166 protein-coding genes, 3 tRNA genes and 1 pseudogene (1 of these 170 cut by a window edge) are annotated in these 200,044 nt (G+C 66.3%); 72 read left to right on the top strand and 98 right to left on the bottom strand.

What is annotated here, in order from left to right:
* Positions 1-1,115: 1,115 nt before the first annotated feature.
* The 9 genes from FHW81_RS27745 to FHW81_RS27705 form a co-directional block, all read right to left on the bottom strand.
* Entirely contained in the window at positions 1,116-1,589 is a 474-nt protein-coding gene (locus tag FHW81_RS27745; RefSeq protein WP_124122755.1) for a hypothetical protein, read from the bottom strand.
* Entirely contained in the window at positions 1,586-18,532 is a 16,947-nt protein-coding gene (gene tpsA1, locus FHW81_RS27740; RefSeq protein ID WP_106120643.1) for a two-partner secretion system exoprotein TpsA1, read from the bottom strand. Before tpsA1 ends, FHW81_RS27745 begins: the two co-directional genes overlap by 4 nt.
* A gap of 112 nt (positions 18,533-18,644) precedes the next feature.
* Positions 18,645-20,342 (bottom strand): two-partner secretion system transporter TpsB1, encoded by a 1,698-nt coding sequence (gene tpsB1 / locus FHW81_RS27735; protein WP_023095558.1) that lies wholly within the window; start codon positions 20,340-20,342, stop codon positions 18,645-18,647.
* Positions 20,343-20,654: 312 nt separating this feature from the next.
* Entirely contained in the window at positions 20,655-21,179 is a 525-nt protein-coding gene (locus tag FHW81_RS27730; RefSeq protein WP_003120098.1) for a hypothetical protein, read from the bottom strand.
* Positions 21,180-21,225: 46 nt separating this feature from the next.
* Positions 21,226-22,374 carry a PepSY-associated TM helix domain-containing protein gene (locus FHW81_RS27725; protein WP_003113288.1) on the bottom strand — a complete coding sequence of 383 codons (1,149 nt, stop codon included), beginning with the start codon at positions 22,372-22,374 and terminating at the stop codon, positions 21,226-21,228.
* A gap of 117 nt (positions 22,375-22,491) precedes the next feature.
* The gene (gene foxA / locus FHW81_RS27720; protein WP_003116885.1) at positions 22,492-24,954 is read right to left on the bottom strand and encodes a ferrioxamine receptor FoxA; all 2,463 of its coding nucleotides are present in this window, start codon (positions 24,952-24,954) and stop codon (positions 22,492-22,494) included.
* A gap of 143 nt (positions 24,955-25,097) precedes the next feature.
* Entirely contained in the window at positions 25,098-26,084 is a 987-nt protein-coding gene (foxR, locus tag FHW81_RS27715; protein WP_003113290.1) for an anti-sigma factor FoxR, read from the bottom strand.
* Positions 26,085-26,092: 8 nt separating this feature from the next.
* Entirely contained in the window at positions 26,093-26,611 is a 519-nt protein-coding gene (locus FHW81_RS27710) for a sigma-70 family RNA polymerase sigma factor (protein ID WP_003089775.1), read from the bottom strand.
* A gap of 88 nt (positions 26,612-26,699) precedes the next feature.
* The gene (locus FHW81_RS27705; RefSeq protein WP_003089777.1) at positions 26,700-27,614 is read right to left on the bottom strand and encodes a LysR family transcriptional regulator; all 915 of its coding nucleotides are present in this window, start codon (positions 27,612-27,614) and stop codon (positions 26,700-26,702) included.
* Positions 27,615-27,738: 124 nt separating this feature from the next.
* Here FHW81_RS27705 and gtdA point away from each other — a divergent pair, with 124 nt between their 5' ends.
* From gtdA to FHW81_RS27680, 5 genes are all read left to right on the top strand, one after another.
* Positions 27,739-28,800: a gentisate 1,2-dioxygenase gene (gene gtdA / locus FHW81_RS27700; RefSeq protein ID WP_003106350.1), complete on the top strand. Its 1,062-nt coding sequence runs from the start codon at positions 27,739-27,741 to the stop codon at positions 28,798-28,800.
* A gap of 12 nt (positions 28,801-28,812) precedes the next feature.
* Positions 28,813-29,511, top strand: a complete 699-nt coding sequence (locus FHW81_RS27695; protein WP_003089781.1) for a fumarylacetoacetate hydrolase family protein — start codon at positions 28,813-28,815, stop codon at positions 29,509-29,511.
* Positions 29,512-29,588: 77 nt separating this feature from the next.
* Positions 29,589-30,935 carry an MFS transporter gene (locus FHW81_RS27690; RefSeq protein WP_106120642.1) on the top strand — a complete coding sequence of 449 codons (1,347 nt, stop codon included), beginning with the start codon at positions 29,589-29,591 and terminating at the stop codon, positions 30,933-30,935.
* 12 nt (positions 30,936-30,947) lie between these two features.
* Positions 30,948-31,592, top strand: coding sequence for a maleylacetoacetate isomerase (gene maiA, locus FHW81_RS27685; protein WP_003113293.1), 645 nt, complete (start codon positions 30,948-30,950; stop codon positions 31,590-31,592).
* Between the two features lie 41 nt (positions 31,593-31,633).
* Positions 31,634-32,545 carry a SphA family protein gene (locus FHW81_RS27680; RefSeq protein WP_003103576.1) on the top strand — a complete coding sequence of 304 codons (912 nt, stop codon included), beginning with the start codon at positions 31,634-31,636 and terminating at the stop codon, positions 32,543-32,545.
* Here the strand turns inward: FHW81_RS27680 and FHW81_RS27675 are convergent.
* From FHW81_RS27675 to dsbD, 4 genes are all read right to left on the bottom strand, one after another.
* Entirely contained in the window at positions 32,527-33,861 is a 1,335-nt protein-coding gene (locus FHW81_RS27675) for a cytochrome P450 (protein ID WP_023115952.1), read from the bottom strand. The two genes, FHW81_RS27680 and FHW81_RS27675, sit on opposite strands and share 19 nt — an antisense overlap.
* A 72-nt stretch (positions 33,862-33,933) precedes the next feature.
* Positions 33,934-34,704 carry a thiol:disulfide interchange protein DsbG gene (dsbG, locus tag FHW81_RS27670; protein WP_003089790.1) on the bottom strand — a complete coding sequence of 257 codons (771 nt, stop codon included), beginning with the start codon at positions 34,702-34,704 and terminating at the stop codon, positions 33,934-33,936.
* Entirely contained in the window at positions 34,701-35,537 is an 837-nt protein-coding gene (locus FHW81_RS27665) for a TlpA family protein disulfide reductase (protein ID WP_003089792.1), read from the bottom strand. The genes dsbG and FHW81_RS27665 overlap by 4 nt, the downstream gene beginning before the upstream one ends.
* Complete coding sequence (gene dsbD, locus FHW81_RS27660; protein WP_003103572.1) at positions 35,537-37,300, bottom strand: protein-disulfide reductase DsbD; 1,764 nt, start codon at positions 37,298-37,300, stop codon at positions 35,537-35,539. Before dsbD ends, FHW81_RS27665 begins: the two co-directional genes overlap by 1 nt.
* A gap of 162 nt (positions 37,301-37,462) precedes the next feature.
* Here dsbD and FHW81_RS27655 point away from each other — a divergent pair, with 162 nt between their 5' ends.
* Both FHW81_RS27655 and FHW81_RS27650 read left to right on the top strand, forming a co-directional pair.
* Positions 37,463-38,143, top strand: coding sequence for a response regulator (locus FHW81_RS27655; RefSeq protein ID WP_003103570.1), 681 nt, complete (start codon positions 37,463-37,465; stop codon positions 38,141-38,143).
* Positions 38,140-39,462, top strand: a complete 1,323-nt coding sequence (locus FHW81_RS27650) for an ATP-binding protein (protein WP_003089798.1) — start codon at positions 38,140-38,142, stop codon at positions 39,460-39,462. The genes FHW81_RS27655 and FHW81_RS27650 overlap by 4 nt, the downstream gene beginning before the upstream one ends.
* A 175-nt stretch (positions 39,463-39,637) precedes the next feature.
* On the opposite strand, the gene FHW81_RS27645 is transcribed toward FHW81_RS27650, so the two are convergent.
* The 4 genes from FHW81_RS27645 to FHW81_RS27630 all read right to left on the bottom strand — a co-directional run bounded on the left by FHW81_RS27645 (position 39,638) and on the right by FHW81_RS27630 (position 43,044).
* The gene (locus FHW81_RS27645) at positions 39,638-40,513 is read right to left on the bottom strand and encodes a c-type cytochrome (protein WP_003103565.1); all 876 of its coding nucleotides are present in this window, start codon (positions 40,511-40,513) and stop codon (positions 39,638-39,640) included.
* Positions 40,510-41,163, bottom strand: a complete 654-nt coding sequence (locus FHW81_RS27640) for a c-type cytochrome (protein WP_003113296.1) — start codon at positions 41,161-41,163, stop codon at positions 40,510-40,512. Before FHW81_RS27640 ends, FHW81_RS27645 begins: the two co-directional genes overlap by 4 nt.
* A gap of 114 nt (positions 41,164-41,277) precedes the next feature.
* A complete protein-coding gene (locus tag FHW81_RS27635; protein ID WP_003113297.1) occupies positions 41,278-42,279 on the bottom strand; it encodes an LLM class flavin-dependent oxidoreductase in 1,002 nt (333 codons plus the stop codon).
* A 150-nt stretch (positions 42,280-42,429) separates the two neighbouring features.
* Entirely contained in the window at positions 42,430-43,044 is a 615-nt protein-coding gene (locus tag FHW81_RS27630) for a TetR/AcrR family transcriptional regulator (RefSeq protein ID WP_003089808.1), read from the bottom strand.
* Between the two features lie 187 nt (positions 43,045-43,231).
* Between FHW81_RS27630 and FHW81_RS27625 the strand changes: the two genes are divergently transcribed.
* Positions 43,232-43,351, top strand: coding sequence for a PA2485 family small membrane protein (locus tag FHW81_RS27625; RefSeq protein WP_003089810.1), 120 nt, complete (start codon positions 43,232-43,234; stop codon positions 43,349-43,351).
* Positions 43,352-43,367: 16 nt separating this feature from the next.
* Positions 43,368-43,562, top strand: coding sequence for a type III secretion system co-regulatory protein PtrC (gene ptrC, locus FHW81_RS27620; protein WP_003089814.1), 195 nt, complete (start codon positions 43,368-43,370; stop codon positions 43,560-43,562).
* 25 nt (positions 43,563-43,587) lie between these two features.
* Here ptrC and FHW81_RS27615 read toward each other — a convergent pair whose 3' ends face one another.
* A complete protein-coding gene (locus FHW81_RS27615; protein WP_003089816.1) occupies positions 43,588-43,860 on the bottom strand; it encodes a hypothetical protein in 273 nt (90 codons plus the stop codon).
* A 97-nt stretch (positions 43,861-43,957) separates the two neighbouring features.
* On the opposite strand from FHW81_RS27615, the gene FHW81_RS27610 reads away from it, so the two are divergent.
* From FHW81_RS27610 to FHW81_RS27600, 3 genes are all read left to right on the top strand, one after another.
* Positions 43,958-44,722, top strand: coding sequence for an AraC family transcriptional regulator (locus FHW81_RS27610; RefSeq protein ID WP_003122659.1), 765 nt, complete (start codon positions 43,958-43,960; stop codon positions 44,720-44,722).
* Between the two features lie 26 nt (positions 44,723-44,748).
* The gene (locus tag FHW81_RS27605; RefSeq protein ID WP_003113300.1) at positions 44,749-45,564 is read left to right on the top strand and encodes an AraC family transcriptional regulator; all 816 of its coding nucleotides are present in this window, start codon (positions 44,749-44,751) and stop codon (positions 45,562-45,564) included.
* Positions 45,565-45,644: 80 nt separating this feature from the next.
* A complete protein-coding gene (locus FHW81_RS27600) occupies positions 45,645-46,019 on the top strand; it encodes a cupin domain-containing protein (protein WP_003089825.1) in 375 nt (124 codons plus the stop codon).
* A gap of 58 nt (positions 46,020-46,077) precedes the next feature.
* Here FHW81_RS27600 and mexS read toward each other — a convergent pair whose 3' ends face one another.
* A complete protein-coding gene (mexS, locus tag FHW81_RS27595; RefSeq protein ID WP_003103552.1) occupies positions 46,078-47,097 on the bottom strand; it encodes an oxidoreductase MexS in 1,020 nt (339 codons plus the stop codon).
* A 220-nt stretch (positions 47,098-47,317) separates the two neighbouring features.
* Between mexS and mexT the strand changes: the two genes are divergently transcribed.
* From mexT to oprN, 4 genes are all read left to right on the top strand, one after another.
* Positions 47,318-48,232, top strand: coding sequence for a multidrug efflux system transcriptional regulator MexT (gene mexT, locus FHW81_RS27590; RefSeq protein WP_003089829.1), 915 nt, complete (start codon positions 47,318-47,320; stop codon positions 48,230-48,232).
* Between the two features lie 230 nt (positions 48,233-48,462).
* Positions 48,463-49,707: a multidrug efflux RND transporter periplasmic adaptor subunit MexE gene (gene mexE / locus FHW81_RS27585; RefSeq protein WP_003103549.1), complete on the top strand. Its 1,245-nt coding sequence runs from the start codon at positions 48,463-48,465 to the stop codon at positions 49,705-49,707.
* A 21-nt stretch (positions 49,708-49,728) separates the two neighbouring features.
* A complete protein-coding gene (gene mexF / locus FHW81_RS27580; protein WP_003089834.1) occupies positions 49,729-52,917 on the top strand; it encodes a multidrug efflux RND transporter permease subunit MexF in 3,189 nt (1,062 codons plus the stop codon).
* Positions 52,914-54,332, top strand: a complete 1,419-nt coding sequence (gene oprN / locus FHW81_RS27575) for a multidrug efflux RND transporter outer membrane subunit OprN (protein WP_003113303.1) — start codon at positions 52,914-52,916, stop codon at positions 54,330-54,332. The genes mexF and oprN overlap by 4 nt, the downstream gene beginning before the upstream one ends.
* A 154-nt stretch (positions 54,333-54,486) precedes the next feature.
* Here the strand turns inward: oprN and FHW81_RS27570 are convergent, their stop codons facing one another.
* Both FHW81_RS27570 and FHW81_RS27565 read right to left on the bottom strand, forming a co-directional pair.
* Positions 54,487-55,002, bottom strand: coding sequence for a DinB family protein (locus tag FHW81_RS27570; RefSeq protein ID WP_003089838.1), 516 nt, complete (start codon positions 55,000-55,002; stop codon positions 54,487-54,489).
* A 58-nt stretch (positions 55,003-55,060) separates the two neighbouring features.
* Positions 55,061-55,939 carry a LysR substrate-binding domain-containing protein gene (locus FHW81_RS27565; protein ID WP_003122653.1) on the bottom strand — a complete coding sequence of 293 codons (879 nt, stop codon included), beginning with the start codon at positions 55,937-55,939 and terminating at the stop codon, positions 55,061-55,063.
* 127 nt (positions 55,940-56,066) lie between these two features.
* On the opposite strand from FHW81_RS27565, the gene FHW81_RS27560 reads away from it, so the two are divergent.
* The 3 genes from FHW81_RS27560 to FHW81_RS27550 are packed head-to-tail and all read left to right on the top strand — an operon-like array spanning position 56,067 to position 58,395.
* On the top strand, positions 56,067-56,699 hold the full coding sequence (locus FHW81_RS27560) for an ankyrin repeat domain-containing protein (protein WP_003109549.1): 633 nt from the start codon (positions 56,067-56,069) through the stop codon (positions 56,697-56,699).
* 17 nt (positions 56,700-56,716) lie between these two features.
* Positions 56,717-57,172, top strand: coding sequence for a nucleoside deaminase (locus FHW81_RS27555; protein WP_003122651.1), 456 nt, complete (start codon positions 56,717-56,719; stop codon positions 57,170-57,172).
* The gene (locus FHW81_RS27550) at positions 57,169-58,395 is read left to right on the top strand and encodes a CynX/NimT family MFS transporter (protein WP_003116872.1); all 1,227 of its coding nucleotides are present in this window, start codon (positions 57,169-57,171) and stop codon (positions 58,393-58,395) included. The genes FHW81_RS27555 and FHW81_RS27550 overlap by 4 nt, the downstream gene beginning before the upstream one ends.
* Positions 58,396-58,438: 43 nt before the next feature.
* Here FHW81_RS27550 and FHW81_RS27545 read toward each other — a convergent pair whose 3' ends face one another.
* Together FHW81_RS27545 and FHW81_RS27540 are read right to left on the bottom strand one after the other, a co-directional pair.
* Positions 58,439-58,606, bottom strand: a complete 168-nt coding sequence (locus FHW81_RS27545; protein WP_003089849.1) for a hypothetical protein — start codon at positions 58,604-58,606, stop codon at positions 58,439-58,441.
* 103 nt (positions 58,607-58,709) lie between these two features.
* Complete coding sequence (locus tag FHW81_RS27540) at positions 58,710-60,050, bottom strand: leucine-rich repeat-containing protein kinase family protein (protein WP_003162904.1); 1,341 nt, start codon at positions 60,048-60,050, stop codon at positions 58,710-58,712.
* A gap of 117 nt (positions 60,051-60,167) precedes the next feature.
* On the opposite strand from FHW81_RS27540, the gene FHW81_RS27535 reads away from it, so the two are divergent.
* A complete protein-coding gene (locus FHW81_RS27535) occupies positions 60,168-61,421 on the top strand; it encodes an ankyrin repeat domain-containing protein (protein ID WP_023091280.1) in 1,254 nt (417 codons plus the stop codon).
* 3 nt (positions 61,422-61,424) lie between these two features.
* On the opposite strand, the gene FHW81_RS27530 is transcribed toward FHW81_RS27535, so the two are convergent.
* Both FHW81_RS27530 and FHW81_RS27525 read right to left on the bottom strand, forming a co-directional pair.
* Positions 61,425-62,042 carry an immunity protein Imm33 domain-containing protein gene (locus FHW81_RS27530; RefSeq protein ID WP_003089860.1) on the bottom strand — a complete coding sequence of 206 codons (618 nt, stop codon included), beginning with the start codon at positions 62,040-62,042 and terminating at the stop codon, positions 61,425-61,427.
* Between the two features lie 251 nt (positions 62,043-62,293).
* Positions 62,294-63,640, bottom strand: coding sequence for an OprD family porin (locus FHW81_RS27525; protein ID WP_023091279.1), 1,347 nt, complete (start codon positions 63,638-63,640; stop codon positions 62,294-62,296).
* 362 nt (positions 63,641-64,002) lie between these two features.
* Between FHW81_RS27525 and FHW81_RS27520 the strand changes: the two genes are divergently transcribed.
* Positions 64,003-64,221: a hypothetical protein gene (locus tag FHW81_RS27520; RefSeq protein WP_003089862.1), complete on the top strand. Its 219-nt coding sequence runs from the start codon at positions 64,003-64,005 to the stop codon at positions 64,219-64,221.
* Between the two features lie 157 nt (positions 64,222-64,378).
* Here the strand turns inward: FHW81_RS27520 and catA are convergent, their stop codons facing one another.
* The 3 genes from catA to FHW81_RS27505 are packed head-to-tail and all read right to left on the bottom strand — an operon-like array spanning position 64,379 to position 66,799.
* Positions 64,379-65,311 carry a catechol 1,2-dioxygenase gene (catA, locus tag FHW81_RS27515; protein ID WP_003113307.1) on the bottom strand — a complete coding sequence of 311 codons (933 nt, stop codon included), beginning with the start codon at positions 65,309-65,311 and terminating at the stop codon, positions 64,379-64,381.
* A 44-nt stretch (positions 65,312-65,355) separates the two neighbouring features.
* Positions 65,356-65,646 carry a muconolactone Delta-isomerase gene (catC, locus tag FHW81_RS27510; RefSeq protein WP_003089864.1) on the bottom strand — a complete coding sequence of 97 codons (291 nt, stop codon included), beginning with the start codon at positions 65,644-65,646 and terminating at the stop codon, positions 65,356-65,358.
* Between the two features lie 31 nt (positions 65,647-65,677).
* On the bottom strand, positions 65,678-66,799 hold the full coding sequence (locus FHW81_RS27505) for a muconate cycloisomerase family protein (RefSeq protein ID WP_003120080.1): 1,122 nt from the start codon (positions 66,797-66,799) through the stop codon (positions 65,678-65,680).
* 161 nt (positions 66,800-66,960) lie between these two features.
* On the opposite strand from FHW81_RS27505, the gene FHW81_RS27500 reads away from it, so the two are divergent.
* A complete protein-coding gene (locus tag FHW81_RS27500; RefSeq protein ID WP_003089870.1) occupies positions 66,961-67,833 on the top strand; it encodes a LysR family transcriptional regulator in 873 nt (290 codons plus the stop codon).
* Positions 67,834-67,841: 8 nt separating this feature from the next.
* Here FHW81_RS27500 and FHW81_RS27495 read toward each other — a convergent pair whose 3' ends face one another.
* The gene (locus FHW81_RS27495) at positions 67,842-68,843 is read right to left on the bottom strand and encodes an AraC family transcriptional regulator (protein ID WP_003113309.1); all 1,002 of its coding nucleotides are present in this window, start codon (positions 68,841-68,843) and stop codon (positions 67,842-67,844) included.
* Positions 68,844-69,159: 316 nt separating this feature from the next.
* Here FHW81_RS27495 and antA point away from each other — a divergent pair, with 316 nt between their 5' ends.
* From antA to antC, 3 genes are read left to right on the top strand one after another with little or no spacing between them, the layout of a single operon-like run.
* Positions 69,160-70,554 carry an anthranilate 1,2-dioxygenase large subunit gene (gene antA, locus FHW81_RS27490; protein WP_023091278.1) on the top strand — a complete coding sequence of 465 codons (1,395 nt, stop codon included), beginning with the start codon at positions 69,160-69,162 and terminating at the stop codon, positions 70,552-70,554.
* Complete coding sequence (antB, locus tag FHW81_RS27485; protein WP_003116865.1) at positions 70,551-71,042, top strand: anthranilate 1,2-dioxygenase small subunit; 492 nt, start codon at positions 70,551-70,553, stop codon at positions 71,040-71,042. Before antA ends, antB begins: the two co-directional genes overlap by 4 nt.
* A gap of 18 nt (positions 71,043-71,060) precedes the next feature.
* The gene (gene antC, locus FHW81_RS27480) at positions 71,061-72,083 is read left to right on the top strand and encodes an anthranilate 1,2-dioxygenase electron transfer component AntC (protein WP_003116863.1); all 1,023 of its coding nucleotides are present in this window, start codon (positions 71,061-71,063) and stop codon (positions 72,081-72,083) included.
* A 5-nt stretch (positions 72,084-72,088) separates the two neighbouring features.
* Here antC and FHW81_RS27475 read toward each other — a convergent pair whose 3' ends face one another.
* The 8 genes from FHW81_RS27475 to FHW81_RS27440 all read right to left on the bottom strand — a co-directional run bounded on the left by FHW81_RS27475 (position 72,089) and on the right by FHW81_RS27440 (position 83,026).
* Positions 72,089-72,850 carry a 1,6-dihydroxycyclohexa-2,4-diene-1-carboxylate dehydrogenase gene (locus FHW81_RS27475; RefSeq protein WP_003116862.1) on the bottom strand — a complete coding sequence of 254 codons (762 nt, stop codon included), beginning with the start codon at positions 72,848-72,850 and terminating at the stop codon, positions 72,089-72,091.
* 25 nt (positions 72,851-72,875) lie between these two features.
* Positions 72,876-73,889 (bottom strand): benzoate 1,2-dioxygenase electron transfer component BenC, encoded by a 1,014-nt coding sequence (benC, locus tag FHW81_RS27470; RefSeq protein WP_003109537.1) that lies wholly within the window; start codon positions 73,887-73,889, stop codon positions 72,876-72,878.
* A 33-nt stretch (positions 73,890-73,922) separates the two neighbouring features.
* Entirely contained in the window at positions 73,923-74,411 is a 489-nt protein-coding gene (gene benB, locus FHW81_RS27465) for a benzoate 1,2-dioxygenase small subunit (protein WP_003113314.1), read from the bottom strand.
* Positions 74,408-75,775: a benzoate 1,2-dioxygenase large subunit gene (gene benA, locus FHW81_RS27460; RefSeq protein ID WP_003113315.1), complete on the bottom strand. Its 1,368-nt coding sequence runs from the start codon at positions 75,773-75,775 to the stop codon at positions 74,408-74,410. Before benA ends, benB begins: the two co-directional genes overlap by 4 nt.
* Positions 75,776-75,891: 116 nt before the next feature.
* The gene (locus FHW81_RS27455; RefSeq protein ID WP_003116860.1) at positions 75,892-76,848 is read right to left on the bottom strand and encodes an AraC family transcriptional regulator; all 957 of its coding nucleotides are present in this window, start codon (positions 76,846-76,848) and stop codon (positions 75,892-75,894) included.
* 206 nt (positions 76,849-77,054) lie between these two features.
* Entirely contained in the window at positions 77,055-80,210 is a 3,156-nt protein-coding gene (locus FHW81_RS27450; protein ID WP_015648916.1) for an efflux RND transporter permease subunit, read from the bottom strand.
* A 22-nt stretch (positions 80,211-80,232) separates the two neighbouring features.
* Positions 80,233-81,687 (bottom strand): efflux RND transporter periplasmic adaptor subunit, encoded by a 1,455-nt coding sequence (locus tag FHW81_RS27445; RefSeq protein ID WP_003109532.1) that lies wholly within the window; start codon positions 81,685-81,687, stop codon positions 80,233-80,235.
* Positions 81,688-81,739: 52 nt separating this feature from the next.
* Entirely contained in the window at positions 81,740-83,026 is a 1,287-nt protein-coding gene (locus tag FHW81_RS27440; protein ID WP_003113317.1) for a TolC family protein, read from the bottom strand.
* A 512-nt stretch (positions 83,027-83,538) separates the two neighbouring features.
* Between FHW81_RS27440 and FHW81_RS27435 the strand changes: the two genes are divergently transcribed.
* Together FHW81_RS27435 and FHW81_RS27430 are read left to right on the top strand one after the other, a co-directional pair.
* Positions 83,539-84,213: a heavy metal response regulator transcription factor gene (locus FHW81_RS27435; protein ID WP_003089900.1), complete on the top strand. Its 675-nt coding sequence runs from the start codon at positions 83,539-83,541 to the stop codon at positions 84,211-84,213.
* The gene (locus FHW81_RS27430) at positions 84,210-85,628 is read left to right on the top strand and encodes a sensor histidine kinase (RefSeq protein WP_023091277.1); all 1,419 of its coding nucleotides are present in this window, start codon (positions 84,210-84,212) and stop codon (positions 85,626-85,628) included. Before FHW81_RS27435 ends, FHW81_RS27430 begins: the two co-directional genes overlap by 4 nt.
* An 8-nt stretch (positions 85,629-85,636) precedes the next feature.
* Here FHW81_RS27430 and FHW81_RS27425 read toward each other — a convergent pair whose 3' ends face one another.
* The 5 genes from FHW81_RS27425 to muxA form a co-directional block, all read right to left on the bottom strand.
* A complete protein-coding gene (locus FHW81_RS27425) occupies positions 85,637-85,870 on the bottom strand; it encodes a hypothetical protein (RefSeq protein ID WP_003113319.1) in 234 nt (77 codons plus the stop codon).
* 133 nt (positions 85,871-86,003) lie between these two features.
* The gene (gene opmB / locus FHW81_RS27420; protein ID WP_023091276.1) at positions 86,004-87,503 is read right to left on the bottom strand and encodes a multidrug efflux RND transporter outer membrane subunit OpmB; all 1,500 of its coding nucleotides are present in this window, start codon (positions 87,501-87,503) and stop codon (positions 86,004-86,006) included.
* The gene (gene muxC / locus FHW81_RS27415) at positions 87,500-90,610 is read right to left on the bottom strand and encodes a multidrug efflux RND transporter permease subunit MuxC (RefSeq protein ID WP_106120641.1); all 3,111 of its coding nucleotides are present in this window, start codon (positions 90,608-90,610) and stop codon (positions 87,500-87,502) included. The genes opmB and muxC overlap by 4 nt, the downstream gene beginning before the upstream one ends.
* Entirely contained in the window at positions 90,607-93,738 is a 3,132-nt protein-coding gene (gene muxB, locus FHW81_RS27410) for a multidrug efflux RND transporter permease subunit MuxB (RefSeq protein WP_003089920.1), read from the bottom strand. The genes muxC and muxB overlap by 4 nt, the downstream gene beginning before the upstream one ends.
* Positions 93,735-95,015 (bottom strand): multidrug efflux RND transporter periplasmic adaptor subunit MuxA, encoded by a 1,281-nt coding sequence (gene muxA, locus FHW81_RS27405; protein WP_003111498.1) that lies wholly within the window; start codon positions 95,013-95,015, stop codon positions 93,735-93,737. The genes muxB and muxA overlap by 4 nt, the downstream gene beginning before the upstream one ends.
* A gap of 256 nt (positions 95,016-95,271) precedes the next feature.
* Between muxA and FHW81_RS27400 the strand changes: the two genes are divergently transcribed.
* From FHW81_RS27400 to FHW81_RS27390, 3 genes are all read left to right on the top strand, one after another.
* On the top strand, positions 95,272-96,705 hold the full coding sequence (locus tag FHW81_RS27400; RefSeq protein ID WP_003162887.1) for a TldD/PmbA family protein: 1,434 nt from the start codon (positions 95,272-95,274) through the stop codon (positions 96,703-96,705).
* Entirely contained in the window at positions 96,705-98,030 is a 1,326-nt protein-coding gene (locus FHW81_RS27395) for a TldD/PmbA family protein (RefSeq protein WP_003113322.1), read from the top strand. The genes FHW81_RS27400 and FHW81_RS27395 overlap by 1 nt, the downstream gene beginning before the upstream one ends.
* A 196-nt stretch (positions 98,031-98,226) precedes the next feature.
* Positions 98,227-99,351 carry a pyridoxal phosphate-dependent aminotransferase gene (locus FHW81_RS27390; RefSeq protein ID WP_003113323.1) on the top strand — a complete coding sequence of 375 codons (1,125 nt, stop codon included), beginning with the start codon at positions 98,227-98,229 and terminating at the stop codon, positions 99,349-99,351.
* A gap of 149 nt (positions 99,352-99,500) precedes the next feature.
* Here FHW81_RS27390 and tpx read toward each other — a convergent pair whose 3' ends face one another.
* The 3 genes from tpx to FHW81_RS27375 form a co-directional block, all read right to left on the bottom strand.
* On the bottom strand, positions 99,501-99,998 hold the full coding sequence (gene tpx, locus FHW81_RS27385; RefSeq protein WP_003089950.1) for a thiol peroxidase: 498 nt from the start codon (positions 99,996-99,998) through the stop codon (positions 99,501-99,503).
* A gap of 134 nt (positions 99,999-100,132) precedes the next feature.
* On the bottom strand, positions 100,133-101,482 hold the full coding sequence (locus FHW81_RS27380; RefSeq protein WP_003113324.1) for an alanine/glycine:cation symporter family protein: 1,350 nt from the start codon (positions 101,480-101,482) through the stop codon (positions 100,133-100,135).
* A gap of 155 nt (positions 101,483-101,637) precedes the next feature.
* The gene (locus FHW81_RS27375; RefSeq protein WP_003120066.1) at positions 101,638-102,549 is read right to left on the bottom strand and encodes a LysR family transcriptional regulator; all 912 of its coding nucleotides are present in this window, start codon (positions 102,547-102,549) and stop codon (positions 101,638-101,640) included.
* Positions 102,550-102,667: 118 nt separating this feature from the next.
* Between FHW81_RS27375 and FHW81_RS27370 the strand changes: the two genes are divergently transcribed.
* Positions 102,668-103,663: an aldo/keto reductase gene (locus FHW81_RS27370; protein ID WP_003113326.1), complete on the top strand. Its 996-nt coding sequence runs from the start codon at positions 102,668-102,670 to the stop codon at positions 103,661-103,663.
* 230 nt (positions 103,664-103,893) lie between these two features.
* Here the strand turns inward: FHW81_RS27370 and FHW81_RS27365 are convergent, their stop codons facing one another.
* The 9 genes from FHW81_RS27365 to FHW81_RS27325 form a co-directional block, all read right to left on the bottom strand.
* Complete coding sequence (locus tag FHW81_RS27365) at positions 103,894-104,829, bottom strand: phosphatidate cytidylyltransferase (protein ID WP_003089962.1); 936 nt, start codon at positions 104,827-104,829, stop codon at positions 103,894-103,896.
* Position 104,830: 1 nt separating this feature from the next.
* Positions 104,831-105,460, bottom strand: coding sequence for a lysophospholipid acyltransferase family protein (locus FHW81_RS27360; RefSeq protein ID WP_003113327.1), 630 nt, complete (start codon positions 105,458-105,460; stop codon positions 104,831-104,833).
* 11 nt (positions 105,461-105,471) lie between these two features.
* Complete coding sequence (locus FHW81_RS27355) at positions 105,472-105,924, bottom strand: hypothetical protein (protein ID WP_003116854.1); 453 nt, start codon at positions 105,922-105,924, stop codon at positions 105,472-105,474.
* On the bottom strand, positions 105,917-107,266 hold the full coding sequence (locus tag FHW81_RS27350; protein WP_003116853.1) for a phosphatase PAP2/dual specificity phosphatase family protein: 1,350 nt from the start codon (positions 107,264-107,266) through the stop codon (positions 105,917-105,919). The genes FHW81_RS27355 and FHW81_RS27350 overlap by 8 nt, the downstream gene beginning before the upstream one ends.
* Entirely contained in the window at positions 107,266-109,026 is a 1,761-nt protein-coding gene (locus FHW81_RS27345) for a bifunctional alpha/beta hydrolase/class I SAM-dependent methyltransferase (RefSeq protein ID WP_060774216.1), read from the bottom strand. Before FHW81_RS27345 ends, FHW81_RS27350 begins: the two co-directional genes overlap by 1 nt.
* Before the next feature lie 89 nt (positions 109,027-109,115).
* The gene (locus tag FHW81_RS27340) at positions 109,116-109,751 is read right to left on the bottom strand and encodes a CDP-alcohol phosphatidyltransferase family protein (protein WP_012614089.1); all 636 of its coding nucleotides are present in this window, start codon (positions 109,749-109,751) and stop codon (positions 109,116-109,118) included.
* A gap of 134 nt (positions 109,752-109,885) precedes the next feature.
* Positions 109,886-113,551: a translocation/assembly module TamB domain-containing protein gene (locus FHW81_RS27335; RefSeq protein ID WP_023091274.1), complete on the bottom strand. Its 3,666-nt coding sequence runs from the start codon at positions 113,549-113,551 to the stop codon at positions 109,886-109,888.
* Complete coding sequence (locus tag FHW81_RS27330) at positions 113,548-115,287, bottom strand: autotransporter assembly complex protein TamA (RefSeq protein ID WP_023091273.1); 1,740 nt, start codon at positions 115,285-115,287, stop codon at positions 113,548-113,550. Before FHW81_RS27330 ends, FHW81_RS27335 begins: the two co-directional genes overlap by 4 nt.
* 133 nt (positions 115,288-115,420) lie before the next feature.
* Positions 115,421-116,134 carry a GNAT family N-acetyltransferase gene (locus FHW81_RS27325; protein ID WP_003122637.1) on the bottom strand — a complete coding sequence of 238 codons (714 nt, stop codon included), beginning with the start codon at positions 116,132-116,134 and terminating at the stop codon, positions 115,421-115,423.
* A gap of 144 nt (positions 116,135-116,278) precedes the next feature.
* Between FHW81_RS27325 and xthA the strand changes: the two genes are divergently transcribed.
* Entirely contained in the window at positions 116,279-117,091 is an 813-nt protein-coding gene (xthA, locus tag FHW81_RS27320) for an exodeoxyribonuclease III (RefSeq protein ID WP_003104469.1), read from the top strand.
* Between the two features lie 110 nt (positions 117,092-117,201).
* Here the strand turns inward: xthA and FHW81_RS27315 are convergent, their stop codons facing one another.
* Positions 117,202-117,633, bottom strand: a complete 432-nt coding sequence (locus FHW81_RS27315; RefSeq protein ID WP_003104467.1) for a VOC family protein — start codon at positions 117,631-117,633, stop codon at positions 117,202-117,204.
* A gap of 94 nt (positions 117,634-117,727) precedes the next feature.
* Between FHW81_RS27315 and FHW81_RS27310 the strand changes: the two genes are divergently transcribed.
* The 4 genes from FHW81_RS27310 (at position 117,728) to FHW81_RS27295 (ending at position 121,437) form a co-directional block, all read left to right on the top strand.
* Positions 117,728-118,642, top strand: a complete 915-nt coding sequence (locus tag FHW81_RS27310; RefSeq protein ID WP_075604361.1) for a LysR family transcriptional regulator — start codon at positions 117,728-117,730, stop codon at positions 118,640-118,642.
* 59 nt (positions 118,643-118,701) lie between these two features.
* Positions 118,702-120,096 (top strand): substrate-binding domain-containing protein, encoded by a 1,395-nt coding sequence (locus FHW81_RS27305; RefSeq protein WP_019726321.1) that lies wholly within the window; start codon positions 118,702-118,704, stop codon positions 120,094-120,096.
* A gap of 149 nt (positions 120,097-120,245) precedes the next feature.
* Positions 120,246-121,289, top strand: a complete 1,044-nt coding sequence (locus tag FHW81_RS27300; RefSeq protein ID WP_023091272.1) for a TerC family protein — start codon at positions 120,246-120,248, stop codon at positions 121,287-121,289.
* Positions 121,246-121,437, top strand: coding sequence for a hypothetical protein (locus tag FHW81_RS27295; protein ID WP_003160407.1), 192 nt, complete (start codon positions 121,246-121,248; stop codon positions 121,435-121,437). Before FHW81_RS27300 ends, FHW81_RS27295 begins: the two co-directional genes overlap by 44 nt.
* A 42-nt stretch (positions 121,438-121,479) precedes the next feature.
* On the opposite strand, the gene FHW81_RS27290 is transcribed toward FHW81_RS27295, so the two are convergent.
* Positions 121,480-122,709, bottom strand: coding sequence for an acyl-CoA dehydrogenase (locus FHW81_RS27290; RefSeq protein WP_003089998.1), 1,230 nt, complete (start codon positions 122,707-122,709; stop codon positions 121,480-121,482).
* 173 nt (positions 122,710-122,882) lie between these two features.
* On the opposite strand from FHW81_RS27290, the gene FHW81_RS27285 reads away from it, so the two are divergent.
* Entirely contained in the window at positions 122,883-123,815 is a 933-nt protein-coding gene (locus FHW81_RS27285) for a LysR family transcriptional regulator (protein ID WP_016561956.1), read from the top strand.
* Positions 123,816-123,931: 116 nt separating this feature from the next.
* Here FHW81_RS27285 and FHW81_RS27280 read toward each other — a convergent pair whose 3' ends face one another.
* From FHW81_RS27280 to FHW81_RS27255, 6 genes are all read right to left on the bottom strand, one after another.
* Positions 123,932-125,059: an acyl-CoA dehydrogenase family protein gene (locus tag FHW81_RS27280; RefSeq protein WP_003090001.1), complete on the bottom strand. Its 1,128-nt coding sequence runs from the start codon at positions 125,057-125,059 to the stop codon at positions 123,932-123,934.
* A 28-nt stretch (positions 125,060-125,087) separates the two neighbouring features.
* Entirely contained in the window at positions 125,088-126,278 is a 1,191-nt protein-coding gene (locus tag FHW81_RS27275; RefSeq protein ID WP_003108823.1) for an acetyl-CoA C-acyltransferase, read from the bottom strand.
* 17 nt (positions 126,279-126,295) lie between these two features.
* Positions 126,296-127,063 (bottom strand): 3-hydroxyacyl-CoA dehydrogenase, encoded by a 768-nt coding sequence (locus tag FHW81_RS27270; RefSeq protein WP_003102518.1) that lies wholly within the window; start codon positions 127,061-127,063, stop codon positions 126,296-126,298.
* Positions 127,064-127,082: 19 nt separating this feature from the next.
* A complete protein-coding gene (locus FHW81_RS27265) occupies positions 127,083-128,750 on the bottom strand; it encodes an acyl-CoA synthetase (protein ID WP_060774214.1) in 1,668 nt (555 codons plus the stop codon).
* Between the two features lie 177 nt (positions 128,751-128,927).
* A complete protein-coding gene (locus FHW81_RS27260) occupies positions 128,928-130,013 on the bottom strand; it encodes an AraC family transcriptional regulator (protein ID WP_003102515.1) in 1,086 nt (361 codons plus the stop codon).
* Between the two features lie 68 nt (positions 130,014-130,081).
* A complete protein-coding gene (locus FHW81_RS27255; protein WP_019726322.1) occupies positions 130,082-131,776 on the bottom strand; it encodes an AMP-binding protein in 1,695 nt (564 codons plus the stop codon).
* 220 nt (positions 131,777-131,996) lie between these two features.
* Between FHW81_RS27255 and FHW81_RS27250 the strand changes: the two genes are divergently transcribed.
* Positions 131,997-132,689 (top strand): MgtC/SapB family protein, encoded by a 693-nt coding sequence (locus FHW81_RS27250; protein ID WP_003451535.1) that lies wholly within the window; start codon positions 131,997-131,999, stop codon positions 132,687-132,689.
* Between the two features lie 136 nt (positions 132,690-132,825).
* Entirely contained in the window at positions 132,826-132,972 is a 147-nt protein-coding gene (locus tag FHW81_RS27245) for a PSPA7_2676 family Cys-rich small protein (protein WP_003090016.1), read from the top strand.
* 39 nt (positions 132,973-133,011) lie between these two features.
* On the opposite strand, the gene FHW81_RS27240 is transcribed toward FHW81_RS27245, so the two are convergent.
* Complete coding sequence (locus FHW81_RS27240; RefSeq protein ID WP_003090018.1) at positions 133,012-133,554, bottom strand: DUF4946 domain-containing protein; 543 nt, start codon at positions 133,552-133,554, stop codon at positions 133,012-133,014.
* A 318-nt stretch (positions 133,555-133,872) separates the two neighbouring features.
* On the opposite strand from FHW81_RS27240, the gene srfA reads away from it, so the two are divergent.
* Complete coding sequence (gene srfA, locus FHW81_RS27235) at positions 133,873-134,103, top strand: stress response facilitator SrfA (protein ID WP_003090022.1); 231 nt, start codon at positions 133,873-133,875, stop codon at positions 134,101-134,103.
* Positions 134,104-134,177: 74 nt separating this feature from the next.
* Here the strand turns inward: srfA and plzR are convergent, their stop codons facing one another.
* On the bottom strand, positions 134,178-134,465 hold the full coding sequence (plzR, locus tag FHW81_RS27230; RefSeq protein ID WP_003102510.1) for a type 4 pili assembly inhibitor PlzR: 288 nt from the start codon (positions 134,463-134,465) through the stop codon (positions 134,178-134,180).
* 168 nt (positions 134,466-134,633) lie between these two features.
* Between plzR and ctpH the strand changes: the two genes are divergently transcribed.
* Complete coding sequence (gene ctpH, locus FHW81_RS27225; protein ID WP_073624997.1) at positions 134,634-136,340, top strand: methyl-accepting chemotaxis protein CtpH; 1,707 nt, start codon at positions 134,634-134,636, stop codon at positions 136,338-136,340.
* Positions 136,341-136,466: 126 nt separating this feature from the next.
* On the opposite strand, the gene FHW81_RS27220 is transcribed toward ctpH, so the two are convergent.
* On the bottom strand, positions 136,467-136,979 hold the full coding sequence (locus FHW81_RS27220) for an anti-virulence regulator CigR family protein (RefSeq protein WP_003090028.1): 513 nt from the start codon (positions 136,977-136,979) through the stop codon (positions 136,467-136,469).
* Positions 136,980-137,335: 356 nt separating this feature from the next.
* On the opposite strand from FHW81_RS27220, the gene FHW81_RS27215 reads away from it, so the two are divergent.
* Positions 137,336-138,823, top strand: coding sequence for a SulP family inorganic anion transporter (locus tag FHW81_RS27215; protein WP_012614082.1), 1,488 nt, complete (start codon positions 137,336-137,338; stop codon positions 138,821-138,823).
* A gap of 249 nt (positions 138,824-139,072) precedes the next feature.
* Here FHW81_RS27215 and FHW81_RS27210 read toward each other — a convergent pair whose 3' ends face one another.
* Positions 139,073-139,282, bottom strand: coding sequence for a hypothetical protein (locus FHW81_RS27210; protein WP_003102501.1), 210 nt, complete (start codon positions 139,280-139,282; stop codon positions 139,073-139,075).
* A gap of 256 nt (positions 139,283-139,538) precedes the next feature.
* Here FHW81_RS27210 and FHW81_RS27205 point away from each other — a divergent pair, with 256 nt between their 5' ends.
* A complete protein-coding gene (locus tag FHW81_RS27205; protein ID WP_023091270.1) occupies positions 139,539-141,302 on the top strand; it encodes a putative bifunctional diguanylate cyclase/phosphodiesterase in 1,764 nt (587 codons plus the stop codon).
* Between the two features lie 58 nt (positions 141,303-141,360).
* Here FHW81_RS27205 and FHW81_RS27200 read toward each other — a convergent pair whose 3' ends face one another.
* The 5 genes from FHW81_RS27200 to FHW81_RS27180 form a co-directional block, all read right to left on the bottom strand.
* On the bottom strand, positions 141,361-141,768 hold the full coding sequence (locus FHW81_RS27200; RefSeq protein WP_003102495.1) for a hypothetical protein: 408 nt from the start codon (positions 141,766-141,768) through the stop codon (positions 141,361-141,363).
* A gap of 118 nt (positions 141,769-141,886) precedes the next feature.
* Positions 141,887-142,228 (bottom strand): hypothetical protein, encoded by a 342-nt coding sequence (locus tag FHW81_RS27195; protein WP_003120049.1) that lies wholly within the window; start codon positions 142,226-142,228, stop codon positions 141,887-141,889.
* A 273-nt stretch (positions 142,229-142,501) separates the two neighbouring features.
* Positions 142,502-142,870 (bottom strand): PA-I galactophilic lectin, encoded by a 369-nt coding sequence (gene lecA / locus FHW81_RS27190; RefSeq protein ID WP_003102492.1) that lies wholly within the window; start codon positions 142,868-142,870, stop codon positions 142,502-142,504.
* A 415-nt stretch (positions 142,871-143,285) separates the two neighbouring features.
* Positions 143,286-143,372, bottom strand: a tRNA-Leu gene (locus tag FHW81_RS27185).
* 113 nt (positions 143,373-143,485) lie between these two features.
* Positions 143,486-144,898 carry an ATP-binding protein gene (locus FHW81_RS27180; RefSeq protein ID WP_003120048.1) on the bottom strand — a complete coding sequence of 471 codons (1,413 nt, stop codon included), beginning with the start codon at positions 144,896-144,898 and terminating at the stop codon, positions 143,486-143,488.
* 77 nt (positions 144,899-144,975) lie between these two features.
* On the opposite strand from FHW81_RS27180, the gene FHW81_RS27175 reads away from it, so the two are divergent.
* On the top strand, positions 144,976-146,319 hold the full coding sequence (locus FHW81_RS27175; RefSeq protein ID WP_003102481.1) for a response regulator: 1,344 nt from the start codon (positions 144,976-144,978) through the stop codon (positions 146,317-146,319).
* A 10-nt stretch (positions 146,320-146,329) separates the two neighbouring features.
* Here the strand turns inward: FHW81_RS27175 and FHW81_RS27170 are convergent, their stop codons facing one another.
* Together FHW81_RS27170 and alkB1 are read right to left on the bottom strand one after the other, a co-directional pair.
* On the bottom strand, positions 146,330-147,937 hold the full coding sequence (locus FHW81_RS27170; RefSeq protein WP_004350033.1) for a methyl-accepting chemotaxis protein: 1,608 nt from the start codon (positions 147,935-147,937) through the stop codon (positions 146,330-146,332).
* Between the two features lie 111 nt (positions 147,938-148,048).
* Positions 148,049-149,197, bottom strand: a complete 1,149-nt coding sequence (alkB1, locus tag FHW81_RS27165) for an alkane 1-monooxygenase AlkB1 (RefSeq protein WP_003102475.1) — start codon at positions 149,195-149,197, stop codon at positions 148,049-148,051.
* A gap of 346 nt (positions 149,198-149,543) precedes the next feature.
* Here alkB1 and FHW81_RS27160 point away from each other — a divergent pair, with 346 nt between their 5' ends.
* Complete coding sequence (locus tag FHW81_RS27160; protein WP_003113348.1) at positions 149,544-150,146, top strand: nitroreductase family protein; 603 nt, start codon at positions 149,544-149,546, stop codon at positions 150,144-150,146.
* Positions 150,147-150,208: 62 nt separating this feature from the next.
* Here FHW81_RS27160 and FHW81_RS27155 read toward each other — a convergent pair whose 3' ends face one another.
* Entirely contained in the window at positions 150,209-151,108 is a 900-nt protein-coding gene (locus FHW81_RS27155; RefSeq protein WP_003116840.1) for a DMT family transporter, read from the bottom strand.
* A 132-nt stretch (positions 151,109-151,240) separates the two neighbouring features.
* Here FHW81_RS27155 and FHW81_RS27150 point away from each other — a divergent pair, with 132 nt between their 5' ends.
* Both FHW81_RS27150 and FHW81_RS27145 read left to right on the top strand, forming a co-directional pair.
* A complete protein-coding gene (locus FHW81_RS27150; RefSeq protein WP_003102469.1) occupies positions 151,241-151,678 on the top strand; it encodes an Lrp/AsnC family transcriptional regulator in 438 nt (145 codons plus the stop codon).
* Positions 151,679-151,692: 14 nt separating this feature from the next.
* On the top strand, positions 151,693-152,253 hold the full coding sequence (locus tag FHW81_RS27145) for a GNAT family N-acetyltransferase (protein WP_003102467.1): 561 nt from the start codon (positions 151,693-151,695) through the stop codon (positions 152,251-152,253).
* A 31-nt stretch (positions 152,254-152,284) separates the two neighbouring features.
* On the opposite strand, the gene kynA is transcribed toward FHW81_RS27145, so the two are convergent.
* Positions 152,285-153,151: a tryptophan 2,3-dioxygenase gene (gene kynA, locus FHW81_RS27140; RefSeq protein WP_003160422.1), complete on the bottom strand. Its 867-nt coding sequence runs from the start codon at positions 153,149-153,151 to the stop codon at positions 152,285-152,287.
* Positions 153,152-153,475: 324 nt separating this feature from the next.
* Positions 153,476-154,066: an NAD(P)H-dependent oxidoreductase gene (locus tag FHW81_RS27135; protein WP_012614078.1), complete on the bottom strand. Its 591-nt coding sequence runs from the start codon at positions 154,064-154,066 to the stop codon at positions 153,476-153,478.
* 423 nt (positions 154,067-154,489) lie between these two features.
* On the opposite strand from FHW81_RS27135, the gene FHW81_RS27130 reads away from it, so the two are divergent.
* The gene (locus FHW81_RS27130) at positions 154,490-155,530 is read left to right on the top strand and encodes a hypothetical protein (RefSeq protein ID WP_003102461.1); all 1,041 of its coding nucleotides are present in this window, start codon (positions 154,490-154,492) and stop codon (positions 155,528-155,530) included.
* Between the two features lie 391 nt (positions 155,531-155,921).
* Here the strand turns inward: FHW81_RS27130 and FHW81_RS27125 are convergent.
* The 8 genes from FHW81_RS27125 to pqsH form a co-directional block, all read right to left on the bottom strand.
* Positions 155,922-155,995, bottom strand: a tRNA-Cys gene (locus FHW81_RS27125).
* A gap of 289 nt (positions 155,996-156,284) precedes the next feature.
* Entirely contained in the window at positions 156,285-156,818 is a 534-nt protein-coding gene (locus tag FHW81_RS27120; RefSeq protein ID WP_003099002.1) for a ProQ/FINO family protein, read from the bottom strand.
* A 90-nt stretch (positions 156,819-156,908) separates the two neighbouring features.
* A complete protein-coding gene (locus FHW81_RS27115; protein WP_106120639.1) occupies positions 156,909-159,887 on the bottom strand; it encodes an ATP-binding protein in 2,979 nt (992 codons plus the stop codon).
* 650 nt (positions 159,888-160,537) lie between these two features.
* Positions 160,538-160,613: transfer RNA gene (locus FHW81_RS27110), tRNA-Gly, on the bottom strand.
* Positions 160,614-160,681: 68 nt separating this feature from the next.
* The gene (pgsA, locus tag FHW81_RS27105; RefSeq protein WP_003090349.1) at positions 160,682-161,242 is read right to left on the bottom strand and encodes a CDP-diacylglycerol--glycerol-3-phosphate 3-phosphatidyltransferase; all 561 of its coding nucleotides are present in this window, start codon (positions 161,240-161,242) and stop codon (positions 160,682-160,684) included.
* Positions 161,243-161,275: 33 nt separating this feature from the next.
* Positions 161,276-163,102, bottom strand: coding sequence for an excinuclease ABC subunit UvrC (gene uvrC, locus FHW81_RS27100; protein WP_003162160.1), 1,827 nt, complete (start codon positions 163,100-163,102; stop codon positions 161,276-161,278).
* The gene (gacA, locus tag FHW81_RS27095; protein WP_003090351.1) at positions 163,103-163,747 is read right to left on the bottom strand and encodes a response regulator transcription factor GacA; all 645 of its coding nucleotides are present in this window, start codon (positions 163,745-163,747) and stop codon (positions 163,103-163,105) included.
* Positions 163,748-164,088: 341 nt separating this feature from the next.
* Entirely contained in the window at positions 164,089-165,237 is a 1,149-nt protein-coding gene (gene pqsH / locus FHW81_RS27090; protein ID WP_003119987.1) for a 2-heptyl-3-hydroxy-4(1H)-quinolone synthase, read from the bottom strand.
* Between the two features lie 617 nt (positions 165,238-165,854).
* Here pqsH and FHW81_RS27085 point away from each other — a divergent pair.
* Positions 165,855-166,883, top strand: a complete 1,029-nt coding sequence (locus tag FHW81_RS27085) for an AraC family transcriptional regulator (RefSeq protein WP_003097554.1) — start codon at positions 165,855-165,857, stop codon at positions 166,881-166,883.
* Between the two features lie 15 nt (positions 166,884-166,898).
* Here FHW81_RS27085 and FHW81_RS27080 read toward each other — a convergent pair whose 3' ends face one another.
* The 3 genes from FHW81_RS27080 to vqsR all read right to left on the bottom strand — a co-directional run bounded on the left by FHW81_RS27080 (position 166,899) and on the right by vqsR (position 171,704).
* Entirely contained in the window at positions 166,899-168,113 is a 1,215-nt protein-coding gene (locus FHW81_RS27080; protein WP_003113355.1) for an MFS transporter, read from the bottom strand.
* 10 nt (positions 168,114-168,123) lie between these two features.
* The gene (locus FHW81_RS27075; RefSeq protein WP_003162157.1) at positions 168,124-170,778 is read right to left on the bottom strand and encodes a TonB-dependent receptor; all 2,655 of its coding nucleotides are present in this window, start codon (positions 170,776-170,778) and stop codon (positions 168,124-168,126) included.
* Between the two features lie 119 nt (positions 170,779-170,897).
* Positions 170,898-171,704 (bottom strand): transcriptional regulator VqsR, encoded by an 807-nt coding sequence (gene vqsR / locus FHW81_RS27070; protein WP_003143847.1) that lies wholly within the window; start codon positions 171,702-171,704, stop codon positions 170,898-170,900.
* Positions 171,705-171,856: 152 nt separating this feature from the next.
* Here vqsR and FHW81_RS27065 point away from each other — a divergent pair, with 152 nt between their 5' ends.
* Entirely contained in the window at positions 171,857-172,960 is a 1,104-nt protein-coding gene (locus FHW81_RS27065; protein WP_003116789.1) for a polyamine ABC transporter substrate-binding protein, read from the top strand.
* A gap of 206 nt (positions 172,961-173,166) precedes the next feature.
* Positions 173,167-173,739, top strand: a complete 573-nt coding sequence (gene qteE / locus FHW81_RS27060; RefSeq protein WP_003090369.1) for a quorum threshold expression protein QteE — start codon at positions 173,167-173,169, stop codon at positions 173,737-173,739.
* Positions 173,740-173,805: 66 nt separating this feature from the next.
* On the opposite strand, the gene FHW81_RS27055 is transcribed toward qteE, so the two are convergent.
* From FHW81_RS27055 to FHW81_RS27020, 8 genes are all read right to left on the bottom strand, one after another.
* The gene (locus FHW81_RS27055) at positions 173,806-174,765 is read right to left on the bottom strand and encodes an aliphatic sulfonate ABC transporter substrate-binding protein (protein ID WP_003097598.1); all 960 of its coding nucleotides are present in this window, start codon (positions 174,763-174,765) and stop codon (positions 173,806-173,808) included.
* 135 nt (positions 174,766-174,900) lie between these two features.
* Entirely contained in the window at positions 174,901-175,857 is a 957-nt protein-coding gene (locus FHW81_RS27050; RefSeq protein WP_019726381.1) for an ABC transporter substrate-binding protein, read from the bottom strand.
* Between the two features lie 11 nt (positions 175,858-175,868).
* On the bottom strand, positions 175,869-176,855 hold the full coding sequence (locus FHW81_RS27045; RefSeq protein WP_003113358.1) for an aliphatic sulfonate ABC transporter substrate-binding protein: 987 nt from the start codon (positions 176,853-176,855) through the stop codon (positions 175,869-175,871).
* Positions 176,856-176,962: 107 nt separating this feature from the next.
* Complete coding sequence (locus FHW81_RS27040; RefSeq protein ID WP_003143826.1) at positions 176,963-178,114, bottom strand: acyl-CoA dehydrogenase; 1,152 nt, start codon at positions 178,112-178,114, stop codon at positions 176,963-176,965.
* Positions 178,115-178,118: 4 nt separating this feature from the next.
* On the bottom strand, positions 178,119-179,201 hold the full coding sequence (locus FHW81_RS27035) for an LLM class flavin-dependent oxidoreductase (RefSeq protein ID WP_023087247.1): 1,083 nt from the start codon (positions 179,199-179,201) through the stop codon (positions 178,119-178,121).
* A 9-nt stretch (positions 179,202-179,210) separates the two neighbouring features.
* Positions 179,211-180,155, bottom strand: coding sequence for an ABC transporter substrate-binding protein (locus FHW81_RS27030; protein WP_003097609.1), 945 nt, complete (start codon positions 180,153-180,155; stop codon positions 179,211-179,213).
* 9 nt (positions 180,156-180,164) lie between these two features.
* Complete coding sequence (locus FHW81_RS27025) at positions 180,165-181,232, bottom strand: LLM class flavin-dependent oxidoreductase (RefSeq protein WP_003130938.1); 1,068 nt, start codon at positions 181,230-181,232, stop codon at positions 180,165-180,167.
* 339 nt (positions 181,233-181,571) lie between these two features.
* On the bottom strand, positions 181,572-182,468 hold the full coding sequence (locus FHW81_RS27020) for a LysR family transcriptional regulator (protein WP_019726383.1): 897 nt from the start codon (positions 182,466-182,468) through the stop codon (positions 181,572-181,574).
* 112 nt (positions 182,469-182,580) lie between these two features.
* Here FHW81_RS27020 and FHW81_RS27015 point away from each other — a divergent pair, with 112 nt between their 5' ends.
* From FHW81_RS27015 to FHW81_RS27000, 4 genes are all read left to right on the top strand, one after another.
* Complete coding sequence (locus tag FHW81_RS27015; protein WP_017149109.1) at positions 182,581-183,186, top strand: 3-mercaptopropionate dioxygenase; 606 nt, start codon at positions 182,581-182,583, stop codon at positions 183,184-183,186.
* Positions 183,183-184,766 carry a rhodanese-related sulfurtransferase gene (locus FHW81_RS27010; protein ID WP_017001968.1) on the top strand — a complete coding sequence of 528 codons (1,584 nt, stop codon included), beginning with the start codon at positions 183,183-183,185 and terminating at the stop codon, positions 184,764-184,766. Before FHW81_RS27015 ends, FHW81_RS27010 begins: the two co-directional genes overlap by 4 nt.
* Before the next feature lie 1,041 nt (positions 184,767-185,807).
* Entirely contained in the window at positions 185,808-186,605 is a 798-nt protein-coding gene (locus tag FHW81_RS27005) for a DUF5131 family protein (RefSeq protein ID WP_093976162.1), read from the top strand.
* Positions 186,606-186,622: 17 nt separating this feature from the next.
* The gene (locus FHW81_RS27000) at positions 186,623-187,867 is read left to right on the top strand and encodes a three-Cys-motif partner protein TcmP (protein WP_093976161.1); all 1,245 of its coding nucleotides are present in this window, start codon (positions 186,623-186,625) and stop codon (positions 187,865-187,867) included.
* A gap of 27 nt (positions 187,868-187,894) precedes the next feature.
* Here the strand turns inward: FHW81_RS27000 and FHW81_RS26995 are convergent, their stop codons facing one another.
* Together FHW81_RS26995 and FHW81_RS26990 are read right to left on the bottom strand one after the other, a co-directional pair.
* Positions 187,895-188,950, bottom strand: coding sequence for a phage portal protein (locus FHW81_RS26995; protein WP_093976160.1), 1,056 nt, complete (start codon positions 188,948-188,950; stop codon positions 187,895-187,897).
* Positions 188,947-190,710: a terminase ATPase subunit family protein gene (locus tag FHW81_RS26990; RefSeq protein ID WP_093976174.1), complete on the bottom strand. Its 1,764-nt coding sequence runs from the start codon at positions 190,708-190,710 to the stop codon at positions 188,947-188,949. Before FHW81_RS26990 ends, FHW81_RS26995 begins: the two co-directional genes overlap by 4 nt.
* A gap of 155 nt (positions 190,711-190,865) precedes the next feature.
* Between FHW81_RS26990 and FHW81_RS26985 the strand changes: the two genes are divergently transcribed.
* From FHW81_RS26985 to FHW81_RS26925, 13 genes and pseudogenes are all read left to right on the top strand, one after another.
* A complete protein-coding gene (locus FHW81_RS26985) occupies positions 190,866-191,687 on the top strand; it encodes a GPO family capsid scaffolding protein (RefSeq protein WP_015967183.1) in 822 nt (273 codons plus the stop codon).
* Positions 191,688-191,722: 35 nt separating this feature from the next.
* Complete coding sequence (locus tag FHW81_RS26980; RefSeq protein WP_087937296.1) at positions 191,723-192,739, top strand: phage major capsid protein, P2 family; 1,017 nt, start codon at positions 191,723-191,725, stop codon at positions 192,737-192,739.
* 5 nt (positions 192,740-192,744) lie between these two features.
* Positions 192,745-193,446, top strand: a complete 702-nt coding sequence (locus FHW81_RS26975; protein ID WP_023083461.1) for a terminase endonuclease subunit — start codon at positions 192,745-192,747, stop codon at positions 193,444-193,446.
* A gap of 103 nt (positions 193,447-193,549) precedes the next feature.
* Positions 193,550-194,011, top strand: a complete 462-nt coding sequence (locus FHW81_RS26970; RefSeq protein WP_093976158.1) for a head completion/stabilization protein — start codon at positions 193,550-193,552, stop codon at positions 194,009-194,011.
* The gene (locus FHW81_RS26965; RefSeq protein WP_003098378.1) at positions 194,011-194,223 is read left to right on the top strand and encodes a tail protein X; all 213 of its coding nucleotides are present in this window, start codon (positions 194,011-194,013) and stop codon (positions 194,221-194,223) included. Before FHW81_RS26970 ends, FHW81_RS26965 begins: the two co-directional genes overlap by 1 nt.
* A gap of 24 nt (positions 194,224-194,247) precedes the next feature.
* Positions 194,248-194,601 carry a putative holin gene (locus FHW81_RS26960; protein WP_003098379.1) on the top strand — a complete coding sequence of 118 codons (354 nt, stop codon included), beginning with the start codon at positions 194,248-194,250 and terminating at the stop codon, positions 194,599-194,601.
* A 1-nt stretch (position 194,602) separates the two neighbouring features.
* On the top strand, positions 194,603-194,875 hold the full coding sequence (locus tag FHW81_RS26955; protein ID WP_003098380.1) for a phage holin family protein: 273 nt from the start codon (positions 194,603-194,605) through the stop codon (positions 194,873-194,875).
* Entirely contained in the window at positions 194,872-195,678 is an 807-nt protein-coding gene (locus FHW81_RS26950; protein WP_093976157.1) for an N-acetylmuramidase domain-containing protein, read from the top strand. Before FHW81_RS26955 ends, FHW81_RS26950 begins: the two co-directional genes overlap by 4 nt.
* A gap of 53 nt (positions 195,679-195,731) precedes the next feature.
* Positions 195,732-195,917: a hypothetical protein gene (locus FHW81_RS26945; protein ID WP_073663037.1), complete on the top strand. Its 186-nt coding sequence runs from the start codon at positions 195,732-195,734 to the stop codon at positions 195,915-195,917.
* Positions 195,914-196,276 (top strand): annotated as a pseudogene (lysB, locus tag FHW81_RS26940) (Rz-like lysis system protein LysB); the annotation flags it as partial. The gene FHW81_RS26945 and the pseudogene lysB, both read left to right, overlap by 4 nt.
* On the top strand, positions 196,200-196,469 hold the full coding sequence (gene lysC, locus FHW81_RS26935) for an Rz1-like lysis system protein LysC (RefSeq protein ID WP_231272048.1): 270 nt from the start codon (positions 196,200-196,202) through the stop codon (positions 196,467-196,469). The pseudogene lysB and the gene lysC, both read left to right, overlap by 77 nt.
* Positions 196,453-196,989 carry a phage tail protein gene (locus tag FHW81_RS26930; RefSeq protein ID WP_016852031.1) on the top strand — a complete coding sequence of 179 codons (537 nt, stop codon included), beginning with the start codon at positions 196,453-196,455 and terminating at the stop codon, positions 196,987-196,989. Before lysC ends, FHW81_RS26930 begins: the two co-directional genes overlap by 17 nt.
* Complete coding sequence (locus FHW81_RS26925) at positions 196,982-197,440, top strand: phage virion morphogenesis protein (RefSeq protein ID WP_023089204.1); 459 nt, start codon at positions 196,982-196,984, stop codon at positions 197,438-197,440. Before FHW81_RS26930 ends, FHW81_RS26925 begins: the two co-directional genes overlap by 8 nt.
* Before the next feature lie 9 nt (positions 197,441-197,449).
* On the opposite strand, the gene FHW81_RS26920 is transcribed toward FHW81_RS26925, so the two are convergent.
* Positions 197,450-197,878 carry a helix-turn-helix domain-containing protein gene (locus FHW81_RS26920; RefSeq protein WP_126130390.1) on the bottom strand — a complete coding sequence of 143 codons (429 nt, stop codon included), beginning with the start codon at positions 197,876-197,878 and terminating at the stop codon, positions 197,450-197,452.
* A 177-nt stretch (positions 197,879-198,055) separates the two neighbouring features.
* Here FHW81_RS26920 and FHW81_RS26915 point away from each other — a divergent pair, with 177 nt between their 5' ends.
* The 4 genes in view from FHW81_RS26915 to FHW81_RS26900 are tightly spaced (each overlapping or abutting the next) and all read left to right on the top strand, a layout consistent with a single transcriptional unit that may run on beyond the window.
* Positions 198,056-198,628 (top strand): phage baseplate assembly protein V, encoded by a 573-nt coding sequence (locus FHW81_RS26915; RefSeq protein WP_093976154.1) that lies wholly within the window; start codon positions 198,056-198,058, stop codon positions 198,626-198,628.
* A complete protein-coding gene (locus FHW81_RS26910; protein WP_023089207.1) occupies positions 198,625-198,969 on the top strand; it encodes a GPW/gp25 family protein in 345 nt (114 codons plus the stop codon). Before FHW81_RS26915 ends, FHW81_RS26910 begins: the two co-directional genes overlap by 4 nt.
* Complete coding sequence (locus FHW81_RS26905) at positions 198,966-199,880, top strand: baseplate assembly protein (RefSeq protein WP_034000714.1); 915 nt, start codon at positions 198,966-198,968, stop codon at positions 199,878-199,880. The genes FHW81_RS26910 and FHW81_RS26905 overlap by 4 nt, the downstream gene beginning before the upstream one ends.
* On the top strand, positions 199,880-200,044 hold the start of the coding sequence (locus FHW81_RS26900; protein ID WP_128549616.1) for a phage tail protein I. It continues 372 nt past the right edge of the window; the window shows 165 of its 537 coding nt (coding positions 1-165); it begins with the start codon at positions 199,880-199,882; its stop codon lies beyond the right edge, outside the window. Before FHW81_RS26905 ends, FHW81_RS26900 begins: the two co-directional genes overlap by 1 nt.

Raw genomic sequence — 200,044 nt, 5'->3', positions numbered from 1 at the left:
AACTGGATCAGGCCGCATCAATTCAACGACGGGTTACCACCTGCGGTGGCCGAAGAAAAACTCAACCCACTGTCCGGGATGGGTTGACCACTACAATGTAACTGGAAATCCAATAAATTACTTTGACCCCAACGGGCTTTGTGGCGTGGGTAGTCACATGGAGGTTTATTGGGACAGATATAATGGACTAAAAACACGTTGCATTCTGAATCCACCACCACCTAACCCTGCTGCAAAGTGCCTGACTGCAGAGTGCGTAATGAGGAATGGGGATGGTCGTGACACCAGAGTTCCATCCAATTGCCGGATGGTTTGCAGAGCAACTAGCGTCCCATGCGGCATTCTTGGGGGTCCGCTAACGCCTGCTGGTGCGGCTTGTAGGGCCGCAGTAAGCAGCACGGCATGTTATATGCTGTGTTCTCCATATGACCCACCCTCGGAAGATGCACCCAAACAGTGTGAGTAGTGATTATAATGAAAATCTTAAATTTGGCCTGTCCGAAATGTGGAAACAGCATTTCTTTTATTAGGCTCGGCTCTGACGGAAGAGCAACTTGCAAAAAGTGCAAAACAACACTAATTGCAAGAAACCACCATAGAGACTTAGGAGTAGCGAATGCAGTCTTCTTTCTTGCCGCACTTCCAATTAATGCACTACTATTCAAGGGCTGGATATTCTGGATGATGGATTTTTTGTCAGCACTTATTATTACCTCTATATTTTTACGAGGGGTCGAATTGGAGATTGATCACGATCTAGTTGATTAGCGGCGACCACAAAAACTGAGTACAACACCCGTGGGAAAAGGGGACAGATTTATTTTCCCTACTCTAGTTCTGGCTAGTGCTTATATTCCTCATCCCCACTGTATAATACCGCTGCCGATCTTACCCATACTGAACCACGTGAAGCGGATAGTTCAGTAAAACCACTCGCCTCTGCCTAGGCATCGCGGAGCCTCCTTACGTCGTCTGCACTGGAGTCTCCCTGCTCAGAAATTAGGGTAGGGAAAACAAATATGCTCCCTTTATTCTTAAAAATATCCCCCGTATGGGCCGGGGCGTTGGGCAATTACGAAGCGAGAGCGGTGATAGTGCGCAAAGGAAACCCCAACTCATAAGCTGGGGTTTTTGCTTGTAACTTCAGGAAAGGCTCGGCGGATGTGCTCTGTCAGATCAATGATATCTTCATAGGCAATCGACCCGAATTCCGGCTCGTATTTAGCCATATATTGATTAGGGGCTAAATCTAACGCACGAGCAAGATCCCAGACTTCTAATAAGCGGCTCGGCACTATGCCCCAATTTGTTCCAGGAAGATCAACCCTCTTATGCTCATCAAGAACCCACTTAACTCTCCCCTGATAGCTTTCTATAGCCACTCGCAGGCGCGAAATTATGGCGGGATCTTCCTGTATGAATCTAAACCAAACCCTAGGAGGATGTGAGGACTGATCTTTAATCACCCACTCCCCACGCTCTTTATTGATAAATTGGCTATTTACACATTTTCGCCATTCAGTTTCACCGAGAGCCTCGATTAACTCGAGCAAGGAGCTACTTTCTCTTTTGATTTCAGGAGTATTCATCGCAACCCCTGCAACTTATCAGAAATAGTGACCCCATCAGGATTCATGCCTTTTATATGCTGTTCCCAGTCGCCTTTAGGTATTGGCTGAGATGACAGCCGAGGGTCATACACGTACCGCCCATCTGTATAGAATTGGTGATAAGCTTGCCCTGGGACTTCGTTACCATTCTCATACAAATTTAGGTTACTCCGCTGAGTTGGCCTAACCTCAATAACTTTCCCCTTCCCGCCTGCTGCCGCAAGCAACTTACTCGCAATTTCTGAGCAGTCTGTACCATCACAAGCCGTCATTCCTTTAATGCGCGGGCTTTCCATCGCATCCACTACAGCTTTGTTTGGTGGGAACTCCGGATTAACTGGACGGAACGGACGTTCCATTCCTGGTGGAATGAACTCATCGGCCACTTTTCCGGCAGTCGCAGTCCCTTTTGCACCCCCACCCAGCCGACCCAAGTCCCCCACTGCCCCGAGCTGCGAACTCATACTACCGGAAACAGGTGACTCCGCAATCGCGTTGACCAGGTTCTTGGCTGCTGTTGGCAGCTTGGCGGTTATCTGCGCGCCACCTTTCACTGCCGTCAGAACGCCAACAAGTTCCGCAGCGAACCTACCGCCCTCGACACCAGCTGTGACCGAACCTTGCCAGCCGGCATCCTCGTAAGCCTGGGTCAAGAATGCGGCGCGCTCCTCCAGCCCCTTCAGGTAGCTATCGCCAAATTGCTGCCGGAACTCTGGCGAAGTGGCCAACTGCTCCAGAGCTGCATAGGTTTCCCTCCAGTTCTTGACCAGCTCATAAACACCCACTGCGGTTTCAGCTGTCGAAAGACCAATGCCTCCTCCAACACCTACGACGATACCGACATCCTGCTGGGCCGAAATAATTGCCCATTTGGCTTCTATTCCGGTTTTGCAGAGCTGTTTGTCCTTGCAGCCATCGACCTCCTGCCGCTTCTTCTCCTCCTGCCAATGACTGAGGTAGTTGTGTTGGGTGGCATTCCCCGCCACCCAGGCTCCTGTCTGCAAGCTCTTGGCGTCCGCATCGCCCTGCGTCGAAGCTGCCAGCACGCCGATCAACTGCGAACTCATGATCAGCAGGCCCTTCTTGTCATCGATGGGCAGGCTGGCGTATTGCTTGGCGAGGCTATCCACCAGCGCCTCGTTGACTCCCGCAGCCAGGGCTCCGGTACGGAAATCGCCACCGACCGCTTCGGCGGCCAGACCTCCCATCAGGGCGTGCAAGCCGATCTTGCCGAGGCTGCCGTCGTCCAGTACGCCATGGGTGGTGTCGCCAATCAGCTTGAAGCCGTAGGCCGCGAAGGCATTTGCCAGGCTGTTTTGCAACGCATCGCCCAGGCTGCCCTTGCCGCCCAGCGCCCGGTCCAACAGCACCGAAGTGCCATTCTGCAGCAACTGGTTCGAGGTGAACTGGCCCACACCTTGCCAGGTGCCCAACCCTGCGGCGGGCGCCACGGCCCCGGTGTTCGGTAGAGCGGTCGAGGTGCCGGTCTGGGTCGAGGTCCATTTGTCGTAGACGCCGGCAGTCAGCCCCGCAGTCGTGCCAGCGACTACATAGCCCCTCAGCGCATCGCTGGAGGTCACGTCCTTGACGACATCCCCCAGGTTTCCCCGGTTGTTGATGGTGCTGATCGCTCCATTGCTGGCCATGCCCATAGCCACGGCAGTTCCAGCGGCATTCGCCCAGCCGGCGGCAGCTGTTCCTACTGCTGTACCGGCCTGGACCATTGCAGTGCTACCGGCAGCAGCCATCATGCTTCCTGAGCCCGCCCCCACACCCGCCATCGATCCCAATGCCGCACTCGCCGCACCCGCCGTGAAGTAAGTCACGACAATCGCTATCGCCAACTGCGCGCCGACGCCCAGCCCGGAGTTGCTGTACTTCCAGCTGTCATGCAGTTCCTGCACGCGCCGCCAATCCACATCGCCGCGCTGCTCCATCTGCTTCAGCCAGGCCAGTTGCGGATCCGCCTGCACCATCGCGTCGATGGTCTGGCTCACGGTCTTCTGGTCGATGTGCTTGAGGTCGATCTTCAGCCCTTCCACGGCCTTGATCGCCAGGTTGCCCTGGGCGACGAGCTGGCTCTGGCGTACGGTTTCGTCGGTCTGGCCCTTGCCCTTCGACGACTGCCACGCCAGGTCGCCCTTGCTCTTCTCGTGGCTTTCCTGGTGCAGGTCCTTCACCGCGTCGAAGGTCACCGCGCCGCCGCTGACGATGGCCAGGTCGTTGCCCGATTCCAGCTTCGCACCCTGGTAGGTCTGGTCGCCGCCACTGAGCAGGGTGAGGTCGCCGCCGCTGGATATTTGGCTGCCCACTGCCGTCACATCGGTGATTTCGTCGCGCCGGGTCTTCTTGCTACCGAAGCTGCCTTTGCTCTTCTTGTCGTAGAGGTAGTAACTGCTGTCGTTGGCGGCCAGCAGCTCCAGCTTGTCGCCGGCCACCAGATAGGCTTCGTCGCCGGCGCTGGCCTGGCTCGCGACCAGCCGCAGGTCCTGTCCGGCATTGATCGCCAGGTCGCCGCCAGCGTCCACGCGAGTGGCCTGCTGGGTGATCTTGTCGTCCTGGAAAGTGACCTTCTTGGTCTTGCCATAGGCATGCTCTTCGTTGGCAGCCGCGACCAGGCCCACATCGCGACCCGCCTCGAATGTCACGTCGCGACGAGCGTCGATGCGGCTGCCCGCGACGCTGATATCGCGTCCGGCGCTGACGCTGATATCGCGCCCCGCCACGACTTCGGCGCCCATCTGGGTCGTCTGGGTCTGGTATGCCTGGCTTCCTGCCGTCCAGCCCCGCTCCGCTACCGCAGCCGAAACCAGGACATCCCTGCCGCCTTGCAAGGCGAGGTCGCCCTTGCTGTCGATGACACCGCCAATATTGGCTACATCGCGACCTGCCGAAACGGTCAGCTTCTGCGCAGCCTCGATACGCGCGGCGCTATCGGCAAATGCCTCAGTGGTACCGGTTCCCCTGTAGGAGGACTGGTGCTGGGTCACCGTCCGTTCATTGATGACGTCTCCGGTAAGGGCGGAGAGGCTTACCTCGCGCCCGGCAATGATGCCGCCCTGGTCATTGCGGATGGAGCCGCTGGCCAGCAGGTCGAGGCGGTTGCCGGCCTCGATCAGGCCGCTGTTGTCGATGTTGCCGGCTGTCGCGCTGAGGTCGTTCTGCGCGCGCAGGGTACCGGCGTTCCTCAGGTCCCCGCCGGTGATCAGGTTCACGTCGCGCCCCTGGATCAGCGCGCCGTTCGGGCCCAACCGCCCCTCGGCCTGGGCCAGGTAGACCACGGGGGCGAGGACCTTCTCGCCATTCACCTCGACTTCTTCCAGCCAAACGATGTCGTGGGTCAGCGCGGCCACCTGGGCGGCGCTGAGGGTGACGCCAGGGGTCAGTCCCAATACGTCCTTGCTGGCGATGGCGTTGTCCATCAGATAGCGGAACATCGCTTCGTCGCTGTTCAATCCGGCGATGAAGCGCTGCCCCGTACGCTGGACGATCGCTTCGCGTACCAGGCGCTGCTCGTATAGACCGTCGCCCAGGCGCTTCTTGCTGTCATCCGGATTGATACCCAGGCCACCGAGCAGGTAGTCCGAGTTGAGGAACTGCTTCAGCTCGGTGAGCGCCGGGTTGGTCTCGATCAGATACTTGTGGCTGTTGCTCGGTGTGGCATTGCTGGGCACGCCCTCAACGCGCGCAACCGACGGCAGGGTTTGCAACGCTGGCTGCCCAACCGGAGGCTCGGCAAGAACGGCGCTCCGCTCTTCGAGGCGAGGCAGGCTGCCCTGAGCCCTAACGGCCGAAGGCAGTGCCTGCACCGACGACTGCTCAGCCGGCAGATCGGCAAGGATGCTGCCATTGCCACCTGGACTGGAGACTACCCCCTCTACACGCACTGTCGAAGGCGAGGCCTGGACCGTCGCCTGCGCACCCTGCCAATTGGCGAGAATAGTTCCATTCCCATCGTAACCGGGTACTGTGCCTTGAACACGATCAGCCGCGGGAAGGCTTGAGAACGAGGGGAGACCACCGCGCAGATCGGCGAGGATGACGCCATTGCCGCTGTGACCCGATGCATTGCCCTCGACGAGTCCACCCAGTCCCGTGGTCGCCTGGTGCTCACCGGCCTGGAAACGGCCAGTGTTTCCCCCGTCGCCCGAGATTGGCGCAGAAGCCCGTAGCGCATCGATAGCCTCAGCTACCCGGCCCTGATAGGCGGAACCGGCAAGCGAGGTGACCCGATCATCGCCGACACGACGCGCCTGGGTACTCCAGCCACTTGCGTCACTGCCTGCCTGTGCGGATACAGATACGCCATGGCCGCTCTGGGTGAGATCGCTGGCGGATTTCAGAGCACCACTTGCCTGGTTCACCTGGGCTCCTTGGGACGCCAGGCGGAAGAGCCCATTCTGGCCTTGAGGCAGGCTGAAGCCCGGTAGGGTGAGCGGATTGATCTGCTGCCTGGCTAGATCAGGCGGAAGTGCCTGGCTCAGCACCACAACGTTGGAGGTGTTCCCGGACAGCCCCGTTAGCAGGTTCTTTTCTACCCCCCGAGAAATGGGCTGCCCTTCTCGAACAATACTGTTCTGCAATGACCTCTCTGCATTGATAGAGACTTTGCCTCCAGCCTGTACAACTGCATTAGCGACGGGAGCAACATCACTTTTCGATATAGTAAGCTCATCGAATACTTTTGCATTTCTGAGAAAATCTGGTGGTAAGGCTCCACGAGACGGGTCATAAGCCGGCGCAACAGAGATATAGTCAAATTTGTCCCTGGCTATATCATCTATAACAATGGTCCCGAAGCCTGCGTGCCAGTAACCATCCCTTCCGCCAGTTCGGAAATATACTGAATCCACAATGGATTCATCCCAATTTTTATTCCAGAAATGAATAGCACCACCGAAATTACTATATTCAATCTTGCCATTATCATAGGCAAGGTCATTTATGGAGTTGTACTCCATAATTTTTCGCCAAACCTCAACTCTCGCCTCATAGCTGTAGTTGAAATCCAATGCTTTCCTAACGGAGTACTCACCCAACACATACCCTTCGTTAGCGAAATCCTGAGCCGAAATAGAAATATCACCCGCCGCCGCTATGGTGCTCCCCTGATTCTTGAACCGTCCCCCCAAGATGAAAATGTTCCCTCCTGAGGTGATACTTGAGGAGGGAGAATCCTTTAGAAGCTGAGTCTTGTAATTTTCCAACAAGACCAAATGACTGGCAAACTTGTCCTCTTTCCCTCCTACTGCAGAACAGTCAAAGCAACGAACTCCAATAGCCCCAGAAAGAAACTCAGACGAAACATCAAAAATTTCTTTTTTATTCTCAACTACCTCAGCAAGTAATCTCAGGTCATTTGAGCTTTCAACACTCGCTGAAATATTTTTGAAGGAACTCGCCTTGCCACTTGAATCGTCGCGGGCGATATCCAGCCTGCCGAGGCTGTACACATCCCCGTAGAGATTGGTGATATCGCCGGCGCGCAGGGTCATGTCGGCGCCACTGAACAGCAACCCGCGCTCGTTGAGCAGGGCGGGCGCGTTCAATCGCAGGTTGCCGCCGCCCAGGGTGCCGTAGTTGTTCAGGCTCGCGGCGCTGGCCACGAGGTCGCCGGCGGCGGTGATCCGCCCACGGTTGACCAGCAGGTTGCCGGCGCCGAGCGTGACATTGGCGCCGCCGGCGAGGCTGGCGGCGTTGCCGAGGTCGAGGCTGGCGGCGTTCAGGGCGAAGTCGCCGAGGCTGGTGGCGCGGCCGTTGCCACGGTAGCCGCCGCTCAGGTCGAGGCGCAAGCTGCCGTCGCTGGCCAGCAGGCCGTCGTTGCTCCAGTCGCCGCCGCGGCCAGTGAAGGACTGCACCGCCAGCAGCTTGCCCTCGGCCGTCTGGCGGAAGGTGCCGATGTCCAGGTTCAGGCGTCCGGCTTGCAGCACGCTGCTGTTGGTCCATTCGCTGGCGCGGATGTCCAGCAGGCCATTGGTGGTCAGTTCGCCGCCGGCGCGGATCACCTGCCCGGAATCCAGGCCGAAGGTGCCGTTGCCGGTGTGGAGGATGCGCCCGCCGGCGTTGGCCAGGCTGCCCAGTTGCAGGTCGAGGTCCTGGTTGGCGCTTTCCAGCACGCCGTAGGCGTTGTTCAGGTCGCCAGCGACCAGCCGCGTGCTGCCGCTGCGGCCGAGGGCGCGCAGGCTGCCGCCGCTGTTGTCGATCGCGGCGGCGCGCAGGTGCAGCTCGCTCTCGCTTTCCAACTGGCCGAAGCGGTTGGCCAGCGCGCCGGCCAGGCTGAAGTCGATGCGCCCGGCGCCGACCTTGCCGCCCTGGCCCGCCGCCGCGCCCTGGTTGAGGAAGCGCTGGCCGTCGAGACTGAGCAGGCCGCTGGCGTAGAGGCCGCCGCCCTGGTTGTCGAAGTCGGCGGTGACGATGCGGTTGTCGCCGCCCAGCGCCGAGAGATGGCCCTGCTGGTTGCGCACGCCTTGCCCGGCGCGAATCTCCAGCGACTGCGCCTGGGTGACGCCGGCGCTGTTGTCGAACAGCCCGGTGACCAGCGTCAGCCAACCCTTGGCGCTGTTGAGCACGCCGCCGGCGCCGTTGTCGAGGCTGCCGCTCTGCAGGTCGAGGTTGCCGGCCCGGCTGTCCAGGCGGCCGCCCTGGTTGTCCAGCGCGCCGCCGATACGCAGCCGGTTGTCGCCCTGGGCCTGGAGCGTGCCCTGGCGGTTGTCCAGGCTGCCGGCCTGCACCTCGAGGGCGCCGGTCTGGCTGAAGATCAGGCCGTCCTGCTGGTTGCGCAGGGCGCCGCCGCCCAGGCGCAGGCTCATGCCGGCCTGGCTGGCGAGGGTGCCGGAGGCGCTGTTGTCGAGGCTGCCGGCGCTGATCTCCAGCAGCCCCTGGCTGACCAGCTTGCCGCCGCGGTTGTCGACGCTGGCGCTGCGCAGCAGCAGGTCGCCGCCGCTGGCCAGGCGCGCCGCGCCGGTGTTGACCAGGGCGCCGCCGAGGATGGCGTCGAGCCGGCCCTGGCTGATCAACTGGCCGTCGCTGTTATCCAGGCTGGCGCCCTTGAGCAGCAGGCTGCCGCCGTTGATCCGGCCGCCGGCGTTGTTCAGCAGCGTATCGTCGCGCTCGAAGCTCAGCGCGCGCTGCGCCGAGACCAGGCCGCCCTGGCCGTTGTCCAGCTTCCCGGCGATGCTCAGGGTCACGTCGCTTTCGCCGGAGACGATGCCCTGGGCGTTATCCAGGCTGGCGGCGTCGATCCGTTGCGCGCCCTTGCTGACCAGGGCGCCCTGGCCGTGGTTGTCCAGCGCGCCGCCGAGGCTGATGGCCAGCTCGCCGTCCTTGCTCGAAAGGGTGCCGCCGGCGCTGTTGTCCAGGCTCCCGCCTGTCACCGTCAGGCCCTGCCATCCGGAGAGCAGGCCGGCGCCGGCGTTGCCCAGCGCGTCGGCGTCCAGGCGCAGTTTCCCGGCGCTGATGATGCGCCCCTGCTGGCCGTTGTCGATGCGCCTGGCCAGCAGCTCGAAGCCCTGCTGGCTGGAAATCTCGCCGCCCTGGCGGTTGTCGAGGACGTTCAGCCGCTCGATGCTCAGCGGGCCGCGGGCACTGATCAGGCCGCCCTGGTTATCCAGGTCGCCACCCCGCAGGTCGAGACTGACGCCGCGCTCGCCGATCAGCCGGCCCTGGCGTTGCACCAGGCGCTCGACCGTCAGGCGCAGGTCGCCCCGGGCGGAGATTTCGCCGCCGTCGGCGGAGTCGACGCGCCCTGCCGTCAGTTCCAGTTCGCCGTCGCTGGTCAGCAGGCCGCCACGGTTGTCCAGGTTGGCGGCGCTCAGGCGCAGCGACTGCTTGCCACTGAGGGCGCCGCCACGGTTGTCGAGGTCGGCGCTGCTGACGTCCAGCACGCCCTGGCTGATCAACTGGCCACCCTCGGCGTTGTCCAGCGCGCCAGTGGCGACGCTCAGGCCGGCGTTGCCGGAGAGCAGGCCCTTGCCGCTGTTGTCCAGGGAGGCGCTGGCGAGCGTCAGGCGGGCGCCGGAGACGGTGCCTTCGGCGTGGTTGTCCAGCGCGCCATCGACGCGCAGGTCGATGCCGGCGCGGCTGGCCAGGGTGCCCTTGGCGCTGTTGTCCAGGCGAGCGGCCGCGATGTCCAGGCCGGCAGCGCCGGAGATCACCCCGCCCAGGCTGTTGTCCAGGGCCTGGGCGATGCGCAGGGTCAGGTTGTCGGCGCCGATCAGGCGCCCGCCGCGGTTGTCCAGGCTGGCGGCGGCGAGGGTGAAGGCGCGGTCGCTGGAGATTTCCCCGCCGGCGCCGTTGTCCACCGCGCCGAGCTGGCGCAGCAGCAGCGCGCCGGGCGTGGCGATCAGGCCGCCGTCGCGGTTGACCAGCGTGCCGCCATTGAGGTCGAGGGTGACGCCGGTTTCGCTGACCAGAACGCCGCCTCCGCGCTGGTCGAGGCCTTTCAGGTTGGCGTCGAGCAGGCCCTTGGCGCTGACCCGGCCCTGCTGGCCGTTGTCCAGCCGGGCGGCCACCAGGGTGATGCCGGCGTTGCTGCCGATGCCGCCGTTGCGGCTGTTGTCCAGCACGCCGGTGCGGATATCCACCGCACCCTTGGCGCTGATCACGCCGGAACGGCTGTTGTCGAGGCTGGCGCCCTTCAGCGTCACGCCGGCATCGCTGAGCAGCCTGCCGCCCTGGTTGTCCAGCGCGGCCTGGCTGGTCAGCGCCAGCGCACCGGCGCTGGAGAAGGTCCCGCCACGGTTGTCCAGGCGCGCGGCGCGCGCCGTCAGGCTGCCTTCGCTGACCAGCGCGCCGCCCTGGTTGTCCAGCACGCCGCCGAGGCTCACGCTCAGGCTGTTCTGGCTGTCGAGCCGCCCGCCGTCGCCGTTGAACAGTTCGCCGCCGTCCAGGCTCAGGCCGTCGCGCCCGGCCAGCACCCCCTTGGCCTGGTTCAGCAGGCGCTGCACGGTGAGGCGCAGGCCGCTGTCGCCGATGACCTTGCCGCCGCGGTTGTCCAGTTGCTCGCGGGCGTTCACGGCGACCTTCGAGGTACTGGAAATCTCGCCGGCGCGGTTGTCGACCTGCCGCGCCTCGATAGCGATGCCGCCATTCGCGGCGATCAGCCCGGACTGGCTGTTGTCGAGCGTGTCGGCGCGAAGGTCCAGGCTCCCCTGGCTGACCAGTTCGCCGCCTTGCTGGAGCAGCGTACCGACCGCCGCCTCCAGCACGCCTCTGGCGGCGATACGGCCTTGGTTGCCGTTGCTCACCTGGTCGGCTACAAGCTCCAGGCGGCCTTCACTCACCAGGCTGCCTTGTTCGGCGTTGTCCAGGCTGGTCACGCTGATACGGGCATCGCCCTTGCTGCCGATGGTTCCCGCACGGTTGTCCAAGACCTGAGACTCGATGGCCAGTCCGTCGGTCGCCAGGACCTGCCCCTTGAGACTGTTGTCCAGTGCCTTGGCGATGCGCAGGGTCAAAGCTTCGCTGCTGATCAGCCGCCCGCCCTGATTGTTCAGTGTGTTGGCGGCGAGGGTAAAAGCACGGTCGCTGGATATCTCTCCGCCGACGCTGTTGTCCACCATGCCGAGTTGGCGCAGCAGGAGCGCGCCAGGCGTTGAAACCAGACCGAGGTCGTGGTTGTCCAGGGTGCCACCGTTGAGGTCGAGGGTGACACCGCGCTCGCCGACCAGCGAGCCTCCCCCCTGCTGAAGCAACCCTTTCAGGTTGGCGTCGAGCGTACCCTTGGTGCTGATCCGTCCTTCCCGGCCGTTGTCGACCAACCCGGCGACCAGGGTGACGCCCGTATTGCCGCCAATGGATCCCTTCTGACTGTTGTTCAGGGCTCCGGTACGAATGGCCACAGCCCCTTTCGCACTGACCAGGCCCGCACGGCTGTTGTCGAAGCCAGTGCTGTTCAGGGTGGCTCCAGCATCGGTCACCAACCTGCCACCCTGGTTGTTCAACTCGCCCCGGCTGGTAACGAGCAGGCTACCCGCACTGGAGAAAGTCCCCGCCTGGTTATTGACCTGGTCGGCCTTCACTGTCAGCGACCCTTCGCTGACCAGTGCACCGCTCCCCTGGTTGTCCAATGCACCACTGAGCGTTACATCCACCAGGCGTTGGCTGCTGAGCAGGCCGCCATCGCCATTGAGCAGTTCAGCGCCGTCCAGGTGCAATCCATCGCGACTGGCGAGCACACCCTTGGCCTGGTTCAGCAGGCGCTGCACGGTTAGGCTCAGCTCACTGTCGCCGATCACCTTGCCCCCCCGGTTGTCCAGTTGTTCCCGGACAGCCAGAGCCACCTTGGCCACGCTGGATATTTCCCCACCGCGGTTATCGATCTGGCGTGCCTCGGCGGTGACCCCGCCATCGGCGCTCACCAGGCCGCCATTGCGGTTATCCAGGCTATCGGCGTCGAGAGTCAGCGTCCCCTGACTGGCCAGTTCTCCACCCTGCTGCTCGAGGGTGCCAACCGTGACCTGCAGATCGCCCTTCGCGGCAATGCGCCCCTTGGCGCTGCTCACCTGCTTGGCGGTCAGATCCAGGGCGCCTTCGCTGACCACGCGGCCTGCCTCGTTCTCCAGGCGGTTCACCCCGATGTGTGTATCGCCCTTGCTAGCAACGATGCCGCTATGGTTGTCGAAGACGAGTGCAGCGACATCCAGCCCTCCGCTTGCGGAAAGAACGCCTTGGAGGCTGTTGTCCAGTGCCTGGGCGATGCGCAGGGTCAGGGAGTCGCCGCTGATCACGCGGCCACCCCGGTTGCTCAGCGCGGTCGCGGCGAGGGTAAAGCTTCGATCGCTGGATATCTCGCCACCGCCACTGTTGTCCACGACACCCAGTTGCCGCAGCAGCAAGGCTCCAGGCGTGGCGATCAGGCCCTGAGCACGGTTGACCAGTTCTCCCCCGCGCAGATCGAGTGCGATGGCCGTATCGCTGACCAGCCTGCCGCTGCCCTGCTGATCCAGCCCCTTCAGGTTGGCATCGATCGCACCCTTGGCAGTGATCCGGCCGTTCTGGCTGTTGTCCACCAGGTCCGCGACCAGCGCGAGCCCGGCACCGCTGCCTATGCCGCCCTTCTGGCTATTGTTGAGGCTGCCAGTACGGATCTCCGCGGCCCCCTTGGCGCTGACGATGCCGCCCTGGCTATTGTCGAGGCTGGCGCTGCGCAGGACGGCACCGGCGTCGGTGACCACCCTGCCCCCCTGGTTGTTCAACGCACCCTGGCTGGAAAGCGACAAGGTCCCGGCGCTGGAGACTGCACCGCCCTGGTTGTCCAGCCGACCGCTCTTCACGCTCAGGCGTCCCTGGCTGCTCAAGCTGCCCGCCTGATTGCCCAATACGCCGTCCAGAATGACGTCGATGCTTTGCTGGCTGCTGAGCAGGCCGCCGTTGCCATTGAACAGTTCGGCGCCATTCAGGCGCAGCCCATCACGACTGGCGAGTACCCCGCCGTCCTGGTTGAGTACCCGTGGCGCGGCGAGGCGAAGTCCGCTATCGCCGATGGCCTTGCCGCCTCGGTTGTCCAACTGCTCGGCGACGTCCAGTGTCACCTGGCCCGGGCTGGCGATTTCGCCCGCACGGTTGTCGATCCTCCGGGCGGAAACGGTCAGGTTGCCATCAGCACTGACCAGACCGCCGCTGCGGTTGTCGAGGCTATCGGCCTCGAGCATCAGCGCACCCTCGCTGCTCAATTCGCCACCCGCCTGGTTAAAGGCTGTCACGCTGGCGTGCAGGTCACCCCTGGCCGCGATCCGTCCCCTGACACTGTTCGCTCGCTCGGCAGTCAGTTTCAGACGACCTTCGCTAAGCAGGTCGCCGTCATCGTTTTCCAAACGGGACACATCGATATCGACGGCGCCCTTGCTGCCGACGGAGCCACTACGGTTGTCCAGGGCAAGCGCCCGGATATCCAGGCCTCCGGTGCCGGAGAGAACACCTTCGAGGCTGTTGTCCAGAGCCTGGGCGATGCGCAACGTCAGTACACCGCCGCTGCGCAGGCGGCCACCCTGGTTGGTCAGCGCGGAGGTGGTGAGTGTGAAGGCTCGGTCGCTGGAAATTTCCCCGCCGCTGTTGTCCACCATGCCGAGTTGGCGCAGGAGCAAGGTTCCAGGCGTGGCGATCAGGCCCTGAGCGCCATTGGCCAGGGTTCCCTCGTTCAGGTCGAGTATGATGCCGGCATTACTGACCAGCCGCCCTTTGCCCTGCTGATCGAGTGCCTTGATATTTGCGTCGATCATGCCTTTGGCAGTGATCCGACCTTCCTGGCTGTTATCCACCTCAGTAGCAATCAGGCCGAGCCCGTCATTACTGCCAAGATTGCCTTTCTGGCTGTTGTTCAGAACCCCGGTATGGATCTCCGCCGCAGCGTTGGCACTGATGATCCCTGATCGGCTGTTGTCCAGGCTGGCGCTGGTCAGGCGCAGGCTGGAGTCCGTCACCAACTTGCCGCCACGGTTGTCCACCGCCTCCTGGCTGCTCAGTCTCAGCGCACCGGCGCTGGACAGCGTGGCGTCCTGGTTGTGTATGCGCCCGGCGCTCACCGTCAGGGTACCGTCGCTGAGCAGCGCGCCCTTGCCCTGATTGTCCAGCACGCCGTCCAGAGTGACCTCTATATGTCTCTGACTGCTGAGCAGTCCGGCATTGCCATTGAGCAATTCGGTACCACTCAGGCGCAGCCCATCGCGGCTGGCGATTACTCCCTTGTCCTGGTTGAGCACGCGTGGCGCGGTGATGCCCAGACCACTGTCAGCAACGACTTTGCCGCCACGGTTGTCCAGTTGCTCAGTGAGATTCAGCGTCGCCACGCCCTGGCTGGCAATCTCGCCGGCACGGTTGTCCACCTGCCGGGCATCGATGACCACACCTCGGTTGCCGGCGATGCGACCAGCGCCGTTGTCGACTTTGTCGGCGTCGAGGGCCAGCGCGCCCTGAGTCGTCAGCTCTCCCCCGTTCTGCACCAGCGCACCGAGTTTGGCACGCAGTTCATCCTTGGCGACGATACGCCCCTTGGAATTGTTCGCCTCATCGGCCGCCAGCTTCAGGCCGCGTTCGGCGATCAGCGTGCCAGCGTCGTTTTCCAGGCGGGTCACACCGATATCGATGGCGCCCTTGCTGCCGATGGAGCCACTACGGTTGTCCAGGACGAATGCCTGGATATCCAGACCTCCGGCGCCGGAGACAATCCCCTCGAGGCTGTTGTCCAGGGCCTGCGCGATACGCAAGGTCAGGGCTCCGCCGCTGAGCAGGCGTCCACCCTGGTTGTTCAACGCGGAGGTGGCAAGAGTGAACGCGCGGTCGCTGGAGATTTCCCCACCGCTGTTGTCCACCACGCCGAGTTGGCGCAGGAGCAAGGTGCCAGGCGTGGCGATCAGGCCTTGAGCGCGATTGACCAGGCTTCCCTTGTTCAGATTGAGCGTGATGCCGGTATCGCTGACCAGGTTGCCCCTGTCATGCTGGTCCAACCCTTGGAGATCCGCATCGATCGCACCTTTGGCAGCGATCCGGCCCGCCTGGCTGTTGTCTACCCGAGCGGCGACCAGGGTGAGTCCCGCATCGCTGCCGATACTGGCTTTCCGGCTGTTGTTCAGGTTGCCGGTACGAATCTCCACGGCCCCCTTGCCACTGATCGCACCGGCCTGGCTGTTGTCGAGGCTGGCGCTGCTCAAGCTAAGTCCGGCGTCGCTCGCCAGTCTGCCGCCCTGATTGTTCAGGGCGCCCTGGCTGGTCACTGCCAATGCCCCTGCGCTGGATAGCGTACCGCCCTGGTTGTCGAGCCAGGCTGACTTCACCGTCAGGAAGCCCCGGCTGTCCAGGCTGCCGGCCTGGTTATCGAACGCACCGGCCAGGGAGACGTCGATACCCTTCTGGCTGGACAGCAGGCCCCCCGCGCCGTTGAACAACTCCGTAGCACTCAGGCGCAGCCCATCGCGGCTGGCGAGTACCCCCTTGTCCTGGTTGAGCACGTGCGGCGCGGTGATGCCCAGACCACTGTCACCGACGATCTTGCCGCCACGGTTGTCCAGCTGCTCAGTGAGGTTCAGCGTCGCCACGCCCTGGCTGGCAATCTCGCCGGCACGGTTGTCCACCTGCCGGGCATCGATGACCACACCTCGGTTGCCGGCGATGCGACCAGCGCCGTTGTCGACTTTGTCGGCGTCGAGGGCCAGCGCGCCCTGAGTCGTCAGCTCTCCCCCGTTCTGCACCAGCGCACCGAGTTTGGCACGCAGATCATCCTTGGCGACGATACTCCCCTTGGAATTGTTCGCCTCATCGGCTACCAGCTTCAGGCCGCGTTCGGCGATCAGCGTGCCAGCGTCGTTTTCCAGGCGGGTCACACCGATATCGATGGCGCCCTTGCTGCCGATGGAGCCACTACGGTTGTCCAGGACGAATGCCTGGATATCCAGACCTCCGGCGCCGGAGACAATCCCCTCGAGGCTGTTGTCCAGGGCCTGCGCGATACGCAAGGTCAGGGCTCCACCGCTGAGCAGGCGTCCACCCTGGTTGTTCAACGCGGAGGTGGCAAGAGTGAACGCGCGGTCGCTGGAGATTTCCCCACCGCTGTTGTCCACCACGCCGAGTTGGCGCAGGAGCAAGGTGCCAGGCGTGGCGATCAGGCCTTGAGCGCGATTGACCAGGCTTCCCTTGTTCAGATCGAGCGTAATGCCGGTATCGCTGACCAGGTTGCCCCTGTCATGCTGGTCCAGCCCTTGGAGATCCGCATCGATCGCACCCTTGGCGGCGATCCGGCCCGCCTGGCTGTTGTCTACCCGAGCGGCGACCAGGGTGAGTCCCGCATCGCTGCCGATACTGGCTTTCCGGCTGTTGTTCAGGTTGCCGGTACGAATCTCCACGGCCCCCTTGCCACTGATCGCACCGGCCTGGCTGTTGTCGAGGCTGGCGCTGCTCAAGCTAAGTCCGGCGTCGCTCGCCAGTCTGCCGCCCTGATTGTTCAGGGCGCCCTGGCTGGTCACTGCCAATGCCCCTGCGCTGGATAGCGTACCGCCCTGGTTGTCGAGCCGGGCTGACTTCACCGTCAGGAAGCCCCGGCTGTCCAGGCTGCCGGCCTGGTTATCGAACGCACCGGCCAGGGAGACGTCGATACCCTTCTGGCTGGACAGCAGGCCCCCCGCGCCGTTGAACAACTCCGTAGCACTCAGGCGCAGCCCATCGCGGCTGGCGAGTACTCCCTTGTCCTGGTTGAGCACGCGTGGCGTTGTGATGTCCAGGCCACTGTCACCGACGATCTTGCCACCGCGGTTGTCCAACTGTTCGCGAGCGCTCGCCACCACCCTCGACGTGCTGGAGATATCGCCCGCTCGGTTGTCGATCAACCGAGAGTTCAAGTCGAGATCCTGGCCGGCGACAATGCGACCGCTGCGATTATCGAGCCGATCCGCCTTCAAGAGCGTACGGCGCTCGCTGACCAGCTTGCCGCCCGCACTGTTGTCCAGACGAGCGACCTCGATGTCCATGTCTCCCTTGCTGGAAAGGAGACCGGCACTGCGATTGTCCAGTGCGGCAGCCTGGACCTGCAGTTCGTTCAGACCGACGATCTGGCCGCCACGGTTGTCGAGATCGCCACGGGTCTTGACCACGACGCGGTCCCGGCTCTGCAACAGGCCGTCCTGGCGGTTGTCCAGGCTGCTCGCCTCGACCCGCAGTTCGCCCTCGGCGAGCAGCTTGCCGCCACGGTTGTCCAGGTGTCCGCCGTCGACCCGGACGGTCGCCCCCTTCAGGCTGCCGCCCTGGTTGTCCAGCGCCTGGCTCGCCTTCGCTTCCAGCGCGCGGCTGGCCACCAGGCTGCCGGCGTTGCGCAGGGTGCCGCTGCGCAGCTCGAGGTCGCCGCGCGCGTTGCGTCGCTCGTCTGGCTCGACGCCGGCTTCGATCACCCCGGCGTTGTCGATATGCGCCGCCTCCAGCACGATGCGTTCGCGCGCCGCCAGGCTCTGCCGGTTGACCAGTTCCTCCGCGCTGCGAATCTCGGCGCTGCCGCCGGCGTAGGTCTTGCCGTTCAGCTCCACGGCCTGGGCCGCGATCTTCAGGTCGCCCTGGCTGGAGGCCTGGGCCAGGCTCAGCTTGCCGCTGGCGTCGATGCGGATGTCGCCGCCGCTGGCGGCCATGTCGCCGGCCAGCCGCACCCCCACGCCCTGCTCGGTGCCGACCAGGCGGATCGCCCCGGCGTACATCCCGCCCAGCGCCGAGCTGTCGATCGCCAGCTGCGGCTTCTCGCTGCCATCGGCGGCGCGCGGCGTGGCCTGCAGGCTGTCGGCCTGGACATCGTTGCGGCCGGTGACGATGTTGAGGTTCTTCGCGTAGAGCTTGGCGTTGAGCTTGGCGCTGCGGGTGATCAGGTCGAACTGTTCGAGGTTGCCGACGTTCAGTTCGGCGCCTTCGACGACGATGTCGCCGCCGTCCACCTGGAAGCGCTCCAGGCGCTGGCCGTCCATGATCGGCTTGCCGGTGGTGAGGGTCGCGCGCGGCGTGTTGATGAAGCCGCAGCCCTGGCAGGTGATGCCGTGCGGGTTGGCGACGATCACCCGCGCCGACTGCCCGGCCACCTCGGTGTAGCCGGCCAGGGTGCTGCGGTTGCCGCCGGTGACCTGGTTGAGGATCACCTGCGCCGCCTGGCCCTTGAGGTTGGGGTTGCCGAGGATGATCCCGCCGAGCTGGGTACCCTGGGTCTTGCCGGTGGCGTTGTTGAGGATCAGCCCGTTGGCGCCGACGTTGTAGTCGCGGAAATGGTTGTTCGACAGCCCGGCGCCGTTGGGCGTGGCGATATTGACGACGGGCACGCCGTTGCCCGCCTGGCCCAGGCCGGTGTTGCCGCCGGCGGCCTTGTCCAGCGCCAGCCCCGCCGCCGCGGCGACGATCGGGTTGAGGAACAGGATGCCGGCCAGGGACAGGGCGATGCACTGGTTCAGCGGGCTGCGGATGTCCATATCGTTACTCCTTGGCGGGTAAGGGCCCGGCGAGGTTAAGCAAGGTTTTCCAAGGAAAGGGCCTCGATGCAGGTAGGCGCTTTCCTAAAGCGTTCAGGAGGTCACCGCGTCTTCAGAAGAACGCGTCGACCCGGAAATAGATCGGGTGCTCGCGCCGCTCGATGGCGCTGGGCCGCTCCAGCGAGCGGGCGAAGCCGACGCTGGCGGCGAAATAGCGGCCGCGGGCATCCAGTTCGATGGCGTTGCCGCTCATGCGCCCGCTGGCGCCGTCGTTGTAGCGGTCGTGGCGGATCACGCCGACGTCGTAGGCGAAGGCCACGCCGTATTCCTGCAGCCAGGGCCGCAGCGGCGCCCATTCCACCGCGCGCCGCCAGCGCAACTGGTTGCGCCAGTAGCCGCCGCTGTCGCCGGTCAGGGTCTGGTCCTTGAAGCCGCGCACCGAGCTGTTGCCGCCGAGGCTGATGCGCTGCGGGCTGAACAGCACGTCCTCGCTCCTTTGCCCGGTGGCCAGGCTGTCGAAGCTGAAGCGCTCGCCCCATAGCTGGAACGGCTGCAGGTAGCTGAGGGTCAGGCTGTACTTGTCGTAGCGCGCATGCGGATCGCCCGCGTGCGGGTGGCCGCGACCCTGCGCGCCAAGGGCGCCGATGCCCTGCTGCCAGCCGAGGTCGAGGTTGACGAAGCCGCTGCCGATCCGCCGGCCATGGTTGAAGCCGAGCTGGGTCTCGGTGATCCGCGTGCTCTGGTCTTCCAGGCGGGTGTCTTCGACATAGTTGTTGGTGCGCTGGTGGCTGAGCCCCAGGCTCATGGCGGTCTTGCTCACACCGTCGCGGTGCAGCACGCGTTCGGCGCGGAACTGGTGGCTGCGGCTGTCGCCATCGAGCTTGAAGGGGAAGCCGCTGGCCTCGTTGCGCGTGCGGTAGTCGCTCTGGCTGTAGCCGTAGGTGAAGGTCCACCAGCCCCAGGGCAGGCTGTAGAACAGGCTCTGGCTGTCGGAATGGCGCCAGCGGTCGGTCACCGCGTCGCGGTTGGCGCGCAGGTTGAGCTGGTCGGCCAGGCCCAGCGGGCTGTCCCAGTCCAGGCCCAGGCCCATCTGCTGCTCGCCGGTACTGACGTCGCCGTCGTTGTTGCGCGTGGCGGAGACCCGCCAGGGCTTGTCGCGCTCGCCCTTGAGACGCACCCGGCTGCCGCCGACCTCGCTGCCGGGCACCAGCTCCAGTTGCGCCTGGCGCGACGGCAGGCGGCTCAACTGGTCGACCAGTTGCTCCAGCTCGCGCAGGTCGAGCAGCTCGCCGGTCCTGCCCGGAAAGCTCATCGTCAGTTCGCGCGGGCTGGCCAGCGCGGAGCTGTCCAGGCCCTCCAGGCGGCCTTCGACGACGATGATGCGCAGGGTCCCGGAGGCCAGGTCCTGCTGTGGCAGGTAGGCACGGGTGGTGACGTAGCCGCGATCCAGGTAATGGTCGGTGACGGCCTTGAGCAGCGCATTGAGCTGGCCGACGCCCAGGCAGCGCCCCTGGTAGGGCGCCAGCAGTTGGCGACGCGCGCTTTCGCCGAGGTGCCCGGCGCCTTCCAGCTCGATGCGGCGGATCTCGAAGCAGCGCTCGTCGTCGCCGGAGGCATCCGCAGCGGCGGGCGCTCCCTTGCCGGGCAGTTGCTGGAGTTCCTCCAGGCGCTTGCGCTGTTCGTCCAGCAGGCGCTGCTGGCGGTCGCGGATCAGGTCGCGGTCGCCGGGGGAGGTGAAGGGGGCGGCGCTGGCAAGAAGCGGCAGTAAAACCAAGCCAGCGACAACCGCACGATAGCTAGAACGCAACATCCGATGTCCTGCGAGTTCCCTTCAATATCCACCGCATAGCTAAACGACATGGGCGTGTTGAGGGGGGATTAGTCCAAAAGTAGGAATGCTAATCCAAACAGGGACAGGAAGGAATGGCACTTTGCCTTCATTGCGTCGTCCTGGCTGTACGGACGTTTCAGGATCGATGCGATGTCGTCATTTTCGTAATGGGAAGGACCTATCGGTCTCCAGGCAGCGCTCGGCCGGGTTCTGGTGAGCTGATTATTTGCGCTCGTGGCCCGGCAGAAAGAAGCCCCGCCAAGGCGGGGCTGCTTTGACGCAGACTCGAATTCACTTCACCGGCAGGTCCTTGCCCCACAGGCGCACCGCCTTGATCCCTTCCGCGCCGCCTTCGAAGACGAAGGTCTGGCGGATGCCGGCCTTGGCCGGGACGGTGACGTCGTCGGGGTTGGCGAGGGCGACCAGGGCGTTGGAGTAGCCGTCGTTGTCGATCACCAGCAGCGCGCCGGTCTGGGTCAGGTTGATCAGGCGCACGGTGGCGTCGCTGTCGTTCTTGAAGCCGAGGGTGACGGCCAGTTGCTGGTCGCGCGGCTCGGTCTTGAGCACTTCGACCTGGCCGATCTCGGCGAAGCCGGCGTTGTCGGAGACCACCTTGGCGCCATCGGCGCCCTGGGCCGACTGGCGGCCGCTGGTGATGCCCTCGCTGACCCCGCCGAGGAGGTTCTTGCCGGTCTCGATGGCCGAGGACACCGCGGCCTTGGCCGCATCCTTGACCGAGCTGCCCTCCTCCGCGGCCACGGCGCTGCCGGCGGCCAGGGGCAGGAGCAGTCCCAATGCGGCGATCCTTGCGTTCATTCGTCCATCCTCTGGTGGTGTGGGAGGCAGCCAGACTAACAGCCGTCTAGCGGCCGTTCCAGTGGCGCGCCCGGCGCTTGCGCCACCAGATGTAGACACCGGTCAGCGACAGCCCGGCGATGGCCAGGCCGAGGGCGGCGATGGCGATGCGTCCCGGCAGGCCGGCGATGCGCCCGCCGTGGATCGGGTACTGCAAGCGGTAGAAACGCTCTCCCCAACTGCCCTGCCCGGCGACTTCCTGGCCTAGCAGGCGGCCGTCGCTGCCGTGGAAGAACAGCCAGGACTTGCCCATGGGGTCGTCGTGGTCGCCGAAGCCGGCGCCGAAGAAGTTGTATTCGAAGCTGTAGTACAGCTCGCCGATCGGCTCGGCGATGCCCAGCCGCGCCGCTTCGACGCTGGCCAACTGGAAGGTGCGGTCGTAGTCCAGGCGGGTCTCCCCCAGTTGCTCCCTGGGCAGCCGCCCGCGCGCCTCGTAGACGCTCGGTTCGATCGGCGAGAACAGCGATACCAGCGGCTTGAACACCTGGCTCGGCAGGTTCAGGGCGACGCTGCTCAGCGCCACCGGCGCCAGCAGCAGCCAGAGCCAGAGGCCGCCGGCGCGATGCAGGTCGAAGTTGAAGCGGTAGGCGTTGCCGCGCTTGATCTTCCAGGCTGTCGTCCACTTGCTCCAGAACGGCCGGCCGCGCGGCAGGGTCAGCCAGGCGCCGACGAAGCAGTCGAGGAACCAGAACATCGCCACCCCGCCCATCAGGTACAGGCCCCAGTTCCCCGGCAGGGTCAGGTTGTGGTGGAACTCCAGGACCCAGGGAACCAGGTTCGCCGGCTGGAAGCAGCAGGCCGCCCAGAGGCGCTTGCCGACTTCCTCGCCGCTGACCGGGTCGAGGTAGAACACGTCGTGCTCGACCTTGGCGCCGGCCTCGCGCGGCACGGTGGCGAGCAACGCCGGATGCCCGCCCGCCTCGGGATACTCCATGTACCACACCAGTTGTCGCGGATAGCGTGACTCGACGCGTTGCACCAGGCTGCCCGGGGAAAGGCGCTCGCCGCCCTCGCCCACGGCGTAGAAGCCGGGGTTCAGCCATTCGTCGATTTCATGATGGAATGCCAGCAGGCTGCCGGTGAGACCGGCGAGGAAAAGGAACAGCGCGGTAGCCAGACCGACATAGCGGTGCAGCAGGACCAGGACGGGGCGCATGGGGGCTCCAGGTAACCAGGGTACGGCCGGCGACGCCGGCGAATGCCCGGCGCGTACGTCGCGCGCCGGGCTGCTTGGCCGGTACCGCGGCGCTGGCGCCGGGGCCCGGGTGGACGGTCAGAACTGGTAGTTCACCGTCGCGGTGACGTTGCGCTTCTCGCCGAAGTAGCAGAAGTCCAGGCTGTAGCAGGACGCCACGTAGTCCTTGTCCAGCAGGTTGTTGGCATTGAGGCTGACGTCCAGGCCTTTCAGGCCGAGCTTGCCGAGGTCGTAGCCGATCCGCGCGTCGACCAGGGTGTAGTCCGGCACCCGCAAGGTGTTTTCCTTGTCCGCCCAGGTCTCGCCGACGTAGCGAGCGCCGCCGCCGATGCTCAGACCGCTGAGCGGGCCGGCGTCGAAGGCATAGTCGGCCCACAGCGAAGCCATGTGCTTGGGCGCCTGGTTCGGCGTATGGCCCTGGTTGCCGTCCAGCGACTTGGTGTAGGTGATGTCGGTGTAGGTGTAGCTGCCGAGCAGTTTCAGGTTGTCGCTGAGCTGGGTATGGGCCTCCAGTTCGAGCCCCTGGGAGCGCACTTCGCCGACCGAGGTGTAGAAGTTGTCCTGGGGTTCCTTGGAGGCGACGTTTTCCTGGGTGATATGGAACAGCGAGGCGGTGTAGAAGCTGTTGCTGCCCGGCGCCTGGAACTTCAGGCCGAGTTCCCACTGCTTGCCCTCGGTGGGCGCCAGGGGCGTGCCGGAGGCGTCGGAATAGGCGTTCGGGTTGAACGACTCGGAGTAGCTGACGTAGGGCGCCAGGCCGTTGTCGAACAGGTACAGCGCGCCGATCCGCCCGGTGAATTTCTCCCAGTCATCGTCGGCCTTGCTGCCGGTGCTGCGGTTCTTGTCGGTGACGCTGACCCAGTCCTGGCGCAGGCCGAGCGAGAAGCGCCACTGGTCGATGTCGATCAGGTCCTGGAGGTAGACGCCGGTCTGCTCCAGGCGGCGGGTGTGGTTGTCGTCCGGGAAATAGCTGATGGCGTCGTCGCCGTAGACCGGGTTGAACGCGTCCAGCGCCGAGGCCGAGCCGGAACGCCAGTCGACCACGGTGCGCCGGCGCTGGTAGTCGAGGCCGGTGAGCAGGGTGTGGCGCGCCGCGCCGGTGGCGAATTCGGCCTGCAGCATGTTGTCGACGATATACGCCTGCAGGTGCTCGCGGGCGCCGCTGAAGTAGCGGTTCAGCTTGTTCGGCTCGCTGGCGCTCCAGCCGTAGGCGTAGACCTGCGACAGGTCGACGTCGGAGTCCAGGTAGCGGAAGTTCTGCCGCGCCGACCAGACGTCGTCGATGCGGTGCTCCAGCTGGTAGCCGAACATCCGCTGGGTGCGGTCGAAGTCGTCCTTGCTCGGCTCGCCATCGAAGAACTCGCGGGAGATGTGCCGGCCGTTGTGGTGCGACAGGGTGCCGTCGGCCGGTACGCCGCCGTGGTAGCCCCCGTTGGGATCGTGTTGCAGGTAGCCTTGCAGGGTCAGGGTGGTGTCGTCGCTGAAGTCGATGGCCAGGGTCGGGGCGATGGCGTAGCGCTCCTCCTTGACGTGATCGAACTGGGTGTCCGAGCCCTTGCCGAGACCGACCAGGCGGTAGGCGATGCGCTTCTCCTCGTCGAGCGGCCCGCTGAAATCGAAGCCCATCTCCTTCTGGCCCATGTTGCCGATGCTGCCGGTGATCTGGCGGTAGTCCTCGTACAACGGCTTCTTGCTGGTCAGCGCCACCAGGCCGCCCGGCAGGCTACGGCCGTAGAGCACCGAGGACGGCCCCTTGAGCACATCGATGCGTTCGAGGAAGTACGGGTCGACCTGCATCGAGCTGAAGGTACCGCTGTCGCCCATGGCCTTGAGGCCGTCGAGGTAGATGTTGTCCACGCTGTTGTCGGCGAAGCCGCGCATCACCACGTAGTCGTAGCGGTTGGAGGCGCCGACCTGGCCGGTGAAGATGCCGGGGGTATAGCGCATCGCCTGCTGCACGGTCTTGGAGGCGGTGTCGTCGATCTGCTCGCGGGTGATCACCGAGACGGTCTGGCTGGTTTCCAGCAGCGGCTTGCTGGTCTTGGTGGCGATCTGGCTATGGGTGGCCAGGTAGCCATCGGTGCTGCCCAGGTTGTTGCCGAGGGCGAAGACCTCCACCGCCTGCATGTTCAGCACATCGCCGTCCTTTGCCGGCGCCTCGCGCAAGACGAAGCTGCCGTCGCCCTGGTCTTCCGCTTCCAGCGGGGTGTCGGCGAGCAGCCGGGCCAGGCCCTGCTGCACGGTGAAACTGCCGCGCAACCCCTGGGAGCTGTAGCCACCGGTCTGCGCCGGAGTGGCCGAGAGGGTGATGCCGGCTTCGCGGGCGAAGCGGTTGAGCACGTCGCCCAACTGTCCGGCGGGGATCGCATAGGGCCGCGCCTGTTCCGCCGCCGCTTCGGCGGCCGAGGCGCAGAGCGGCGCCGCGCCGGCCGCCATGGCCAACGACAGCAGGGCCGCGCGCACCGAACGGCTCAGGCGCGAGGCGCGGGGGAAATCGAGGGACGACGGGGCATTGCGGAGGACGACGGCGGTGGCGGTCATGAACGGGATCCGTTGGAGTCGTTGAAGGGTGTTCAATCGGTAAAGCCGGACCAGTCGCGGAAAGCCGACAAAAATAATGAAAATAATTTTCAGTGCGTTTCGCTCCGGACGAAAGCAAGCGTCCACGCGGCCGCCGGCGCGACTCAGGCGGCGACCACCCTCACCCACCAGCGGGTATGTCGCTGCAGGCGCACCGGCAGGGTCCGCGCGAGCACCTGCAGCAGCTTGTCGGTGTCGTCCAGGCGATAGACCCCGGACAGGCGCAGGTCGGCGACCTCCGCGGCGCAGCCGAGGTAGCCGTTGCGGTAGCGGGCGACCTCGGCGAGGAAATCGGCCAGGCGCATGTCGCGGGTGACGATGAGGCCATCGGCCCAGGCCACGGCGTCCATCTGCGGCCGTTCGAGGCGCCGCACGCCGTCGGCGGCGATCCGATAGCTCTGCCCCGCCTCGGCCACCGGAGCCTGCAGCGGACGCGCGCCGAAGGCATCGATGCGCACCGAACCCTCGCTGACGCTGAGACAGGTGGCGGCATCTTGCAGGCGTACGTTGAAACGGGTGCCGAGGGCCTCGAACAGCCCTTGCGCGGTACGTACCCGCAGCGGCCTGTGCGTGGGCGATTGCGTATCGGCGCCGCTGGCGAGGAAGATCTCGCCGCGGGCGAGGAGGATCAGGCGCTGGCCGGCGTCGTAGCGCACGTCGACCGCGCTGTCGGTGTTCAGTTGCAGGCGGGTGCCGTCGACCAGCTCGATACTGCGCCGCTCGCCGGTGGCGGTGCTGTAGTCGGCGCTCAGGCGCTGCCAGGGCAGGCTATCGCGACCGACCCAGGCCACGGCGCCGCCGGCCACCAGCAGCGACAGCAGTTTCAGCGCCTGGCGCCGCTGCAGGCGCTGCGCGCTACTGTCCAGGGTGCCGTAGGCGACCCCGCCGGGCAGCGCCTTGAAGCGTCCTTGCAGTTCTTCGTTGAGCGCGCTGACCTGCTGCCAGGCCCGCTCGTGCTCGCCGTGCTCCGCGCGCCAGGCCGCGCAGGCGCGCTGCAGGCGATCGTCGGCCGGCTGCGAGCGCAGGCGGACCAGCCAGTGGATGGCCTGCCTGACCACCGCTTCGTCGACCCTACCGCGCGTCCCGTCCACGGCTCCGCTCATTCGCCGTAGCGCAGCAGGTAGCAGTGGTACAGCGCCTCGGCCACGTAGCGCTCGACGCTACGCTGGGAAACCCCCATGCGTTCGGCGATCTGCCGGTGGCTGAGGTCTTCGCACTGGGCCAGGAGGAAGGCGGTGCGGACCTTCGGCTTGAGCCCGTCGAGCATCCGCGAGATTTCCTCCAGCAGTTCCAGCACCAGTTCCCGCGCCTCGGGCGACGGCGCCTGTGCCTCGGGCAGGTGGGCGATGCTTTCGAGGTAGGCGCGCTGCAGTTCCTCGCGACGCCAGTGGTCGATCACCAGGCCGCGGGCGATGGTCCGCAGGAACGCGCGCGGCATGCCGATCTCGCGCAGTTCGCGCTTGAGCAGGATGCGCAGGAAGGTGTCCTGGGCCAGGTCCGCCGCGTCCGCCGCGCAGCCCAGCTTGCCGCGCAGCCAGTTCTGCAACCAGCCATGGTGCTCGCTGTACAGCGCATGCATGGCGCGATGGTGGGCGCTGAGAAGGATCGGGGCGGACATGGGAAAGTCGGGGCGACACATGAATGATAATGAATCGCATTGTCGAGAAGCCGCGGCCTTTTTGCAATAGCACCCGCCGGCCGGCGCCCTACTCGGCCGCCGCGCCTTCGCGCAGGCAGGCCAGCAGGTCTTCGCTGGCACGGTCGCGGTGCGGTTCGTCGCGCCAGCACATGCCCACCGCGCCCTCGCCGGGAATCTCCAGCGCCAGCCTGGCCACCAGGCCGAGCCCGGCAAGGTGCTCGACCACCCGCGCCGAGCCGATGGACAGCATGTCGCTGCCACGCAACAATTCGATGTTGGCCAGCATCGACGATGACTCCAGGCGGTAGGCCGGCGGCTGCCGGCCGCCCTGGGTCAGGGCCATGTCGAGCTTGCTGCGGATCGGCGAGCCGGGCGGCCAGACGATCCAGTCGTAGCGCCGCACGTCTTCCCAGTCCAGCGCGGCGGCCTGGGCCAGGGGGTGACCGGGGCGCGCCATCACCACGATCGCCTCGCTGTAGAGCACCTCGCAGCGCAGGCTGGCGCGCGGCGCATAGTTGTCCAGGCGCCCCACCACCACATCGAGCTGGCGTTTCTCCAGCCGCTCGAGAAGGCCGTTCATGGTGCCTTCGAGCAGTTCCACCTGGGCCCCGGGGTAGCGTCCGAGGAACGCCCGCAATGCGCGCGGCACCAGGCTCGGCGCGGAGGCCGGCGACGTGCCGAGGAGCACCCGGCTGCCGCTGCCGCTGCGCATCGCCTCGAGGTTCTGCCGCGCCCGCTCCATCTCGGTGAGTACGCGCTGGGCGTGGTTGAACAGGGTCATGCCATAGGGCGTCGGGCGCAGGCCACGGGCGTGACGCTCGAACAGCGGCGCGCCGACGTCCTCCTCCAGTTCCTTGAGCCACTTCGACAGGCCCGGTTGGGTGGTGTGTGCGGCCCGGGCGGTGCCGCTGAGGTTGCCGGTCTCCATCAGGCTGACCAGCAGTTGCAGGTGTTGCAGGCGCAGGCGGCGGGTCCAGTCCATCGCAAGCCATCCTCAAATACGTATAGGTCGATGTCTAAATATCATTATTCGGTTATGCCTTCACCTCGAATAATGACTACCAGACCGAGGCGGCCCCGCCTCCTCCCGCCGGAGATTCATCGGTATGCATAACGACAATTCCACCGAGAAGCGCGCCGACTTCTATCGACGCATCCGCCAGCAGCACCTCACCCCGCTCTGGGAAGCCCTGCACAGCCTGGTCCCGGCGCAACCCGCCGGCGGCTGCCAGGCGGCGCTGTGGCGCTATCGCGAACTGCGCCCGTTCCTGCTCGAGGCAGGCGACCTGATCAGCGCCGAGGAAGCGGTGCGCCGCGTGCTGGTGCTGGAGAACCCGGACCTTCCCGGCCAGTCGGCGATCACCCCGAGCCTCTACGCCGGCCTGCAACTGATCCTGCCGGGCGAGATCGCCCCCAGCCACCGGCACACCCAGTCGGCCCTGCGCTTCGTCGTCGAGGGCTACGGCGCCTACACCTCGGTGGACGGCGAACGCACCCGCATGGAGCCGGGCGACTTCATCATCACCCCGTCCTGGACCTGGCACGACCACGGCAACCGCGCCGCCGCGGAAGGCGGCGAGCCGGTGGTCTGGCTGGACGGCCTGGACATCCCGATGCTGCGTTTCTTCGGCGCCACCTTCGCCGAAAACCATGATGAACCGGTACAGCCGTTGCGACGTGGCGAAGGCGACAGCCTCGCCCGCTACGGCAGCAACATGCTGCCGCTGCGCCATCAGCCGACGACGCCGACCTCGCCGCTGTTCAGCTACCCCTACGCGCGCAGCCGCGAGGCCCTCGAGCGCCTGGCGCGCCTCGAACGGCCCGATCCCTGGGAAGGCCACAAGCTGCGCTACGTCAACCCGGCCACCGGCGGCTGGGCCATGCCGACCATCGCCACCTGCCTGCAACTGCTGCCGGCCGGCTTCCTCGGGCAGCCCGCGCGCAGCACCGACGCCAGCGTCTATTCGGTGGTGGAAGGCAGCGGCGTGGCGCAGATCGGCGGCCGGCGCTTCGCCTTCGAGGCCAAGGATCTGTTCGTCGTGCCCTCCTGGGCCGAGCTGCGCCTGGAAGCCGGCGCCACCGACTGCGTGCTGTTCAGTTTCTCCGACCGCCCTGTGCAGCAGGCGCTCGGCATCCTCCGCGAATCCCGCGAAACCCTCGCCCACTGAAGGACCCGTCCCATGAACCATCTCTTCGCGCCCGAAGCGCCCGTCAGCCTCACCATCCATGGCAGCGACCAGACCTTCCCGGTGCGGCGGGTCTACTGCGTCGGCCGCAACTACGCCGCCCACGCCCGGGAAATGGGCTTCGATCCCGAGCGCGAGCCGCCGTTCTTCTTCTGCAAGCCGGCCGACGCGGTGGTCCCGGTCGCCGCCGGCAGCACCCTGGAGCTGGCCTACCCGAGCCAGACCGGCAACTACCACTACGAGATCGAACTGGTGGCGGCGATCGGCAAGGGCGGCTGCGACATCCCCCTGGAGCAGGCCGAGGAACACGTCTGGGGCTACGCGGTGGGCCTGGACATGACCCGCCGCGACCTGCAGATGCGCATGCGCGAGATGGGCCGGCCCTGGGAGATCGGCAAGGCCTTCGACCGCTCGGCGCCGATCGGCCCGCTCTACCCTGCCAGCCAGGTCGGCCATCCGCGCCACGCCGCCATCAGCCTCCAGGTCGACGGCGAGGATCGCCAGCGCAGCGACATCGACCAGTTGATCTGGTCGGTGGCGGAAACCGTCAGCTACCTGTCGCGCTTCTTCGAGCTGCGCCCCGGCGACCTGGTCTTCACCGGCACCCCGGAAGGCGTCGGCGCGGTCGAGCGCGGCGAGCGGATGCTCGGCGCCATCGACGGCCTCGGCGAACTCAGCGTCCGCGTGGTCTGACCCACTGCCCGCGCACGGCGCGGGCCCACCCTGCCCTTCATCCGGGCTGTCGCCGCGGCGACGGCCGAGGAACGCTCATGCCTACGCCCGACAAGAACAACAAGATCGACGTCCAGGCTTTCATCGATGCGCAGGCGGTTTCCGCCTTCCAGTTGCGAGTGCTGTCGCTGTGCTTCCTGATCGTCGCCATGGACGGATTCGACACCGCCGCCATCGGCTTCATCGCCCCGGCCCTGGCCCACGACTGGCAACTGAGCCCGGCGCAACTCAGCCCGATCCTCGGCGCCGCGCTGGCCGGCCTGGCCCTCGGCTCCTTCGCCGCCGGCCCGCTGGCCGACCGTTTCGGACGTAAGAGCGTACTCCTGCTCTCGGTGCTGTTCTTCGGCGGCTGGAGCCTTGCCTCGGCCTACGCCGGTTCGGTGGAAACCCTGGCCCTGCTGCGCTTTCTCACCGGCCTCGGCCTGGGCGGGGCGATGCCCAACGCGATCACCCTGACCTCCGAATACTGCCCGCGCCGGCACCGCGCGCTGATGGTCACCGCGATGTTCTGCGGCTTCACCCTCGGCTCGGCGCTGGGCGGCCTGCTCGCCGCGCGGATGGTCCCGGCGCTGGGCTGGGAAAGCGTGCTGCTGCTCGGCGGCGGCCTGCCCCTGGCGAGCCTGCCGCTGCTCTGGGCATGCCTGCCGGAGTCGGTGCGCTTCCTCGCCCGCCGCGCACCGGACGCGGCGCGCCTGCGGCGCATCCTCGAACGCCTGGGGCACCTGCCCGACGGCTGGGCCGGACGCCTCGAACTGCCCGCCGACGAGTCCGACGGCACCTCGCCCCTGCGGCAGATCCTCGGCGCCGAGCTGCGCGGCGGCACCCTGCTGCTCTGGGCCACCTTTTTCATGGGCCTGCTGATCATCTACCTGCTGACCAACTGGCTGCCGACGCTGATCGGCGGCACCGGCTTCAGTCTCGGCGAGGCGGCGACGATCAGCGCCATGTTCCAGCTCGGCGGCACCCTCGGCGCACTCCTCCTGGGCAGCGCCATGGATCGCTTCGACGCGCACCGGGTGCTGAGCCTGGCCTACGTCGGCGGCGCCCTGTTCATCCTCGGCATCGCCAGCCTCTACCACAGCTTCGCCCTGCTGGCGCTGTGCGTCGCCGGCGTCGGTTTCTGCATCAGCGGCTCGCAGGTCGGCGCCAACGCCCTGGCCGCCGATTTCTATCCGACCCGCAGCCGCGCCACCGGGATCAGCTGGGCCCTCGGCCTGGGCCGCATCGGCTCGATCGTCGGCTCCCTTAGCGGCGGCGCCCTGCTCGGCCTGGGCCTGGGCTTCAGCGGCATCCTCGCCCTGCTGGTGATCCCGGCGCTGCTCGCCGCCGTGGCCGTGCATCGCCTGGGCCGGCGCCGGGCCAGGCCTTCTCCCACCACTCTCTGAACAGGACTTTCCATGCAGCTCTACAGCTTCTTCAACAGCTCCACGTCCTATCGGGTGCGTATCGCATTGGCCCTGAAAGGCCTGGATTACCAGGTAGTGCCGGTCAACCTGCGGCAGGGCGAGCAACTGCGCCCGGCCGACCGCCAGCGCAACCCGATGGGCGCGCTGCCGACCCTGGTCGACGCCGACGGTCGCCGGTTCAGCCAGTCGCTGGCGATCATCGACTACCTCGACGCCGTGCAGCCCGAACCGCGCCTGATCCCTCTCGACCCACTGCATCGCGCCCAGGCGCTGGAACTGGCTCTGCTGGTGGCCTGCGACATCCATCCGCTGAACAACGTGCGGGTGCTCAAGTACCTGACCCAGGTCCTCGGCATAGACGCCGAGGACCGCCAGCGCTGGTACGCGCACTGGGTCGCCGAGGGCCTGGCGGCGGCGGAGACCCTGCTGAACCGACACCGTCGCGGCGCCTTCTTCGCCGGCGCCGCAGCGGGCATCGTCGAGTGCTGCCTGGTACCGCAACTGGCCAACGCCCGGCGCATGGGCTGTGACCTGGCGCCCTACCCGGCGTTGCTCGAACTGGAGGGGCGCTGCCTGGCGCTCGAAGCCTTCCAGCGCGCCAGCCCCGAGCGCCAGCCCGACTACCTGCCGGACTGACGCGCTGCCCCGTGGAAAACAACAACAAGAAGGACACGCCCATGACCACCCGCATCCGGGCCAGCCTGCTGGCCCTGCCCCTGCTGCTGCCTCCGTTCCAGGCTATCGCCGCGCTGCCGGGGATGAACCTCGGCCAGACCTCCTTCCTCGACGGCAAGGCCCTGCCCGGCACGCTGTTCCAGCAGTTCGTGAATATCTACGAGGCCGACGACTTCATGGACGCCAACGGTCACCGGCGCCCGCTCGACAACCGCCTGCGCACCCTGCTCGCCACCAGCCACTTCGCCCACATCAGCCAGCACCAGCTGTTCGGCGCCTACTACGGCGCGGAAATCCTCGTCCCGGTGCTGCTCGCCGATCCCGACTTCGAACCCCACGCCGGCAGCGCCAACGGCCTCGGCAACCTGATCGTCAGTCCGTTCATCCTGCAATGGCCGCAGACCGAGCTGTTCGGCCGGCCCTACTGGCAGCGCCTGAACCTCGCCTTCCAGTTACCCACCGGGCGCTACGACAGGCATCGGGCGATCAATCCCGGCAGCAACCACTGGAGCTTCAACCCGCACTACGCGCTGACCTGGGAATTCGCCGAAGGCTGGGAAGCCAGCGCTCGCCTGCAGTACCTGTTGCCGGGCAAGAATCGCGACCCGGCGCCGCCGTTGGCCGACGACTACCTGCAACCGGGCCAGGCGTTCCACGCCAACTACTCGGTATCGCTGGCGCTGGATGCGCATTGGCGGCTCGGGTTGTCCGGCTACAGCCTGCGACAGATCACCGACGAGCGGGTCGACGGCCACGACCGCCCGGACTCCCGCGAGCGGGTCGATGCCATCGGCCCGGCGCTGATGTTCGGCTGGGGCAAGTCGCGGCTGTTCCTCAACGCCTATCACGAATACGGCGCACGCAACCGCAGCGAGGGCAGCCGGCTGATCCTGCGCTACTCGCAGGTCTTCTGAGCGTCGCCTTCCGGGACGATCGGCAAGCGCTCCAGGGTGCGGAACACCGAGCTGCGCCGCCAGCGCAGGTCCGTCGGTTCCGAGGCCAGGGCGAAACGGCGACGCACCAGGCCGCGCAATGCGCATTGCAATTCGAGCCGGGCCAGGTACGCGCCCAGGCAGTAGTGCGGACCATGGGCGAACGCCACGTGCTGCTTGGCGTTCGCTCGCTGCAACTGCAGGCGGTCGGGGGCGGCGAACAACTCCGGGTCGCGGTTCGCCGCGAGGAAGCTCAGCCAGACCTTCTCTCCAGGCGGAATCCGCTGGCCGCCGATCTCCACCTCCTCCAGGGTGCAACGCACGCCGCCGCGCACCGCGCCATCGAAGCGCAGCAGTTCCTCCACCGCGTTCGCCGCCAGCTCCGGGCACCGCCGCAGCAGGTCGAGCTGGTCGGGATGGGTGAGCAGCGCCAGCGTAGCGTTGCCGACCATGCTGATGGTGGTTTCGAAGGCGGCCATGAACACCATGGCATAGGCCGCTACCAGGTCCTCGAGGCCCAGTCCGGCCTCCAGCATCGCGGCGCCGTCGAGGATGCTCGGCGCCGCGCCGGACGGCGGGCGCGAAGAGCCATCGCTCCAGCCGCGCGCCTGGCGTTGCAGGTAGTCGCTGAAGGCGGCCGCGCTGCGGTTGATCTGCCCGGCATCGCCGTGGCTGGCGGCGAGATCGAGCCCGGCGGCCAGATCGCGGCCCCAGGGCAGCAGTTGCCCGGTATCTTCGCGGGGAAAGCCGAACAGCTCGGCGGCCACCCGGATCGTCAGCGGTTCGGCGAAATCCCTGAGCAGATCGGGCTCGCGGCGCTCCAGCAAGCTGTCGAGGAGTTCCTCCACCAGCACCTCGATGCGCGCTTCCCAGCGGCGCACGGCGTCGGGGCCGAAGGCCGGAGCGAACAGCCTGCGCAGGCGGGTGTGCCGCGGCGCGTCGTTGAACAGCATGAAGTTGTCGTAGAAGCGCGCCAGCGGTTGCAATTGCTGGTGGCCGAACCAGCTGGCGCCGCCCTGGCGGACGCCGGCGGCGCCAAGGCGAGCGGGGTCGGCGGAGAAACGGCGGTCGCGCAGGCACGCCGAAACATCGGCATAGCGACTGATCCACCAGATCGAGGCCTGGTCGCGGCAGACCGGCGCACGGGAACGGACCAGCCGCAACAGCGGATAGGGATCGGCGACGAAGTCGGGATGGTAGGTGTGTATGTCGAAACCGTCGCTCCGCGGGGCGAGCGCCGGACGCTGAGCGTCATGGCGCGGCTGCGCGCTGCCTTCCTCGCTGAATGCGTCGTCCATGGCCCTTGCTCCGCTGGATTGGCGTAACGCAGGGAGTATAGATGGCCGGCGGCTCGGCGCCGGCCCGGAGGATCAACGCGGACCGAGGATCTCCGCCAACTGGTCCGGCTGCGGCGCGCCCTGTTGCTGCTGCATGCGCCCCTCGGCATTGAGATAGAAGATCGCCGGGGTCGCCGCGGCGCCCATCGACTCCATCAGTTCCATGTTGCCGGCGAGCTGCTTGCGCACCGCCGCCGGGATCTTCGCCAGCGGCTTCAGGGTGCTGGCCTTGCCCGCCTGCTCATGGTCGTGCAGGGCCTTCTGCGGGTCCTTGCTGGCCAGCAGCGCGGCGGACTTGGCTTCGCTGTCCTCGCGGATGATGCCGACCATGATATGCCGCAACTGCACCTTGCCGGCATCCACCCAGGGTCGCGCCTGCTCCCAGAACATGGTGCAGTACGGGCAGTTCGGGTCGCTGAACAGGTAGACCACGCGCGGCGCGTCGGCACGGCCATCGGCGATCCAGGCGCTCTGCTCCATCTTCTGCCACATTTCCTTGGCCAGCGGCGCATACACCAGGCGCTCCAGCGGTTCGCGGCTGAGGTCCTTGCCCTGGGCGTCGAACAGGTGGCCGGTGAGTACGTGCTTGCCGTCGGGCGTCAGGTACAGCGCCATGCCCTGGTTCTGGTATTCGGCGGCGTAGCCGCGCAGGCCATCCGGGGCGTCGAAGCTGCCGAGGATGCGGGCGCCCTTCTCCTGGACCATGCGGATCGGCGCCGGCAGCTCCTCCGCCGCCGTGGCCAGGCCGGCGTTGAGGAGGGTCAGGCCGAGGCCAAGGGTGATCAGGTTGCGCGGCAGTCTCATTCGGAACTCCTGGTTGCGGGGGCGGCAGCGGCCGGCTCGAAGGCTTCGAGGTAGCGCGCCAGGCTGCCGCGGGACAGTTCGCCGAGATGGCTGCCCAGCAGGCGGCCCTCGGCGGTGTAGAAAACGGTGGTGGGCAAGGCGACCGAGCCGACCTGCTGGCCAAGCTGCCCGCCGTTGTCGAACAGCAGGTTGTCCAGGCGCAGGTTCTCGCCCTGGAGGAAATGGCGCACGGTCTCGGCGCTCTCGCCCTGGTTGGCGAAGAGGAACACTACGTCGGGATTCTCCGCCTGCGCCTGTTGCAGCACCGGCATCTCGCGCCGACACGGCGGGCACCAGCTGGCCCAGAGGTTGATCACCAGCGGGCGGCCCCGGAAATCGGCCAGTTGCACCGACTCGCCGGCGGCGTTGCGCAGGCTCAGTTCGGGCAGGCGCGTACCGCGCTCGTAGATGCCCAGGCCCAGGCTGCCAAGCAGCCAGAACGCCAGTCCGAGGCTGGCGCCGACACCCAGCGAGCGACGTAGCGCCGGTCGCCGCCAGGCCCAGAACAGCGCGCCGAGCACAGCGGCGAGCAGGCCTGGCCAGGCGAGAAAACCGCCATCGCGGATATCCAGCATCTGTGCGAAGTCGCCACGGTACTGCGGCCAGTAGCGCACCACGAAGGCCAGGCGCGCCACCAGCAGGCCGAGCAACAACAGGTTGAACAGCACCGGCTCGGCGTTGCGCCCGCCGCCGCGCGCCGCCAGCCAACCACCGAGCAGCGCGGCGCCGAGGGCGAGGAACAGCAGCAGGTGTTGCAGCGAGACCACCAGCGGCCCCAGGGAAAAACTCAGCATCAGCCGCGCTCCCGGGTCGCCTGCCAATGGGCGAGGAAGCCGCCGGCGTCGACTTCGCCGGTCAACCGGCGCGCGCGGCGCTCCTCGCCTTCCGGGCCGATCCAGATCAGGCTCGGCGGGCCGGGTACCTGGTAGCGGTGCAGCAGCTCGCGGCTGGCGGCGTTGTCCGCGGTCACGTCGAGCCGCAGCAGGCGCACGCCCTGCAGGGCGGCGAGCACATCGGGCTTGGCGAACACCTGTTTCTCCATGATCCGACAGGACACGCACCAGTCAGCGTAGTAGTCGAGCAGCACCCATTGTCCCTCGGCCTTGGCCGCAGCCAACTGACGGTCCAGCTCGGCCGGCTGGCTCACCGTGAGGAACGCCTCGTGGGCGCTGGCCGTCGGCGTAGCGCCCCGGTTCGCCGCCGCATACACCTGTAGCGGACGCCAGGGGTCGTCGGCCCCGGCCGCGGCGCCCAGCAACATCGCCGCGCCCCAGAGACCGAAGATGCAGCCCGCCGCGCCGAACAGCACCGCGTGCCGCGCCAGGCCTCGCGCCGTGTGCAGCGCGGCGTAGGCCAGGACCAGCAGCAACGCGCCGCCAAGGCCGATCCACAGCGCCTCGCCGAGCAGCGGACGCAGGAGTATCCAGGCGGTGCCGAGGAAAAGGAAGCCGAACACGCCCTTGACCAGGTTCATCCAGGGACCGGGCTTGGGCAGGAAGCGGCTGCCGACCGTCACCAGCAGCAACAGCGGCATGCCGATGCCGAGGCCCAGGCTGAACAGCACCAGGCCGCCATGCAGGGCATTGCCGGTCTGCGCGATATAGAGCAAGGCGCCGGCCAGCGGCGCGGTCATGCACGGTCCCACCAGCAGCCCGGACAACGCGCCGAGCGCAGCGGCACCGGCCAGGCTGCCGCCCTTGCGGCCGCGACTGAGACCGTCGAGGCGGTCGCGCAGGGCAGCCGGCAGTTGCAGTTCGAAGAAGCCGAACATCGGCAGCGCGAGGAACACGAACAGCGCGGCGAAGCTGCCCAGCAGCCACGGCTGTTGCAGCCAGGCCTGCAGGTTGCCGCCAAGCAGCGCCGCGACCACCCCGAGTCCGGCGTAGACCAGCGCCATGCTCAGCACGTAGCTACCGGCCAGCAGCAGGCCGCGACGAGGGCCGGCGCCGCTGCCGACCACCAGCCCGGCGAGGATCGGCAGCATCGGCAGCGAACAGGGAGCGAACGCCAGCAGCAGGCCGAGGCCGAAGAACAGCAACAGGCTCCAGGCCAGGTTGCCGGCCTGCAGGCTGCCGGCCAGGCCCTGGTCCTCGGCGACTTCGCCGCTCGTCCCGGCGGCGGCAGGGCCGGTACCGCCCAGGTCGAGCGCCTGGCTCTGCGGCGGATAGCACAGGCCGGCATCGGCGCAGCCCTGCCAGCCCAGGCGCAGTTGTCCGGCGGCGGCCGCCGGCAGGGTCAGTTCCAGGCTCTGGCGATAGACCTGCGACTCGCCGAAGAACTCGTCGCTGTGGCTTTCGCCGGGCGGCAGCTGCGGCTGCAAGGCCGGGTCGAGTCCGTCGAAGCGCAGGCGCTTCTGGTACAGGTAGTAGCCCGGCGCGATCTGCCAGCGCAGTTGCACCTGGCCGTCGTCGAGGCGCTCCCAGGTGAAGCGGAAGGCTTTCTCCACCGGCAGGAAATCCGTCTGCGTCGCGCCGCGCGGCGCGAACAGGTCGTCGCCCGGTTGCGCCTGGGACAGGCCCGGCAGCAGGAGCATCAGGAGCAGGATCAACACACGCATGGATAACGCCTTCTACGATGAACTCGGCGGCAGCATGGCCAGCGACGATTAACAGGCCGTTAACGCGGCCACGGGAAAACCCCGGCGACGCGCCGGGCGGGGCATAATCCTGGCTTAATTCGCCCGCTTCAGACTCCTATCCCTTTAACCAGCGATACCGCCATGCATGTACTGCTCACCGAAGACGACGACCTGATCGCCAGCGGCATCGTCGCCGGCCTCAACGCCCAGGGCCTGACCGTGGACCGGGTGGCCAGCGCCGCCGATACCCAGGCGCTGCTCCAGGTGGCGCGCTTCGACGTGCTGGTCCTCGATCTCGGCCTGCCCGACGAGGACGGCCTGCGCCTGCTGCAACGCCTGCGCCAGCAGGGCGTCGACCTGCCGGTGCTGGTGCTGACCGCGCGCGACGCGGTGACCGACCGGGTCGCCGGGCTGCAGGCCGGCGCCGACGACTACCTGCTCAAGCCCTTCGACCTGCGCGAACTCGGCGCCCGCCTGCATACCTTGCAGCGGCGCTCCGCCGGGCGTTGCGTCAACGTCATCGAACACGGCCGCCTCAGCTACGATCCGAGCACCCGCGAAACCTGGCTCGACGGCCGCCCCGTGGAACTGTCGCGACGCGAACAGGCGCTGTTGCAGGCATTGCTCAACAACCGCGGGCGGATCCTCAGCGGCGAGCAGCTCAAGGACAGCGTCTATGGCTTCGGCGACGAGGTCGAGAGCAACGCCCTCAACGTCCACATCCATCACCTGCGGCGCAAGCTCGGCAACGCCATCGTGCAGACCGTGCGCGGCCTCGGCTACCGCCTCGGGCCGGCGCGCGGCGACGGAGACGACGCATGAGCCTGCGCCTGCGCCTTACCCTGATCCTCGGCTCGGCCTTCATCCTGCTCTGGTCGCTGGCCGCGGCCTGGATGCTCTGCGACCTGCGCGGGCAGATGATGCGCTCCTTCGACCAACGCCTGGCGGCCTCGGCGCGGATGGTTGCCGGCCTGCTCCAGCAGTTGCCGCAGCCGCAGCCGGCGGACGGCCAGACCACGCGCCTGAGCGCGGAGCAACTGGGAATTCCCAACGGCATGGCCTGCCAGGTCAGCTCACTGCGCGGCGAAGTCCTGGCGCAGAGCCATGCCACCCCGGAGCGGGCGCTGGACAGCACCGCCAGCGGCTTCCGCGACCAGGAAATCAACGGCGTGCTGTGGCGCAGCTTCACCGTGCAGGCCGGCGATCTGCGGGTCAGCACCGCCGACCGCCTGGAAGAGCGCGACGTGCTGCAACGCTCGGTGGTGGTGGCCGCCGCGGTGCCGGTGACGGTCGCCCTGCTCGGCAGCCTGGCCCTGCTCTGGCTCGGCGCCGGCCAGGGTCTGGCGCCGCTCAAGCGGATTCGCGACGCCCTCACCCGACGTGGCGCCGACTCGCTGGAGCCACTGGAGCTGGCGGCCCTGCCGAGCGAACTGAAGCCGCTGGTGGAAACCCAGAACCAGTTGTTCCAGCGCATCGCCCAGGCCATCGAACGCGAACGACGCCTGACCGGCGATGCCGCCCACGAGCTGCGCAGCCCGCTGACCGCGATCAAGACCCACCTGCAGGTCGCGCGCATGACCGAGGGCGCCGCCGCCGAGCAGGCCCTGGCCCACGCCGAGGAAGGCGCCGACCGTCTGCACCGGACGCTGGACCAGCTGTTGCTGCTGGCGCGGGTGGAAGGCAGCCTGTCGTTCGACGACGGCGTGCAATGCAGCGCCGAGGACGCCGCCCGGGTAGCCATGCACGACGCCGGCCACGGCGACGTGCGGATGTTCGAGCTGAAGCTGGCCGACGGCTTGTCCGAGGCGCCGCTGGAAGTCCCCTCGGTGCTGGCCATCGCCGCGCTGCGCAACCTGCTGGACAACGCCCTGCGCCACACCGCCGCCGGCACCCGGGTGGAGCTGGCGGTGGAAACCGCGCAAGGCTGCGCGCGCTTCCACGTCCGCGACCACGGCCCGGGCATCGCCGAAGCCGACCTGCCGCATCTCACCCGGCGCTTCTGGCGCCACGGCAAGAGCGGCGGCAGCGGGCTCGGCCTGGCCATCGTCCAGGCCATCGTGCAACGCTGCCAATGCCGGCTGGACTTCGACAGCCGCGCGGACGGCCTGCGGGTGACGCTGGAAATGCCGCTGCGCGAGTGATGCGCGGGCCCACCCGCCAACCGGCCCCCGTAGGGCAAATAGCCGCCCGCGGCTATCCGCCGGACCGAGGCCCAGGCATCGGCGGATAACGCCGTTGGCGTTATCCGCCCTACCCCCGCGCCGACCTGCTTCCGCCGGACCGGGTCTCCGTCCTGCGGACGCCAGGCCACGAGGGTCAGATTCCCTGTCCCAGCAGCACGCCGTTGACCTTCTGTCCGTACAGGTTGACGCCGTCGTTGGCATGGAACTTCTGCCGCGTCTTCTCCACCGAACCGTCCACCAGGCGCGGGTCCTGCGGGCGCTCGTGGCTGTTCATGAAGGCGGCGACGTCCCAGGCGTCGCGGTCGCTGAGGGTACCGGGCTTGCCCAGCGGCATGTTGTACTTGATGAAGGAGGCCGCGGTGTTGATGCGGTGCATGCCCGCGCCCCAGTTGAAGGACTGCGCGCCCCACAGCGGTGGGAACACCGTCTGCCCCAGAGCCATCTGGCCCTGGCCGTCGGCGCCGTGGCAGATCGCGCACTGCGCGGCATAGACCTTGGCGCCGCGCTCGATGCTGTAGCCGCCTTCCGGCGGGGCCACGTCCGGATAGCCGCGTCCGGGCAGGCTGACCCCGGTCGGCGCCTGGCTCGCCAGCCAATAGGCGTAGACGGTCAGGGCCTTGATCTCCGGGCTGTCGGCCGCCGGCACCTTGCCGTTCATGCTGAACTGGAAGCAGCCCTGCAGGCGCTCGGCGAACGTATTGACCTTGTTGTTCTTGGCGCGGAACGCCGGATAGACCGGATAGGCCGCCCACTGCGGCGCGGAGTTGGCCCGGCGGCCCTGGTCGAGATGGCAGTTGACGCAGTTGAGCTGGTTGCCGACCAGATGCGGCGCGTTCTTCCGGGTTTCCACGAACAACGCCTGGCCCTGGCGGACCATTTCGCCGAAGGCGTTGTCCGGGAGGCTGCTTTCCGCCGGCGGCTGGAACGGCTCCGAGGGCGCCGTTGCCGCGTGGACGGGAGCGACCAGCAGGCCGGCGACGGCCAGGGAAAGGATCGACGGCATGTTCATGGCTGGCCTCCTGCCTGACCGAGGGTGGCGAAGAACTGGCTGACGCTGCGGATCTCCTCTTCGCTGAGGGACTTGGCGATATGTCCCATCAGATCGTTCGGGTCGTTGCGGCGAGTGCCAAGCTGCCAGGCGCGCAACTGGTTGCTCAGGTACATCTCGCCCTGCCCCTGCAACGGCGGGAAGGCCTCCCCCACGCCGCTGCCGGCCGGACCGTGACAGGTCACGCACTCGGGAATGTTGCGCTCCCAGGCGCCACGCACCGCCAGGGTCTCGCCGGGGCTGCGCGGGGTGGCCACGCGCGACAGCTCCACCGGCTTGGGCGCCGGCATTGCCGCGAGGGTATTGGCGAGCGCCTGGATCTCGTCGTCGCCGAGAGCATCGGCTATGCCCTTCATCACCGGGTGCTCGCGACTGCCGCCCTGCTTGAGGTCGTGCAGCTGCTTGCTCAGGTAGGCGGCGGGAAGGCCCGCCAGGCGTGGAAAGCCGGCGGCGGCCAGGCCCATGCCATCGGCGCCGTGGCAGGTGACGCAGGCCGCGGCGGCCGGGTTGGCGCCGCCCTGGGTATAGAGTTTCTGGCCGTCGACGGCGGCCTGGGCCGTCGCCGCCAGCAAGGCGGTCAATGAAAACAGCAGTCGGTGTGCAACCGGCATGGCAGGGTTCCTCTCTGGCTTATTGTTTTTAGTTCTAAGTTTAGAACCAAAAAACCTATCACCGAAAGACCCTACCGCACGCAGGTCTGCATCATTTTCCCTACAGGCCCCGGATCACGCCCCTTTCAGCTCCGCGACGATTTCGCAAGAGCGCAGCCGATGGGCGTGCTCGTAGAAGTCGCTGGTGAAGATAAGCTCGTCGGCGCCGGTCTGCTCCAGGAGGATCTCCAGACGCGCACGAACCTTCTCCGGACCGCCGATCACCGCCAGGCCGAAGAAGCTGCCGACCGCATCCTGCTCGTGGGGCAGCCACAACGGCGCCATACTTTCCACCGGCGGCTTCTGTTTCAGGCTCTCGCCGCGGATCAGCGCCAGCACGCGCTGGAAGGCGGTAGTGGCGAGGAACTCGGCCTCTTCGTCGGTAGGTGCGGCGATCAGCGGCACGCCGATCATCGCGTAAGGTTTGTCGAGTACCGCCGAGGGCTGGAAGTTGCTGCGGTAGATGCGCAGCGCCTCGTGCAGGTAACGCGGTGCGAAATGCGAAGCGAAGGCATAGGGCAAGCCTTTCTGCGCCGCCAGGTGAGCGCTGAACAGGCTCGAACCGAGTAGCCAGATCGGCACCTGGGTACCCTCGCCCGGCACCGCCAGCAGGCTCTGCTGGGAACGGCGCGGGCCGAGCAGCATTTCCAGCTCGGCGACCTGCTCGGGGAAGTCGTCGCCGTTGCCCAGGCGGTCGCGACGCAAGGCGCGCATGGTCGCCTGGTCGGCGCCGGGGGCGCGGCCAAGGCCGAGGTCGATGCGGCCCGGGTAGAGCGTCTCCAGGGTGCCGAAGTTTTCCGCCACCACCAGCGGCGCATGGTTCGGCAGCATCACCCCACCCGAGCCGACGCGGATCCGCGAGGTGCCGCCGGCGATATGGCCGATCAGCAGCGCGGTGGCGGAGCTGGCGATGCCATCCATGTTGTGGTGCTCGGCCAGCCAGAAACGGTTGAAGCCCAGGCGCTCCACATGGCGCGCCAGGTCCAGGGAGTTGTGCAGGGCTTCGGCCACGCTGCCGCCGGTGCGCACCGGCACCAGGTCGAGCATGGACAGGGGAATATCAGCAAGCGTTGTCATGAAAGCTCCAATCGGCAGCGGGCGATGGCCGGGGCGCGAGACACGCGCGGAAGGACCTCGCCCGGGGTTTGGATCAATTCTATATCACGCGTTATAGTTTTTGCCCACGGAGAATCCATGGGCTTTTTCCAGTCAAGGCGCGCTGTGGCGTCAGGCGGCCTCGACCGCCAGCAGGGAATCCCAGGCCGCCATCGCGCAGCGGCCGATGGCCAGCAACTGCTGGCGGCTGGCGCCGTCGCGGGCCTGGATCGACAGGCCCTGAAGCACGCTGCTGTAGAAACTGGTGAGCGCGTCGAGATCGGCTCCGGCCGGCACGTCGCCGTCGGCCACGCCTCGTGCGAAACGCTCGCGCAGCAGGCGCGCGGCGCGCCGCCGGTGATCGCGCAGGTAGTCTTCGACGCCTTTGTTGGCCGGCGAGAAATTGGTCGTGCTGAGGTCGACCAGGCAACCGCGCGGCTTGCCTTCGGTGGTGTAGCTGACGGCGGCGCTTTCCAGCAGCGCGGCGATCGACTCGCGCGCCGTCGGCAGGGCGAAGGCGCCCTTGGAAAGCTGGCATTCCTGGCTCAGGTAGAGTTCCACCGCCGAACGGAACAGCGCCTCCTTGGAACCATAGGCGGCATACATGCTCGGCGCGCAGATGCCACCCATGGCCTCCTTCAGCGCGGCCATGGTCGCGCCTTCGTAGCCGGCCTCCCAGAACACGTCGAGCGCCCGGCGCAATGCCTGTTCACGATCGAAGCCGCAGGGGCGTCCACGCTTGGCCATGGGAATTCCTGAGAAAAAAACACGTCATATGGTAACACCGGCGAACAGTCGCAAGGCTGGAGGGGGTCGCTTGATCCATCACCGCGCTCGATATACACCATGCAGGCTTTTTACTTCTGCCGGTTCTCCCGCTGGGCAAACATGCTCTCCAAGGGCAGACGCCCACCCTTCCCCAGGAGAACCGATCATGTCCAGCTTCAGCGCCCTCGCCAGCTACTTCGCCGCTTCCGCGTTCTACAGCAATGCAGTGACCCCTACTCGCCCGGTTCAGGCCAGCGCGCCCGCGCCGACCAGCGAGAAGAAATGAGCCCAAGGAGGCATCCATGCTCTCAGCCCGCTCCCGCAAGGCCCCGACCTATGGCGTCACCTATGTGAGCCTCGAGGATTGCACCCTGCACTTCGAGACCGAGTACATCATCGAGCGCCGCGACGGCAGCCTCGCGCACATGCCGATGCGCACGCCGGTCAGTGAGCGCGAAGCCCTGCAACGCCTGATCGAAAGCTGCATCGACGACTGATACCTCCAGTGCCCGTGTGCCGCTCTCAGGAGCGGCCAGCGGCGTTTTCCCAATCCGCCACCAGCGTCCGCAGTCGCGCGTCGCGCAGTTCGAAGAGTTCCAGCAGCCCCAGTGCCCGGATCGCCGGCAGCAGGGCGCGCAGGTCTTCTTCAGCCTGCCGCCGTTGCGCCGCGGGCAGTTCCTCCTCAAGCAGCAGCCGAGCGTTGGCGATGAACGCGCCGACGCTGCCCTTGCGTATCTCCACGCCGCCCAGGCGGATGCGGTCCTGTCGGTCGGGAAGGATGTCTTCGGCTTTCATGGCGTGCTCCAGGCAAGAATGATGAGCCGCCAGGCTACATCCGCAGTCGAATGGCCTATTATCCATCCCGAGCCAATCATCGTCGCTTTTCCGCCAAATGCTTCCGGAACCCCTGCCCGTCCCGCTCTTCGCCCTGCGCATCGACCGCGCAGCCAGCCGCACGGCCTCCCACCGCCATGCCTGCGGCCAGCTCTACTGCCTGGAGCGCGGCCTTCTGGTGGTCGAGGACGAGCATGGCCGCCAGGCCCTGCCTCCGCGCCAGATCGCCTGGATCCCACCGGGTCACCCACACTCGGCGCACTCCCACGGCAGCCTGGCGGGCTGGAGCGCCTACCTCGCCGCCGAACACTGCCGCGACCTGCCCCGGCACCCCGGCGTGCTCGCCTGCTCGGCTTTCGTGGCGCTGATCGTCGAACGCGCCACCCGCTGGCCGACCGGCTCCGCCTGGAGCACCGAACGCGAGAACCTGCTGCGCGTGCTGCTGGACGAACTGCGCCACGCCGTGCCCCAGCGGACCCGCCTGCCCTATCCGGGGGATTCGCGCCTGCGCAGGATCGCCGAGGCATTGCTGGCCAACCCCGGCGATCCGCGGCCGGCGGCCGAATGGGCACGCTGGGCGGGCCTCAGCAGCCGTAGCCTGAGCCGGCTGTTCGGCGCCGAGACCGGTATGAGCTTCGCGCAATGGCGGCAACTGGCGCGACTGCACGCGGCCGTCGAACGGCTGGCAGCGGGCCAGGCGGTCGGCGAGGTCGCCTGGTCGCTCGGCTACGAAAGCCCGAGCAGCTTCGCCAGTGCCTTCCGCACAGTATTCGGCGAGACGCCGTCCGGCTATTCCAGTCGCGCCAACGAAGCGCTAGCCTGAACCTTCCGCGCCACGAGCCTTTCCCCATGAGCCACGCCAATACGCCCCGCGACTGGGTTCGACGCGCCCCGCAACACGGTGCGGTGGAACGCATCGAGGCTTACTTCGCCGGCCACGGCTACGATCCGCATCGCCACGACACCTATGCCATCGGCCAGACCCTGGCCGGGGTGCAGAGCTTCCGCTATCGCCGCAGCCAGCGCCACAGCCTGCCGGGCGGCTGCCTGGTGCTGCATCCCGACGAGCTGCACGACGGCGAGGCCGGCAGCCAGGAAGGGTTCCGCTACCGGATGCTCTACGTCGAGCCGGCGCTGATCCAGCAGGCCCTCGGCGGCCGGCCGCTGCCGTTCGTGCGCGGGGGCTTGTCCGACGACCCGCGCCTGATCGCCGCCAGCCGGGCCCTGCTACAGGCCATGGATACCCCGCTGGAGCCGCTGGAAGAACAGGACGCCCTGTTCGAACTGGCCCACGCCCTCGACGCCGTGGCCGGCAACCGGGCGCGCGGCAGGCGCCACTTCGACTTCGTCGCCGCCGAGCGCGCCCGGCAGTACATCCACGCGCACCTGGAGCGCCCGCTGGGCCTCGACGAACTGGCGCAGGTCGCCCAGCGCGAACGCTGGAGCCTGTCGCGCGATTTCCGCGCGCTGTTCGGCACCAGCCCCTACCGCTACCTGATCCAGCGCCGGCTGGACATCGCCCGCCGGCTGATGCTCGGCGGCCAGACGCTGGCCGAAGCCGCGCTTGCCGCCGGTTTCGCCGACCAGAGCCACATGACCCGCCATTTCGGCCAGAGCTACGGCCTGCCGCCGGCACGCTGGCTGCGTATGCTCGGCCGCGCCTAGCCAGGTTGCACGATCATCCAAGACCGCCCGCTCCGTAGCCGCCTACCCTGGCGCCAGAGACCAACCACCGGAGCGCACCGATGTCCACCAGCACAACCCAAGCGATCAACTTCGCCGCCAAGCTCGCCCTGTTCGACGACCGCTGGCAACCCAGGGTGATCGCCCAGATGAACGACTACCAGTTCAAGCTGGTGAAGATCGAAGGCGACTTCGTCTGGCACAGCCACGCCGACACCGACGAGACCTTCATCGTCCTCGCCGGTCGCCTGCGCATCGATTTCCGCGACGGCGCGGTGCACCTGGGCCCCGGCGAGATGTATGTGGTGCCGCGCGGCGTGGAGCACAAGCCGTTCGCCGAGGGCGAGGTGCGCATGCTCCTGGTGGAGCCCTGCGGCGTGCGCAACACCGGCGACCAGGGCGGCGAGCGGACGGCCGTCAACGATCTGTGGATCTGAAACCGCGCCCACGAAAAAGCCCGGCTCGCTGGCCGGGCTCTTTCGCTGCGGGTCGTCCTCAATCGGCGACGTGGATCACCACCCGGCCGCGCTTCGGACAGGTTTCCATGTAGCGGTGCGCCTCGACCACCTGGTCGAACTCGAATACCCGGTCGACCACCGGCTTGAGCAGGCGATCGCGGGTCAGTTGCTCGATGTGCGCGAGGGCCTTGCTCACCGACTCGTCGTTGCGTTCCAGGCCCATCTCCGGATGACCGGTGAAATCCATCAGGCAGTGGCGGTAGAACTGCAGGTGCTTCTTGAACGCGGCGCAGGCCGGGAACGCCGACTCGTTGCCGCCGTTGCAGCCATACAGCACCAGCTTGCCGCGGGTGGCGGAGACATCGCCGAGCAGGGTCATCTGCGGGCCGCCCAATTCGTCGAGGATGACATTGACGCCCTTGCCCTCGGTGAAGCGCTCGACTTCCAGGACCAGGTCCTGCTCGTCGGTCACCACCACCTTGTCGGCGCCCTGCTCGCGGAGGAACTCGCGCTCCTCGGCGGACTTGGTGGAAGCGATCACCCGCGCGCCGAGAGCCTTGGCCAACTGGATCGAGACCGGCCCGTACATGCGCGCCGCCTCGGTGATCAGCACGGTCTGCCCGGCCTTCAACCCGGCCAGGTCGACCAGGCCGAAATAGGCCACCAGCAGGCCGGTGTAGTAGACGCTGGCCTCCACCGGGGTGAGTACCTCGGGGTAGACCGCCAGGGCCGCGCGCGGCATCAGCACCACGTCGCCATAGGCCGGATAATGATCGGGGGTATGGGCGGGGAAACTGGCCACGCGGGAACCCAGCGGCAGGTCGCCGACGCCGGCGCCGACCGCCAGCACCTCGCCGGCCAGTTCGAAGCCGAGACCGGACGGCAGCGCAGCCTGCTCCGGGGCCAGGTTCTGACGCCAGAGCACATCCTTCCAGCTCACGCCGATCGCCTGGACACGCACCAGGACTTCCCCTGCGGCCGGCGCCGGGGTCGGCAGCTCTTCGCATTTGAGGACCTCTGGCGGGCCAAACTGATGAAAACGGATCACTCGGGACATCGCAAACCTCTGCAGTGCATCACGGGGTGAATAACCTCATGGGTTGTGACTGTATCCGCCCATGCCTGACAAAACCACCCGTCGTTATTGATAATGGCTATGCCTGTCAGTGATCCTATGCCCCTCCGGCACCTCGCCAGGCCCCGCCCCGTCTCGCACGCAAGGCTTGACGGCGAGCCCCCGCGGTTGCAGCCTCTAGCCCCTGGAAACGAGGAACGCCATGAACCGAAACGACCTGCGCCGCGTCGATCTGAACCTGCTGATCGTGTTCGAGACCCTGATGCACGAACGCAGCGTGACCCGCGCCGCAGAGAAACTGTTCCTCGGCCAGCCGGCCATCAGCGCCGCGCTGTCGCGCCTGCGCACGCTGTTCGACGACCCGCTGTTCGTCCGTACCGGACGCAGCATGGAGCCCACCGCGCGAGCCCAGGAAATCTTCGCCCACCTGTCGCCGGCGCTGGATTCCATCTCCACCGCCATGAGTCGCGCCAGCGAGTTCGATCCGGCGACCAGCACCGCGGTGTTCCGCATCGGCCTTTCCGACGACGTCGAGTTCGGCCTGCTGCCGCCCCTGCTCCGCCGCCTGCGCGCAGAGGCGCCGGGGATCGTCCTCGTCGTGCGCCGCGCCAACTATCTATTGATGCCGAACCTGCTGGCCTCGGGGGAGATCTCGGTGGGCGTCAGCTACACCGACGAACTGCCGGCCAACGCCAAGCGCAAGACCGTGCGCCGCAGCAAGCCGAAGATCCTCCGCGCCGACTCCGCGCCCGGCCAGCTGACCCTCGACGACTACTGCGCGCGACCGCACGCGCTGGTGTCCTTCGCCGGCGACCTCAGCGGCTTCGTCGACGAGGAACTGGAGAAATTCGGCCGCAAGCGCAAGGTGGTCCTGGCGGTGCCGCAGTTCAACGGCCTCGGCACCCTCCTGGCCGGCACCGACATCATCGCCACCGTGCCCGACTACGCCGCCCAGGCGCTGATCGCCGCCGGCGGCCTACGCGCCGAGGACCCACCGTTCGAGACCCGCGCCTTCGAACTGTCGATGGCTTGGCGCGGCGCCCAGGACAACGATCCGGCCGAACGCTGGCTGCGCTCGCGGATCAGCATGTTCATCGGCGATCCGGACAGTCTCTGAGCCCTCCGGCAGCTACCCGCACGAGGCGTCGCAACGGGAAAATCGATCGCGCGCCGCGGGTGTGCGGCTTATTCCATCGAAAGCACTGTCCATAACCATCGACTGTTACAGAAAACGAAAAACCATGTATCACTGTTCGTGATAATCAAAATCTCGTCGTTCGATTAGTTCCCTGCCGGAGCAGCCCGCAGACTTCGCCAATCCCGAAAAACCGACTGGCGGAGTCAAGCATGGAACAGTCATCCCACTTCTCCTGGCGCTACCCCCTCGCACTCGCGGCCGTACTGGTCCTGAGCGCCTGCGGCAAGGCCCCGGAAACCACCCAAGGCATGGCGGCGCCCAAGGTCAGCGTCGCCGAAGTCATCGAACAACCGCTGAACGAGTGGGACGAATTCACCGGCCGCCTGGAGGCCCCGGAGTCGGTGGAGCTGCGCCCGCGGGTGTCGGGCTACATCGACCGCGTGGCCTTCCATGAAGGCGCACTGGTGAAGAAAGGCGACCTGCTGTTCCAGATCGACCCGCGCCCGTTCGAGGCCGAGGTCAAGCGCCTCGAAGCCCAGCTGCAACAGGCCCGCGCGGCCCAGGCGCGGAGCGTCAACGAAGCCCAGCGCGGCGAACGCCTGCGCGCCAGCAACGCGATCTCCGCGGAACTCGCCGACGCCCGCACCACCGCCGCCCAGGAAGCCAAGGCGGCGGTCGCCGCGACCCAGGCGCAACTGGACGCGGCGCGCCTGAACCTGAGCTTCACCCGGATCACCGCGCCGATCGACGGTCGCGTCAGCCGCGCCGAGGTCACCGCCGGCAACCTGGTCAACTCCGGGGAGACCCTGCTCACCACCCTGGTCAGCACCGACAAGGTCTACGCCTACTTCGACGCCGACGAGCGCGTGTTCCTCAAGTACGTCGAGCTGGCCCGCCAGGCCGGTCGCGACACGCGCAGCGAGAGCCCGGTGTACCTCGGCCTGAGCAGCGAGGACGGCAACCCGCACCTGGGCCGGCTGGACTTCCTCGACAACCAGGTCAACCCGCGTACCGGCACCATCCGCGGCCGCGCCGTGTTCGACAACGCCAAGGGCGAGTTCACCCCGGGCCTCTACGTGCGCCTGAAGCTGGTCGGCAGCAAGACCTACGCCGCCACCCTGATCAAGGACGAAGCGGTCGGCACCGACCTGGGCAAGAAGTTCGTGCTGGTCCTGGATGGCGACAACAAGACCGTCTACCGCACCGTCGAGATGGGACCGAAGCTGGAGGGCCTGCGCATCGTCCGCAGCGGCCTGAGCAAGGGCGACCGGATCGTCGTGAATGGCCTGCAGCGGGTCCGCCCGGGCATGCAGGTGGATCCGCAGAAGGTCGAGATGGCCAGCGCCGACACCCTGGCCACCCTCGCGCGCCTGCGGCAGTCGGTCGGCGACAGCGAACCACCGAAGGTGGCGGCGTCCAAGGACAACGCCACTCGCAACGAGCCGCGCGGCTGAGCGCGGCGATAGGAAGAACCGATGAATTTCTCCCAATTCTTCATCCAGCGGCCGATCTTCGCCGCGGTGCTGTCGCTGCTGATCCTGATTGGCGGCGCCATCTCCCTGTTCCAGCTACCCATCAGCGAATACCCGGAAGTGGTGCCGCCGACCGTCGTGGTCCGCGCCAACTTCCCCGGCGCCAACCCGAAAGTCATCGGCGAGACCGTCGCCTCTCCCCTTGAACAGGCGATCACCGGGGTGGAGAACATGCTCTACATGTCCTCCCAGTCGACCTCCGACGGCAAGCTGACCCTGACCATCACCTTCGCCCTCGGCACCGACCTGGACAACGCCCAGGTGCAGGTGCAGAACCGCGTCACCCGGACCGAGCCGAAGCTCCCGGAAGAAGTGACCCGGCTCGGCATCACCGTCGACAAGGCCTCGCCCGACCTGACCATGGTCGTGCACCTGACCTCGCCGGATAACCGCTACGACATGCTCTACCTGTCGAACTACGCGGTGCTCAACGTGAAGGACGAACTGGCCCGCCTCGACGGCGTCGGCGACGTCCAGTTGTTCGGCCTCGGCGACTATTCGCTGCGCGTCTGGCTGGACCCGAACAAGGTCGCCTCGCGCAACCTCACCGCCACCGACGTGGTCAACGCCATCCGCGAGCAGAACCGCCAGGTCGCCGCCGGCACCCTGGGCGCGCCGCCGGCGCCGAGCGATACCAGCTTCCAGTTGTCGATCAACACCCAGGGTCGCCTGGTCACCGAGGAAGAGTTCGAGAACATCATCATCCGCGCCGGCGCCAACGGCGAGATCACCCGTCTGCGCGACATCGCCCGGGTCGAGCTGGGCTCCAACCAGTACGCCCTGCGCTCGCTGCTGAACAACAAGCCGGCGGTGGCGATCCCGATCTTCCAGCGTCCCGGCTCGAACGCCATCGAGATCTCCAACCTGGTGCGGGAGAAGATGGCCGAGCTGAAGCACAGCTTCCCGCAAGGCATGGACTACTCCATCGTCTACGACCCGACCATCTTCGTCCGCGGCTCCATCGAGGCGGTGGTGCACACCCTGTTCGAAGCCCTGGTGCTGGTGGTGCTGGTGGTGATCCTGTTCCTGCAGACCTGGCGCGCCTCGATCATCCCGCTGGCCGCGGTGCCGGTGTCGCTGATCGGCACCTTCGCGGTGATGCACATGCTCGGCTTCTCGCTCAACGCGCTGTCGCTGTTCGGCCTGGTGCTGGCCATCGGCATCGTGGTGGACGACGCCATCGTGGTGGTGGAGAACGTCGAGCGCAACATCGGCCTCGGCCTCAAGCCGGTGGAAGCCACCAAGCGTGCCATGCGCGAGGTGACCGGGCCGATCATCGCCACGGCGCTGGTGCTCTGCGCGGTGTTCATCCCGACCGCGTTCATCTCCGGCCTCACCGGGCAGTTCTACCGCCAGTTCGCCCTGACCATCGCGATCTCCACGGTGATCTCGGCGTTCAACTCGCTGACCCTGTCGCCAGCGCTGGCGGCGGTCCTGCTCAAGGGCCACCACGAGCCGAAGGACCGCTTCTCGGTGTTCCTCGACAAGCTCCTCGGCAGTTGGCTGTTCCGTCCGTTCAACCGTTTCTTCGACCGCGCCAGCCATGGCTACGTCGGCACGGTGAACCGGGTCCTGCGCGGCAGCTCGATCGCCCTGCTGGTCTACGGCGGACTGATGGTGCTGACCTACTTCGGCTTCTCCAGCACGCCGACCGGTTTCGTCCCGCAGCAGGACAAGCAGTACCTGGTGGCCTTCGCCCAGTTGCCCGACGCGGCCAGCCTGGACCGTACCGAGGCGGTGATCAAGCAGATGTCCGAGATCGCCCTGGCGCAGCCCGGCGTGGCGGACTCGGTGGCCTTCCCCGGCCTGTCGATCAACGGCTTCACCAACAGCCCGAACAGCGGCATCGTGTTCACCCCGCTGAAGCCGTTCGACGAGCGCAAGGACCCGAGCCAGTCGGCCGGGGCCATCGCCGCCGCGCTGAACGCCAAGTACGCCGACATCCAGGACGCCTACATCGCGATCTTCCCGCCGCCGCCGGTACAGGGGCTGGGGACCATCGGCGGCTTCCGCCTGCAGATCGAGGACCGTGGCAACCAGGGCTACGAGGAGCTGTTCAAGCAGACCCAGAACATCATCACCAAGGCCCGTGCGCTGCCTGAGCTGGAACCCAGCTCGGTGTTCTCCAGCTACCAGGTCAACGTGCCGCAGATCGACGCCGACATCGACCGCGAGAAGGCCAAGACCCACGGCGTGGCGATCAGCGACATCTTCGACACCCTGCAGGTCTACCTCGGCTCGCTGTACGCGAACGACTTCAACCGCTTCGGCCGTACCTATCAGGTCAACGTCCAGGCCGAGCAGCAGTTCCGCCTCGAACCCGAGCAGATCGGCCAGCTGAAGGTGCGCAACAACCTCGGCGAGATGGTCCCGCTGGCGTCCTTCATCAAGGTCAGCGACACCTCCGGTCCGGACCGTGTGATGCACTACAACGGCTTCATCACCGCCGAACTCAACGGCGCCCCGGCCGCGGGCTACAGCTCCGGCCAGGCGCAGGCGGCGATCGAGAAGCTGCTGAAGGAGGAACTGCCCAACGGCATGACCTACGAGTGGACCGAGCTGACCTACCAGCAGATCCTCGCCGGCAATACCGCGCTGTTCGTCTTCCCGCTCTGCGTGCTGCTGGCCTTCCTCGTGCTGGCCGCCCAGTACGAGAGCTGGAGCCTGCCGCTGGCGGTGATCCTGATCGTGCCGATGACCCTGCTGTCGGCGATCACCGGGGTGATCCTGGCCGGCAGCGACAACAACATCTTTACCCAGATCGGCCTGATCGTTCTGGTGGGGCTGGCGTGCAAGAACGCGATCCTGATCGTCGAGTTCGCCAAGGACAAGCAGGAGGAAGGCATGGACCGCGTCGCCGCGGTGCTGGAAGCCTGCCGCCTGCGCCTGCGGCCGATCCTGATGACGTCCATCGCCTTCATCATGGGCGTGGTGCCGCTGGTGATCTCCACCGGCGCCGGCGCCGAGATGCGCCATGCGATGGGCGTGGCGGTGTTCTCCGGGATGATCGGGGTGACCTTCTTCGGCCTGCTGCTGACGCCGGTGTTCTACGTCCTCATCCGCCGCTTCGTGGAGAACCGCGAAGCGCGCCGCGCCGCCAACGACAAAGGCCTGCCAGAGGTGCATGCATGATTCACGCGCAGTCGATCCGGAGCGGGCTCGCGTCCGCCCTGGGTCTGTTCAGTCTGCTGGCGCTCAGCGCCTGCACGGTGGGTCCGGACTACCGGACCCCCGACACCGCGGCGGCGAAGATCGACGCCACGGCGAGCAAGCCCTACGACCGCAGCCGCTTCGAAAGCCTGTGGTGGAAACAGTTCGACGATCCGACCCTGAACCAGTTGGTCGAACAGTCGCTGAGCGGCAACCGCGACCTGCGCGTGGCCTTCGCCCGCCTGCGCGCCGCCCGCGCCCTGCGCGACGACGTGGCCAACGATCGCTTCCCGGTGGTCACCAGCCGCGCCAGCGCCGACATCGGCAAGGGCCAGCAACCGGGAGTGACCGAGGACCGGGTCAACAGCGAGCGCTACGACCTTGGCCTGGATAGCGCCTGGGAGCTTGACCTGTTCGGGCGCATCCGCCGTCAGCTGGAGTCCAGCGACGCCCTCAGCGAAGCGGCCGAGGCCGACCTGCAGCAACTGCAGGTCAGCCTGATCGCCGAGCTGGTGGACGCCTACGGCCAACTGCGCGGCGCGCAACTGCGCGAGAAGATTGCCCTGAGCAACCTGGAGAACCAGAAGGAGTCGCGCCAGCTCACCGAGCAACTGCGCGACGCCGGGGTCGGTGCCGAACTCGACGTACTGCGCGCCGATGCGCGCCTGGCGGCCACCGCCGCCAGCGTGCCGCAACTGCAGGCGGAAGCCGAGCGCGCCAGGCATCGTATCGCCACCCTCCTCGGCCAACGGCCGGAAGAGTTGACAGTGGACCTTTCGCCGCGCGACCTGCCGGCGATCACCAAGGCCCTGCCGATCGGCGATCCCGGCGAGCTGCTGCGCCGCCGGCCGGACATCCGCGCCGCCGAACGGCGCCTGGCCGCCAGCACCGCCGACGTCGGCGTGGCCACCGCCGACCTGTTCCCGCGGGTCAGCCTCAGCGGCTTCCTCGGCTTCACCGCCGGGCGGGGCTCGCAGATCGGCTCAAGCGCCGCCCGCGCCTGGAGCGTCGGCCCGAGCATCAGTTGGGCCGCCTTCGACCTCGGCAGCGTGCGTGCCCGCCTGCGAGGCGCCAAGGCCGACGCCGACGCCGCGCTGGCCAGCTACGAACAGCAGGTGCTGCTGGCCCTGGAAGAATCGGCGAATGCCTTCAGCGACTATGGCAAGCGCCAGGAGCGCCTGGTCTCGCTGGTCCGCCAGTCGGAAGCCAGCCGCGCCGCCGCGCAACAGGCGGCGATCCGCTACCGCGAAGGCACCACCGATTTCCTGGTGCTGCTGGACGCCGAACGCGAGCAACTCTCCGCCGAAGATGCCCAGGCCCAGGCCGAGGTCGAGCTGTACCGCGGCATCGTGGCGATCTACCGCTCCCTCGGCGGTGGCTGGCAACCCAGCGCCTGAACCGGCTATCCCCCGGCCGATGGAAATCGGCCACTCCAGCCCCGCGATTGCAGCTCCTGGTCGCGGGGCTTTTTTATGCGCAGCGCGGGGGCTCGGTCGAGCCCCACGTCGTTTCTCGGCGATGGCGTAGAGGCTCGGCGGCCATTGCCGCGGGCTATTCCCGCCGCTCCGGCTGCGCGGAGTGGATATACAGGGTGTAGGTATCCGCCGGCCGGGGCGCGCCCGCCAGGTCGAGGGCATGACCGATGGCGCCGCGATGGTAGGTGCCATGGTTGACGATATGGAAGAGGATCTCCTGGCGCGTCATGCCGCCGTCGCGGCCATCGGCGAAGCGGAAGCGCAGCCATTCGCCGCGACGCTCCAGCGGCAGCTCGGCGACATAGCCGGCGAACCAGGCGGCCGAATCCTCCAGCCGGCGACGCAGGACGTCGTAGCCAGGCACCACCTCGCTGTTGGTCTGTTGGTGGGGCGCCGGCTCGCCCAGCAGGCGCGCCCTGAACAGTTCCTCGACGATCGCCATGTGATTGAGCTGTTGCAAGGCGAAGGCCAGCGAGGCCGGGAACGCCTCGGCGTCGATCCGGGCGATGGCATCGAGGGTGCGGCGGTCGGACCAGGCCTTGTAATTGAAGGACTCGACCAGCAGGTCGACTTGCAGGGTGGGTCGGGACATGTGGCGGGCTTCCGTGTCCATTCGCTGAGGGAGCCGGATCATAGCCCGGAGACAGCGCTCAGCGCTCGCCCTGCAACCCTTCCAGGCGCGCATCGCAGAGGTCGCGCAGGCGGTCGCGGAGGGTGCGCCCGGCGCTGTCCAGCTCGGGCCGCGCGTAGAGCGCCAGCTCCAGGCCAGCGATGGGCGGGAAGCCGGCCTGCGCGCCAAGCAGGCGATGCTCGGGCCCGACGCAGCCCAGCGGCAGCAGGCTGACCCCCAGTCCGGCGCCGACCGCGGCCACCAGGCTGGCCAGGCTGGCGCTGGAATAGCCGATGCGCCAGCGACGCCCGATGCTCTCCAGGGCATGGATCATCTCCTGGCGATACAGCGCTCCGACCGGGAACACCACCAGCGGCACCGGCTCCTCCGGCGAACCCTCGCCGAACGGCCGCGTGGCGCTGCCGAACCAGCCCAGCGGCTCGGCCCAGCGTGCATGGCAGTCGCTGTCGGCCCCCCACTGCTTGACCAGCAGCAGGTCCAGCTCGCCGCTGCGATAGAGGCGCAGCAGGTGATGGCTGAGACCGCTCTCGACCTCCAGGCGCAGTCGCGGACGCTCTTCGGTGAAGCGCGTCAGCACCGGCATCAGCACTTCGCCGGCGAGGTCTTCCGGCACGCCGAGGCGCAGCACGCCGTCGCCATGGGCCGGGCTGAGGGCCTCGCTGGCCTCGTCCGAGAGCCGCAGCAGGCGCCGCGCGTAGCCAAGCAGACGCTCGCCTTCCTCGGTCGGCAAAACCTGCCGCTGGCTGCGGTCGAGCAGGCGGCAACCGAGGTTCTGTTCGAGGCGGATGACCTGCTGGCTGACGGTGGACTGGGTCAGGTGCAGGTGTTCGCCGGCGCGGGTGAAGTTGCCGGTGTCGACAACGCTGACGAAGGTACGGAGCAGGACCAGATCGAGCATGCACACTCCCACTGAAAGGCATTACATCATTTAATTTCAGCATACATGACATCGACGCCATACTTTTCGCCAACGCCTATCGGAGCCCATCGACATGTCCCTGGCCAATCTATGCAGGAGCGGAGCCATGCTGGTCTGCGCAGCATTCAGCGGAGGCGCCGGCGCGAGCGACGCCGGAGCATTGCTCGAAGCCGCGCGTCGCGGCGATACCGCGCAGGTCGCCAGCCTGCTCGAACGCAAGGTCGAGGTCGACGCGCCCAGCGCCGACGGTAGCACCCCGCTGCTGCTGGCCACCGCCAACGACCACCTGGCGGTGGCGCGCCAGTTGATCGAGGCCGGCGCCGACGTCAACCGGCAGAACAGCCGGCTCGACAGCCCGTATCTGCTGGCCGGCGCCGAGGGCCGCCTGGAAATCCTGCGCCTGACCCTGCTCCACGGCGCCGACCTGAAGAGTACCAACCGCTATGGCGGCACCGCGCTGATCCCGGCCTGCGAACGCGGCCATGTGGAAGTGGTGAAGACGCTGCTGCAAGCCGGGGTCGATCCCAACCATGTCAACAAGCTCGGCTGGACCGGGCTGCTCGAGGCGATCCTGCTGAGTGACGGTGGTCCGCGCCACCAGGAGATCGTGCGCCTGCTGATCGACGCCGGCGCCGACGTCAACCTGGCCGATGCCGACGGCGTCAGCCCGCTGGCCCACGCCCGCCAGCGCGGCCAGGGCGGGATCGAGCGGCTGCTGCTGGCCGCCGGCGCCCAATGAAAGCGAAGGAGAAAGACATGTCCGATGAAATCTTCATGCGCGAGGCCATCGCCCTCGCCCGCGCCAACGTCGAGGCCGGCGGCCGCCCGTTCGGCGCCGTGCTGGTGCGCGACGGGCGGGTCCTGGCCCGCGGCGTCAACCAGATCCACGAGACCCACGATCCCAGCGCCCACGCCGAACTGCAGGCGATCCGCCAGGCCAGTCAGGCGCTCGGCAGCCCGCGTCTGGACGGTTGTGTGATCTACGCCAGCGGCCATCCCTGCCCGATGTGTCTGGCCGCCATGCATCTCTGCGGCATCCAGGCGGCCTGGTTCGCCTATTCCAACGAGGACGGCGAACCGTTCGGCCTGTCCACGGCCACGCTCTACGCCGAGATGGCGCGCCCGCCACAGCGGCAAAGCCTGCCGCTACGCGCCCTGCGTCCTGCCGGCGAAGAGGGTCTGTACCGGCAATGGCGGCAACGCCAGGCATGAGCGCGCGAATCCCTTCCGGCGGCCAGGCCGCCACCGGCGTCGGCGCGGCGGAGGTCAGTTGGGTCGGCCTGCTGGTGATCTTCTGCCTCGGCATCAACCTGCGACCGATCCTCACCGGCATCGGCCCGCTGCTCGAGGAAATCACCGCCGGCACCGGTCTCGGCTTCCAGGGCGCGTCGCTGCTGACGGTGTTGCCGGTGCTCTGCATGGGCCTGGTGGCGCTGTTGCTGCCCTGGCTCGGGCGCTGGCTGGCCGAGCACCGCGGCATCGTCTGCGGACTGCTGGCCATCGCCGCAGCCTGCCTCTGGCGCCTGGAACTGGATAGCGGGCTGGCGCTGATCGCCAGCGCCGCGCTGGCCGGCAGCGGCGTGGCGATCATCCAGGCGCTGGTACCGGGCGTGGTCAAGCGCTGGTTCCCGAGGCGGGTCCCGGCGGCGATGGGCCTCTACTCGGCCTCGCTGATGGCCGGCGGCGGAACCGCGGCGGTGCTCAGCCCGCGGATCGCCGAACACTTCTCCAACTGGCAGGCCGGCCTCGGCGCCTGGGCCGTACCGGCCCTGCTGGCGCTGCTGCTGTGGATGTTCGCGCGGCCAAGGGAGGTGCTGCCGAGCGCTGGCGAGGGGCCGGTCCGGCACTTCTTCGGCAATCGCCGTGGCTGGCTGCTGGCGGTGTATTTCGGGCTGATCAACGGCGGCTACACCAGCATGGTGGCCTGGTTGCCGGTGTACTACCGCCAGCTCGGCTGGAGCGCCCAGGACAGCGGCGGGCTGGTCGGGATCATGACCATCTTCCAGGTGCTCGCCGCGCTCAGCGTGCCGCTGCTGATTCGCCGCCGCCTCGACCGCCGGCCCTGGCTGCTGGCCGCGCTGCTGGTCCAGCTCGGCGGCTTCTGCGGCCTGCTGCTGATGCCGCTACAGCACGCGGCACTGTGGGTGGCGTTGATCGGCTACGGCCTGGGCGCCTGCTTCGCCCTCAGCCTGACCCTGACCCTCGACCACCTCCACGAGCCGCGTGCGGCGGGAAGCCTGGCGGCCTTCGTGCAAGGCATCGGCTTCATCATCACCGGCATCGTGCCCTACCTGACCGGCTGGCTGCGCGACGTCACCGGCAGCTTCCAGGCCTCCTGGCTGCTGCTCGCGGCGAGCGTGGTGGCGATGTTGCTGGTGACCCTGCGCTTCGCCCCGTCCGGCTATGCCCGGGCCATGGGCGAGACGCGCGACTGAGCGGCGGACCTCCGCGCCCGCCATTGCAGGCGCGGGTGGCGCTTCAGTAATGGGTGGCGATATAGATGCGGTAGCTGATGATGGCCAGCATGCAGATCACCCCGACCCACATGAGGAACAGGCCGAACGGCGTGTCGCGCTTGGTGAAACCCGTGCCGATGAAGAGCATGCCCAGCACGATGATTGCGAAAGTGACGCCGTAGGAATCCATGTTTACCCTCGTTGGCCGCGTTCCTGACATACTTGTCAGTCTAGCTCCAAGCCCGCTAGAACTACGTTGATATTTATCAGCCTGCGGTCAATTTCGGACAAATTCATCGAACTTGAGGAAACGCCTGGCTGCGAGCGGCAAGGTCGCGCAAGATCGCCTGGATCTCGCCGAAGTCCGGCCGCTCGCTCACCCGTGGCAGCGCGCAACGTCGCTGCAACTCGACCAGCGCCGCACGTAGCGAGGCCTGCCCCGGCGGCGCCTCGCTGCGCTCGAGCAACTCTTCCAGCAGGCAGGCGAAGGCACGTACTTCCAGGCGCCGCAGGGCGCCGGCGAGCACGGCGTCGTCCGGGAGAAATGACGCGGCGCCGAAATCGCCCAGCAGGCAGGCGCCATCCTCGCGCCAGAGGATGTTATGCGCATAGAAGTCGCCATGGCTGATGCCGCGTCCATGCAGATGGGCCATCAACGCGGCGAGCGAGGCCGCCAGGCGCAGCGCCGTGGCCAGCTCGAAGCGCAGTCCCGGCGGATAGACGTCGCGGGTACAGGACTCCAGGCTCGGCGGCCCCGCCAGGTTGCGATAGGCGTCGTCGAGCAGCTCCAGCACCAGCCCGTCGCGCCCTTGCGGATGCCCGGCGAGCTGGCCGAGCACCTCGATCAATTGCGCATGGCGCCCCGCCGCCAGGCAGGCGGCCATCTCGCTGGCGGGGGTGCCATCGCTGGTCACTTCGCCCTTGAACAGCTTCAGCGCCACCGTGCGCGTCGAACCGTCCGGCTGGTGCCAGCCGGCGCGATGGATGACCCCGGAGGCTCCTTCGCCGATCAAACCGTCCAGGCTCAGCTCGCTCCAGTCCAGCGCAGCGATGCCGCTGTCGGCCAGCGCCGGCAGACGGCACAACGGGTTGCCGGCGTAGGCCAGCCAGGCCAGGCGCGGCAGCGTCGCCAGCCAGGCCGGCAGGCGCTGGAAACGGTTGGCGGCGATCCGCAGCAGTTCCAGGCCTTCGCAAGCGGCCATGCTCTCGGGCAAGGCCTCCAGGCGGTTGCCGGCCAGCATCAGCTTCTGCAACGGCCGGCGACCCAGTTCCTCGGGCAGCGTGGCAATCCGGTTGTCGGTGAGGATCAGCCAGCGCAGCGCTGGCGGCAGGGCCGCGGCCGGCACCCGCTCGATGCGGTTGGACTTGAAGCCGACCATGCTCAGCGCCGGACAGTCGCCCACCGCCGCCGGCAATTCGGCGAAGTCGTTGGCGGAACAGAACAGCACCTTGAGACGATGCAGCCGCCCGAGGTCGTCCGGCAGGCTGTCCAGGGCGTTGCCGCTGAGGTTGAGCACCTCCAGGGAGTCGGCCAGCTCGAAGATTTCCCGGGGGAACTCGCGCAGGCCGCAGGACAGGTCCAGGCGCGTGGCGCCGGCCAGTTCGCCGCTGCGCAGTTGCTGCAAGGTGTGCATGGTTCGACGGACTCCGGCCAGGGCGGATGGAAAGCCGCGCATGATAGCCAAGGCGTTGCGGAACGCGCACCCTCGCCGTGCTAGAGTGGCCGCCCCGAATCGACAGGACCACAGAGAATGGAACTCTCCCCCGCCGAACGCCAACTCCTGCTGGCCCATCGCCTGGCCGTGTTCGACGGCTGCGTGGTGTACGACGCCCAACCGCCGGTGTCCGCCGAACACGTCCAGCGTCTTGCCGAAGGCCTGGCCGGACCGATTCCAGAAGACCTGCTGCGCCTCTGGCGCACCTGTTTCGGCGGGCGCCTCGGCTATGACCTGGAAGTCGACTACGACGGCCACCGCCACCCGTTCTCTTTCAGCGAACTGTTCTATCCGGACAGCGACGGCTACCACGACCTCTGGGGCTGGATCGAACACGAGCGCGAGCTGGCGGCGGAAGCCGCGGCAGAAGAAGGCCGCGACTGGAACGGCAAGCTGGCCTACCTGCCGTTCGGTGGCTTCGAGTACCTGGAGCGGCTCTACGTCTGCGTCGAACCCGGCCCCGAGCATGGCGCGGTAATCGCCTGGAGCCACGGCCTGCCGCCGGCCTGGGCCGGACGCCTGCACCAGGATTCGGTGACGCGCCTGGCCGACGATGTCGGCGGGCTGTTCCGCCTGTTGTCCTTCGAACAGGATCCGTTCGATGCCGAGAACGCCTGCGGCGTGGCCGACGAGCTACTGGAAGCGCTGGACGCCCTGGAGGCCGCTGGGGAGCCCGGCAAGGCGCTGAAGGGCCGCCTGGAAGTCCTGCTGCGCCAGCGCATCCTCGACTGGCGGCCGGCCCTCGCCGACGGCAGCCTGGCCGCCGAGCCAAGGCTGCGTCAACTGGCCCTGGCCGAAGCTGCGCAAGACGGCGACATCGACCTGCTGCAACGCCTGCGCGATGCCGGCTGCGACTTCGCCGAAACCTTGCGCGGACGCGGCGGCGTGCTGGAGGCCTGCCTCGCCCGCGGGCGCCTGGAGGCCGCCAGATGGCTGCTCGACCAGGGCGTCGCGGTGCACCAGGACAGCCTGCAGATTGGCGCCGCGCACCTCGATGCGCTCCTGGCCGAACGCCTGTTGCGGCTCGGCGCGATCTCCGACCCGAATACGGTGCTCCTCGCCCTGCAATACGGCGACGCCGACGCCGCGCGGATCATGGCGCGACCGCTGCTGGAGGAGTCGCCGGCGAGGGCCAGCGCCCTGCGTCTGGCCCTCGCCAGCCGCGCCGAGCGCGAGCGCAGCGACGCCAGGCGGGTCAGGTCGGGAAAGATGGGCAGCAACCGCAGTCCCGACGACTACCTGGCCCTGGCCGAGCGCCTGGAGCGCTTCCTCGCCGAGCTGCCAGGCTGAGGCTCAACCCTCCGGTCCCTGCACCTCGATGAAGGAACCGTCGGCCAGCCGCTCGAACGCCCGTCCCGGCGGCGCGTCGAGCAGCGGCAGGATGCTGTCGTCGGCGTTCAGCACCGAGCCCAGGCTGACGTAGGCGGTGGTCCCGGCGGTATTCATGTAGTCGTCCGACTCGTCGCCGGCCATCAGCCGCCAGCCGCTGTCGTTTTCCTCTTCCGGCGCCTCGCGGTAGAGGTAGCCGACCGCCTTCCCCTCGTCTATCACCCGGCGCGTCACGAAGCAGCGCCGGGCATAGCGCGAGATCGGCGTTTCCCGCGGGTCGTGCTCGGTGTTGATGATGTGCCGCGCCTCGAAGACGATGCGCTCGCCCAGCGACAGGTCGCGGATGTATTGCGGATAGTTGTCCAGGCGGCCGCTGAAGGCGCCATCCGCCTCGATGCCCTCGACCGTCACCCAGAGCCGCTCGGCGCGCGGCGCATCGGGGTTGTCGGTATCGAAGGCGAAGATCAGCTTGACGCTTTCCCCGGCGGCGACCCGGTCGATGGTCTCCGCGTCCGGTTTGTAGAAGGTGTAGGGATGGCGGACAGCGATCGCACTGGCGTCCACCAAGGTCCACGAGGCCATGTCGACTCCCGCTTGGCTGGCTACGCGGCGCCCGTAGCCTGGGCTGCCACGGGCACGCCGGTGCCCGGGCGGCATGGGTGGAATGGCGTGGCCGAGGTTCGGGTCGCGGCGCCCACCGGCAGGTCGAAGCCATGCCCGGCCAGGAACCGCCCTTCGGCCCGCCTACCCAGAGGAAAGTAGCAGCGCCGCCGCGCAGCCGCCAGCAACGGGCTGTCGCAGAGCGCCGCCCCGGACGGGGCGGCGGCGCGCCTTCAGAGGACTTGCAGCGGGTATTCGACGATCAGGCGGACTTCGTCGAGGTCCGACTCGAAGCTGTCGGAGCGCACGGTGGCCTGGCGCACGCGGAACGCCAGGTCCTTGGCCGCGCCACCCTGCACCACGTACTTGACCTCCACGTTGCGTTCCCAGCGGCCCTGGTTGGTCAGCGGGTTGCCGTTGGCGTCGGTGCGCATGTAGACGCTGTTGGCATTCGAATAATCGGCGTCCCAGCCCTTGCCATAGCGGGTCATGAAGCTCAGCCCCGGCACGCCGAAGGCGGCCATGTCGAGGTCGTAGCGGAGCATCAGCGAGCGTTCCTTGGGCGAGTTGAAGTCGCTGTACTGGATCGAGTTGTCCAGGTAGATGGAGTCGGTCTGGCGCAGGTAGTCGAAGTCGTCGTCGCCGTTGTTGCGCTGGTACGACAGCAGCACCTGGTGCGGACCGTAGGCGAAGCCGCCGCGCACGCTCCAGATGTCGTTGTCGAGTTCGCCCATCACCTGCCTGCCCTGGTCCTTGACCTTGTAGTAGTTGGCGCCGCCGAGCAGGGACAGCTTGTCGTCCAGCGGATAGTTGAAGCTGGTGCCGGCGTAGTACTGGTCCCAGGCGTCCTTCTGGCGGCTGCCGTAGAGGCTGACGCTCCAGTGCTCGGTGGCCTGGTAGTCGCCGCCGGCGTAGGCGACCCACGGCGAGTCGATGCGCCGGCCGGTGTAGAAGCTGTAGAAGTCGTCGCTGCCGCTGGTGCTGTTCGGCTGGGTCATCGAGTTCAGCTTGCCGGCCTGCAGGGTCAGGCCCTTCGCCAGGCTGTCGTTGACCAGGGTGAAGCCACGGAAGCTGGAGGGGAACAGCCGGCTGTTGCCGTACTGGATTACCGGGGTTTCCGGGAACACGTCGCCGACCCGCAGCACGGTGCCATACCAGCGCAGCTTGACCGCGCCGCCGGCTCGCGAATAGTCGTCCTGCGGCCTCCCCTGGTCGTCATAGGGCAGCAGGTCGACGCTACCGCCGGCGCCGGAACGCCCGCCGCCGCTGTCCAGGCGCACGCCGAGCTGGGCGAAGGCGTCGATGCCGACGCCCAGCGTGCCCTGGGTGAAGCCCGAGGAAAAGTTGGCCATGAAGCCCTGCACCCACTCCTCGGTGTAGCCGCCGCCCGCCGGGCTCGATTGGCCCTTGCGGAAGTCGCGGTTGAAGTAGAAGTTGCGCAGCAGCAGGTTGACCTCGCTGCCCTCGATGAAACCTTCCTTGCTCCGCTCGGCGTTCTCCTCGGCGACGGCCGAGGCCATCAGTCCGGCGCCCAGCAGCAGTGGAAGCGTCCACAGTCGTTTCTTTCCATCCCCTTGCATGGCGATTGCTCCAGATCGGTTCATGTCTGTTTTTCTTCTGCGGCCATGCCTTGCGGCGCTGGCTGTGCGTGAACTTCTGGTCGATCGCGCCCCCGCGCAGTCCTGCCGCAACCGGCATTGACCGTGGGGCTGATTCTGGAACCGGGGAAATGACGCAGACATGAGGCGGGGATTACTTTTCCGCAATCTTAACTCGCACTTAATGCGCTTCGCGCAGACTCCTCCGCCATGCAACGGAGCATCGCCGAAGTTATCGGAAACGTAATTTTCCACTCACCCTCGGGTAATCCGTCCGCTCTTACTCTTTGCTCAAACGGGACGAATACCTCGCCCCGGCGACGAGCCAACCCGAGAGGTTTGCCATGAAGATCATCCCGATGCTGCTGGCCGCCCTGCTGGCGACCGGCGCCGCCACTGCCCAGGCCCAGGACGGCAGCGAACGCTCCTGGCAGTACAACGCCGAATTCCGCGCCGCGCAGAAAGAACTGCGCGAAAAGCGCCTGCAGAAGCAACAACTGGAAGCGCAAGCGCAGAAGACCGACCGCAGCAAATGCGCCGAGCGCAAGAACGGCAACGGCTGAGCAGCCTTTCACCGAGCAATACACTTGTCCTTTTTGGGTTGCTCCTTTGGACAAGTCCTGAGGCGCCAGTCATGGCGCCTTTTTTTATCCGCCGTCGCGCCTGGCGGAAGAAGGCGGCATGGTCGCCAGCGACCAGCCGCCCTCCCCGCTCCCCGCCTTACCCCTGCAATGCCCGCGGCCGCTGGCTGCGGCGCTCGGCGGCGGGTGCCGGGCTGGCCTGGAGCTGGAAGTCGAAATCCAGTTCGGCGAAGCGTCCGCCCTCCACGCCGCGGTCGCGGGCCGCGGCGGGGTCGTCGTTGAAGCGCAGGTCGCCGATCAGCCCATCGCGGGTGGCGTAGGCGAAGTCGTCCCACAGGTAGCGGTCGCCCGCCAGGTTGATCTGGGTGGTCAGGTGGCGATGGCCGGGCGCCGAGACGAAGAAGTGAATGTGCGCCGGCCGCTGGCCGTGGCGGCCGAGGCGGTCGAGCAGTTCCTGGGTCGGGCCGTCGCTCGGGCAACCGTAGCCGGACGGCACGATACTGCGCGCACGGTAGCGGCCGTCGGCGTCGGTGCGGATGCGCCGGCGCAGGTTGTATTCGGACTGGCTGCTGTCGAAGTAGGAATAGGTGCCTTGGGTATTGGCATGCCAGACATCGACGATGGCCCCGGCCAGCGGCTGGCCGTCGGGACCGCTGACGCGGCCCTGGAGGAACATCACGGTGCCGGCGTCGCGGCCGTCGTCCATCCGTGCCTCGCCATCGCTCAGCGGCGCGCCGGCGACGTACAGCGGCCCTTCGATGGTGCGCGGCGTGCCGCCGGTGAGGCCGGCCTCGGCGTCCTGGGCGTCGAGCAGCAGGTCCAGGTAATGCTCCAGGCCCAGCCCGGCGGCCAGCAGGCCGGCTTCCTGGCGGCTGCCCAGGCGGTTCAGGTAGTCCACCGCTTTCCAGAATTCGTCGGGCGTGACCTGCATCTCTTCGATCAGCTTCGCCGTGTCGTCGAGGATGCGCCGCACCAGGGCCTTGGTGCGCGGATCGCCGCGTTCGTTGAGCTGGCCGCTGGCCTCTTCGAAGAAGCGCTGGACGTCGGCAGTCTGGGAAATCTTCACGGTCATGGCGTTTGCCTCTGCTTGTTGTTGTCGGGCGTGGGAAGGGAATCTCAGCGGTCGTCGGCATGGATCGACGAGGGATGCCGGCAAAGCCCGTCGATCTCGATGTCCATGTAGGGAAACAGCGGCAGCCGGGTCAGGGTGTCGTGCAGCGCCTCGACGCTGGGCAGGTCGAACAGGCTGTAGTTGGCGTAGTGCCCGGCGATCCGCCAGAGGTGCCGCCAGCTGCCCTCGCGCTGGAGGCGCTGGGCCATTTCCTTCTCCTCGGCCTTGAGCCGCTCGGCCTGTTGCGGGTCCATGTCGACGGGCAACTTCACGGTCATCTTCACGTGGAACAGCATCGGTCGTTTCTCCTCTGTCTGCGGGACGGCTTCAGCGCCGGCGGAAGCGCGCCAGGCGCTCCTCGTCGAGCGCCAGGCCGAGACCCGGCGCACGCGGCACGTGCAAGTGGAAATCCTGGTAGCGCGGCGACTCGAGGAGGATGTCCTCGGTCAGCAGCAACGGGCCGAACAGTTCGCTGTGCCAGGCCAGGCGGTCGAGGGTGACGAAGGCGTGGGCGGCGGCCAGGGTGCCGATGCCGCCCTCGAGCATGGTCCCGCCGTACAGGCCGATCCCGGCCGCCTCGGCGATCGCCGCGCTACGCAGCACCGCGCGCGGTCCGCCGTTCTTGGCGATCTTCAGGGCGAACACCGGGGCGGCGCCCTCGCGAGCCAGATGGAAGGCATCCTCGACGCTCTCGATGGCCTCGTCGGCCATGATCGGCGCGCCGCCGCGGCTGCTCAGGCGCGCCAGGCCGACGCGGTTGTGGCGGGCGATGGGCTGTTCGATCAGGGCGATGCCGTTGTCGCCGAGCGTCGCGCAGGCACGCTGGGCAACGCCTTCGTCCCAGGCCTGGTTGACGTCCACCCGCACGCTGGCGCGCTCGCCGAGGGCGCGCTTGATGGCGATCGCGTGGGCCACGTCGGCATCCACCTCACCGGCGCCGATCTTCAGCTTGAAGTGCCGGTGGCGGCGCAGGTCGAGCATCCGCTCGGCTTCCTCGATGTCGCGGCCGGTGTCGCCGCTGGCCAGGGTCCAGGCCACCTCCAGGCTGTCGTGCAGGCGGCCGCCGAGCAGTTCGCTGACGGCCAGGCCGAGGCGCTTGCCATGGGCGTCGAGCAAGGCGGTCTCGACCGCCGAGCGGGCGAAGGTGTTGCCCCTGATGTGTCGGTCCAGGCGCTGCATCGCGGCATTCACGTTGTCCGCCGGCTGGCCCAGCAGCAACGGGGCGAAATGCGCGTCGAGATTGCTCTTGATGCTCTCCGGGCTCTCGCTGCCGTAGGCCAGGCCACCGATGGTGGTGGCTTCGCCGAGGCCCTCGATGCCGTCGCTGCAACGCAGGCGGAGGATCACCAGGGTCTGCCGGTTCATGGTGTGCATGGCCAGCTTGTGCGGGCGGATGGTCGGCAGGTCGACGATGATCGACTCGAGGCTTTGGATCACGGCTTGGCTCATTCTCGGGGGTCCACCAGGGTTGCGGTCGGGTTTTCGACGGTTCGCCGCTCAAGGCTCGCTCGATACCGAGCGGGTTTCGCCGTTGTCTCAACCAAGCATCCATCGCCTTCTTCACTGGGGTCCAATATCATCTTCCTCTCGAACCATACCCTGGAGGTATCATGGAGCTTCGTCACCTGCGCTACTTCCAGGCGCTGGCCCGGACCCTCAACTTCACCCGCGCCGCCGAGCAGTTGCACATCGCCCAGCCACCGCTGAGCCGGCAGATCCAGCAACTCGAGGAAATGCTCGGGGTGGCCCTGCTGGAGCGCGGCCGGCCGCTGCGCCTGACCGAAGCCGGGCGCTTCTTCCACGAACAGAGCGCGACGCTCCTGGACCAACTGGAAAGCATCTGCGACAGCACCCGGCGGATCGGCCAGGGCCAGCGCCAGTGGTTCGGCATCGGCTTCGTGCCCTCGGCGCTGTATGGCGTGCTGCCGGAGCTGATCCGCCACCTGCGCGGCGACCCGGAGCTGGAGCTGGGCCTGCTGGAGATGACCACCCTGCAGCAGGTCGAGGCGCTGAAGAGCGGGCGCATCGACATCGGTTTCGGACGCATCCGCATCGACGACCCGGCGATCCGCCAGAGCGTGCTCAGCGAAGAGCCGCTGGTCGCCGCCCTGCCCGCCGGGCACCCGTTGCTCGGCCAGCCGCTGAGCCTGGAGCGCCTGTCGCGCGAGCCGTTCGTGCTCTACCCCGGCCAGCCGCGGCCGAGCTACGCCGACCACGTGCTGGCGCTGTTCGCCACCCACGGCCTGAGCCTGCGCGTGACGCAATGGGCCAACGAGATGCAGACCGCCATCGGCCTGGTCGCCGCCGGACTCGGCGCGACCCTGGTGCCGGCCTCGGTGCAGTTGCAGCACCGCGACGACGTCGCCTACCAGGCCCTGGCCGACGCCTCCCTGACCTCGCCGATCATCGTCAGCCGGCGCCAGGGCGACGGCTCCCCGCACCTGCGGCGCTGCCTGGCGCTGATCGGCCGCGAGGACGCCTGAGTGCCCTCTCAGGAGCGCCGCGCAGCGCGGCGCTGGGTCATGCTCGGGGTTTCCTCGAAGCGCTTGCGGTAGTCCACGGAGAAGCGTCCGAGGTGGCTGAAGCCCCAGCCCAGGGCGATCGTCGAGATGCTGCGGGCGCCGCCGCTGGCGAGGATCTCCTCGCGCACCGCGGCGAGCCGGTAGTGCTTCAGGTAGCTCATCGGCGACACCCCGAAGTAGCGACGGAAGCCCTCGAACAGCTTGAACCGCGAGACCCCGGCGGCGCGTTCCACGTCCTCCAGGCTCAGGGTCTCGCGGGCGTTGGCCTGGAGAAACTCGCGGGCGCGCAGCAGGTAGTGCGGCGGGCGCCCGCCAAGGCCCTGCTGCAGGGCCTCGCTGTAGTTGTTCGGCTGGGCCAGGATCAGTCCCTTGATCAGCGCGCGTTCCAGGTCGCTGCTGAAAAACGCCTGGGCGTAGAGTTCGCTGCGCGCCATCTCCTCGCTGATGTGCCGCACGGTGCGCCACCAGGACGCGGAGGCGCCGTCCAGGGCATCCATCTCCGGATCGAAGCGCAAGGGCGTATCGATCGGCCGCTGCAACATCTCCTCCAGGACCTTGCGCATCGCCGTGCGGCCGATCACCACCTGCAGCTTGCGGCAGTCCCCGGCGATGCTCAGCTCCTGGCGCTCGTTGGGCGCGATGATCACCCCGCGGCGGACGTCGGAGAGCAGGCGTAGCCCGCCCCGGCACAGCTCCTGCTCGCCGCTGAGCGGCAGGCTCAGGCTGTAGGCGTTGAACGCCGCGGCATCCTCGACGGTGATGGTGACGTCGGTACCGTAGCCGATGTAGCCGAGGGTGGTGCACATCGACTTCAGCACGTTGCCGTGGTGCTGGAACTGCACCAGTCCCGGGCTCGCCGCTTCGAGCCGGTGCGGCCCGCAGACCTTCGACATCCAGGAACGGGCGGCGGCCAGGTCCAGGTGGTCGGCATGGAGATCGCCACGATCGGCGACGGGATGGGTCCTCATCATGGTTCGGCACTCGACACGGCAAGGCTGGGGGTGCGCTCTGCTGGCGCTCTGTTTTCAGCAAAATGCAAGGCATATGCCGGCGCAAGGCCGGCTCCCCGCATCCTCCACTATCCGGATAGCGTTCGCCGACTTTCCGGACAAAGCGTCCGCCGCAAGCGCCGCTCGAACCTCGGCCGAGCCCTCCGCGAGCCCCCTGGCCGCTCCTCGGCGGCTGCGGATTTTCGGGATGCGCATCGTCGACTAAGCGGATAGCCCGCCCCCGCTCGCGGCCGTTGAATGGGTCACCCATAACGACAACGCACAAGGGTGAGAACGCATGAACGCTACCCGCAGAAGCCTCGAACAGTGGCGCGACTATGTCGGCGGCTGCCTCGACTTCCGTCCCGAGGAAGGCATCTTCCGCATCGCCCGGGACATGTTCACCGAACCGGAGCTGTTCGACCTGGAGATGGAGCTGATCTTCGAAAAGAACTGGATCTACGCCTGCCACGAAAGCGAACTGGCCAGGCCCCACGACTTCGTCACCCTGCGCGCCGGACGCCAGCCGCTGATCGTCACCCGCGACGGCAACGGCCAGTTGCACGCGCTGGTCAACGCCTGCCAGCATCGCGGCGCGACCCTGGTGCGGGTCGGCAAGGGCAACCAGTCGACCTTCACCTGTCCGTTCCATGCCTGGTGCTACAAGAACGACGGCCGGCTGGTGAAGGTCAAGGCGCCGGGCGAATACCCGGAAGGCTTCGACAAGGCCACCCGTGGCCTGAAGAAAGCGCGCATCCAGAGCTACAGGGGCTTCGTCTTCGTCAGCCTGGACGTCGCCGGCGAGGACGACCTGGTGGACTTCCTCGGCGACGCCCGGGTGTTCCTCGACATGCTGGTGGCGCAGTCTCCCAGCGGCGAGCTGGAAGTGTTGCCCGGCACCTCCACCTACACCTACGAAGGCAACTGGAAGCTGCAGAACGAGAATGGCCTGGACGGCTATCACGTCAGCACAGTGCACTACAACTACGTAGCCACCGTGCAGCACCGCCAGCAGGTCGAGGCCGAGCGCGGCGGCGTGGCCGCCACCCTCGACTACAGCAAGCTCGGCGCCGGCGACGCGGCCACCGACGACGGCTGGTTCTCCTTCGCCAACGGCCACAGCGTGCTCTTCAGCGAGATGCCCAACCCCGCCGTACGCCCCGGCTACGCCAGCGTGATGCCGCGGCTGGTGGCGGAATACGGCCAGGCCCGCGCCGAGTGGATGATGCATCGCCTGCGCAACCTCAATCTCTACCCCAGCCTGTTCGTCATCGACCAGATCAGCTCGCAGCTGCGCATCGTCCGCCCGCTGGCCTGGAACCGTACCGAGATCGTCAGCCAGTGCATCGGCGTCAAGGGCGAGTCGGACGCCGACCGGGAGAGCCGGATCCGCCAGTTCGAGGACTTCTTCAACGTCTCCGGGATGGGCACGCCCGACGACCTGGTGGAGTTCCGCGAAGCCCAGCGTGGCTTCCAGGCCCGCCTGGAGCGCTGGAGCGACATCTCCCGCGGCCACGGCAAGTGGCTCGAAGGCGCGACGCCGAACAGCCAGGCGTTGGGTATCGCGCCGCTGCTGACCGGCACCGAGATCACCCACGAAGGCCTCTACGTCAACCAGCACGCGCATTGGCGGCGCTTCCTCCTCGACGGCCTGGAGCGCCTGGCCCTGCGCGCGAAAGAGGTGACCCCATGAACGCCGGACTGCAGTACCGCGTCGAACAGTTCCTCTACCGCCACGCCGAACTCTGCGATGCCCAGGACTGGGACGGCTACCTCGCGCAGTTCGACGAACAGTGCGAGTTCCACCTGCCGCAGTGGGAGTCCGAGCAGCGCTACACCCGCGATCCGAAGCGCGAGATGTCGCTGATCTACTACCCCAGCCGTGCCGGCCTGGAAGACCGGGTGTTCCGTATCCGCACCGGCAAGGCCGCGTCCACCGTGCCGATGCCGCGCACCCTGCACCAGATCGGCAACGTGCGCATCGCCGAGGAAGGCGAAGGCCTGCTGCGAGTGCGGGTCAACTGGCAGACCCTGTTCCAGCGCCTGGACCAGACCGGCAGCTTCTTCGGCCATGCCACCTACCGCCTGAAACCCCATGGAGAGGCCTGGCTGATCGCGCGCAAGCACATCGTCCTGCTCAACGACCGGATCGACTCGGTCCTCGACTTCTACCACCTCTGAACGGCGGGACCCGTCACGATGAATCACAAAGTCGCCCTCAGCTTCGCCGACGGCAAGACCCTGTTCCTGCCCGTCGGCCACGACGACCTGCTCCTCGACGCCGCCCTGCGCCACGGCATCAACCTGCCGCTGGACTGCCGCGAAGGGGTCTGCGGCACCTGCATGGGCCGCTGCGAGGCGGGCAGCTACAGCCTGGACTACGCCGACGAGGACACCCTCTCCGCCGCCGACCTGGAGCAGCGCAAGGTGCTCGCCTGCCAGACCCGGGTGCGCTCCGACGCGGCCTTCTACTTCGACTTCGCCTCGACCCTCTGCCATGCCGCCGCGGCCCAGGCGCACAGCGGCGTGGTGCGCGAACTGCGCCTGCTCTCCGAGGACACCGCGCTGCTCCGCCTCGACGCCGGCGCCGCGGGCCGCCAGCTGGACTTCCTGCCCGGCCAGTACGCGCGCCTGCAAGTACCCGGCAGCGACTGCCGGCGCGCCTACTCCTTCGCCAACCGGCCGAATCCGCAGAACCACCTGCAGTTCCTTATCCGCCTGCTCCCGGGCGGCGCCATGAGCGACTACCTGCGCCAAGGGTGCCGGGTCGGCGACGAGATCCGCTTCGAGGCGCCGCTGGGCACATTCTACCTGCGCCAGGTGGAGCGCCCGTTGCTGCTGGTGGCCGGCGGCACCGGCCTGTCGGCGTTCCTCGGCATGCTCGACGAACTGGCCGAGCGCGGTTGCGAGCGGCCGGTGCATCTCTACTACGGGGTACGCCGCGCCGCCGATCTCTGCGAATTGCAACGGATCGCCGGCTACGCCGAGCGGCTTCCCGGCTTCCGCTTCGTCCCGGTGCTCAGCGAGGCGGACGCCGACTGGGATGGCCGGCGCGGCTACCTGCACGAGCATTTCGACGCCGCCCGCTTGCGCGACGAAGCTTTCGACCTCTACCTGTGCGGGCCGCCGCCGATGGTCGAGGCGGTCCGCCAGTGGCTGCGCGAGCACTCCCTGGAGCATCTGCGGCTGTACCTGGAGAAGTTCACCGAAAGCGGCGACTGAAGCGCTCAGCCGAGGTCGCCGCCAGCTACCGGCAGGGTCACGCCGGTAATGTAGGACGCCTCGTCGGAGGCGAGGAAGAGGATCGCCGCGACCTGCTCGTCGATGCTGCCGTAGCGCTTCATCAGGCTGCTGTCGAGGGTCTGCTCGACGATCTGTCGATACCAGCGCCGCTCCTCCTCGCTCTGCGCCGCGGCGTTGCGCGGAATCCTTCGCGGCGGCGCGTCGGTGCCGCCCGGCGCCACCGCGTTGACGCGGATGCCCTGGTCGGCGGTCTCGAACGCCAGGCAGGCGGTCAGCGCGTTCACCCCGCCCTTGGCGGCGCCATAGGGCACCCGGTTGACCCCGCGGGTGGCAACCGACGAGACGTTGACGATCGCCCCGCTGCCCTGCCCCAGCATCGCCGGCAGCGCCGCTCGGCAACACCACAAGGTGGGCAGCAGCGAACGCCGCAGCTCGGCCTCGATCTCGTCCTCGGCGTAGTGTTGGTAGGGCTTCGCCCAGAGGGTGCCGCCGACGTTGTTGACCAGGATGTCCAGCCGGCCGAAACGCTCCAGGGTCCGCTCCAGTACCCGCTGGCATTCGGCGTAGCGCTCCAGGTCGGCGGTCAGGCACAGGCAGGCGTCGCCGGCCAGTTCGTGGACCAGCTCGGAGCGGTCCACCGCCACCACCCGCGCGCCTTCCTCCAGCAGGCGCCGGACCACGCCCAGGCCGATACCCTGGGCGGCGCCGCTGACCAGGGCGACCTTGTCGCGGAATCTGTCGTTCATGGGAGTCTCCTTGGCTCGCTCGGGTTCAGGCCGCGCTGGCGGCGAACTTTTCGTAGTAGAAATTCGCCGGGCGCACGCCCTGCTCGCGCAGGTAGCGCTCGACCGCCTCGACCATCGGCGGCGGCCCGCACAGGTAGATGTCGACGTCGCCCTCGTGCAGGTGCTGCGCGGCGATGTGCTCGGTCACGTAGCCCTTGCGCGGATAGTCGCTGTCGGCGCTGGCCACGCACGCGCTCCAGGTGAAGCCGGGAATCCGTTCGGCGAACGCCTCCAGGCGCTCGAGCCCGACCAGGTCGACGTCGTGGGTCACCCCGTAGACCAGGTGCAGCGGGTGCGCGCTGCCCTGTTCGGCGATCCGTTCGAGCATCGCGGTGAACGGCGCCAGGCCGGTGCCGCCGGCCAGCATCAGCAGTGGCCGGTGAATCTCGCGCAGGTAGAAACTGCCCAGCGGGCCGTCCATCGCCAGGCTGTCGCCGGCCCTGGCCGTGCCACTGAGGAAGCCGCTCATCAGCCCGCCGGGGACGTTGCGGATCAGGAAGCTGACCTCGCCGTCCTTCGCCAGCGAGCTGAAGGAGTAGGCGCGGCGCTGCTCGCTGCCGGGTACCTGGAGGTTGACGTACTGCCCGGGCAGGAACGCCAGGCTGGCCAGCGCCTCGCCGCGCAGCGACAGGCCGATGGTGCTCGGCGACAGTTGCCGGACTTCGCTGATGCGCGCCTCGTAGCGCGCCTGGCCGGTCCTGCACAGGGTCGAGGACGCCGGCACGCGCAGCACGCAGTCGCTTTCGGCGCGCATCTGGCAGGTCAGCACGTAGCCGCGGGCGGCTTCCTCGGCGCTGAGGGCATCGTCGATGTAGTCCTGGCCCAGCGCATAGCGCCCGGCCTCGGCCAGGCACTTGCAGGTGCCGCAGGCGCCGTCGCGGCAGTCCAGGGGGATGTTGATGCCCTGGCGGTAGGCCGCGTCGGCCACGGTCTCGCCGGGCGCGGCATGGATGAAGCGGGTCACCCCGTCTTCGAAGTTGAGTGCGATCCGATGGTTCATGGCATGTCCCTCGACAGCCCGCCGGCGCGGGCGTCAGACGTGGTAGACGTCGATCAGCTGGCGAACGTAGTCGTTCTTCAGGATCACTTTCTTGGCCTTGATCAGCGGACTCTCGCCGCGTACGTCGAGGTCGTAGAAGGTGGTGCCGAAGTAGCTGTCCACGGTCTTGTAGCGATAGCTCAGGGTGTGCCAGTTGCAGCGCACGCGGCAGATGCCGTCGTCCTCGCCGAGCAGTTCGATGTTGCTCAGGTTGTGCGAGGTGCGGGTGTCCGGCAGGGTCGCGCTGGAGCGCTCGGTGCGGATGCGGAATACCCGGTCCTCCAGGCCGCCGCGGTTGCCGTACCAGATCAGCGAGATTTCCCGCTGCGGGTCCTCGGTGAGCTGGTCGCGGTCGTCCCAGGACGGCATCCAGAAACTGGCGTCCGCGGCGTACAACGCCAGCCAGGCGTCCCAATCCTTGTCGTCGAGATAGCGCGCCTCGCGGTAGAGGAAATCGCGCAGGGCGTCGTAGCCCAGGCTCATGACGCCACCTCCCGCAGCGCCACGCGCTGCGTCCGTTCGCGCTCCAGGGCGGCGAGCAGCGCCTCCTGCCAGTAGCGATGCTGCAATACGAACAGCCCTTCGTCCTCGGTGCGCACGCCGCTCAGGCGCGGCCGCAGGTCGATGGCCGCGGCCGCCGCGTCGGCGCCCTCTATCCAGTGTTCGGCGCCGCGCGACAGGTCGTTCCAGCCGACCACGCTGCCCTGGTAGCCCTGCTGGCAGGAACGGAACTCCTCCAGGTCGTCCGGGGTGGCCATGCCGCTGACGTTGAAGAAGTCCTCGTACTGGCGGATGCGCCGGGCGCGCGCCTCGGCGCTCTCGCCTTTCGGCGCGATGCAGTAGATGGTGATTTCCGTACGGTCCACCGACAGCGGCCGGGCGATGCGGATCTGCGAGCTGAACTGGTCCATCAGGTACACGTTGGGGTACAGGCAGAGGTTGCGCGAGTTCTCGATCATCCAGTCGGCGCGGGCCTCGCCGAAGTCGCGGGCAAGCTCGGCGCGGCGCTCGAAGGCCGGCCGGTCCTCGGGGTTGGCCCAGCGACTCCAGAGCAGCATGTGGCCATGCTCGAACGAGTAGAAGCCGCCGCCCTGCCGGGCCCAGCCCGCGGCGCTCATGGTCCGCAGCGGGTCCGCGGCGTCGCGCTGCTGGCGCTGGCTCTGGGTCGCCGCGTAGTTCCAGTGCACCGAGCTGACGTGGTAGCCGTCGGCGCCGTTCTCGGCGGTGAGCTTCCAGTTGCCTTCGTAGACATAGCTGGAAGAGCCGCGCAGCACCTCGAGGCCTTCCGGCGACTGGTCGACGATCATGTCGATGATCTTCGCCGACTCGCCCAGGTGCTCGGCCAGCGGCCTGACATCGGGGTTGAGGCTGCCGAACAGGAAGCCACGGTAGGACTCGAAGCGCGCCACCCGGGTCAGGTCGTGCGAGCCCTCGCAGTTGAAGCCCTGCGGGTAGCCGGCCTCGGCCGGGTCCTTGACCTTGAGCAGCTTGCCGGAGTTGTTGAAGGTCCAGCCGTGGAACGGACAGGTATAGCTGCTGCGATTGCCGCTCTTGTGCCGGCAGAGCATCGCGCCACGGTGGCTGCAGGCGTTGATGAAGGCGTTGAGCTGGCCGTCGCGGTTGCGCGCGATGACGATCGACTGGCGGCCGATCTGGGTGGTCAGGTAGTCGTTGACTCCGGCAACCTGGCTTTCGTGGGCGAGATAGACCCAATTGCCCTCGAAGATGTGCTTCATCTCCAGTTCGAACAGGCGTGGATCGGTGAACATCTCCCGCTTGCAGCGGTAGACGCCGCGCTCGGGGTCTTCCTCGAGCAGAGAACGCAAGTAATCGCTACCCAGGGACATGGCCGGGGCCTCCGTTGTTATTGTTCAGGCCCGGTCAGGTTAGGTAGCGCGTGCTGCTGGGGATATCCGTTGCCTGCGGATCGCTGGCCGATTCCTGCACGCCGTGGCGGTCGGCGCTAGGCGCGCCGGCGCAGGGTTTCCGAAGGCAGCTCGCCGAACTGCCGGCGATATTGCTCGGCGAAGCGGCCGAGGTGGGCGAAACCGAAGTCCAGGGCCAGTTCGGTGAGGTTGCGTACCCGGCAGCCGGGGTCTTCCAGGCAGGCGCGGATGCGCTCCAGGCGCAGCCGGCGAATGTATTGCCGAGGGCTCTCGCCAAGCTGGCGCTCGAACAGCGCGTACAGCGAACGGGTGCTCATGTGCGCCTGCTCGGCCAGCGCCGCGACCTCGATCTCGCTCTGCAGATGGCGGCGGATGTAGGCATCGAGGCGGGCGAAGACGACCTGCGCATCGCCGGGGTCCTCGCGGCTGACGTTGGTCTTCAGCAGGGTCAGCAGCTTGCTGCCGAGGATCTGCTCGAAGTGGCTGTCGACCCGCGCCAGCCGCTCGCCGGACTCGGCCTCGCGGCAGACCAGGGCGAGCAGGCCGACGAAGCCTTCCAGCTGGTCCAGGCGATAGCGATGTTCGAGGAAACGCACGCCGCGCGCCGGATGGCTCCAGCGCTGCTCGGCGCAGATCGCTTCGAGCAGCGCGCAGGGCAGCTTGACGATGAATTTCTCGCAGTCCGCCGAATAGGTCAGGTCGACCGGATCGTCCGGGTTGATCAGCAACAGCTCGCCCGGCGCCAGGGCGTGTTCCTGCCCGCCGCCGCGCCACAGGCAGTGGCCGCGCAGGAGGATCTGCAGGTGGAAGATGCTCTCCAGCGCCGGCGAGGTGACCCGTACCGCCGCGCCGTAGCTGATCCGGCACAGGTCGAGGCTGGCGAAGGTGCGGTGGTCGAGGCTGGCTTGCGGCCTGCCGGAGGCCGGCAGGCGTATGCAGTGCGTACCGACGTGCCGGTTGACATAGCCGGACACCGCATAGGGGTCGGCACGTTCGAACACCCGGCTGCGCTCGCTGAGCAAGGAGGCATTCATGGGCAGGACACTCAGGCTGCTATCGTTGTTGTTATCGCCGCGCGGCGCCAAGCGCCGGGCGCAGAACATCCACCCACACTACGCAAGCCCTCCGCCGGCGACAATCCGGGCCGGCAATCGCGTGCGGTAATCGAACGGAATCCGTCCAACGGCCAACGAAAAAGGGCCGCCAGGGTTTCCCCTGCCGGCCCGCTTGCGCGCCCGCTTCAGCCGGCCGCCGGCGTCTCCTCGCGCGGTCCGGCGTCGCGCCCGTGGGTCCAGCGATAGAGCACCGGCAGCACCAGCAGGGTCAGCATGGTCGAGGACAGGATGCCGCCGATCACCACCGTCGCCAGCGGCCGCTGCACCTCGGCGCCGGTGCCGGTGGCCAGGGCCATCGGCACGAAACCGAGGGACGCCACCAGGGCGGTCATCAGCACCGGACGCAGGCGGGTGATGGCGCCCTCCCACACCGCCTGGTCGAGGCTGCGTCCTTCCTGCAACAGGTTGCGGATGAAGGAGATCATCACCAGGCCGTTGAGCACCGCCACCCCGGACAGGGCGATGAAACCCACCGCCGCCGAGATCGACAGCGGTATCCCGCGCAGCCACAGGGCCAGCACCCCGCCGGTGAGGGCGAAGGGGATGCCGGTGAACACCAGCAGGCCGTCCTTGACGTTGTTGAACATGGCGAAGAGCAAGGTGAACACCAGCAGCAGCGCCACCGGCACCACTACCTGCAAGCGCTTGGCGGCGGACTGCAACTGTTCGAACTGGCCGCCCCAGGTGGTCCAGTAGCCGGCCGGGATCTTCACCCCGTCCTGCAGCTTCTGTTGCGCTTCCAGCACGAACGAGCCGATGTCGCGGCCACGCACGTTGGCGCTGACCACGATGCGCCGCTTGCCGTTCTCCCGGCTGATCTGGTTCGGTCCCGGCGAGAGGTCGAGGCGCGCCACGTCCGACAGCGGGATGAAGTCGATCCGCGCCAGGTTGTTCGGCGGCAGCGGGATCAGCAGGTTGGACAGTGCCGGCAGGTCGGCGCGCAGGGTTTCCGGCAGGCGGATGACGATGTCGAAGCGGCGGTCGCCCTCGAACAGGGTACCGGCATTGCGTCCGCCGAGGGCGGTGGCCACGGTGTCCTGGATGTCGCCGACATTGAGGCCGAAGCGTGCCGCCTTGTCGCGGTCGATGTCCACCGTCAGCACCGGCAGGCCGGTGGTCTGCTCGACCTTCACCTCGGAGGCGCCGTCGATGCCTTGCAGCACCTTGGAGATCTTCTCCGCGGTGTCGTTGAGCACCTGCATGTCGTCGCCGAAGACCTTCACCGCGACGTCGCTGCGCACCCCGGAGATCAGTTCGTTGAAGCGCAACTGGATCGGCTGGGAGAACTCGTAGACGCTGCCCGGCACCTCAAGGGCCGCGGCCTGCAATTCTTCCAGCAGCGCCTCCCGCGACTTCTTCGGGTCCGGCCACTGGCTCTGCGGCTTGAGCATCACGTAGCTGTCGGAGGCGTTCGGCGGCATCAGGTCGGAGGCGATCTCGGCGGTCCCGGTGCGGGCGAAGACCCGCTCGATCTCCGGGAACTTGCCCATCAGCTTCTTCTCCAGGGTCTGCTGCATCTCGACCGACTGGGTCAGGCTGGTGCCCGGCACCCGCAGGCCCTGCATGGCGAAGTCGCCCTCGCTGAGGCTGGGAATGAACTCGCTGCCCATCCGCGAGGCCACCAGCCCGGTGAGCAGGATCGCGCCGAGGGCGCCGCCGACCACCAGCGCGCGGTGCCCGAGCACCCAGCGCAGCGCCGGTTCGTAGGCCAGACGCGCGCGGCGCATGACGAAGTTCTCCTCCTCCTTGACCTTGCCGGTGATGAACAGCGCGATCGCCGCCGGGACGAAGGTCACCGAGAGGATCATCGCGCCGAGCAGCGCGGTGACCACGGTGAACGCCATCGGGTGGAACATCTTCCCCTCGACCCCGGTGAGGGCGAAGATCGGCAGGTACACCACCATGATGATGATCTGACCGAAGACCAGCGCCCGGCGCGCCTCCCTGGACGCGGCGAAGACCTCGTGGAAACGTTCCGCGCGGGTCAGCTGGCGGCCGTGGTGGGCCTGGGCGTGGGCCAGGCGGCGGATGGCGTTCTCGACGATCACCACGGCGCCGTCGACGATGATGCCGAAGTCCAGCGCGCCGAGGCTCATCAGGTTGGCGCTGACCCTGTTGCCGACCATCCCGGTGAAGGTGAACAGCATCGACAGCGGGATGATGGTGGCGGTGATCAGCGCCGCGCGGATGTTGCCGAGGAACAGGAAGAGCACCGCGATCACCAGCGCCGCGCCTTCCACCAGGTTCTTCTTCACCGTGGCCACGGCCTTGTCCACCAGGGTGGTGCGGTCGTAGACGGTGATCGCCTTGACCCCCTTGGGCAGGGTCCGGTTGATCTCCTCCAGGCGCTGGCCGACCGCCTGGGCCACTTCCCGGCTGTTCTCGCCGATCAGCATGAACACCGTGCCGAGCACCACTTCGCGGCCGTTCTCGGTGGCCGCGCCGGTGCGCAGCTCCTTGCCCAGGCCGACCTCGGCGACGTCGCGGATACGGATCGGCACGCCGTCGACGTTGGAAACGATGATCCCGCGGATATCGTCCATGTCCTTGACCTGGCCCGGCGCGCGGATCAGCAACTGCTCGCCGCGCCGCTCGATGTAGCCGGCGCCGACGTTCTCGTTGTTGCGCAGCACGGCGTTCTGCAGGTCGCCGAGGGTCAGCTTGTAGGCCGCGAGCTTCTTCGGATCCGGGGCGATGAGGAATTGCTTGGCGTAGCCGCCGATGGTGTTGATCTCGGCCACGCCCTTCACGTTGCGCAACTGCGGACGGATGATCCAGTCCTGGATGGTGCGCAGGTCGGTGGGCGTGTAGGCGCTGCCGTCCTCCTTGGTCGCGCCCTCCTCGGCCTCAACCGTCCACAGGTAGATCTCGCCGAGACCGGTGGAGATCGGCCCGAGGGTCGGCGAGATGTCTTCCGGCAGTTGCTCGCGCGCCGTGCTCAGGCGTTCGTTGACCTGCTGGCGGGCGAAGTAGATATCGGTGCCCTCCTCGAAGATCACCGTCACCTGGGAAATCCCCGGCCGCGACAGCGAACGGGTTTCCTGCAAACCCGGCAGGCCGGCCATGACGGTCTCCACCGGGTAGGTGATCCGCTGCTCCACTTCCAGCGGCGAGTAGCCGGGGGCGGCGGTATTGATCTGCACCTGGACGTTGGTGATGTCCGGGACCGCGTCGATGGACAGCTTCTGGTAGCTGCCGATGCCGACCCCGGCCATCCCCAGCACCGCCAGCAGGACCAGCCAGCGTTGCTCGATGGCGAATTGGATGATGCGTTCGAACATGCGAAGACTCCTGGAGCGGGACTCAGTGACCGTGTTCCGCCGAGCCCTTGCCCAGTTCGGATTTGAGGATGAAGCTGCCGCTGGCGGCGACCTGGCTGCCGGCGCGCAGGCCCTCGAGGACCTCGACGCGCTGGCCGTCGCTGATGCCCAGCTTGACCGGCTGGACCACGAAGCCATCGGCCACGCGGACGAACACCACGTCCTCGCCGTCGACGTTCTGCACCGCGCCGTCGGCGACCGTCAGGACTTCCTTGCGGGTCGCCTCGGCCACCTGCACGGAAACGAACAGGCCCGGGCGCCAGGTGCTCTCGGGGTTGCTCAGGGTGACCCGGGCGGTGGCCGCGCGGGTCTGCTCGCCGAGCAGGTCGCCGATGTAGGACACGGTGCCCTCCACCTCGCTATCCAGCGCCTGGGCGAGCACCTTGACCTTGCTGCCGACGCGGACCTGGCCGAGCAGTTGCGCGGGCACGTTGAAGGTGGCCCAGACCGAGGACAGGTCGGACAGGGTGAAGACGTTGGCGGTGCCGTCCACCGGCTCGCCCTGGGTCAGGTGCTTTTCCACCAGCACCCCGGCGAACGGCGCGCGCAGCTCGTAGCGGTTGCCGCCCTGCAGGCTGGGATTGCCGCCGAGCGCGGCGATCTTCGCCCGCGCGTTGTTCAGCGCGATCTCGGCTTCCTGCAAACCCTGGCGGGCGAGCAGGAATTCCTGCTCGGCGGAAATGCCCTCCTTCCACAGCTGCTGCTCGCGCTTGTAGGTGCTCTGCGCCAGGCTCAGGCGGCGCTGGGCGGCGGCGAATTCGCTGCGCTGGTCGGACAACTGCGGGCTGCTGATCACCGCCAGCAGCTCGCCCTGCTTCACCGCCTGGCCAAGATTGGCCGGCACGCTGTCGACGATCCCCGGCAGGCGCGGGACGATATGCGCGGTGCGGTCCTCGTTGAAGCGGATCTCGCCGGGCAGCGAGACCACCTGGGCCAGGCTGATCGTCCGCGCCGTATCGAGGGTGATGCCGGCGGCCTCGATCTGCTCGGCATCCAGCTCCAGCTTGCCCTCCTCGCGGGTGAAGGCGAAGTCGTAGCCCTGCTTGCCGGCCATCAGCTTGAGGCGCGCGGTGAAGGCATGCGGCTCGGCGATCCCGGCATTGGCCACCAGGCCATCGCCGCTGGCCTTGAACAGCAGGTCCTCGACCTCGCCGGTGGCACGCTCGACGTCGGCGCCGAGGACCACCTCCTGCGGCGCCAGCGCCTTGCCGCCGCGCTCGACCCAGGCCTTGAGCGGGCTGCCGTCCTCCGGCACCAGCAGTTCCAGGGTCAGGTCGCCCTGGCGCAACAACATGCCGCCGCGCGGTCCGCTGCCCTCGCCCTCGGCGGCCGCTTCGCCGGCGCCGGCCGGCGCCTTGCCGCCCAGCTCCAGGTAGGCGCCGCCGCCCAGGCCGAGCAGTGCCAGTGCGGTCACCGCGATAATCGTCTTCTTGCCCATTCTGTTCTCCCGAACCGTTCGGGGGGCGCGCCGGCGGCCCGCCCCGGAAATCTCACTGGCCGAGGTGGCCGATGTCTTCACCGAGCAGGCGCTCCATGCTCACCCGCGCCTGCGCCGCGGCGTCCAGCGCGCGCACGTACTGGGCACGGACGCCGACCAGGGTGCGCTGGGCATCGAGCACGTCGAGGAAGTTGAACTTGCCCATCTCGAAGCCGCGGGTCATCGAGTCCAGCGCGCTCTGTGCGCCGGGCAGCAGGTCGCGACGGACCAGCGCCAGCTCCTGTTCCGAGGTGCGCAACTGGTCGTAGGCCTGTACCGCTTCGCTGCGCAGGCGCAGCAGGGTCGCGCGCTGCAGGTCGCGGGCCTGGTCGGCGCGGCTCTGGGCGGCGTAGATGTTGCCCTGGTTGCGGTCGAACAGCGGCAGCGGCATCGACAGGCCGATCAGGTTGACCCGTTCGCCACGTCCGTCGCGGGCGGTCTGGTCGTACTTGCTGCCGATGCTGACCGTCAGGTTGGGGATGCGCTGGCGCTTCTCCAGGTCGACCTGGGCCTCGCCGCGCGCTACCTCCTGGGCCGCCAGACGCAGGGTCGGCGACTCGTCGAGATGGCGCAGCAAGGCGCCACGGGTGATGCTCGCCGGCACCGCGTCGAGCGCGCCGCCGACCCTGGCGAAGCCTGGCTGCGGCTCGTCCCAGGTGCTCGACAGCTGCACATAGGTGCGCTGCTGCTCCAGCTCCGCCTGGCTCAGGTCGAGCTGGGCGTTGTCCGCCAGGACCTGGGCGCGAACCCGTTCCACCGAGGAGATGCTGCCGGCCTTGACCCGTCGGTCGGCGGCCTGCAGCGCGCGCCTGGCCAGGTCCAGGGAGGTCTTCGCCAGGCGCACCCGCTCCTGCGCGGTCAGCGCCGCGTAGTAGGCGCCGCGGACCTGGGCGCGCAGTTCGGCGCGACGGACTTCCAGTTGGGTCCAGGCGATCTCGCTGCCGCGTTTCGCCACCTCCACCCGCGCACCGCGCTTGCCGCCCAGCTCCAGCGGCTGGGCGATGCTGACGCTGGTCTGGCGATTGCCCTGGCGGGTGTCCTCGACGCTCCAGGACAGATCCGGGTTGGGGATCAGCCCGGCCTGCTGCCGCGCGCCGCTGGCAATCTCGGTCTCGCGCCCCACCGCCGCCAGCTCGGGGTTGCTCCGCAGGGCCCGCTCCAACGCCTGCTCGAGGCTGATCGAAGTACCGTTGAAACTCACCGGCGCCTCGTTCGCCAGGGCCGGCAGGCCCAGGCAGAGTCCCATCAGTAGCCAGCAGGCGCGTTTCCCCGCGCTGGCCAGTGGCCGAAGTATCGGCATGTTCCGCTCCTCGTCTGCTGATCGTCGTCGGCGACGGCGATCCATTACCGGCCCGGAACCACGCAACCGTTCATCGGCGATATCTCGCCGGCGATATTCGAAGTTGCACTTCCGGGATGCGGCAGATGTTAGGTAGCGGGGCTTATCGGCAAGGTGACGGAAGAATTACAAGTCGGTAATGAATATTCTCCACGGACAATTAGCGGTTACACTTCGGCAACCTTCGAAGAGACTGGCAATAGTTGGATGAAACATAGGGACAAAAGCAACATGCGCTTACAAAAGGCATTGCCCCTCACGCCCAGCGGTGCTTGCGCCGCGGACATTTCCAAAGTTCTCAGGCGGACTCCCGGGAGAACTACCCGGTCATTCGATAATTATCATCGAAGCAGCGCAACGATATGAAATTACATTTCCAGGATTCTATCCAGGCAACGCCCGCAATGTAACTTTATAGCAATGCACTTAAACATTTACTTGCAAATGAATCCATACTTTATATAGGGGCGAACATGCGCATCCTTATTATCGAAGATGAAGTCAAGACTGCCGACTACCTGCACCAGGGCCTGACCGAAAGCGGCTACATCGTCGACCGCGCCAACGATGGCATCGACGGCCTGCACATGGCCTTGCAACACCCTTACGAACTGGTGATCCTCGACGTCAACCTGCCCGGCATCGACGGCTGGGACCTGCTCCGCCGCCTGCGCGAACGCAGCAGCGCGCGGGTGATGATGCTCACCGGGCATGGCAGGCTGACCGACAAGGTGCGCGGCCTCGATCTCGGCGCCGACGACTTCATGGTCAAGCCGTTCCAGTTCCCCGAACTGCTGGCGCGGGTCCGCTCGCTGCTGCGCCGCCACGACCAGGCACCGATGCAGGACGTCCTGCGGGTCGCCGACCTGGAGCTGGACGCCAGCCGCCACCGGGCCTTCCGCGGCCGGGTGCGGATCAACCTGACGACCAAGGAGTTCGCCCTGCTGCACCTGCTGATGCGGCGCAACGGCGACGTCATCACCCGGACGCAGATCATCTCGCTGATCTGGGACATGAACTTCGACAACGACTCCAACGTGGTGGAAGTCGCCATCTGCCGCCTGCGGGCGAAGATCGACGACGGCTTCGACCTCAAGCTGATCCATACCATTCGCGGCGTCGGCTACGTCCTGGAAGCGCGCCGATGACGCCACCAGGCCGACTGTCGCTGCGCCTGGCCCTGCTGGTCGGCGCCCTCGGCGCACTGCTGGCCCTGGCGCTCGGCGCGATGGCGCACTGGAACCTCGGCCGCGAGCTGGAAGCCCGCGAGCGGGAAAACCTGCAATTGAAGCTGGAGCAGATCCGCCACAGCCTGGAAGACGATCTCGACCTGCGCAGCGACCCGGCCGTACAGGCGCATGCCCTGCAGGACCAACTGGTGGCCCACAGCGGCCTGCACCTGAGCATTCTCGACAGCCGCAGCGGCCAGCCGCTGATGAGCTTCGGCGACCAGGCCGCGGCCAGCGTCGCGACCAACCGCGCGCTTCTCGCCCGCTTGCAGGCGGACGCCCGCCAGCCGGTGTTCCAGAGCTGGAGCACCGGCAACGACCAGCGCCTGCTGAGCATCGGCGCTTCCATGCGCATGAAGAACGGCACCCCGGTACAGGTGTTGCTGAGCAGCGAGCGCAACGCCGACGAGCGCCTGCTCGACGGTTTCCTCCGCGCCACCCTGCTGGCCCTGCCCTTCCTCCTGCCACTGATCGCCCTGGCCGCCTGGTGGGTGGTGCGTGCCGGCCTCGAACCGTTGAACCGCTTCCGCCGGGTGGCCGCCCAGGTCAGCCCGCAGGATCTCTCCTACCGCATCCCCGAGCAGAACCTGCCGCGCGAGCTGGACAGCCTGGCCCGCAGCTTCAACCACATGCTCGGCCGCCTCGAGGATGGCGTACGCCAGCTCTCGCAGTTTTCCGACGACCTGGCCCACGAACTGCGCGCGCCGATCTGCAACCTGCTGGTGCGTAACCAGGTGCTGCTCAGCCAGCATCGCGACAGCGCGGCATACCGCGAAGCCCTGGAGTCCAATGCCGAGGAACTGGAGCGGCTGTCGCGGATCGTCACCGACATGCTGTTCCTGGTGCAGGTGGACAACCCGGCGATCCAGGCCCAGTTCGGCTGCGTCGCCCTGCACGAGCAGGCGGCCAAGGTCATCGACCTGTACGAGATGGTCGCCGAGGACAAGGGCGTCGAACTGCGCCTGTCCGGCAACGGCTTCGCCCACGGCGACAACCTGATGATCCAGCGCGCCATTTCCAACCTGGTGTCCAACGCCGTGCGCCACACCCCGCAAGGCGGGCGCATCGACGTGCGGATCGGGGAACGCGCGGGGCACACCGAGGTGAGGGTCAGCAACGACGGCCCGGGCATCCCGCCGGAGTACCTGCCGCACCTGTTCGAGCGCTTCTACCGCCGCGCCGGACGCCAGACTGGAGCCCAGGCCGGCACCGGCCTGGGACTGGCCATCGTGCAATCGATCATGGCCTACCACGGCGGCCGCGCCGAAGCGGAAAGCGTACCGCAGCAGAAGACCCACCTGCGCCTGCTGTTCCCTTCGACGGGCGCTGCCTGACGCCGGTTTCAGCAACCGGCGCGGCGCCGCCACAGCCGGTACTCGCCGCAGAAACCGGCGAGGAACAGCGCCAGGCCGAGCGCCAGCAGGGTCCAGGGCGTCCGCAGCGGGGCGCGCTGGAGCGGCGGTTCACCGTGCAGCAGGACGAAGCATTGCAGCAGCGCCCAGAACATCGCAGCGACGCCGCCAAGCATGGCCAGGCGGCACAACCAGCCGAGCCAGTAGCCTCGGCGCGAGGGCATTTCCGGAAACTTCCCCGACACGTATTCACCTCCACATCCGCCGCCGCACTCTAGCCGAGACGCGGACGGCGGTGTGTCATGCAAGCGCAATAGCGGGGAAAGGCATTCGTCAGGAACAGGCAGCGAGAAGAACTCAGGGCGAAGGCGGCAGGCCCTCCTCGACCCGGCCGAGCCGCTCGTCGGTCCGCTCGATATCGGCGCTGTCCCAGCCGCCGCCCATTGCCGCGATCAACTGGACGCTGGCGGTCAGGCGGCTGCCGAGCAGGGTCAGCACGGTGCGTTCGTTGCTCAGCGCGGTGGCCTGGTTGGTGACCACGTCGGTGTAGTCGACGGTGCCGGCCTTGTACTGGTTCTCGGCCAGGCGCAGTGCCTCGCGGGCCGACTCCAGGGCTTCGCGCTGCACCCCGCTCTCCTCGTCGAGGACGCTCAATTGCACCAGGTAGTCCTCCACCTCGCGGAAACCGTCGAGCACGGTCTGCCGGTAGGTCGCCACGGTCTGGTCGTAGGTCGCCTCGGCCTGGTCCACCTGGGAGCCGATCAGGCCGCCGTCGAACAGGGTCATGGCGAACTGCGGGCCGATCGACCAGAAGCGGTTCGGCGTGCTGATCCAGTTGCTCAGGCTGCCGCTGCGGTAGCCGCCGGCGGCGCTCAGGGTGAGGTCGGGGAAATAGGCGGCCTTGGCCACGCCGACCTGGGCGTTGGCGGAAATCACCTTGCGTTCCGCCGAGGCGATGTCCGGCCGTCGTTCGAGCAATTGCGACGGCACCACTGCCGGCAGGTCCGGCAGCTTCGGCACGCTCGCCACCGGCGGCAGGTTGAATTGCGCCGGCGGCAGGCCGACCAGCACGGCGATGGCGTGCTCCAGCTGGGCACGCTGGTACTTCAGGTCGATGGCCTGGGCCTGGGTGCTTTTCAACTGGGTGCGGGCCTGGGCCACGTCGGCCCTGGTGACGATGCCGGCGCGGTATTTGTTCTCGGCCACCTTCAGCGAACGCTCGTAGGCCGTCACCGTGTCGTTGAGCAGGCGGATCTGTTCGTCCATCACCCGCAGTTGCAGGTAGTTCTGCGCCAGTTGCGACTGCTGGCTGAGGCGCACCGCGGCGAGGTCGGCGGCGCTGGCATGCAGGCTCGCCTGGTTGGCCTCCAGTTGCCGGCGCAGCTTGCCCCAGAGGTCGACCTCCCAACTGACACCGAGGCTGGTCGAGTAACTGTTGCTGATCGCACCGGAACCACCGCCGCTGCTCACAGTGGAGCCGTCGGGCAGGCGCACGGTGCTGTCGCCGCCGCCCTGGCCGCTGCGGGTCTTGCCCACGTTGCCGGTGATCGACGGGAAGAACGCCGCCCGCGCGCCGCGCACCAGCGCCTCGGCCTGGCGGAACTGCGCCACCGACTGGGCCAGGGTCTGGTTGGAACGTTCCAGGTGCATCTGCAGGTCGTTCAGGGTCTGGTCGCCGTACAGCTCCCACCAGGCGCCGCGCTGGAACACGTCGCGCGGCTCGGCGCGGCGCCAGCCTTCGGCTTCCTTGAATTCGGCGGGCACCGCCAGGTCCGGTCGCTGGTAGTCGGGGCCGATGGCGCAGCCGCCGAGGGCGGCGACCAGGGCCAGGGCGAGCAACGAGGGGGTGTGTTTCATAGGGGTGTCTCCAGCGCACCGTCCGTGCGTACGCCGCGTTTCTGGTTGACCCAGTGGCGCAGGCGGTCGAGATAGAGGTAGACCACCGGGGTGGTGTACAGGGTCAGCAACTGGCTGCCGATCAGCCCGCCGACGATGGTGATACCCAGCGGCCGGCGCAGCGCGGCGTCGCCGCCGATGCCGAAGATCAGCGGCAAGGCGCCGAGCAAGGCGGCCAGGGTGGTCATCATGATCGGCCGGAAGCGCATCATGCAGGCCTCGAGGATCGCCTCGCGCGGGCTCAGGCCGTGGTTGCGCTCGGCCTCCAGGGCGAAGTCGATCATCATGATCGCGTTCTTCTTGACGATGCCGATCAGCAGGATGATGCCGATCAGCGCGATCAGGCTCAGCTCGCTGCGGCAGAGGATCAGCGCGAGCAGCGCGCCGACCCCGGCCGAAGGCAGGGTCGAGAGGATGGTCAGCGGGTGCACGTAGCTCTCGTAGAGGATGCCGAGGACGATGTACACCGCCAGCAGCGCTAGGAGGATCAGCCAGGGCATCTGGTTCTGCGTGTCCTGCACCGCGCCGGCGTTGCCCTCGAAGCTGGTCTGCACGTCCACCGGGATGTGCAGCGGCTCCAGGGCCTGCATGATGGCCTCGCGGGTCGGGCCGATCTGCGCGCCCGGTGCCAGGTTGAAGGACAGCGTGGTGGCGGCGAACTGGCCCTGGTGGTTGACCTCCAGCGGTGCCCGGCTCGGTTCGTAGTGGCTGAACGCGGACAGCGGCACGCGCTGGCCGTCGTTGCCGATCACCTGGACCTGGCGGAGGATCTCCGGGCTCTGCTGGTACTGCTGGTCGACCTCCATCACCACCCGGTACTGGTTCAGCGGGTTGAAGATGGTCGACACCTGGCGCTGGCCGAAAGAGTCGTTGAGCACCGCGTCGACCATTTCCACGTTGATCCCCAGGGTCGCCGCGCGGTCGCGGTCGATCACCAGGCGGGTCTGCACGCCCTTGTCCTGGGAGTCGCTGTTGACGTCCACCAGCTGCGGCAGCTTGCGCATCGCCGCCTCGACCTTCGGCGCCCATTCGCGGAGCAGGGTCAGGTCGTCGCTGCGCAGGGTGAATTCGTACTGCGCGTTGCTGTCGCGGCCGCCCAGGCGCACGTCCTGGCCGGCGTTGAGATAGAGCGCCGCGCCGGGCACCTTGGCGATCCGCTCGCGCAGCCGGGTGAGGACCTTCTCCACCGGGTCGCGCTCGCCGATCGGCTTGAGAGTGACGAAGAACGAACCGGTGTTGCTCGACTGCCAACGGCCGCCACCGATGAAGCCGACCACGTTTTCCACCGCCGGATCGGAAGAGAGGATCTTGCGGTACTCGCCCATCTTCGCGCTCAGGGACTGGAACGAGATGCTCTGGTCGGCCACCGCGTAGCCGCGCAGGCGCCCGGAGTCCTGCTGCGGGAGGAAGCCCTTGGGCACCACCACGAACAACCAGAGGTTCATGGCGATGCAGGCCAGCATGATCACCACCATCAGCCGCGAGTGCTCCAGCGCCCAGCCCAGGCTGGCGCGGTAGCGCAGCATGAAGGCGGCGAAGAAGCGATCGCTGCGCCGCGCCAGGGAAGCGCCTTCGGGCCGTTTCAGCGGACGCAGCAGACGTGCGCAGAGCATCGGCGTGAGGGTCAGGGATACCACCAGGGACACCAGGATCGCCGCCGAGAGAGTCACCGCGAACTCGCGGAACAGCCGTCCGGTGAGGCCGCCCATGAGCAGCAGCGGGATGAACACCGCGACCAGCGAGAGCGTCATCGACAGCACGGTGAAACCGACCTGGCGGGCGCCGGTGATCGCCGCCTGGATCGGCGGATCGCCCTCCTCGATGCGTCGGGCGATGTTCTCCACCACCACGATGGCGTCGTCCACCACGAAGCCAGTGGCGATGATCAGCGCCATCAGCGACAGGTTGTTCAGGCTGAAGTCGCACAGGTACATGACCGCGAAGGTGCCGATCAGCGAGACCGGCACCGCCAGGCTGGGGATCAGCGTGGCGCGGCCGTTGCGCAGGAACAGGAAGACCACCAGGATCACCAGCGCCACCGAGATCAGCAGGGTCAGCTCGGCCTCTTCCAGCGACGCACGGATCGACGGGCTGCGATCGTCCATCACGTTCAGCTTGACCTGCGGCCCGAGCAGTTCCTGCAACACCGGCAGTTGCGCGTGGATGGCGTCGGTGGCCTCGATGATGTTGGCGCCGGGCTGGCGGGTGACGATTAGCAGCACAGCCGGCAGGTCGTCGGAAAAGCCGGCGTTGCGCACGTCCTCCACCGAGTCGCTGACCTTGGCCACGTCGCCGAGGCGCACCGCGGCGTCGTTGTCGGCGTTGTAGTGGATCACCAGCGGCTCGTACTCGCGGGCCTTGCGCAACTGGTCGTTGGCGTCCACCTGCCAGTGCTTGTCGTCCTTCTCGACGGCGCCCTTGGGGCCGTTGCTGTTGGCCGCGGCGATGGCCGTGCGCACGCTGTCCAGGGACAGCCCGTACTGGCTCATGGCATCCGGGTTGAGGTCGACCCGCACCGCCGGCAGCGAGCTGCCGCCGATGCTCACCTGCCCTACCCCCTGCACCTGCGACAGCTTCGGCGCCAGCACAGTCGAGGCGAGGTCGTACATCTCGCCGCGACTCTGGGTCTCCGAGGTCAGGGTGAGGACCATGATCGGCATGTCCGAGGGGTTGGCCTTGCGGTAGCTGGGATTGTTCGGCATACCGCTGGGCAGCAGGCTCATCGCGCCGTTGATCGCCGCCTGCACCTCGCGGGCGGCGCCGTCGATGTCCTTCTCCAGGTCGAACACGAGCACCACGGTGGTCGAGCCCAGCGAACTGCTGGAGGTCATCTCGCTGATCCCGGCGATCCGTCCCAGCGAGCGCTCCAGCGGCGTGGCCACCGACGAGGCCATGGTTTCCGGGCTGGCGCCCGGCAGGCTGGCGCTGACCACGATGGCCGGAAAATCGACGTTGGGCAGCGGCGCCACCGGCAGCAGGCCGAACGACAGGGTGCCGGCCAGCAGCAACGCCAGGGTCAGCAGCGTGGTGGCGACCGGGCGGCGGATGAAGGGCGTGGACAGACTCATCGCCCGGCGTCCCCGTCGAACCCGGCCTCGGTGTTCAGGTCCAGCCCGCGCTGCTTGCGCCAGGCCGCCCAGCGACGGGCCAGGCGGTCGAAGTAGAGATAGATCACCGGGGTGGTGAACAGGGTCAGGACCTGGCTCAGCAGCAGGCCACCGACCATGGTGATGCCCAGCGGCTGGCGCAGCTCGGCGCCGGCGCCGCCGGCGAGCATCAGCGGCAGCGCGCCGAGCAGCGCGGCCATGGTGGTCATCAGGATCGGCCGGAAGCGCAGCAGGCAGGCCTGGTAGATCGCCTCATGGGGCGGCTTGCCTTCGTTGCGCTCGGCGTCGAGGGCGAAGTCGATCATCATGATCGCGTTCTTCTTGACGATGCCGATCAGCAGGATGATGCCGATGATCGCCACGATGCCGATCTCCTGCCCCGCCAGCATCAGCGCCAGCAGCGCGCCGACCCCGGCCGAGGGCAGGGTCGAGAGGATGGTCACCGGATGGATGAAGCTCTCGTAGAGGATGCCCAGGACGATGTACATGGTCACCACCGAGGCGAGGATCAGCAGCAGCGTGTTCGACAGCGAGGCCTCGAAGGCCAGCGCCGCGCCGCGGAAGCTGCCCTGCATGCTCAGCGGCAGCTCCAGGCTGGCCTCGACGCCACGGATCGCCTCGACCGCCTCGCCCAGGGAGTAACCCTTGGCCAGGTTGAACGACAGGGTCGCCGAGGGGAACTGGGCGATATGGTTGATCGCCAGCAGGGTATGCCGCTCCTCCACCTTCGCCAGGCTCGACAGGCGCACCTGGGTGCCGTCGCTGGACGGCACGTAGAGCTGCTCCAGGGCCTGCGGGCCGAGCTGGAACTGCGGCGCCACCTCCAGCACCACGCGGTACTGGGTGGCCTGGGTGAAGATGGTCGAGATCAGCCGCTGGCCGAAGGCGTTGTAGAGCACGCTGTCGATGTCGGAGAGCTTCACGCCGAGGCGCGAGGCGGTGTCGCGGTCGATGTTCAGGTAGGCCTGCAAGCCCTTGTCCTGCCAGTCGCTGGCGACGTCGGCGAGCTGCGGCAACTCCTGCAGCCGCGCCACCAGCTTCGGCACCCACTCGGCGAGCACGTCCGGGTCGGCGTCCTGCAAGGTGAACTGGTACTGGGTGCGGGCGACCCGGTCCTCGATGGTCAGGTCCTGCACCGGCTGCATGTACAGCTTGATCCCGGGCAGGTGGTCGAGTTCGGGCTGCAGGCGCTGGATCACTTCGCTGGCGGTGACGTCGCGCTCGCTGTGCGGCTTGAGGTTGATCAGCAGGCGGCCGGTGTTGAGGGTCGGGTTGCTGCCGTCGACGCCGATGTAGGAGGACAGGCTGGCCACCGCCGGGTCCTTCAGCACCACCTCGGCAAGGGCGCGCTGGCGCTCGGACATGGCCTGGAAGGAGATCGACTGCGGCGCTTCGGCGACGCCCTGGATCACCCCGGTGTCCTGCACCGGGAAGAAGCCCTTGGGCATGGCCAGGTAGAGCAGCGCGGTCAGCGCCAGGGTGGCGATGGCCACCAGCAGGGTCAGCGGCTGGTGCCGCAGGACCACCCGCAGGGCCTTGGCGTACTGTGCGATCAGGCCATCGATGACCCGCCCCGCGGCGCGCGCGAAGCGGCCCTGCTGGTCCTCGTCGATGTGGCGCAGCAGCTTGGCGCTGAGCATCGGCGTAAGGGTCAGGGAGACGAAGCCGGAAATCAGGATCGCCACCGCCAGGGTGATGGCGAACTCGCGGAACAGCCGCCCGGCGACGTCGCCCATGAACAGCAGCGGGATCAGCACGGCGATCAGCGAGAAGGTCAGCGAGATGATGGTGAAGCCGATCTGCTTCGAGCCCTTGAGCGCCGCTTCCAGCGGCGAGTCGCCCTGCTCCAGGTAGCGGGCGATGTTCTCCACCATGACGATCGCGTCGTCGACCACGAAGCCGGTGGCGATGGTCAGCGCCATCAGGGTCAGGTTGTTGATCGAGAAGCCGGACAGGTACATCACGCCGAAGGTACCGATCAGCGACAGCGGCACGGCGAAGCTGGGAATCAGGGTGGCGTAGACGTTGCGCAGGAACAGGAAGGTGACCATCACCACCAGCGCCACCGCCAGCGCCAGCTCGAACTGCACGTCCTTGACCGAGGCGCGGATGGTGGTGGTGCGGTCGGTCAGCACCTGCACGTCGAGATTGCCCGGCAGGGTCGATTGCAGCTGCGGCAGCAGCGCCTTGATCCGGTCGACCACCTCGATCACGTTGGCCCCCGGCTGGCGCTGGATGTTCAGCACCACCGCCGGCAGGTTATTGGCCCAGGCGGCCAGGCGCACGTTCTCGGCGTCGTCCTCGACGCTGGCGACGTCGCGGATGCGCAGCGGCGAGCCGTTCTTGTAGGCGATGATCAGGTCGCGGTAGGCGTCGGCCGAGCGCAACTGGTCGTTGGCGTCCAGGGTCGAGGCACGGGTCGGGCCGTCGAAGCTGCCCTTGGGGCCGTTGAGGTTGTTGCTGGTCACCGTGCTGCGCAGGTCCTCCAGGCTCAGCCCCGCCGCCGCCAGCGCCGTCGGGTTGGCGCGCACCCGCACCGCCGGGCGCTGGCCGCCGCTGATGCTGACCAGGCCGACCCCGGAGATCTGCGAGATCTTCTGTGCCAGGCGGGTATCCACCAGGTCCTGGATCTGCGGCAGCGGCATGCCGTCGGACATCACCGCCAGGGTCAGGATCGGCGCGTCCGCCGGGTTCACCTTGCTGAACACCGGCTGGTTCGGCAGGTCGTTGGGCAGCAGGCTCTGCGCGGCGTTGATCGCCGCCTGGACTTCCTGCTCGGCGACATCGAGGTTGCTCTGCAGGCTGAATTGCAGGGTGATCACCGAGGCGCCGCCGGAACTGCTGGAAGACATCTCGTTGAGCCCCGGAATCTGCCCGAGCTGGTTCTCCAGCGGCGCGGTGATCGACGAGGTCATGATCTCCGGGCTGGCGCCGGGGTACAGGGTGACCACCTGGATGGTCGGGTAGTCCACTTCCGGCAACGCCGAGATCGGCAGGAAGCGGTAGGCGATCAGGCCCGAGAGCAGGATCGCCACCATCAGCAGGGTGGTCGCGACCGGCCGCAGGATGAACGGGCGGGACGGGTTCATTCAGCGCTCCCGCTACCCACCGAGTCGCCCTGGAGGCCGCTGGGGCGGCCAGTCTGCGGTTTCTGCGGCTCGCCCTCGAGGACCTGCGGGGAGGCCTCGGCGACACGCACTTCCATACCGTCGCGCAGGCGGTCGGTGCCTTCCACCACCACCTGCTCGCCGGCCTTCAGGCCGCTTTCCACCACCACCCGCTCGTTCTCGCTGGTGCCGATGGCGACGCTGCGCTGGCTGACCTTGTTGTCGGCGCCGACCACGTACACATAGATACCGTTGGTGCCGCGCTGCACGGCGTTGGCCGGAATGGTCAGCACGCCCTTGAGGGTCTGCGCCAGCAGGCGCACGTTGACGAACTGGTTGGGGAACAGCTTGCCGTCGGCGTTCTCGAAGCGCGCCTTGAGCTTGACCGTGCCGGTGGTGGTGTCGATCTGGTTGTCCAGGGTGGTCAGGGTGCCTTCGGCGAGAACCTTGTCCTGGTTGCGGTCCAGCGCGGTGACCGCCAGCTTGCCGGGGCCGTTCATCTGCTCGACGACGGTGCCGATCTGCTGCTGCGGCAGGCTGAACACCACCGAGATCGGCTTGACCTGGGTGATCACCACCAGCGGCGTGGTATCGCCGCTGGTGACCAGGTTGCCGATGTCCACCTGGCGCAGGCCGAGGCGCCCGGAAATCGGTGCGCGGACCTCGGTGAAGGTCAGGTTGAGGCGGGCGTCGTCGACCTGGCCCTGGTTGGTACGGATGGTGCCCTGCAACTGGCGGACCTGGGCTTCCTGGGTATCCAGGGTCTGCTTGGCGATCGAGTCCTCGGCATACAGCCCCTTGTAGCGCTGCAGGTCGATCTCGGCGTTCTTCAGTTGCGCCTGGTTCTGCATCAGCGTGCCCTCGGCCTGGGCCAGCGCCGCTTTGTAGGTGCGCGGGTCGACCACCGCCAGCAGGTCGCCGGCCTTGACCTCCTGCCCCTCCTGGAACAGCACCTTGACCAGCTCGCCGTTGACCCGCGGCTTGACGTTCACCGTGTTGAAGGCGGTGACGGTGCCAAGCGCGTTGAAATGCAGCGCCAGGTCGCCCTGCTCCACCCTGGCCACGCCGACGGTGAGCGCGTTGGCCTTGGGCAGCGCGGCGCCCGGCTTGCCGCCGCGACCGGGTCGCCCGTCGGAGGACGGTGCCGAGGCGGGCGCCGCCAGCCACATCACCAGGCCGATCACGGCGGCGAAGGCCAGGGCGGTGATCAGCCACGGGCGCAGGGTACGGAACTTGGATTTACCGGTCGTTGGAGTCATGGTTCTTCTTCAGGCTTAGAACGGAGGCGCTTTTTCCAGGCTGCACGATAAGCATTGCAGGGGCCCAGGCAAAGCCTCTTTACCCGCTATTTACCCTTGCTTTACCGATAGTTAGGCATTCCGCCCGCATGCTTCGGCGAGCCACCCGCAGCCTGGCACCAGGCTATGACAACAAACGGCTTGCTCCGTTACGGACGAAGGCTTGAAATAGAGCGTTCTGCATTCGCCCACTCCGCAATCGGCCAGGGACGCACAGATGATCGACCCGTTGAAACACCGCTTCGCGGCGCTCCGCAGTCGCGCCGAATTCCACTCCTTGCGCTACGTCCAGCGTAGCGGCGAGTACCTCTCGGTGCGCCGCAACGTCAACGAACCGCCGCACTTCAGCCAGGACCGCGGCGCCATGCTCTGCGTACGGCTGAACGGCGTGGAAGCCTACGCCGCCACCAACGATCTCTCCGCGGCCGGCCTGCAGGCCGCCCTGGAGCAAGCCGAACGGCAAGCCGAGCGGATCGCCCGGCACGTCCTGTTCGACGTCCGCGGATTGCCGCCGGCAAGCGGCCGCTCGCAGTATCGCTCGCCGAACCAGGACGCCCCTTTCCCCTCCCTCGCCGAGTGCTACGAACTGCTCGCCGAGGAGTCCGCCAAGGTGCCGCGCGACGAGCGCCTGGTGAACTGGAGCGTATTCCTCGAAGTCAGCCGCCAGGAACAGCTCTACCTGAACAGCGCCGGCGCCGAGCAATACCACGAGCAGCGCTTCGTCTATCCCGGCGCCAGCGTCACCGCCTACGACGGCCATGACAGCCAGACCCGCAGTTTCGGCGGCCACCATGCCGGCCAGCAGGGCGGCGCCGAAGTGATCGAGCGCCTCGGCCTGGTCGGCGCCGCGCCGCGCATCGCCGACCAGGCCCTGCAACTGCTGGCGGCGCCGAACACCCCGAGCGGCCGCTGCGACCTGCTGCTGATGCCGGACCAGATGATCCTGCAGATCCACGAGTCGATCGGCCACCCGCTGGAGCTGGATCGCATCCTCGGCGACGAGCGCAACTACGCCGGTACCAGCTTCATCAAGACCGAGGACTTCGGTCGCTACCAGTACGGCTCCAGCCTGCTCAACGTCAGCTTCGACCCGGAAATCCCCGAGGAGCTGGCCAGCTACCGCCAGGACGACGACGGCAGCCCCGCGCGCAAGGAATACCTGATCCGCGAAGGCCGCCTGCTGCGTCCGCTCGGCGGCGCCCTGTCGCAACACCGCAGCGGCCTGGAGGGCGTCGCCAACAGCCGCGCCAGCAGTTGGAACCGCGCGCCCATCGACCGCATGGCCAATCTCAACCTGGAGCCCGGCGACAAGAGCTTCGCGCAGCTGGTGGCCGGTATCGAGCGCGGGGTGCTGATGTCCTACAACCGCTCCTGGTCGATCGACGACGCACGCAACAAGTTCCAGTTCGGCTGCGAATGGGGCCAGTTGATCGAGGACGGCGAACTCAAGGGCGTGGTGAAGAACCCCAACTACCGGGGCATCTCCGCGCAGTTCTGGCGCAACCTCAGCGCGGTGGGCGACGCCGGCACCTTCGAGGTGCTCGGCACGCCCTACTGCGGCAAGGGCGAGCCGAACCAGGTGATCCGTGTCGGCCACGCCTCGCCGGCCTGCGTATTCAGCGATGTGGACGTATTCGGGGGAGATACCTGATGCACCAGAGACAGCATTTCGAAGCCCTCGCCGAGGACCTGCGCCGGCATCTGGCCGAGGGCGAGGACTTCACCCTCTGGTACAGCGCCGAGGACTCCGAGTTCATCCGCTTCAACCGGGCGCGGGTGCGCCAGGCCGGCCGGGTGCGCCAGGCCAGCGCGCTGCTCCGGCTGATCCGCGACGAACGCCAGGCGAGCCTCGACCTGACGCTCTCCGGCGCGCCGGAAGAAGACCGCCAGCGTCTGGCCGAAGGCCTTCGGCAACTGCGCCAGAGCCTGGCCTGGATTCCCGCCGATCCCTATCTGCTGCTCGACACCTCGGCCTGGCAGCGAGAGAACCAGGACCTCGGCGCAGCGCCCGACAGCGGCGCGCTGCTGGCCAGCCTCGAACGCCGGGCGCGTGACCTCGACCTGGTCGGCATCTATGCCGCCGGACCGCTGTTCCGTGGCTTCGCCAACTCCTGGGGCGCCTTCGGCTGGCATGCCGGCAGCAGCTTCAACTTCGACTGGAGCCTGTTCCATGGCAACGGCCAGGCGGTGAAGGCCGACTACGCCGGCCAGCGCTGGGACGACGAAGCCTTCGCCCGGCGCTTCGAACAGGCCCGGGAGCAGCTCGGCCACCTGGGCAAGCCGCTGCGCCAGTTGCGCCCCGGCGACTATCGCGCCTACCTGGCGCCGGCGGCGCTCGAGGAAGTCATGCAGATGCTCTGCTGGGGCGGTTTCTCCGCGCGCGCCCTGGCTACCGGCGAAAGCCCCCTGCAACGCCTGCAGAACGGCGACGCCCTGCTCAGCCCGCTGCTGAACCTCGCCGAGCGCCCTGCCACCTCGCCCTCCCCGGCATTCAGCGCGGAAGGCTCGCCGCGCGCCGAGGTCGAACTGGTCGGCAACGGCCGCCTGAGCGGACGCCTGGTGAGTTCGCGCAGCGCCCGCGAATACGGCCTGGTAGCCAATGGCGCCGGCGCCAACGAGGCGCCCACGGCGCTGGACATGGCCGGCGGCAGCCTGGAACAGGCGCGTATCCTCGAGGCCCTGGATACCGGCCTGTACATCGGCAACCTGTGGTACCTGAACTACTCGGACATGCCCGCCGCACGCCTGACCGGAATGACCCGCTTCGCCACCTTCTGGGTGGAGAACGGCCAGATCCGGGCGCCGGTCAGCACCATGCGCTTCGACGACAGCCTGTACAGCTTCCTCGGCGCCCACCTGGAAGACCTCAGCCACGAGCGCGAACTGCGCCTGTCCAGCAATACCTACGGCGAACGCCAGACCGACTCGATGCACCTGCCGGGCGCGCTGACCGGGCGCTTCACCCTCACGCTCTGAATCCACACGGCGCTCCCCGGCGGTTCGCCGCCCGGGAGCGCCGCGTGCGCAATCCGAAGAACGACCGCCGATATTCCGGCGCCATTATCACGCCACCATAAACGGACCGACTCCCTCCTCGTTATCCACTCTGGTGACACACGCCCGAGAGGAACCCACCGCACGCATATCCCATTCGGTACACGGAGGTGAAGCTATGCCCGCTTTGAGTCGTCGTTCGTTCGTGACCCTGACCGCCCTGGCCTCCAGCAGCATCCTGCTGAGCCCGCGAGCCTTCGCCGGGAGCGGCGCGACAAGCGCCGCCGGCAAGCCGCAAGAGACCTTCCTGGATTTCAACGAAAGCCCCTACGGCCCCTCCGCCAAGGCCAGGGCCGCCATGCAGCGGGCGGCCGCGCTCTGCGGTCGCTACGACTACGACGCGCAGGACGCCCTGGTCGGCCTGTTCGCCAAGCAGAACGGCATCCCCGCCGAATGCGTGCACGCCTACTGCGGCTCGCGCCAGCCGCTGCAATACGCCGTCGCGGCGTTCACCGGCAAGGAGCGCGGCCTGGTCATCGCCGATCCCTCCTACGACTCCGTGGTCGGCGCCGCCCAGGCCCAGGGGGCGAAGGTCGCTGCCGTGCCGCTGGACGCCGAGGCGGCCCACGACATCGAGCGCATGCTCGCCGCCGCGCAACGCGACGCCGGGCTGATCTATATCTGCAACCCGAACAACCCGACCGGCACCCTCACCCCGCACGAGCGGATCGTCAGGGCGATCGAACGCAAGCCCGAGCGCAGCGTGGTGCTGGTCGACGAGGCGTATATCCATTTTTCCGACGCACCCAGCGTCGTCGGCCTGGCCGTCCAGCGCCAGGATGTGCTGGTCCTGCGTACCTTCTCGAAACTCTACGGGATGGCCGGCGCCCGGCTCGGCCTGGCCATCGGGCATCCGCAGCTGCTGGCGCGGCTGGAGCGCTTCGGCGGCCACAACGTGGTGCCCTCGCCAACCGCCCACGCCGGGCTGGAAAGCCTGCGTGACGACGATCTGGTGCCACGGCGCAAGCAGCAGAACGCAGAGGTCCGCGAGCGCACCATCGCCTGGCTGCGCCAGCAGGGCTTCCGCTGCACCGCCTCACAGTCCAACTGTTTCATGGTGGATATGCGCCGTCCCGCCGAGCTGGTCATCGCCGAACTGGAGAAACAGCGGGTGCACGTCGGCCGCCCGTGGGCCTCCTGGCCCAACTGGGTCCGCGTGACGGTAGGCAGCGAGGAAGAGATGCAGGCGTTCCGGAGCGCCTTCGCCAGCGTCAGCCGGCGCCACCAGGTCGCCATGCGCTAGCGCTGCGTCTCTGCGACGCAGGGCGGATGACCGCGCTGCGATTATCCGCCCTGCTCATGGCCCGAGGCGAGCAGCCAAGGGATTCGGGTTCGCCCGTTACCAGCCAGCCTGGCTGACGGTCATGGGACGAAGCGGGTTGGCCGTGGGGCTCAGAGAGCCGCCAGGGCCGCCGCGTAGTTCGGCTCGTCGGCGATTTCGCCGACCAGTTCGCTGTGCAGCACCTTGTTCTGCTCGTCGAGCACCACCACGGCGCGCGCGGCCAGGCCGGCCAGCGGGCCGCTGGCGATGGCCACGCCATAGTTCTCGAGGAACTCGCGACCGCGCAGGGTCGACAGGTTGACTACGTTCTCCAGGCCTTCCGCGCCGCAGAAGCGCTTCTGCGCGAACGGCAGGTCGGCGGAGATGCACAGCACCACGGTGTTGGCCAGCTTGCCGGCCTCGACGTTGAACTTGCGCACCGAGGTGGCGCAGGTCGGGGTGTCGACGCTGGGGAAGATGTTCAGCACCTTGCGCTTGCCGGCGAAGTTTTCCAGGGTCACGTCGGCGAGGTCGCCGCCGACCAGGCTGAAAGCCGGAGCCTGGGCGCCTTTCTGCGGGAGCTGGCCATCGACGTTGACCGGGTTGCCCTTGAGAGTCACTTGAGCCATTGCGTTGATCCTTCTAGTCAGTGAGAAGCCGCCGGCCCTGTGGCCGGCGGCGGAAGCATTCGGGGCCGGCGACGATGCTAGCACGCTTTACCCGAGCGAAAACCTCGGGTTTGAGCGTCGCCGTCCCCCGAGGCTCAACTCCTGGCCTTGGCGAAATACTCCCGGGTCAGGCGGAACACCACCGGACTCAGCAGCAGCAAGGCGATCAGGTTGGGAATCGCCATCAGCGCGTTGAGGGTATCCGCCACCAGCCAGGCGAAGTCCAGCTGGGTCATGGCGCCGAACGGAATCGCCAGGGTCCAGACGATCCGGAACGGCAGGATCGCCCGGGTGCCCGCCAGGTACTCCCAGCAGCGCTCGCCGTAGTAGCTCCAGCCGAGGATGGTGGTATAGGCGAACACCACCAGGGCCAGCGACAGGATGTAGTGGCCGACGCCCGGCATCGCCGCCTCGAACGCCGCCGAGGACAGCGCCGCGCCGCTGGCGCCGCTGGTCCAGACGCCCGAGGTGATGATCGCCAGGCCGGTCAGGCTGCAGATGATCAGGGTATCGATGAAGGTGCCGAGCATACCGATCAGGCCCGAACGCACCGCGCTATGGGTCGTGCCGGCGGCCTGGGCGATGCCGGCGGTGCCGAGGCCGGCCTCGTTGGAGAAGATCCCGCGTGCGACGCCGAAACGGATTGCCGCCATCACCGCTGCGCCGGCGAAGCCGCCGGTGGCGGCGATCGGCGTGAAGGCGTGGGTGAAGATCAGTTGGAACGCGCCGGGAATCGCCTCGGCATGGACCACCAGGACGATCACCGAGGCGACGATGTAGCCGACGCACATGAAGGGCACCAGGGCTTCGGCGACCTTGCCGATACGGCGGATGCCGCCAAGGATCACCAGCCCGGTGACGAGCATGGTGGCGACCCCGGTGACCCAGTCGGGCACGCCGAAGGAAACCTCCAGGGCATCGGCCATGCTGTTGACCTGGACCATGTTGCCGATACCGAAGCCGGCGAGCCCGCCGAACAGCGCGAAGGCCGCGCCGAGCCAGGCCCAGCGCTTGCCCAGACCGTTCTTGATGGCATACATCGGACCGCCGACGTGTTCGTTGCGCTCATCCTTCTCGCGGTAGTGCACCGCCAGCACCACTTCGGAGAACTTGGTGGCCATTCCCACCAGCGCGGTGCACCACATCCAGAACAGCGCGCCCGGGCCGCCGAGGAAGATCGCCGTGGCCACCCCGGCGATGTTGCCGGTACCGACGGTGGCCGCCAGGCAGGTCATCAGCGCCTGGAACGGGCTGATCTCGCCGCTGCTCTCGTCATCCTTGCTACGCCCCTGCCAGAGCAGGCGAAAGCCGACTCCCAGGCGCACCAGGGGCATGAACTTCAACCCCAGCATCAGGTACAGGCCGGTGCCGAGAATCAGCACCAGCATCAACGGCCCCCAGACCACGCCGTTCAGGTCGACCACCCACTTCTGCAAGCTTTCCATCAGCGATCCTTATTCTTGTTCGAATGAATGCGGCCTGGCGGCAGCGGGCATCCGGAACTCGGACGAACATCCCTGCTCGACAGGCCAAGGCTGCCGATCCTAACGAGGTTCTCTCGGCGAAATCGAGAAAAATCTTCGCCCGGAAAGCCTGCGTCTCATTGCGTCTCGCCGGCCGCCTGGCGACCGAACAGTTCCACCAGCCAGTCGACGAACACCCTCACCCGCGGCGACAACTGGCGCTGCGAGGGATACACGGCATGCAGCGGCAGCGATGGCGGCAACCATTCTCCGAGCACTTGTCGGAGGCTACCGTCGGCCAGGCCGGCGGCGACGTGATAGTGCGGCGCCTGGATCAGCCCGAGCCCGGCCCGGCAGGCGGCGACGTAGGCATCGGCGTTGTTGACGCTGACCCGGCTGCGCATCGGCAACGTGCGCAGACGCCCGTCGACGCTGAACTCGAAGTCGAAGGTACGCCCGCTGGAAGGCGACTGGTAGTTCACCGCGAGGTGCCCGCCGAGCTCGGCGAGCTGCCGCGGATGGCCATGACGCTCCAGGTAGGCGGCGCTGGCGCAGGTCACCTGCGGCAGGTCGGCCAGGTGCCGGCCGACCAGGCTGGAATCGTGCAGCTCGCCGACCCGCAGCACGCAGTCCGCACCCTCGCGCAGCAGGTCGACCAGGCGATCGTTGCTGCTCAACTGCAGCTCCAGTTCCGGGTAGCGCTCGCAGAACTCCGGCAGGAACGGAATCACCCGCATCCGCCCCAGCGCGCCCGGCAGGTCGACCCGCAAGCGCCCGCGCGGGTTGTTCAGGACGCGTGGAAAGCAGCTTTCCGCCTCCTCCAGGTCCGCCAGCAGGCGCACGCAACGCTCGTAGTAGGCCTGCCCGTCGAGGGTCAGGCTGACCTGGCGGGTGGTGCGCTGCAGCAACTGCACGCCAAGGTGCGCCTCCAGTTGCTGGATCGCCTGGGTCACGCTGGCGCGCGGCAGCTCCAGGCTGTCCGCGGCCTTGCCGAAGGCGCCCAGCTCGACGATGCGGGTGAAGGCCTGCATGGCCTGGAAACGATCCATCGGACACCCTCGATTATTTGGAAAATACGAATGGTAAAACCGTAATTATGGGCTTTATCCAGACCAATGCAGAGCGAAGAATGACGACGTTTTCCTTCCCTCCCGCGAGGCTCGACACATGAAAACCCGTCAACTCGGCCACAACGGCCCTTCCGTCTCCGCCATCGGCCTCGGCTGCATGGGCATGACCGACTTCTACACCACCGGCGGCGACCGCCAGGAGGCCATCGCCACCCTGCATCGCGCCGTGGAACTCGGGCTGAACTTCTTCGATACCGCCGACATGTACGGCCCGCACAGTAACGAGGAACTGCTCGGCGAGGCCCTGCGCGGCAAACGCGAGCAGGTGTTCCTGGCCAGCAAGTTCGGCATCGTCCGCGACCCTGCCAATCCCCGGGCGCGCGGCGTCGACGGCAGCCCGGCGTACATCCGCCGCGCCATCGAAGGCAGCCTGAAGCGCCTCGGTACCGACCGCCTGGACCTGTACTATCAGCACCGCATGGACCCGCAGGTACCCATCGAGGACAGCGTCGGCGCCCTCGCCGACCTGGTGAAGGCCGGCAAGATCCGCCACATCGGTCTCAGCGAAGCCTCGGCGGAAACCCTCGAGCGTGCCCACCGGGTGCACCCGATCAGCGCGTTGCAGAGCGAGTACTCGCTGTGGACCCGCGATCCGGAGGACACCGGGGTGCTCGCCGCCTGCCGTCGCCTGGGCATCGCCTTCGTCCCCTACAGCCCGCTGGGCCGAGGCTTCCTTACCGGCACCCTGAAGCGCCCGGAAGACTTCGCCGCCGACGACTACCGTCGTTTCAGCCCGCGCTTCCAGGGCGAGAACTTCGCGAAGAACCTGAAGCTGGTGGACAAGGTCGGCGAACTGGCCGCAGCCAAGGGCGTGAAACCCTCGCAACTGGCGCTGGCCTGGGTGCTGGCGCAGGGCGATGACCTGATCCCGATTCCCGGCACCAAGCAGCGGCGCTACCTGGAGGAGAACGTCGCCGCGACGGAATTGCGCCTGAGCGCGGCGGAACTGGCCGAGCTGGATGCGATCTTCCCCGCCGAGGCGGTCGCCGGCAGTCGCTATAGCGAGGAAGGCATGCGCCTGGTCAATCTCTGAGACAGTGAAGCTGCGGTCACGTCCCCGTATGCCGGAGCCTGGCTGTAGGGCGAATCACCGCTTGCGGTTATCCGCCGCTTATCCGGGGTTTCGGCGGATACCGCCTGTGACGGTATCCGCCCTACGGGTCTCTATCGCTCGCAATTTCCTGGCTGCCTACACGGCGGGAAAACGACGACGGGGCGGCCGCCATCGGCAACCGCCCCGCTCCCCTCGGCGCCAGGCGAACCTCAGGGCGTCCACCAGTAGCGCACCACGTGGAAGAAGATCGGCGCGGCGAAGCACACCGAGTCCAGGCGGTCGAGCATGCCACCGTGGCCTTCGATCATGTGCCCCCAGTCCTTGACCCCACGGTCGCGCTTGATCGCCGACATCACCAGGCCGCCGAAGAAGCCCAGCAGGTTGATCAGCAGCGCGATCAGCGCCGCCTGCCAGAGGTTGAACGGGGTGATCCACCACAGCGAGGCGCCGATGGCGGTGGCCAGGGCGATGCCGCCGACGAAGCCTTCGACGGTCTTCGACGGCGACAGGTTGGGAGCGATCTTGCGCTTGCCGAACAGCTTGCCGCAGATGTACTGCATCACGTCGGAGAGCTGCACGACGATCACCAAGTAGGCGATCAGCAGCAGGTTGCGCCCCTCGAAGCCGGGGATGTCGAGGGTCAGCAGCGCCGGCACGAAGGAGATACAGAACACCGCCAGCATCAGGCCCCACTGCACTTTCGAGGCGCGCTCGAGGAAGTGCTTGGTGTCGCCGCCCAGCGAGGCGAGGATCGGCAACAGCAGGAACACGTACACCGGGATGAAGATCGAGAACATGCTGTACCAGTCGATGTAGATCAGCAGGTACTGCATCGGCAGCACGAAGTAGAACGCCGCCACCAGCGCCGGGTAGTCGCTGCGCCGGGTCGGGGTGAGGGTGATGAACTCGCGCAGGGCGTAGAACGACACGCCATAGAACAGCAGGATCACCGCCGCCTGGCCAAGCCAGAAGGCGAAACCGATCACCAGGACCATCGCCCACCAGGCGTTGATCCGTGCGTTCAGGTTGTCGATCACCGCGTTCGGGCCGGGACCGGCGCGCCACTTGAGGACGAAGCCGACCAGCGAGGCGAGCAGCAGCAGCGCGCCGATCCCGCCGAAGAGCATCCAGGTCTGTTCGTTCATCTCAGGCCTCCTCTTCCGGCGCCAGGTCCAGCAGGGCCATGCGCGCTCGTTCGAGGAACGCCTCCTTGCCTTCTTCCGCCGTGGCGACCAGCGGCTTGCCGAAGCTCAGGGTGCAGAGCAGCGGCAACGGCAGCATGCGGCCCTTGGGCATGACCCGGTTGAGGTTGGCCAGCCAGACCGGCACCAGCTCGACGTCCGGGTGGGCCAGGGACAGGTGGTAGATACCGCTCTTGAATGGCAACAGCTTGACCTCGTCGTCCAGGTTGCGGGTGCCCTCGGGGAAGATGATCAGCGAATCGCCGCCGTCCAGGGCGCGGTCGAGGGGTTCGAGCGGATTGGCATTGGCCTCGCTGCGCTGGCGGTCGACCAGCACGCCGTTGAACACCTTGTTGATCACGTAGCTGCGCAGGCCGGCCTTGTTCCAGTAGTCGGCGCCCGCCACCGGCCGGGTACGCCGCCGCACCTCCGGCGGCAGCGAGGCCCAGAGCAGGACGAAGTCGCCATGGCTGCTGTGGTTGGCGTAATAGATGCGTTGCTTGGGGATCGGCGTGGTGCCCAGCCAGAGGCTGCGCAAGCCGGTGATGGCGCGGGCGCCGGCGATGATGCCATAGGCGACGACTGATTCGAGCATGGGAAGACTCTTCAGGTTTGAGCGTTGAATAGAGGGATCGACAACAGGCACGACAAGGCCAGCAGGAACTGGGCGCCACAGGCCAGCGCCTGCCAGCGTAGCAGGCGCAGGGCGCCGTGGCTGCGCTGGTGCCAGGTGCGCCCTGCGGCGTCCGCTCGGGCCAGGCCGAGATCGGCCAGGGCCCGGTCCAGGTCTTGGGTCTGCGCTTCCAGCCTGTCGCCGACGTGGCTGAAACGTTCGAACAGTTCGGCGTCCAGGGCCACTCGCAGCGCCCAGTACTTCTGCCACAGGCCGAGCAGGGCGATCGCCAGCATCGCCGCAGCGAAATAGCGCCAGCCGATGCCCTGCACGGCCTGGTACAGGCCCAGCCCGATGGCCAGCAGGGTCAGTGCGGCGGACAGCCGGTCAAGCTCGCGGCCACGGCGCAGCAGGGCCGCCACCAGGGCCAGGGTTTGCTCAGGCATGGCGCACCTCGCCCAGTTCCGCCGATGGCTCCGGCACGCTCCCGCTCAGCGCCGCGAGGGTCCGCCGCTGGGCCTCGCCCAGCAGCACTTGCGGTCGCGCCCGACGTAACACCGCCACGGCCGACTCGACGTCCGCCGCGCGGCCGCTGAGCAGCAGCCAGGCGGCGACCAGCGTGGCGCTGCGCGAATAGCCCAGGGCACAGGCCACCAGCAGCGGCCCTTGCGCCAGCAGTTCGTCGATCAGCACCGCGGCGCGCCGGCAGTCCTCGACGTCCGGCGCGACCAGGTCGAGCAACGGCAGGCTGCGATAGGCCAGCCCCTGCGGCTCGCAGGAAAGTTCGGCGGTAGCGTCGAGCAATGCGCGAAAGCGGCCGTCGGCCAGTTCCGCGGACGACGGCAGGCGCCCCAACCAGAGGCCCGGCAGCACCTCGTCCGGCTGCGGCCGGCGACGGGTCCAGAGCCAGGCGTTGATCCGCGCGGCAAGCAGATATGGCGCCAGCAGCCAGCGCGCGGCGGCGCTCAGGCGGCCAGTGCTGCCCTTCTGGAAGCCGGCGGCGCCGAACAGCAGGTAGTTCAGCGCCACCAGCGCCAGCGCCAGCGCCGGCCAGCACAGCCACAACGCCGCACCGCCGACGGCAAAGGCGACGGCGGCGCAGGCCAGCGCGCCGAGGCCGTAGCGAGCGGCCAGCCGCCGCCGTTGCCGGTCGCGGCTCAGACTGGCGCGGGCGAACGGCGCGGGCTGCGCCTGCGGCCACAGCCAGACGCACAGCCAACCGGCCAGCGCGCCGGTGGGCACGTCGATGAAATGGTGCTGCCAGGTGGTCAGCACCGACAGCCCGATCAGCGCGAACCAGCCATGCAGCAGCCAGCGCCAGGCGCCGCTGGCGTAGCGCGCGTAGCAGACCCAGAGCACTACCAGCAGGGCGATGTGCAGCGACGGTGCCTGGTTGTACGGTTTGTCGAACCCCATCAGCACGTCGAACAGCCAGCCGAACACGCCGCCCAGTTCCGGCCGTTCGAAGGTGAAGCGCAGGGGGAACAGCAGGAAGCAGGTCACCGACAGCACCTGGGCGCTGAGCAGGCGCAGGCAGTGGGTGTCCAGCTCGCGCTTGTCCCGCGGCAACAACAGCGACAGGCCGTAGAGCAGGTCGATCGACCAGTACGGCAGGATGGTCCAGGGCCACAGCGGCATCCCGCGTTCCCAGTCGAAGACCAGGCTGCCGACGTCGCCGCGCTGGCTGGTCAACCAGTTGGCCAGGCCATAGCTGGCGAAGAAGAACGGGCCGAGGAACAGCAGCCAGAGCACCGCCCGCTTCAGTACCCCCGGCTCGCGCGGCGCCATCAGCGGGCGACCTTCTGCGCCAGCGATACGCTGAAGATGCCCCACTGGTCGACCCGCTGGGTGATCTTGCGGAAGCCGGCGGCGGCCACCAGCTGGTCCATTTCCGCCTGGGTCCGGCGCCGCATCACCCAGGCCTGGCCCTGGCGGTGGCTGGTCAGCGCGCGGGCGATCAGTTCCAGCTGCGGGTGCCAGGGCTGTCCGGTGTAGACCAGGTAGCCGCCCTCCTCCAGCGCCTCGCCGAGGCCGGCGAGGGAGTCGCCGACCATGCGGTTGTCGGCGAACAGCTCGTAGAGCCCGGAAACCACCCCGAGGCTCGGCTTCGGTTGCAGCGCCGCCAGGTCGGCGCGATCGAAGGCATCGCCCTTGACGAAGCGGGCGATGCCGGCGAGGCCCTTGCTTTCGATCAGGGCGCTGCCGTCACGCACGTTGATCTCGCTGTAGTCGCGCAGGAGGATGCTTTCCGGCAGCGGCTCGACGCCTTGCAGGGCTTCGAGGATGTAGCGGCCGTGGCCGGCGGCGATGTCGACGATGCGCACCTCGCGCTGCTCCTCGCGCAACCGCTGCATGGCCAGGCGCAGCAGCTCCTCGGCGTGCAGCTTGCGCTGGCGGATGCCGCGCCAGCCGATGGAGTCCAGGTAGTTGCGGTCGATCAGGCGACCCAGCGGGCCGCTGCCGCTGGGCTGGTTGCGGTAGACATAGTCGAGGGTGCTGCCGGAATCGAAGCCGGTGTCGAAGCCCAGCTTGACCCCGTCCGACCACAGGCTGCCCAGGCGCAGCCCGGCACGGGTGGCGCGCCAGTAGAGATCGCGCGGCGAGTTCTTCGGCAACGGCGCGGCCAGCGCCTCGGCCTCGGCGCAGGTATGGCCCAGACGGTCGGCATCGAGCAGGCTCGGTCGTTCAGGTGCCGTGGCGAATGCCTCGAGGAGGAAGCGCCGGGCACGGCCGACGGCCAGGTGACGATCGCGCTCGCCAAGGGTGTCGTGGAAGAAGCCGGGCAGGATGTGCTTTTCCTTGCGCAGGCTGCCGAGACGCTCGAAGAAGCGCTCCTGCGGCGCACGATGGACGACGAAGTCGGCCCCGGAAATCAGCAGTTGGGTGGGAATCTGGATCGCCTGTGCGTCCGCTACCACCCGCTCGGCAGCTTCGTAGAGGCCGAGCAGGACGTTCACCGAGATCGCCTTGGCGATCAGCGGGTCGCTGTCGTAGGAGGCGATCCGCTGCGGGTCGTGACTGAGGAAGCGTGCCTTGACATAGCTGTTGACGAAGAAATTGCCGCGCCACAGGCGCATCAGTTTCAGCCCGCTGCGGGCGAACGGCACGTAGAGCTTGACCTGGAACGCCGGCGAAGCCAGCACCAGTGCGCGCACCTTCGGCGCGTAGTCGTGGGCCCAGGTGGAAACCAGCACCGCGCCGACGCTCTGCGCCACTACCGCCATCCGCTCTTCGGCGATACCGTGGACGGCCTGGATATGGTCGACGAAGGTCTGTACGTCGCGCACGCTGGTGGCAAAGCTCGGGCTGTCGCCGCGGGCGCCTGGCGAGAGGCCGTGGCCACGGGCGTCCCAGGCGAAGAAGTCGTGTTCCGGCAGGTCGAGTTCGTCGACCAGGTGGGCGATCCGCCCGGAGTGCTCATGGCCGCGGTGGAACAGCAGCACCGCCTGGCGCGTGCCGTCCGGCGCCGGGCGGCTGGCCGGCCAGTGGCGGTAGAAGAGCTCTGCCCCGTCGTGGGTGGTGAAACGCAATTCCTGTACGTCGCGCATGTGATGTCCCTATGTCGTTGCCCCGGCCGGGATCCCGGCGGGGTTGCTTCCTGCGGGCGCCCACCTCCATGGCGTTCGCCCGTTCCCTCTCAGGCCTGGCCGTCGCTGCCCCGTCGACTCGCGGACAGCTCGGCCAGGCCCTGGCGCACGCGGTTGCCGATGGTCAGCAACAGCAGGGCCGCGATCAGCAACATCAGCCAGTCGATCCAGGCCAGCGGCAAAAGGCCGCTGGCCACCCCGGCGCCGATCACGCCGAAACACAGCGCCCGGTCGCTTTTGCCCATCGGGCCGTCGTAGCGGCGCGAAGCGCCGACCATGGTGCCCAGCGCGCCGGCATATTCGCTGATCACCGCCAGCAGCACCACCAGCACCACCCACAGCGGGTTGACTCCCGGCAACAGGGCGAACGGCAGGTACAGGCCGCTGTCGGCGATCACGTCGGTGAGTTCGTTGAGGTAGGCGCCCAGGTCGGATTTCTGGCCGAACTCGCGGGCGAGCATGCCGTCCACCGCGTTCAGCGCCATGCGCAGGAACATCCACAGCGGAACGAGGGCGAACAGCCAGAGATGGCTGGCGAAACCGGCGACCAGCGCGCCGACCAGCAGCGACAGCAGGCAGGCCGCCAGGGTCACCTGGTTGGCAGTGATGCCGCGCTGGTAGAGGCGCTGCACGCCGGGACGAAGAAGATTCTGAAAGCGCGGTTTGAGTTGATAGACGGAAATCATGTCAGCCAGTCCTTGTGCCGAGTTGCTTCGGGCACCGACCTGGCGGTCGGCGCCCGCTCCATTCTACGACGTCGATGCGCCGCTAAAAGTGACACACTTTTATGCGTTACGCATGGTCCGTATCAGCGCATCCGTCAGAAATCGCGCTTGAAGAACAGGTCCAGCGAACTGGCCAGGCCGCTCGCCGCTTCGAGATAGAGGCGTTTGGTCAACTGGTAGCGCAAGGCGATGGTATTTGCCGGTTCGAACACTCCAACACCATAGCGCAGGCTGAGCTTGTCGGTGATATTCCCGCTGGCGACCACGCTGGTGCTGTTGCCGGTGCCCTCGGTGTCCAGCTGGAAGTCCTGGATGCCGAGCTGCTTGGCGATTTCCCCGGTGAGCGGTGCGCTACCGGCCAGGCCCAGGGCCAGGGCCGCCTCGCCGAGCATGTTGCTGTCTTCGCCGGTGCTCATCGGCCGCCCCAGCACCAGGTAGGACAACGCCTGCTCCTGGCTCATCGCCGGTTCGGAGAATACCGCGCTGGTCGGCTGCTCGGCGCTGCCGGTCAGGCGCAGGCCGGCGACCACGTCGTCGACCCGGCGGATCGCCTCGATATCCAGGTACGGCTGGTCGATCGGTCCGGCGAAGAACAGCCGCGCCCTACGGATCGTCAGGCGCTGGCCGTAGGCACGATAGCGGCCCTTGTTCAGGTTCAGCTCGCCGCGGGTATCCAGGTTGTCGCCGATGTGCAGGTGGCCGGCCAGTTCGGCGCTGAGGCCGAAGCCGGAGAACGCCAGCTTGTCCTGGCCGACCTCGACATCGATGTCCATCTTCATCTTCAGCGGCCGCTGCTCGGGCTGCTCGGAGCCGACGATCACCGCGTCGTCGGAGACCTTGACCGTGGATGGCGGCAACTGGCGGATGGTGATGTCGCCACGCGGCACCAGGACCTTGCCGGAGATCGCCAGCTCCTGCCCGGCCATGCCGATCTTCAGGTCCGGTTCCACCTCCAGTTGCGCATAGGGATCGACCACCACCGGCAGGCGGTTGCCACGGATGTTCAGGGCGACGTTCAGCGCGTCGCCCCAGCTCAGGTTGCCGGACAGGCTGCCCTGGCCGTACCTGCCGCTGCGCCAGCCGCCGCCGAGTTCCAGGCTTTCGCCAGCGATGCGAGCGTCGAGGGAAAGGTTCTCGAAGCTGGTCGGCAGCTCGCCGCCGCCAATGTTGCCGTCGCTCAGCGTCACCCGTCCGTCGACCCGCGGCGCCAGCAGGCCGCCGGACAGCCGGCCGCTGCCGTTCAGCCTGCCTTGCAGTTTCTCCACCATCGGCACGAACGGGCGCGCCACCGACAGGTCGAGGCCGGCCAGGCTGAACTCGCCGCTCAGCGGTTTGCTCGCCGGGCGCGGGTCGATCTGCGCCTGCACCCGCAACTCGCCGAGCTTCGGTCCGCGGAAGTCGAGGGAGGTATCGACGCGGTTGGGCGCCAACCGGCTCTCCAGGCGCAGGCTGTCGTAGCCGACGTCGACCCACTGGCCCTGGTCGCGCAGGCGCAGCGTACCGCTGCCGGCGTCCAGGCTGACCACGCCGCTCGGGCCGCGGGCCGGAACGTCCAGTTGCAGGTCGCCGTTCAGCTTGCCCTGCCAGGCGAAGTCCTCGGGGAACCATTGCTTCAGGCTGTCCAGCGGGAAGTCGCGCAGGGTGTAGCGCAGCCGCGGCTCGGGCAGCAGGCGCTGCTCGCCGCCGCAGAGGCTGGCGGCGCCGGATACCCAGCAATGTGCGCCGAAATTGACCCTGCCGTCGGCCAACCGCTCCAGGCGCGCCGGCTGCTGTAGCTTCCAGTCCTGGCCGCCACTGCTCAACTCGCCGCGCGCCAGGCGACCGCGCCAGTTGCCGCGCTCCAGTTGCCCGTCGAAGGCCAGGCCGAGCTTGAGCAAGGCACCTTGCAGGTCCAGTTCCAGTTGCTGGCGGCGTTGGTCGCCGCGGGCATTGGCCTTGAACAGGCCGAGGTCGGTTTCGCCGCTGCGCAGGCCGGAAGCGACCAGCGCCAGGGTGCCGTTCTGCCGGGCATCGAGGTTCGCCTGCAGGTCGAGGCCGGCGATGCGCTGCTCGGCGTAGGCGATCTGCTGTCCCTTGAGGTTCAGCCTGCCTTGCGGCGCCGCGAGGCTGCCAGCCAGGTCGAGGCGTCCGTCGAGGCGACCGAAGAGTTGCGGCCAAAGCTGGCCGAGACGGTTCAGGGCGATGTCCAGGCGGCCTTGCAGGCGCTGGTCGAGCGCCCCGCTGCCCTGAACCTTGTTATCCCCCAGGCGCAGGTCGAGGTTGCCCAGCGTCCAGCGCTGCCCCTCGCCCTCGGCGCGCGCCTGGAATAGCGCCGGCTGGCCGCGCAGGCGGCCCTTGACGTCGAGATCCACCCCCAACGCCAGCCGCTCGTCGCGAACACTTCCCTGGCTGCGCAAGGGACCGGCCAGTGAACCCGGCAGCTCGGCGACCCAGTAAGCCGGGTTCAGTTCGCTGAGCTGCAGGGCGGTATCCCAAGCCACGCCATTGTCGAAACGCAACGTCACCCGCCCCTCGGCCTGGCCTTGCCCGGCGCGGAGCTGCAGCGACGGCAGGTTGAGCTGAACGAGGTCGCCGGACACCGGGCTGGCCAGCGTGAAGTCGCCCGCCGGACCGCTCGCCGCCGCGCTGAAATTGCCCAGGTAGCGCTGGTCCTGGTAATGCACTTCCGCCTTGAAGGTCTTCAGCGTCACCGGCGGCGGCTCCGCCAGCGGATACAGGCGCAGCCAGGGGAAATCCTTCCAGTCCAGGGTCGCGTCGGCGGCCAGGCTTTCGCGCCAGTCCAGGCGTCCGACCAGCTCCAGGCGCTGCTCGCCGCCAGCGTCCAGGCGCAGTTGGCGGATATCCGCGCCCTGGGCGTCGACCCGCCCGTCCAGGCTCAACGCCACCGCCCCACCCTCGCCCGGCAGGCTGGCGCCGCCGCGGATCAGGTAACCGTTCTTGAGATCGCCGCCGGCATCGAGCTGGATGGCATTCAGGGTCAAGGTGTCCGGTAGTCCGGCCGCACCCTTGAAACCGTCGGCGCGGATCAGCAATCGTGCCGGCAGGTTTTCCGCCAGCGCCTGCAACTGTCCTTCCAGGCTGCCGTCCAGGTAACCGCTGCTGCGGCCTTTCAGGGTCAGCGCCTGCTGCAGCTCACCGCCGACCTGGACGGCCAGCTTCCACGGCTTGCCTTCGGGAGCGGGCAGGCCGAGCGTGGCTTCGGCCTGCAAGGGCCAGTCGCCGCTCGGCTGCAAGCGCCCCTGGAGCGCCAGGTCCAGGCCGAAGCCCCGCGCCGTCAGCGAGTCGATGTGCAGGCCGTCGGCCAGCCAATGGGCCGCCAGCTTGAGTTCGGCGACCTGCTGGTTGCCGTCGAGCAGGAAGCTGCCGACCGCCACTTCGCCGAGTTCGATGCTCAGCGGCAGTTTCAGCGTCGGCAGGCTGATCGGCCCGCTGTCGGCGCTGTCGCCGCTCGGCGGCAGGTCCAGCGCGACCCGTTCGGCGGCCACCCGCTGCAGGCACAGGCGCAGCCCCGCCAGGCAGGCCGGCGACCAGCGCAGTTCAGGCCGCTCGACGACCAGTTGCGTACCGTCCTGCGCCCAGGACAGCCGCTGTGCCTGCCAGGCGCCACCGAGGCGACCCTCGAAGCCGCTGACCTGCAGGCCCGGCACGCGGCCGAGCAGCCAGGCGCTGCCGGTCTGGGTGCCGAGCAGCGCAGCGAGTCCCAGGAGCAGCGCGAGGAGCAGCCCGACTATGGCCAGCAAGGTGATCTTCAGCGCCTTCACAGTTCTGGCCCCATGGAGAAGTGCAGGCGGAAACCGCCGTCGTCGTCGAGCGCATGGGCCAGGTCGAGGCGCAACGGGCCGACCGGCGAGACCCAGCGCACGCCGAAGCCGACCCCGGTCTTGATCGACGGGAAGTCCAGCGAGTTGAAGGCGTTGCCCTGGTCGACGAAGGTCGCCAGGCGCCAGCGCTCGGCCAGCGGATATTGATACTCGACGCTGCCGGCGATCATGTAGCGGCCGCCGATCTTATCGCCATCGGAATTCTCCGGCGACAGCGTCCGGTAGTCGTAGCCGCGCACGCTCTGGTCACCGCCGGCGAAGAAGCGCAGCGAGGGCGGGATCGACTTGTAGTCGTTGGTGGCGATTCCGCCTACCTGCAGGCGGCCGAGCAGGCGATGGCCGCCGGCGAAGCTGGTCAGGCCCTTGGCCATGGCGTCGACATGGAGGACGTCGGCGTCGGCCAGCAGGCCTTCCTTCGCCCCCTTGACGTTGAACTGCAGGCGGTAGCCATGGCTGGGGTCGACCTTGTTGTCGGTCTCCAGCAGCGAGTAGCCGATCCCCGGCATCAGGAAGCTGCTCAGCCCGGAGTCGTCGCCCAGCTTGTACTCCTCGCGCATCCAGTTCAGCGAAACCACCCGCTGCCAGCCATCGGGCCGCTTGCTGTGCCATTCGCCGCCAAGGGTCAGCAGCTTGCTCTCGGTGTCGACCAGGTCTTCGAACTGGTAGCCGCTGGTGAAGCGCAGCTTGTCGGTGAGCGGCGGATCGAGGGGAATCTCGTACCAGGCGCCGACGTTCTGCCGTGGTGCGGAGATTTCCGACTCGAATCCCAGGCTATGTCCTTCGGCATTCACCCAATGGCGGGTCCAGTTGAACCTCGCGCGCGCCCCGACGTCGGTCGAGAAACCGAGGCCGACGCCCATGGTCCGGGGCTTGCGCGCCTCCAGCCGGACCGCTACCGGGATCGCCTGGCGCGCGCCGTCGGCCTGCGCCTGGGTCGGCGCGGCGTCGACCCGCACGCCCTCGAAGTAGCCGCTGGATTGCAGGTTCTGGTTGAGTTCGGCGATCAGTTCGGAGTCATAGGGTTGGCCGGCCTTGAACGGCACCATGCGGCGCAACAGTTCTTCCTCGATGATCGAGTCGCCGTCGAAGCTCACCTTGCCGAAGGTGTAGCGCTGGCCGCTGTCGTAGACCAAGTCGATGTCGGCGATGCCGGCGCGCGGATCGATGCTCAGGCGCTGGGTGCTGAAGCGGCCCTGGAAGAAGCCGTAGCGCGAGGCCTGGTTCTGGATCAGCCGCTTGGCGTCCTCGTAGACGCCCTGGTTCAGCTTCGCGCCCGGTTTCAGCTGCTTGCCCGACGGCAAGCGGAAGCTCTCCAGGCTGGCGGCCTCGCCGAGCACCTGGATGTTCACCTGGCGCAGGCGCACGGGCTCGCCGGACACTACCTTGAGCGTGAGCTTCGGCGGCTTGCCGTCCTTCACCTCGCTGTCGATCTGCGCCTGGAAGTAGCCGAGCGCCTGGGCCGCCTTTTCCGCCTGCGCCTCGGCATTGCGACGGAAACGTTGCAACGCCGCCTCGTCCCGCTCGCCGAGGCTACCCACGTAGGCCTCGATATTGGCCTTCAGGGCGGCATTGGCGGGGGTGACGCGCACGCTAAGCTGGCTCTCCGCGAAGGCGGCCGTACTCAGGCACAGCAGCCCGGCCAGCGGGAACCGGAACAATCCTTGAGTCAGTCTCATGGCGCGGATGCTACGCAGGCGGGTGGCGCGCGTCCAGATTTGCGCGGACGCCGCCGACCACCTCCTGACATTCGGGTTTTATGACGCCAAGCGCCTGACAGGCATGGCTTTTCTCGCGCGTCCGTGGGAACGCTCAGGTCGCCGCCGGCGTCTCGCCAGGATGCAGGAGGACGTGCTCGCGCACCGCTCCCAGCGTCACCTCGCCGATCTCGCGGTAGCCGTGCCGCTGGTAGAAGTCCAGGTAGCGCGCATTGCCGGTATCCAGGACCAGCCCCTGCGAAGCGGAGTCCTCGGCGCACCAGCGCTGCACGGCCGCCAGCAACTGCTCGCCGATCTGCCTGCCCTGGTACTCGGGATGCACGCCGAGCATCGGCAACTGGTGGTGGGGGCCGACCGGCAGGCAGGCCTGCACCGCCCGGTGGTAATCCAGGTAGCGCCGGGTCGCGGCCAGGCCGACGCTGAACAGCATGCGCAGGCGCCAGCTCCAGCTCTCGGTGATATCCAGGCGCCGCTGCGGCGGCGTGATCAGGGCCGCCGCGACCAGCCGATCGTCGATGAACAGGCCGATGGCCGGCAACTCTTCGCCCAGATGGCGCTCGACCATCTCCCGGACGCAGGCACGCACGCGCTGGTCGTAGCCGGCGCGCTGCGCATCCATCAGGTAGGCGAAGGTCGGTTCGTGGCGGTAGGCGTGGTAGAAAAGCGAGCGGACTTCGCGACTATAGCCGTCGTCGAGCAGACGGACATCGGTGACCTGATCAGGCATGGAACGCATTCCTTGTCGGCCGCAGGCGCAGCGACACGCACGCTTCGCCACGGCGATTGGTCGAGCGGATGGCCTGGCCATCCCCGTCCGCGGCAGACCACAGGGCCGGCAAGGCGCCAAGCCACACAGCCATCGGGTACCCGGCGGACACTAGCACAGCGCCTCCAGGGTCGCCAGGCATCCCCCGGCTGGGCTAGCATTCCTGTTTTTGCCAGGACGCCCACCATGAAAATCGTCTCTTTCAATATCAACGGTCTGCGCGCCCGGCCGCACCAGTTGGCGGCGCTGATCGAGCGGCACCAGCCCGACGTGATCGGGCTGCAGGAAACCAAGGTCGCCGACGACCAGTTTCCCCAGGCCGAGATCGAGGCGCTCGGCTACCACGTCCACTACCACGGGCAGAAAGGCCACTACGGCGTCGCCCTGCTCTCCCGCCAGGCGCCCCTGGAACTGCATCGCGGCTTCCCGAGCGACGGCGAGGAATCCCAGCGGCGCTTCATCTGGGGCACCTTCAGCGACGCCCAGGGCAACCCGATCACCGTGATGAACGGTTACTTCCCGCAAGGCGAGAACCGCGAGCATCCGACCAAGTTCCCGGCCAAGCAGCGCTTCTACGCCGATCTCCAGTCGCTGCTGGAGAACAGCTTCAAGCCCGAGCAGGCCCTGGTGGTGATGGGCGACATCAATATCTCGCCGGAGGACTGCGACATCGGCATTGGCGAGGAAAACCGCAAGCGCTGGCTGAAGACCGGCAAGTGCAGCTTCCTGCCGGAAGAGCGCGAATGGCTGGCTACCTTGAAGAACTGGGGCCTGGTCGACAGCTTCCGGGCCCTGAATCCGGAGGTGAACGACCGCTTCAGCTGGTTCGACTACCGCAGCCGTGGCTTCGAGGACAACCCCAAGCGCGGCCTGCGCATCGATGTGATCCTGGCCAGCCGGGTGCTGCAGTCGCGCTTCAAGGACGCCGGCATCGACTACGACCTGCGCGGCATGGAGAAACCCTCCGATCACGCCCCGATCTGGCTGGAACTGGCCTGAGGCTCAGCCCAAGGAAAAGGCTCATCCCCGGATGAGCCTTCAGGCGATCGCTACCTGGTCCGGGCGATCTCGCCGACGCCTCCCCCCCTATCCGGCGCGCGACCTTTCCCTCAGGCAGGATTGTCCACCCGCGGCCCCTTCAGCTCCACTCGATTGCCATCCGGGTCGAAGAAGTACAGCGACCAGCCGTCGCCCTCGGCGCCGAAGCGGATTTCCGCGGGAACCTGCGGGACCAGGCCGAACCCCTCGAGATGGGCGACCAGCGCGGCCTCGTCGAACGGCTCGATGCGCACGCAGAAATGGTCGAGGTTGCGCCCTTCCCCACCCGGAGCCGCACCGCCCTCCCGGCCGAGCGCCCCGGACACCGCGACCAGATCGAGCATCGACGTGCCCAGGCGCAGATGGGCCAGCTCCAGGTCGTCGCGCCACTTCACCACCACGCAACCGAGGACATCGCGATAGAACGCGATGCTGCGTTCCAGGTCGCGGACCCGCAGGACGATGTGATCGAGACGTTCGACGACGAAGGGTTGCATGGTCATTCACCTCTTGGACCGTGGACTATGGCAAGACTTTAGCCAGCACACCTCGGGTTGATAATGGTTTAATCCCTGATTCATTGATTACTGACAGTGAATTATCCCCGTGGATCACCTCACCGCTCTCAAGGTCTTCCGCGCCGTGGCCGCGAATGGCGGCTTCGCCGCCGCGGCCCGGCAGATGAATCTCTCGCCGGCCGCCGTGAGCAAGAACGTCGCCGAGCTGGAAGCGCACCTCAAGGTGCGCCTGATCAATCGCACCACCCGCAGCATGAGCCTGACCGAGGCCGGCGAAGTCTACCGGCAGCGCCTGGAGCGCATCCTCGACGACCTCGAGGCCGCCGACGCCGCGCTCACTTCGATGCAGCAGGGCCCCAGCGGCCTGCTGCGGGTCAGCGCCCCGCTGACCCTCGCCCTCACTTGCCTGACCCCGGCCATTCCGGCTTTTCTCCAGCGTTATCCGGACCTGCGCCTGGAACTGCTCCTGCAGGACGGCCGCCAGGACCTGATCGCCGAAGGCATCGACCTGGCCCTGCGTGGTAGCGACCGGGTTGCGGACTCCGGCCTGGTCGCCCGCCCGCTGCTGGTCCTGGAGCACGTGCTCTGCGCGGCGCCGGCCTACCTCAGTCAGCATGGCCAGCCGCTGCGGCCGGAGGCCCTGCGCGAACACGAGTGCATCCGCTTCAGCCTCTCTGGCCATGCCGACCGCTGGACCTTCCGCAAGGACCGCGAGTGCATAGCGGTGCCTATCGCCGGCCGTTACCGGGTGTCCTCCAGCCTGGCGGTGCGCGATGCCCTGCTCGCCGGCTTCGGCTTGAGCCTGATCCCACGGCTGTACGTACAGGCGGAACTGGCCGAAGGCCGCCTGGTTGAATTGCTGGCTGACTGGAAGGCCGACGAGACGGCGATCCACGCGGTCTATCCATCGCGCCAACTGGCCGGCAAGACCCGGGTGTTTCTCGACTTCCTGACCGAGACAATGGCGCAGGGCCATGATTCCCCAACGCTGTAACCTTAGCGTCACCCGTCTGACTTAATCTCGCCGGCAAATCCCTTCCCCCATAGAAGACGATGCCCGCGATGCCACACCGCCAGCGCGCCAGTGACAAAGACCTCTGGAGCCGTACCCTGAGCCTGGTTTTCCTCGGATTCCTCTGTTACGCCTTCCCCTGGTCGGTATTCGCCGCCCCCTTGCCGATCCCCACGGACGACACGCCGGCGCTGCGCATCCAGGGTTCCAACACCATCGGCGCGAAGCTCCTGCCGGCCCTGGTCGAGGGCCTGATGGAAGAGGAAGGCCTGGAGGATATCCGCCGTACCCCCGGAGAACGGGAAAACGAACTCCATCTGCTCGGCAAGAGCCGCGACGGCCGCCTGGTGAGGGTGGAGCTATCCGCCCACGGTTCGAGCACCGGCTTCGCCGCCCTCCTCGAACGCCACGCCGAACTCGCCGCGGCCTCGCGTCCCGTCAAGGACAGCGAAGTTCGCGCCCTGGCCGGCTTCGGCGACCTGCGCAGCCCATATGCCGAGCAGGTGATCGCCATCGACGGACTGGCGATCATCCTGCATCCGGACAACCCGCTGGCCTCGCTGGACACCGCGCAACTGGCGGCGGTGTTCGCCGGCGAGGTGCGTACCTGGGAAGAACTGGGCGGCAAGGGCGGCGCCATCCGCCTGTACGCTCGCGACGAGCAGTCCGGCACCTACGACACCTTCAAGGAACTGGTGCTGGCCAGTCACGGCAAAAGCCTGGCCAGCGACGCCCGCCGCTTCGAATCCAACGATCGGCTGGCGGCCGCGGTGAGCGCCGATCCGCACTCCATCGGCTTCGTCGGCATCGCGTCGGTGGGCCGGGCCCGCGCCTTGGCCATCGCCGACGGCGAATCGCTGCCGATGGCGCCCCAGGAAAGCCTGATCGCCACCGAGGACTATCCGCTGTCGCGCCGCCTGTTCCTCTACCTGAAGCCCGGCGAGAAGAACCCCTGGGCCCAGGCCCTGGTACGTTTCGCCCAGGGCCCGCGCGGCCAGGCGATCGTCACCCGCAGCGGCTTCGTCGCGCAGAAGATCCAGGCGGTGCAGATCGCACCGCGCCCGCAGATGCCCGCCGAATACCGCAAGCTCGCGGAACAGGCGCGGCGCCTGACGGTGAACTTCCGCTTCCAGGAAGGCAGCGCGCTGCTCGACAACAAGGCACTGCTCGACGTACAGCGTTTGCTGGACTACCTGCGGCAAAATCGGAAGTTGCAGGAGCGCACCGTGCTGGTGGGCTTCGGCGATCCCAAGTCCGACGCCGAGCGCTCGGTCCTGCTTTCGCGCCTGCGCGCCATGGCCGTGCGCCGCGAACTGGCCCGCGGCGGCGTGAGTTTCCGCGAAATCGCCGGCTTCGGCGACGAGTTGCCGGTCGCCAGCAACGACCAGGAACTGGGCCGACAGAAGAACCGGCGGGTGGAAGTCTGGGTCTACTGAACGCTGTAGCACTTTGTAACCTCGCCGTTTTGCCGGCGCCCGGAGCCTGGTTTATTTTTTCCGAGTGACTGCGGGCCCCTCTGACGGTAAGCAATTGCCGCCATGTCGGAGTCACATGACCATCCGACAATTCGAAGCGAGGGGGCCCAATGGCAGCTCTGCATGCATTTCTCACCGAACCGTTCCTCGGTACGACTACCTGGTTCTGGCTGGCCTTCCTGGCCATCGTCATCGTTCTCCTGGTCCTCGACCTCGGCGTGCTGCAACGCGACCACCACGAAATCGGCGTGCGCGAAAGCCTGCTGCTGTCCGCCGGCTACTTCGCCTGCGGCCTGGCCTTCGGCGGCTGGGTCTGGTACGCCTTCGGCCCCACCAGCGCGGTGGAGTACTACACCGGCTTCCTGGTCGAACAGTCGCTATCGATGGACAACGTGTTCGTCATGGCGATGATCTTCAGTTTCTTCGGCATCCCCCGCCGCTACCAGCACCAGGTGCTGTTCTGGGGCATCCTCGGCGCCATCGTCCTGCGGGCGATCATGATCGGCCTGGGCGCCGCGCTGGTGAAGGAGTTCGACTGGATCATGTACGTGTTCGGCGCCTTCCTGCTGTTCAGCGGCGTGAAGATGCTGTTCAACAAGCACGAGGAAGAACCCGACCTGGAGCACAACCCGGTGCTGCGTTTCCTGCGCAAGCACATGCGGGTGACCAAGGAACTGCACGAGCATCACTTCTTCGTCCGCCTGCCGGACGCCAGCGGCAAGCTGGTGCGCTACGCCACCCCGCTGTTCTTCGCCCTGGTGCTGATCGAGCTGGCCGACCTGGTGTTCGCGGTGGACAGCGTGCCGGCGATCTTCGCCATCACCCAGGACCCGTTCATCGTCTACACCTCGAACATCTTCGCCATCCTCGGCCTGCGCGCCCTGTACTTCTCGCTGGCGGCGATGATCCACCGCTTCGTCTACCTGAAGTACGCCCTGGCCCTGGTGCTGGTGTTCATCGGTGCGAAGATCATGCTCCATGGTGTGATCGGCAAGATTCCCGCCGGCCTCTCGCTTGGCGTAACCTTCGGCCTGCTGGCGGGCGGCATCCTGCTCTCCCTGCTGAAGACCCGCACGCCGAAAGCCACCGTCGAGGACAAGGCCGAACCGAATGCCGAACACGCTCTGGATCGAACGTCTGGACACCCACGCTGAACCTTTCTGGCGGGTCCGCCTCGGCACGCGCGGGATCTGCTTCCGCAACGAGCGGGCAGCCCGCGAGTTCGCCGCCCTGCTGCACAGCCGTCGCGCGTGGCAGCTGGAACGCAACGCCGAGGAAAAAGGGGCGGAGTCCCCGGAATGAAAAAGGCCCGCATCCGCGGGCCTTTCCCGTATACCACAGCCGTCAGCGGCTGCTGCGCAGCATCTCCCTGGGCACGTACTTGCCCAGCTCGAACTTGCCGATCGCCGCGCGGTGCACCTCGTCCGGACCGTCGGCCAGGCGCAGGGTGCGCTGCATGGCGTACCAGTAGGCCAGCGGGAAGTCGTTGGAAACCCCGGCGCCACCGTGCATCTGGATCGCCCGGTCGATCACCTTCAACGCCACGTTGGGCGCCACCACCTTGATCTGGGCGATTTCGCTCTGGGCGATCTTGTTGCCCACGGTATCCATCATGTAGGCGGCCTGCAGGGTCAGCAGGCGCGCCATGTTGATCTCCATCCGCGAGTCGGCGATGTGGTCGATGTTGCCGCCCAGGCGCGCCAGCGGCTTGCCGAACGCGGTACGGCTGACCGCGCGCTTGCACATCAGTTCGAGGGCGCGTTCGGCCATGCCGATGGAGCGCATGCAGTGGTGGATGCGGCCCGGGCCGAGGCGCCCCTGGGCGATCTCGAAACCGCGGCCCTCGCCGAGGATGACGTTCTCGTAGGGCACCCGCACGTTCTCGAACAGCACTTCGGCATGGCCATGCGGCGCGTCGTCGTAGCCGAACACCGGCAGCGGGCGGAGGATCTTCACCCCGGGGGTGTCGACCGGTACCAGGATCATCGAGTGCTGCTGGTGGCGCGGCGCGTCCGGGTTGGTCAGGCCCATGAAGATCAGGATCTTGCAGCGCGGATCGCAGGCGCCGGAAGTCCACCACTTGCGCCCGTTGATCACCCAGTCGTCGCCCTGGCGCTCGGCGCGCGCCTCCATATTGGTGGCGTCGGACGAGGCAACGCCCGGTTCGGTCATGGCGAAGGCCGAGCGGATCTCGCCGCTCAGCAGCGGTTCCAGCCAGGTGCGCTTCTGCTCCTCGCTGCCGTAGCGCACCAGCACCTCCATGTTGCCGGTATCCGGCGCGGCGCAGTTGAAGGGTTCCGGCCCGATCAGCGAACGGCCCATGATTTCCGCCAGCGGCGCGTATTCGTGGTTGGCCAGCCCGGCACCGTACTCGGACTCGGGCAGGAACAGGTTCCACAGCCCTTCGGCCTTGGCCTTGGCCTTCAGCTCTTCCATGATCGCCGTCGGCTGCCAGCGGTCGCCCTCGGCGACCTGGCGCTCGAACACGGCCTCGGCGGGATAGACATGCGCTTCCATGAACGCGCTGACGCGTTCACGCAGCTCCTGGACCTTGGGGGAATAGGCGAAATCCATGGGGGATACCTTCTGACGGGTTGGCAGGTGAGGCATCGGACAAAGGCGCTGGTAACGATGCCGGAACAGGGCTTAAGATTTGCCCAGTCTATTTTTTCCGTCCATGAACATTCATGATCCATATGGGGGTCATCCAAGCCCCCAATAACAAGAAAAGTCGCGGAGCCAGTGCCATGAACCTGACCAAAGTCGACCTGAACCTGTTCATCGTGTTCGATGCGATCTATACCGAAGCCAACCTGACCCGCGCCGGGCAGATCGTCGGCATCACCCAGCCAGCCGTATCCAACGCCCTTTCCCGGCTGCGCGAGACCTTCAACGACCCGCTGTTCGTGCGCACCGCCCAAGGCATGGTGCCGACCCCTATGGCGCAGAACATCATCGGCCCGGTGCGCAACGCGCTGCAGTTGCTGCGGGTTTCGGTGCAGGAGAGCCGCAGCTTCGATCCGCAGCAGGCGAACAAGACCTACCGCATCAGCATGACCGACCTCACCGAAGCGGTCATCCTCCCCCCGCTGTTCCAGCGCTTGCGCCGCCTGGCGCCGAACGTGCATATCGAGAGCTTCCTCGCCAAGCGCCGCGAGACCACCAAGGAACTCGCCGCCGGCCGCCTCGACTTCGCCGTCGACGCGCCGCTGAACACCGATCCCCAGGTGCGCCACGTCAAGCTGATGGAGGACCGCTACGTCTGCGCCATGCGTCGCGGCCACCCACTGGCGGGCAAGCCGAAGCTGGCCCTGGACGATTACCTGGGCCTGACCCACATCCATATTTCCAGCCGCCGCAGCGGCCTCGGCTACATCGACCTGGCGCTGGGCAAGATGGGCATCCAGCGCAAGATCGCGCTGCGCTCGCAGCACTACCTGATGGCCTCCACGGTGGTCCAGCAGACCGACATGGCGATGACCGTGCCGGAACGCTTCGCCCGTCACCACGACCTGCACTACGCGGTGCTGCCGGTGAGCGACGTGCCGAAGCTGGAAACCCACCTGTACTGGCACGAGAGCACCGATCAGGACCCGGCCAACCGCTGGATGCGCGAGCAGATCATCGAGCTGTGCCAGCAGGTCACCACGCGCGAGAACAAGGCGGCGCAGCCGGCGTGAGCGCCTGCCAAGGGGCGTAGGGCGAACGAGGCTCGGGCATTTGCTTCCGAGGTGCCTCAGTGCGCCCTCTCCCTGAAGGGAGAAGGCGCCGTTGCGGAAACGACGGATAGTCGCCGCTACAGGCTGCGCGCGATCACCAGGCGCTGCACGTCGCTGGTGCCCTCGTAGATCTGGCAGACCCGCACGTCCCGATAGATGCGTTCCACCGGGAAGTCCTTGAGGTAGCCATAGCCACCGAGGGTCTGGATCGCCGCAGAGCAGACTTCCTCGGCCATCTCCGAGGCGAACAGCTTGGCCATCGAGGCTTCGGTCAGGCACGGCAGGCCGGCTTCGCGCAGGCTGGCGGCGTGGTGGACCATCTGCCGCGCCACGGCGATGCGGGTGGCCATGTCGGCCAGGCGGAAGGCCACCGCCTGGTGCTCGATGATCGGCTTGCCGAAGGTTTCCCGCTCATGGGCGTAGTCGCGCGCCGCCTCGAACGCCGCGCGCGCCATGCCGACCGCCTGGGCGGCGATGCCGATGCGGCCGCCTTCGAGGTTGGCCAGGGCGATGCGGTAACCCTCGCCCTCCTCGCCCAGGCGCAGCGTGGCCGGGATACGCAGGTCGTTGAAGGCCAGCTGGCAGGTGTCCGAGGCGTGCTGGCCGAGCTTGTCCTCGATCCGCACCACCTCGTAGCCGGGCGTGTCGGTGGGCACGATGAACGCACTGATGCCGCGCTTTCCGGCATCCGGATCGGTGACCGCGAAGACGATCACCATCCCCGCGTGGCTGCCCGAAGTGATGAACTGCTTGGCACCGTTCAGCACGTAGTGGTCACCGTCGCGGCGGGCGCGGGTCTTCAGGAAGCTCGCGTCGGAACCGGCCTGCGGCTCGGTCAGGGCGAAGGCGCCGAGCATCGAACCCTGGGCCAGCGGACGGAGGAAGCGCTCCTTCTGCTCGGCGCTGCCGAACTTGTGGATCGGCATGCAGCCGACCGAGTTGTGCACGCTCATGATGGTCGAGCAGGCGCCGTCGCCAGCGGCGATCTCCTCGAGGGCCATGGCGTAGGCCAGGTGCCCGGTCTGCGCGCCGCCCCATTCCTCGGGCACCAGCATGCCGAGGAAGCCGAGGTCGGCCATCTCGCGGATCGCCTCGGCCGGGAAACGGTGCTCGCGGTCCCAGTCGGCGGCGAACGGTTTCAGCCGTTCCTGGGCGAACTGCCGCGCCATGTCACGGATCTGGATCTCTTCTTCGCAGGGAATCATCGCGGGTTCCTCTTCTTCACTGCCTGCATCAGCGCAAGCGCTCGACGGCGATCGCGGTCGCCTCGCCGCCGCCGATGCAGACCGCCGCCACGCCGCGTTCCAGGTCGTACTGCTGCAAGGCGTTGAGCAGGGTCACGACGATCCGCGCGCCGGACGCGCCGATCGGATGGCCCAGCGCACAGGCGCCGCCGTGGACGTTGAGGCGCTCGTGGGACAGGTCGAGGTCGCGCATTGCCGCCATGCCGACCACGGCGAAGGCCTCGTTGACCTCGAACAGGTCGACCTCGCCCAGCGACCAGCCGGTACGCTGCATCAGACGCTTCACCGCACCGACCGGCGCGGTGGGGAACAGGTTCGGCGCGTCGGCGAACGAAGCATGCCCACGAATCGCCGCCAACGGCGCGAGCCCGCGTCGCTCGGCCTCGGAAAGGCGCATCAGGACCAGCGCGGCGGCGCCGTCGGAAATCGAACTGGAGTTGGCCGCGGTCACCGTGCCGCCTTCGCGGAACGCCGGCTTCAGGGTCGGGATCTTGTCCAGCCGGGCCTTCGGCGGCTGCTCGTCGCTATCCACCAGGCGCTCGGTCTTGCCGGCGGTGACCGTCAGCGGCACGATCTCGGCCTGGAAGCGCCCGTCGCGCATGGCTTGCTGCGCGCGGGTCAGCGAGGCCACGGCGAACTCGTCCTGTGCTTCGCGGGTGAAGCCGTAGGCCTCGGCACAGTCCTCGGCGAAGGTGCCCATCAGGCGGCCCTTGTCGTAGGCGTCTTCGAGGCCGTCGAGGAACATGTGGTCGAGCACCTTGCCGTGGCCCATGCGGTAGCCGCTACGGGCGCGCTCCAGCAGGTAGGGCGCGTTGGACATGCTTTCCATGCCCCCGGCCAGCGCGACCCCGGCGCTGCCGGCGAGCAACGTGTCATGGGCGAGCATCAGCGCCTTCATGCCCGAGCCGCACATCTTGTTCAGCGTCGAGCACGGCGTGCCGCGCGCCAGTCCGGCGCCAAGCACCGCCTGGCGCGCCGGCGCCTGGCCCTGGCCGGCGGCGAGCACGCAGCCGAGCACGGCCTCGTCCACTTCGTCGGCTTGCAGGCGCGCCCGCTCCACCGCGGCGCGCACCGCCGCGGCACCGAGGGTAGCGGCGTTGACGTCCTTGAAGTCGCCGAGGAAGCCGCCCATCGGGGTGCGGACGGCGCTGACGATGACGATCGGATCTTCGCGGGTCATGGGATCTTCCTCCTGTATTAGCGGGCGGCCATGCGGATGGCGCCGTCGAGGCGAATCACTTCGCCGTTGAGCATGCTGTTCTCGATGATCTGCCGGACCAGCGCGGCGTATTCGTCCGGACGCCCCAGGCGCGGCGGGAACGGCACGCTGGCGCCGAGGGAGTCGCGCACCTCCTGGGGCATGCCGGCCATCATCGGTGTCTCGAAGATGCCCGGGGCGATGGTCATCACTCGGATGCCGAAGCGCGCCAGCTCGCGGGCGATGGGCAGGGTCATGCCGACCACCCCGCTCTTCGAGGCGGAATAGGCGGCCTGGCCGATCTGCCCGTCGAACGCCGCCACCGAGGCGGTATTGACGATCACCCCGCGCTCGCCGCCCTCGTCCGGCTGGCCCTGGGACATGGCCTCGGCGGCCAGGCGCAGCATGTTGAAACTGCCCACCAGGTTGATGTCGATGACCCGGCGGAAACTCTCCAGGGCATGGATGCCATTGCGTCCGAGGACCTTCTCGGCCGGCGCCACGCCCGCGCAATTGGCCAGGCCATGGAGGCCGCCGAAGGCCTCCAGTGCAGCGGCCACGGCCTGGCGGCCGTCGGCCTCGCTGGCGATGTCGGCCCTGACGAAGCGCGCCTGGGCGCCAAGCTCGGCGGCCTTGGCCGCGCCGGCCTCGGCGTTGATGTCGGCCAGCACCACCTTGCCACCCTGCTCCACCAGCATCTTCGCGGTGGCGGCGCCGAGGCCGGAGCTGCCGCCGGTAACCAGGAACACTCGATTTTCGATACGCACGTCGTTTTCTCCTGCTGAATCAGTTCGCGGCGGCCGCCCGTGGGGCCGCCTCGCGTTGCCGGGCGATCTCCTGGTTGCGCAGGAGAAAGCGCTGGATCTTGCCGCTGGGAGTCTTCGGCAGTTCCTCGAGGAACTCGATCTCCCGCGGGTAGGCGTGCGCCGACAGGCGCTGGCGCACGTATCGCTGCAATGCGTCCGCCAGTTCCGGCGTCGGCCGGTGGCCGGCGCAGAGCACGACGAAGGCCTTGACCAGTTCGGTGCGCTCCGGGTCGGGCTTGCCGATCACCGCCGCCTCCATCACTGCCGGGTGTTCGATCAGCGCGCTCTCCACATCGAACGGGCCGACCCGGTAGCCAGAGGTGGTAATGACGTCGTCGGCGCGGCCGACGAAGCTGATGCTGCCGTCTTCGTTGAGTTCGACGGTATCGCCGCTCAGGTAGTAGTCGCCGACGAAGGCTGCGGTTTCCAGGCCCTGGTAGCCGGGAAACCACATCAGCGGCGAACGCCGCCGGTCGAGGGCGAGGATGCCTGGCTGGCCGGGCGGCAGTTCGTTGAGATCGTCGTCCAGCACTACTACCCGGTGCCCGGGACAGGCGAATCCGGCGGCGCCGACCCGCACCGGATGCGCCAGGGCATGGTGGTTGCACAGCACCATGCCCAGCTCGGTCTGCCCGTAATGATCGTGGATGGTGGTGCCGAGCCTGTCGGCGAACCAGCGGATCACCTCCGGGGACAACGGCTCGCCGGCGCTGCTGACCGCGCGCAGGCGCCCCTTCAGCGCAGTTTCCGCGGCCGCGCCGGCGGCCATCAGCAGGCGATAGGCGGTGGGCGATCCGGCAAGGTTGGTGATGCCGTAGTCACGGATGATCCGGCAGGTGCTTTCCACGCTGAACGGCCCTTCGTAGAAGGTGGTCGGATGGCCCATGGCGAGGGGACCGGCGACAGCGTAGTAGAGGCCGTAGGCCCAGCCCGGATCGGCGAGGTTCCAGAAGGCGTCCTCGGGGCGCAGGTCCACCGCCTCGCGCAGGTAGCCGACGAAGGCGAGGATCGCCTTGAGCGGCACCGGCACCGGTTTGGCCAGGCCGGTGGTGCCGGAGGTGAACATCATCAGGAACGGATCCTCGCCGCTGCGCGGAACCGGTTCGAATTCGGCCGGATAGCGCTCCAGCTCGGCCCAGAAGCTGAAATCGCCGCGACGGATGCCCTGCCCCTTCGGTCCGCCGACGGTGACGGCCAGAGGCGGATCGGCGAGTTCGTCGAGCTTGTCGCGGTTGGCCGCATCGGTGACCAGCACCTTGCTGCCGGCGGTCGCCACGCGGTGTTCGATGGCCTTCGGGCCGAAGGCGGTGAACAGCGGCTGGTACACCGCGCCCAGGCGCCAGGCGCCGAGGATGGTGACCAGAAGCTCGGGCGTGCGCGGCAACAGGCCGGCGACGCAGTCGCCCGGGCGTACGCCCTGGGCCTGGAGGAAATTGGCGAAACGTCCGGAGAGCGCTTTCAGCTCGCTGAAGGTATAGCTGGCGCGACTGCCATCCTTGCCCTCCCAGAACAACGCGATCCGTCCCGGCAGGGCATGCCGGTCGCAGCATTCGACGCAGGCGTTGAGCGCCTGGAGCGTACCGGAAAGCGTGGCGGCGGCGGTCCGCTGCAAGTCGAACCCGGCGGCAGTGGTGGCGTAGTCGCGCATTGCAGGACTCCTCGGCTTGTTTTTGTATGGAGTAGCCGGAATCTTCACGCCATGGTCGACGCGGGGCAATGTCGAAAGGCTTCAATCTGCCTGAGCGGTTTGGACAATCCGTGCTGGCCGCCTGCCCCGCCGAACCGTTCGCGACATACGGCGGATGACGCTGCGCGGGCATTCACCCTATCGATGGCCGAGCGTTTCGGACAAGACGCCTGACGACTCGGCCGACGCGGTTTCCGCCGCGACCTGCGTCCGGTACTGCCCGGGGGTCGAGCCGGTCCACTTCTTGAACGCCTTGTGGAACGCGCTGCCATCGGCGAAGCCCAGCTCCAGCGCCAGTTCGGCGAAATTCGCCGCGCCGGCGTCCAGCCGCGCGATGGCCAGGTCGCGGCGGACCTGGTCCTTCAGCGCCTGGTAGCTCTGCCCTTCCAGGGACAGCTTGCGGCGCAGGGTCGAGGGCGCCATGAAGAAATGCCCGGCGAGCGCGTCCGCGTCCGGCCAGCGTCCCGGCCGCAGGCTGCGCAGGTAGGCCTTGATCCGCGCCGCCAGGCTCTGCGGATCGCGATAGCGGACCAGGATGTTGGCCGGCGCGCCGAGCAGGAAGCGCCGCAGCTCCCGCTTGTCGCGGCGGACCGGCAAGGCCAGGCAGTCGGCATTGAACAGCAGGCGGCTGAGGGGACGGGAGAAACGCAGGTTGTCGCTGAACATCACCCGGTAGTCCTCGATGTAGTCCGGCTGCGGACAGCGCAGGTCGATGGCCAGGATCGGGATGCGCCGGCCGACCAGCCAGCAGGCCAGGCCATGGGTGATCATCCATAGGGTGAAGTAGGACAGCGCTCGCCCGTACCGGCCCGGCGCCTCGTCGAGGACGATTTCCGCCAGGCCGCCGCGGCGCTGCAGGCGCGGCTGGAAGTCGTCGAACTGCAGGCAGAGGAATCGCAGGATGCCGGTCAGCGCCGGCTCCAGGGTCTGCTCGTGGATCGCGCAGCGGCTCATGAAAGCGAAGCTGCCACTCTTCAGGCGCCGCGAGTCCATGCCGAAGAACTCGTCGTCCATGCGCCGAGCGAGATCCAGCCAGAGCCGCGAATAGGCGTGCGAGGTGACCCGCGCGTAGGGTTTGCCGAGCAGCTGCGGATCGATACCGGCGGCCTGGAGGACCTCCCCCTCCTCGCCGCCCTGCCGGCGCCACTCCACCAGCGCCTCGCCGACCAGGCGCACCGAGATGGTGCCCTTGGTGCTCACCTGAGTCTCGCCGTCGTTCTTCACCCGCCCCTCTCGCCTCGCTGCGCGCCGCCCGCCACCTTAGCGCAGGAGCGGGGCGCGGCTCCATCCTCTCAATCGCGCCCCTGGCGCAGCGCGAGTAGGCGAATCTCTTCGATGCTGATCTCGCGCATGCGGAACTTCTGGATCTTGCCGGTAACGGTCATCGGGAACTCGTCGACGAACTTGAAGTGGCGCGGGATCTTGAAGTGAGCGATACGCGCCTTGCAGAACGCCCGCAACTGTTCGTCATCGGCGTGGTGGCCCGGATGCAGCTTGATCCAGGCGACGATTTCCTCGCCATAGCGCTCGTCGGGGATGCCGATCACCTGCACGTCGGCCACCGCCGGGTGAGTGAAGAAGAACTCCTCCAGTTCGCGCGGATAGATGTTCTCGCCGCCGCGGATGATCATGTCCTTGCTGCGCCCGACGATCCGCACGTAGCCGTCGTCGTCCATCACCGCCAGGTCGCCGGTGTGCATCCAGCGCGCCGGGTCGATGGCCTCGGCGGTGGCCTGGGGGTCGTTCCAGTAGCCGAGCATCACGCTGTAGCCGCGGGTGCACAGCTCGCCGATCTCGCCGCGCGGCACCACCCTGCCCGTCTGGTCGACGATCTTGCTCTCCAGCCTCGGCTGGGTGCGTCCGACAGTGGTCACGCGCAGCTCCAGGCCATCGTCCGGACCGGTCTGCAGCGACACCGGACTGGTCTCGGTCATGCCGTAGGCGATCTGCACCTCGGCCATGTGCATGTCGCCAATGACCCGCCGCATCACCTCGATCGGGCAGGTGGCGCCGGCCATGATTCCGGTGCGCAGGCTGGAAAGGTCGAATTCGCGGCGGCGCGGATGATCCAGCTCGGCGATGAACATGGTCGGTACCCCGTACAGCGCGGTGGCGCGCTCCTCGGCCACGGCCAGCAGGGTCGCCTCGGCGTCGAAGCTGGGCGCCGGGTAGATCATGGTCGAGCCGTGGGTGACGCAGCCGAGGTTGCCCATCACCATGCCGAAGCAGTGATACAGCGGCACCGGGATCACCAGGCGGTCTTCCGCGCCGAGTCCGAGGCTTTCGCCGACCATGTAGCCGTTGTTGAGGATGTTGTAGTGGCTGAGGGTGGCGCCCTTGGGGAAGCCGGTGGTACCGGAGGTGTACTGGATGTTGATCGGCTCGTCGAACTGCAGCGAGGCCTGGCGCTGGCGCAGTTCCTCGGCGCCTACCGCGGCGGCCAGCCCCGGCAGGCCCTGCCAGTGCAGGAAGCCCGCCGGCGCCCGCTCGGCCAGGCTGATCACGCCGCGCAGTTCCGGCAGGCGCTCGCTGGCCAGTTCGCCCGGACGCGCCCGCGCCAGCTCCGGCAGCAGGTCGCCGAGCATCGCGTGGTAGTCGCTGGTCTTGAAGGCGTCGGCGCAGATCAGCCAACTGCAACCGGACTGCTTGAGAGCGTATTCCAGCTCGCTGCTGCGGTATGCCGGGTTGATGTTCACCAAGACCGCACCGACCTTGGCGCTGGCGAACTGGGTAATGCACCATTCGGCGCAGTTCGGCGCCCAGATCCCCAGGCGTTCGCCGGGGCGCAGGCCCAGGGCGATGAAGGCGCGGGCGTAGGTATCGACCCGCTCCGCCAGTTGCCGCCAGCTGTAGCGCAGGCGTTGATGCCGCACCACCAGCGCCTCGCGCTCGGCATGATGCGCGACGGTGGCATCGAAGGCGTCGCCGACGGTGGTCGCCAGCAAGGCGACATCCTGGCGACCCGAGGTATAGCTCGGCTGATTCATGGCTTTCCCTTGTTGTGGTTGTTCTGGGAATGTCGCTGAACCGTCGTCCTGCGCCGCCAGGGCGCTACGACGGACACCGGCGAGCGGTGTCGGTGAAGTCGAAGAGCATGTTTACGTTAACGTAAAGGTAAACGCAAGAGGCTTGTCCGCCCAGGGCCGTCGGCTCCGGCGCGGCCCAACGGAACGGCGTAGAATGGGCGGTTTTTCACAGGAGCACAGCATGACCCCGGAAATCGCCATCGGCCTGGTGACGGCCCTCGGCCTCGGTGCGCTGGTCGGTCTCGAGCGACAATGGCGACAGCGCTCTTCCGGCATGGCCACCCACGCGATGGTCGCACTCGGTGCGGCCAGCTTCTCGATCCTGCCGCTGTTGCTCGACAACGAGGTCAGCGTGACCCGCATGGCGGCCCAGGTAGTCAGCGGCATCGGTTTTCTCGGCGCCGGCGTGATCATGCGCGACGGCCTCAGCGTACGCGGCCTGAGCACTGCGGCGAGCATCTGGAGCACCGGCGCGATCGGCGTACTGGCCGGCAGCGGTTTCATCCTGGCGGCCTGCATGACGACCGCGCTGATCGTCATCGCCAACCTGTTCCTGCCCGCTCTCGGCCGGGTGGTGGACCGCCACACCTCGGGCGAGGCCGAGCAGGAGCGCTTCTACCAGATCAGCGTGTGCTGCGAGGCGCGCAACGAAGCGCTGGTGCGCATGCAGTTGCTGCAACGCATGGGCGACAACCGCCTGAACCTGCAGAGCCTGGAAAGCCACGCGCTGAAAGGCAGCGGCAACGTGGAAGTGAACGCCGTGGTGTTCACCCTGCACAAGGAGGATTCGCTGGTGGAACAGATGGTCGGCGAGCTGTGCCTGGCACCGCAGGTCACCGCCGCCAGTTGGGTGATGAATCCCGCCGCGGAATGATCCGGCGAATTTAGGTTGCCCATTCTAGACGCTTCGCCGCAGGCTTTTCCCACCTCCAGACAAGAACAAGCCGGAGTGAACCACACCACCACTGCCTGTTTCGTGGACGGGGCGAGCCGCCCCGCGGGGAGGAGTCATGCGCTTGCGTTGTTTCTTGCGAGGTTGCCGCTGGGACGAAGGTAGCCTGGTCACGGTAGGCCCCGACCTGATGCTGCGCCAACGTTGCCGGCGTTGCGGCGCCCATCGCTATCTCAGCGTCGAGGCGCCGCCCGAGGAAGCCTGAGCGACGCCGGTCGCGTCCAGGCGTCGAGCGGCTGGCCCTTCAGCGCAGGACCAGGCTGGCCCGGGTGCGCAGGTAGCTCTGCCGGTAGACCACGCTGTTGGCCGGACTGGCGGTATATACCAGGGAGTACATCGCGCGCTGTCCCAGGGCCATCGCCACGATCTGGGTCAGCAGCACCTCGTTGCCCTGGCTGATCCGGCAGTGGGTCTCCAGCGATGCCAGGCCGCCGAGGTTCGAGCGGATCGGTGTGGTGCAGCGCGAGCCCAGCCCGGCCTTGCGGTAGCCCGATTGGACGACATCGAAGACACTCTGGAACTGGCCGTCGATCTCCACCGACTCCTCTTCCATCATCTTCAGGCTGAGCAACTCGATGCTGGCTTCCTTCTCGCCTCCCGGCCCGAGCTTGGTCGCCAGTTGCCGGGAGCCCAGTTGCTCCACGTCGCTGGCCTCGGGTGGGATGCTCTCGGTGATCACCTGCCAGCCGGCCGGCCAGTCGACCTCGGGCTGATAGCCACTGCTGGCGCAACCCGCCACAAGCCCCGCCACTACCACCAGCGCCAAGCCGGACGCCTTGCTTCTCATAGCATTTCCTTACTCGCAAAACCCATCGGAGGGAAAGGTCGGACCTGTCGCCATGGCGCCGTCCGCGCAGTCTCCGAGCCCATGGCGACAAGGTTCCCAGCTTACCGGAGAGACGGCGAGCGCCAAGGCGCAAGCCTGAACAAGCTAGCCGACTTGGCGAGGAACGCACAAATTTCATCGGCTGGCGTACAGGTATGGGACATCGGTACCAATAGCGAAGTCGCGCAATCCGTCAGTTTTTTTTGAATTTTTGCCATTGGAAAAAGTCTGTTCAGCGCAGCGTTTTTCCAAGTCCCATCCGGCCCGCAAGGAGAACCCATGGCTGAACCCCAGGACAAGTACACCCGGCGCACAGGCAGGACCTGGGCGGACGACCAGGCGACCTACAACCGTCTGCGCGAAGAAGCCGACGCCGCTCGCCAGAAGCTGCGCGAAAGCGGCTACAGCGGCGCCGAGTACGACCAGTTGCGTCAAGCCGCCTTCGATCTCAACCGCAAGGCCAACCAGTACTGGGAGCAGATGCTCAGCGACCTGCGCCAGGAAGACTGATCAGCGCCACGCCGGGAGACTGCCGCTCTCGGCCCGCACACCCCCTCCACTCTTTGCGTGCTCCTGGCGTCGGCTCATTCGGGCGCATCCGGGTATTGCACCTCGTCCAGCAGGCGAAACCCCACGTTGTCGGCGTCCAGCGCGCTGAGCAGCTCGATCTGTCGATCAATGTCCTGGTTGATATTGGCCAACTGGCCGATGAAGGCATTGGCCGCCTGGCGGGTGCCAGGGTCGGAGCTGCGCGACAGCTCGAAGCCGAGCTGGGTCAGGGCAGCGGCCAGGTGAGCGAGATTGCGCACACTCAACGAGTGCAACTGGCGGGAAACGGCCTGTTCATCCTGAACGGTGGGAGGGACATCCATGAGTCAGATCCTTCGACTGGCACAATGTGACATTCGTCACAGAGATTAACCGAAGCCCCGCAGAACATCCATGCCAGCTATTTCCCTTCGTCGGCTCTGGCCCGGCCCCTGCGTCGTCCTCAAGTTGTCAGATCCGCTGTCGATACTCTGCGAGCCGGAACACGCGCCATGCCCGCCTCGCCGGGCCACAGGGACGTCCTCGGCTGCCTCGTCGCAGCCTGCGTGCCGGTCCAACCTGGCAATCCATTGAGGCGTTCCATGCTGCAACAATCCCTACGTGCGCAAATCCTTGTCCTGCTCGGCGGCAGCCTGGCGGCGCTGCTACTCATAGCCCTGGCCTGCTTCGGCTCGCTGACCGGCGACGTACGCGCCTACCGCGAGCTGCTCGGCGGCCCCGTGCGGGCGGCGCAACTGATCGACGAGGCCAACCTGCAATTCCGCGGCCAGGTCCAGGAATGGAAGAACGTCCTGCTGCGCGGACGCCAGGCAGAGGCCCAGACGAAATACTGGAGCCAGTTCGAAGCCCAGGAGCGAGCGGTGCAGGACATCCTCGGGCGCCTGGGCAGCGTGGCCGAAGGCGAGTTGAAGGATCGTGTCGAGCGCCTGCGCGAAGAGCACCGGCGACTCGGTACGGCTTACCGACAAGGCAGGCAACGGTTCCTCGAGGCGGGCGCCGACCCCATCGCCGGCGACCAGGCGGTGACCGGCATCGACCGCGCCACCACCGCGCAGATGCAGGCCCTGCGCGACGAACTGCACCAGGCCAGTGATCTCCATTCCTCCTCCATCAGCGCGGAGGCCCGGCGCACCATGCTGCTCGGCAGCCTGGTGCTGATCGGCGCCAGCCTGGCCGTCGCCCTGCTCAGCCTGTGGCTGGTCAACCGCAACCTGGTCCGTCCGGTGCAACGCCTGATCGAGCACATCGCCCAGCTCAGCCATGGCGACTTCGGCGAGCGCATCGAGATCCGGCGCAAGGACGAACTCGGCAAGCTGGCCCTGGCCGCCAACACCCTGCGCGACTTCCTGGTGGACATCTTCGACCGGCTGCGGCGCAGTACCCGCGACCTGGACAGCGCCAGCGGCTCGCTGAACGCGATCGCCAGCCTGATGGCGGCCGGTACCCGCGAGCAGTTCAGCCGCACCGACCAGGTCGCCACGGCGATGCAGGAAATGTCCGCCACCGCCCAGGAAGTGGCGCGCTACGCCGGCGACGCGGCCAGGGCCGCCGACGAGGCGGACGATTCCGCCCAGCGCGGCGAAGACGTGATGGAAGAAACGATTCGCAGCATCGGCGAGATGCGCAAGGAGATCGACCATACGGTGGAAGTCATCCGCCAATTGGAAAGCGATAGCGGCAGGATCGGCAAGGTCCTCGACGTGATCCGTGGCATCGCCGAGCAGACCAACCTGCTCGCCCTCAACGCGGCCATCGAAGCCGCCCGCGCCGGCGATGCCGGCCGTGGCTTCGCGGTGGTCGCCGACGAGGTCCGCACCCTGGCGCAGCGCACCGCCGAGTCCATCGCCGAGATCCACCAGATCATCGATACCGTGCAGAACGGCGCGGTGAATGCCGCGCGCGCCATCGAAAGCGGGCAGTCGCGCAGCGAGGCCGGTGCCGAGCAGGTTGCCAACGCCGGCGCCATGCTGCGCCAGATCACCGCCTCGGTCGAATCGATCCGCGACATGAACCGCCAGATCGCTACCGCCGCCGAGGAACAGACCGCCGTGGCCGAGGACATTTCCCGCAACCTCACGGAAATCGCCTCGATCGCCTCCAGCAACCAGGAACAGGTGGAGCAGACCGAAGCCGCCAGCCGCGATCTCCATGGCCTCTCCGCGCAACTGGGCGATGCCCTGCAACGCCTGCGGGCCTGACCTGGGGTAAGAAAACGACTTCCATGAGGTAAGGCGGACAACCGCAACGCGATTATCCGCCGCTCCAACGGGGGGTCATGGCGGATAGCGTTGTGGCGCTATCCGCCATGCACAGCCAGGGTTCGATCAGTCGAGGACGTTGTCCAGCACCTCGTAGATCAGCCCGGTCGCCACCGCCACCAGCAGCAGGTCGGTGCCGGCCTGCATCCACTCGTAGCCGTCGTAGTGCGGCAGCCGGCCTAGCAGGCGGCCGTCGAGTTTCTTGGCGATGCCGGGCGGCAGCGGCTTGCCGCGCGCCAGGTTCTTCTGGATGCCGGGCGGCAGGGCCGGCCCCGGGTTCCAGTAGCCGCGGTTGTCGCCGAGGATCACCCGTACCCCGCCGACGTCGATACGCGGTCCCGAGTCCCAGTTGCCACCGCCGTTGCCCTTCTGGCCGGCGCCGCCGCCCTTGTTGCCGGGGCCGCCATGGTTGTCGTGGCCACCCTGGTTGCCTTTGTTGCCCTTGTTACCCTTTCCGCCGTCCATCTGGTTACCGTGCGGGTTGCCCTTGCCATTGCCCGGGTCGGCCAGGACGGCAGGCGTACCGCCGATCAGGGACAGGCTCACGACCAGCGCGAGCACAGAACGAGTGTTGAACATGATGATGTTCTCTCCATGCGAGGACGATCCCTCGATAGCTTAGAACCGTTTCGCTTGTTTGGTTCCATGCCGTCGATCGCGACGCAACCCAGGGAAAGCCCGAGCTGCAGGCTTGGTCGAACCTGTCGAATCGGCTATGCTGCCGCTCCCTGCAAGCGACTACCCGCTACTCCCCGATGACCTGGCTGCCCACTCCGCCATAGCCATGCCTGCCCCTTCCGGCCACGGTCCGAACGACCGTGGCCAGCGTTCGTTCGCCTGAACGCCTGTCGTCATCCCTTGTTTTTTCCAATGCCATCCCGCGGCCCGCGCTGTCGACCGACTGCACGGGCCGTGCCTCGCCCCTGGGTATCCCGATGCTACAGACGCTGAAACAGAACTGGTTCTCCAACCTCCGCGGCGACCTGCTCGCCGGCCTGGTCGTCGCCCTGGCGCTGATCCCCGAGGCCATCGCCTTCTCCATCATCGCCGGGGTCGACCCGAAGATCGGCCTGTACGCCTCCTTCAGCATGGCGGTGGTGATCGCCTTCGCCGGCGGCCGTCCGGGAATGATCTCCGCCGCGACTGGCGCCATGGCGCTGCTGATGGTCAACCTGGTGAAGGACCACGGCCTGCAATACCTGCTGGCGGCGACCCTGCTCTGCGGCGTGCTGCAGATACTCGCCGGCTACCTGCGCCTGGGTTCGCTGATGCGCTTCGTCTCGCGCTCGGTGGTGACCGGTTTCGTCAATGCCCTGGCGATCCTCATCTTCATGGCCCAGCTACCCGAACTCACCGATGTCGGCTGGCCGGTCTACGCGATGACCGCCGCGGGCCTGGCGATCGTCTACGGCTTCCCGCAGCTGCCACGGATCGGCCGGCTGCTGCCCTCTCCGCTGGTATGCATCCTGGTCCTCACCGGCATATCCATCTACCTGGGCCTGGACATCCGCACCGTCGGCGACATGGGTCAGTTGCCCGACAGCCTGCCGCTGTTCCTCTGGCCGGACGTGCCGCTGAACCTCGACACCCTGCTGATCGTCCTGCCCTACTCCGCCGCCCTGGCGGTGGTCGGCCTTCTGGAGTCACTGATGACCGCCACCATCGTCGACGAGATGACCGACACCGGCAGCGACAAGAACCGCGAATGCAAGGGCCAGGGCCTGGCGAACATCGCCACCGGCCTGCTCGGCGGCATGGCTGGCTGCGCGATGATCGGCCAGTCGGTGATCAATGTGAAATCCGGCGGGCGCAGCCGGCTCTCGACCCTGGTGGCCGGCGTCGCGCTGCTGCTGATGGTGGTGTTCCTCAGCGACTGGGTCGGGCGGATTCCCATGGCGGCCCTGGTGGCGGTGATGATCATGGTGTCCATCGGCACCTTCCGCTGGGAGTCGATCCGCAACCTGAAGCGCTACCCGCTATCGACCAACCTGGTCATGCTGGTGACGGTCGGCGTGGTCCTCGCCACCCACAACCTGGCCTTCGGCGTGGTCGCCGGCGTTCTCCTGGCCTCGCTGTTCTTCGCCAACAAGATCGGGCACTACCTCGATATCGACAGCGAACGCTCCGCCGACGGCACCCGCCGCCACTACCAGGTGAGCGGGCAGGTGTTCTTCGCGTCGTCCGGCAGGTTCATCGCCGCCTTCGACCTGAGAGAGACGCTGGAGCATGTGCTCATCGACCTGCGCCACGCCCACCTGTGGGACGTCACCGCCGTCGCGGCACTGGACAAGGTGGTCCTGGGCTTTCGCCAGCGCGGCGTGCAGGTCGACGTGCTGGGCCTGAACGCCGCCAGCGCGACCCTGGTCGATCGCTTCGGCGCCTACGACAAGCCGGGCGCCGTGGACATTCTCCCCGGCCATTGAGCGAAGCGCCACTCGGCGGGCAGGCATGGGCTGGCCCTTCCGCTGTGGCGGAGAGCCCGCCGCTCCGTCAGTAAATCGCGGAAGAACTGTTCGAAGATGACGACATGCAGGCTGGCGCGTTGTAGCGATCCGGCGATTCGGAAGCTTCCTCCGGGTCAGTGGCTGGCCTGCGAAGACTCTCCACGTATCAGTGCTGACAGGGGCAGCACGGGGATACAGCGCTGCATCGGTGCCTGCGCGCCCGGAGGCCTAGCGCCCGGGGCGGGAGAAGGCGCGAAAGGTGTCGAACGCCAGCACCAGAAACAGCATCGGCATGAGCAACGGGACGAAGGCGGACATGGCGTCCTGGTAAGGTCGCCCCAGCCACCACAGGAAGAGGCTGGCGCCGCCGATCAGCAGGATGACGAGAAGGATGACGAACTTGCAGAGGCGCGAGGCGAAGGAGAGCGTGTCGGACATGTCTTTTCTCGGTGGAAGCATGTGCGACCGTTTTAGCGAGCGGTGATGCTGGCCGATATAGGAAGAGTCCGTTTACCAGGTAATCGATTTCGCAGAGCTGGCGTCGGCGTCGAAGGCCGTACCGGCATGACCGCGATCAACCTCCATGCCCTTTCATCGCTGCAATCTGGGAAAAGAGCCCGCGCTCCACGAAATAAAGGCACAATGACATCATTGATTGCCGATGCCCGACATCGCAGTAGCCCAGGAGTCCAGCATGGCAACCCCACCCTATCCCGAGGACGAGCATTCGAGACAGGCCTACGTCGACCAACTCGGTCTGCTGGAAGAAGGTGCGGACGAGGTATTCGAGGAAATCCTCGCCGCCGCTACGTCCTACTTCCAGACGCCCATCGCGCTCATTTCCATCCTCGACCATCAGCGCCAGTGGTTTCGCGCGAGCATCGGCCTCGATATCCGGCAGACGCCGCGACGGGATTCGTTCTGCGCCTATGCGATCCTGGGCAAGGGAGTCTTCGAGGTGGCCGACGCCACCCTCGACCCGCGCTTCCGGGACAACCCCTATGTGCAAGGCGAACCGCGCATCCGCTTCTACGCCGGGGCTCCGCTGGCCACCGCGGAAGGTCTCAACCTCGGCAGCCTCTGCGTCATCGACCGGGAACCACGCGGGCCGCTGGCCGAGCGGGACGTCGCCATGCTCGAGCACTTCGCTCGGCTGGTGATGGCCCGTATCCATACGCTCCGCTCGACCAACTACATCGACGAGCCAACCGGCCTGTACAACCGTCTCCGCCTGCAGGAGGACGTTTCCCTGCGCCTGCAGCGCGACGGCGCCCTCACCGTGATCGCCGCCGACCTCCTGCCCCTCGCCCTGCTGAATACCATCATCCGTACGCTGGGCTATCCCTTTTCCAACGACCTCATGCTCGAGGCGCGCGACCGCATCCGCGCGGAACTGCCGGATTTCACTCTCTACAAGATCAGCCCGACGCGCTTCGGACTGCTCCTGCCACGGCAGCAACAGGAAGAAACCGAGTCGGTCTGCCTCCGCCTGCTGCGGGCCTTCGAAAGCCCCGTCGTATGTCGCGGGATCCCGATCAAGGCCAACGTGGGCCTCGGCGTACTACCGCTTGCCGACGATCCCCTCGACGGCGATCAGGACTGGCTGCGCCTGGTGGTCAGCGCGGCCGACGACGCCCGCGACCGCGGTGTCGGCTGGGCCCGCTACAACCCGCCGCTGGACCAGGCCCAGCAGCGTGCCTTCACATTGCTGACCTCGCTGTCCCAGGCGATCGGAACCGAAGAAGGCTTCCATCTGGTGTATCAGCCGAAAATCGACCTGCCGACAGGCAGGTGCACAGGCGTGGAAGCGCTGCTGCGCTGGCGGCACCCGCAACTCGGCTTCGTCAGCCCCGCCGAATTCGTGCCCCTGGCGGAGAAAACCGCACTGATGCGCCCCCTCAGCGACTGGGTGCTGCGCCATGCCATGGCCCAGCTGGCGCAATGGAACGCATGGAACATCCCGCTCAGGCTGGCGATCAACGTATCGGCATCGGACATGGAAGACAGCAGCTTCCTGGAAGAGGCCGTCAGACTCGCCAAAACCTACGACATCGACCTTTCCGCCCTCGAGCTGGAATTCACCGAAAGCGTACTCATCCGCGACGCCTCGGCGGTCGGCTCGGTGCTGCTGCGTGCCCGGGAGCTTGGCATGGGCATCGCGGTGGACGACTTCGGCACCGGCTACAGCAACTGGACCTACCTGCGCGATCTGCCAATCACCGCCATCAAGCTCGACCAATCGTTCACCCGCGACCTCGCCGGCTCGCCGAAGGCGCAGAGCGTCACCCAGGCGGTGATCGGCCTGGCCAGCCAGTTGGGTTATCGGGTGGTCGCGGAAGGCATCGAGACCCACGACACCTTCCACCTGCTGCAGGCCTGGGGCTGCCACGAGGGCCAGGGCTATCTGATCGCCCAGCCGATGCTGCCGGAGCAACTGGAGGACTGGCTGCGGCGTTAGCCAACGCAGGCACGTGGAATGGGCCCTACCAGCATGCTCGCCAGCCTCAGCGCGTCGCTCAGGGACTGGCGAGCAAGGCCCAGACCAGATAGATCGAGTAAAGGGTCAGGAGTATCAGTGCCAACAGCACCGCCCTGCTGGCATGGCGCGCAGCCACCCAGCGGGAATTGCGCCCGCAGCGCCAGACCACGACGAGGCTGAGGCACAGGTAGGCCAGCCTAACCAGCTCGACACCGACCATTCCCCACAAGGTCAGGGCCACCGCATGTTCGCCGGGAGCTTCCTGCATCAGCGGATCGACAATGGCCACCATCGCCTGCCTGGCGGCGACGCTGAGCAATAAGAAACCCGCAGCGAAGAACAGCCAGAATGCCTTCCACAGCGGCTGCCCGCCGGAAAGGAAACCTCTCGCAGTCAGCTTCTCCTCGGCCAGGTCCGCCTCTGGGGTCTTGTATGGGTGCTCCATGCCCTGGGTCCTCCCTGCAAACGGGCACCCTAGCACATCCCGCGCCGCTCGCCTTCTTCAGCGGGCGGCAGACCGTCCGTTGCACCTCGCGATGTTTCCAGCGCTCGGCCGAGCGTCTCTAGCGCGGGCAGGAGACCTGCGTGCCTTCCACCTTGCGGATGTGATCGCGATAGGAGCCGGAAACCAGGATCGATTGCGTGCCGCCCTTCTCGCTGAGAATGCCATCGCAACTGTAATCGCAGCCAGCCTCGATGCTGAGGCACACGTCCTGTCCCTCGAAACGGTACAGGTTGGCAGGCCACCCCGTGCAATCGTACAGGCCTGCGCCAGGGCATTCGACGGCCTCGAGTCTTCCGGCAACGACGATGGTCGAACCTGCCATGTCCTTGAGTTCCTCCGCGGCGCCAGCGGCAATGGAGAAGAGAGCGGGAAATACAACCAGGGAAAGTCGGCAGGGCATCGGCTTCGGTACTGTCTACTATGTGGACGGAATTCTGAATCGGGTCAGGAATCGATATTCCCGTTCAGACCGAAGCGTGTTGAAGCAGTTCCCCGCCCCCCCCTCGCTCGGTTTCCCACGACCGCGGCAGCCCCAGGAGTTCGATACCCTTGTCATTGGTAGTCGCAACTGCGAAGCGCTGCCTGTCCGTTCATAACGGCCACACGGGCAACTTCACTTTATTTGTATTTAAAAAAAGAGCCCATTCGGGCCCTTTTTTTCCGACACAAGTTATCAGGACTGATCCTTTCCAATATTGACACTGAACGAGCCGGAGTTATTGCCATAGGTTCCGGGCACGTCGTTGTAGATAAGAGTGATTGCACCCTGGACATTATTGGGTGCAACCCAACGGAACAACCCGGTATTGACCGGAATGGTTCCGCTGTTGCCAATCTTCATGACCAGCGCACCACAAAACGCATCGTGGCAGATCAGCCCTTGGTCCGGATGCTCCCGATCGCCCTGCGGCCCCCATTTCTGGGTAGGTCCGTAACTGGCCCAACCGGCGGCGACGATGGTAATGACATCGCCCGGATTGTAGATAATCGACGTTACCTGCCCTGCTTCGTTATTAGCCAGAACCTCACCTTTCCAAGCCATGATTGATCTCCGATATATGAATTCCTGTTCATAAACGAAAGAGGCGAAAAACCCTGATTCGCGATCCTTCCCTGTCAGCAAAGCACAGCAACGAGGAAGTACCGCCTACCAATTCATGCAGGAGAAAAGAGGATAATTCCGCCAGTGAATTGAATATATTCGGAAAGGAAATTAAAAAGCAGGAGCAGAAGATAACGACAAAAAATCAAACTTCCAAAGACAACTACTTCAAGCTGCACAAACACTCCCGCACACCAGCCAGGGCGAACCCTATACGGAGCCGTACTAGAATGAAACGCCTCCAAGGCCGAGGAGGGAAAGAAGGCAACGTCGACTCGTTGATTGCCGCGCGATGGCGGGCCGGAAGAAAATCGGGGAAGGAACGTAGAAGTCGGCTGAACGCCAGGAAACACAATGGTGCCCGGAGCCGGGGTCGAACCGGCACGGGGTTACCCCCGAGGGATTTTAAGTCCCTTGCGTCTACCGATTTCGCCATCCGGGCAGGATCTCGCTTCAAGTGAGCCGGCAACGGGAACCAAACCGGCATCCCAACCCGAGACCCACCCCAAACGGTAGATAAATCATTGTCTTACGTTACCCTAGCCGGCGCAACAGTTAATTTCCGTGGGCTCCGCCCAGGTTGCCGGGCGATTCCAGGGGAAGCACGATCCGGAAAGCGCTGCCGACTCCCGGCTGGCTACGTACCTCGATGGTGCCGCCGTGTTTCTGGACGATGCCGTAGGAGAGCGACAACCCCAGGCCGGTCCCCTTGCCTACCGGCTTGGTGGTGAAGAACGGATCGAAGATGCGCGGCAGGATCTCGGGGGAGATACCCTGCCCCGAGTCTTCCACCTCGATCCAGGCATGCTCCACGGTATGCCCCGTGCGAATCACGATGCGACCCCGCTCCGGCCCCATCGCCTGGGCCGCGTTCATCACCAGGTTCATCACCACCTGGTTGATCTGCGACGGCAGGCACTTCACCTCGGGCAGATCGCCGTATTCGCGGACCACGTCGGCCCGGTACTTCAGTTCGCTGGCGACGATATTGAGGGTCGACTCGATCCCCTGGTGCAGATCGGTCCACTGCCAGTCGTCCTCGGCGTCGACGCGGGAGAAGTTCTTCAGGTCCTGGACGATCTTGCGCACCCGCCCTATACCTTCCCTGGATTCGCGCAGCAACACGGCGACATCCTCCTTGACGAAGGCCAGTTCGACCCGCTCGCCGAGCTGCTCCAGGCGTCTTGCCAGCGCCTCGTCGCGGATCGCGGGGCGAGCCTCTTCATAGGCTTCAAGTACCTCCAGCAAACGCCTGACGTGCTCCTCCAGGGTGGTGTAGTTGGAGGAAACGTAGCTGATGGGGTTATTGATCTCATGGGCGACGCCGGCGGCCAGGTGGCCGATCGAGGCAAGCTTCTCCGTCTGCACCAGTTGGCTTTCCAGTTCCTTGCGCTCGCCGATCTCTTTCTCCAGCGCCTCCTTGGCCTGGCCGACTTCCCGGGTGATCTCCTGGATGGCAGCCTCCATCCGGCTCATCTGCAACTGGAGGTGAGCCGTCACGTTCCACTTGGCGCTGAGATTGCCGGCCATCTGGCGGACCTCCTGTCCCTGCAAAGGCAGGCCGAGGAGCAGCAGGCGCTCTTCCGCAGCCCACGGCGCCAATAGCGGAAAATCGGCGGGAGGCGCATGCACCACGACCTGCAAGCGGGAGTCGAGACGCCAGAACCGCTCTAGAACGGGAATATCCGCGCCTACCGACGGCATCCCGAGAAACACCACGGCATACGGCGCATCGGCCTGGAGGGCCGAGCGTATCCGCCCCAATGCCTCCTCGGCGCTTCCCGCCGTATCCACCTGGTAGCCCCGCTCAGGCGCCACGGGAGGCGATTCGGCCCCTAGGGTTCCCTGCAACAACCCGCATACACGGTCTCGATCCGCCTGCCGCTCATCGATCACCAGCAAGCGCCGGTTCCTGATGGGTAACGTCTCCATGATCCGCACCTCCGCTCGCCCAGCCGCCGCGTGCATGCGCCCTCGTCCAGGCCAGACTCGGACTATGCTTGCCTGAAGTATTCAGGCAAAACTCACCCGGTGGACAGACACTCATGAACGATAGCGCACCTCCTTCCAACGAGACGGAGATCCGCTTCAGCGTGCTGCTGGTCGACGACGAGCCGCTGATCCTCAGCAGCCTGCGCCGGCTGCTACGCAACCAGCCCTACGACCTGTTGCTGGCGGAGAGCGGCGAACAGGCCCTGCAACTGCTGGAAAGCCGGCCCGTGGACCTGGTGGTGTCCGACGCCCGCATGCCGAACATGGACGGCGCTGCCCTGCTCGCGGAAATCCATCGCCGCTCCCCGGAAACCATTCGCATCCTGCTCACCGGCCATGCCGACCTGCCAACCATCGCCAAGGCCATCAATGAAGGGCGCATCCACCATTACCTGAGCAAGCCGTGGAACGACGACGAGTTGCTGCTGACCCTGCGCCAGTCGCTCGAATACCTGCATTCCGAGCGCGAGCGGCGGCGCCTGGAGCGACTTACCCAGGAGCAGAACGACCGCCTCCAGCAACTCAACGCCACGCTGGAAAAGCGCGTTCAGGCGCGCACCGCCGAACTGCAGCAGACCGCCGACATGCTCGACCTCGCCTATGAGGAGCTAAAGCGCAGCTACGTGGTCGGCACCGAAGTCTTCTCGCTGCTGGTCAACCAGCGCCTGCCCAAGGACAAGCAGACCAACCAGCAAATCATCGAACTGGTCCGCGCCTGCTGTGCCAGCGGCCTCGTCGACGAATCGGATGGTCGCGACCTGGCGATGGCCGCGGCGCTCTACAACATCGGCAAGCTGAGCTGGAACGACACCCTGCTCAGCTCGCCCTCGGACCTGCTCTATCACCACGACCGCGATCGTTTCCGCGGCTACCCGGAGCTCAGCGAGTCGCTGCTGATGTCGCTGGAACCGATGCAGGACGCCGCCCGCCTGATTCGCCATCACCAGGAGCACTGGGACGGCAGCGGCTATCCGGACCACCTCAAGGGCGAGGCCATTCCCCTGGGCTCGCGCCTCTTGAAGCTGGCGGTGGATTTCGTCGAGCTGCAGCGCGGACTGATCCTCGAACGGCGCATGAATCGCGACGAAGCACTGATGTACATCCGCAAATACGCCGGCCGGCTGTACGACCCCGAGCTGATCGAACCGTTCATCCAGGTCTGCGCGACGACCCTTGCCGACGTCACCCTGGCCGATCCGCAAGTCCGTGCCCATGGCACCCGCGACCTGGTTCCGGGCATGGTGCTGGCGCGCAACCTCACCGCCAACAACGGCATGCTGCTGCTCAACGCGGGCAAGGTCCTGAACCTGGCGCTGATCGAGAAGCTGATCGCCTTCGAAGCGATCGAAGGCGCACGCTACACGCTGTTCGTGCGCCTCCCGGAGTCGACGACCTAGGCGGCTCCCGTCAGATCTTGAAGCGCTCCACCGACGAGCGCATGGTCGCTGCAACCTCGTTCAGGCGCCTGGCGGTGGCGGCCATCTCGTGCATCGCCTGGGTGTTCTGCTGCGAACGCTGGGCGATGAGTTCCACGCGCTGGGCGATTTCATCACTGGCGCGCGACTGCTCGCGGATGGTCTGGGAAATTTCGTCGACCACCGACGCGGCATGACGGGTTCCATCGAGGATCTCGTTGATCGACACCCCTGCCTGACGGGCGAACGACACCCCCTCGTTGACCCGGCTCACGCCGGCCTCCATGCTGTTGATCGCTTGCCCCGTGCTGGCGCGGATGCGCTCGATCATCGCGGTGATCTCCTGGGTCGACTGGGTGGTCCGCGCCGCCAGCCCGCGTACCTCGTCGGCGACCACGGCGAAACCGCGCCCGGCCTCTCCGGCCCGCGCCGCCTCGATGGCGGCGTTCAACGCCAGCAGGTTGGTCTGCTCGGCGATCCCCTTGATCACCTGGATGATCGAATGGATCTCGTCCGACGACTGGCCGAGAGCGGTGATGCTGGTGGAGGACTGGTTGACCACGTCGGCGATGCGGCTCATCCCTTCCACCACGTTGAGGATCACCTGCCCGCCACTGCTGGCCAGCTCCTCGGACTTGGCCGAGATCACCCTGGCGTTGTCGGCGTGGTCGGAAATCTGCGAGATATTGGTGATCATCTCTTCCATGCTCGCAGCCATGCTGGTGGCGCTGTCGGCCTGTTGGCTGGCGCCGTGGACGATCGACTGCGAGGTCTGGCCGATGGATTGGGAGGTGTCGTGGAGCTCTTCGCTTTCCTGGCGGATGATGGTGATCATCTGCCGCAGGTTCTCCTGCATCTCGCCCAACGCCCGCTGCAACTGGCCGGCCTCGTCATTGCTGTCGACGCCGATCGGCTCCTGCAGGTTGCCCTGGGCGATCACCCGGGCCGATGAGACCAGTTTGCGCAGCGGCTGCAGGACGGCGCGCAGCAACTGGCGACAGAGCTGTCCAAGGACCAGGCAGGCGACCAGGATGCCGCCCGCGAGCATCCAGGCGGAATAGCGCATGCTGTCTTCGCGCGCCCGGTTGGTCTGCTCGACGTGTTTCTCGATCAGGCTGCTGAGCGCTTCGTTGCGCCCTTCCAGCTCCTTGAAGGCCTGGACGAACTGCGGCAGCTCGGCCCGCGCCGCCACGGGATCGAGCAACGCCTTGCCGACGATGCTCTCGGCGGCGCCGATGTAGGCTTCCAGGTCGGGCCGCAACTCGACCAGCGCCTGGTGGATGGCGTCGTTGAGAGGCAGCCCCTGGTTCTGCTCGACCACCTTGCGAAACCACTGGCTGTGCTCCTGCAGGTCCTCGCGGACCTGCTCGGCCGCCGCGCCGTCGCCGGGCTGGACCACGAACGCCGCGAGGACGTCGGCGCGCAAGGCGTCGTGCATCATGTCGCCTTCCATGTGGTTGCGCAGCGCATTGACGCTCAGCTCGTTCTCCGACAGTGCCTTGCCCAACCGCAATTGCCCCCAGAAGCCGACCCCGCCGAGCAGCACCACAGCCACGATGCCGATGGCGCCCGAAGCGAGGATTCTCTGCCGAATGTTCATCCCTGGGCTCCTTTCCGTGCCGAGATATCGCTAAGGATAGTCAACCCCAGGCAAGGCGGGATTGCCCGAACGAAGAGCTATTCGGGCACGGAGCGGGGACGCCGGCCATTCTCAGGAAGCTGCCGGCCGCTCGCTCTGTTCGGCCGTCAACTGGAACTCTTCGCCCGCATAGTAGGCCCGCACCTTGGGGTCCATGACCGCCCGCCACAGCGGCGGGATCAGCGCCAGCACCACCATCCCGGCATAACCGCTGGGCATCTGCGGGCTATCGTCATAATGACGGAGGACCTGATAGGGGCGTTTGGCGAAGGCATGATGGTCGGAATGCCGTTGCAGATGGAACAGGACCAGGTTGGTGAAGACGAAGTTGCTGTTCCAGGAGTGGGTATGGTTGGTCCGCTCGTAGCGCCCGTCCTCGCCCTTTCGCCGATGCAGGCCGTAGTGCTCGACGTAGTTGATGATCTCCAGCAGGGTCACCGCGACGAACGCTTGGCCAAGGAAGAAAACCATCCCCAGCCAGCCGAACGCCCAACCGAAACCGACCAGCAACGCCAGGCTCAGCAGGTACCACCAGATCAGTTCGTTCTGCCAGCCGAACACCGGCAGGCCCTTCTTGCGCAGCCGCACCGCTTCAAGGCGCCAGGCGTTGAGGAAGTTGTACTTGTAGGCATGCGGCAGGAACTGGTAGACCGACTGGCCGAAACGCGCCGACGAAGCGTCCTCCGGCGTAGACACATGCACATGGTGGCCGCGCACATGCTCGACCTTGAACCCCGCGTAGCACACGGCGGCCAGCAGAATGCCGCCGGCAGCCTGCTCCAGCGCCGAGTCCTTGTGGATCAGCTCATGGGCGACGACGATCCCCACCGCTCCCATCACCGTGCCCATCGAGAGGATCCAGCCCAACCGGCCGAGCCAGCCCCACTCCTGGAAAGCGACGAACACGCCAGCGGCCCACACCAGCGTACCGATGAGCACCGGCACCGTGGCCAGGGTCAGCAATACGTAATAGCCCTGGCCGAGCAACTGCGGCGTCTGCGTTTCCTCGTCGGGGTTGGCCGGGTCGCGGCCGAACAGCATGTCCAGCAGCGGCCCGATGCCGAATACCGCAATCACCAGGGAAAATGCCCAGAAGGCCGGATGTGCGCTGTCCTGGGCCATCCAGTAGTTGAACGGCATGGACAACGCCAGCAGCAGCCAGAGCCAATAGGCGTACTTCTTGATGGCCAGCATGGTGCTGGGAGAGAAATTTTCAAACATCGTGCGCTCCAGTTTTTGTCCGACAATCCTACAATCGAACCATCACCGAGCCGGGCTGCCAGGTCACCATCACTAAAGGTTGGCCGCCTCCCCCGCCTTCACCCTGCTTGACCTGAATCAAAGGCCAAGTCCTCGCGGTTTTATGCCCATCGACTTTCTCGATATTCCATTTTCATCCGTACTTGCCGTCTCTCGCTGCCGGCCGCGCTGGACCGTGGATACCCGGCTTTCCTGGAGAAGCCGGGTATCCATCGCATCAGCCGATAGGAATCACCGGTTATTTCCCATTGATCTCATCGAGGCCGTCGCTAATATCGAATCCAATTTCCAAACAAGGAGCCTCACGATGTCTGACGCATTCCTCTCCTCCATCAAGAACCGCCGCACCATCTACGCCCTGGACAAGCAACTGCCCGTCTCCCAGGAGAAAATCGTCGAACTGGTCAAGGAGGCCGTCTCGCACAGCCCTTCCGCGTTCAACTCGCAGAGCTCGCGGGTGGTCGTCCTGTTCGGCGCCGAGCACGAGCAGTTCTGGAACATCGCCAAGGACGAGTTGAAGAAGATCGTTCCCGCCGACGCTTTCGCCGCCACCGAAACCAAGCTCAATTCCTTCGCCGCCGGTGCCGGCACCGTACTGTTCTTCGAAGACCAGACGGTAGTGCGCCAGCTTCAGGAGCAGTTCGCCCTCTACGCCGACAACTTCCCGGTGTGGTCGGAGCAGGCCAGCGGCATGGCCCAGTTCGCGGTCTGGACCGCCCTCGCCGAGCACAAGGTCGGCGCCAGCCTGCAGCACTACAACCCGCTGGTAGATGCGCAGACCCACAAGACCTGGAACCTGCCGGAAAGCTGGAAGCTGCGCGCACAGATGCCTTTCGGCGCCATCGCCGCTCCGGCGGGCGAGAAAGCCTTCATCGCCGAAAGCGAACGCTTCAAGGTCTTCGGCAACTGATCGGCCGAGATCGCCGTAGAAAAGCCCCGCCTCGTCGCGGGGCTTTTTCTTTCCCCCGCGCCTCAGCCGCGACGCACCGCCGGCCTCGGCAGGCGCACGCTCCAACCCTGCTGCATGCCCGCCGCGGCGAGCAGGATGGCAGCCACGCCAAGCCACTGGGCCAGGCTCAGGCGATGTTCGAAGACCAGCCAGTCCACCAGGATCGCCGCGACCGGATAGATGAAGGACAAGGCACCGGTCAGCGCCGTCGGCAATTTCTGAATGGCGCCGTAGAGCAGTACGTACATCAGCCCGGTATGGACGATTCCCAGGGTCGCCAGGCTGGCCCAGGGAGCAACGTGCCGGGGCAGTTCGGCAAGGTTCGCCAGCGGTGCGAGCATCAGCACGCCGGTGCCCACCTGGATCAAGGCGATAAGATGCGGCGGCGTGCCTTGCAGGCGCTTCACGATCAGCGCGGCAAAGGCATACAGCAGCGCGGCAGCGAGCGCCAGGAGGATACCGAACAGGTAGTCCCCGCGCGGGGCGTCGCTGTCGCCGTGGGCGCTGACGATCGCCAGCATGCCGGCGAACGAAAGCCCCAGCCAGCCCAGCTTGCGCGCCGTGACCTTCTCGCCGAGAAACACCGCGCCTAGCCCCACCAGCATGAACGGCTGGACGTTGTAGACCGCGGTACCGATGGCGATCGAAGCCCGTGAGTAGGATGCGAACAGCAATACCCAGTTGCCGACGATGAACACCCCGCTGAGGAGCGCCAGCAGGAACGCCTCGCGCCCCAGGCTGCCGCGGCGCAGGAAACCCAGCGCGGCACAGGCGACCAGCAGCGTGGCGAAACCGAATACGCAGCGCCAGAACACCACGTCCAGCACGGGCTGCCCGGAGAGCAGCACCAGCCAGCCAATGGTGCCGCAGATCAGCATGGCCGAAGTCATTTCCAGCGTACCGCGACGGATCGGATCGTTCATGGGCGCTCTCCCGCAAGACAGGCCTATGATTATCCAAAGTCGTCTTCCAGCCCTCCATCGCATTACTCAGGCAAAAACCCGTGACGACCTTTTTTATCAGGGCTATTTTGAAAAAAAACTTTCGAGGCCGACATGACCGACGACATCGACCAACGCCTGATCAACGCCCTCATGGCTGACTCGCGACTGTCCCTCAAGGCTCTCGCCCAGGTCAGCGGGCTATCGGCCCCGAGCGTCGCCGAACGCCTGCGCAAGCTGGAAGAACGCGGCGTGATCCGCGGCTACACCCTGGATGTCGACCCCCGCTGTTTCGGCTACCAGTTCCAGGCGATCGTGCGCATCCGCCCCCTGCCCGGCAGGCTGCACGAGGTCGAGCGACAGATCCAGGACATCGCCGAGTTCACCGAGTGCGACAAGGTCACCGGTGACGACTGCTTCATCGCCCGCCTCCAGGTTCGTTCGATGGAACAGCTCGACACGCTGCTGGACAGGATCAACGGCTACGCGGAAACCAACACCGCCATCGTCAAGAAGTCCCCGGTTAAACGCCGGCTCCCCCCGATGACCTGAGCGAGGCACTCCGCATGCCCACACCCGGCACGGGTTCCGTCCCGGAACTGCAACTCGTCCCGTTCCAGCTGGAACACTTCCCAATCCTGCAACGCTGGTTCGCCACGGAAAAGGAGCTGGTGCAATGGGCCGGCCCCGCCCTGCGGCATCCGCTGAGCCTCGAGCAGATGCATGAAGACCTCGCGGAAAGCCGCCGGCGACCGCCGCTGCGCCTGCTCTGGAGCGCTTGCCGGGATGACCAGGTCATCGGCCATTGCCAGTTGCTGTTCGACCGCCGCAACGGCGTCGTCCGCCTGGCTCGCATAGCCCTGGCGCCAAGCGCGCGCGGCCAGGGCCTGGGGCTGCCGATGCTGGAGGCGCTGCTCGCCGAGGCCTTCGCCGACGCCGACATCGAGCGCGTTGAATTGAACGTGTACGACTGGAACGCTGCCGCCCGTCATCTCTATCGACGCGCGGGGTTCCGCGAAGAAGGCTTGCGCCGCTCCGCCACCCGGGTCGGCCGGGAACGCTGGAATGTCGTTCTCATGGGGCTTTTGCGGCAAGAGTGGGCGGCGGGAGGCGCCGGCAACGACTGAGGCGCAGGCGGATGCTGCGCCTCATCCGGTACTACAGGTTGGAACGGAGCCGCCACAGTTCGGGGAAGAGGATGGTATCGAGCATGCTGCGCAGATACCCCACTCCCTCGGTTCCGCCCGTGCCGGGTTTGAAACCGATGATGCGCTCCACCGTGGTCACGTGACGGAAGCGCCACTGGCGGAACGAGTCCTCCAGGTCGATCAGTTTCTCCGCCAGCTGATACAGGTCCCAGTAGCGTTCCGGCGCCTGGTAGACCTGTCGCCACGCCGCCTCCACCGAGGCCTCGTAACAGGTGCCGGCCGCCGCGTCCCGGGCGAGCCGCTCCTGGCTTACCGGCAACCCCTGGGCGGCCATCAGGCGGATCGCTTCGTCGTATAGCGACGGCGTATGCAGGGCCTGCTCCAGGGCCGCCAGCAGCTCGGCACGGTGAGCATGGGGCTTGAGCAGGGTGGCGTTCTTGTTGCCGAGGATGAATTCGATCTCGCGGTACTGGTAGGACTGGAAACCGGAAGACTGGCCCAGGTACGGGCGGATGGTGTTGTACTCGGTCGGCGTCATGGTCGCCAGCACCGCCCAGGCGTGTACCAGCTGGTCGAAGATCCGCGAGACCCTGGCGAGCATTTTCAGCGCCGGACCGAGCTTGCCTGACTTGACGTGCTCCCGGGCGGCCCGCAGTTCGTGGAGCATCAGCTTCATCCATAGCTCCGAGGTCTGGTGCTGGATGATGAACAGCATTTCGTTGTGGTCGGGCGAAAGCGGGAACTGGGCGTCCAGGACCTTCTCCAGCTTCAGGTAATCGCCGTAGCTCATCGCATGGGTGAAGTCCAGGGCGGCGTTATGCCACTCAGCCTCTCCGTCCGTTTCTCCCTGGGTCTGGGAGTGAGGGCAAGGACACATGTGAATCTCCTGAATTCGGCGGCAGGCGTCGGAAGTCGATGAGCGACCTGCCGGCAACGTTGTCGGGGGTGGCTTCGACACGGTCGAAGCGCGCTCATTTTACGATGCGCCCATTCGAATATTCGTGCAAAGCATCCTTTCCTGCCCGTCCCCGATGAAATCTAATTCGACGGATCGATGGAAAAATCGAATTTCGGATCACTCGCGGGTCGTGGCCGAGAAAAGCCCGGATAGCGGATCCGTGACCATTAGGCCTCGTCCCGAGAGCCTGGATTTCGACCCGCCACTCCATCCAGCGAAGCGACACGAGGCTCGCCGTCGAACTCAGCCGGCGCGCCCGAACACCCTGTCCAGGTGCGCCTGGTAGGCAGCGACGGTAGCCGGGACGTCCGGGCGCTTCATCACATCCACCGCGAGGAACGTCGGCAGGCCGGACATGCCGAGGAACTGGTTGGCCTTGTGGAAGGGGAAATACACCGCATCCACGCCTTTCCCTTCGAAGAAGTCGCTCGGATCGTCGAACGCCTGCCGTGGTGCATTCCAGGTCGCCGAGATCATGTAGCGCTTGCCCTGCACCAGACCGCCGCTGCCATATTTCTGCGTGCTGTCGGAGCGGGTACGACCGTCGTTGGCATAGAGGCTGCCGTGTCCGGCCGTGAAGACTTCGTCGATGTAGCGCTTCACTGTCCATGGCGCGCCCATCCACCAGCCGGGCATCTGGTAGATCACCACGTCGGCCCAGAGGAACTTGTCCACCTCCGTCGGGATGTCATAGCCACCGTCGATGAGGGTCTGGCGCAGGTCGAAGCCACGGCGGTCCAGATGGGCCAGGGCGGTTTCGTGCAGGGTCTGGTTGAGGCGACCGTCGGAATGGGCGAAACGCTTTCCGCCGTTGAGCAGGAGAATGTTTTTCATGGTGTTCCGTACATGCTGGAACCGCAGCGGAGATGCCTGCCGATCCCGGGTTGAAGAGAGCGGCAGGTTAGATAGGCGCAGGGAACGGAAAAAGTCGTTCGGCGGTAAAACAGATTTGATCCGCACTCACGAATCGCCAGAAGAGCTGGGATGCGCGTCTTCATTGCGCCCCCACGCAGCCAGCCCTCGATGACCGGCACGAACTCTACCCGCAGCGAGCCATCACCAACGCAGTACGCACTGGCTCGCCAGCATTCGAACGCATGTGAGTACCCAGGATTGCAGCAACAGGCTGTGACGCGCTCGACTCAAACGCTCCTTCCTACGCGCGGGACGAACGCTCCTTGGGAATCCGCAAGGAGTAGATTAGGATTCTTCCCGCACTCGCCTTAAGTCATTGGCCCGTATAGATAAGGATATCTCATGAAAACCATCGCTCGGCGTCTGAGCCCCTTCGCGATCCTGCTCCCGGCAAGCCTGTTGTCAGCCTGCGCCTCCCTAGGCAACGCCGGACTCGGCGGCTCCCAGCAGAACCCCACCAACCAGCTCCTGAACATGATCGATGAGGCTACCCGCGAAGGTATGTCCGTGGTGCTGGTACCGGCACTCATGCCCAACAAGAGCGTGACGGACCTCTCCAGCTACTCGCATCGGGTCATATTCAAGAATAAGGACGTGCCCGGGATCGCCTACATGCAGGCCTTTGCCAACAACGACCTGGAGAAGATCAAGGAAGCCGTCTATCTGTGGGACTTCCTCGAGGTCAACATCGTCCCGCCGGGAACCTACCTGCTGTCCGGAGGGATCGACTACAAGATCGACAGCACCCTTGCCCAGATCAAGGCGCCAAAGGGGCAGCCGGCTGCCAGCCCACTTGGTTCGGTGAACCTGTCCGCCGTGCTGTATCGCCGGTTCGTGAAGGAGAACTACTGGCGCGACGCCTCCTATGCAGATAAAACCTACACACAGAATGTCTGCAGCGCCGTGCACATGGCCTCCGGCCAATGCGTGGGCTGGACCGAGCAGCAATACAGCCAGCGGGAAATGGTCTCGGATGCCGGTTGGGCCGAAGGCACGAAGATCGAGGACGTTCCCTCCATCAAGCTGCAAGCGCAGATACCCGACGCCTATGCCCCGCTGTCCTTCACCATTCAGCCTGGGCAGATCCTGCTCAGCGATCGGTTCCACTTGAAGACCCCGGCCGTGAGCTATGACAGGAAGACCTGCAAGGCCGTGGACACGCAAAACATCAAGTGCGCCTTGCAGGATATCCAGGTCTTCATGAGGCCAGCGCCCATGGAGCTGACGAAAAGGTTCATCGATCGCGAGCAGCCAAGGCTGGATGAAACGGGCCGCCAGGTGCTCGCGCGCATCCAGCCGATGAAAACCGAGATACTCGGCGAAGCAGGCATGGAAGACCTGACCTGGGGCCTGCCGGTTTCCTTGAAACGCAAGGCAAGATGAAACGGGCCCTCCGCCGAGCGCCTTCCGCTCGCGGTCGCCACAACGGTTGATCGATAGAGGCCCGGAAGGCAGGCGGCAGGACAGACCGGCTCGGCTGGTCATGTTCGATGACGACCAGCCGATGACCGACCCAGACCGGATCTTGCGTCCAGATGAAAGCCGCGCACGGGGCTGGATTGCAGGCAACGGCCGAAAACGTGACAGGTGCTGGGGTACTCCTCGGACACTCCGGGAAAGTAGCAATTACGGAGCGGTTATCGGGAAAGGGAGGCGGTTGCGAGACCGTAAAAGTATGAAAGCGTTATGGGGGCACCCCAAGGAACTTGCTTCAGCAATACCGGACAGGAAAGAAAAAAGCCCCGTAACTCACTGAGCTACGGGGCTTTCCTGTTGGAGGCTGAGGTCGGAATCGAACCGGCGTTCACGGATTTGCAATCCGGTGCATAACCACTCTGCTACTCAGCCTTTGAGCGAAGCGACATGCGTTTGGCATATCGCTGAAATTTCTTTCCTGGCGCGATTTTGAACTTATAACCCTTTGATTTCAAAAGATTTTTAGCTCACCCATCGCTGGAATGGACGCAATTATGGACGGATTCGCCGAGCTTGGCAAGCGCTCTACGAAAAAAACTTTGCAGATCAGGCTATTGCGTAGCACAAGCCGGGAGAAACGGGCCCAGACGTCCGCGAAATGGGCCCGCAGCGACCGGCAACCGAGGAGCGCGCCAGGATCCGACGCGCCCTGCCCCGGCGATCAGTTCGCCTCGGGGCTCGCTTCGGTTGCGGGCGCTTCAGGCGTCGGCGCCTCCGTGGCGGCCGGCGCTTCGCCACCCGCCTGTGCACGCTTGGCGCGCTTCTCGCGCATCTGCTCGCGCTGCCGGCGAGACGCCTGCCGCCGCGCATACACCGCCTGCTCGGCGGTTACCTTGCCGGCAACCTGGCCTTGCAGATCCAGTCGCGGCGCATCTTCCACCATGCAACTCCAGTAGCGGCTGCCCTGGCACCAGGTGGCGATGGCCTGTTTCAGTTGTTCGGCGGTGATTCCCAGTAGTTCGAGGTGCTGCTGCGCATCCTGGAGAATACCCTGCTTGAGCGGAACCTTGGCCGCGGGACTTTTCGGAAACGCCAGCGGAAAATGCCGTTGCAGCCTCCAGATAGCCTCGACTCCCGGCTCGACGGCTTCACGTTTCTTCGCGCGTCCCGCGGAGCTTTTGGTTTGAGCCGGTTTCGCCTGCGCCGCCTGTGCGCGCAGACGGTCTCTCAGCTCGGCAAGTTGTTCAAAACCCATCGTTCGCTTCACTAGTGCTGGTTCATTTCTGCGAGAGATTACCCGATACATCCGCTCGCGGCACGCAAAACGGCAACCAGTCGGGCACTTTCATTGCGAATCGACGCTCGTAGGCATGAGCGGCTCTCCCCCGTTCAGCGCCCGAGCGAGCTCATCGAGCGTAGTCGGCTTGAACAGGACCCGGTCCATGCCGGCAGCCAGGCAACGCTCCAGCGCATCCTTCTCGGCGCTGGCGGTAAGCGCTATCACCAAGCAGCGACGCCGACCGCCAAGGGCCTCTTGCGACCGGATACGTCGCGCCAGCTCGTAGCCATCCATCCGCGGCATCATGCCGTCGGTAATCACGACATCGAAGTCTTCGCCCTGCCAACGTTCGAATGCTTCCTCGCCATCTTCCGTGGAGGTCACCCGGTGCCCAAGGCTTTCCAATTGCATGGTCAGGGTCAGCCGATTGAACGGATGGTCTTCCGCAAGCAAGATCGAGAGCGCCCTTGCCTCTTTCTGCTCCTCGACCTCGGCAACTCCGGAACGCGCTTCGCTGGACTCGCTGGGCGGAGGCCCGGTCAGCGGAAGATCGAACTCGACCGAGAAGCAGGAGCCGTTGCCCAGTTCGCTGCGCAGGCTGATCTGGCCGCCCATCAGGTGCACCAGGCGTCGGCTGATGTACAGCCCCAGGCCGCTGCCGGACGCCTGGCCAAGCGCAGGAGAGCCGACCTGCGAGAATGGCCGGAACAGCCTGGCCTGGTCCTCCTCCGAAATACCGAGGCCGGTGTCGCTTACCTCGAGCAGCAAATGAAGCCTCTCCGCCTCGCGCCGCCCCACCGCCCGCACCGTTACCCCTCCGCGCTCGGTGAACTTGATGGCATTGCCCAGCAGGTTGAACAACACCTGCTTGAAATGCAGGGGATCCACCAGCACCCAATGCTCGAGATCCCCGTCGAGTTCCAGTGCCAGGGAAAGATTCTTCTGCCGCGTCAGCCCACCAACCAACGGCAGGATTCCTCTGATCAACTCGCCAGGAAGCACTGGTTCGGGAGCTGAATCGAACCGACCGGATTCGATCCGCGACAAATCGAGAATATTGCCCAGCAGAAGCAGCAACCCCTGGGCCGCCTCCTGGGCAATGCTCAGCGAATCTAGGTCCAACACGCCCTTCTCGCCCTTTTTCAGCACCAGTTCCTGCAGGCCGATGACCGCATTCAATGGCGTGCGGATCTCGTGACTCATCGTCGAAAGAAACACGCTCTTGGCACGGTTGGCAGCGTCGGCTTGCTCTTCTGCCTGGCGGGTCTTGCGCACCTGGCGCATCAGGTAGAAACCCCAGATGAGGGAGATGGAAATCAGTACGCCGAACAATCCGCCGATCTGCAGAATCTTGCTCCGGTGATCGCGCCAGAAGTCCGCCCCTCCCTTGGCGAAGCGAGGCTCCCAGCGGTGGAGGATTTCCGCCACTTCTTCCGGAGCGATCGCCACCTGGGCCTTCTCCAGGATGCCCCGCAGCTCCGGCTGGTTCCTCGCCACGCCGATGCTGATCGGGATGGAGAGGTCATCGAGGATACCGACGACCTGGATCCGGTTGTCGAAATGCTGGGCGGACAGATAGCGACCGGTATAGTCGCTGCTGATGGCGGCCTCGCTCTGGCCGGCGTCTACGCTGCGCATGGCGGCGAGGAAGGTCGGATAGACCTGGAGCTTGATCTCCGGGTGCTCGCGTCGAATGAAGTCGTTGAGAAAGTAGCCAATCGTCGTCGCCAATCGCTTGCCCGCCAGGTCCGCGAGGCCATGGACACGCCCCACCCTTTCATCCCGGCCACCCTGGCGGGCGCCCATCAGCACCGTGGTGCTGCGTAGATAGGGCGTCAGCACTTCGAGGCCGGAATCGAAGCGCTCCGACGAAGGCATGGTCGGCGTAACCAATGCCTCCCCCGCATCCAGTCGGCTTTTCGTCTCGACGAAGTTGCGTGCTCCAGTGAAGGAAAACCGCAGGCCACTGCGCTTGCCGATCAGGTCCAGATAGTCACGCCCGATACCACTCAGCCTCCCCTCGTTATCCAGTTGCCCGAGCGCGCCAAGGGAATGGTTGATCACCACCGGCACGACCGGGTGCGCGGAGAGCCAACGCTGTTCCGCCGGCGACAGCGTCACCCGGGGATCGTCGAAGCGCAGGCGCCTCCCGGCGCTCCAGCTGCGCAACAGTTCGTCGCCGTAGCGCCCGCTAATATGCGGCAGGGCGCGATCGATGAGCGCGAGCAGAGGTTCGTCACCTGGCCGGAGCAGGAAACGGAAACCCTGGCTGTCGATGGGTGCGAAGTTCTCGATGCGCAAGTTCAGCAGGTAATGGGTCTGGATGAGGTAGTGCGTGGAAACTGCGTCCCCCAGCACGCCATCGACATCCCCCATGCTCAGCGCTTCCAGGGCAAGCTGCGGCGAGTCGAACCAGATGATCCTGCTGTGCGGATAGGCAGCCTTGATACGTTCGGCGGGAAGATAGCCCTTGACCGTGGCCAGCCAGGACTCCGCCTGCGAATCGAACGGGGCACCGCTGGAAGACACCAGTACCGGCCGGTCGGAAAGATACGCAGCGGATGCCAGCAAGCCGTGTTGTCGGGCCTCGACCTCGCTACCGACGCCAAGCAGGTCGATCTCCCCTTGCGACAACGCGTCGATTGCCGCCTGCCGCGACGGAAAGTCCCTGACGCGCAACGGCCGCTCGAACACCAAGGCCAGGTAATCGGCCGTGAAGCCCTTGTAGGAGCCTGCGTAGAAGATGGACAACGGCGGATAGTCGGGGGAAACCACGCCTACCGTCAGCGGCTCCCGTGCATCCAGCCACTGCCTGGCTCGTTTATCGAGCCAGGGACGCATCGTTGTCGTCGTACGCCCATCCGGCAGGATGGATTCGGCTTCGACGGGCAGCGGCTGCAGAGCGATCAGCAACAGGCAAAAGACCGCGGACAGCAACGACCTTGTCAGCATGTCGAGTCTACGATGGCAAAGTTCTCCGGCCGGACAGAAAGCAGCGCATCCGCGACCCGGAGCCTGCGGATACATCGGCAACGATGCCGCCATGTTAGCAGGTAGATGGATACTTTTCCCAGGAACCCACGCCTGTCGACACTCGCTCTGGCAGCCGCCTTATGCCCGGCTCGCGAAAACCCTCGACTCTTTCGCGTCGCCGGCTGGATCGATGAAGCCGCTTGCGATGACGTGCGCACTGGCCGTGGCATGCCTGCACTCGAAAGCCCAGTTCGAGCCGCACATCGCCGAGGGCAACCTGGTAGCGTGCTGGAAGGCTGGTGCGATCCATTCCCGGGCTATTACCTCCATCACCCAAGTCAGAGGCAACCTTCGCCGACCTTCTCAGTGGTCGTCGAAGCGCTGCGATACCGAAGCGCTGGCCTTGGGACGGCTCGGTCGAACGTGGCAGCCAAAGCAACAGGCGCACGGGTCCAAGGTGCAATGAATCGAGCCCCCCTGGAGTGCGACAGCCACACTTCTGATGTGCCGAGGCAGCATCTTGCGGCAAGCCGCCTCGCTGGCGAGACGAAGGGCTTCGCGAAACGTACGGCCCCGGTCGCCGGGAAAGCGGCAAGGAGAACCGCCCCTCGGCGCGGACGCTCCACGAACGGGTACGGGACTTGGAGGCGGAACGAAAAAAGGGCCCGAAGGCCCTTTCTCAATGATCTACAGACTTCATTGGAACTCTATAGATCTATATTTGGAGCGGGAAACGAGACTCGAACTCGCGACCCCGACCTTGGCAAGGTCGTGCTCTACCAACTGAGCTATTCCCGCATCGTCTTGGTGACGGACGCCATTCTATAGCATCGCGGCGCCGTGTCAACTCCTTGATTCAAAAAAGTTTATTTCTCTTTCGGGGTAGTCGAGAGATGCGGCCATGCGGCCAGCAGGTAGTGCACCATGGACCACAGGGTCAGCGCCGCGGAGATGATCAGCAGCACGTAGCCGAGAATCACCCAGAAGGTCATCAGCGGCGGATTCGCCAGGAGAATGACCAGCGCCAGCATCTGCGCCGCGGTCTTCCACTTGCCCAGGTTGGACACCGCGACCTGCGCCCTCGCCCCCAGTTCGGCCATCCACTCACGCAAGGCGGAAACCACGATCTCGCGGCCGATGATGATCACCGCCGGCAGGGTCAGCCACAGGTTGGCGTGCTCTTCCACCAGCAAGACCAGCGCAACCGCCACCATCAGCTTGTCCGCGACCGGGTCGAGGAAGGCGCCGAACGGCGTGCTCTGGCCGAGGCGCCGGGCGAGGTAGCCGTCCAGCCAGTCGGTGGCGGCGGCCAGGGCGAACACGGCACTGGCGGTCAGGTAGCTCCAGGACGTCGGCAGATAGAACAGCAGAATGAAGATCGGAATGAGCAGGACGCGCAGTAACGTGAGCAGATTGGGGATATTCATCGGACCATCTAGGCTGCGAGGTGAGCCGGCATTCTACTCGCTGTGCAGGACGGCATAAATCTGCTCGGCAAGCTTTTTACTGATACCGGGGGCTTTGGCCAGTTCATCGATACTCGCCCGCGACAATTCCTGCAACCCGCCGAAATGCTTGAGCAGGTCGCGCCGACGTTTCGGGCCGACGCCAGGGACGTCCTCCAGCGTCGACGTCCGCCGTGCCTTGCCGCGCCGCGCACGGTGGCCGGTGATGGCGAAACGGTGCGCTTCGTCACGTATCTGCTGGATCAGGTGCAGCGCCGGCGAATCGGCCGGCAGGGTGAACTCGTGGGAGGCATCGTTCAGGTAGAGGGTTTCCAGCCCCGGCTTGCGGGTCACGCCCTTGGCCACGCCGAGCAGGATCAGACCGGCGACCGCCAGTTCCTGGAGCACCTCCTGGGCCATGGCCAATTGCCCCTTGCCGCCATCCACCAGGAGAATGTCGGGCATCTTCCCCTCGCCGTCCTTCAGGCGACTGAAGCGGCGGGTCAGCGCCTGGTGCATCGCCGCGTAGTCGTCGCCGGCCGTGACGCCTTCGATGTTGTAGCGGCGATAGTCCGACTTCAGCGGCCCTTCCGGGCCGAACACCACGCAGGAAGCCACGGTGGCCTCGCCGCTGGAGTGACTGATATCGAAGCACTCCAGGCGTTGCGGCGGCTCCGCCAGGTCGAGCGCCTCGGCAAGGGCTTCGAAGCGTGCCGCCACATGCTGGCGGTTGGCCAGGCGTGCGCCCAGGGCCTGTTCGGCGTTGGTCACCGCCAGTTGCTGCCAGCGTGCGCGGGTACCACGCACCCGGTAGCTGATCTCCAGTTCGCGGCCTCGCGCTTCGGCGATCGCCGAAACCAGCACCGGGAAATCCTCGTGCGTCACGTTGACGATCAACTCCGCCGGCAGGTCGCGCTCCTGGTGGCTGAGATAGTACTGGCCAAGGAACGCCAGCAGCACTTCGCCCACCTCCTCCTCGATCGCGACCTGCGGGAAGAAGTTCTTGCTGCCCAGCACCCGCCCGCCGCGTACGCTGATCAGGTGTACGCAAGCGCCGCCAGGGGTGACGATGGCGGCGACGATGTCGACGTCGCCGTTGCCACCTTCCATGCTCTGCTGGTCCTGGACCCGCCGCAGGATCGCCACCTGGTCGCGCAACTCCGCCGCCTTCTCGAAGTCCAGGCGCATCGCCGCCTGCTCCATGCCGACGTTCAGCTCGTCGGCCAGCGCGTTGCTCTTTCCTTCGAGGAACATCACCGAGTGGCGCACGTCCTCGGCGTACTCCTCAGGACTGACCAGCCCCACGCAGGGCCCCTTGCAGCGCTTGATCTGGTATTGCAGGCAGGGCCGCGTACGGTTGCGGAAATAGCTGTCCTCGCACTGGCGGACGAGAAACGCCTTCTGCAGCAGGTTGAGGCTCTCGCGGATCGCTCCCGCGCTCGGATAGGGACCGAAGTAACGCCCCTTGCGCTTCTTCGCGCCACGGTGCAGGGACAGCCGCGGATACTCGTCCTCGCTGGAGAGGAACACGAAGGGATAGGACTTGTCGTCCCGCAGCAGGATGTTGTAGGGCGGCCGCCACTCCTTGATCAGCGTCTGCTCCAGCAGCAACGCCTCGGTTTCATTGGCGGTGATGGTGGTTTCCACCTGGGCGATCCGCGCCACCAGCGCAGCGGTCTTCGGCGCCAGGCCGGACTTGCGGAAATAGCTGGCCAGGCGCTTCTTCAGGCTCTTCGCCTTGCCCACGTAGAGAAGCTTGGCGTCCGCATCGAACATGCGGTAGACGCCCGGACGATTGCTGCAGGTAGCGAGGAAAGCGCTTGCGTCGAAAACGGCGCTCATCTAGCTGGCGGCATCGACCATGCCGTGGCGGACGGCGAGCAGCGCCAGCTCCACGTCGCTGGTGATCGAGAGCTTCTCGAAGATGCGGTAGCGATAGGTATTCACGGTCTTCGGCGACAGGCACAGCTTGTCGGAGATGCTCTGCACCTTGTGGCAGTTGGCGATCATCAGGGCGATCTGGATCTCGCGCTCGGACAGCGAATCGAAGGGGGAATCGTGCTGCTGCGGCTGGAAGGACTTCAGCGCCAGTTGCTGGGCGATCTGCGGGCTGATATAGCGCTGGCCGGCGAAGACCTGGCGAATCGCCTGGACCATTTCCTCCAGCCCCGCGCCCTTGGTCATGTAGCCGGCGGCGCCGGCCTGCATGAGGCGGGTGGGGAACGGATCCTCTTCGCAGACGGTGACTACCACGACCTTGATGTCGGGCTGGCTGCGCAGCAGCTTGCGGGTTGCCTCCAGGCCGCCGATACCGGGCATCTTCACGTCCATCAGGACGACATCCGGCTTCAGCTCGCGGGCCAGTTTCAGACAGTCTTCACCGCAGTCGGCCTGGCCGACCACTTGCAAGCCTTCGATGTCGGCCAGCATGCGGGTAATACCGGTGCGTACCAGATCGTGGTCGTCGACCACCAGCACCTTAATCACGCTGCACCTCGTCGCGCATTAGCAGACAACCGCCCACACGGGCCCCCAGGAGATTTCGGCAACCTTAACAGAAAGCCATCCCATGACCTAGCTTGGCGCAAAGGCGTCATAAATCAAGCGTCATGGAAACATCATTCGACGGCATCGAACGGGCGCTGCGAAGTATACCGCCAGCCCCCGGCGAGCGGCAGACCGGATCGCAGCAAAAACCGGCGAATCTGTGGAGAGCCCAGCGACGCCGGGCCTGGTAAAGCGCAAGCGCCCTGGTTGCCCGGGACTCCTCCATAGCGACCATCGCCGAAGTCGAAAACAGGCGACCAAGACGCCACTGGCACCGGCGGCTACTGCGCGGCCATCTCACCGACACCGGTGAAAAGACGCTGGTGCAGGCGCCTGCGACTGGCATTCGGCACCAGGCGAACGAGGGTATTCCTCAGCCAGACGCTCCAGGGCGATTCCCACTGACCAAGGCGGCCGACGATCCAGGATTGCTTCCTGATGAACTCGATCCGCGCCTCGCGTTGCTGCTGGAACAGGATCAGCGTCTCGGCGCGCGGCGCCAGGCACCACAGGCGCGCCAGCAGGAAGGCGTCCTCCAGGGCCATGGCCGCGCCCTGCCCCAGGTTCGGCGTCATGGCGTGTGCGGCGTCGCCGATCAGCACTACCCGTCCGCGGCACCAGGAGGCGCCGGCCAACTCCTCGAGGTCGTTGTGCACCAGCGTGGTGGCGCTCGGTATGAGCCGGGCGATGCTCGCGCCGATGCCGTCGAAGTCCGCGTAGTGGGCGGCCAGCCGTTGCGGGGTGACGAAGCCCTCCTCGTCCTCGGGCTCCTCCCGGCGCACCTTCAGGGTCGCGTAGACATACATCTCGCGCGGGCTGATCTGGATGAAGCCGAGGCGCTTGCCGTGCCCCCAGACCTCTCCCGCCAGCTCGGCGTCCTCCAGCCGATGGGGAACGACCAGGCGCCAGCAGGTTTCGCCGGAATGACGCAAGGTCGCCTCCGGCCAGACATAACGTCGCACGCTCGAACGAATGCCATCCGCACCGACCACCAGCGAACAGTCGTGGACAGTGCCGTCGCTCAGGGTCACGCGTTCGTGGTCGAGTCCGTCGAGGATCTGCACGATGGAGACCCCGACCCGAATGCGCGATTCATCCAGCCCCTCCAGTAGCGCCGCATGCAGCTCGTGGCGCTGCAACGCCAGGCCGCCGCGGGAACTCCCACCCAGACTGGAAGGCATCGACATCAGCATCGAACCGTCGTGGGCGTATACGTTGATGCCGGCCAACGGCATGCCACGGCGGAACAGCCGGTCGAGATCCAGGGTGCTGGACAACGCCGTCAACGCATTGCTCGCCAGGGTGATGCCGGTACCGATGGGCCTGATCTCGCTGGCCCGCTCGACCAGCAGCCAGTCGATGCCTGCCTTGGTGAATTCGCGCGCCAGCGCCAGGCCGGCGATCCCGGCCCCCTGGATAAGAACGGTCATCCGTTGCTCCTTAGCAGCGGCATCCGTCGCGACTTCGCGCGGTCGCGACAGGCCTGCCCGAGACGATGAAAATGTCCATCCTAGCCGCCCCGGACAGCCCACCGACCCTATCAGAAGATCGAGTTGACCCTGCTCGCCGACACCTCGCCGCTCGCTTTTCCTGTCCTCCAGGCCACCGGGAGTCCGGCGCGCCGGGAAGGCAAGCGAGGCCCGGGCACGGCACGCGTGGCCGGAAATCCCCGCTAGCCGCCGCCCGCCGCGGCGCTACGGTTTTCCTTGGCCAGCGGCCTCCCGAGCGCCGGCAAGCGGCGATGGCGCCTGAAGCTCAGGGCAACCGGCCCGCGCCACCACCGCCCACGACGATCATCCAGGCGCAGCCACCCCGGCGAGAGTGGCCGGGACGGCAGTGCTCAGCCGGGCCACGGCAAGCATGCACGACTGATCGGCACGGCGTCGCGGAGGCGCGGCTATACGCAGACCCCGCTCCTGTCAACCCCTTACGCAAGGTAGTGATTGCCGGAAGCCCAGCGTACGAAAATCAACCGAAACGACATCCGCATGGAATAACGAAGCCCTGACGCCTTCAGGGCGATAGCATCGCGTGCAAGAGGTAACCGATGAGCCCGTCCGAAAACATCCAGTACGATTTCGAGTGGCGACCACTCAACAACTACCTCGCCGTGCAACGCATCACGCCTCCGGACATGCGTCAGGGTTCGGCTGCCGAGCCGCGCCTGCCCAGCGAAGCGCTCTACGAGTGGATCGTGCTGAACGGACGCTCCCCCCTGGAAGGCCTGAGCCTGGGGGAGCACTACCGCCTTTCCGACTACGGCGTCGCCGGGCTGGCATTGCAGAGTGCCGGCACCGTGGGCGAAGCCTTGCAACTGATCAAGACCAACATGCTGCTGTTCCGCAAGGATATCCGCGGGATCGCGGTGCGACGTTCCAGTTGCGACACCGTGGATGTGGATATCGACCTGCAGGACAAGCCGGACTGGCCGCAGTCGGCCCGGCTGTATCACGCCAACGTCCTGGCGTCGGCCGCCTACGCGGTGTTCCGCGACCTGCTGCTGGGCGAGCTGGAACTGGTCCGCCTGCGCCTCCCGGAAAGGAACGGCGACGTGCGGGCATACGAGGAGTATTTCCGGGTGCCGGTGTATTTCGCCGGCGCAGGCATCACCTTCACCCTCCCCGAGGAATTGCTCGAGGCCGAGATCGCCACTGCCAACTCCGCCGTGTTCCAGGCCTCGCTGGCGCTCGGCAGCAAGGCCTTCAACACCCGCGTCACCCGCGAGATGGGCGGCTACCGCCAACGCATCGTGGCACTGCTGGAGGTGCTACAGGACCGCTACCCGAGCATCGCCTGGGTCGCCCGGCAGTTGAAGGTCACCGAACGGACGCTGCGCCGACGGCTCGCCGACGAGGGCACCAACTACCGGGAAGTGCTCGACCTGGTCCGCCACGACAGGGCGCGCCAACTGCTGCGGGACGAGCGACTGCGCATCGAGGAAGTCGCCGAGAGGCTGGGCTACATGGATACCTCCAGTTTTCGCCACGCCTTCCGTCGCTGGACGGGACAGTGCGCCAACGACTATCGCCAGGCCCGCCTCGCCGGCAAGACCGCGCGGCGCCAGGGCGAACGCTAGCCGGCATGATTCCCTTCAGGGCAATTTCTGCGGATAGGGGCGAAAGGCGAACAGGCTGCACGCAGCCAGGGAAAAAGCCGCGAGCAGCACCCATTCGGCCGTCCCGTAGCCTTCGGCGCGGTCGTACAGCCAGCCCAGCAGGTAAGCGCCGAGACTGATCGACAGGGCGAAGGTGAACGGCTGGATCGAACCGTAGATCACACCGAAGCTGCGCAGGCCGAAGTAGCGCATCAACAGGTACTTGGTGGTGCCGCTTTCCCCTCCTCCACCCAGGCCGACCAGGAACACCGCCAGCCATAGACCGCTCGGTGTGTCGCCCACCAGGAACCAGGCCATGCCGAGCACCGCCGCCAGGGCGAAGGGCAACGCCACCCGAGGCGTCGCCACGCGGTCGAGAAGCCAGCCCATCAGCGGCTGCGACAGCATCATGCCGACCCACAACGCCGACAGCGCGGTGCCCGCCTCGCCCCGGGACAAACCGCGCTCCACCAGCATCGGCACGCCATGGGTCATGATCCCGGACATCACGAACACCGCCAGTACCTGGTTGCCCAGCACCAGCCAGAAACTGGCGCTGCGCCAGGCCTGGGGCGCCGTCGATCCGCTCAGCGCGGTTTCCGCTACGGCCGTGCCGGCGGCCACGCCAGCATCCGGCGCTGGCTCGCGGAACAGCCAGGCCAGCAGCGGCAGCGCCAGGCCCAGTTCGAGCACGCCGTAGACCAGGAAAGCGCCGCGCCAGCCCCACGCTTCGAGGCTCTGGTGGCCGACCAGCAGGCCCAGCGGCCCGCCCACCCCGAAGCCCAGGCCTAGCAGGCCGTAGGCCACGCCCAGGCGTTGGCGGAACCAGAGTCCGAGGATACGTCCGTAAGGCAGGTTGCCTGGCGCCAGCAGGCCGATCAGCAGGAACAGCGCGTAGAGTTGCCAGACGGCATTCACCGCCGCCAGGCCGAGCAGCGGCAGCGACAGGGCGGCGGTCAGCCCGAGCATTGTCCGCCGCGCGCCCCAACGATCGATCAGCCAGCCCTTGAGCGGGCTGGTGATGGCGACCGCCAGTCCGAACAGCGTCACCAGCAACGACACCTCGGCGCGGTCCCAGGCGTACTCGGCGCTCATCGGTGCGATGAACAGACTGAAGGTGTTCAGCAGGATGCCGGTGGGCCCGAGCATGATCGCCACCACCGACGCCAGCAGCACACCGCCGCTGGTCGCGGAAAATTCTCGTTGCGCCACGCCTGGCCCTCTAGAAGCGGTATGCCGCGCGTAGGTAGTAGAAGGCGCCGTTGAAGCCGATCTGCGAGGCATAGGTGTCGTAGCGCAGCACGTCGCCATAGGTGGTGTTCTGCGCGGGCAGCTTGTCCGGACGGACGTCGAACAGGTTGTCGGCGCCGGCGGTCAGCGTCAGGTCGGCGCTGAGCCGGTAGCGCGCGGCGATGTCAGTGATGTACTTCGGGTCGTTGACGAAATGGTTGAATTTCTCCGTCGACCAGGCGTCCGGCCCTACCGTGTAGTCGAGTTCCGAGCTGGTCCGGCCGTAGCGCGTCAGGCGCAGGCTGACCTCCCAGTCCTGGCGGCTCCAGGTGCCGCCGAGGGAAACCTGGCTGCGCGGGGTGGAGCTGGTGATCCAGGCGACCTGCTGGGCATTGAGCAGCGGCTCGCCGTTGGCGCCTCGATGGTTCTTGCGCAAGGTGGTGCGGTTGAAGTTGGCCGACAGTTCCCAGTCGACCTGCCCGTACTCGCCAAGCGCGACGAGGTAGTGACCGGTGATGTCAACACCGCGGGTGCGGGTGTCGGCACCGTTGGCCAGGTAGTGGGTACTGACCGTACTGGCACTGGCCGGCAACGAGATCCCCGCCGCGGCCAGGGCATCGATGGCTTCCTGGCCGGAATAGGTGGCGCTGTCGACGATGCGGTCGCGGATGCTGATCTGGTAGGCGTCGATGTTCAGCCCGACGTTTTCCCACGGGCTGAGTACCAGGCCAAGGTTGAAGCTGGTCGACTTCTCCGGTTGCAGTTCGTCGGCGCCGAGCATCTTCGCCGCCGGCGAGTTGGCCGCCAGCAGGCCAAGGGCGATGGTCGGGCCGACGCTGAGGCCGGTGTAGTGCTCCTGGACCAGGGACGGCGCGCGGAACCCGCTGCTTACGCTGGCGCGCAGCGCCACCCGCGGATCGAACTGGTAACGGGTGGCGAACTTGCCGTTGGTGGTGCTGCCGAAGTCGCTGAATTTCTCGTGGCGCACCGCCACGTCGACCTCCCAGGCTGGGGTCAGGGAGGTACCCAGGTCCAGGTAGGACGCCCAGGCGTGCCGCGACCATTGCCCCTCGCTGAGCGGCGAGAGGCCAGCCAGGGATTCCGCCCCGCCGCTGTAGTAGGACGCCGGGTCGCCGGCGTCGATGCGGTAGCTTTCCCGCCGGTATTCCGCACCCAGCGACAACGCCAGCGGAGCAGCGAGGAAATCCAGTTCGAATTCCCGCCCCAGGTCCAGGTTGCTGGTCCATTGGCTGTTGCGGTAGCGCGCCAGGTCGAAGCTTCTCGGGCTGTTGCCGGTTTCACGGTAGATCGCCGCGTTCACCGACTGGGTCATGCCGATATCGGGACGGTCGGCGCCGTAGCCACTGCTCAGGTCCCAGTGCCAGGCATCCAGCAGACGCTCGCCGCGCACCCCGGCGAGGAACGCATAGTCGTCCTCGTCGCTGTTCGGGCGCGGCGTGAAGCCGTCCGGATACAGCGTCGGCGCCACCGAAGCCAGGCGATAGTTGGCCGCCGAGGAGGCCTTGCGCCGGGTATAGGTGCCGAAGCCGTACACCTCGATATCGTCGCCCAACCCGAAACCCGAGTTGAGCGCCAACGATTGCCGGTGGAACGCGGGATCGCCCATGGAAATGTTGTCGCGCCGACCGGTGCGCTCATCGATGCCGCTGCGCATCGTGCGCTCCTGCTCGCGATATTCGGCGGTGAGGTTGACGAAGCCGCTATCGCCGAAGGCCAGCCCGATGTTCCCCCCGCCGCCATGGGTGAAGCCGTCGCCGTCGCCGGTCTGCCCGACGTCAGCGGCCGCCGACCCGCCGCTGTCGGCGGACTTGAGGATGACGTTGATCACCCCGGCGATGGCGTCCGAACCGTACTGCGCCGAGGCGCCGTCGCGCAGCACCTCGACCCGCTCGATGGCGTTGATCGGGATGGTGTCCAGATCGACGCCGGTGGAGCCCTTCTCCAGCCCGCCGCTGATATTGAGATTGGCCGTTTCGTGGCGACGCTTGCCGTTCACCAGCACCAGCACATGGTTGGGGCTCAGCCCGCGCAGCGACTGCGTGTGGGTCAACGCCGAGGCGTTGAACGGCTGGGCCTGGCGGGTCAGCGAGGGCAACAGTTTGACCAGCGCATCGCGCAGGTCGACCGCACCGCTGCTGCGTAGCTGGGTAGCGCTGACCACATCGATCGGGCTCAGGCTGTCCTGCGCCTTCACATCGCTCTTGCGCGTGCCGGTGACCACCACGGTGGACAAGGTCGGTGCCACCGTCGCACCTCGCGTCTCCTGCACAGGCGCCTGTCCGCGGCGCAGGACGAAGGCACCGCTTTCGTCCTGCGCGTATGCCAGCCCGCTGCCGGCCAGGGCACGCCGCAAGGCCTCCTCGACACTGAGCCGGCCGCGGATATCCGGTCCGCGCAACCCCGCCACCAGGCGCTGGTCGAAGGCGATCGGCACGTGTCCCTGGCGCACGATGTTCAACAACACCTCGGCCAGTTCGCCGGGCGCTATGTCGAATACCCGGGGCGCCGTGGCCACGTCGCGCGGCCCACCGTCGGCGGCCTGCACCTCGCCCTGCAGCGCGCAGGCGAGCCCCACCGCACAGAGCACGGGGGTCAACGAACGAGAGGAAAGACGTACATCGGGCATGGTCGAATCGTCCTGGATGGAATTCGCCCATGAGTGCAATCCGACGCCGGCTTTTTCAGCGTCGGGCAATATGAATTTCGCATAACCTTATGCGCCCGGGTTCCTCCGCAGGCGGCGCACTAGCGTGCGTCGGCGAGCCGCGGCGCGGGCGGGTTGATCAACAGCGCGAATATCTCGGAGTGGGACTTCACGTTCAGCTTCGCGTAGATGTGCCGGCGATGCACCTTGATAGTGGCGATCGACAGCGTCAGCCGATCCGCTATTTCCTTGTTCGAGTATCCATCCAGCATCAGCCGGATGACATCCGACTCCCGCGCGGTCAGCGGCGATATCAACCCTCTCCAGGGCTGGACTTCCACCTCCGCCGCTGCGATCGGTTTCGCCTCCTCCCTGACCGCATCCTCGAAGTGGATGCGTTTTTTCATCAGCGCGATGACCCACGGGCGAAGCAGCTCGAACAGCGCGATCTGCTCGGCACCGAAGCGGCTCTCGCTGCCCAACGACAGGCATAGGGTTCTTTCACCATCCAGCGGGACGTTATATTGAACTTCGTCCGTCACCACATAATGCGCAAAGTACGTATTGTAATATTCGGTCGTTTCGAAATCTTCGGAGACGATATCCGCAAGATGAAAAAGCCCGCCGCGCCGACAGTTTCTGGATACCTGGTAGAAAGGATCTTGCAGATAAAGTCCGGTTATATATCGACTGATCAGCGGGTCTGGCTCGATTTCTTCTATCTCCTCTTCCATGAAGGAAAGAATCAAGGGGCTGGAGTCGCTGAATATCAGGGCCGCCCAGTTGTCGACGGGGGCGAACTGGCCGAGGGTCTGCGCCAGGATCCGCCAGAAGAACGGCCGGTCCAGCGCTTCGAGCAACTTTCCCAGTGACTCGTGCCAGGCGCCGCCGTGCAATGCGATATCCACACAACTACTCCTCTGGGATTAGTCACTCGGCGTTATGTCATGAAGAGTTCCAATGTGCATAATATCGATGCCTTCGAAGATAGCCACAGGTCAGAACTACCAGTTCTGGTAGGTGCAAAATCCAACTTGTTTCGTTTCGGAAAGGAAATCCAATGAAAAAAGTTTGTGCACTGGCGTTATCGATCCTGACGACGATCGGTGCGACAGCGGCGGACAGTGCATGGGCTGCGCAAACCAGCGTCCATCTTTACAACTGGTATGACTTCATCGCCCCGGAAACGCCCAAGGCTTTCCAGAAGGAAACCGGCACCCGTGTCGTCCTCGACACCTTCGACAGCGCCGAGACCGCGCAGGGCAAGCTGATGGTCGGCCGCTCCGGCTACGACGTGGTGGTGATCACCTCCAACATCCTGCCCGGGCTGATCAAGGCGGGCGTCCTCCAGGAACTCGACCGCGACCGGCTCCCCCACTGGAAGAACCTCGACGCGGACATCCTCGGGAAGCTTCAGGCCAACGATCCCGGCAATCGCTATGCCGTACCTTATCTCTGGGGAACCACCGGAATCGCCTACGACGTGGACAAGGTCCGCAAGCTGCTCGGCCCCGACGCGCCGGTCGACTCCTGGGACCTGGTCTTCAAGGAGGAGAACATCTCCCGCCTCAGCCAGTGCGGCGTGGCCACGCTGGACTCCTCCACCGAGCTAGTGTCCATCGCCCTCAACTACCTGGGCCTGCCGCACAACAGCCAGAATCCCGAGGACTACCAGAAAGCCCAGGAACTGTTGCTGAAGGTTCGCCCCTACATTCGCTATTTCGACTCCTCCAGAGTCGACACCGATCTCTCCAACGGCAACGTCTGCGTGGTGGTCGGCTGGCAGGGCACGGCCTACATGGCCCAGGTCAACAACGAACAGGCCGGGAACGGTCGCCATATCGCCTACAGCATTCCCCGGGAAGGCTCGCTGGTCTGGACCGAGAACATGGTGCTGCTCAAGGATGCACCGCATCCGCAGCAGGGTTATGCGCTGATCGACTACCTGCTGCGTCCGGAGGTCATCGCCAGGACCTCCAACTACGTGGGCTATCCGAATGGCAACCAGGCGGCGCTGCCGCTGGTAGAGCGGAAGCTGCGGGAAAACCCGGCGGTTTACCTGAGCAAGGAAACCATGGCGACCCTCTTCCCGCTGGAAACCCTGCCACTGAAGGTCGAGAGAATCCGTACCCGGGTCTGGAGCCGGGTCAAGACCGGGAGCTGACACCCGCCCGAGACGCCCCCTGGAAGCGCGGGAGCGCCCGGAGCCAGAAAAATCCAGCGAGGTCCGCCAGGACCGGCGTTCGCGTCTTTCACCGGGCGAGGCTCTGCCTCGTCCGTCAGGATGCGGCTTGCCGGCTGACCTGCGACCGATAGAGATACCTCTCCCCCAGGGCGGGAAAGCCCCGGGCATGCCTGATGGAGAAAACCATGCTTATCCATTTCTGCCCCAGGCTGCTGACGCCTGCGGGGTTCGACCTGCCGTGCGAGTTGATCGACATCCGCATCAAGGAGTTCGACCTGCACCTGCTTGGCGGGCGCGACGTGGTGGCGCGTCACCCCCTCCCCGACAAGCGCTACCACGTGGCCTGCCGCAAGTCCGGCTGCAAGGCGGTGAATGGCCTGCTGGTGGACGTGGAAAAGCACGTTCCGCTGTTCACCGTGGACACCCGCTGGAGCATCGACGCCGAAGTGGTCCTGCGCCACCGCGTCGAGTACGTGGTGCTCGACGCCGAGCACGATGCGGTGAGCGACTACATGCTGCTGTGGTGCGACGAGGTGCCCAACTACTTCCTCGGCCAGAGCACCCCGGCCATGCAGGTTCCGTTGATGGAACTGATGCGCGGCAATGCGTTGCAGACCGAGCGGCAGGATGTGTTCCGCCTGCCGACGCTGAGGTCCGAACGCCTGCGCCAGGGCAACGCCGATGCCAACCAGCATCTTCCGAGCCGTGAGCAGGCGTTCCACGTCAAGGCCGAGCAGATCAGCTATGGGCTGGCCTGAAGGACGCGCGCCAGCGGCAAGCTACGCTGGCCGCCGGTGCCGCGCATCACAGGGCAGCCGCGCCGCTCAGTGCCGCGGCTGCCATACCTCCACGGCGCGCGCATCCACCGGTTTGGGTAGCAGTCCCTGGGCGTGGAAGGCGTCGGCGATGCGCTGTTGCTCGTCGAGACCATCTGCGCTCACCGGTTGTACGTCGTAGCTGCGCCGCGCATTCGCCTGCTCGACGGTAGCGGCATCGAGATTGCCCCACAGCGGCCCCAGCACCTTGGCCGCGTCGGCCGGGTGGCTCTTGAGCCAGCGCCCGGTGCGCTGCAGTTCGGCGAAGACCTGCTGGAGCACTTCAGGATGTTTCCTGGCGTAGTCGCTGGAGGCGAGGTAGTAGCGCTGGTAGCTGGCCAGGCCCTGGCCGTCGGCCAGTACCCGCGCGCGTTGCTGGCGCTGGGCGCTTGCCACGTAGGGGTCCCAGGTCACCCAGGCGTCGACCTTGCCGTTCTCGAAGGCGGCGCGGCCGTCGGCTGGCGTCAGGTAGGCTGGCTGGATGTCGGAGAACTCAAGCCCGGCGCTGGCCAGCGCGGCGATCAGCAGGTAGTGGCTGCCGGCGGCCTTGGTCACGGCGATGCGCTTGCCCTTCAGCTCGGCCAGGGACTTCAGCGGCGAATGTTCGCCGACCAGTATCGCCTGCGCCGCGGGCGAAGGTGTTTCGCGGGCGAAGTAGGTCAGGCGAGCACCCGCCGCCTGGGCGAACACCGGCACGGTGTCGGCGACGTCGGCGGAGAGATCGACGTTGCCGACATTGAGCGATTCGAGCAACGGCAGGCCGCTGGGGAACTCATGCCAGGACACCCGGATGCCCTGCCTGGCCAACTCGCGCTCGAAGGTGCCCTGGCTGCGGATCAGGGTCAGCAGAGTCGAGGATTTCTGGAAGCCGATGCGCAGGACCTCCTCGGCCTGTGCGCCACCAATGCCCGACAGGACGACGGAAGCGGCAAACACGATGGCCAAGCGACGCAGGAACGGACGAGACATGCGATGACTCCTGGGATAGGTGCGAGCGCCCGCAGGGACGGGAGTTCCAGCTGCCGGCGACGGAACGGATAGATTATTGGAATAAAAAACAATCGATAAATAACTTATAGTTATCAATTAATGCCCGGGCAGCGCCTACCGGATATCCGCATCCGACGCCTGCCTGACCGCAAAGCCGCTGGCGAAGGTCGGCCGCACATCGAGGCGCTGCGGAATCAATCCATGGGCCTGGTAGAAATCGGCGGTCTCCTGCTGCTGGCCGAGCGTTCGCTCATCCAGCGCCTGCCAACGCAAGCGCCGGCGTTCGAACTGCAAGCGCGCGGCGTCCTCGGGGAAGCCGATGATCTGCGCCAGGCTTCGCGAATACTCGTCCAGGTGCAGGTACGCCCAGCGCTGGGCGCTGGCCAGGCGTTGCAGGTAGTCCTGCAGCACGGCGCGTTTCGCCGGGTCGGCCAGTGCGCTATCGGTAGCAGCGAGGAAGCTGTTGCCAGCCCACAGGCCGCGACCGTCGACCAGTACCCGAGCCTTGTCGGCGGTCTCCGCGAGCGCGGTGTAGGGCTCCCAGGTCGCCCAGGCATCCACGGAACCATTGGCGAGGGCCATTTTCGCGTCCACCGGGCCGAGGAAGCGGAATTCGACGTCCTTCTCGCCCAGCCCGACCGAGGCCAAGGCCTTGAGCGCGACGAAGTGGCCGATGGAACCGCGCCCGGTGGCAATGCGCTGACCTTTCAGGTCGTTGGCCGAGCGCAGCGGCGAATCCCCTCTCACCAGCACGGCGGTACCGTAGGGATCGGATTTGTCGACGGCGATGGCCTTCAGCCGGGCACCGGCGGCCAGGGCGAAGAGCAATGGCGCGTCGCCGATGATGCCGGCATCCACCGCACCGGCATTGAGTGCTTCGGCGAGGGGGGCGGCGGCGGGGAATTCGAACCAGCGGATGTCGTAGGTCAGCTCGTCCAGCGCGCCGGCAGCCTCCAACTGAGCGCGCATGTTGCCCTTCTGGTCGGCCAGGCGCAGGGTCACGCGCTCGTCGGCACAGGCCTGGCCGACGAGCAGGCAGAGAAGCAGGAACAGGCTCAGGGTCTGACGCATTCCGTAACTCCTCAACGCTGGCCGACGCGGAGGTCGGCGGGCAACTGGCGGGCCACTTCGGCGGCACCGGCGGACAGGCTGAAGTCGAACGCCGGGGCGACCTCCAGCGACTTCGGCAGCACGCCTTCGGCATGGAAGAAATCGGCGGCGGTCTGCAGGGTGGCGGCAACCTCCGGACCGAAGACCACAGGACTGATGCGCGCCTCGCCAACCCAGCGCCGAGTGACTTCGCGCGGCATGTTCAGATCCTTGGCCAGGGCCTCGGCGAACGCCTCCGGATGCCTCAGGGCCCAGGCCTGGGCACGCGCCAGGCGGGTCAGCAGGTCGCTGATCGCGGCCTTCTTGCGGGCGATCGCAGCGTCGCTGGCCAGGGCATAGGAGTAGCCGGTCATGATCCCGGCACCGTTGTCGATGACCCGCGCCTGATCGAGCAGCACGGCGCTGGAGGTATAGGGCTCCCAGGGCACCCAGGCGTCTACCGAGCCACGCACCAGGGCGGCGCGGCCGTCCACCGGACCAAGGAAGGAAAAGCTTACGTCCTGCGGTCCGAGGCCGGCGCGACGCAACGCGCCAAGGGCGAGGAAATGCCCCCAGCCGCCGCGATTGACGGCAATGCGCTTGCCCTTGAGGCCGGCCACCGAACGGATCGGCGAGTCCTTGCCGACCACCAGCGCCACGGTCGCCGGGTTGAAGTGCCAGGCGCCCACCGCCTTGAGCGGCGCGCCGGCAGCGTAGACGAAGAGGAACGGGATATCGCCGGTAAAGCCTATGTCCAGGGCCCCGGCGTTGAGCGCCTCGAGCACCGGTGCACCGGAGGGGAACGCCGACATTTCCAGCTTGTACGGCAGGTCGTCGAGCTCGCCGGACGCGCGCAGGGCGGCGTAGCGGTCGCCCTTCACATCGCCCAGGCGCAGGCTGATGAGGTCGGCGGCGCTGGCGGCTCCAGCGAGCAGGGTCGCGGCCAGCAGGCCGGCAAGCACACACAGGGGTCGTTTCATGGGCAATCTCCAGGCAGCTCCGCACGGAGCCGGGGCTATCCTGGGCTATCCGTTCCGCCGGTGCGGTCGCCGACAAGGCCAGGGTCGAGAATCGTGGGAGGTACGTTTCAAAGACTCAGCGCCGCCCTCCCCGCCGCGCTCCAGACGCTATCTTTCTGTGGCGTGTGGACACGTCCGCAAAGCACGTCGCGGTAGTGCCGCTGTAGCGGATTGTGCCGGCTGAGGCCGTGGTTGCCGCTCAGTTCCAGGGCCTTCTCGACCACCGCCAACGCGTTGTCGATGACCGCGACCTTGAGCAGCCCGGAGTCGCTGGCGGGCAACTGTCCGCAGCACGCGGCATCGAGCAGCAGGCGGTTCTGCAGGAGCAGGCCGTCGATCTCGCCGAGCGCCTCCTGCATCCTCGGCAGGCTCGCCAACGGCGCGCCGAGACTGGCCGGCACGCGCTCGCGCAGCCAGCCGACGAGCCACTCGCGGGCGCTCCCGGCGATACCGTCGTAGAGAGCGCCGAGCAACACCGCGCTAGCCTGGGCGAAGTCGCGCAGCACGGCCTGGTCCGGCGCCGGAGGCTGGTCGTGGGGATGCAGGCCGATGGCGTTTTCCAGAGGCACCGCCACCTCTTCGAAGAGCACCTCGTGGCTGCCGCTGGCGCGCATGCCCAGATGGTCCCAGCTCTCCACGATACGGATGCCTGGGCTGTCGCGGCGCACCAGCCAGGTACCCACGCGGGGGATCGGCTCGTCGCTGCGCGCCCATACCGCCAGCCAGGTCAGGCCGGGAATGCCGGTGGTGTAGAGCTTGTGCCCGGACAGCTGCCAGCCGTCGCCGACACGCCGCGCCAGCGTACCCGGCAGACCGCCGCGTGACGGCGAACCCAGCTCGGGCTCCACGCGCAGGCTATTGATCAACGCCCCCTGCTCCAGCACCTCGCGCGCCACGCGCCGCTTGAGCGCGCCGGGCCAATCGGGGTTATCGGCCAGGCGCCGCAAATGCAGGTACTGCATGCACAGCACCAGGGCCGTGGAGGGTTCGCCGCGAGCCACCGCGCCGATTACCCGGCGCAGCTCGCCGAGGCTGGCGCCGGGACCGCCGAGCGCAGGCGGCAAGGCCAGGGCGAGCAGCCCGTGGTGTCGCAGCAGGGCCAGGTTGGCATGGGGAAAATCTCCGCTGCGGTCATGGGCATCGGCGCTTTCCGCCAGTTGCCGGGTCAGTTCTGGCAGCCGTTCATCGAACGCCGCCGAGGGAGTCTGCAGGACGGCCATGGGATCAGGCCGTGGCGCGCCGGCGCTCGCGCTCGGCGACTTTGGCGCGGGTCAGCGGGATCAGCTCGCGGCCATATTCCACGGCATCGGCGAGGGGATCGAAACCGCGAATGAGGATATTGCGCACGCCCAGGTCGTAGTAGGCGAGCAGGGCGTCGGCCACCTGTTCCGCGGTACCAACCAGGGCGGTGGAGTTGTGCCCGCCACCGACCAGCCTGGCGATTCCGGTCCAAAGGCGCTCGTCGAGGCGCTCGCCCTGCTCCACCGCCTTGAGCAGACGCTGGGCGCCGACGCTCTGCGGCTTGCCCTTGGGGAAGCCGGCCTCGCCCAGGCGCGCGCCGGCGCTTGCGCGTATCGCCTCGGCCTTGGCCCAGGCCTCGTCCTCCGTGCGCCCGAGGATGGGCCGGAACGACAGGCTGAATTCCACTTCGCGACCATTCGAGCGCGCCTGTTCGCGCACAGCGGAGATGGTTTCGGCGGCCTGTGCCAGGGGTTCGCCCCAGAGCATGAACACATCGGCCTGCTTGCCGGCGACCTTCAGCGCGGCTTCCGAGGAGCCGCCGAAATACACCGGAATGTGCGGTTTCTGCTGCGGACGGATGGCCGAGAAGGCGTGCTCCACGCGGTAGTGCGCGCCGTGGAAATCGAAGGGTTCGGTGCTGGTCCAGGTGCGCTTGAGCAGTTCGATGAATTCGTCGCTGCGGGCATAGCGCTGGTCGTGGTCGAGATAATCGCCGTCCTTGCGCTGGTCGGCGTCGCTGCCGCCGCTGATGATATGCACCGCCAGGCGCCCGTCGAGGAGGTGTTCGAGGGTCGCCAGCTTGCGCGCGGCCAGGGTCGGGGCGACGAAACCGGGGCGGTGCGCCAGCAGCAGACCGATCCGGGAAGTGGCCAGGCCAGCGGCGGCGGCCACCAGGAATCCATCCGGCTGGTCCGACCAGTAGCCGACCAGGATTCGATCGAAGCCGGCCTCTTCGTGGGCGCGTGCGAAAGCGGCGATGTAAGTCTTGTCGAGGATAGGTCCGACCGGCGCGAGGGTCTCCGAGGCCAGGCGATGGCCGATCATGCCGAGAAACTGGATGCTCATGGTCCGTACTCAGTGGAAGGCTTCGTTGAAGGACGTGTCGATCACCGTGGAAGTGTCGAACGGCTTGGGCAAGGCACCGGTCTGCAGCAGGAAATCCGCGGTCTCCTGGTAGTCGGTGGCGGCCTGGGCGTCTACCGGGCCGACGCTCATGCCGGCCTGGCCGATCCAATGGCGGGAGACTGCCCGGTCGAGATTGGCCTTCTGCGCCCAGAGGTCAGCGTACTGCTCCTTGTGTGCCTCGACCCAGGCCCGTGCCTTGCGCAGGCGGCCGAGGAAGTCGGCGATCTGCGCGCGCCTGGGCTCGATGGAAGCAGCGTTGGCGGCGATGCTGGACAGCCCCGGCATCAGGTCGCGGGCGGTGAGAATCGGCCGTGCGCCGGAAACCACGATCTGCTGCGAGATATACGGCTCCCACACCGGAAAGGCATCGATGCTGCCGCGCGGCAAGGCGGCGGCGGCGTCGATCGGCATCAGCTTGACGAACTCCACGTAGTCCTTCGGCAGGCCGGCTTTCTCCAGCGCGCGCAAGGTCAGTTGCTGGCTCCAGGCACCGGGCCAGTAGGCGACTTTCCTGCCCTTGAGATCGGCAATGCTGCGCACCGGAGAATCCTTCGGCACCAGCAGGGCTATGGTATCGGGGTTCTGCCGCGAGACGCCGACCAGCTTCACCGGCGCACCCTTGGCGGCGAGGAAGATGAAGCCCGAGTCGCCGAGGAAACCCAGGTCCAGCGCTCCGGCCTGCAACCCTTCGGCCACCGGCGCGGCGGACTGGAAATGCTTCCATTCGACCTGGTAAGGCGCGCCTTCGAGAACTCCCGAGGCCTCCATGGAAGCCCGCACGTTGTAGTAGTTCTGGTCGCCCACACGCAACGTCGGCAGCTCTGCGGCCTGGGCCAGGGAGGCACCGAGCAGAAGCGTGGCGAAGCTGGTTAGCAGGTATTGCTTGAGTTTCATCGGAGTTCCTCAACCGGCGTGCCGCAACAGCGGCAGGCGGGCGATATGGTCATGTATGGCGGGAATCAGGCCCTGGCCGTAGCGCACGGCGTCGCCGAGCGGATCGAAGCCTCGAATCAGGAAGGTCGAGACGCCCAGCCGGTAGTACTCGCCAAGCGCAGCGGCAACCTGCTCGGGGGTGCCTACCAGGGCGGTGGAGTTCCAGCGCGCCCCGGTCAGCCGGGCCACGCCGGTCCACAAACGGCTGTCGAGCACCTCGCCCTGCTCGGCGGCGGCCAGCAGGCGCTGCGAACCGACGTTCTGCGGCTGGTGGTCGCGCAGCGGCAGACCGAGGCGCGCACGGTTCTCGCGGACCTGTTCGAGCACCTCGGCGGCACGCTTCCAGGCGGCCTCCTCGGTATCCGCGACGATCGGCCGGAATGACACCGAGAAGCGCGGATCGCGTCCCTGGGCCTTGGCGGCGGCGCGCACTCGGCGGATATGCCCGTCGACCGCGGCCAGCGGCTCGCCCCAGAGCATGTAGGTGTCGGCGTGCCTGGCGGCGACCTCGATGGCTGCGTCGGAGGAGCCACTGAAATAGATCGGTATGTGCGGCGACTGGCGCGGGCGCACCGCTGGCGAGGCGCCCTGGAAGCGGTAGAACTCGCCGTCGAAATCCACCGGTCCCGTGGCGGTCCAGATAGCACGCAGGGCTTGCAGGTATTCGTCGGTACGGGCGTAGCGGCGGTCATGGTCGAGGTAGTCGCCATCGCGCGCGAGGTCCTCGTCGTTACCACCACTGACTACGTTCAGGGCCAGGCGGCCCTCGCTGAACTGATCCAGGGTGGCCAGTTGGCGTGCCGCCAGCGGCGCTGCGATCACCCCCGGGCGATAGGCCAGGAGAACGCCAAGGCGCCGGGTGGCAGCGGCGACGAAGGAACTGACCACCGCGCCCTCGGCGGCATTGCTGAAATACCCCACCAGCACCCGGTCGAAGCCGGCGTCCTCATGGGCCTGGGCGAAACGCCGGACGAAACCGGCGTCCACAGCCTCCCCCAACGGCTGGTCCACCTCGGAACTCGGTGTGGCGGTGATCATGCCGAGAATTTCCACGCTCACGCTGTTGCCCTCGCCTGGGCCGCTCGACTGATAAGGTTGGCGGCTGTCGTTATAAGAAAAACATCTGCATGGGTGCTTTTCTTAGAAGCTACAGGCTGAAACTACATGATGGAAATTCATTTTTGTCATATCTTAATATGCTAAAAGCGCATATTTAGCTTTTCCGTCTTTTCGTTTCCCAAGGCGGACACTATGCGTAGCCGCCCTCGCTCCCTCTTCCCTCTGAAGCGAAAAGGGGCTCGCAGGGGAATGTTGATCCCGACTGCAGCCCCTTCTCATTCACGCTCCCGTCTCCCGGGGATCTCCCGGCGCCGCTACTCAACCGGCTTGCATATCCAACCCCTCGGCCACCGCCCTGCCGAACAGCCGTGCCGGCGTCTCCAGATTGCCCAGCAGGCGCGGACGCACCAGCCAGAGCTGGATCAGCGGCTGGAAATCCTCCAGTTGCAGCACCTGCAACTGATCGCGGTAGCGGCTACGCGCCAGGGCCGGCGCCGGCACCAGGCCGAGACCCCGGCCCGCGACGACCAGGCCCAGTTGCAGCTCGCTGCCGAAAGTCTCTAGGTTCAGTTGCAGGCCCAGGCCCTGATCGGCCAGGGCCCGTTGCAGGCCGGCACGGAAGCCGCAGCCATCGGGGTTGAGCACCCAGCCATGGTGGTAGCAATCGAGCAGGCGTCGCGCCTGGATGGCACTGTCGCGGGCGACCACCACGCAGAGTTCCATGCGCCCTAGGGGCGTGGCGCCGAGTTCTTCGGGGAACACCTTGCTTGGCGGAAACAACACCACTGCCGCGTCCAGTTCGGCATTCTCCAGGCGCGCCAGCAAATGGCTGCCCCAGCCAGTGCCGACCTGCGCGCGCAGCTCCGGGTACTCGTCGGCCAGCCGCCGAAGGGCATCCAGCAACACCACCTCGCCGATACTCTGCGGCACGCCCAGGCGCAGCACGCCACTTGGTGTGGAGTCACCGGCCACCAGTTCGCGCAGGCCATCCACCTCGCGCAGCACCCGCCGGCACTGTTCGTAGACCCGCAGTCCGCTGGCGGTGGGTTTGAGCGGCTTGGTATTGCGGTCCAGCAATGCCACTCCGAGGGACTCCTCCAGGCTCTGTACCCGCCGGGTGATCGCAGACTGGGTCAAACCCAGGCTCTCGGCGGCCTGGCTCAGGGAAGCGTTGCGGATCACCGCGACGAAGGCGTCGATGTCATCGATTTTCATGGGGCCGGCACCAATTGCATTTCTCGCATATTAGCTTAGATTCAAAATGCATTTCAGGAATAAAAAAGCGTTTGCTACCGTACCGCCAGAACTTCCCGGAGTGAATCCCCGCATGTCATCCATCCTGCGCCTCGACCGCCTGCGCCAGTTCATCGGCGAGCTGGCGACACTGCTCGACAGCCGTCCCGACGAATCCACCCTGCTCACCCAAGCCCACCCCCTGCTGGCCGAGCTGGTGCGCCAGGACGACTGGCTGCCGGAAGACTGCGCCCGCCCCGATCCACAGCGCTACCAACAGTACCTGCTGCATGTCGACTCACGGCAGCGCTTCTCGGTGGTCAGCTTCGTCTGGGGGCCAGGCCAGATCACACCGGTACACGATCATCGGGTCTGGGGCCTGATCGGCATGCTCCGCGGGGCCGAATACTCGCAGCCGTACGCCTTCGATGCGGGGGGGCGTCCGCATCCCAGCGGAGCCCGTCGACGCCTGGAGCCCGGCGAGGTCGAAGCGCTGTCGCCACGCATTGGCGACGTGCACCAGGTGAGCAACGCCTTCAGCGACCGCACATCCATCAGTATCCACGTCTACGGCGCCAATATCGGTGCGGTACGGCGTGCCGTGTTCAGCGCCGAAGGTGAGGAAAAACCCTTCATTTCCGGCTATTCCAACAGCCGCTTGCCCAATATCTGGGACCTGTCGAAAGAGAACCCCGCATGAGCCAGATCGCCGTACGCACCTTCCACGATATCCGCGCCGCTCTCCTCGCCCGCCGGGAGCTGGCGCTGCTCGACGTGCGCGAGGAGGACCCGTTCGCCCAGGCCCATCCCCTGTTCGCCGCCAACCTGCCGCTGTCCAGGCTGGAACTGGAGATCCATGCCCGGGTGCCGCGCCGCGACACGCCGATTACCGTCTACGACGACGGCGAAGGCCTGGCGCCGGTCGCCGCGCAACGCCTCCTCGACCTCGGCTACAGCGACGTGGCCTTGCTCGATGGCGGCCTGTCCGGTTGGCGCAACGCCGGCGGCGAGCTGTTCAGGGATGTGAACGTGCCAAGCAAGGCCTTCGGCGAACTGGTGGAGGCCGAGCGCCACACGCCATCGCTGGCCGCGGAGGAAGTACAGGCTTTGCTCGACGCCAGGGCCGACGCGGTGATCCTGGATGCCCGTCGTTTCGACGAATACCAGACCATGAGTATCCCCGGCGGCATCAGCGTGCCCGGCGCCGAACTGGTGCTGCGCGTCGCCGAACTGGCGCCGGACCCGCGCACCCGGGTGATAGTCAACTGTGCCGGGCGCACTCGTAGCATCATCGGTACCCAGTCGCTGCTCAACGCCGGCATCCCCAACCCGGTGGCGGCATTACGCAACGGCACCATCGGCTGGACGCTGGCCGGTCAGCAACTGGAACACGGCCAGACGCGACGCTTCGGTGCGATCTCCCAGGACACTCGCAAGGCCGCCGCCCAGCGCGCCCGTGCCGTCGCCGACCGCGCCGGCGTCGAACGCCTCGACCTGGCCGGTCTGGCCCAATGGCAGGACGAGCACGACCGCACCACCTACCTGCTCGACGTACGCACGCCCGAGGAATACGAAGCCGGTCACCTGCCTGGCTCCCGCTCCACGCCCGGAGGCCAGCTGGTTCAGGAAACCGACCATGTCGCCAGCGTGCGCGGCGCGCGCCTGGTACTGGTGGACGACGATGGCGTACGCGCCAACATGAGCGCCTCCTGGCTGGCCCAGATGGGCTGGCAGGTCGCGGTACTGGACGGACTCTCCGAGGCCGACTTCAGCGAGAGGGGCGCCTGGAGCGCGCCGCTGCCGAGGCAACCCCGGGCCGACACCATCGACCCGACCACCCTCGCCGACTGGCTGGGCGAACCGGGCACCCGGGTGCTCGACTTCACCGCCAGCGCCAACTATGCGAAACGCCACATCCCCGGCGCCGCCTGGGTATTGCGCAGCCAGTTGAAGCAGGCACTGGAACGGCTGGGCACGGCCGAGCGCTACGTACTCACCTGCGGCAGCAGCCTGCTGGCGCGCTTCGCCGTGGCGGAAGTCCAGGCACTCAGCGGCAAGCCGGTGTTCCTTCTCGACGGCGGCACCAGCGCCTGGGTCGCCGCGGGCCTGCCGACGGAAGACGGCGAAAGCCTGTTGGCGTCGCCGCGCATCGACCGCTACCGCCGCCCCTACGAAGGTACCGACAATCCGCGCGAAGCGATGCAGGGCTACCTGGACTGGGAGTTCGGCCTGGTGGAACAACTCGGTCGCGACGGAACCCACGGTTTCTTCGTGATCTGAAGCCATTACCCGACGAAATCGGAGAGTCATCGAATCGACGCCGGGCAGGCTGCGGAAACGATCCGGAAGTGCGGAAGAGCGGCGCCCCGAAAATGCAAAAGCCCCGCTCAGCGGGGCTTTTCAGTACGCGGATATGGCGGAGGCGGTGAGATTCGAACTCATATGAAACGCCCCAAGCTCGCTGGAGGCTGCATTATTCCTGGGCCCTACTATCCATTTTCACTCGCGTTTGTTCCCAGAGTGTTCCCAGCGTGTGCGAGAGAGCCTGGAAGCCTGCCGTCAAACCTGCCGTCCCAGGGCAACAGCCGGTTCCATGTTGACCCATTGAAATGGGGTAATTTTGGTAATCCCTCTTTGAAAAGTGAGTTTTTACCTTTAATTTCAGTGGTTTATGAAAAATCCTTAAAGGTAATAATATGGTAATTTTGAGGTAATCGAATTACCTTTCTCGAAGGTAAGTTCCTCAATTCACAACCCCCTTAAAAATCAATAAGTTACAGAAAAATTACCTTTTCAATTACCCTAAATTACCTTTCAAGGTAATCGCTGAAAGCCAGGAACCACGCGGCCTTCAGTCATCTTCAACTGTCAAATTACCAAAATTACCTTTTCCCAAGGGGTCGAGAGAAAACCAGGCAAGGAGAGGGCTTTGGCCGCTCCCAGAAAAGCACCTGCTCTGCAGGGTTTCGCAGGGATTCATCACCGCAGAAAGCCACCAGCAGCGCCCCGCCAAGCTTGCTGGCTGGGGTCCGCAGAAAGTGCAGAAAAAGAGGTCTATTTAGAGCGGAGGCGTGGCGGGGGGACGACTGCGCGCGCTGGAGTCAGCCCGAGATGCCCCTCTCTGACGAGCAATGCAACTACTCCGATCCCCTGCTCATTGAAAGCCAGCCCATAAACTCCAAAAACCAACCCATCTTGACTTCGGTAAGGCATAATGCTTGGGTAGATGGTTTAAATATGCAAAACCATGGGTGCTCTGCCCATGGCGTTGCTCTACATGCGATGCCTATCAAACGCAGGACCGATCGTACAGGTGTAGGGATGGCTGAGACCCAAATCGAGTGGACAGACTCCACATGGAACCCTGTTGCGGGCTGTTCAATTATCAGTGACGGCTGCAAGAACTGTTACGCCATGGAGATGGCGAGGCGCTTAGAGTCTATGGGCGTGGAGAAGTACAAAGGCCTAACTAGAAAATCTGGCAAGCGCACTGTATGGAATGGTGTGATCAGAGAGGACGAGAAATCCCTCTCTATTCCATACTCTTGGAAGAAACCTCGGAAGATTTTTGTTAACTCGATGAGCGACCTATTCCACGAGGACGTGAACGACGACTTCATTCTTCGCGTCTGGAATGTCATGCGCGAAACCCCACGACATAGCTATCAAATATTGACAAAGCGTCCTGAACGCATGAAAGAAATCATAAAGAGTAGAATCAAGGACATTCTTCCTAATGTGTGGATTGGAACCAGTGTAGAAAACTCCGAAGTGCTTCACCGTATAGAGAGCTTACGAAATGTACCTGCGGCCATACGATTTATATCATTCGAACCCCTAATTGACTCTGTGGGAGATGTGGATCTACGTAACATTGATTGGGCGATAGTCGGCGGCGAGAGTGGGCGAGGAGCTCGCCCAATCAAAGAAGAATGGATAGATGAAATTTATGAACAGTGCTTGCTAAGCGACACCGCCTTCTTCTTCAAGCAGTGGGGCGCTTGGGGAAAAGACAATACGAAGAGATCTAAAAAGGATAACGGTAGAGAGTACCGAGGACGGACATGGGACGAAATGCCTGTCACTATCGTAGGTAGTCTAGGTCAAGTCTCGATCTGATAGGGAATTCTTTAGAGATGACAGAAAAACGTTATAACTGGTTGGACGGCGCCATTCTAGATGATCATTCACGTCGAAAGCACAAGATACTAAGAGAGTATTTCTTTCAGTATCTAACTGTAAGGTGCCAGCTTCCCCAACAATCCAGATTCCGTTTAGCAGTCATCGATGGATTCTCCGGGGGCGGACGCTACCAATGCGGCACTCCTGGTTCTCCAGTTATTTTCATTGAAGAGCTAAAACATGCTTTAAAGCACATCAATTTAAATCGAGCATCCCAAGGGCTAGGGCTTATCACTATCGACTGCTTCCTGATTTTGAACGATGCCGATAAGAACGTTACCGCTTTCCTAAAGGAGACTCTCGCGCCAATTCTTGCAGAAGCCAAGGCCACGGAGGAGCGATTGTCACTTGAGGTTGCTTATTTTAGCGAACCCTTCGAGCAGCTTTACCCTAAAGTCAAGAACCTGCTATCCAAGCTTAGATGTAGAAACGTCCTCTTCAACCTCGACCAATGTGGCCACAGTCATGTCGACAGGAGAACAATTCTAGATATAACACGTTCGAACCCTTCCGCCGAAATATTTTACACATTCGCAATTGAGGCGTTAATTTCCTTTTTAAGAAAGTCCGATCCGGTCATGCTGGCTACACAGCTCGCCCCAATTGGAATACCTGAAAGTGAACTCAAGAATCTCGAAAACTATTTAAATACGAACAGTTGGTTGGGCGCGGCTGAACGATTGGTATTTCAAGCATTCAAAAGATGCGCACCATATGTTAGCCCTTTTTCAATTAATAACCCTTCCGGGTGGAGATATTGGCTAATACACTTTGCGAACTCGTACAAGGCACGTCAGGTTTATAACAACATTCTTCACGATAATAGCAGCGCACAGGCTCACTTCGGAAGGTCCGGCCTAAACATGTTATCCTACGACCCTGCGGAAGACGGAACTCTCTACCTGTTTGGAGACAGCGACAGGGAGAACGCTAGAATTGAATTGATTGAAGATATACCTAGAATCATCTCGGAATCAGGTGACGCGGTGTCTATCAGTGAGTTCTATTCGAGCATTTACAATGAAACCCCTGCGCATACAGATGATATACATACTGCAATAATTCAGAGCCCTGAAATTGAAGTCATCACCCCCACTGGTGGCACACGCAGAAAGGCAAACACAATCACGATCAATGACACTTTGAAGTTTAAGAGCCAGAGAATACTTTTCCCAATGTTCTCTGCAGAGAGAAAATAACTGCTACTCAAAAAAAAGTGCGGCAACTTACTCCTGTATCGGTGCCTCATAGGGCTGGAAGCGCACCACCTCCTCCCCGAGCCAATCGTTGATCTGCCGAAGTCGCGCCTGCATTGGCTCCAGTTCCAGGCTGGCCCAGACCGCTGCCGCGTCGCTGATGGATCCGAACCCACCAGCGTTCTGCGGCACCACCCCCATCAGCTGCGGATAGACCCGCAGACCGGCGAGCTGGTCGTCGCGGCTGATGTTCTTGATCGAGCCGAACTCGTCCTTGGCCGCAACCTCGCTGACCGGAATCAATTGGATCCCCTCCTTCTTCCCGTTCGGCGCGTAGACGAACAGGTTGCGGAAGTTGCCCGGCCCCTTCGCGGTCTTCAGCGCCGTGCGCAGCGCGTCGATGTCTTCCTCGTTCTGTGCGGCGTCGGTCATGTAGAGGATGAAGCCGGCGTGGCTGCCATTGTTGTAGTACTTACGCCGGAACAGCGTGGCCGACTCGTTCAGCAGGGCGCTCTGCAGGGCGCAGAACCACTCCGGCACCCCGTAGATTTCCTGGTTGATGTCGGCCTCGCGCAGCTGGATCACGCTGCCCTTCTCGAATTCGTGCTCATCCTTCCAGCTGCGCACCTGGTAGAACGTCTCCAGATCGGTGCCGCGGCGTAGGTATTTCGCCAGCGGCGCCTGCAGCGCCATCCGCGTGCCTAGGCGAGAGCGAGGCTGCTCGAGGTATGCCGAGCCGAATGTCAGCCAGTCCAGGGAGAACTGCTCGAACGTCGCCCGGCTGAGCAGGCGGTGTGGGATAAACGTCTTGGCCAGCATGTTGCGCTTGAACTTCAGGCCCGACTGCAGGTAGACGCTCGACCCCACCGCCTTGGCCAGCCCCTCCATGGACAGCGGCGGCTCGTACCACCGCCCGTTCGACCAGCACTCGAGGTAGTCGAGGATGCCCCGCCCGTCGAGCACCGGCATCGGGTCGCCGAAGGTGAAGGCCTCGGCACGGCCACCCTGGCGCGGGATGAACTCGCCTTCCTGGGCGGACTGGACTGTAACTGGCTGCTGGCGGCGGTGGCTGCGACGTTTGCTCATCCGAAAATCTCCATGCGCCCGGTATTCGCGGGGGTCTGCCCCTCGAGCGGCTCGTTCTGCAATGCGTGGAATAGCGCCCAGGCCAGATCGGCGTGGCCGGTGTTGTCGTTGCGGCCGGCGGTATAGGTGAACTGGCGCCCACCGGCTGTGATGGTCTTGCGGATAGCCATCAGCGCCTGGGCCAGGTCGGTCCAGCCGGCGTCGAATTCGAGGCGGCCGTTCTTGATCACTGACCAGGCCTTCATGACCAACTGCGTCTTCACCTCGGGCGAGTAGCTGAAGGTGCGCACCCCCGGGAAGAACTGGCGCACCAGTTGCGCGACGCCAGAGCCCATGCCGGTGGTGTCGACGCCGATGTAGGTGACCCAGTAGCGCTGGGTCACCTTGCGGATGAACTCGGCCTGCTCGGCGAAGTCCTTGCCGCGGAATTGATGGCGCTCCAGCACGCGGAACTTGCCGCCCGGTACCGCCGGCGGTGCCACCACGACCAGACCCGCAGTGTCGCCCGTCTCGGCGGGGTCATAGCCCAGCCACACCTGGCGATCACCGAACGGCCGCAGCGCGAACGGCTTGTAGTCCTCCGACCACAGGTCCCAGCTATCGACCATGCATGGCTGCAGCATGGTCAGCGGGAAAATGCTCGCGCCGTCGTCGACGAACTGGCACATCAGCAGGTTCTGGAAAGCCTCGGCGTCGTACTCGAGACGCAGCTCGTCGATGTCGAACAGGTCGCAGCCACGGGCCTCGGCATCGAGGATCGTGACGATCTGGCGCCAGATGCGGTCCTCGCACAGTCGCCCTTGCTGCAGGGCGTCATGACTTACGTCGATCTTGATGCGATCGGCAGCTGGCTTGCCCTTGTTGAAGCGCTCGCCAGTCCAGAATGTGTAGGCCTCATGCGCCATCGAGCTGGGCGTCGAGAAATAGGTCCGCCGGTAGCGCTTCTGCATCGCCATACCGCTGGCGACCTTGTTCAGCTCCTTGAACTTGAACGTCCAGAAGAACTCGTCGAAGTAGAAGTTACCGTGGTAGCCCTGGGCAGTCCGCGCGTTGGTACCGAGGAAGTGCAGTTCCGCGCCGTTCGGCAGGATGATCGGGTCGCCCTTCAGTTCGACACCTACCGCATCGCGCGCGAAGGCCTGGATATACGCCTTGAAGATGTGTGCCTGGGCCTTGCTGGCCGACAGGAATATCTGGTTGCGCCCCGTTTCCAGCGCGTCGATCAGCGCCTCGCGGGCGAAGTAGAACGTGGCGCCGATCTGTCGCGACTTGAGAATCACGCGGGTTCGCTGATTACCCGCGCGGTACCAGTCTCTCTGGTAGTCGAAGCAACCGTCGAGGAAGGCCTCGACCAGTTTCTCGGTCAGTTCCTCGCTGATGTCGTTACGCTTCGGCTTGCGCTTGGGACCTTCGTTACGCTTGGCAAGCTCGGGGTTCAGGTCGGTTTCGGTACCACCGCCCTGGTAGCGCTGGATCCGCGCCTGGCGCTCAAGCTGCCGATGCAGCAGGTCGATTTCCTTGTAGTCACCGCCGGTCTTGCAGTCCTTCAGGATCAACTGAACCAACCGGGCTTCCAGGGCGCCTCCGATCCGTTCTACGCTGTCGGCCCGGTCCCATCCGTCGCGGTCCTTCCATGAGTGAAGGGTCTTGTCCTTCTCGCCCAGGTGATCGGCGATGTCGCAGACACGCCAACCCATCCAGTACAGGAATTTGGCCTGGCGACGGTTGTCACGGATGGGAATTTCGACGGCAGCGTTCATGGCGCAGATGCTGCCGCCCACCCTCGCCCTTCAGTAGCGCCGCCCCTTGTAGCTCCGCCCCCTACAATCCCGCGTGATTGCTGGGCCGCGCGCGCGTCCCGAACATGCCCCTCATTGCCATGCACCCCGCATCAGCCGCATTGAGGACTCCCGGCATGAAGAAATTCCGCAGCAAATGGTTCCGCATCGCCGTCGAAGGGGCGACCACGGACGGCCGCAACATCGAGCGCGACTGGATCGAGCAGATGGCCGCGCAGTACGACCCGAACACCTACGGCGCGCGGATCAACTGCGAGCACATCAAGTGGGCCTGGCCGGCTGGTGAGTTCGGCGCCTATGGCGACGTGCTGGCGTGCAAGGCGGAAGAGATCGACATCAACGGGCAGAAGAAGCTTGCCCTCTTCGCCCAACTGGAGCCCAACCAGGCGCTGCTGGAACTGAACAAGCAGCGGCAGAAGGTCTACACCTCGGTCGAGATCGATCCCAAGTTCGCCGACACCGGCAAGGCCTACTTGGTCGGCCTGGCCATCACCGACTCACCCGCCAGCCTGGGCACCGAGGCGCTGTCCTTCAGCGCAAAGAACGGGACCCTCGCCAGCCGCAAGACCAACCCCGACACCCTGTTCAGCGCTGCCGAAGAGGGCACCCTCGAGTTCGAGGAATACGAGGACAAGCCCTCGGTCGGCGCGGCGCTGTTCACCAAGGTCAAGGAACTGCTCAAGGGCAAGGAAGCCCGCACCCAAGCCGAGTTCGGCCAGGTCGGCGAGGCCGTCGAAGCGATCGCCGAGCACAGCCGCGACCTGGGTGAGCAACTCGGCGAGCAGAAGAAGCAGACTCAGCAACTGGCCAGCCAGCTGGACAAGGTCACCAAGGAACTGGCGGACCTCAAGAGCACCCTCGATAGCACCCGGGACCACAGCCAACAGCAGCGGCCCCCGGTCACCGGTGGCGGCAGTGTCGCCCTGACCGACTGCTAACCGTCCCCCGCCCCGGTATCCAAAGGAAAAGCACCATGCGCAACGAAACCCGCAAACAGTTCGACGCCTACCTGGCGCAGCTCGCCAAGCTCAACGGCGTGAACTCCGCCGTCCAGACCTTCGCCGTCGAGCCGAGTGTCCAGCAGAAGCTGGAGCAACGTATTCAGGAGTCCAGCGAGTTCCTGAAGCAGATCAACGTCTACGGCGTCGACGAGCTGCAAGGCGAGAAGATCGGCATCGGCGTCAGCGGCACCATCGCCAGCCGTACCGATACCACCGGCGACGGTGTACGCAAGCCGCGTGACGTGTCCGCGCTCGACAACCAGCGCTACGAGTGCAAGCACACCGATTTCGACACCGCCATCACCTACGCCATGCTCGACGCCTGGGCCAAGTTCCCGGAGTTCCAGGCCCTGCTGCGCGACGCGATCCTCAAGCGCCAGGCCCTCGACCGCCTGATGATCGGCTTCAACGGTACCAGCGCCGCGGCTACCACCAACCGCGCCGCCAACCCGCTGCTGCAGGACGTGAACATTGGCTGGTTCCAGCAGTACCGCAACAACGCTCCGGCACGGGTACTGAAAGAAGGGAAGACCGCCGGCAAGGTGGTAGTCGGCAACGGCGCCGACGCCGACTACAAGAACCTCGACGCCCTGGTGTTCGACGTGGTCAGCAGCCTGATCGATCCCTGGCACCGCCGTGACCCGGGCCTGGTGGTGATCCTCGGCCGCGAGCTGGTCCACGACAAGTACTTCCCGATGGTGAACAAGGACCAGCCGGCAACCGAGAAGATCGCCACCGACCTCATCCTGTCGCAGAAGCGCATGGGCGGCCTGCCGCCGGTGGAAGTGCCCTACGTGCCCGAGAAGGGCCTCATGGTCACCACCCTGAAGAACCTGTCGCTCTACTGGCAGATCGGCGGTCGCCGCCGCTACCTGAAGGAGGTACCGGAGAAGAACCGCATCGAGAACTACGAGTCCAGCAACGACGCCTACGTCGTCGAGGACTACGGCCTCGGCTGCGTGGTCGAGAACATCGAAGTCGCGGAGTAGATGACATGGCCTTCAGTCCCGCCAAGGCGCACTTCCTGCGCGTGACCGCCGCTCAAGAGGCGGCGGCCACTGCCCCGCACCAGGGCATGGAAGGCGCGAACGCCTATGAGCTGCAGCTCGCCCAGCTGTATCAGGATCGTAGCCGCCTGAAGAACATCCAGTCCGGCGAAGGTAAGGCAGCGCTCAAGGTCGAGTTGCTGCCGGCCTACCAGCCGTACATTTCCGGCGTGCTGCAGGCCGGCAAGGGCGCCCAGGACGAGGTGATCACCACCGTCATGCTCTGGCGCATCGATGCCGGCGATTACGCCGGCGCCCTGGACATCGCCGACTACGTGCTCGCACACGACCTGGTCATGCCCGACCGCTTCGCGCGTACCGCCGGCTGCGTCATCGCCGAAGAGATCGCCGAGGCCGCGCTCAAGGCACAGAAGACCGGCGGCAGTTTCGACCTTGCGACCTTGCATCGCACCCTCCTGCTCACCGACCAGGCCGACATGCCCGACGAAGCCCGCGCGAAGCTCTACCTCGCCGCCGGCCATGCCACCCTGGAAGGCCTTTCTGTGGAGAGCCCCGGTCAACCCGGGCAGGTGCAAGCCGGCATCGATCTGCTCAAGCGCGCGATCCAGCTGCACGACAAGTGCGGCGGGAAGAAGGATTTGGAGGCCGCCGAACGGCTCCAGAAGAAACTGACCGCCTCTGGCGGTTGACCGAGCGTACCCCGCGCCCCGCCGGCTCGGGGCCGATCTGCCAGGTCCTCTCCTTCCTGAGCAGTGACGCCCCGACCACCGGCGACCTCAAGCGAGCAGCAGCATGAGCGGATTCATCGCCAACGGCCCGGTCCCGAGCGGGCACATCAACAGCGATCCCTTCTGGCCCACCATCGAGCTCGAGCATGTGCGGGCGAACCTGCGCATCGACTCCAGCGTCGATCCGGCGCGCCTCGAAGTCGCGGTCATTGCCGCGGTGATCAGCGTCAACCGCGAGCTGCGGACCTGGCGCCTTGAGAAGAGCGCGGCCGGCTATGCCGACCTCGCCCAGGTGCCGTCCGACAAGGTGCGGGACACCTCCGAACTGGTGCAGCTGTATCTGCGCGCAGTGCAGTCTGCCACCGCTGCCGAAGTGGCCGAGCGCTACCGCTGGTACGACACCACCACCAGCGGCAATGACAAGGCCCAGGACATCGCAACCACCATCGACGACTACCGCCGCGACCAGCGCTGGGCGATCCGCGACTTTCTCAAGCGTCCCCGCACAACGGTGGAGCTGATCTGATGGCCGCCGTCGCGATCGCCCACCAGAACGACACCGTCGAGGCGCTGTGCTGGCGGCACTACGGCCGCACCGCCGGCGTGACCGAGGCGGTCCTCGAGGCGAACCACGGCCTGGCCGACCACGGCCCCACCCTCCCCCCTGGCCTCAAGGTCACCATGCCGGACATTCCGACAGCCGCCCCGGAACGGCAGATGGTGAACCTATGGGACTGACCACTTTGCAAGGAACCACCCCGCATGGCTGACCTCACCACCACCGCCACGGCCGGCGCCATCATGGGCCTCGGCCTGGGCGTAACCCTTCCGGTTGACGGCGGCATGCTGTTCGGCGCCCTGCTCGGCGCCTGGCTGGCCACCGGCACGAAGCAGGACCTGAAGGCCTGGTCGCGTCTGCTATCGCTGATCCTGCCGACCTGCGTCGGCTACCTGTTCGCCGATGTTGCCCTCGCCCGTGTGCCCTGGCTGACCAACCTGGCCTTCTCTGCCTTCGTCTGCGCCCTGGTGGTCATTCCTCTCAGCCTCAAGGCGGTCGCCTGGGTCGACAAGGTCGACTTCGACGACCTGTGGCGCCGCATCCGAGGAGGTCGCTGACATGCTCATGACTACCGTTCCATTGATCGCCGCCCTGGCCTACATCGCCGCCGCGCTGCGCCTGGTCTGCTACCAGCGCTGCGGCGCCCGCTTCCGCCGCAGCGTCTCGTTGCTCGCCAGCCTGCTCGGCGCATCCATGGCCATCTGCGGCCTGGAAATCCTGCTCTACCGCCCACCGGTCAGTATCTGGCACGCCATCGTCGCTGCCCTGCTGTGCCTGCTGATCTTCCGTTCCCGCGGCAACGTCGCCGCCCTGCTGAGGCCATCCGCATGACCCTTCGATATGGTGATCGTTCTCAAGAGGTCCGCCAGCTTCAGCGTCGACTGAACACCTGGGCCGGCGCCAACCTCTACGAGGACGGCCACTTCGGCGCCGCCACTGAGGACGCGGTGCGCGCCTTCCAGCGCTCGCATGGCCTGGTCGCCGATGGCATCGCCGGCCCGAAGACCCTGGCCGCTCTCGGCGGAGCTGATTGCTCGCACCTGCTGCAGAACGCCGACCTCGTCGCCGCCGCAACTCGCCTCGGCCTGCCGCTGGCGACGATCTATGCGGTCAATCAGGTCGAGTCGAACGGCCAGGGGTTCCTGGGCAACGGCAAGCCGGCAATCCTGTTCGAACGCCACATCATGTACCGCCGTCTCGCCGCCCACGATCAGGTCACCGCCGACCAGTTGGCCGCACAGTTCCCCGCGCTGGTGAATCCTCGCCCGGGCGGCTATGCCGGCGGAACCGCCGAGCACCAGCGCCTGGCGAACGCTCGCCAGATCGACGATACCGCCGCACTGGAGTCGGCCAGTTGGGGAGCCTTCCAGATCATGGGTTTCCACTGGCAACGCCTGGGCTACATCAGCGTGCAGGCCTTCGCCGAGGCCATGGGGCGCAGCGAGTCGGCTCAGTTCGAAGCGTTCGTCCGCTTCATCGACACCGACCCGGCGCTACACAAGGCGCTGAAGGCTCGCAAATGGGCCGACTTCGCCCGCCTCTACAACGGCCCCGACTACAAGCGGAACCTCTACGACGTGAAGCTTGAGCATGCCTATAAACAGCACACCGAAGCGCACAAGGAGACGATATGAGAACCGGCGCGCAGTCTGGGGAGCACTTCCCCTACAAGGAGCTTCTGGAGCGCATGACCAAGCTGTCTCCGACTGGTTGTGTGGCCGTGGTACTACCGCGCGACACACCGATGGAGGACTGCCAAAAGATGGCCGACGCGCTCAAGCATGTGATGGCTGTTCCTCCGCTGGTCATCTGCGGTGACGTGCAGTCCCTGGATGAAGCGGCCATGAACGCCGCCGGCTGGTACCGAAAATGACGATTCTCCGCCAGGCCCTATACGGCGCCGCCCTGCTCAGCGCCCTCGGCCTGCTCCTGTGGGTGCAGCATCAGCGCATCGACCTGGCGCAGGCCCGCCTGGCCCAGGCCGAGTTGGCGAGGAAAGCCAGCGACGCCCAACTTTCCCGCCAGGCCGGCACCATCACGGCCCTCGAGGCCGCCCTTTCCCGCGAGCGTCAGGCCCAGGCCGATCTGGACCAACAGCGGCAGCAGCTGCGCCAGGCGCTGGCCATCCGCGAACGCTTGATCGAGGACCTGAAACGTGACGATGAACCCTATCGCCAGTGGGCTGATCAGCCTCTGCCTGATGTTGCTCGCCGGCTGCAACAGCGCCCCGCTATCACCGGAGCGGCCGCTTACCATCAGTGGCTGTCCCGCCGTGACGCCCTGCAGCCTGGAGTCAGCGGGACCGAAGGACAACGGCGGCCTACAGACTGAAGTCGAGCGTATCGGCCTGGCCTGGGCCGAGTGCGCCGCGAAGGTCGACATGATCATCAGCACCCAAGGGGCTACCCATGAACAAGCCCGATAGCCTGAAGGCGCATCTGCTCGCCGCCGTGCCGGAACTCAGGAACAACGGCGACCGCCTGGTGATATTCATCGACAACGGCCGGGTCCGCAGCACCTCGGCCGAGAGCCTGTCCTTCGAATACGCCTATGACCTGCAGGTGATCCTCACCGACTTCGCCGGGCACCCCGACAGCGTGTTTCTGCCGCTGCTCGGCTGGCTGCTGGTGAACCAGTCGGATCTGCTGGCCAACCTCACCAAGGTGCAGGACGGCATCACCTTCGAGGCCGACATGCTCGACCGCAGCAAGGTCGACCTCGGTATCGTCCTGCCACTGACCGAGCGTGTCGTCGTCAAGCGCCGCGAGGATGGCCGCTACGATGTGAGTCACCCGGAAGAGCCCCAGCTCACCGAGGCCATCGAGGTCGATGGGCCGATGCAGATGCTCGCCAACGGCGAGCTGCTGGCCGAGTGGACGCCGCCGACGCCCACCGAGGCCGTCATGCTCGAGACGCCGCAGATCAGGCGCCCGGCCAATGGCTGACAGCCTCGAGGCTCTGGAAGACTGGGCAGGGCCGATTCTCCGCGCCCTCGAGCCAGGCCCTCGTGCTGCCCTGGCGCGTTCGCTCGCCCGCGATCTACGGCGCAGCCAGCAGAAGCGCGTAATGGCACAGCGCAACCCCGACGGAAGCGCCTACGAGCCACGCAAGAAACGCGAACTGCGCGGCAAGCAGGGCCGTATTCGGCGCAAGATCAAGATGTTCCAGAAGCTGCGCACGGTGCGCTATCTGCGCGCCAAGGGCGACGCCCAGGCAATTACGGTTTCCTTCGCTGGTCGGATCGCACGCATCGCGCGGGTTCACCAGTACGGGCTGAGGGACCGTGCTGAGCCTGGCGCTCCTGAAGTCCAATATGCGCAGCGCTCCCTTCTAGGGTTCACCGCCGCGGATCTAGACAGCATCCGCAGCGGTGTCCTAAAGCATCTCCCCCCCTGACATTCAATATCAATCCCACTGCCGATGGCGCTCGGCAAATTTCAGTACGTGTTCGTTGTAAGGCTTCAGGTTGAAGCGAGTGCGGTGAATGTACTGGCGGCCAGTCTCGCGACTCACAGCCATGGAGCTGATTTCATATTCCCCCGGTCCTTGCTCCGTGAGGTTCAGGAAGGTGTCACTCGAAACGACATCCAACGGCGCTTGGTTATCGTCAACAACCACAAGCAGCTCGCGCTCATCAGTCGGAGTGATGCCATGGGTGATCTTGTAAACAAAGAGTTCCCAGGACGCTTCCGGCATTTCGCGCTGGCCGGACTCCCAAAGTTCCCAGGTGCGTTTGGATACATGTACCAACTGCGCAGCTTCCGCTGTGCTAGCTCCGAGAACTGATCGCGCTTTACGCGCTAACTCTCCCCTTTTCGCAGAATTGCTGCTCATAAAAACCCTCCTGGGCATCATTGATTAACCGCTCAAAACAAGCGGACATAGAAAAAAATACGCCATAATCACAATCCTGCGCAAGGGCGAATTTTTGTTCATATAAAACCTTTGTACGCAAGGCTCGTACAAGCCCCGCTGCCCGCATCCTTTCCCATAACAGCACATGCTTGGCGCATGGCTGACTTTGCAACCCTCTCCCGTCTGATCGAGAACCTGATCCGCCTTGGCACAATCGCCGCGGTGGACCATGCCGCGCAGCGCGTCCGTGTATTGACCGGTGACCTGCTGACCGGCTGGCTGCCCTGGGCATCGCCGCGGGCCGGCGCCGACCGCGAATGGAACGCCCCTACCCTGAACGAGCAGGTACTGCTCTTCAGCCCATCCGGGCAGACCGCCAATGGCGTGGTCCTGACCGGCTTGTTCAGTGACCTGATCCCGCCCAACGGCGACCGCGGCGCCCTGCATCGCATCACCTACCGCGACGGCGCGGTGATTGAGTACGACAGCGCAGCCCACCACCTGCGCGCAGTTCTTCCCGCCGGCGGTACCACCGAGCTCATCAGCGACGGCGGCATCCGCATCGTCGGCGACATCACCCACCAGGGCGACTACATCCAGACCGGCAACCAGACCGTTACCGGCAAGGTCACCGTGAGCGTCGACGTGATCGCCAAGGGCATCAGCCTGGTCGGTCATACCCACGGCGGCGTCATGCCAGGCGGCGCTACAACGGGGAAACCGCAATGAACGCCCATACCGGCGGCGCCATCGACCGCTTGGCACACATCCGCCAGGCGATCGCCGACATCCTCACCACTCGCATCGGTACCCGCGTCATGCGACGCGAATACGGCAGCCAGTTGCCGGAGCTGATCGATGCTCCGTTCAACGACACCACCCGCCTGCAGGTCTATGCCGCCACCGCCATGGCCCTCATGCGCTGGGAACCGCGCATCCGCCTGAGCCGTGTCCAGATCACCGGCCAGAACCTGGCCGGCCAGGTGCTCATGGAGATTGACGCCACCCTGGTGGACAGCAACGAGCCACACAACCTGAGCATCCCCCTGCAGATGGGCGCCAGCGCATGACAACGAACTTCGTCGCCATCGACCTCAGCCAGTTGCCGCCACCACACGCGGTGGAGCAACTGGACTACGAGCAGATACTCGCCGAGCGCAAGGCCTACGCCATCAGCCTCTGGCCGGAGGATCAGCAGGCGGAAATCGCCGCCCGCCTCGCCCTGGAGTCCGAACCGCTGACCAAGCTGCTCGAGGAAAACGCATACCGCGAAATGCTCTGGCGCCAGCGGGTCAACGAGGCGGCTCTCGCCAACATGCTGGCCAGCGCCCAGGGCGCCGACCTCGACCAGCTCGCCGCCAACTACAACGTCAGGCGCTTGGTCATCCAGCCCGGAGATCCGTCGAAGGTGCCGCCCGTGCCGGAACTGCTGGAGTCCGACGACAGCCTACGCGAGCGCGCGCAGATGGCCTGGGAAGGCCTCAGCACCGCGGGACCGCGTAACAGCTACATCTTCCACGCCCGCGCCGCCGACGGTCGCGTCGGCGATGCCTCGGCCGTCAGCCCATCGCCTGCCGTTGTCGTGGTGACGGTGCAGGCCGCCCAGGGCAACGGCAGCGCCCCGGCGGACCTGCTGGCCATCGTCGACGCCTACCTCAACGACGCCGACCGTCGCCCCGTCGCTGATCGCCTCACAGTCCAGTCCGCCCAGGTGCTTGAGTACCGCATCGACGCGACGCTCTACCTGGCCACCATCGGCCCGGAGTCCGAGCCGATACTCGATGCCGCCCGGGCCCGCTTGACGGCCTACGTCCATCAGCGTCGACGCCTGGGCATGGAAGTGTCCGAATCAGCGGTGCATGCGGCCCTCCACGTGGAAGGCGTGCGCAAGGTCACGCTCAGCAACTGGTCGGACATCGCCGCCACACCAGCCCAGGCGCCCTACTGCACCGGAATTACGCTGACGCTGGGGGATGAGTGATGCCCAGCTTGCTCCCATGCAACGCCACCGAACTTGAGCGCCTGGCCGCCGAAGCCCTGGCGCAGATCGAACGGGTACCGATCCCATTGCGCCAACTGTGGAACCCCACCACCTGCCCGGTCGCCCTTCTCCCATACCTGGCCTGGGCGTTCTCCGTCGATCGC

Source organism: Pseudomonas sp. RC10-4-2 (genome assembly GCF_050433085.1).
In the GTDB taxonomy this organism is placed as follows: Bacteria; Pseudomonadota; Gammaproteobacteria; order Pseudomonadales; family Pseudomonadaceae; genus Pseudomonas; species Pseudomonas aeruginosa.
This window is presented reverse-complemented; position numbering and strand designations above follow the sequence as displayed.

Coding starts and splice junctions, on each gene's coding strand:
- FHW81_RS27745 (WP_124122755.1), bottom strand. CDS start 1,589: ATGAATACTCCTGAAATCAAAAGAGAAAGTAGCTCCTTGCTCGAGTTA.
- tpsA1 (WP_106120643.1), bottom strand. CDS start 18,532: ATGGACATCCGCAGCCCGCTGAACCAGTGCATCGCCCTGTCCCTGGCC.
- tpsB1 (WP_023095558.1), bottom strand. CDS start 20,342: ATGTTGCGTTCTAGCTATCGTGCGGTTGTCGCTGGCTTGGTTTTACTG.
- FHW81_RS27730 (WP_003120098.1), bottom strand. CDS start 21,179: ATGAACGCAAGGATCGCCGCATTGGGACTGCTCCTGCCCCTGGCCGCC.
- FHW81_RS27725 (WP_003113288.1), bottom strand. CDS start 22,374: ATGCGCCCCGTCCTGGTCCTGCTGCACCGCTATGTCGGTCTGGCTACC.
- foxA (WP_003116885.1), bottom strand. CDS start 24,954: ATGACCGCCACCGCCGTCGTCCTCCGCAATGCCCCGTCGTCCCTCGAT.
- FHW81_RS27710 (WP_003089775.1), bottom strand. CDS start 26,611: ATGTCCGCCCCGATCCTTCTCAGCGCCCACCATCGCGCCATGCATGCG.
- FHW81_RS27705 (WP_003089777.1), bottom strand. CDS start 27,614: ATGGACTGGACCCGCCGCCTGCGCCTGCAACACCTGCAACTGCTGGTC.
- gtdA (WP_003106350.1), top strand. CDS start 27,739: ATGCATAACGACAATTCCACCGAGAAGCGCGCCGACTTCTATCGACGC.
- FHW81_RS27695 (WP_003089781.1), top strand. CDS start 28,813: ATGAACCATCTCTTCGCGCCCGAAGCGCCCGTCAGCCTCACCATCCAT.
- FHW81_RS27690 (WP_106120642.1), top strand. CDS start 29,589: ATGCCTACGCCCGACAAGAACAACAAGATCGACGTCCAGGCTTTCATC.
- maiA (WP_003113293.1), top strand. CDS start 30,948: ATGCAGCTCTACAGCTTCTTCAACAGCTCCACGTCCTATCGGGTGCGT.
- FHW81_RS27680 (WP_003103576.1), top strand. CDS start 31,634: ATGACCACCCGCATCCGGGCCAGCCTGCTGGCCCTGCCCCTGCTGCTG.
- FHW81_RS27675 (WP_023115952.1), bottom strand. CDS start 33,861: ATGGACGACGCATTCAGCGAGGAAGGCAGCGCGCAGCCGCGCCATGAC.
- dsbG (WP_003089790.1), bottom strand. CDS start 34,704: ATGAGACTGCCGCGCAACCTGATCACCCTTGGCCTCGGCCTGACCCTC.
- FHW81_RS27665 (WP_003089792.1), bottom strand. CDS start 35,537: ATGCTGAGTTTTTCCCTGGGGCCGCTGGTGGTCTCGCTGCAACACCTG.
- dsbD (WP_003103572.1), bottom strand. CDS start 37,300: ATGCGTGTGTTGATCCTGCTCCTGATGCTCCTGCTGCCGGGCCTGTCC.
- FHW81_RS27655 (WP_003103570.1), top strand. CDS start 37,463: ATGCATGTACTGCTCACCGAAGACGACGACCTGATCGCCAGCGGCATC.
- FHW81_RS27650 (WP_003089798.1), top strand. CDS start 38,140: ATGAGCCTGCGCCTGCGCCTTACCCTGATCCTCGGCTCGGCCTTCATC.
- FHW81_RS27645 (WP_003103565.1), bottom strand. CDS start 40,513: ATGAACATGCCGTCGATCCTTTCCCTGGCCGTCGCCGGCCTGCTGGTC.
- FHW81_RS27640 (WP_003113296.1), bottom strand. CDS start 41,163: ATGCCGGTTGCACACCGACTGCTGTTTTCATTGACCGCCTTGCTGGCG.
- FHW81_RS27635 (WP_003113297.1), bottom strand. CDS start 42,279: ATGACAACGCTTGCTGATATTCCCCTGTCCATGCTCGACCTGGTGCCG.
- FHW81_RS27630 (WP_003089808.1), bottom strand. CDS start 43,044: ATGGCCAAGCGTGGACGCCCCTGCGGCTTCGATCGTGAACAGGCATTG.
- FHW81_RS27625 (WP_003089810.1), top strand. CDS start 43,232: ATGTCCAGCTTCAGCGCCCTCGCCAGCTACTTCGCCGCTTCCGCGTTC.
- ptrC (WP_003089814.1), top strand. CDS start 43,368: ATGCTCTCAGCCCGCTCCCGCAAGGCCCCGACCTATGGCGTCACCTAT.
- FHW81_RS27615 (WP_003089816.1), bottom strand. CDS start 43,860: ATGAAAGCCGAAGACATCCTTCCCGACCGACAGGACCGCATCCGCCTG.
- FHW81_RS27610 (WP_003122659.1), top strand. CDS start 43,958: ATGCTTCCGGAACCCCTGCCCGTCCCGCTCTTCGCCCTGCGCATCGAC.
- FHW81_RS27605 (WP_003113300.1), top strand. CDS start 44,749: ATGAGCCACGCCAATACGCCCCGCGACTGGGTTCGACGCGCCCCGCAA.
- FHW81_RS27600 (WP_003089825.1), top strand. CDS start 45,645: ATGTCCACCAGCACAACCCAAGCGATCAACTTCGCCGCCAAGCTCGCC.
- mexS (WP_003103552.1), bottom strand. CDS start 47,097: ATGTCCCGAGTGATCCGTTTTCATCAGTTTGGCCCGCCAGAGGTCCTC.
- mexT (WP_003089829.1), top strand. CDS start 47,318: ATGAACCGAAACGACCTGCGCCGCGTCGATCTGAACCTGCTGATCGTG.
- mexE (WP_003103549.1), top strand. CDS start 48,463: ATGGAACAGTCATCCCACTTCTCCTGGCGCTACCCCCTCGCACTCGCG.
- mexF (WP_003089834.1), top strand. CDS start 49,729: ATGAATTTCTCCCAATTCTTCATCCAGCGGCCGATCTTCGCCGCGGTG.
- oprN (WP_003113303.1), top strand. CDS start 52,914: ATGATTCACGCGCAGTCGATCCGGAGCGGGCTCGCGTCCGCCCTGGGT.
- FHW81_RS27570 (WP_003089838.1), bottom strand. CDS start 55,002: ATGTCCCGACCCACCCTGCAAGTCGACCTGCTGGTCGAGTCCTTCAAT.
- FHW81_RS27565 (WP_003122653.1), bottom strand. CDS start 55,939: ATGCTCGATCTGGTCCTGCTCCGTACCTTCGTCAGCGTTGTCGACACC.
- FHW81_RS27560 (WP_003109549.1), top strand. CDS start 56,067: ATGCTGGTCTGCGCAGCATTCAGCGGAGGCGCCGGCGCGAGCGACGCC.
- FHW81_RS27555 (WP_003122651.1), top strand. CDS start 56,717: ATGTCCGATGAAATCTTCATGCGCGAGGCCATCGCCCTCGCCCGCGCC.
- FHW81_RS27550 (WP_003116872.1), top strand. CDS start 57,169: ATGAGCGCGCGAATCCCTTCCGGCGGCCAGGCCGCCACCGGCGTCGGC.
- FHW81_RS27545 (WP_003089849.1), bottom strand. CDS start 58,606: ATGGATTCCTACGGCGTCACTTTCGCAATCATCGTGCTGGGCATGCTC.
- FHW81_RS27540 (WP_003162904.1), bottom strand. CDS start 60,050: ATGCACACCTTGCAGCAACTGCGCAGCGGCGAACTGGCCGGCGCCACG.
- FHW81_RS27535 (WP_023091280.1), top strand. CDS start 60,168: ATGGAACTCTCCCCCGCCGAACGCCAACTCCTGCTGGCCCATCGCCTG.
- FHW81_RS27530 (WP_003089860.1), bottom strand. CDS start 62,042: ATGGCCTCGTGGACCTTGGTGGACGCCAGTGCGATCGCTGTCCGCCAT.
- FHW81_RS27525 (WP_023091279.1), bottom strand. CDS start 63,640: ATGCAAGGGGATGGAAAGAAACGACTGTGGACGCTTCCACTGCTGCTG.
- FHW81_RS27520 (WP_003089862.1), top strand. CDS start 64,003: ATGAAGATCATCCCGATGCTGCTGGCCGCCCTGCTGGCGACCGGCGCC.
- catA (WP_003113307.1), bottom strand. CDS start 65,311: ATGACCGTGAAGATTTCCCAGACTGCCGACGTCCAGCGCTTCTTCGAA.
- catC (WP_003089864.1), bottom strand. CDS start 65,646: ATGCTGTTCCACGTGAAGATGACCGTGAAGTTGCCCGTCGACATGGAC.
- FHW81_RS27505 (WP_003120080.1), bottom strand. CDS start 66,799: ATGAGCCAAGCCGTGATCCAAAGCCTCGAGTCGATCATCGTCGACCTG.
- FHW81_RS27500 (WP_003089870.1), top strand. CDS start 66,961: ATGGAGCTTCGTCACCTGCGCTACTTCCAGGCGCTGGCCCGGACCCTC.
- FHW81_RS27495 (WP_003113309.1), bottom strand. CDS start 68,843: ATGATGAGGACCCATCCCGTCGCCGATCGTGGCGATCTCCATGCCGAC.
- antA (WP_023091278.1), top strand. CDS start 69,160: ATGAACGCTACCCGCAGAAGCCTCGAACAGTGGCGCGACTATGTCGGC.
- antB (WP_003116865.1), top strand. CDS start 70,551: ATGAACGCCGGACTGCAGTACCGCGTCGAACAGTTCCTCTACCGCCAC.
- antC (WP_003116863.1), top strand. CDS start 71,061: ATGAATCACAAAGTCGCCCTCAGCTTCGCCGACGGCAAGACCCTGTTC.
- FHW81_RS27475 (WP_003116862.1), bottom strand. CDS start 72,850: ATGAACGACAGATTCCGCGACAAGGTCGCCCTGGTCAGCGGCGCCGCC.
- benC (WP_003109537.1), bottom strand. CDS start 73,889: ATGAACCATCGGATCGCACTCAACTTCGAAGACGGGGTGACCCGCTTC.
- benB (WP_003113314.1), bottom strand. CDS start 74,411: ATGAGCCTGGGCTACGACGCCCTGCGCGATTTCCTCTACCGCGAGGCG.
- benA (WP_003113315.1), bottom strand. CDS start 75,775: ATGTCCCTGGGTAGCGATTACTTGCGTTCTCTGCTCGAGGAAGACCCC.
- FHW81_RS27455 (WP_003116860.1), bottom strand. CDS start 76,848: ATGAATGCCTCCTTGCTCAGCGAGCGCAGCCGGGTGTTCGAACGTGCC.
- FHW81_RS27450 (WP_015648916.1), bottom strand. CDS start 80,210: ATGTTCGAACGCATCATCCAATTCGCCATCGAGCAACGCTGGCTGGTC.
- FHW81_RS27445 (WP_003109532.1), bottom strand. CDS start 81,687: ATGGGCAAGAAGACGATTATCGCGGTGACCGCACTGGCACTGCTCGGC.
- FHW81_RS27440 (WP_003113317.1), bottom strand. CDS start 83,026: ATGCCGATACTTCGGCCACTGGCCAGCGCGGGGAAACGCGCCTGCTGG.
- FHW81_RS27435 (WP_003089900.1), top strand. CDS start 83,539: ATGCGCATCCTTATTATCGAAGATGAAGTCAAGACTGCCGACTACCTG.
- FHW81_RS27430 (WP_023091277.1), top strand. CDS start 84,210: ATGACGCCACCAGGCCGACTGTCGCTGCGCCTGGCCCTGCTGGTCGGC.
- FHW81_RS27425 (WP_003113319.1), bottom strand. CDS start 85,870: ATGCCCTCGCGCCGAGGCTACTGGCTCGGCTGGTTGTGCCGCCTGGCC.
- opmB (WP_023091276.1), bottom strand. CDS start 87,503: ATGAAACACACCCCCTCGTTGCTCGCCCTGGCCCTGGTCGCCGCCCTC.
- muxC (WP_106120641.1), bottom strand. CDS start 90,610: ATGAGTCTGTCCACGCCCTTCATCCGCCGCCCGGTCGCCACCACGCTG.
- muxB (WP_003089920.1), bottom strand. CDS start 93,738: ATGAACCCGTCCCGCCCGTTCATCCTGCGGCCGGTCGCGACCACCCTG.
- muxA (WP_003111498.1), bottom strand. CDS start 95,015: ATGACTCCAACGACCGGTAAATCCAAGTTCCGTACCCTGCGCCCGTGG.
- FHW81_RS27400 (WP_003162887.1), top strand. CDS start 95,272: ATGATCGACCCGTTGAAACACCGCTTCGCGGCGCTCCGCAGTCGCGCC.
- FHW81_RS27395 (WP_003113322.1), top strand. CDS start 96,705: ATGCACCAGAGACAGCATTTCGAAGCCCTCGCCGAGGACCTGCGCCGG.
- FHW81_RS27390 (WP_003113323.1), top strand. CDS start 98,227: ATGCCCGCTTTGAGTCGTCGTTCGTTCGTGACCCTGACCGCCCTGGCC.
- tpx (WP_003089950.1), bottom strand. CDS start 99,998: ATGGCTCAAGTGACTCTCAAGGGCAACCCGGTCAACGTCGATGGCCAG.
- FHW81_RS27380 (WP_003113324.1), bottom strand. CDS start 101,482: ATGGAAAGCTTGCAGAAGTGGGTGGTCGACCTGAACGGCGTGGTCTGG.
- FHW81_RS27375 (WP_003120066.1), bottom strand. CDS start 102,549: ATGGATCGTTTCCAGGCCATGCAGGCCTTCACCCGCATCGTCGAGCTG.
- FHW81_RS27370 (WP_003113326.1), top strand. CDS start 102,668: ATGAAAACCCGTCAACTCGGCCACAACGGCCCTTCCGTCTCCGCCATC.
- FHW81_RS27365 (WP_003089962.1), bottom strand. CDS start 104,829: ATGAACGAACAGACCTGGATGCTCTTCGGCGGGATCGGCGCGCTGCTG.
- FHW81_RS27360 (WP_003113327.1), bottom strand. CDS start 105,460: ATGCTCGAATCAGTCGTCGCCTATGGCATCATCGCCGGCGCCCGCGCC.
- FHW81_RS27355 (WP_003116854.1), bottom strand. CDS start 105,924: ATGCCTGAGCAAACCCTGGCCCTGGTGGCGGCCCTGCTGCGCCGTGGC.
- FHW81_RS27350 (WP_003116853.1), bottom strand. CDS start 107,266: ATGGCGCCGCGCGAGCCGGGGGTACTGAAGCGGGCGGTGCTCTGGCTG.
- FHW81_RS27345 (WP_060774216.1), bottom strand. CDS start 109,026: ATGCGCGACGTACAGGAATTGCGTTTCACCACCCACGACGGGGCAGAG.
- FHW81_RS27340 (WP_012614089.1), bottom strand. CDS start 109,751: ATGATTTCCGTCTATCAACTCAAACCGCGCTTTCAGAATCTTCTTCGT.
- FHW81_RS27330 (WP_023091273.1), bottom strand. CDS start 115,287: ATGAGACTGACTCAAGGATTGTTCCGGTTCCCGCTGGCCGGGCTGCTG.
- FHW81_RS27325 (WP_003122637.1), bottom strand. CDS start 116,134: ATGGCCAGGCCATCCGCTCGACCAATCGCCGTGGCGAAGCGTGCGTGT.
- xthA (WP_003104469.1), top strand. CDS start 116,279: ATGAAAATCGTCTCTTTCAATATCAACGGTCTGCGCGCCCGGCCGCAC.
- FHW81_RS27315 (WP_003104467.1), bottom strand. CDS start 117,633: ATGACCATGCAACCCTTCGTCGTCGAACGTCTCGATCACATCGTCCTG.
- FHW81_RS27305 (WP_019726321.1), top strand. CDS start 118,702: ATGCCCGCGATGCCACACCGCCAGCGCGCCAGTGACAAAGACCTCTGG.
- FHW81_RS27300 (WP_023091272.1), top strand. CDS start 120,246: ATGGCAGCTCTGCATGCATTTCTCACCGAACCGTTCCTCGGTACGACT.
- FHW81_RS27295 (WP_003160407.1), top strand. CDS start 121,246: ATGCCGAACACGCTCTGGATCGAACGTCTGGACACCCACGCTGAACCT.
- FHW81_RS27290 (WP_003089998.1), bottom strand. CDS start 122,709: ATGGATTTCGCCTATTCCCCCAAGGTCCAGGAGCTGCGTGAACGCGTC.
- FHW81_RS27285 (WP_016561956.1), top strand. CDS start 122,883: ATGAACCTGACCAAAGTCGACCTGAACCTGTTCATCGTGTTCGATGCG.
- FHW81_RS27280 (WP_003090001.1), bottom strand. CDS start 125,059: ATGATTCCCTGCGAAGAAGAGATCCAGATCCGTGACATGGCGCGGCAG.
- FHW81_RS27275 (WP_003108823.1), bottom strand. CDS start 126,278: ATGACCCGCGAAGATCCGATCGTCATCGTCAGCGCCGTCCGCACCCCG.
- FHW81_RS27265 (WP_060774214.1), bottom strand. CDS start 128,750: ATGCGCGACTACGCCACCACTGCCGCCGGGTTCGACTTGCAGCGGACC.
- FHW81_RS27255 (WP_019726322.1), bottom strand. CDS start 131,776: ATGAATCAGCCGAGCTATACCTCGGGTCGCCAGGATGTCGCCTTGCTG.
- FHW81_RS27250 (WP_003451535.1), top strand. CDS start 131,997: ATGACCCCGGAAATCGCCATCGGCCTGGTGACGGCCCTCGGCCTCGGT.
- FHW81_RS27245 (WP_003090016.1), top strand. CDS start 132,826: ATGCGCTTGCGTTGTTTCTTGCGAGGTTGCCGCTGGGACGAAGGTAGC.
- FHW81_RS27240 (WP_003090018.1), bottom strand. CDS start 133,554: ATGAGAAGCAAGGCGTCCGGCTTGGCGCTGGTGGTAGTGGCGGGGCTT.
- srfA (WP_003090022.1), top strand. CDS start 133,873: ATGGCTGAACCCCAGGACAAGTACACCCGGCGCACAGGCAGGACCTGG.
- plzR (WP_003102510.1), bottom strand. CDS start 134,465: ATGGATGTCCCTCCCACCGTTCAGGATGAACAGGCCGTTTCCCGCCAG.
- ctpH (WP_073624997.1), top strand. CDS start 134,634: ATGCCCGCCTCGCCGGGCCACAGGGACGTCCTCGGCTGCCTCGTCGCA.
- FHW81_RS27220 (WP_003090028.1), bottom strand. CDS start 136,979: ATGTTCAACACTCGTTCTGTGCTCGCGCTGGTCGTGAGCCTGTCCCTG.
- FHW81_RS27215 (WP_012614082.1), top strand. CDS start 137,336: ATGCTACAGACGCTGAAACAGAACTGGTTCTCCAACCTCCGCGGCGAC.
- FHW81_RS27210 (WP_003102501.1), bottom strand. CDS start 139,282: ATGTCCGACACGCTCTCCTTCGCCTCGCGCCTCTGCAAGTTCGTCATC.
- FHW81_RS27205 (WP_023091270.1), top strand. CDS start 139,539: ATGGCAACCCCACCCTATCCCGAGGACGAGCATTCGAGACAGGCCTAC.
- FHW81_RS27200 (WP_003102495.1), bottom strand. CDS start 141,768: ATGGAGCACCCATACAAGACCCCAGAGGCGGACCTGGCCGAGGAGAAG.
- FHW81_RS27195 (WP_003120049.1), bottom strand. CDS start 142,228: ATGCCCTGCCGACTTTCCCTGGTTGTATTTCCCGCTCTCTTCTCCATT.
- lecA (WP_003102492.1), bottom strand. CDS start 142,870: ATGGCTTGGAAAGGTGAGGTTCTGGCTAATAACGAAGCAGGGCAGGTA.
- FHW81_RS27180 (WP_003120048.1), bottom strand. CDS start 144,898: ATGCACGCGGCGGCTGGGCGAGCGGAGGTGCGGATCATGGAGACGTTA.
- FHW81_RS27175 (WP_003102481.1), top strand. CDS start 144,976: ATGAACGATAGCGCACCTCCTTCCAACGAGACGGAGATCCGCTTCAGC.
- FHW81_RS27170 (WP_004350033.1), bottom strand. CDS start 147,937: ATGAACATTCGGCAGAGAATCCTCGCTTCGGGCGCCATCGGCATCGTG.
- alkB1 (WP_003102475.1), bottom strand. CDS start 149,197: ATGTTTGAAAATTTCTCTCCCAGCACCATGCTGGCCATCAAGAAGTAC.
- FHW81_RS27160 (WP_003113348.1), top strand. CDS start 149,544: ATGTCTGACGCATTCCTCTCCTCCATCAAGAACCGCCGCACCATCTAC.
- FHW81_RS27155 (WP_003116840.1), bottom strand. CDS start 151,108: ATGAACGATCCGATCCGTCGCGGTACGCTGGAAATGACTTCGGCCATG.
- FHW81_RS27150 (WP_003102469.1), top strand. CDS start 151,241: ATGACCGACGACATCGACCAACGCCTGATCAACGCCCTCATGGCTGAC.
- FHW81_RS27145 (WP_003102467.1), top strand. CDS start 151,693: ATGCCCACACCCGGCACGGGTTCCGTCCCGGAACTGCAACTCGTCCCG.
- kynA (WP_003160422.1), bottom strand. CDS start 153,151: ATGTGTCCTTGCCCTCACTCCCAGACCCAGGGAGAAACGGACGGAGAG.
- FHW81_RS27135 (WP_012614078.1), bottom strand. CDS start 154,066: ATGAAAAACATTCTCCTGCTCAACGGCGGAAAGCGTTTCGCCCATTCC.
- FHW81_RS27130 (WP_003102461.1), top strand. CDS start 154,490: ATGAAAACCATCGCTCGGCGTCTGAGCCCCTTCGCGATCCTGCTCCCG.
- FHW81_RS27120 (WP_003099002.1), bottom strand. CDS start 156,818: ATGGGTTTTGAACAACTTGCCGAGCTGAGAGACCGTCTGCGCGCACAG.
- FHW81_RS27115 (WP_106120639.1), bottom strand. CDS start 159,887: ATGGCGGCATCGTTGCCGATGTATCCGCAGGCTCCGGGTCGCGGATGC.
- pgsA (WP_003090349.1), bottom strand. CDS start 161,242: ATGAATATCCCCAATCTGCTCACGTTACTGCGCGTCCTGCTCATTCCG.
- uvrC (WP_003162160.1), bottom strand. CDS start 163,102: ATGAGCGCCGTTTTCGACGCAAGCGCTTTCCTCGCTACCTGCAGCAAT.
- pqsH (WP_003119987.1), bottom strand. CDS start 165,237: ATGACCGTTCTTATCCAGGGGGCCGGGATCGCCGGCCTGGCGCTGGCG.
- FHW81_RS27085 (WP_003097554.1), top strand. CDS start 165,855: ATGAGCCCGTCCGAAAACATCCAGTACGATTTCGAGTGGCGACCACTC.
- FHW81_RS27075 (WP_003162157.1), bottom strand. CDS start 170,778: ATGCCCGATGTACGTCTTTCCTCTCGTTCGTTGACCCCCGTGCTCTGT.
- FHW81_RS27065 (WP_003116789.1), top strand. CDS start 171,857: ATGAAAAAAGTTTGTGCACTGGCGTTATCGATCCTGACGACGATCGGT.
- qteE (WP_003090369.1), top strand. CDS start 173,167: ATGCTTATCCATTTCTGCCCCAGGCTGCTGACGCCTGCGGGGTTCGAC.
- FHW81_RS27055 (WP_003097598.1), bottom strand. CDS start 174,765: ATGTCTCGTCCGTTCCTGCGTCGCTTGGCCATCGTGTTTGCCGCTTCC.
- FHW81_RS27050 (WP_019726381.1), bottom strand. CDS start 175,857: ATGCGTCAGACCCTGAGCCTGTTCCTGCTTCTCTGCCTGCTCGTCGGC.
- FHW81_RS27045 (WP_003113358.1), bottom strand. CDS start 176,855: ATGAAACGACCCCTGTGTGTGCTTGCCGGCCTGCTGGCCGCGACCCTG.
- FHW81_RS27040 (WP_003143826.1), bottom strand. CDS start 178,114: ATGGCCGTCCTGCAGACTCCCTCGGCGGCGTTCGATGAACGGCTGCCA.
- FHW81_RS27035 (WP_023087247.1), bottom strand. CDS start 179,201: ATGAGCATCCAGTTTCTCGGCATGATCGGCCATCGCCTGGCCTCGGAG.
- FHW81_RS27030 (WP_003097609.1), bottom strand. CDS start 180,155: ATGAAACTCAAGCAATACCTGCTAACCAGCTTCGCCACGCTTCTGCTC.
- FHW81_RS27025 (WP_003130938.1), bottom strand. CDS start 181,232: ATGATCACCGCCACACCGAGTTCCGAGGTGGACCAGCCGTTGGGGGAG.
- FHW81_RS27020 (WP_019726383.1), bottom strand. CDS start 182,468: ATGAAAATCGATGACATCGACGCCTTCGTCGCGGTGATCCGCAACGCT.
- FHW81_RS27015 (WP_017149109.1), top strand. CDS start 182,581: ATGTCATCCATCCTGCGCCTCGACCGCCTGCGCCAGTTCATCGGCGAG.
- FHW81_RS27010 (WP_017001968.1), top strand. CDS start 183,183: ATGAGCCAGATCGCCGTACGCACCTTCCACGATATCCGCGCCGCTCTC.
- FHW81_RS27005 (WP_093976162.1), top strand. CDS start 185,808: ATGGCTGAGACCCAAATCGAGTGGACAGACTCCACATGGAACCCTGTT.
- FHW81_RS27000 (WP_093976161.1), top strand. CDS start 186,623: ATGACAGAAAAACGTTATAACTGGTTGGACGGCGCCATTCTAGATGAT.
- FHW81_RS26995 (WP_093976160.1), bottom strand. CDS start 188,950: ATGAGCAAACGTCGCAGCCACCGCCGCCAGCAGCCAGTTACAGTCCAG.
- FHW81_RS26990 (WP_093976174.1), bottom strand. CDS start 190,710: ATGAACGCTGCCGTCGAAATTCCCATCCGTGACAACCGTCGCCAGGCC.
- FHW81_RS26985 (WP_015967183.1), top strand. CDS start 190,866: ATGAAGAAATTCCGCAGCAAATGGTTCCGCATCGCCGTCGAAGGGGCG.
- FHW81_RS26980 (WP_087937296.1), top strand. CDS start 191,723: ATGCGCAACGAAACCCGCAAACAGTTCGACGCCTACCTGGCGCAGCTC.
- FHW81_RS26975 (WP_023083461.1), top strand. CDS start 192,745: ATGGCCTTCAGTCCCGCCAAGGCGCACTTCCTGCGCGTGACCGCCGCT.
- FHW81_RS26970 (WP_093976158.1), top strand. CDS start 193,550: ATGAGCGGATTCATCGCCAACGGCCCGGTCCCGAGCGGGCACATCAAC.
- FHW81_RS26965 (WP_003098378.1), top strand. CDS start 194,011: ATGGCCGCCGTCGCGATCGCCCACCAGAACGACACCGTCGAGGCGCTG.
- FHW81_RS26960 (WP_003098379.1), top strand. CDS start 194,248: ATGGCTGACCTCACCACCACCGCCACGGCCGGCGCCATCATGGGCCTC.
- FHW81_RS26955 (WP_003098380.1), top strand. CDS start 194,603: ATGCTCATGACTACCGTTCCATTGATCGCCGCCCTGGCCTACATCGCC.
- FHW81_RS26950 (WP_093976157.1), top strand. CDS start 194,872: ATGACCCTTCGATATGGTGATCGTTCTCAAGAGGTCCGCCAGCTTCAG.
- FHW81_RS26945 (WP_073663037.1), top strand. CDS start 195,732: ATGACCAAGCTGTCTCCGACTGGTTGTGTGGCCGTGGTACTACCGCGC.
- FHW81_RS26930 (WP_016852031.1), top strand. CDS start 196,453: ATGAACAAGCCCGATAGCCTGAAGGCGCATCTGCTCGCCGCCGTGCCG.
- FHW81_RS26925 (WP_023089204.1), top strand. CDS start 196,982: ATGGCTGACAGCCTCGAGGCTCTGGAAGACTGGGCAGGGCCGATTCTC.
- FHW81_RS26920 (WP_126130390.1), bottom strand. CDS start 197,878: ATGAGCAGCAATTCTGCGAAAAGGGGAGAGTTAGCGCGTAAAGCGCGA.
- FHW81_RS26915 (WP_093976154.1), top strand. CDS start 198,056: ATGGCTGACTTTGCAACCCTCTCCCGTCTGATCGAGAACCTGATCCGC.
- FHW81_RS26910 (WP_023089207.1), top strand. CDS start 198,625: ATGAACGCCCATACCGGCGGCGCCATCGACCGCTTGGCACACATCCGC.
- FHW81_RS26905 (WP_034000714.1), top strand. CDS start 198,966: ATGACAACGAACTTCGTCGCCATCGACCTCAGCCAGTTGCCGCCACCA.